This window comes from Ruegeria sp. BC1, from assembly GCF_056539305.1.
In genome coordinates, this window is sequence record NZ_JBQFUT010000002.1 from 112,734 (window position 1) to 335,816 (window position 223,083).

228 protein-coding genes, 4 tRNA genes and 1 other RNA gene (1 of these 233 cut by a window edge) are annotated in these 223,083 nt (G+C 58.0%); 114 read left to right on the forward strand and 119 right to left on the reverse strand.

Annotation, left to right across the window (positions count from 1 at the left end; genetic code table 11):
* The first annotated feature begins 63 nt into the window (after window positions 1-63).
* The 6 genes from cobS (at window position 64) to ACR0IY_RS06280 (ending at window position 7,527) form a co-directional block, all read left to right on the forward strand.
* A complete protein-coding gene (gene cobS / locus ACR0IY_RS06255; protein WP_480671372.1) occupies window positions 64-1,050 on the forward strand; it encodes a cobaltochelatase subunit CobS in 987 nt (328 codons plus the stop codon).
* 121 nt (window positions 1,051-1,171) lie between these two features.
* The gene (gene cobT / locus ACR0IY_RS06260; RefSeq protein WP_480671374.1) at window positions 1,172-3,049 is read left to right on the forward strand and encodes a cobaltochelatase subunit CobT; all 1,878 of its coding nucleotides are present in this window, start codon (window positions 1,172-1,174) and stop codon (window positions 3,047-3,049) included.
* A 71-nt stretch (window positions 3,050-3,120) separates the two neighbouring features.
* A complete protein-coding gene (locus tag ACR0IY_RS06265; protein WP_480671376.1) occupies window positions 3,121-4,902 on the forward strand; it encodes an aminopeptidase P family protein in 1,782 nt (593 codons plus the stop codon).
* Between the two features lie 61 nt (window positions 4,903-4,963).
* Window positions 4,964-5,305: a DUF427 domain-containing protein gene (locus ACR0IY_RS06270; protein WP_480671378.1), complete on the forward strand. Its 342-nt coding sequence runs from the start codon at window positions 4,964-4,966 to the stop codon at window positions 5,303-5,305.
* Window positions 5,306-5,482: 177 nt separating this feature from the next.
* Window positions 5,483-6,064, forward strand: a complete 582-nt coding sequence (locus tag ACR0IY_RS06275) for a hypothetical protein (RefSeq protein WP_480671380.1) — start codon at window positions 5,483-5,485, stop codon at window positions 6,062-6,064.
* A 95-nt stretch (window positions 6,065-6,159) separates the two neighbouring features.
* Window positions 6,160-7,527 carry a DUF3179 domain-containing protein gene (locus ACR0IY_RS06280; RefSeq protein ID WP_480671382.1) on the forward strand — a complete coding sequence of 456 codons (1,368 nt, stop codon included), beginning with the start codon at window positions 6,160-6,162 and terminating at the stop codon, window positions 7,525-7,527.
* Here the strand turns inward: ACR0IY_RS06280 and ACR0IY_RS06285 are convergent.
* The 15 genes from ACR0IY_RS06285 to ftsW form a co-directional block, all read right to left on the reverse strand.
* Window positions 7,524-9,209 (reverse strand): chloride channel protein, encoded by a 1,686-nt coding sequence (locus ACR0IY_RS06285; RefSeq protein ID WP_480671384.1) that lies wholly within the window; start codon window positions 9,207-9,209, stop codon window positions 7,524-7,526. The two genes, ACR0IY_RS06280 and ACR0IY_RS06285, sit on opposite strands and share 4 nt — an antisense overlap.
* A 100-nt stretch (window positions 9,210-9,309) precedes the next feature.
* On the reverse strand, window positions 9,310-10,959 hold the full coding sequence (recN, locus tag ACR0IY_RS06290; protein WP_480671386.1) for a DNA repair protein RecN: 1,650 nt from the start codon (window positions 10,957-10,959) through the stop codon (window positions 9,310-9,312).
* Window positions 10,960-10,994: 35 nt separating this feature from the next.
* Window positions 10,995-11,837: an outer membrane protein assembly factor BamD gene (locus tag ACR0IY_RS06295; protein ID WP_480671388.1), complete on the reverse strand. Its 843-nt coding sequence runs from the start codon at window positions 11,835-11,837 to the stop codon at window positions 10,995-10,997.
* Window positions 11,838-11,963: 126 nt separating this feature from the next.
* On the reverse strand, window positions 11,964-12,884 hold the full coding sequence (gene lpxC / locus ACR0IY_RS06300) for a UDP-3-O-acyl-N-acetylglucosamine deacetylase (protein WP_480671390.1): 921 nt from the start codon (window positions 12,882-12,884) through the stop codon (window positions 11,964-11,966).
* A gap of 213 nt (window positions 12,885-13,097) precedes the next feature.
* Window positions 13,098-14,714, reverse strand: coding sequence for a cell division protein FtsZ (gene ftsZ / locus ACR0IY_RS06305; RefSeq protein ID WP_480671391.1), 1,617 nt, complete (start codon window positions 14,712-14,714; stop codon window positions 13,098-13,100).
* A 350-nt stretch (window positions 14,715-15,064) separates the two neighbouring features.
* A complete protein-coding gene (locus tag ACR0IY_RS06310; protein WP_480671393.1) occupies window positions 15,065-15,481 on the reverse strand; it encodes a hypothetical protein in 417 nt (138 codons plus the stop codon).
* Window positions 15,468-16,802: a cell division protein FtsA gene (ftsA, locus tag ACR0IY_RS06315; protein ID WP_480672083.1), complete on the reverse strand. Its 1,335-nt coding sequence runs from the start codon at window positions 16,800-16,802 to the stop codon at window positions 15,468-15,470. The genes ACR0IY_RS06310 and ftsA overlap by 14 nt, the downstream gene beginning before the upstream one ends.
* Window positions 16,803-16,810: 8 nt before the next feature.
* Window positions 16,811-17,812, reverse strand: coding sequence for a cell division protein FtsQ/DivIB (locus ACR0IY_RS06320; protein WP_480671395.1), 1,002 nt, complete (start codon window positions 17,810-17,812; stop codon window positions 16,811-16,813).
* Window positions 17,800-18,717, reverse strand: a complete 918-nt coding sequence (locus ACR0IY_RS06325) for a D-alanine--D-alanine ligase (RefSeq protein ID WP_480671397.1) — start codon at window positions 18,715-18,717, stop codon at window positions 17,800-17,802. Before ACR0IY_RS06325 ends, ACR0IY_RS06320 begins: the two co-directional genes overlap by 13 nt.
* 111 nt (window positions 18,718-18,828) lie before the next feature.
* Window positions 18,829-19,758, reverse strand: a complete 930-nt coding sequence (gene murB / locus ACR0IY_RS06330) for a UDP-N-acetylmuramate dehydrogenase (protein WP_480671399.1) — start codon at window positions 19,756-19,758, stop codon at window positions 18,829-18,831.
* A 341-nt stretch (window positions 19,759-20,099) separates the two neighbouring features.
* Complete coding sequence (locus ACR0IY_RS06335; RefSeq protein ID WP_480671401.1) at window positions 20,100-20,354, reverse strand: DUF2484 family protein; 255 nt, start codon at window positions 20,352-20,354, stop codon at window positions 20,100-20,102.
* A complete protein-coding gene (locus tag ACR0IY_RS06340; protein ID WP_480671403.1) occupies window positions 20,351-20,596 on the reverse strand; it encodes a DUF2484 family protein in 246 nt (81 codons plus the stop codon). The genes ACR0IY_RS06335 and ACR0IY_RS06340 overlap by 4 nt, the downstream gene beginning before the upstream one ends.
* 79 nt (window positions 20,597-20,675) lie before the next feature.
* Window positions 20,676-22,085, reverse strand: coding sequence for a UDP-N-acetylmuramate--L-alanine ligase (gene murC, locus ACR0IY_RS06345; protein ID WP_480671405.1), 1,410 nt, complete (start codon window positions 22,083-22,085; stop codon window positions 20,676-20,678).
* Complete coding sequence (locus ACR0IY_RS06350) at window positions 22,082-23,179, reverse strand: UDP-N-acetylglucosamine--N-acetylmuramyl-(pentapeptide) pyrophosphoryl-undecaprenol N-acetylglucosamine transferase (RefSeq protein ID WP_480671407.1); 1,098 nt, start codon at window positions 23,177-23,179, stop codon at window positions 22,082-22,084. Before ACR0IY_RS06350 ends, murC begins: the two co-directional genes overlap by 4 nt.
* The gene (ftsW, locus tag ACR0IY_RS06355; RefSeq protein WP_480671409.1) at window positions 23,179-24,342 is read right to left on the reverse strand and encodes a putative lipid II flippase FtsW; all 1,164 of its coding nucleotides are present in this window, start codon (window positions 24,340-24,342) and stop codon (window positions 23,179-23,181) included. Before ftsW ends, ACR0IY_RS06350 begins: the two co-directional genes overlap by 1 nt.
* A gap of 171 nt (window positions 24,343-24,513) precedes the next feature.
* On the opposite strand from ftsW, the gene ACR0IY_RS06360 reads away from it, so the two are divergent.
* Complete coding sequence (locus tag ACR0IY_RS06360; protein WP_480671411.1) at window positions 24,514-24,960, forward strand: hypothetical protein; 447 nt, start codon at window positions 24,514-24,516, stop codon at window positions 24,958-24,960.
* Window positions 24,961-25,066: 106 nt separating this feature from the next.
* Window positions 25,067-26,245, forward strand: a complete 1,179-nt coding sequence (locus tag ACR0IY_RS06365) for a BaiN/RdsA family NAD(P)/FAD-dependent oxidoreductase (RefSeq protein WP_480671413.1) — start codon at window positions 25,067-25,069, stop codon at window positions 26,243-26,245.
* Here ACR0IY_RS06365 and ACR0IY_RS06370 read toward each other — a convergent pair.
* The 9 genes from ACR0IY_RS06370 to mraZ form a co-directional block, all read right to left on the reverse strand.
* The gene (locus tag ACR0IY_RS06370; RefSeq protein WP_480671415.1) at window positions 26,242-26,616 is read right to left on the reverse strand and encodes a glycine zipper family protein; all 375 of its coding nucleotides are present in this window, start codon (window positions 26,614-26,616) and stop codon (window positions 26,242-26,244) included. The two genes, ACR0IY_RS06365 and ACR0IY_RS06370, sit on opposite strands and share 4 nt — an antisense overlap.
* 105 nt (window positions 26,617-26,721) lie before the next feature.
* A complete protein-coding gene (murD, locus tag ACR0IY_RS06375; RefSeq protein WP_480671417.1) occupies window positions 26,722-28,122 on the reverse strand; it encodes a UDP-N-acetylmuramoyl-L-alanine--D-glutamate ligase in 1,401 nt (466 codons plus the stop codon).
* Between the two features lie 149 nt (window positions 28,123-28,271).
* The gene (mraY, locus tag ACR0IY_RS06380) at window positions 28,272-29,354 is read right to left on the reverse strand and encodes a phospho-N-acetylmuramoyl-pentapeptide-transferase (RefSeq protein ID WP_480671419.1); all 1,083 of its coding nucleotides are present in this window, start codon (window positions 29,352-29,354) and stop codon (window positions 28,272-28,274) included.
* A 24-nt stretch (window positions 29,355-29,378) separates the two neighbouring features.
* Window positions 29,379-30,773, reverse strand: a complete 1,395-nt coding sequence (locus ACR0IY_RS06385; protein WP_480671421.1) for a UDP-N-acetylmuramoyl-tripeptide--D-alanyl-D-alanine ligase — start codon at window positions 30,771-30,773, stop codon at window positions 29,379-29,381.
* Window positions 30,770-32,251 carry a UDP-N-acetylmuramoyl-L-alanyl-D-glutamate--2,6-diaminopimelate ligase gene (locus tag ACR0IY_RS06390; protein WP_480671423.1) on the reverse strand — a complete coding sequence of 494 codons (1,482 nt, stop codon included), beginning with the start codon at window positions 32,249-32,251 and terminating at the stop codon, window positions 30,770-30,772. Before ACR0IY_RS06390 ends, ACR0IY_RS06385 begins: the two co-directional genes overlap by 4 nt.
* 21 nt (window positions 32,252-32,272) lie before the next feature.
* Complete coding sequence (locus tag ACR0IY_RS06395; RefSeq protein ID WP_480671425.1) at window positions 32,273-34,060, reverse strand: peptidoglycan D,D-transpeptidase FtsI family protein; 1,788 nt, start codon at window positions 34,058-34,060, stop codon at window positions 32,273-32,275.
* The gene (gene ftsL, locus ACR0IY_RS06400; RefSeq protein WP_480671427.1) at window positions 34,057-34,425 is read right to left on the reverse strand and encodes a cell division protein FtsL; all 369 of its coding nucleotides are present in this window, start codon (window positions 34,423-34,425) and stop codon (window positions 34,057-34,059) included. Before ftsL ends, ACR0IY_RS06395 begins: the two co-directional genes overlap by 4 nt.
* Window positions 34,422-35,417 (reverse strand): 16S rRNA (cytosine(1402)-N(4))-methyltransferase RsmH, encoded by a 996-nt coding sequence (rsmH, locus tag ACR0IY_RS06405; protein WP_480672084.1) that lies wholly within the window; start codon window positions 35,415-35,417, stop codon window positions 34,422-34,424. Before rsmH ends, ftsL begins: the two co-directional genes overlap by 4 nt.
* 4 nt (window positions 35,418-35,421) lie before the next feature.
* Window positions 35,422-35,925 (reverse strand): division/cell wall cluster transcriptional repressor MraZ, encoded by a 504-nt coding sequence (gene mraZ / locus ACR0IY_RS06410; protein WP_480671429.1) that lies wholly within the window; start codon window positions 35,923-35,925, stop codon window positions 35,422-35,424.
* 906 nt (window positions 35,926-36,831) lie between these two features.
* On the opposite strand from mraZ, the gene ACR0IY_RS06415 reads away from it, so the two are divergent.
* Together ACR0IY_RS06415 and ACR0IY_RS06420 are read left to right on the forward strand one after the other, a co-directional pair.
* Entirely contained in the window at window positions 36,832-37,056 is a 225-nt protein-coding gene (locus ACR0IY_RS06415) for a DUF1127 domain-containing protein (protein WP_480671431.1), read from the forward strand.
* Window positions 37,057-37,544: 488 nt separating this feature from the next.
* Window positions 37,545-37,835, forward strand: a complete 291-nt coding sequence (locus tag ACR0IY_RS06420; protein WP_480671433.1) for a DUF1330 domain-containing protein — start codon at window positions 37,545-37,547, stop codon at window positions 37,833-37,835.
* A 3-nt stretch (window positions 37,836-37,838) separates the two neighbouring features.
* Here ACR0IY_RS06420 and ACR0IY_RS06425 read toward each other — a convergent pair whose 3' ends face one another.
* Window positions 37,839-40,466 (reverse strand): ATP-dependent helicase, encoded by a 2,628-nt coding sequence (locus ACR0IY_RS06425; RefSeq protein WP_480671435.1) that lies wholly within the window; start codon window positions 40,464-40,466, stop codon window positions 37,839-37,841.
* Between the two features lie 188 nt (window positions 40,467-40,654).
* On the opposite strand from ACR0IY_RS06425, the gene ACR0IY_RS06430 reads away from it, so the two are divergent.
* The 4 genes from ACR0IY_RS06430 (at window position 40,655) to ACR0IY_RS06445 (ending at window position 47,682) form a co-directional block, all read left to right on the forward strand.
* Entirely contained in the window at window positions 40,655-42,454 is a 1,800-nt protein-coding gene (locus ACR0IY_RS06430) for a sensor domain-containing diguanylate cyclase (protein WP_480671437.1), read from the forward strand.
* Window positions 42,455-42,493: 39 nt separating this feature from the next.
* The gene (locus tag ACR0IY_RS06435) at window positions 42,494-43,618 is read left to right on the forward strand and encodes an alpha-hydroxy acid oxidase (RefSeq protein ID WP_480671439.1); all 1,125 of its coding nucleotides are present in this window, start codon (window positions 42,494-42,496) and stop codon (window positions 43,616-43,618) included.
* Between the two features lie 158 nt (window positions 43,619-43,776).
* Window positions 43,777-47,214: a pyruvate carboxylase gene (locus ACR0IY_RS06440; protein WP_480671441.1), complete on the forward strand. Its 3,438-nt coding sequence runs from the start codon at window positions 43,777-43,779 to the stop codon at window positions 47,212-47,214.
* 84 nt (window positions 47,215-47,298) lie between these two features.
* Window positions 47,299-47,682 (forward strand): MAPEG family protein, encoded by a 384-nt coding sequence (locus ACR0IY_RS06445; RefSeq protein WP_480671442.1) that lies wholly within the window; start codon window positions 47,299-47,301, stop codon window positions 47,680-47,682.
* A 15-nt stretch (window positions 47,683-47,697) separates the two neighbouring features.
* On the opposite strand, the gene ACR0IY_RS06450 is transcribed toward ACR0IY_RS06445, so the two are convergent.
* Window positions 47,698-47,850, reverse strand: coding sequence for a hypothetical protein (locus ACR0IY_RS06450; RefSeq protein WP_480671444.1), 153 nt, complete (start codon window positions 47,848-47,850; stop codon window positions 47,698-47,700).
* A gap of 148 nt (window positions 47,851-47,998) precedes the next feature.
* On the opposite strand from ACR0IY_RS06450, the gene ACR0IY_RS06455 reads away from it, so the two are divergent.
* The 3 genes from ACR0IY_RS06455 to ACR0IY_RS06465 all read left to right on the forward strand — a co-directional run bounded on the left by ACR0IY_RS06455 (window position 47,999) and on the right by ACR0IY_RS06465 (window position 49,133).
* Window positions 47,999-48,073: transfer RNA gene (locus tag ACR0IY_RS06455), tRNA-Gly, on the forward strand.
* A gap of 33 nt (window positions 48,074-48,106) precedes the next feature.
* Window positions 48,107-48,181, forward strand: a tRNA-Gly gene (locus tag ACR0IY_RS06460).
* An 85-nt stretch (window positions 48,182-48,266) separates the two neighbouring features.
* On the forward strand, window positions 48,267-49,133 hold the full coding sequence (locus tag ACR0IY_RS06465) for a GNAT family N-acetyltransferase (RefSeq protein WP_480671446.1): 867 nt from the start codon (window positions 48,267-48,269) through the stop codon (window positions 49,131-49,133).
* On the opposite strand, the gene ACR0IY_RS06470 is transcribed toward ACR0IY_RS06465, so the two are convergent.
* On the reverse strand, window positions 49,130-49,369 hold the full coding sequence (locus ACR0IY_RS06470) for an Lrp/AsnC family transcriptional regulator (RefSeq protein ID WP_170325761.1): 240 nt from the start codon (window positions 49,367-49,369) through the stop codon (window positions 49,130-49,132). The genes ACR0IY_RS06465 and ACR0IY_RS06470 overlap by 4 nt on opposite strands.
* Window positions 49,370-49,523: 154 nt before the next feature.
* On the opposite strand from ACR0IY_RS06470, the gene hisB reads away from it, so the two are divergent.
* Both hisB and hisH read left to right on the forward strand, forming a co-directional pair.
* Window positions 49,524-50,111 carry an imidazoleglycerol-phosphate dehydratase HisB gene (gene hisB / locus ACR0IY_RS06475; protein ID WP_480671448.1) on the forward strand — a complete coding sequence of 196 codons (588 nt, stop codon included), beginning with the start codon at window positions 49,524-49,526 and terminating at the stop codon, window positions 50,109-50,111.
* The gene (gene hisH, locus ACR0IY_RS06480) at window positions 50,112-50,750 is read left to right on the forward strand and encodes an imidazole glycerol phosphate synthase subunit HisH (protein ID WP_480671450.1); all 639 of its coding nucleotides are present in this window, start codon (window positions 50,112-50,114) and stop codon (window positions 50,748-50,750) included.
* Window positions 50,751-50,753: 3 nt separating this feature from the next.
* On the opposite strand, the gene ACR0IY_RS06485 is transcribed toward hisH, so the two are convergent.
* The gene (locus ACR0IY_RS06485; protein ID WP_480671452.1) at window positions 50,754-51,155 is read right to left on the reverse strand and encodes a DUF2147 domain-containing protein; all 402 of its coding nucleotides are present in this window, start codon (window positions 51,153-51,155) and stop codon (window positions 50,754-50,756) included.
* Window positions 51,156-51,289: 134 nt separating this feature from the next.
* Here ACR0IY_RS06485 and hisA point away from each other — a divergent pair, with 134 nt between their 5' ends.
* Window positions 51,290-52,009, forward strand: coding sequence for a 1-(5-phosphoribosyl)-5-[(5-phosphoribosylamino)methylideneamino]imidazole-4-carboxamide isomerase (gene hisA, locus ACR0IY_RS06490; RefSeq protein WP_480671454.1), 720 nt, complete (start codon window positions 51,290-51,292; stop codon window positions 52,007-52,009).
* Window positions 52,010-52,014: 5 nt separating this feature from the next.
* On the opposite strand, the gene ACR0IY_RS06495 is transcribed toward hisA, so the two are convergent.
* Window positions 52,015-52,461 carry a DUF302 domain-containing protein gene (locus tag ACR0IY_RS06495; protein ID WP_480671456.1) on the reverse strand — a complete coding sequence of 149 codons (447 nt, stop codon included), beginning with the start codon at window positions 52,459-52,461 and terminating at the stop codon, window positions 52,015-52,017.
* Between the two features lie 118 nt (window positions 52,462-52,579).
* Here ACR0IY_RS06495 and hisF point away from each other — a divergent pair, with 118 nt between their 5' ends.
* The 3 genes from hisF to ACR0IY_RS06510 all read left to right on the forward strand — a co-directional run bounded on the left by hisF (window position 52,580) and on the right by ACR0IY_RS06510 (window position 54,295).
* Complete coding sequence (gene hisF, locus ACR0IY_RS06500) at window positions 52,580-53,341, forward strand: imidazole glycerol phosphate synthase subunit HisF (protein WP_480671458.1); 762 nt, start codon at window positions 52,580-52,582, stop codon at window positions 53,339-53,341.
* The gene (locus ACR0IY_RS06505) at window positions 53,338-53,655 is read left to right on the forward strand and encodes a phosphoribosyl-ATP diphosphatase (RefSeq protein ID WP_480671460.1); all 318 of its coding nucleotides are present in this window, start codon (window positions 53,338-53,340) and stop codon (window positions 53,653-53,655) included. The genes hisF and ACR0IY_RS06505 overlap by 4 nt, the downstream gene beginning before the upstream one ends.
* A gap of 73 nt (window positions 53,656-53,728) precedes the next feature.
* Window positions 53,729-54,295 carry a hypothetical protein gene (locus tag ACR0IY_RS06510; RefSeq protein ID WP_480671462.1) on the forward strand — a complete coding sequence of 189 codons (567 nt, stop codon included), beginning with the start codon at window positions 53,729-53,731 and terminating at the stop codon, window positions 54,293-54,295.
* Between the two features lie 3 nt (window positions 54,296-54,298).
* Here the strand turns inward: ACR0IY_RS06510 and ACR0IY_RS06515 are convergent, their stop codons facing one another.
* The 4 genes from ACR0IY_RS06515 to rlmB form a co-directional block, all read right to left on the reverse strand.
* Complete coding sequence (locus ACR0IY_RS06515; RefSeq protein ID WP_480671464.1) at window positions 54,299-54,769, reverse strand: CoA-binding protein; 471 nt, start codon at window positions 54,767-54,769, stop codon at window positions 54,299-54,301.
* 198 nt (window positions 54,770-54,967) lie between these two features.
* Window positions 54,968-55,420 carry a YHS domain-containing (seleno)protein gene (locus ACR0IY_RS06520; protein ID WP_480671466.1) on the reverse strand — a complete coding sequence of 151 codons (453 nt, stop codon included), beginning with the start codon at window positions 55,418-55,420 and terminating at the stop codon, window positions 54,968-54,970.
* Window positions 55,421-55,526: 106 nt separating this feature from the next.
* Window positions 55,527-55,841, reverse strand: coding sequence for a hypothetical protein (locus ACR0IY_RS06525; RefSeq protein WP_480671467.1), 315 nt, complete (start codon window positions 55,839-55,841; stop codon window positions 55,527-55,529).
* A complete protein-coding gene (rlmB, locus tag ACR0IY_RS06530) occupies window positions 55,822-56,595 on the reverse strand; it encodes a 23S rRNA (guanosine(2251)-2'-O)-methyltransferase RlmB (protein WP_480671469.1) in 774 nt (257 codons plus the stop codon). Before rlmB ends, ACR0IY_RS06525 begins: the two co-directional genes overlap by 20 nt.
* Window positions 56,596-56,711: 116 nt before the next feature.
* Between rlmB and ACR0IY_RS06535 the strand changes: the two genes are divergently transcribed.
* Window positions 56,712-56,795: transfer RNA gene (locus tag ACR0IY_RS06535), tRNA-Tyr, on the forward strand.
* 58 nt (window positions 56,796-56,853) lie between these two features.
* On the opposite strand, the gene ACR0IY_RS06540 is transcribed toward ACR0IY_RS06535, so the two are convergent.
* Complete coding sequence (locus ACR0IY_RS06540) at window positions 56,854-57,378, reverse strand: DUF2478 domain-containing protein (protein WP_480671471.1); 525 nt, start codon at window positions 57,376-57,378, stop codon at window positions 56,854-56,856.
* Between the two features lie 72 nt (window positions 57,379-57,450).
* Window positions 57,451-58,116 carry an NnrU family protein gene (locus ACR0IY_RS06545; RefSeq protein ID WP_480671473.1) on the reverse strand — a complete coding sequence of 222 codons (666 nt, stop codon included), beginning with the start codon at window positions 58,114-58,116 and terminating at the stop codon, window positions 57,451-57,453.
* A gap of 176 nt (window positions 58,117-58,292) precedes the next feature.
* On the opposite strand from ACR0IY_RS06545, the gene ACR0IY_RS06550 reads away from it, so the two are divergent.
* Both ACR0IY_RS06550 and ACR0IY_RS06555 read left to right on the forward strand, forming a co-directional pair.
* Complete coding sequence (locus tag ACR0IY_RS06550) at window positions 58,293-58,955, forward strand: DNA-3-methyladenine glycosylase I (protein WP_480671475.1); 663 nt, start codon at window positions 58,293-58,295, stop codon at window positions 58,953-58,955.
* A gap of 41 nt (window positions 58,956-58,996) precedes the next feature.
* Window positions 58,997-59,683, forward strand: coding sequence for a hypothetical protein (locus ACR0IY_RS06555; protein ID WP_480671477.1), 687 nt, complete (start codon window positions 58,997-58,999; stop codon window positions 59,681-59,683).
* A gap of 3 nt (window positions 59,684-59,686) precedes the next feature.
* Here the strand turns inward: ACR0IY_RS06555 and ACR0IY_RS06560 are convergent, their stop codons facing one another.
* Entirely contained in the window at window positions 59,687-60,091 is a 405-nt protein-coding gene (locus ACR0IY_RS06560) for a c-type cytochrome (RefSeq protein ID WP_480671479.1), read from the reverse strand.
* A gap of 92 nt (window positions 60,092-60,183) precedes the next feature.
* On the opposite strand from ACR0IY_RS06560, the gene ACR0IY_RS06565 reads away from it, so the two are divergent.
* Window positions 60,184-60,621: a DMT family transporter gene (locus tag ACR0IY_RS06565; RefSeq protein ID WP_480671481.1), complete on the forward strand. Its 438-nt coding sequence runs from the start codon at window positions 60,184-60,186 to the stop codon at window positions 60,619-60,621.
* Here the strand turns inward: ACR0IY_RS06565 and ACR0IY_RS06570 are convergent.
* Complete coding sequence (locus ACR0IY_RS06570; protein ID WP_480671483.1) at window positions 60,605-61,291, reverse strand: ABC transporter ATP-binding protein; 687 nt, start codon at window positions 61,289-61,291, stop codon at window positions 60,605-60,607. The two genes, ACR0IY_RS06565 and ACR0IY_RS06570, sit on opposite strands and share 17 nt — an antisense overlap.
* Window positions 61,284-62,579 (reverse strand): lipoprotein-releasing ABC transporter permease subunit, encoded by a 1,296-nt coding sequence (locus tag ACR0IY_RS06575; protein ID WP_480672086.1) that lies wholly within the window; start codon window positions 62,577-62,579, stop codon window positions 61,284-61,286. Before ACR0IY_RS06575 ends, ACR0IY_RS06570 begins: the two co-directional genes overlap by 8 nt.
* A 476-nt stretch (window positions 62,580-63,055) precedes the next feature.
* Here ACR0IY_RS06575 and ACR0IY_RS06580 point away from each other — a divergent pair, with 476 nt between their 5' ends.
* On the forward strand, window positions 63,056-63,415 hold the full coding sequence (locus ACR0IY_RS06580; RefSeq protein WP_480671485.1) for a hypothetical protein: 360 nt from the start codon (window positions 63,056-63,058) through the stop codon (window positions 63,413-63,415).
* A gap of 57 nt (window positions 63,416-63,472) precedes the next feature.
* Here ACR0IY_RS06580 and proS read toward each other — a convergent pair whose 3' ends face one another.
* Complete coding sequence (proS, locus tag ACR0IY_RS06585) at window positions 63,473-64,813, reverse strand: proline--tRNA ligase (RefSeq protein WP_480671487.1); 1,341 nt, start codon at window positions 64,811-64,813, stop codon at window positions 63,473-63,475.
* 166 nt (window positions 64,814-64,979) lie between these two features.
* Between proS and ACR0IY_RS06590 the strand changes: the two genes are divergently transcribed.
* From ACR0IY_RS06590 to ACR0IY_RS06610, 5 genes are all read left to right on the forward strand, one after another.
* The gene (locus tag ACR0IY_RS06590) at window positions 64,980-66,344 is read left to right on the forward strand and encodes an FAD-dependent oxidoreductase (protein ID WP_480671489.1); all 1,365 of its coding nucleotides are present in this window, start codon (window positions 64,980-64,982) and stop codon (window positions 66,342-66,344) included.
* Window positions 66,344-67,318, forward strand: a complete 975-nt coding sequence (locus tag ACR0IY_RS06595) for an isopenicillin N synthase family dioxygenase (protein WP_480671491.1) — start codon at window positions 66,344-66,346, stop codon at window positions 67,316-67,318. Before ACR0IY_RS06590 ends, ACR0IY_RS06595 begins: the two co-directional genes overlap by 1 nt.
* A gap of 90 nt (window positions 67,319-67,408) precedes the next feature.
* Complete coding sequence (locus ACR0IY_RS06600; protein ID WP_480671493.1) at window positions 67,409-68,482, forward strand: AI-2E family transporter; 1,074 nt, start codon at window positions 67,409-67,411, stop codon at window positions 68,480-68,482.
* 1 nt (window position 68,483) lies between these two features.
* Complete coding sequence (locus ACR0IY_RS06605) at window positions 68,484-69,173, forward strand: HdaA/DnaA family protein (RefSeq protein ID WP_480671495.1); 690 nt, start codon at window positions 68,484-68,486, stop codon at window positions 69,171-69,173.
* Window positions 69,174-69,222: 49 nt separating this feature from the next.
* On the forward strand, window positions 69,223-70,767 hold the full coding sequence (locus ACR0IY_RS06610; RefSeq protein ID WP_480671497.1) for a Ppx/GppA family phosphatase: 1,545 nt from the start codon (window positions 69,223-69,225) through the stop codon (window positions 70,765-70,767).
* A 3-nt stretch (window positions 70,768-70,770) separates the two neighbouring features.
* Here the strand turns inward: ACR0IY_RS06610 and ACR0IY_RS06615 are convergent, their stop codons facing one another.
* From ACR0IY_RS06615 to ACR0IY_RS06645, 7 genes are read right to left on the reverse strand one after another with little or no spacing between them, the layout of a single operon-like run.
* A complete protein-coding gene (locus ACR0IY_RS06615) occupies window positions 70,771-71,142 on the reverse strand; it encodes a hypothetical protein (protein ID WP_480671499.1) in 372 nt (123 codons plus the stop codon).
* A gap of 38 nt (window positions 71,143-71,180) precedes the next feature.
* Window positions 71,181-72,158, reverse strand: coding sequence for an endonuclease/exonuclease/phosphatase family protein (locus tag ACR0IY_RS06620; protein ID WP_480671500.1), 978 nt, complete (start codon window positions 72,156-72,158; stop codon window positions 71,181-71,183).
* Between the two features lie 4 nt (window positions 72,159-72,162).
* Window positions 72,163-72,843: a TerB family tellurite resistance protein gene (locus tag ACR0IY_RS06625; RefSeq protein WP_480671502.1), complete on the reverse strand. Its 681-nt coding sequence runs from the start codon at window positions 72,841-72,843 to the stop codon at window positions 72,163-72,165.
* Between the two features lie 45 nt (window positions 72,844-72,888).
* Window positions 72,889-73,377 (reverse strand): N-acetyltransferase family protein, encoded by a 489-nt coding sequence (locus ACR0IY_RS06630; protein WP_480671504.1) that lies wholly within the window; start codon window positions 73,375-73,377, stop codon window positions 72,889-72,891.
* Window positions 73,374-74,024 carry a VOC family protein gene (locus ACR0IY_RS06635; protein WP_480671506.1) on the reverse strand — a complete coding sequence of 217 codons (651 nt, stop codon included), beginning with the start codon at window positions 74,022-74,024 and terminating at the stop codon, window positions 73,374-73,376. Before ACR0IY_RS06635 ends, ACR0IY_RS06630 begins: the two co-directional genes overlap by 4 nt.
* Before the next feature lie 54 nt (window positions 74,025-74,078).
* Window positions 74,079-76,205, reverse strand: coding sequence for a methylmalonyl-CoA mutase (gene scpA / locus ACR0IY_RS06640; RefSeq protein ID WP_480671508.1), 2,127 nt, complete (start codon window positions 76,203-76,205; stop codon window positions 74,079-74,081).
* Window positions 76,205-77,014, reverse strand: a complete 810-nt coding sequence (locus tag ACR0IY_RS06645) for a hypothetical protein (protein WP_480671510.1) — start codon at window positions 77,012-77,014, stop codon at window positions 76,205-76,207. Before ACR0IY_RS06645 ends, scpA begins: the two co-directional genes overlap by 1 nt.
* A 131-nt stretch (window positions 77,015-77,145) precedes the next feature.
* Between ACR0IY_RS06645 and ACR0IY_RS06650 the strand changes: the two genes are divergently transcribed.
* The gene (locus ACR0IY_RS06650) at window positions 77,146-77,592 is read left to right on the forward strand and encodes a DUF4174 domain-containing protein (protein WP_480671512.1); all 447 of its coding nucleotides are present in this window, start codon (window positions 77,146-77,148) and stop codon (window positions 77,590-77,592) included.
* Between the two features lie 76 nt (window positions 77,593-77,668).
* Here the strand turns inward: ACR0IY_RS06650 and ACR0IY_RS06655 are convergent, their stop codons facing one another.
* The 6 genes from ACR0IY_RS06655 to ACR0IY_RS06680 all read right to left on the reverse strand — a co-directional run bounded on the left by ACR0IY_RS06655 (window position 77,669) and on the right by ACR0IY_RS06680 (window position 83,098).
* Window positions 77,669-79,714: an acetyl-CoA carboxylase biotin carboxylase subunit gene (locus ACR0IY_RS06655; protein WP_480671514.1), complete on the reverse strand. Its 2,046-nt coding sequence runs from the start codon at window positions 79,712-79,714 to the stop codon at window positions 77,669-77,671.
* Window positions 79,715-79,828: 114 nt separating this feature from the next.
* Entirely contained in the window at window positions 79,829-80,032 is a 204-nt protein-coding gene (locus ACR0IY_RS06660; protein WP_480671516.1) for a hypothetical protein, read from the reverse strand.
* Window positions 80,033-80,481: 449 nt separating this feature from the next.
* Window positions 80,482-80,835: a hypothetical protein gene (locus ACR0IY_RS06665; protein ID WP_480671518.1), complete on the reverse strand. Its 354-nt coding sequence runs from the start codon at window positions 80,833-80,835 to the stop codon at window positions 80,482-80,484.
* Window positions 80,829-80,969 carry a hypothetical protein gene (locus tag ACR0IY_RS06670; protein WP_480671520.1) on the reverse strand — a complete coding sequence of 47 codons (141 nt, stop codon included), beginning with the start codon at window positions 80,967-80,969 and terminating at the stop codon, window positions 80,829-80,831. The genes ACR0IY_RS06665 and ACR0IY_RS06670 overlap by 7 nt, the downstream gene beginning before the upstream one ends.
* Window positions 80,970-80,971: 2 nt before the next feature.
* Window positions 80,972-81,379 carry a DUF6497 family protein gene (locus ACR0IY_RS06675; protein WP_480671522.1) on the reverse strand — a complete coding sequence of 136 codons (408 nt, stop codon included), beginning with the start codon at window positions 81,377-81,379 and terminating at the stop codon, window positions 80,972-80,974.
* 186 nt (window positions 81,380-81,565) lie between these two features.
* Window positions 81,566-83,098, reverse strand: a complete 1,533-nt coding sequence (locus ACR0IY_RS06680; RefSeq protein ID WP_480671524.1) for an acyl-CoA carboxylase subunit beta — start codon at window positions 83,096-83,098, stop codon at window positions 81,566-81,568.
* 184 nt (window positions 83,099-83,282) lie between these two features.
* Here ACR0IY_RS06680 and ACR0IY_RS06685 point away from each other — a divergent pair, with 184 nt between their 5' ends.
* Both ACR0IY_RS06685 and ACR0IY_RS06690 read left to right on the forward strand, forming a co-directional pair.
* On the forward strand, window positions 83,283-84,488 hold the full coding sequence (locus ACR0IY_RS06685; protein WP_480671526.1) for a multidrug effflux MFS transporter: 1,206 nt from the start codon (window positions 83,283-83,285) through the stop codon (window positions 84,486-84,488).
* Window positions 84,489-84,553: 65 nt separating this feature from the next.
* Window positions 84,554-85,954 (forward strand): helix-turn-helix domain-containing protein, encoded by a 1,401-nt coding sequence (locus ACR0IY_RS06690; RefSeq protein WP_480671528.1) that lies wholly within the window; start codon window positions 84,554-84,556, stop codon window positions 85,952-85,954.
* 72 nt (window positions 85,955-86,026) lie between these two features.
* Here the strand turns inward: ACR0IY_RS06690 and ACR0IY_RS06695 are convergent, their stop codons facing one another.
* The 6 genes from ACR0IY_RS06695 to ACR0IY_RS06720 form a co-directional block, all read right to left on the reverse strand.
* Window positions 86,027-86,266 carry an HP1242/YdcH family protein gene (locus ACR0IY_RS06695; RefSeq protein WP_480671530.1) on the reverse strand — a complete coding sequence of 80 codons (240 nt, stop codon included), beginning with the start codon at window positions 86,264-86,266 and terminating at the stop codon, window positions 86,027-86,029.
* Between the two features lie 78 nt (window positions 86,267-86,344).
* Window positions 86,345-88,003, reverse strand: a complete 1,659-nt coding sequence (gene betA / locus ACR0IY_RS06700; protein WP_480671532.1) for a choline dehydrogenase — start codon at window positions 88,001-88,003, stop codon at window positions 86,345-86,347.
* 71 nt (window positions 88,004-88,074) lie between these two features.
* On the reverse strand, window positions 88,075-89,583 hold the full coding sequence (gene betC, locus ACR0IY_RS06705; protein WP_480671534.1) for a choline-sulfatase: 1,509 nt from the start codon (window positions 89,581-89,583) through the stop codon (window positions 88,075-88,077).
* Entirely contained in the window at window positions 89,580-90,152 is a 573-nt protein-coding gene (gene betI / locus ACR0IY_RS06710) for a choline-binding transcriptional repressor BetI (protein WP_480671536.1), read from the reverse strand. Before betI ends, betC begins: the two co-directional genes overlap by 4 nt.
* 91 nt (window positions 90,153-90,243) lie before the next feature.
* Complete coding sequence (locus ACR0IY_RS06715) at window positions 90,244-91,152, reverse strand: DMT family transporter (protein WP_480671538.1); 909 nt, start codon at window positions 91,150-91,152, stop codon at window positions 90,244-90,246.
* A gap of 40 nt (window positions 91,153-91,192) precedes the next feature.
* Entirely contained in the window at window positions 91,193-91,792 is a 600-nt protein-coding gene (locus tag ACR0IY_RS06720) for a LysE/ArgO family amino acid transporter (RefSeq protein WP_480671540.1), read from the reverse strand.
* Between the two features lie 86 nt (window positions 91,793-91,878).
* Here ACR0IY_RS06720 and ACR0IY_RS06725 point away from each other — a divergent pair, with 86 nt between their 5' ends.
* Window positions 91,879-92,769, forward strand: coding sequence for a LysR family transcriptional regulator ArgP (locus ACR0IY_RS06725; RefSeq protein ID WP_480671542.1), 891 nt, complete (start codon window positions 91,879-91,881; stop codon window positions 92,767-92,769).
* 3 nt (window positions 92,770-92,772) lie between these two features.
* Here the strand turns inward: ACR0IY_RS06725 and ACR0IY_RS06730 are convergent, their stop codons facing one another.
* On the reverse strand, window positions 92,773-94,053 hold the full coding sequence (locus tag ACR0IY_RS06730) for an MFS transporter (RefSeq protein ID WP_480671544.1): 1,281 nt from the start codon (window positions 94,051-94,053) through the stop codon (window positions 92,773-92,775).
* A 393-nt stretch (window positions 94,054-94,446) separates the two neighbouring features.
* On the opposite strand from ACR0IY_RS06730, the gene ACR0IY_RS06735 reads away from it, so the two are divergent.
* The 3 genes from ACR0IY_RS06735 to ACR0IY_RS06745 all read left to right on the forward strand — a co-directional run bounded on the left by ACR0IY_RS06735 (window position 94,447) and on the right by ACR0IY_RS06745 (window position 95,932).
* Window positions 94,447-95,136: a nitroreductase family protein gene (locus ACR0IY_RS06735; RefSeq protein WP_480671546.1), complete on the forward strand. Its 690-nt coding sequence runs from the start codon at window positions 94,447-94,449 to the stop codon at window positions 95,134-95,136.
* 87 nt (window positions 95,137-95,223) lie between these two features.
* On the forward strand, window positions 95,224-95,511 hold the full coding sequence (locus ACR0IY_RS06740) for an ArsR/SmtB family transcription factor (protein ID WP_480671548.1): 288 nt from the start codon (window positions 95,224-95,226) through the stop codon (window positions 95,509-95,511).
* A gap of 19 nt (window positions 95,512-95,530) precedes the next feature.
* Window positions 95,531-95,932, forward strand: a complete 402-nt coding sequence (locus tag ACR0IY_RS06745) for a VOC family protein (protein WP_480671549.1) — start codon at window positions 95,531-95,533, stop codon at window positions 95,930-95,932.
* A 164-nt stretch (window positions 95,933-96,096) separates the two neighbouring features.
* Here ACR0IY_RS06745 and ACR0IY_RS06750 read toward each other — a convergent pair whose 3' ends face one another.
* Complete coding sequence (locus ACR0IY_RS06750; RefSeq protein WP_480671551.1) at window positions 96,097-96,837, reverse strand: YebC/PmpR family DNA-binding transcriptional regulator; 741 nt, start codon at window positions 96,835-96,837, stop codon at window positions 96,097-96,099.
* 110 nt (window positions 96,838-96,947) lie between these two features.
* On the opposite strand from ACR0IY_RS06750, the gene ACR0IY_RS06755 reads away from it, so the two are divergent.
* The 4 genes from ACR0IY_RS06755 (at window position 96,948) to ACR0IY_RS06770 (ending at window position 102,074) form a co-directional block, all read left to right on the forward strand.
* The gene (locus tag ACR0IY_RS06755; protein WP_480671553.1) at window positions 96,948-98,720 is read left to right on the forward strand and encodes an SLC13 family permease; all 1,773 of its coding nucleotides are present in this window, start codon (window positions 96,948-96,950) and stop codon (window positions 98,718-98,720) included.
* 16 nt (window positions 98,721-98,736) lie between these two features.
* On the forward strand, window positions 98,737-99,471 hold the full coding sequence (locus ACR0IY_RS06760) for a glutamine amidotransferase (RefSeq protein ID WP_480671555.1): 735 nt from the start codon (window positions 98,737-98,739) through the stop codon (window positions 99,469-99,471).
* Window positions 99,472-99,543: 72 nt separating this feature from the next.
* Window positions 99,544-100,401, forward strand: coding sequence for a bile acid:sodium symporter family protein (locus tag ACR0IY_RS06765; RefSeq protein WP_480671557.1), 858 nt, complete (start codon window positions 99,544-99,546; stop codon window positions 100,399-100,401).
* An 11-nt stretch (window positions 100,402-100,412) separates the two neighbouring features.
* Window positions 100,413-102,074, forward strand: a complete 1,662-nt coding sequence (locus ACR0IY_RS06770) for an FAD-binding dehydrogenase (RefSeq protein WP_480671559.1) — start codon at window positions 100,413-100,415, stop codon at window positions 102,072-102,074.
* A 10-nt stretch (window positions 102,075-102,084) separates the two neighbouring features.
* Here ACR0IY_RS06770 and ACR0IY_RS06775 read toward each other — a convergent pair whose 3' ends face one another.
* The 3 genes from ACR0IY_RS06775 to ACR0IY_RS06785 form a co-directional block, all read right to left on the reverse strand.
* Window positions 102,085-102,819 (reverse strand): YbaY family lipoprotein, encoded by a 735-nt coding sequence (locus ACR0IY_RS06775; protein WP_480671561.1) that lies wholly within the window; start codon window positions 102,817-102,819, stop codon window positions 102,085-102,087.
* Window positions 102,820-102,917: 98 nt separating this feature from the next.
* Entirely contained in the window at window positions 102,918-104,696 is a 1,779-nt protein-coding gene (locus ACR0IY_RS06780; RefSeq protein WP_480671563.1) for an SLC13 family permease, read from the reverse strand.
* Window positions 104,697-104,786: 90 nt separating this feature from the next.
* Entirely contained in the window at window positions 104,787-105,602 is an 816-nt protein-coding gene (locus ACR0IY_RS06785) for a TIGR00282 family metallophosphoesterase (RefSeq protein ID WP_480671565.1), read from the reverse strand.
* Between the two features lie 89 nt (window positions 105,603-105,691).
* Here ACR0IY_RS06785 and ACR0IY_RS06790 point away from each other — a divergent pair, with 89 nt between their 5' ends.
* A complete protein-coding gene (locus tag ACR0IY_RS06790; protein WP_480671567.1) occupies window positions 105,692-105,928 on the forward strand; it encodes a putative hemolysin in 237 nt (78 codons plus the stop codon).
* Here ACR0IY_RS06790 and ACR0IY_RS06795 read toward each other — a convergent pair.
* Both ACR0IY_RS06795 and mgtE read right to left on the reverse strand, forming a co-directional pair.
* Window positions 105,925-106,488: a 5-formyltetrahydrofolate cyclo-ligase gene (locus tag ACR0IY_RS06795; RefSeq protein ID WP_480671569.1), complete on the reverse strand. Its 564-nt coding sequence runs from the start codon at window positions 106,486-106,488 to the stop codon at window positions 105,925-105,927. The two genes, ACR0IY_RS06790 and ACR0IY_RS06795, sit on opposite strands and share 4 nt — an antisense overlap.
* Window positions 106,485-107,879 carry a magnesium transporter gene (mgtE, locus tag ACR0IY_RS06800; protein WP_480671571.1) on the reverse strand — a complete coding sequence of 465 codons (1,395 nt, stop codon included), beginning with the start codon at window positions 107,877-107,879 and terminating at the stop codon, window positions 106,485-106,487. Before mgtE ends, ACR0IY_RS06795 begins: the two co-directional genes overlap by 4 nt.
* Window positions 107,880-108,019: 140 nt before the next feature.
* Between mgtE and guaD the strand changes: the two genes are divergently transcribed.
* The gene (gene guaD / locus ACR0IY_RS06805) at window positions 108,020-109,309 is read left to right on the forward strand and encodes a guanine deaminase (RefSeq protein WP_480672088.1); all 1,290 of its coding nucleotides are present in this window, start codon (window positions 108,020-108,022) and stop codon (window positions 109,307-109,309) included.
* Here the strand turns inward: guaD and ACR0IY_RS06810 are convergent.
* The 3 genes from ACR0IY_RS06810 to ACR0IY_RS06820 all read right to left on the reverse strand — a co-directional run bounded on the left by ACR0IY_RS06810 (window position 109,306) and on the right by ACR0IY_RS06820 (window position 111,964).
* The gene (locus ACR0IY_RS06810; RefSeq protein ID WP_480671573.1) at window positions 109,306-110,640 is read right to left on the reverse strand and encodes an 8-oxoguanine deaminase; all 1,335 of its coding nucleotides are present in this window, start codon (window positions 110,638-110,640) and stop codon (window positions 109,306-109,308) included. The two genes, guaD and ACR0IY_RS06810, sit on opposite strands and share 4 nt — an antisense overlap.
* 115 nt (window positions 110,641-110,755) lie before the next feature.
* Window positions 110,756-111,547: a histidinol-phosphatase gene (gene hisN / locus ACR0IY_RS06815; RefSeq protein WP_480671575.1), complete on the reverse strand. Its 792-nt coding sequence runs from the start codon at window positions 111,545-111,547 to the stop codon at window positions 110,756-110,758.
* 45 nt (window positions 111,548-111,592) lie between these two features.
* A complete protein-coding gene (locus ACR0IY_RS06820; RefSeq protein ID WP_480671577.1) occupies window positions 111,593-111,964 on the reverse strand; it encodes a helix-turn-helix domain-containing protein in 372 nt (123 codons plus the stop codon).
* 336 nt (window positions 111,965-112,300) lie between these two features.
* Here ACR0IY_RS06820 and ACR0IY_RS06825 point away from each other — a divergent pair, with 336 nt between their 5' ends.
* Window positions 112,301-113,257, forward strand: a complete 957-nt coding sequence (locus tag ACR0IY_RS06825) for an NADPH:quinone oxidoreductase family protein (protein ID WP_480671579.1) — start codon at window positions 112,301-112,303, stop codon at window positions 113,255-113,257.
* On the opposite strand, the gene ACR0IY_RS06830 is transcribed toward ACR0IY_RS06825, so the two are convergent.
* Window positions 113,254-114,135: a LysR family transcriptional regulator gene (locus ACR0IY_RS06830; protein WP_480671581.1), complete on the reverse strand. Its 882-nt coding sequence runs from the start codon at window positions 114,133-114,135 to the stop codon at window positions 113,254-113,256. The genes ACR0IY_RS06825 and ACR0IY_RS06830 overlap by 4 nt on opposite strands.
* A gap of 127 nt (window positions 114,136-114,262) precedes the next feature.
* On the opposite strand from ACR0IY_RS06830, the gene ACR0IY_RS06835 reads away from it, so the two are divergent.
* Both ACR0IY_RS06835 and ACR0IY_RS06840 read left to right on the forward strand, forming a co-directional pair.
* The gene (locus ACR0IY_RS06835) at window positions 114,263-114,472 is read left to right on the forward strand and encodes a DUF1127 domain-containing protein (RefSeq protein WP_480671583.1); all 210 of its coding nucleotides are present in this window, start codon (window positions 114,263-114,265) and stop codon (window positions 114,470-114,472) included.
* Between the two features lie 183 nt (window positions 114,473-114,655).
* Window positions 114,656-115,435, forward strand: a complete 780-nt coding sequence (locus tag ACR0IY_RS06840; RefSeq protein WP_480671585.1) for a Bax inhibitor-1/YccA family protein — start codon at window positions 114,656-114,658, stop codon at window positions 115,433-115,435.
* A gap of 173 nt (window positions 115,436-115,608) precedes the next feature.
* Here the strand turns inward: ACR0IY_RS06840 and ACR0IY_RS06845 are convergent, their stop codons facing one another.
* From ACR0IY_RS06845 to ACR0IY_RS06855, 3 genes are all read right to left on the reverse strand, one after another.
* Complete coding sequence (locus tag ACR0IY_RS06845; RefSeq protein ID WP_480671587.1) at window positions 115,609-116,115, reverse strand: hypothetical protein; 507 nt, start codon at window positions 116,113-116,115, stop codon at window positions 115,609-115,611.
* 197 nt (window positions 116,116-116,312) lie between these two features.
* Window positions 116,313-116,480, reverse strand: coding sequence for a 50S ribosomal protein L33 (gene rpmG / locus ACR0IY_RS06850; protein WP_037309480.1), 168 nt, complete (start codon window positions 116,478-116,480; stop codon window positions 116,313-116,315).
* 126 nt (window positions 116,481-116,606) lie between these two features.
* Window positions 116,607-117,311: a DUF533 domain-containing protein gene (locus ACR0IY_RS06855; protein ID WP_480671589.1), complete on the reverse strand. Its 705-nt coding sequence runs from the start codon at window positions 117,309-117,311 to the stop codon at window positions 116,607-116,609.
* 297 nt (window positions 117,312-117,608) lie between these two features.
* On the opposite strand from ACR0IY_RS06855, the gene ACR0IY_RS06860 reads away from it, so the two are divergent.
* From ACR0IY_RS06860 to ACR0IY_RS06870, 3 genes are all read left to right on the forward strand, one after another.
* A complete protein-coding gene (locus ACR0IY_RS06860) occupies window positions 117,609-118,244 on the forward strand; it encodes a DUF1326 domain-containing protein (RefSeq protein WP_480671591.1) in 636 nt (211 codons plus the stop codon).
* Window positions 118,245-118,256: 12 nt separating this feature from the next.
* Entirely contained in the window at window positions 118,257-119,093 is an 837-nt protein-coding gene (locus tag ACR0IY_RS06865; protein ID WP_480671593.1) for a DUF2182 domain-containing protein, read from the forward strand.
* Between the two features lie 67 nt (window positions 119,094-119,160).
* On the forward strand, window positions 119,161-119,493 hold the full coding sequence (locus tag ACR0IY_RS06870) for a GYD domain-containing protein (protein WP_480671595.1): 333 nt from the start codon (window positions 119,161-119,163) through the stop codon (window positions 119,491-119,493).
* Window positions 119,494-119,502: 9 nt separating this feature from the next.
* On the opposite strand, the gene rnpB is transcribed toward ACR0IY_RS06870, so the two are convergent.
* The 5 genes from rnpB to gatC all read right to left on the reverse strand — a co-directional run bounded on the left by rnpB (window position 119,503) and on the right by gatC (window position 123,161).
* Window positions 119,503-119,900: RNase P RNA component class A (rnpB, locus tag ACR0IY_RS06875), an RNA gene on the reverse strand.
* A gap of 82 nt (window positions 119,901-119,982) precedes the next feature.
* Window positions 119,983-120,654, reverse strand: coding sequence for an N-acetylmuramoyl-L-alanine amidase (locus tag ACR0IY_RS06880; protein WP_480671597.1), 672 nt, complete (start codon window positions 120,652-120,654; stop codon window positions 119,983-119,985).
* A complete protein-coding gene (locus ACR0IY_RS06885) occupies window positions 120,638-121,342 on the reverse strand; it encodes a hypothetical protein (RefSeq protein WP_480671599.1) in 705 nt (234 codons plus the stop codon). Before ACR0IY_RS06885 ends, ACR0IY_RS06880 begins: the two co-directional genes overlap by 17 nt.
* A gap of 40 nt (window positions 121,343-121,382) precedes the next feature.
* On the reverse strand, window positions 121,383-122,870 hold the full coding sequence (gene gatA / locus ACR0IY_RS06890; protein WP_480671601.1) for an Asp-tRNA(Asn)/Glu-tRNA(Gln) amidotransferase subunit GatA: 1,488 nt from the start codon (window positions 122,868-122,870) through the stop codon (window positions 121,383-121,385).
* A gap of 3 nt (window positions 122,871-122,873) precedes the next feature.
* Complete coding sequence (gene gatC, locus ACR0IY_RS06895) at window positions 122,874-123,161, reverse strand: Asp-tRNA(Asn)/Glu-tRNA(Gln) amidotransferase subunit GatC (protein ID WP_480671603.1); 288 nt, start codon at window positions 123,159-123,161, stop codon at window positions 122,874-122,876.
* A 230-nt stretch (window positions 123,162-123,391) separates the two neighbouring features.
* Between gatC and ACR0IY_RS06900 the strand changes: the two genes are divergently transcribed.
* Window positions 123,392-123,550: a hypothetical protein gene (locus ACR0IY_RS06900; protein WP_480671605.1), complete on the forward strand. Its 159-nt coding sequence runs from the start codon at window positions 123,392-123,394 to the stop codon at window positions 123,548-123,550.
* Between the two features lie 146 nt (window positions 123,551-123,696).
* Window positions 123,697-124,260 (forward strand): DUF4202 domain-containing protein, encoded by a 564-nt coding sequence (locus tag ACR0IY_RS06905; protein WP_480671607.1) that lies wholly within the window; start codon window positions 123,697-123,699, stop codon window positions 124,258-124,260.
* On the opposite strand, the gene ACR0IY_RS06910 is transcribed toward ACR0IY_RS06905, so the two are convergent.
* Window positions 124,251-124,907: a ceramidase domain-containing protein gene (locus ACR0IY_RS06910; protein WP_480671609.1), complete on the reverse strand. Its 657-nt coding sequence runs from the start codon at window positions 124,905-124,907 to the stop codon at window positions 124,251-124,253. The genes ACR0IY_RS06905 and ACR0IY_RS06910 overlap by 10 nt on opposite strands.
* A gap of 60 nt (window positions 124,908-124,967) precedes the next feature.
* On the opposite strand from ACR0IY_RS06910, the gene ACR0IY_RS06915 reads away from it, so the two are divergent.
* Complete coding sequence (locus ACR0IY_RS06915) at window positions 124,968-125,660, forward strand: metal-dependent hydrolase (RefSeq protein WP_480671611.1); 693 nt, start codon at window positions 124,968-124,970, stop codon at window positions 125,658-125,660.
* On the opposite strand, the gene ACR0IY_RS06920 is transcribed toward ACR0IY_RS06915, so the two are convergent.
* Window positions 125,650-126,108, reverse strand: coding sequence for a nucleoside deaminase (locus ACR0IY_RS06920; RefSeq protein WP_480671613.1), 459 nt, complete (start codon window positions 126,106-126,108; stop codon window positions 125,650-125,652). The genes ACR0IY_RS06915 and ACR0IY_RS06920 overlap by 11 nt on opposite strands.
* On the opposite strand from ACR0IY_RS06920, the gene ACR0IY_RS06925 reads away from it, so the two are divergent.
* The 16 genes from ACR0IY_RS06925 (at window position 126,089) to ACR0IY_RS07000 (ending at window position 141,993) form a co-directional block, all read left to right on the forward strand.
* On the forward strand, window positions 126,089-126,979 hold the full coding sequence (locus ACR0IY_RS06925) for a pseudouridine synthase (RefSeq protein WP_480671615.1): 891 nt from the start codon (window positions 126,089-126,091) through the stop codon (window positions 126,977-126,979). The two genes, ACR0IY_RS06920 and ACR0IY_RS06925, sit on opposite strands and share 20 nt — an antisense overlap.
* Window positions 126,980-127,153: 174 nt before the next feature.
* Window positions 127,154-128,068: a 5-bromo-4-chloroindolyl phosphate hydrolysis family protein gene (locus ACR0IY_RS06930; protein WP_480671617.1), complete on the forward strand. Its 915-nt coding sequence runs from the start codon at window positions 127,154-127,156 to the stop codon at window positions 128,066-128,068.
* A gap of 29 nt (window positions 128,069-128,097) precedes the next feature.
* Window positions 128,098-129,288: a toxic anion resistance protein gene (locus tag ACR0IY_RS06935; protein WP_480671619.1), complete on the forward strand. Its 1,191-nt coding sequence runs from the start codon at window positions 128,098-128,100 to the stop codon at window positions 129,286-129,288.
* Window positions 129,289-129,301: 13 nt separating this feature from the next.
* Window positions 129,302-130,258 carry a DUF2927 domain-containing protein gene (locus ACR0IY_RS06940; RefSeq protein ID WP_480671621.1) on the forward strand — a complete coding sequence of 319 codons (957 nt, stop codon included), beginning with the start codon at window positions 129,302-129,304 and terminating at the stop codon, window positions 130,256-130,258.
* 21 nt (window positions 130,259-130,279) lie between these two features.
* Window positions 130,280-131,428 carry an SPFH domain-containing protein gene (locus tag ACR0IY_RS06945; protein WP_480671623.1) on the forward strand — a complete coding sequence of 383 codons (1,149 nt, stop codon included), beginning with the start codon at window positions 130,280-130,282 and terminating at the stop codon, window positions 131,426-131,428.
* Between the two features lie 4 nt (window positions 131,429-131,432).
* Entirely contained in the window at window positions 131,433-131,975 is a 543-nt protein-coding gene (locus ACR0IY_RS06950; RefSeq protein ID WP_480671625.1) for a hypothetical protein, read from the forward strand.
* Window positions 131,972-133,063: a TFIIB-type zinc finger domain-containing protein gene (locus ACR0IY_RS06955; RefSeq protein WP_480671627.1), complete on the forward strand. Its 1,092-nt coding sequence runs from the start codon at window positions 131,972-131,974 to the stop codon at window positions 133,061-133,063. Before ACR0IY_RS06950 ends, ACR0IY_RS06955 begins: the two co-directional genes overlap by 4 nt.
* An 86-nt stretch (window positions 133,064-133,149) precedes the next feature.
* The gene (locus ACR0IY_RS06960; protein WP_480671629.1) at window positions 133,150-133,818 is read left to right on the forward strand and encodes a nitroreductase; all 669 of its coding nucleotides are present in this window, start codon (window positions 133,150-133,152) and stop codon (window positions 133,816-133,818) included.
* Window positions 133,819-133,838: 20 nt separating this feature from the next.
* Window positions 133,839-134,276, forward strand: a complete 438-nt coding sequence (gene dtd / locus ACR0IY_RS06965; protein WP_480671631.1) for a D-aminoacyl-tRNA deacylase — start codon at window positions 133,839-133,841, stop codon at window positions 134,274-134,276.
* Window positions 134,276-135,379, forward strand: a complete 1,104-nt coding sequence (locus ACR0IY_RS06970) for a glycerate kinase type-2 family protein (RefSeq protein WP_480671633.1) — start codon at window positions 134,276-134,278, stop codon at window positions 135,377-135,379. Before dtd ends, ACR0IY_RS06970 begins: the two co-directional genes overlap by 1 nt.
* Window positions 135,380-135,430: 51 nt before the next feature.
* A complete protein-coding gene (locus ACR0IY_RS06975; RefSeq protein ID WP_480671635.1) occupies window positions 135,431-135,868 on the forward strand; it encodes a hypothetical protein in 438 nt (145 codons plus the stop codon).
* Between the two features lie 124 nt (window positions 135,869-135,992).
* The gene (locus ACR0IY_RS06980) at window positions 135,993-137,576 is read left to right on the forward strand and encodes an ABC transporter substrate-binding protein (RefSeq protein WP_480671637.1); all 1,584 of its coding nucleotides are present in this window, start codon (window positions 135,993-135,995) and stop codon (window positions 137,574-137,576) included.
* 15 nt (window positions 137,577-137,591) lie between these two features.
* The gene (locus tag ACR0IY_RS06985) at window positions 137,592-138,548 is read left to right on the forward strand and encodes an ABC transporter permease (RefSeq protein WP_480590109.1); all 957 of its coding nucleotides are present in this window, start codon (window positions 137,592-137,594) and stop codon (window positions 138,546-138,548) included.
* A complete protein-coding gene (locus ACR0IY_RS06990) occupies window positions 138,548-139,363 on the forward strand; it encodes an ABC transporter permease (protein ID WP_480672090.1) in 816 nt (271 codons plus the stop codon). Before ACR0IY_RS06985 ends, ACR0IY_RS06990 begins: the two co-directional genes overlap by 1 nt.
* On the forward strand, window positions 139,360-140,997 hold the full coding sequence (locus ACR0IY_RS06995; protein ID WP_480671639.1) for an ABC transporter ATP-binding protein: 1,638 nt from the start codon (window positions 139,360-139,362) through the stop codon (window positions 140,995-140,997). Before ACR0IY_RS06990 ends, ACR0IY_RS06995 begins: the two co-directional genes overlap by 4 nt.
* A gap of 159 nt (window positions 140,998-141,156) precedes the next feature.
* Complete coding sequence (locus ACR0IY_RS07000) at window positions 141,157-141,993, forward strand: alkaline phosphatase family protein (protein ID WP_480671641.1); 837 nt, start codon at window positions 141,157-141,159, stop codon at window positions 141,991-141,993.
* A gap of 5 nt (window positions 141,994-141,998) precedes the next feature.
* On the opposite strand, the gene ACR0IY_RS07005 is transcribed toward ACR0IY_RS07000, so the two are convergent.
* From ACR0IY_RS07005 to ACR0IY_RS07040, 8 genes are all read right to left on the reverse strand, one after another.
* A complete protein-coding gene (locus ACR0IY_RS07005) occupies window positions 141,999-142,922 on the reverse strand; it encodes an alpha/beta hydrolase (RefSeq protein ID WP_480671643.1) in 924 nt (307 codons plus the stop codon).
* Between the two features lie 12 nt (window positions 142,923-142,934).
* Window positions 142,935-144,824 carry an acyl-CoA synthetase gene (locus tag ACR0IY_RS07010; protein ID WP_480671645.1) on the reverse strand — a complete coding sequence of 630 codons (1,890 nt, stop codon included), beginning with the start codon at window positions 144,822-144,824 and terminating at the stop codon, window positions 142,935-142,937.
* Between the two features lie 157 nt (window positions 144,825-144,981).
* Entirely contained in the window at window positions 144,982-146,802 is a 1,821-nt protein-coding gene (locus ACR0IY_RS07015) for an ABC transporter transmembrane domain-containing protein (protein WP_480671647.1), read from the reverse strand.
* Window positions 146,803-146,931: 129 nt separating this feature from the next.
* A tRNA-Gly gene (locus ACR0IY_RS07020) sits at window positions 146,932-147,006 on the reverse strand.
* A 117-nt stretch (window positions 147,007-147,123) separates the two neighbouring features.
* On the reverse strand, window positions 147,124-148,260 hold the full coding sequence (gene nagA / locus ACR0IY_RS07025; RefSeq protein WP_480671649.1) for an N-acetylglucosamine-6-phosphate deacetylase: 1,137 nt from the start codon (window positions 148,258-148,260) through the stop codon (window positions 147,124-147,126).
* Entirely contained in the window at window positions 148,257-149,285 is a 1,029-nt protein-coding gene (locus tag ACR0IY_RS07030) for an SIS domain-containing protein (RefSeq protein WP_480671651.1), read from the reverse strand. Before ACR0IY_RS07030 ends, nagA begins: the two co-directional genes overlap by 4 nt.
* Before the next feature lie 19 nt (window positions 149,286-149,304).
* Complete coding sequence (locus ACR0IY_RS07035) at window positions 149,305-150,054, reverse strand: GntR family transcriptional regulator (protein WP_480671653.1); 750 nt, start codon at window positions 150,052-150,054, stop codon at window positions 149,305-149,307.
* Window positions 150,041-150,916, reverse strand: coding sequence for a glucosamine kinase nucleotide-binding domain-containing protein (locus tag ACR0IY_RS07040; RefSeq protein WP_480671655.1), 876 nt, complete (start codon window positions 150,914-150,916; stop codon window positions 150,041-150,043). Before ACR0IY_RS07040 ends, ACR0IY_RS07035 begins: the two co-directional genes overlap by 14 nt.
* 168 nt (window positions 150,917-151,084) lie before the next feature.
* Here ACR0IY_RS07040 and ACR0IY_RS07045 point away from each other — a divergent pair, with 168 nt between their 5' ends.
* The 7 genes from ACR0IY_RS07045 to ACR0IY_RS07075 all read left to right on the forward strand — a co-directional run bounded on the left by ACR0IY_RS07045 (window position 151,085) and on the right by ACR0IY_RS07075 (window position 159,133).
* Window positions 151,085-151,969, forward strand: coding sequence for an N-acetylmuramic acid 6-phosphate etherase (locus ACR0IY_RS07045; RefSeq protein WP_480671657.1), 885 nt, complete (start codon window positions 151,085-151,087; stop codon window positions 151,967-151,969).
* A 27-nt stretch (window positions 151,970-151,996) separates the two neighbouring features.
* The gene (locus ACR0IY_RS07050; protein ID WP_480671659.1) at window positions 151,997-153,250 is read left to right on the forward strand and encodes an ABC transporter substrate-binding protein; all 1,254 of its coding nucleotides are present in this window, start codon (window positions 151,997-151,999) and stop codon (window positions 153,248-153,250) included.
* A gap of 65 nt (window positions 153,251-153,315) precedes the next feature.
* Entirely contained in the window at window positions 153,316-154,230 is a 915-nt protein-coding gene (locus ACR0IY_RS07055) for a carbohydrate ABC transporter permease (RefSeq protein ID WP_480671660.1), read from the forward strand.
* A 10-nt stretch (window positions 154,231-154,240) separates the two neighbouring features.
* Complete coding sequence (locus ACR0IY_RS07060) at window positions 154,241-155,080, forward strand: carbohydrate ABC transporter permease (protein ID WP_480671661.1); 840 nt, start codon at window positions 154,241-154,243, stop codon at window positions 155,078-155,080.
* Window positions 155,077-156,111 (forward strand): Gfo/Idh/MocA family protein, encoded by a 1,035-nt coding sequence (locus ACR0IY_RS07065; RefSeq protein WP_480671662.1) that lies wholly within the window; start codon window positions 155,077-155,079, stop codon window positions 156,109-156,111. Before ACR0IY_RS07060 ends, ACR0IY_RS07065 begins: the two co-directional genes overlap by 4 nt.
* The gene (locus ACR0IY_RS07070) at window positions 156,108-157,103 is read left to right on the forward strand and encodes an ABC transporter ATP-binding protein (protein ID WP_480671663.1); all 996 of its coding nucleotides are present in this window, start codon (window positions 156,108-156,110) and stop codon (window positions 157,101-157,103) included. The genes ACR0IY_RS07065 and ACR0IY_RS07070 overlap by 4 nt, the downstream gene beginning before the upstream one ends.
* A 140-nt stretch (window positions 157,104-157,243) precedes the next feature.
* Window positions 157,244-159,133, forward strand: coding sequence for a PhoX family protein (locus ACR0IY_RS07075; protein ID WP_480671665.1), 1,890 nt, complete (start codon window positions 157,244-157,246; stop codon window positions 159,131-159,133).
* Between the two features lie 52 nt (window positions 159,134-159,185).
* On the opposite strand, the gene ACR0IY_RS07080 is transcribed toward ACR0IY_RS07075, so the two are convergent.
* The gene (locus tag ACR0IY_RS07080) at window positions 159,186-159,749 is read right to left on the reverse strand and encodes a tetratricopeptide repeat protein (RefSeq protein ID WP_480671666.1); all 564 of its coding nucleotides are present in this window, start codon (window positions 159,747-159,749) and stop codon (window positions 159,186-159,188) included.
* Between the two features lie 30 nt (window positions 159,750-159,779).
* Window positions 159,780-160,268: an Lrp/AsnC family transcriptional regulator gene (locus ACR0IY_RS07085; RefSeq protein WP_480671668.1), complete on the reverse strand. Its 489-nt coding sequence runs from the start codon at window positions 160,266-160,268 to the stop codon at window positions 159,780-159,782.
* Between the two features lie 102 nt (window positions 160,269-160,370).
* Here ACR0IY_RS07085 and putA point away from each other — a divergent pair, with 102 nt between their 5' ends.
* Window positions 160,371-163,772 carry a bifunctional proline dehydrogenase/L-glutamate gamma-semialdehyde dehydrogenase PutA gene (gene putA / locus ACR0IY_RS07090; protein ID WP_480671670.1) on the forward strand — a complete coding sequence of 1,134 codons (3,402 nt, stop codon included), beginning with the start codon at window positions 160,371-160,373 and terminating at the stop codon, window positions 163,770-163,772.
* A gap of 42 nt (window positions 163,773-163,814) precedes the next feature.
* On the forward strand, window positions 163,815-164,558 hold the full coding sequence (locus ACR0IY_RS07095; protein ID WP_480671672.1) for a rhomboid family intramembrane serine protease: 744 nt from the start codon (window positions 163,815-163,817) through the stop codon (window positions 164,556-164,558).
* A gap of 3 nt (window positions 164,559-164,561) precedes the next feature.
* Here the strand turns inward: ACR0IY_RS07095 and ACR0IY_RS07100 are convergent, their stop codons facing one another.
* Window positions 164,562-165,392, reverse strand: a complete 831-nt coding sequence (locus ACR0IY_RS07100) for an IclR family transcriptional regulator (RefSeq protein WP_480671674.1) — start codon at window positions 165,390-165,392, stop codon at window positions 164,562-164,564.
* A gap of 192 nt (window positions 165,393-165,584) precedes the next feature.
* Between ACR0IY_RS07100 and bhcA the strand changes: the two genes are divergently transcribed.
* The 4 genes from bhcA (at window position 165,585) to bhcD (ending at window position 170,003) form a co-directional block, all read left to right on the forward strand.
* Window positions 165,585-166,775: an L-aspartate--glyoxylate aminotransferase BhcA gene (gene bhcA / locus ACR0IY_RS07105; RefSeq protein ID WP_480671676.1), complete on the forward strand. Its 1,191-nt coding sequence runs from the start codon at window positions 165,585-165,587 to the stop codon at window positions 166,773-166,775.
* Window positions 166,776-166,786: 11 nt separating this feature from the next.
* Window positions 166,787-167,761 carry a beta-hydroxyaspartate dehydratase BhcB gene (gene bhcB / locus ACR0IY_RS07110; protein WP_480671678.1) on the forward strand — a complete coding sequence of 325 codons (975 nt, stop codon included), beginning with the start codon at window positions 166,787-166,789 and terminating at the stop codon, window positions 167,759-167,761.
* A 10-nt stretch (window positions 167,762-167,771) separates the two neighbouring features.
* A complete protein-coding gene (gene bhcC / locus ACR0IY_RS07115) occupies window positions 167,772-168,935 on the forward strand; it encodes a 3-hydroxy-D-aspartate aldolase BhcC (RefSeq protein ID WP_480671680.1) in 1,164 nt (387 codons plus the stop codon).
* A 78-nt stretch (window positions 168,936-169,013) separates the two neighbouring features.
* Entirely contained in the window at window positions 169,014-170,003 is a 990-nt protein-coding gene (bhcD, locus tag ACR0IY_RS07120) for an iminosuccinate reductase BhcD (protein WP_480671682.1), read from the forward strand.
* Between the two features lie 55 nt (window positions 170,004-170,058).
* On the opposite strand, the gene ACR0IY_RS07125 is transcribed toward bhcD, so the two are convergent.
* Complete coding sequence (locus ACR0IY_RS07125) at window positions 170,059-170,844, reverse strand: inositol monophosphatase family protein (RefSeq protein WP_480671685.1); 786 nt, start codon at window positions 170,842-170,844, stop codon at window positions 170,059-170,061.
* Between the two features lie 95 nt (window positions 170,845-170,939).
* A complete protein-coding gene (locus tag ACR0IY_RS07130) occupies window positions 170,940-171,845 on the reverse strand; it encodes a LysR family transcriptional regulator (protein ID WP_480672092.1) in 906 nt (301 codons plus the stop codon).
* A gap of 94 nt (window positions 171,846-171,939) precedes the next feature.
* On the opposite strand from ACR0IY_RS07130, the gene metF reads away from it, so the two are divergent.
* Together metF and ACR0IY_RS07140 are read left to right on the forward strand one after the other, a co-directional pair.
* On the forward strand, window positions 171,940-172,806 hold the full coding sequence (gene metF, locus ACR0IY_RS07135; RefSeq protein ID WP_480671687.1) for a methylenetetrahydrofolate reductase [NAD(P)H]: 867 nt from the start codon (window positions 171,940-171,942) through the stop codon (window positions 172,804-172,806).
* Between the two features lie 205 nt (window positions 172,807-173,011).
* On the forward strand, window positions 173,012-173,680 hold the full coding sequence (locus tag ACR0IY_RS07140) for a DnaJ domain-containing protein (protein WP_480671689.1): 669 nt from the start codon (window positions 173,012-173,014) through the stop codon (window positions 173,678-173,680).
* A 57-nt stretch (window positions 173,681-173,737) separates the two neighbouring features.
* Here ACR0IY_RS07140 and ACR0IY_RS07145 read toward each other — a convergent pair whose 3' ends face one another.
* Complete coding sequence (locus tag ACR0IY_RS07145) at window positions 173,738-174,256, reverse strand: YHS domain-containing (seleno)protein (RefSeq protein WP_480671691.1); 519 nt, start codon at window positions 174,254-174,256, stop codon at window positions 173,738-173,740.
* Window positions 174,257-174,503: 247 nt separating this feature from the next.
* Between ACR0IY_RS07145 and yghU the strand changes: the two genes are divergently transcribed.
* The gene (gene yghU, locus ACR0IY_RS07150) at window positions 174,504-175,382 is read left to right on the forward strand and encodes a glutathione-dependent disulfide-bond oxidoreductase (protein ID WP_480671693.1); all 879 of its coding nucleotides are present in this window, start codon (window positions 174,504-174,506) and stop codon (window positions 175,380-175,382) included.
* 29 nt (window positions 175,383-175,411) lie between these two features.
* Here the strand turns inward: yghU and ACR0IY_RS07155 are convergent, their stop codons facing one another.
* Together ACR0IY_RS07155 and ACR0IY_RS07160 are read right to left on the reverse strand one after the other, a co-directional pair.
* Window positions 175,412-176,200, reverse strand: coding sequence for an SseB family protein (locus tag ACR0IY_RS07155; RefSeq protein ID WP_480671695.1), 789 nt, complete (start codon window positions 176,198-176,200; stop codon window positions 175,412-175,414).
* A complete protein-coding gene (locus tag ACR0IY_RS07160) occupies window positions 176,193-176,780 on the reverse strand; it encodes a uracil-DNA glycosylase family protein (RefSeq protein WP_480671697.1) in 588 nt (195 codons plus the stop codon). The genes ACR0IY_RS07155 and ACR0IY_RS07160 overlap by 8 nt, the downstream gene beginning before the upstream one ends.
* Before the next feature lie 233 nt (window positions 176,781-177,013).
* Between ACR0IY_RS07160 and ACR0IY_RS07165 the strand changes: the two genes are divergently transcribed.
* Genes ACR0IY_RS07165 through ACR0IY_RS07180 form a run of 4 tightly spaced genes read left to right on the forward strand, consistent with a single transcriptional unit; the run spans window position 177,014 to window position 181,576 of the window.
* Window positions 177,014-177,673 (forward strand): ABC transporter ATP-binding protein, encoded by a 660-nt coding sequence (locus ACR0IY_RS07165; protein WP_480671698.1) that lies wholly within the window; start codon window positions 177,014-177,016, stop codon window positions 177,671-177,673.
* Window positions 177,651-179,225, forward strand: a complete 1,575-nt coding sequence (locus ACR0IY_RS07170) for a KpsE/RkpR family capsule polysaccharide export protein (RefSeq protein WP_480671700.1) — start codon at window positions 177,651-177,653, stop codon at window positions 179,223-179,225. The genes ACR0IY_RS07165 and ACR0IY_RS07170 overlap by 23 nt, the downstream gene beginning before the upstream one ends.
* 5 nt (window positions 179,226-179,230) lie before the next feature.
* Window positions 179,231-180,064, forward strand: coding sequence for a 3-deoxy-8-phosphooctulonate synthase (gene kdsA / locus ACR0IY_RS07175; protein WP_480671702.1), 834 nt, complete (start codon window positions 179,231-179,233; stop codon window positions 180,062-180,064).
* A gap of 15 nt (window positions 180,065-180,079) precedes the next feature.
* Window positions 180,080-181,576 (forward strand): phosphomannomutase/phosphoglucomutase, encoded by a 1,497-nt coding sequence (locus tag ACR0IY_RS07180; RefSeq protein ID WP_480671704.1) that lies wholly within the window; start codon window positions 180,080-180,082, stop codon window positions 181,574-181,576.
* A gap of 38 nt (window positions 181,577-181,614) precedes the next feature.
* Here ACR0IY_RS07180 and ACR0IY_RS07185 read toward each other — a convergent pair whose 3' ends face one another.
* The gene (locus ACR0IY_RS07185) at window positions 181,615-183,564 is read right to left on the reverse strand and encodes an AsmA family protein (protein WP_480671706.1); all 1,950 of its coding nucleotides are present in this window, start codon (window positions 183,562-183,564) and stop codon (window positions 181,615-181,617) included.
* Window positions 183,565-183,661: 97 nt separating this feature from the next.
* Between ACR0IY_RS07185 and rimO the strand changes: the two genes are divergently transcribed.
* Complete coding sequence (gene rimO, locus ACR0IY_RS07190) at window positions 183,662-185,050, forward strand: 30S ribosomal protein S12 methylthiotransferase RimO (RefSeq protein ID WP_480671708.1); 1,389 nt, start codon at window positions 183,662-183,664, stop codon at window positions 185,048-185,050.
* 455 nt (window positions 185,051-185,505) lie between these two features.
* Here rimO and ACR0IY_RS07195 read toward each other — a convergent pair whose 3' ends face one another.
* The gene (locus tag ACR0IY_RS07195) at window positions 185,506-185,862 is read right to left on the reverse strand and encodes a diacylglycerol kinase (RefSeq protein WP_480671710.1); all 357 of its coding nucleotides are present in this window, start codon (window positions 185,860-185,862) and stop codon (window positions 185,506-185,508) included.
* A gap of 137 nt (window positions 185,863-185,999) precedes the next feature.
* Window positions 186,000-186,182 carry a hypothetical protein gene (locus ACR0IY_RS07200; protein WP_480671712.1) on the reverse strand — a complete coding sequence of 61 codons (183 nt, stop codon included), beginning with the start codon at window positions 186,180-186,182 and terminating at the stop codon, window positions 186,000-186,002.
* A gap of 227 nt (window positions 186,183-186,409) precedes the next feature.
* Between ACR0IY_RS07200 and ACR0IY_RS07205 the strand changes: the two genes are divergently transcribed.
* Window positions 186,410-186,652: a CDGSH iron-sulfur domain-containing protein gene (locus ACR0IY_RS07205; RefSeq protein ID WP_480671714.1), complete on the forward strand. Its 243-nt coding sequence runs from the start codon at window positions 186,410-186,412 to the stop codon at window positions 186,650-186,652.
* Here the strand turns inward: ACR0IY_RS07205 and ACR0IY_RS07210 are convergent, their stop codons facing one another.
* The 4 genes from ACR0IY_RS07210 to ACR0IY_RS07225 all read right to left on the reverse strand — a co-directional run bounded on the left by ACR0IY_RS07210 (window position 186,653) and on the right by ACR0IY_RS07225 (window position 188,469).
* Window positions 186,653-186,913, reverse strand: a complete 261-nt coding sequence (locus ACR0IY_RS07210) for a DUF6455 family protein (protein ID WP_480671716.1) — start codon at window positions 186,911-186,913, stop codon at window positions 186,653-186,655.
* A gap of 90 nt (window positions 186,914-187,003) precedes the next feature.
* Window positions 187,004-187,255, reverse strand: a complete 252-nt coding sequence (locus ACR0IY_RS07215; protein WP_480671718.1) for a DUF6455 family protein — start codon at window positions 187,253-187,255, stop codon at window positions 187,004-187,006.
* Between the two features lie 69 nt (window positions 187,256-187,324).
* Window positions 187,325-187,693 (reverse strand): YigZ family protein, encoded by a 369-nt coding sequence (locus tag ACR0IY_RS07220; protein ID WP_480671720.1) that lies wholly within the window; start codon window positions 187,691-187,693, stop codon window positions 187,325-187,327.
* Entirely contained in the window at window positions 187,690-188,469 is a 780-nt protein-coding gene (locus tag ACR0IY_RS07225; protein WP_480671722.1) for a M48 family metallopeptidase, read from the reverse strand. Before ACR0IY_RS07225 ends, ACR0IY_RS07220 begins: the two co-directional genes overlap by 4 nt.
* A gap of 122 nt (window positions 188,470-188,591) precedes the next feature.
* Here ACR0IY_RS07225 and ACR0IY_RS07230 point away from each other — a divergent pair, with 122 nt between their 5' ends.
* Window positions 188,592-188,840: a hypothetical protein gene (locus tag ACR0IY_RS07230; RefSeq protein ID WP_480672094.1), complete on the forward strand. Its 249-nt coding sequence runs from the start codon at window positions 188,592-188,594 to the stop codon at window positions 188,838-188,840.
* On the opposite strand, the gene ACR0IY_RS07235 is transcribed toward ACR0IY_RS07230, so the two are convergent.
* Entirely contained in the window at window positions 188,828-189,103 is a 276-nt protein-coding gene (locus ACR0IY_RS07235; protein WP_480671724.1) for a DUF167 domain-containing protein, read from the reverse strand. The two genes, ACR0IY_RS07230 and ACR0IY_RS07235, sit on opposite strands and share 13 nt — an antisense overlap.
* A 137-nt stretch (window positions 189,104-189,240) precedes the next feature.
* Between ACR0IY_RS07235 and ACR0IY_RS07240 the strand changes: the two genes are divergently transcribed.
* Together ACR0IY_RS07240 and ACR0IY_RS07245 are read left to right on the forward strand one after the other, a co-directional pair.
* The gene (locus ACR0IY_RS07240; protein WP_480671726.1) at window positions 189,241-189,819 is read left to right on the forward strand and encodes a nitroreductase family protein; all 579 of its coding nucleotides are present in this window, start codon (window positions 189,241-189,243) and stop codon (window positions 189,817-189,819) included.
* Window positions 189,816-190,514 (forward strand): EI24 domain-containing protein, encoded by a 699-nt coding sequence (locus ACR0IY_RS07245; RefSeq protein ID WP_480671727.1) that lies wholly within the window; start codon window positions 189,816-189,818, stop codon window positions 190,512-190,514. Before ACR0IY_RS07240 ends, ACR0IY_RS07245 begins: the two co-directional genes overlap by 4 nt.
* Before the next feature lie 3 nt (window positions 190,515-190,517).
* On the opposite strand, the gene ACR0IY_RS07250 is transcribed toward ACR0IY_RS07245, so the two are convergent.
* A complete protein-coding gene (locus ACR0IY_RS07250; protein ID WP_480671729.1) occupies window positions 190,518-190,793 on the reverse strand; it encodes a DUF1467 family protein in 276 nt (91 codons plus the stop codon).
* A gap of 21 nt (window positions 190,794-190,814) precedes the next feature.
* A complete protein-coding gene (gene mce, locus ACR0IY_RS07255) occupies window positions 190,815-191,219 on the reverse strand; it encodes a methylmalonyl-CoA epimerase (RefSeq protein WP_058275561.1) in 405 nt (134 codons plus the stop codon).
* Between the two features lie 135 nt (window positions 191,220-191,354).
* Here mce and ACR0IY_RS07260 point away from each other — a divergent pair, with 135 nt between their 5' ends.
* Both ACR0IY_RS07260 and ACR0IY_RS07265 read left to right on the forward strand, forming a co-directional pair.
* Window positions 191,355-192,071, forward strand: a complete 717-nt coding sequence (locus ACR0IY_RS07260; protein WP_480671731.1) for a response regulator — start codon at window positions 191,355-191,357, stop codon at window positions 192,069-192,071.
* Between the two features lies 1 nt (window position 192,072).
* On the forward strand, window positions 192,073-192,288 hold the full coding sequence (locus tag ACR0IY_RS07265; protein ID WP_480671733.1) for a hypothetical protein: 216 nt from the start codon (window positions 192,073-192,075) through the stop codon (window positions 192,286-192,288).
* On the opposite strand, the gene aspS is transcribed toward ACR0IY_RS07265, so the two are convergent.
* From aspS to ACR0IY_RS07285, 4 genes are all read right to left on the reverse strand, one after another.
* Complete coding sequence (gene aspS, locus ACR0IY_RS07270) at window positions 192,289-194,064, reverse strand: aspartate--tRNA ligase (RefSeq protein ID WP_480671735.1); 1,776 nt, start codon at window positions 194,062-194,064, stop codon at window positions 192,289-192,291.
* Between the two features lie 77 nt (window positions 194,065-194,141).
* Window positions 194,142-194,813: a CPBP family intramembrane glutamic endopeptidase gene (locus ACR0IY_RS07275; protein ID WP_480671737.1), complete on the reverse strand. Its 672-nt coding sequence runs from the start codon at window positions 194,811-194,813 to the stop codon at window positions 194,142-194,144.
* Window positions 194,810-195,457, reverse strand: a complete 648-nt coding sequence (locus tag ACR0IY_RS07280; protein WP_480671739.1) for an aminotransferase class IV family protein — start codon at window positions 195,455-195,457, stop codon at window positions 194,810-194,812. The genes ACR0IY_RS07275 and ACR0IY_RS07280 overlap by 4 nt, the downstream gene beginning before the upstream one ends.
* Window positions 195,412-196,539, reverse strand: coding sequence for an aminodeoxychorismate synthase component I (locus tag ACR0IY_RS07285; protein WP_480672096.1), 1,128 nt, complete (start codon window positions 196,537-196,539; stop codon window positions 195,412-195,414). The genes ACR0IY_RS07280 and ACR0IY_RS07285 overlap by 46 nt, the downstream gene beginning before the upstream one ends.
* Before the next feature lie 177 nt (window positions 196,540-196,716).
* Between ACR0IY_RS07285 and carB the strand changes: the two genes are divergently transcribed.
* Both carB and ACR0IY_RS07295 read left to right on the forward strand, forming a co-directional pair.
* Window positions 196,717-200,133, forward strand: a complete 3,417-nt coding sequence (gene carB / locus ACR0IY_RS07290) for a carbamoyl-phosphate synthase large subunit (RefSeq protein ID WP_480671741.1) — start codon at window positions 196,717-196,719, stop codon at window positions 200,131-200,133.
* 255 nt (window positions 200,134-200,388) lie between these two features.
* Window positions 200,389-200,799, forward strand: a complete 411-nt coding sequence (locus ACR0IY_RS07295) for a VOC family protein (RefSeq protein WP_480671743.1) — start codon at window positions 200,389-200,391, stop codon at window positions 200,797-200,799.
* 19 nt (window positions 200,800-200,818) lie between these two features.
* On the opposite strand, the gene ACR0IY_RS07300 is transcribed toward ACR0IY_RS07295, so the two are convergent.
* The 3 genes from ACR0IY_RS07300 to ACR0IY_RS07310 are packed head-to-tail and all read right to left on the reverse strand — an operon-like array spanning window position 200,819 to window position 205,373.
* Window positions 200,819-203,860, reverse strand: a complete 3,042-nt coding sequence (locus ACR0IY_RS07300; RefSeq protein ID WP_480671745.1) for an efflux RND transporter permease subunit — start codon at window positions 203,858-203,860, stop codon at window positions 200,819-200,821.
* Window positions 203,861-203,871: 11 nt separating this feature from the next.
* Window positions 203,872-204,909 carry an efflux RND transporter periplasmic adaptor subunit gene (locus ACR0IY_RS07305; RefSeq protein ID WP_480671746.1) on the reverse strand — a complete coding sequence of 346 codons (1,038 nt, stop codon included), beginning with the start codon at window positions 204,907-204,909 and terminating at the stop codon, window positions 203,872-203,874.
* Window positions 204,906-205,373 carry a MarR family winged helix-turn-helix transcriptional regulator gene (locus tag ACR0IY_RS07310; RefSeq protein WP_480671748.1) on the reverse strand — a complete coding sequence of 156 codons (468 nt, stop codon included), beginning with the start codon at window positions 205,371-205,373 and terminating at the stop codon, window positions 204,906-204,908. The genes ACR0IY_RS07305 and ACR0IY_RS07310 overlap by 4 nt, the downstream gene beginning before the upstream one ends.
* 165 nt (window positions 205,374-205,538) lie before the next feature.
* On the opposite strand from ACR0IY_RS07310, the gene ACR0IY_RS07315 reads away from it, so the two are divergent.
* The 4 genes from ACR0IY_RS07315 (at window position 205,539) to ACR0IY_RS07330 (ending at window position 208,751) form a co-directional block, all read left to right on the forward strand.
* Entirely contained in the window at window positions 205,539-206,663 is a 1,125-nt protein-coding gene (locus tag ACR0IY_RS07315; RefSeq protein WP_480671750.1) for a beta-ketoacyl-ACP synthase III, read from the forward strand.
* A gap of 154 nt (window positions 206,664-206,817) precedes the next feature.
* Entirely contained in the window at window positions 206,818-207,156 is a 339-nt protein-coding gene (locus ACR0IY_RS07320) for a hypothetical protein (RefSeq protein ID WP_480671752.1), read from the forward strand.
* Entirely contained in the window at window positions 207,149-208,378 is a 1,230-nt protein-coding gene (locus ACR0IY_RS07325) for an HlyD family secretion protein (RefSeq protein ID WP_480671754.1), read from the forward strand. Before ACR0IY_RS07320 ends, ACR0IY_RS07325 begins: the two co-directional genes overlap by 8 nt.
* 58 nt (window positions 208,379-208,436) lie before the next feature.
* Window positions 208,437-208,751, forward strand: a complete 315-nt coding sequence (locus tag ACR0IY_RS07330) for a potassium channel family protein (protein WP_480671756.1) — start codon at window positions 208,437-208,439, stop codon at window positions 208,749-208,751.
* An 83-nt stretch (window positions 208,752-208,834) separates the two neighbouring features.
* Here the strand turns inward: ACR0IY_RS07330 and ACR0IY_RS07335 are convergent, their stop codons facing one another.
* Window positions 208,835-209,296 carry a hypothetical protein gene (locus ACR0IY_RS07335; protein WP_480671757.1) on the reverse strand — a complete coding sequence of 154 codons (462 nt, stop codon included), beginning with the start codon at window positions 209,294-209,296 and terminating at the stop codon, window positions 208,835-208,837.
* Between the two features lie 356 nt (window positions 209,297-209,652).
* Between ACR0IY_RS07335 and ACR0IY_RS07340 the strand changes: the two genes are divergently transcribed.
* Window positions 209,653-210,231 (forward strand): thymidine kinase, encoded by a 579-nt coding sequence (locus ACR0IY_RS07340; protein ID WP_480671759.1) that lies wholly within the window; start codon window positions 209,653-209,655, stop codon window positions 210,229-210,231.
* On the opposite strand, the gene ACR0IY_RS07345 is transcribed toward ACR0IY_RS07340, so the two are convergent.
* From ACR0IY_RS07345 to ACR0IY_RS07365, 5 genes are all read right to left on the reverse strand, one after another.
* Window positions 210,228-211,178: a 2-hydroxyacid dehydrogenase gene (locus ACR0IY_RS07345; RefSeq protein WP_480671761.1), complete on the reverse strand. Its 951-nt coding sequence runs from the start codon at window positions 211,176-211,178 to the stop codon at window positions 210,228-210,230. The genes ACR0IY_RS07340 and ACR0IY_RS07345 overlap by 4 nt on opposite strands.
* Entirely contained in the window at window positions 211,178-211,516 is a 339-nt protein-coding gene (locus ACR0IY_RS07350) for a tRNA-binding protein (RefSeq protein ID WP_480671763.1), read from the reverse strand. The genes ACR0IY_RS07345 and ACR0IY_RS07350 overlap by 1 nt, the downstream gene beginning before the upstream one ends.
* On the reverse strand, window positions 211,509-212,324 hold the full coding sequence (gene proC, locus ACR0IY_RS07355; protein WP_480671765.1) for a pyrroline-5-carboxylate reductase: 816 nt from the start codon (window positions 212,322-212,324) through the stop codon (window positions 211,509-211,511). The genes ACR0IY_RS07350 and proC overlap by 8 nt, the downstream gene beginning before the upstream one ends.
* A 35-nt stretch (window positions 212,325-212,359) precedes the next feature.
* Window positions 212,360-212,860 (reverse strand): type III secretion system chaperone family protein, encoded by a 501-nt coding sequence (locus tag ACR0IY_RS07360; RefSeq protein WP_480671767.1) that lies wholly within the window; start codon window positions 212,858-212,860, stop codon window positions 212,360-212,362.
* Window positions 212,861-213,183: 323 nt separating this feature from the next.
* Window positions 213,184-213,432: an accessory factor UbiK family protein gene (locus tag ACR0IY_RS07365; RefSeq protein ID WP_170384762.1), complete on the reverse strand. Its 249-nt coding sequence runs from the start codon at window positions 213,430-213,432 to the stop codon at window positions 213,184-213,186.
* A gap of 97 nt (window positions 213,433-213,529) precedes the next feature.
* Between ACR0IY_RS07365 and lgt the strand changes: the two genes are divergently transcribed.
* The 5 genes from lgt (at window position 213,530) to ACR0IY_RS07390 (ending at window position 217,753) form a co-directional block, all read left to right on the forward strand.
* Window positions 213,530-214,408: a prolipoprotein diacylglyceryl transferase gene (lgt, locus tag ACR0IY_RS07370; RefSeq protein ID WP_480671769.1), complete on the forward strand. Its 879-nt coding sequence runs from the start codon at window positions 213,530-213,532 to the stop codon at window positions 214,406-214,408.
* A 5-nt stretch (window positions 214,409-214,413) separates the two neighbouring features.
* Complete coding sequence (locus tag ACR0IY_RS07375; RefSeq protein ID WP_480671771.1) at window positions 214,414-215,481, forward strand: class I SAM-dependent methyltransferase; 1,068 nt, start codon at window positions 214,414-214,416, stop codon at window positions 215,479-215,481.
* Window positions 215,478-216,236 carry a peptidoglycan editing factor PgeF gene (gene pgeF / locus ACR0IY_RS07380; protein ID WP_480671773.1) on the forward strand — a complete coding sequence of 253 codons (759 nt, stop codon included), beginning with the start codon at window positions 215,478-215,480 and terminating at the stop codon, window positions 216,234-216,236. The genes ACR0IY_RS07375 and pgeF overlap by 4 nt, the downstream gene beginning before the upstream one ends.
* Window positions 216,237-216,507: 271 nt before the next feature.
* Entirely contained in the window at window positions 216,508-216,636 is a 129-nt protein-coding gene (locus tag ACR0IY_RS07385) for a hypothetical protein (protein WP_480671775.1), read from the forward strand.
* Window positions 216,637-216,970: 334 nt separating this feature from the next.
* Entirely contained in the window at window positions 216,971-217,753 is a 783-nt protein-coding gene (locus ACR0IY_RS07390; protein ID WP_480671778.1) for a Hint domain-containing protein, read from the forward strand.
* A gap of 116 nt (window positions 217,754-217,869) precedes the next feature.
* Here the strand turns inward: ACR0IY_RS07390 and ACR0IY_RS07395 are convergent, their stop codons facing one another.
* The gene (locus tag ACR0IY_RS07395; protein WP_480671780.1) at window positions 217,870-218,370 is read right to left on the reverse strand and encodes an Lrp/AsnC family transcriptional regulator; all 501 of its coding nucleotides are present in this window, start codon (window positions 218,368-218,370) and stop codon (window positions 217,870-217,872) included.
* A gap of 227 nt (window positions 218,371-218,597) precedes the next feature.
* On the opposite strand from ACR0IY_RS07395, the gene trxB reads away from it, so the two are divergent.
* The 4 genes from trxB to ACR0IY_RS07415 all read left to right on the forward strand — a co-directional run.
* Window positions 218,598-219,539 carry a thioredoxin-disulfide reductase gene (gene trxB, locus ACR0IY_RS07400; protein WP_480671782.1) on the forward strand — a complete coding sequence of 314 codons (942 nt, stop codon included), beginning with the start codon at window positions 218,598-218,600 and terminating at the stop codon, window positions 219,537-219,539.
* A 4-nt stretch (window positions 219,540-219,543) separates the two neighbouring features.
* Window positions 219,544-220,008: an RES family NAD+ phosphorylase gene (locus tag ACR0IY_RS07405; RefSeq protein ID WP_480671784.1), complete on the forward strand. Its 465-nt coding sequence runs from the start codon at window positions 219,544-219,546 to the stop codon at window positions 220,006-220,008.
* A gap of 65 nt (window positions 220,009-220,073) precedes the next feature.
* Window positions 220,074-221,744 carry an adenylate/guanylate cyclase domain-containing protein gene (locus ACR0IY_RS07410; RefSeq protein WP_480671786.1) on the forward strand — a complete coding sequence of 557 codons (1,671 nt, stop codon included), beginning with the start codon at window positions 220,074-220,076 and terminating at the stop codon, window positions 221,742-221,744.
* Between the two features lie 215 nt (window positions 221,745-221,959).
* A protein-coding gene (locus ACR0IY_RS07415; RefSeq protein WP_480671788.1) for a bifunctional sulfate adenylyltransferase/adenylylsulfate kinase crosses the window boundary here: on the forward strand, window positions 221,960-223,083 show its 5' portion. 595 nt of this gene lie beyond the right edge of the window; the window shows 1,124 of its 1,719 coding nt (coding positions 1-1,124); it begins with the start codon at window positions 221,960-221,962; its stop codon lies off the right edge, out of view.

Here is a 223,083-nt window from a genome sequence, read left to right on the forward strand (position 1 = left end):
ATTTGTTGCACCACACACGAGTTCAAACCCGGCAACTCGGGCCAAAGGATAAGGACAAGGCGCATGGCTGACGGATCGATCGACATCAACGCAAAACCCACCGAAGATATCTCGGTCCGTGAAGTGTTCGGAATTGACACCAACATGGCGGTCAAGGGCTTTGCCGAGCGCAGCGACCGTGTGCCTGCCATCGACCCGACCTACAAGTTCGATCCGGAAACCACGCTGGCGATCTTGGCGGGCTTTTCCCACAATCGCCGAGTGATGATCCAGGGCTACCACGGCACTGGCAAATCGACCCACATCGAACAGGTCGCCGCCCGCCTGAACTGGCCGGCCGTGCGCGTGAACTTGGACAGCCATATCAGCCGGATCGACCTGATCGGTAAAGACGCGATCAAGCTGCGCGACGGCAAGCAGGTCACTGAATTCCACGAGGGTATCCTGCCTTGGGCGTTGCGCAATCCTGTCGCCATTGTGTTCGACGAATACGATGCTGGCCGCGCGGATGTGATGTTCGTGATCCAGCGCGTACTGGAACATGACGGCAAGCTGACCCTATTGGACCAGAATGAAATCATCACGCCGAACCCGAATTTCCGCCTGTTCGCCACCGCCAACACCGTTGGTCTGGGGGACACCACCGGCCTATATCACGGCACGCAACAGATTAACCAGGCGCAGATGGACCGCTGGTCGCTGGTTTCGACTCTGAACTACCTCAGCCATGATGCCGAGACGATGATCGTTCTGTCCAAGGCCCCGCACTACAACACTGCCGACGGTCGCAAGACGGTTAGCCAGATGGTCACCGTCGCCGACCTAACCCGGACCGCCTTCATGAATGGCGACCTGTCCACCGTCATGAGCCCCCGGACCGTGATCAACTGGGCCCAGAACGCCGAGATTTTCCGTGACGTGGGTTACGCTTTCCGCCTGTCCTTCCTGAACAAGTGTGATGAGTTGGAGCGTCAGACCGTGGCTGAGTTCTATCAGCGCTGCTTTGACGAGGAACTGCCTGAAAGCGCAGCGAGCGTGAGCTTGGGGTAACCCGTTGAATTGCAACCGTTTCGCGCGCAATGCTGCCGACGGGGATATTTTGGCCAGATGAATGCGGACCCGTTTTCACCGTGGTTGAAAAATGGTGCGGCAATGTGAAAGGCTTGGGGACATGGCACAGAAGAACGACAACCCTGCTGATCCATTCAAGAAGGCCTTAGCCGAGGCCACCAAGGTGATGGCCGACGACCCTGAACTGTCGGTGAGCTATACTGTCGATCCTTCGGGCATGTCGGGTGAGTCCATGCGCTTGCCGCAAGTTTCTCGCCGGATGACCCGCGAGGAGGTTCTGCTTGCGCGCGGAACAGCAGATGCTTTGGCGTTGCAGCGCAAGTATCACGACGATGCGACGCATAATCGCTATGCGCCACCGGGTGATATGGCACGCGACCTATACGAGGCGATGGAAACCGCCCGGTGCGAAGCGATGGGCGCACGCGACATGCCCGGCACTGCCAGCAATATCGACGTGAAGATCAGCAACGAGGCGATCCGGCGCGGATATGATCAGTGCAAACAGCCTGCGGATGCACCTTTGGCAGTGGCTGCTGGGTATCTGATCCGACATCTTGCCACCGGACGCGATCTGCCTCCGGCGGCTGAGAACGTCATGAACCTGTGGCGAGGATTCATCGAAGAACAAGCTGGTGGAACGCTGGAAAACCTGAACGAAATCCTTTCGGATCAGGCGGAATTTGCCAAGTTCGCACGGCAGATGATCAAGGATCTGGGCTATGGCGACCAGCTGGGCGAAGACCCCGATGAGCTGGACGACGAGCAGGAAGATCAGGCCGAGGACGACGCCGAGGAACAGCCCGATCCCGACAGCACCGGTCAGGATGATCAGGACGAACAGGACGCAGATGCGACGCCTGAGCAAACTCAGGAAGAGCAGCAGGACCAGTCTCAGGCGCAGGTCTCGATGGACGAGATGGCCGAGGACGAGATGGGAGACGAGGCCGAAATGCCTGAAGGCGAGGCCCCGATGGAACCTCCCGCCCCACCGCCTGCGTCCGAGGCCGACCCGGATTACAGGGTTTATCTGGACACGTATGACGAAGAGATCGCCGCTGAAGATCTGGCAGAACCCGCAGAGTTGGAACGCCTGCGGGCCTATCTGGATCAGCAGCTTGAACCGCTAAAAGGCGCGGTCAGCCGTTTGGCCAACAAACTGCAGCGCCGGCTGCAGGCGCAACAGAACCGCAGTTGGGAGTTCGACCGCGAGGAAGGCATTCTGGACGCGGGTCGTCTGGCACGCGTGGTCGCAAACCCGACCACTCCGCTGAGTTTTAAGGTCGAGAAAGATACCGAGTTCCGCGACACGGTAGTGACGCTTTTGCTAGACAACTCGGGTTCGATGCGAGGGCGTCCGATCTCGATCGCAGCGATTTGTGCCGATGTTCTGGCGCGGACGCTGGAGCGCTGCAATGTGAAGGTCGAAATTCTGGGCTTTACCACACGCGCGTGGAAAGGCGGTCAGGCGCGTGAGGCGTGGCTGAACGATGGTCGCCCCCAGCAACCGGGTCGGCTGAACGATCTGCGCCATATCATCTATAAAGGCGCCGATGCTCCGTGGCGCCGCGCACGGCCCAATCTGGGGCTGATGATGAAAGAGGGCCTGCTGAAGGAAAACATCGACGGTGAAGCGCTGGAATGGGCGCATCGGCGGATGCTGGCGCGACGCGAGCAGCGCAAGATTCTGATGGTGATTTCGGACGGCGCACCGGTCGATGATTCAACACTCAGCGTCAACCCCGCGAATTATCTGGAAAAACACCTGCGCGACGTGATTGCCATGGTGGAAAAGCGAAAAATGGTCGAACTGCTGGCCATCGGAATCGGGCATGACGTGACGCGGTACTATGACCGCGCGGTGACGATTACAGACGTAGAACAGCTGGCCGGTGCAATGACCGAACAACTGGCCGCTCTGTTCGACAGCGACCCGCGCGCCCGTGCTCGGGTAATGGGTATGCGAAAGGCTGGTTAAAACCGGCCTTGCCTCCGGCGGGAGTATTTTCCAAAAAGGTGAAAATCGACGCCGTCTGAGAGGGGTATCACATGTTCCAGTCCTTTGAAGTGACCGCACGTCCGGAACAAGGCCCTCCGCGGTTGGCCGCGCTGCGAAAAGAGTTGTCGCACGAAGGTTTGGACGGGTTTCTTGTGCCAAGATCCGACGCACATCAAGGCGAGTATGTCGCGCCTCGGGATGAGCGGCTGGCGTGGTTGACCGGATTTACCGGCTCGGCCGGGTTTTGTGCCGTCCTTGCCGACAAGGCTGGCGTGTTTGTCGATGGCCGCTATCGCACTCAGGTGAAAGCGCAGGTTGCACCAGAATTTACACCGGTACCCTGGCCTGAAGTGAACCTGAGTGCATGGTTGAAAGAACATCTGCCGAATGGCGGCAAAGTCGGCTTCGATCCGTGGTTGCACGCGGCGGGACAGGTCTCCAGCACGCAGACGGATCTGGACGGCAGCGGAATCGAGTTGGTGCGCTGTGACAATCTGGTGGACCGCGTGTGGGACGATCAGCCCGCCCCCCCGATGAACCCCGTAAAAGCGCACCCTATTGAGTTTGCCGGTGAAACGGCCGACAGCAAGATTAAGCGGTTGGCGAAGGCGTTGCAGGACACCGGCTGCGAGGCCGCGGTGATCACGTTGCCAGACTCAATCATGTGGCTGTTGAATATTCGCGGGTCGGATATTGGATATAATCCGGTGGCACATGGTTTTGCCATTCTGCATTCCGATGGTCGGGTTGACCTGTTCATGGCCAAGGAAAAGCTGTCGGTTCCATTGGTGGAGAACGTTTCGGTCCATGCGCCTGACACGTTTCTCGCTGCCGTAAAAGCGCTAAGGGGGTTGGTTCAGGTCGATCTGGGCAGCTTGCCTCAGGCGGTTGCGGACGTCTTGCAGGAACGGATCGTGGATGGGGGTGATCCCTGCGCGCTGCCAAAGGCGTGCAAGAACGAGGCTGAGATTTCAGGCAGCGCCGAAGCGCATCTACGTGACGCCGTGGCCGTCGTGGAAACTTTGTGCTGGCTGGACGCGCAGGCGCCCGGCACCCTGACCGAAACGCGAGTGGTCACCCAGCTTGAGGACAACCGGCGCAGGGACAACGCGTTGCAAGATATCTCGTTCGACACCATTGCGGGTACCGGGCCGAACGGCGCAATCATGCATTACCGAGTGACCGAGGAAACCGACACCCGGTTAGAAGACGGACATCTTCTGGTGCTGGACAGCGGTGGGCAATATCTGGACGGCACAACCGATATCACTCGCACCGTTGCGATTGGAGAGATTGGGAATGAGGAAAAAGCCTGTTTCACCCGCGTCCTAAAGGGCATGATTAATCTGTCCATGCTGCGCTGGCCCGTGGGGTTGGCCGGGCGCGATATCGAGTGTATCGCGCGCGCGCCTTTATGGGCTGCCGGGCAGGACTTTAACCACGGCGTTGGGCATGGCGTCGGTGCGTATCTGAGTGTTCACGAAGGCCCTCAGCGACTTTCAAAGGTCAGCCATGTGCCCTTGAAGCCGGGCATGATCCTGTCAAACGAGCCGGGGCATTACCGCGAAGGTGCTTTTGGCATTCGCATCGAAAACCTCGTGGTCGTGCAAGAGGCCCCCGCCCTGCCCGGCGGAGATGCTGACCGCGCGATGTTGAACTGGCGAACGCTGACCTATGTCCCCATTGACCGGAGATTGATCCTAGTAGATATGCTTACGGCGGCCGAACGCGATTGGTTGAACGCATATCATCGCGACGTTGCGGAAAAAGTACGACCAAGGCTGGGCGATCAAGCGCAACTGTGGTTGGATGCCGCAACCGCGCCAATCTGACACCGGACTGTTACAATCACCGGGCAAAGGAGAGGCCCTGATAAAGACGAGGGGAGAAAATATGGTTGAAATCACGATCCGCAAGGCGCCCGGCAAATGGAGCGTTCGTTCAGGAGGTGCCGTTCTGGGCGAAAGCAATAGTGCGCTGGAACTGCTGGAAGGTGATTTGGACCCGGTAATCTATTTCCCCCGCTCAGATATCGCGATGGCGTTTCTGGACTCCACCGACAAAGTGACCCATTGCCCTCACAAAGGGGATGCGGCGCATTTCTCGATCGTCAACAAATCGTCAGTGACAGAAAACGCGGCGTGGAGCTATGAAGACCCGATCTCGGCCATGGCCGAAATCAAGGGATATGTGGCGTTCTACCCGGTGGATTCGGTGAAGGTTGAGCAGATTTAGGAAAGCCTGATTTCTTTGGTGTTTCAGTAAGTTGTTTCTACTTGTGACCACTCAATTCAAAGAATAGATTTTCCAACCATGCGTTGGTCTATTCTATTTCTGTGTCTTATTGTCATTTCAATTTTTTGGTTCTGGTTTTGGTTTGGGGCGCTCGCGGTCGCCGGGACTTATCACCCAATGGCGCAACGCGGAGACCTGTACGCACCCTTACGTTTTGTCGCTTTGGTCACCATTCCGTCCGTCGGGCTGATTATTGGGTGCTTGCGTTTGTGGTACTGGAAATCGGGGCTGACGCCTCGGGTCTACATAGGTGGTGCTGCCCTTGTCGCGGTTGCAATGCTGGTGCAGTTGCTACCGCAAGTGGACAGCGGCTACCGGCAAACCTATTGGCTGGGGGAAACCAGGCACGAAATTCCGTGGCAATACAGCCCGTATAACGGGGACCCGGACCCTGGTGGTCTGTCCTTTCTCGCCGAAGTATCGTTCCCAGACCTGGTGCCACGATATGCCTCTCAGGATCAGACGGTGATCATAGGCAAGGCGGTCGATTTCAACTTCGGCCGCGGATACAGAGGGCCTGACGACCTTTGCTCCAAATACTTGTCCCTAATTGGCAACGAATGGAAACGCGGCGAATTCGTCTACAAGATTTCGGGTCCGACTGAGTTACTTCCAAAGGATTATATCCAGCTCACGAACTCTGTTGCCGACTTATTGGATAGTTTCGAGACGCCAGGCGCGCCGCTTAGCCCAAACTGAATCCAAAAGACTGCGCTAGGCTGGGTCACGAATCTGTGGAGTGCGTGTGAGCGAAACAGCATTCAAACTGGCCATGGAAGCCGTCGGAGGATGCCATGTCGATCACACGCCGCAGTTTCACCGCATCGCTGTGCGCAGGGTCTGCGCTGCCCAGCGCGCTCTGGTCGCAGCAGGACCCTGTCCTTCAGGCTATACGCAGCACATTGTATGGCCAAAGTGCAGAGTTTGAGGCGCAGATGGCGTTCCTGCAGCAGCGTGGTAATCCGGATGTTGTTCCGGCCCTCCTGACCGCATTGCGGTTCGCCGATCGCAGGCGCGACGACATCGCCGAAGTGATGGAGACTCTGACCGGGCAGAACCACGGCACCAACTGGTTTGACTGGATGCTATGGCAGGAGAAGAACCCGCAATTGGTGCCCCATCCCTCACTGATCCCGTTCAAGCGCGAGGTTTTGCTTGGTGTCGATCCTAATTTCGCCGCGTTCCTGCGCCCCGAGTATTTGCAACGCGACAAAATGAAGATCCGTCTGGAAGAGATCGCATGGGGCGGTGTGCGCAAAGATGGCATCCCCTCACTGGATAACCCGAAACTAATTGCGGCGGCAGACGCCAGTTATCTCAGGGATGATGATCTGGTTTTCGGCGTCACAATCAACGGGAACAAACGTGCCTACCCGCTGCGGATCATGGGTTGGCACGAGATGTTCAACGACGAAATCGGAGGCGTTCCGGTCGCGTTGGCTTATTGCACGCTCTGTGGGTCGGGCATTCTGTTTGAGACACAGGTGGCAGGACGGCGAAAACCGCTGATCTTCGGGTCATCGGGATTCCTGTATCGGTCAAACAAGCTTATGTTCGACCGCGAGACGCACTCACTGTGGAACCAATACACCGGCAAACCAGTCGTGGGCCCTTTGGTGAGCGGCGGAATCGAACTGAAGCAACGCCCGGTGGTGATTACAACATGGGAAAGCTGGAGCGCCTCTCATCCCGGAACAAGAGTGCTATCCCTTAAAACCGGGCATCGTCGGAATTACGGGTCGGGGGTGGTGTATCGCGAGTATTTCGCCTCACCCGAGTTGATGTTCCCGGCGCTGGTTGACCAGTCCCGGCATCAGCAGAAAGACTACGTCTTTACCATTCGCCAGTTTGGCGCGGCGCGGGCATGGCCTTTAAAGACGTTCTCCAAAACACGTGTGATCAATGACGCGATAGCCAACCGGCCTTTGGTCCTGATCGGCAATTCCGACAAGCGCGCGGTGCGAGCCTATGAGCGAGCAGACCGGCGTTTCTCGGCGGAGGATAGTGCGCTGGTGGATCAGTCCGGGCAGAAATGGACCATGACCGAAGAGGCGCTGATCGGCCCCGAAGGCACACGGTTGGCGCGCGTGGCAGGTCATATCTCGTACTGGTTCGCATGGGACAATTACCTGGGCGACGCAGCCACAGTGTACGGGAATTAGGAATGCTCTTCGGCCGCTGTGGCGGCCAGCGCCCGGTTATACGCCTTAAGCGCGTCAACGTGATAGAGCGCTCCAACCGGGGATTCGCTGCCGTCATCGTTTACAATAACAACCGGAATACAGGGAATGTCATCGCGGTCGAAATAGGGCATTGCGGCCTCAAGCGTGGCGCTCGCCTGTACGCAAAGGCCCTGTTCGATCATCTCTTGCGCTTCTTCACTGGTGATCGAGCGCGGACCGCCAATTGGGCGCATCACTGCACCGGCCCGCAGCAAAGCCAGCAGATAGGCCTGCGGCCCCGCCGCCAGGTGTACATTGCGGCGTTCCAACTGGGTCAGGAAGAACGACCGGTCCACCAGCCGCGACGCCAGCGCCGTAGACATCGACACCGAGACCATTACCGCCAGACCGATCTGCCAGTCTCCGGTCAGCTCGAATACAATAAGCGCGGTCGAGATCGGTGCGCCCAGTACGGCTGCTGCAACTGCCCCCATTCCGGCAAAGGCATAGAGCGTATGGGTGCCCGACACTTCCGGTAGCAAGCCGGTTGCGATCAGGCCAAAAGCTAGGCCGGTCAGCGCTCCGATCATCAACGAAGGTGAGAATATCCCGCCGCCCATGCGCCCGCCCATGGTGATGGCCACGGCAACAGTTTTGATGACAGCAAACAGTATTGCGGTTGTCAGCAACAGGTCACCGGTCAGGGCAAGGATCGTCGTTTCGTATCCGACGCCGATGATATGCGGAAACCAGATCGCAATAACCCCCAGCATCGCGCCCGATACCGCCGGGCGCAGCCAGCGCGGCAAGGACAGGCGCGACTGGATGTGAGATCCGATATCGTCCGCAAACAGCACTGATCGCATCAGCAGCAATGCAACGATCCCGCAGATTACCCCAAGCAACAAAAAGGCGGGCAGTTCCACGTAGAATTTGATGGCGCCGGGTGTCTCGAGAATGAATTCAGTCACGTCACCATAAGCAAGGCGGTTGATCACCGTACCCGCCACCGAAGCGATGACAATGGGCGCAAAAGCGTGAACGGCAAAGTGGCGCAGAACGACTTCGAGCGCGAACAGTGCCCCGGCAATTGGGGCGTTAAAGCTGGCGGATACGGCGGCGGCCACGGCACATCCCAGTAGATCGCGCCCGGTGATACCATCAGCATGTATCCGGTCACTGACCCAAGTCGAGATCACACCGGCCATGTGCACCACCGGACCTTCGCGCCCGGATGAACCGCCTGTGCTGAGGGTGATCAGGGACGCAAACATCGAGGCGATGCCTGCCTTGACCTCGACCCGCCCATCGGTCACGGCAGCCCCCTCGATCACATCGGCGACCGAGCGCACCCGCCCATCATCGGTGAACCTGTCCAGAATAAGTCCGACAACCAGCCCGCCGACAATGGGGATCAGAACCAGCCAGTACCACTCCAGCGTGGCGGCGAAACTATGAAGTTGCCGCAGATCCTCCGCGCCATAGACAAACCCCTGCAGCGCGGTAATTGACTGGCGAAAGAACAGCGCCATAAAACCTGCTGCAATCCCAATAGCCAGCGCGATGAACCAGAACTGAATCTGGCTGGGACCTCGACGTAGCATCACCCGCCACGCATCCTTCATCGCGGCCAGAGCCTGATTGAGCTGGTTGCGTAGAACGGTGCGGGTCGATTGGGTCATTGGCCCTCGGGGATCAGTGCGTACCCCTTAGTAAGCCACGGAGCGCCCTTATAAAAGTGGGATCGCGACGGTTTGGGGACTGGAAAGCGGCAGAATGGGTTCAGGCGTCCAGCAAAGCGCGGGCCGCGGCGCGGGCCTCGTCCGTTATGGTGTCGCCTGCAACCATACGAGCGATCTCGTCCACGCGGTCAGGATCGGCCAGAGGGATCACAGTTGAAAGGGTCTGTCCGTCGGCGACCTGTTTCTGCACCCTCCAATGATGAGCGGCCCGGGCAGCCACCTGCGGCGAGTGGGTCACCACCAAAACCTGCCCGCCCTGCGCCAGCGAAGCCAGACGGCGACCTACCGCATCGGCGGTAGCCCCGCCAACGCCACGGTCGATTTCATCGAAAATCATCGTTCGGGCACTGTCATCACCGGACAGGCAGACTTTGAGCGCCAGCAGAAAGCGGCTGAGTTCACCGCCCGAAGCGATCTTATTCAACGGGCCAGACGGCGCGCCAGGATTGGTGGCAACGGTGAACGCCACAGCATCAACCCCCTCGGGGCCGGCATCGGCGGCAGTGATTTCCGTTCTGAACACTGCACGTTCCATTTTCAATGGTGCAAGTTCTGCCATAACGGCTGCATCCAGTTGCCCTGCTGCCTGATGGCGCGCATCGCTGAGCGCACCTGCGGCAGCGCTGTAAGCGGCCTGAGCCGCCTCGACAGCAGCGCTTCGGTCGGCAAGATCGGCGTCACCCGCATCCAACGCATTCAGGCGCTCACGCAACGTGTCAGCGAATGCGCCCAGATCGTCCGGGGCAACATCATGTTTGCGGGCCAGCGCACGGATGGCAAACAATCGTTCCTCGGCGGCCTCCAACTCGGCGGGATTGAAATCCAGCGCTTGAAGGCAGGCGTTGACGCCGTCCTGCGCCTCGCCCAGTTCGATCAGTGCGCGCCCGAGCGCAGCGATCGGTTCTTCCAACTGCCCGCCTGCGTTGTCGGTCACGCCTTCCAACCAGCGCACAGCGTCAGACATCGCGCCTTCGGCCCCGTCGCCACCCAGCAGATCGAAGGCACGGGCAACGTCATCACGGATGCGCTCGGCCCCCTGCCTCATCCTGCGGCGCGCGTCCAGATCGGCATCCTCACCGGGCTGCGGGTCCAACTTGTCCAGTTCAGCCACTGAGTGGCGCAGGAATTCCTCTTCCGCGCGCATAGCAGCAAGGTTCGTCTCGGTCTCAGCCAAAGCCTTGCGCGCACGAGACATATCCGTCCATGCTGCGCGTACTGTCGCAAGGTGTTCGCCTATCCCGGCGTAATTATCCAACATGGTCCGGTGGCCGCGTGGGTTCAGCAATCCACGATCATCGTGCTGGCCATGCAATTCGATCAGGGTTTCCGACAGCGCCCGCAGCACCTCGCCGGAACAACGGCGGTCATTGACCCAAGCGGTCTTGCGACCCTCGGCCGTGTTGACGCGACGCAGGATCAGCTCTTCTCCGCTGGGCAAACCCGCATCGGTCAGAATCTCGTGTGCCGCGTGACCTTCGGGCAGTTCGAACTCGGCCACTACTTCACCCTGCGCGGCGCCTTGGCGGACCAATTCGGCCCGGCCCCGCCATCCCAGCACAAAGCCCAGCGAGTCCAGCAGGATTGACTTGCCCGCGCCGGTTTCACCGGTCAATGCATTCAGACCCGGCTGGAAGGTCAATTCCAACCGGTCGATGATCAGCATGTCGCGGATATCGAGGGCGCGCAGCATCGGATCTTAGCGTCCCACGCCTTTAGCCATGACGATTACAACCACTCACCTTTGATGGTCTGGCGGTAAATCTGGCTGAGCCAGTTGTTACCACGGCTCTTGAGCTCTAACCCACGCGAGGTCAGCAGCTTGTAGCCCGCATCGTACCATTCTGACGACTGGTAGTTGTAGCCCAAGATCGCACCAGCTGATTGCGCCTCATCCACCAGACCCAGCGACAGATACGCTTCGATCAGACGATAGAGCGCTTCGGCGGTGTGCGACGTGGTCTGGAAGTCCTCAACCACAACGCGGAAGCGGTTGATGGCGGCGGTATAGTGATCCTGACGCAGGTAATAGCGCCCGATCTCCATCTCTTTGCCCGCCAGATGGTCGAAAGCCAGATCGAATTTCAGCACTGCCGACGTTGCGTACTCGCTGTCGGGGTAAACCTCGATCACCGTGCGCAGCGATTGCAGTGCCTGAAAGGTCAGGCCCTGGTCGCGCCCAACCTCGTCAATCTGGTCGTAATAGCTCAGCGCCAGAAGGTACTGCGCATAAGCTGCATCTTCGTCGGTTGGGTAAAAGTCGATATAACGCTGCGCGGCTGCGCGGCTTTCCTCGTAATTCTTATCGGCGTGAAACGAAAACGCCTGCATGATCAGCGCGCGTTTGGCCCAGTCAGAATACGGGTACAGGCGCTCAACTTCCGAGAAATACCACGCTGCATCATCCGAGCGATTCTGCGACAGCTCGTACTCGCCACGGGTAAAGATCTGTTCTGGGGTAAACCCTTCCAGGTTCTGATCGCGGTCTGCGCCTTTGTTGCCGCATGCCGTCAAAACTGCTGCCAGAAGAATCGCGCCTGCGAATCTGACTGCCGCTTTGGTGCCAACCATTCCGCCTATCCTTGTCGTATTTCTATCGGGGTAAGCCCCGGATCGGGCTTCGGTTTAGCACAGATAATTCCGAGGCAAAACGCCTTAGTACGCCAGTTGGCGGAATTGTCGGCAGAGTTGATCCAATCAGGCAACTTCAGGGATTTCGTCCCAGACCAGACCTTGACCCGGCAGACGCGCGGCCTGTTCGGGGGTGCACAGGATCGGGCGCACTGCGCCGGGTGTCTCAAACAGCTTGCGCAACAGGGTGTTGGTCATCGCGTGACCGGACTTGTCACCGGTGAAGCGGCCCAGAATCGGACCACCAGCCAGATACAAATCACCCAAGGCATCCAGCATCTTGTGGCGCACGGCTTCATCCGCGTGGCGGAAACCGCCCGGCGTCAGCACTTCGTCACCCTGCACAACGACCGCGTTCTCTAACGTACCACCAAGGGCCAAACCGTTTTCGCGCATCGCTTCAACGTCAGTCCGGCGGCAGAAAGTGCGGCAATCGCTGAGTTCACGAGCGAAGGACCCGTTGCGCATATCCAGTGTTTTCGTCTGGCTACCGATGGCGCTGTCTTCAAAATCGATATGGAAATCGATGATCAGACCATCGGCCGGCGCAATCGAAGCGCTGGCTCCCTCGCGTGAGGCAGTAACAGGCTTGAGCACTTCGAAGGCCAGAACCGGGCTGGCCTGACGGCGCACGCCTTTGGCCATGATGCTACGCACGAACTCAATCGATGAGCCGTCCATGATCGGAACTTCGGGACCGTCGATCTCGATCAGTGCGTTGTGCACGCCGCATCCGGCCAGTGCGGCCATGATGTGCTCGATGGTAGAAACCGAAACGCCTGCGTCGTTCACCAAACGGGTGCACAGCGGCGTCCGCTCGACAACGTCATAGATCGCAGGGATGAGGGCATTGCCAAGCTCGATATCCGTCCGTTTGAACCAGATGCCGTGACCGGCGGCTGCCGGCTTCAGGACCATCGTCGCAGGCATGCCGCTGTGCAGCCCGACGCCTGTAAACGTGATCGGAGATTTGAGCGTATGTTGCAAAATAAACCTCGGTGAGTGGTGTCCGGCGTTCCCGCGCCGTGTTGAGCATTCAACTAAGGAAGCAAGCGGCTAGGCTCAACTCACTCTTTGTAACTGAATGAAACATGAATGTGACAGATCGGCAAAAGCCTGCTTACAGGTGCTTAAGAGATTGAATTTAAAAAGAAAAGGGCCGCCGTTTGGCGACCCTTTAAGGTTATTTTGTTACCGCGATCAGTTGGCCTGACGGCGTAGGAAAGCCGGAATTTCGATCCGATCCTGTTCGGGGTCGGCCTCTTCATGCGCAGGTGCCGTAGCGTCACCTTGGCGCAATGTCGGCTGCTGACGCACCGGTTGCGCCGGCGTATCAGCCGCGTGACCAGTCATCCGATCGATCAGGCGATTAAAGCCAAACCGGGGCCGATCCTGCCCGTCTGCCTGCTGTGTCGGGGCCGGTTGCGGCGCCTGCGGACGCGGTGCTGCATGACCACGCTCGGACGCGGGCACGTTCTGAACCGCGGCTTGCAGACGCTGCAGCGCCTCGGGTGATGGTGTTCCTGCGGTCTGTTGAGGCTGCGGAGCCACAAAGTTTTCCGGAGCGGCCTCGGCCGGCTCTGGCGTCGGTTCGAACTCGGCCACGCGCGGCTGATAGGCCGGGGGCGGCAAACCATCATCGTCCCGCTCTGCTTCCTGCCGGATTTGCGACGGTGCAGTTTCCTCGGTGGTTTCAAACAGCGAGGGCTCGCGGTTCACCTCGGGCTCCGGCTCCACTGCATCGGCCACTGCGGCTGGAGCCTCTTCCTGCTGCGGCTCTTCTGCGGATACCGTACGGGTCAGCGGTGCCGACATCGAGCGGCGCGCAACGGGGACATCCTCGTGCTTTTCGCTGGCGTCGATCCCTGTCGCAACCACCGAAACCCGCATGCCACCTTCCATATCGGTATCGAGGGTCGAACCGACGATGATGTTGGCCTCGGGATCCACTTCTTCGCGGATGCGATTGGCGGCTTCGTCCAGTTCGAACAAGGTCAGGTCGTGCGAGCCGGTAATGTTGATCAGGACGCCTTTTGCGCCTTTGAGGCTGATTTCGTCCAGCAGCGGGTTGGCGATCGCCTTCTCGGCGGCTTGAACCGCGCGATCTTCGCCGGTGGCCTCACCAGTACCCATCATCGCCTTGCCCATTTCGTCCATCACGGCACGTACGTCAGCAAAGTCGAGGTTGATCAGGCCCGGACGGACCATCAGGTCAGTCACCCCTTTGACGCCCTGGTACAGCACGTCATCCGCCATCGAGAACGCCTCGGTGAACGTGGTCTTTTCGTTGGCGAGGCGGAACAGGTTCTGGTTTGGAATGATGATCAGCGTGTCGACGACTTTTTGCAGGGCCTCAACGCCGTCTTCGGCCTGACGCATCCGCTTGGCACCTTCAAACTGGAAGGGCTTGGTGACAACACCAACCGTCAGCACACCCAGCTCACGCGCGGCTTGCGCGATGATCGGAGCGGCTCCAGTACCTGTGCCGCCGCCCATGCCAGCGGTGATAAAGCACATGTGCGCGCCCGCAAGGTGGTCAACGATCTGTTCAATGCTTTCTTCGGCGGCTGCGGCACCGACGGTCGGACGGGCCCCAGCCCCAAGACCTTCAGTAACCTTTACGCCCAGCTGCACCCGCGCCGAGGACTGGCTTTGTTGCAGCGCCTGCGCATCGGTGTTGGCGACCACAAAATCGACGCCGTCCAGCTGCTTTTCAATCATGTTGTTAACAGCGTTGCCGCCCGCACCGCCAACGCCAAATACTGTAATCCGAGGCTTCAGTTCGTCGTGCCCGGGCATCGAAAGATTCAATGTCATGCTCTGTCCGCCTGTTTTATTTACCCGCCAAAGCGGTGTTTTTCTTACCTATCCGCTAACAATCCTACCGACCGAAACCGCAAACGTCACGCCAAAAATCGCGCGAATCCACAAAATATGGAGGAAATAAGGCACAAGTCAGCAGTATTTCGCATTGATTGCCAGATGTTGCGGAAGGAACTCAATGCAGCACAAAACAAGCGACACCTACACCGAAGCTGAAATGTGCGTCACCCGACAAAAAACACCGATTCTAAAGATGCGGAAAACTGCTCAGGTCCTGCCGCAGGGCCTCTGACGGGCCTTGTGGATATCTTGCGGGATAACGTTGGCTGCTGCAACCCATTTCTTTAGCTAATTGGGGTACTTGGACAGTTTAACCCGTCATCGGTGATGCTGCGCACCTCTTGAATTTCGGAACGGGTAAAAGTTGCCAGACGCACCATCAGACGATCGTTGTGCAGAAAGGGCCACCAGCAAACTGGCAAGCCATCAGGGTCGTCGTCGTACAAAAAGCAGATTTGTCCGTTGGGCGTGGTGATTTGGCCATAGACGCAGCCCCGTCCTTCCATCCGCCAAACCGAAAGGCTGGGGCTCAGGAATTCCTCAGTGCCTACCAGAATACCGCTGGGGTAGTCGTGGAACCTCACTGTTTTACCCTGAACGGCGCTCAGAAAAGCCTCGGGCGTGATCCGGGTCTGAGCTTGCGTCGCCACTGGTGTCAGCGCGACAAAAAACGCGCACCCGACTGCCTTACCAATTGTCACGGAACCAGCGCACAGCACGTTTGAACGGGCGCGCGGCATAGGTGTCGACCGGAATTTCGAAATCCCACCATTCGTCTTGGGGATGCGCCGCAAACAAGCTGAGTCCCACAACTGACGAGAACCCCGGCCCTGTCGCCGATTGCGGCAGACCATGAACCCGCAGCGGGCGACCCAGGCGAACACGCTGGCCCAGAATGCGCGTTGCCAATCCGTCCAGGCCCATGATCTGGCTACCGCCACCGGTCAGCACGATCTGCTGAATCGGCATGTGATCAAAGCCTGCGGCATCCAGACGGATGCGGACCTCTTCCAGGATTTCTTCGACGCGGGGGCGCATGATGCCGATCAATTCAGCGCGACTAACCGTGCGACGGTCATGTTCCCAATCACCGGTATCGCCGCCGATGTCGATCAGATCGCGATCATCGGCACCAGTCGCGTGAACTCCACCGTTAAAAGTCTTGATTCGCTCGGCGACCGAGGCCGGAACACCCAACCCCATCGAGATATCCGCCGTGACGTGATCACCACCCATTCGCACGCAATCGGCGTAGATCATGTGCTTTTTCATGAAGATCGAGACACTGGTCGTACCGCCGCCCATGTCGATACAGGCTGCACCCAGCTCCTGCTCATCCTCAACCAGTGCGGAAATCCCGGATACGTAGGCCGAGTTCGCAATTCCCGCCAGCTCCAGATCGCAGCGCTTGATACAACGCACGATGTTCTGAATCGCCGCGGCATCGACGGTCAGCATGTGCATGTCCACGGCGAGGCTTTGGCCCATTTGTCCGCGCGGGTCGATCAGGCCAGAACGGTTATCCAGTGCGAAATTCACCGGCTGGGCGTGCAAAACCTCTCGGCCCGCTCCGTAATCCGGGACATCGCAGGCATTTAGCACGCGGCCGACCTCGGCCTCGCTCACGACCTGACCTTCGAGGTCCACCTGAGCGTCCAGACCATAAGACCGGGGGTTCGCGCCTGAGAAACAGGCAATCACATGATCCACCCGAATATCAGCCATCTTTTGTGCCGCTTGAAGGGCGGTGCGGATGGCGCGTTCGGTTTCCTGCATCGCAGTGACTTCGCCGAACTGCACCCCGCGCGACCGTGTTGTCGCAGCGCCGATCACGCGAAACCCGCTCTGACCCGCCAGCGAGCCGATGCTGTTATCTTCGCTTAGGCGACCAGTGCCGTCGAACCGCAACACAAGGCATGAAATCTTGGAACTGCCGACGTCCAGAATAGCGACAACACCGCGTTGCATCGCCTGTCTGCGCATCTGCCGCATGGCCCGTTGGGACTGATAAAGATCGGTCATCATGGTCGTTACTGCCCGTTACCCACTGTCACTTTTGTATTCCACCAGTCTTCGCTGGCAGCTTTGGTCATCCTGATTGTCGGCCGCTGCCCAAGGCGCATGTCAACCACGGCCACGTCGCGCTCCAATAGGTCCTGCACCTCGTTCACCGCCAGCACACGTTCCAGCGCGCGAACTGGGCGTTCGGGTGGCAGCATGATGCGCTGCCCGCGATCCAGAACCAAATCCCACCGGCGTTCACCGATCCGCACAAGGCCACGAACCCGCGCACCCAGACTGCGGGCGGTTGCCATCAGCGCCAGCGCCTCGGATACATGTGCGTCTGCACCTTTGCCCGCGATCAGCGGCAGGTTGGAGTGAACCTTACGCGACGCGATGCGTTCCACATGCGCACCGGTTTCGTCCAGCAACTCGATCCCCCTGCGGGTACGCCACACAACAACCGGTTGACGCTCAACAACATCCACCTGCAAAATGCCTCCGGGGCGCACGCGCACTGTGGCCGATTTGACCGGATTCAGCCCGGTGATCGTGTCGCGGATTTGTTCAACGTCCAGATCCCACGAACTGATCGGGAAATCCAATGGCACCACTTCGCGGATATCTTCGGACAGATTGGTGCCCGCCCCGTCGATCGCCATCAGGTTGACCATGAATTCCGGGCGCTGCTGGATCGATGTCTTGATGTCAGCGACATATGCCACCATCGCCTCGCGCCGTTCTGCCGATCCGAAATAAAGCCCCACCGCCGCGCACACCGCAAGCATCGGCAGCCCGATTTTCAGGCCACGCCGCACGCCCGGCGTCAGCATCCAGCGCTGCATCCTGTAACTCAGACGCGACGGTGCCGGATCAAAGCGCTGTGACTTACGGCCGAAAACTTTACCTCCACTCAAGCGGATTTTGGGGTCTGCATCGGGCCGTGCGCCAGAACTGAAATCTGCGTCCGGACCCGCCAGAGGTTTCGAGCGGTGGATCACCGGTGCGCGTGTAGCCCTTAGCGGTCGCATGAGGCATCCTCTACCATCCAGGCGCACAATTGCCCGAACGTCATGCCCACATGAGCCGCCTGTTCGGGGACCAGAGAGGTCGGCGTCATACCGGGCTGCGTGTTCGTTTCCAGAAGGAACAGGCCATCTGCGCCCTCGCGGTCGTCCCAGCGGAAATCAGTGCGGCTGACCCCCTTGCACCCCAACGCATTATGCGCCGTCAGAGCATGGCCCATACAAAGGTCAAAAATCTCGGTCGGGATATCGGCAGGCACAACATGCCACGATCCGCCGGGTTTATACTTGGCGTCATAGTCGTACCAGCCGCCATCGGTCATGATCTCGGTCACGGTCAGAGCGCGGTCACCCATCACGGTGACTGTCAGCTCACGCCCCGCGACGTATTTCTCAACCATCACGTATTCAGGCATTTCCTCCGACAATTGCGGAGGCCCGTTAGAACCTTCGTGGACGATGTAAATACCGACGCTGGACCCTTCGTTGTTGGGTTTGGCCACGTAAGGAGGCTCCATCACGTGAACCTCAATAACCTCTACCCTGGGCACGATCACGCTGGGAACCACGGGCAGGCCTTCGGCCTGATACACCTCTTTACTGCGCTGCTTGTCCATGGCCAGGGCCGATGCCAGAACACCGGAATGCGTGTACGGAATCTGCATCCACTCCAGCAGGCCCTGCACACAGCCATCCTCGCCCCAGCGGCCATGCAGGGCGTTGAATACCACATCCGGTTTGATGTCCAAAAGGCGCGCGTAGAGGTCAGGACCTGCGTCCAGTTCGACCACTTCAAAGCCTTCTCCCTTGAGGGCGGCCGCGCATTCGCGCCCAGAGCTGAGAGACACCTCGCGTTCCGCCGAGGGTCCACCCATCAATACCGCCACTTTGGGGGTTGTCCTGCTCGACATTCCCACTTCGTGCGCCTCAATGTCCCCGGACCTTATGTCGTGGTCCGTACTGCGTTTATGCCTTTGATCCGTCGCCTAAAATTGCCTGTTATTGGTCTGACGGCCGGGGCTTTATTTTTTCAGCGGATCACCGACCCGCATGATTTCCCACTCTAGCGTGATGCCGCTTGTTTCGTAAACCTTTTTTCGCACCTCTTCCCCCAGACCCTCAAGGTCAGCGGCCGTGGCCGTGCCAGTGTTGATCAGGAAATTCGAGTGCTTCGGGCTCATCTGCGCGCCGCCTTTTGTGGCGCCGCGCATCCCGGCATCGTCGATCACTTTCCAGGCCTTGAGGTCATGCACGTCGTCGGCTTGCCCGGTCGATGAAAACCCCGCCGGATTGCGGAAAGTTGACCCGGCGCTGCGATCCTTGGTGGGCTGGGTTTCGTCGCGCTTCTGCAGTTGGGCCGCCATGCGGGCATGCAGCTCTGCCGGATCACCCAGTGGACCTTCGAACGTGGCCGAAACCAGAACCGCGCCATCGGGCAAGTCTGACTGGCGGTAGCGGAAGTTCAGATCATCAGTGTTCAGCTCGACCAACTCGCCCTGCCGGGTGACGACGGTTGCCGTTTGCAAAACATCTGCGGTGTAACTGCCATAGCAACCCGCGTTCATCCGCACCGCTCCACCGATTGAGCCCGGAATGGTGCGCAAAAAGGTCAAATCCACGCCCGCGTCCGCCGCCTTGCGTGCCACATGCGCGTCCAGCGCCGCGGCACCTGCCGTGACCACATTCCCCTCAACCGAGATACCATTGAACCCGCGCCCCAGCCGGATCACCACGGCCCGCAACCCTCCGTCGCGGACAATGAGGTTGGATCCGACGCCCATCGGGAAGATAGAGACATTATCAGGCAGATCGCGCAGGAAGGCTTGTAGATCCTCCACATCGGCAGGTTGAAACAAGTAGTCCGCCGGGCCGCCAACGCGCAGCCATGTGAGGTCGTTGAGCGCGCGGTTTTCGGTGAGTTTGCCGCGAATTGAAGAGAAAGCGAATGTCATCCGCATCTTCTAAACTTGACCTACGTGGATGTCATCCTCAGAAGAGGAGGTATTTACAGCCCACCCAATACTTTTTCTATCAAACCCGCAGCTATCCCGATTGCTGCCCCGATCGTTGCGGGCAATAGCACTAAATTAAGCGAAATAGATTGAATATAGGCGGTATCCGAGGGCGGTTGGCCGCGTGCAACGCTAAAGTGCAGAAATGCAGACAACAAAACGAGTCCACCAAGAAAACTAGCATTCAGCCAATGCTGACCGCCATTCGCAAGAAAGCTAGATACTGCCGCTGCGGCTAGGAACGCAGCTGTAGGAACGAAAATAAAATAATGAAAAAAGTGTCACTCTTGTGGACGCCCCAAGGCTCGCAACCACCGGCCAAGATAAATCACCGGCCAACGCAACACCGACATGCCCATCGCCAAAACAATCAATCCGATCCACGGCCCGTTCTGCAAGGTGACGTACCCCAATATCGGGATACCCACAGCGATCAGGACGTAGGCGCGGGTCCAGTGGTTATCCTTGCTGGGCAGCATCGCCAGAATATTCGCGGTAATACCCCATAGTGCGGCAAGAGCGATGGACCAACTCATTCCTCAACCTCCCGTCCTGCCCAGCGGGACCAATAATGGCGGATCGGCCTGCGGAACATGGACGCAAATCCGGCAAAAGCCAAAACCGAAATGAACCAGCCGAAATCATAGCCAATCCACACGATCATCACAGGGGCAAGGGCGAACAGCACAATCCCCGGCGGGAATTGCAAGCGCATTGGCAGCATCGCCACGATTGTCGAGGCAATGACCCACAAGGCAGCGAATACGACCGAATACACCAATTGCCCCTCCGAGGACGCCTATGACTGTAGTTGCGGCGCCACCCTTTAAACTCGCGCTGCGGCAGAGTCCATTGAGTCAAACAGCCTGTTTTTGCAGTAAACGATCAGGCAGCCCGTTAGCCCATGCACTGATCGTCCCGGCCCCAAGGCACACAACCATGTCGCCGGGACGCGCCTGTTCGCGCACAAGCCGCTCAAGATCCTTTTCATCCAACAAAGCGCGGGAATGGCGGTGACCGTGCCTGATCAGGCCCTGCACCAGATCGTCGCGCGAGGCACCTTCGATCGGATCCTCTCCAGCGGCGAATACCTCGGCGATGGCTACAACATCCGCGTCGTTGAAGCAGGTGCAGAAATCGTCAAACAGATTGGACAGTCGCGAGTAACGGTGCGGCTGATGCACGGCAATGACACGACCATCGGTCGCCTGCCGAGCGGCCTTCAAAACGGCTGCGATTTCAACCGGGTGGTGGCCGTAATCGTCGATGATCGTGACGCCGTTGACTTCGCCCACTTTTGTAAAGCGGCGGTTTACGCCGCCAAAATTGGCCAGCGCATCGCGAATTTCCGAGGCTTTCATTCCCAGATGACGGGCCACAGCAGCGGCAGACAGCGCGTTCGAAACGTTGTGATCCCCTGGCATCGGAAGGGTACAGCCTTCGATCATCGTATCTTCGTATTGCAGATGGATATCGAAATGGGCGATGCCGCGCTTGTAGGTCAGGTTCACCGCCCTGACGTCGGCCTGCGCATTGAACCCGTAAGTCCGCACCCTGCGGTCGGTGATGCGGCCCACTAGCGTCTGAACCTCGGCGTGGTCGGTGCAGCAGACCGCCAGACCATAGAATGGCAGATTCGAGACGAACTCGTAGAAGCCGTCGCGCAGTTTGTCGAAATCGCCCCAATGCTCCATATGCTCGGGGTCGATATTGGTGACGATTGCAATGGTCGCAGGCAAGCGGTTGAACGAGCCGTCGGACTCATCGGCCTCAACCACCATCCATTCCCCCTGCCCCATACGCGCGTTCGAGCCATAGGCATGGATGACGCCGCCATTGATCACGGTCGGGTCAAAGTCACCGGCCACCATCAGCTCGGCCATCATGGTCGTCGTGGTGGTTTTGCCATGCGTTCCGGCGATAGCGATGTTGGACTTGAGGCGCATCAGCTCGGCCAGCATATCGGCGCGGCGTACAACCGGCAGGCCCATTGCCCGCGCACCGTCCAATTCGGGGTTGCCGGGTTTGATGGCGGTCGAAACGACAACCACGGCAGCGTTGTCCAGATTTTCAGCGCGCTGGCCGATAAAGATATCCGCCCCCAGACCAGCCAACCGGTCCGTGATCTTGGAGGCTTTCAGATCCGATCCCTGCACCCGATAGCCCAGGTTAAGCAGAACCTCGGCAATGCCGGACATCCCGATCCCACCAATCCCTACGAAATGGATCGGTCCTACGTCTTGCGGCAGTTTGGTTGCAGGATTCATGCTGTCTCCTTCTGTGCCAGTTGTTCGACTAGGGCTACCAGACGCTCGGTCGCGTCGGGGGCACCAGTCGAGAGCGCGGCGCGGGCCATCTTTTGCGCGGCTTCGGGGTTGGTCAGAACTGCGGTGATTTGCTCTGTCAGCGAGGGAACGTCAAGCGCGTTTTCGGGGATCATAATCGCCCCACCGGCCTGAACCAGCCCACGCGCGTTGGCGGTCTGGTGATCTCCTGCAGCGGCGGCAAACGGGATCAGGACCGAGGGCCGCCCGATAACCGAGATATCGGCAACGCTGGACGCGCCCGACCGCGAGATGACCAACTGTGCGTCAGACATGCGCCGCGGGACGTCCTGAAAGAAACTTTTGACCTCGGCCCGGATGCCGTGATCGGCGTAAAAGGTGGTGACCCGTTCGCCATCTTCATCGCGGGCCTGATGCGCAACGCGAATATGGCTGCGCAGGTCTTCGGGCAAAGCGGCAATCGCACCGGGTACGACATCACTAAGGATACGCGCGCCCTGCGATCCGCCCATCACCAGAACCGACATGGGGTAGTCGCCGGGCGGGATATAGCCCGCTGCCGCGCGCTCTAACACCGCAGCACGAACCGGGTTGCCTGTGTGAACACCGTGCGCCCCTTCGGGCAAGTCCGTAGGCCAGACACCGCAGGCCACTTGCGACACGCGGATAGCGAAAAGCTGGTTCACCCGCCCCAGGATACCGTTTTGTTCGTGGATCATGCGCGGGATTTTCAGCATCGTCGCTGCACCCAGTGCAGGGATCGATGGGTATCCCCCAAAGCCAACGACGACGCCCGGCCGATCCCGCATCATCTGAAGCACCATGCTGGTGGCACCTGCGGCAATCTTGGGCCCGACCATTGCCTTTGCGGCCAGTCCACCGCGGGCAAAAGTGGCCGAAGTGGCTTCGACAATTTCGGTCGAATGCGGAAAGCCGCTGGTGTAGCGCGCGCCTCGGGCGTCGGTAGACAGGCGCACGCGCCAGCCCTTGTTCAACATTGCCTCGGACAGCGCCTGGGCGGGAAACATATGGCCCCCGGTGCCGCCAGCCGCAATCAACAGATAAGGTTTGCCCATTATCCTCTTCCGCGCAGAATATCGCCAAGTTCGCCCTGTGGGCGGCTGCGGGTAAACGCCAAAAGCATTCCGACCGCAATACCCCCTGCGATCAGGGACGAGCCCCCATAGCTGACGAACGGCAAAGTCATGCCTTTCGCGGGCAGCAGACGCACCGCCACGCCCATGTTAATCATCGCCTGGACGCCAAACATGCAGGCTAGGCCGGTTCCGGCCAGACGAATAAACATGTCACGCTCGCGCATCAGCCGCAGCAACGAACGCACGACAATCAGCGAATAAAGCGCGATGATGATCAGCACCAGAATCAACCCGTATTCCTCGGCCGCGACGGCGATGATGAAATCGGTATGGGCATCGGGCAGCGACCATTTCACCTGCCCCTCACCGACACCGACCCCGAACAGCCCCCCTTCGCGAATGGCGTTGGTGGCGTATCCCAGCTGAGTGGTTGGGTCGACCTCTTGATTCAGAAAACCGTCGATGCGGCGGGCAAAGTGTTCCGAATTCGAATAGGCGACCATGCCCCCCAAAACCACGACACCCGCCATGCCAACCAGCAACAGCATGGGGGCACCAGCGACAAAATACATCACTCCCCAGCCAAACAGGATCAGACAAGCCTGCCCGAAATCAGGCTGCATCACCAGCATACCGACAATTGCCATGCACAGCGCAAAAGACCACAACCGCCCCGGAGGGCCGTTGATCTCCTGCGACGCAGCCAAAAGCCACGCGGCAACGACGATAAAACCTGGCTTCAGAAACTCGGACGGCTGCAACGACGCAAAGCCCAGCGAATACCACCTGACCGCACCCTTGCCGAAATCGGTGCCAAACACCGGCAGAAAGGCCAGCGCCACAAAAGCTGCCAGAAAGCCCAGCACTGCCAACCGCCTTACCAGCGTAGGAGACATCATCGAGGTCAACAGCATCGCAATGAGCGCCATTCCGCCGAAAAACGCCTGCCGCTCGACATAGTGGAAGGGATCGAAGCCATTGCGCCCCGCCAGCGGTGGCGATGAGGCCAGTCCCAGCAACAACCCTATGACAAACAGGATCAGCACGCAGGACATCGTCCAGCGGTCAATTGTCCGCCACCATTTTGGTAGAATCGGTTCGCCGCGCTGGTCCTGGACCGCGCCATACACCATCTCAGTCATGAGATACCGCCACTTTCTGCCTCGTTCACGTCCCGTTTTCGGGATCTGTTTGAGAGTCTACAGGGAATTTGGCGTTTGGGCTAGTGGAATGAGCCGGACAAACCCGACGAATGGTATAGGAAAGCATGTTTCGGCTTTTTTAAAGATCGGATTTCGAATTAGTGTTGCGGCATGAAGCACAATCTTCTTCATAGCGTGGCACATAATTTCACGGACTCTCTTGTCGGAGGCCTAAGTTTCGTCGCGCCACCCCATGTGATTTCGGCGAATGTTTTTGCAGAAGCCGCATGTACGGAAGAAGGTTTTTTTGTTGCAGACTTTTTGACTGGTCGTGTTCAAGGAACCTTGCTCGACGATGATATAGCAACGATCATTCCTTTGTATCGAAACGCTTTCCCGAGTTTCTGTGAGAAGCACTGTGTAAATTATTCTGACTACAATGCATTTCGCGTTCGTTTTGTTTCTGGATCAAACGGAAACAGGTACATAATCACAATCGAAGACCGTAGTGGACGTAGATCATCGCGTGAATATTTAGGCAGCAACGGGAAAAGAGCCAAAGTCACTGATGACCAAGGAAGAGTGCGGCCAAAGCTCTTGGATTTTCCGCTAGACTGACCAAGTCTTTCTCATACAATCCAAGACGTGCATTAACCGCTGTCGTGTTTGACCGCAATTTCTGCAAACTCTTGCTTTCACCGCCAATTCACGCCAAGCGCAGCGCATGACCTATGACACGATCATCCTCGGAGCCGGTGCCGCCGGTATGATGTGCGCCGCCCATTGCGGCGGGCGTGTGTTGGTGATCGACCATGCCAAAGCTCCGGGTGAGAAAATCCGTATCTCGGGCGGCGGGCGCTGCAATTTTACCAATATGTATGCGGGCCCCAGCAATTTCCTGTCTCAGAACCCACATTTCTGCAAATCTGCGTTAGCACGCTACACACAGTGGGATTTCGTTGATCTGGTCGGACGTCATGGCATTACGTGGCACGAGAAAACACTGGGGCAATTGTTCTGTGACGGCTCTTCAAAACAGATCATCCAGATGCTGCTGAGCGAGATGACGCACGCCGGGGCCGAACTATGGGTGCGGGCCGAGCTGAAAGGCTTGCGCAAGACCGAAAGCGGCTTCGCTCTGGAGGTTGACCGCGAGGGGCAACGCGTCAGCCTGTCCTGCTCCAATCTGGTGCTGGCCACGGGCGGCAAGTCGATCCCAAAGATGGGCGCGACCGGATTGGCCTATGATATTGCAAAACAGTTCGGATTACACATGACCGAGACGCGGGCGGCGCTGGTGCCGTTCACCTTCTCGGATGGCAAATTCAAGGACCTGTCCGGCGTGTCCCTGCCCGTGCGGCTGTCAAACGACCGCACCAGCTTTGACGAGGCATTGCTATTCACCCATCGCGGCCTCAGCGGGCCATCAGTGCTGCAACTGTCATCCTACTGGCGCGAGGGCGAAGCGATCCGAGTCAACCTGATCCCCGATCTGCCCTTGTTCGATCTGCTGCGCGATCAGCGCCAGGCCGGAGGGCGCAAGGCGCTGACTACCGAGCTGGCCCGCCACCTGCCCGCGCGGCTGGTGGATTACCTAAGCCGACACCTGCCGATGGCAGGCAACCTGGCCGACCAGTCCGACGCCGCACTGACCGAGCTGTTCGACGCCCTCTCCGACTGGCTTCTGACGCCCTCGGGGACCGAAGGGTATCGCACCGCAGAGGTTACGCTAGGAGGGATCGATACAAGTGATCTGTCGTCGAAAACGATGGAGGCCAGGGATGTCCCCGGCCTCTATGCGATTGGCGAAGCGGTCGATGTCACCGGCTGGTTGGGCGGATACAATTTCCAGTGGGCATGGTCCTCGGGCCACGCCGCCGGAACGGCCATCGCGACCCTTTAGCCTACGACGTTATAACCGCGTCCGCGCATGCAGTTGCGCACGATGACTTCCTGGTTTTGCGTATTGCTGATCGCGCTTGCACCGGCACCAACCAGGGCACCTGCCACTGCGGCGCGGCCAAGATCGCTGGCGCTGTCATCTATAATGGCTTTGGTGCCTGCCGCACCTGCAGCGCCAATGGCTGCGGCACCAGCGGTGTTACTATCGACCACTCCCTGCTGGCGGGCCAGAGCCTGACACTGGGCCAGATCGGCGTTGTAGTTCGGGCCAACAGGTCCATCGACGATAGGCTGATAATTCGCCCCAACATTCGAACAGGCCCCGACAACCAGAGCGGCGGGAAGGATCATAGAAAGCTTACGGTATGGCATAGTCATAACCTCGTGTTGAATTTGCAGGCAAGCAAAACCAATAATCATGGCGCGTCAAGCTGATAGCACCCTAGCGTCGCGCAACCGGCGATCTATTGCAAATGCCTATTTCGAGAGCCTTTGCAAGACCTGCGCCACGAAATCCTCTCCGCGTTGTTCGAAATTATCATATTGATCGAAACTGGCCGCGGCCGGCGCCAGCAAGATCGTATCCCCCGGCTGTGCGTCCGCCATCGCTTGCTCGACGGCCGCAGCCATTGTCGTACAGACCTGAGCCTCGGCTTCTAGCTGCATGGCAAAATTCGCCGCCTCGCGCCCAATGACGTAGGCTTTGATCACTTGCGCTGCCACACCGTTCAAAGCGCCTAAACCACCTTCTTTTTCAAGCCCCCCACAAATCCAGCGGATTTGTCCGAACGCACTCAGCGCCTTGAGCGCGCTGTCGACATTAGTGGCCTTGGAGTCATTCACATAAGTCACACCATCGGCCTCGGCGATGATCTGGCTGCGGTGCGGCAAACCCGGATAGCTATGCAGCGCTCCCTCAATCACCCGTGGCGCCAGCCCCAACGCGCGGCAAGCAGCATAAGCTGCACAAGCGTTCTGATGGTTATGCGCACCGGGCAACCCCTTGATCCCGCGCATATCAATCGAACCTGCCTGCCGTCCTTTTCGATACTCGGACAGAAAACCCTTGCGCGCAAAAATCTGCCAGCCCGGCCCGGTCAACTTGCGGGCAACAGAAACTCTGATAACCCGATCATCGGCTGGCGCTTCAGACAGTTGCCCGGCCAGAAACGCCCCTTCTTTCTCATCCACACCAATCACTGCGCGATCCGGTCCACCTTCGGCAAACAGCCGGCGCTTGGCGGCAAAATAACCACCAATACCACCATGCCGATCCAGATGATCCGGTGAGAGGTTGGTGAAAACGGCAACATCCGGCGTCAGCGCACGGGCCAATTCGGTCTGGTAGCTCGACAGTTCCAGAACCACAACCGAGCCGTCTCCCCCCGGATCAATGTCCAGAACTCCGCGCCCGATGTTTCCGGCAAGTTGAGCTTCTCGTCCAGCTTCGGTCAAAATATGGTGAATCAATGCAGCCGTCGTCGATTTCCCGTTCGATCCCGTCACCGCAATAACGCGCGGCGGAGTATCATAATTGTTCCACTCCGGTCCGGCGAAGGACCGAAAGAACAGACCGATATCATTATCCACCGGCACACCGGCCGACAGCGCTGCAGCCACAACCGGGTTCGGTTCAGGATATAGGTGCGGAATACCAGGAGAGACAATCAGCGAAGCAATCTCGTCAAAGGCTCCATTGCGATGCAAATCGAAGCATGCAAGCCCGTCGGCCTCGGCCTTTTCCCGCGCCTCGGGGTTGTCATCCCAACAAACCGGCTCGGCCTGACCTGCCCGCAATGCTCGTGCCGTAGCAAGACCCGACCGGCCAAGCCCCAGAACCGCAACCTTTTGCCCTGAAAACCCTTTGACCGGGATCATGCGCGCACCCTATTCTGACGTCCAATTGGCCGCCACACTGCGCAGAAGACCCCCCTGAAAGCAAGGGCGACAAAAGGCTCACGCAGCAGCGTGAGCCTGGCCCAACAGGTGGCAGGTGGACCGCAGGTCCGCCAAACCTGGCGGGAGCCTTACCGAACCTTCAGCGTCGCCAGCCCGATCATCGCCAAGATCAACGAAATGATCCAGAAACGGATCACAATGGTCGGTTCCGCCCAGCCCTTTTTCTCATAATGATGATGGATCGGGGCCATCAGGAACACGCGGCGTCCTGTGCGTTTGAAATACAGAACCTGAATAATCACACTCAGCGCCTCGATCACAAACAACCCACCGACGATAGCAAGTACGAGTTCATGCTTGGTCGCAACTGCAATCGCACCCAGCGCACCACCCAGCGCCAACGATCCGGTATCCCCCATAAACACGGCAGCAGGCGGAGCGTTGTACCAAAGAAAGCCTAACCCGCCTCCGAACAATGCTGCAGTAAATATCAGAATCTCGCCGGTTCCGGGCACGTAATGCACATCCAAATACTCGGTAAAGTCGACCCGACCTACCGCATAAGCAATGATCCCAAGGGTTGTTGCCGCGATCATTGCCGGCATGATCGCCAATCCATCCAGCCCGTCCGTCAAGTTGACCGCATTGGCAGCCCCCACGATCACGACGATCGCGAATGGAATGTAGAAAATCCCCAGATTAACAAGCGTATCCTTGAAGACAGGCACAGCCAGCTGATTTTGCAGCATGTCAGGGTGGTGCAATGACGCCCAGAGCGACGCCAGAGCCGCAATGATCACCCCCAATGCCAGCCGCATCTTGCCAGACACGCCTTTGGTATTTTGCTTGGACACCTTGGCATAGTCATCCGCAAATCCAATCGCCGCGTAAGCCAGCGTCACGAACAGAACCATCCAGACATAGGGGTTATCCCACCGCGCCCAAACCAGCGTCGAGGTTACCAGAGCACCCACGATCAGCAGCCCGCCCATGGTCGGTGTTCCAGCCTTCGAGAAGTGTCCTTCTGGCCCATCATCCCGGATCGGCTGACCCTTGCCTTGTTTTCTGCGCAGCACATTGATCAGCGGTTTGCCGAAGATAAATCCAAAAATCAGCGCCGTCAGAAAGGCCCCGCCCGCACGGAACGTGATATAGCGGAAGAGGTTAAAGAAATCCCCTCCATCCGACAGGGCGGTCAACCAATAGAGCATGTCAAAACCTTTCTCGTGCGGCGATCATGGGTCAGGCGCGCTCCCTTGCCCCATTTTCCGCAAACCGTCAACAATCTGCGCCAACGCCATGCTGAGAGAACCCTTGGCCAATACCGTGTCGCCCGCACTAATCAAATCAGGCAGGTGCTTTGCCATCTCGGCGCTGGTCCCAAACCACAGCCCTCGCTTGTTCTCTGGAAGGGCGTCATGCAGGGCCTTCATCAATGGACCAATGCAGTGAACCTGATCGACCTTCTGCATTGCCGCCACTTCCGCCATACCGGCGTGCATGGCCAATTCCTGGCCGCCCAGCTCTTTCATGTCTCCCAGAAATGCGATGCGGCGTTTACTCTGTGACGCCGCCAGCACGTCCAGCGCAGCCTCCATAGACGTCGGGTTGGCGTTGTAACTGTCATCCAGCAATTCGATTTGCCCACCAGTCGCCAGGGGTAGAATTTCGCGGACACCCCGCCCCTTGACCGGAGACCACTGACGCAACCCGTCGATGGCTTCTTCCAGATCAATGCCCATTTCGACACAGGCCGCTAGCGCACCCAGCGCATTCATGGCGAAATGAGTCCCGGCAGACTGTACATCATAGGTAATTTGCGTGTCCCCGACTGCTGCAGCCGCGTGAATCGAGTCTGCGTCTTGCTTCACTTCCTTCAGCTTGTAATCTGCAGCATTGCGGCCAAAATCAACGATCCCAACCCCATAGTCTTTCGCAGTCTGACGCAGGATGTCGGAATGCTCAATATCGGCATTAACGATAGCTGCTCCGCCCTCCTCAAGCCCCTCGAAAATCGCCGCTTTCTCATGGGCAATGCCGGCGACGGACTCAAATGCCTCAAGATGAACTGCGGCCACTGTCGTCACCAACGCAACGTGCGGGCGGGCCTGTTTGGCCAGCGGAGCGATTTCACCGGGATGGTTCATGCCGATCTCGATTACAGCGAACTCGGTGTCGCGCGGCATCCTGGCCAACGTCAGGGGCACGCCCCAGTGGTTGTTATAGCTGGCTACGCTGGCATGGGTTTTCCCTTGCGTTTCCAGTATGGTAGCCAGCATTTCCTTGGTCGAGGTTTTGCCGACGCTGCCTGTCACCCCAACAACCTGAGCATCCGTTCGGGTGCGGGCCGCTTGTCCCAACGCTTCAAGCCCGGTTTGAACGTCGTCCACAATCAACAATGGCGCGTCCTCGGCCACACCTTCGGGAACACGGGACACCAATGCCGCCCCTGCGCCCTTTTCCAACGCCTGCGCCACAAAGTCATGCCCATCCCGCGCGGCTTTGAGCGCAATGAACAGATCGCCGGGCCGGAGAGTTCTTGTATCGATCGATACGCCATCAACCTGCCAGTCGGCAGTCGCGCGCCCTCCGGTCGCCTCGGCGGCCTCGGCTGCAGTCCAGAGCGTCATGCGACTCTCCCGTCCAGAGCGGCCACCGAGATGCTGGCCTGTTCCACATCGTCGAAAGGCAACACCTGATCACCGACGATCTGGCCTGTCTCGTGCCCCTTACCCGCGATCAACAAGGCGTCGCCGGGTTGCAGCGCGTCAATGCCGCGCAATATGGCCTCGGCGCGGTCACCCACTTCGGTCGCTTCCGGGGCTCCCAGCAAAACCGCAGCGCGGATGGTGGCCGGGTCTTCGCTGCGCGGGTTGTCGTCAGTGACGAAAACAACGTCTGCATTGTCTGCGGCGGCTTGCCCCATCAAGGGCCGCTTGGTGGCGTCACGATCCCCGCCTGCCCCAACAATAGCAATCAGACGGCCCATCACATGCGGACGCATCGCCCTGAGCGCCGTGGCAACGGCGTCCGGCGTATGTGCGTAGTCAACAAACACAGCCGCACCGTTTTCCCGTGTTGCCGCAAGCTGCATGCGCCCCCGGACGGTTGTCAGATACGGTAAGGTTTCGAAAACACGCTCGGGATCTTCCCCAGCCGCAATTACCAGACCACAGGCCAGCAGGATGTTTTCGGCCTGGAACCCACCGATCAGATTCAACCGGGTCTGGAACACTTTGCCCTGCCACGAAAAGCGCAGGTCCTGCCCAGTCGCGTCAAACCGCTGATTGATCAGACACAGATCGGTATCGCTTAACCCGACAGTCAGGATCTTCTGCCCGCGCGCCTTGGCAATCTTGCGAACATCAGAACCTTTGGGATCGTTCAAATTGATCACGACTGTGCCATCTTGCGGCAGCACACGGTCGAACAATCCGGCCTTTGCGGCAAAATACGCCTCGAACGTTTCGTGATAGTCCAGATGGTCTTGCGTGAAGTTCGAAAACCCGGCTGCAGTCAGATGCACACCGTCAAGACGGCGCTGTTCCAGCCCGTGCGACGACGCCTCCATCGCTGCGTGCGTCACGCCATTCTCAGTGGCCTCGGCAAGGCAGCGATGCAGAGTGATCGGCTCGGGCGTGGTATGGGCCAGCGGAGCGGTCCAGGCGCCCTCGACCCCGGTGGTACCCAGATTTACAGCGGCAAGACCAAGCTCCATCCAGATCTGGCGCACAAACGTCGCGACAGAGGTTTTTCCATTGGTCCCAGTAACTGCCACTATGGTCTGAGGTTGCGCTCCAAACCACAGCGCGGCGCATCCGGCTAACGCTTGCCGGGGGTCCTCAACCACAATCAACGCCGCATCCGACGCGGCCAATTCTTCGGCTGCGATATCCGCGCCTTCGGCATCTGTCAGAATCGCGGATGCTCCCATCCGCAGTGCGTATTGGATGAACTCACCCCCGTGCACCCGCGTGCCGGGCAGCGCGGCAAAAAGAAAGCCGTCTTTGACCTCGCGGCTGTCAACAGCCAGCCCTGTGATATCAGGATTCGCACCACCTCGCGCGGTCAGGGCCAGTTGGCTAAGTTTCTTTGTCCTTGTGCCCATGACCCACCTCTGTTGGACAGCCTAATTTGAGGTCAGCGTTATAGCAGCGCGGGCCTCAGGCTCAAGCCGAGGTCTGAGACCCAGCAAAGGCGCGATGCGTCCGATCAGTTCAGCGGCCACCGGAACCGCAGTCCACCCAGCCGTGCGGCGTTTTTCGCCATACGCCACGATCGAAGGTTCATCCAGCGTTACAATCAGAACGTACTTCGGATCATAGGCGGGAAAGATCGTTGCAAATGTGGCGATGACCTTGTCGTCGTAATAACCGCCGCGCGGCTTGGGTTTGTCTGCGGTTCCGGTCTTGCCAGCAACATCATACCCGGCCACATCGCCAAAGCTGGCCGTGCCGTCGGTAACTACCTTGCGCAACATCTTCTGGGCCTGCACCGCCGCGCTTTGTGACATCACGCGCGGGCCGTATTGCGGGCCATTCTTCCGCAGGACAGTCGGGCTAACATAATGCCCGCCATTAGCAATTGCTGCATAGCCAGCCGCCAAATGCATCGGGCTGGTCGACAGACCGTGGCCATAGGAAATGGTAACGGTGCTGAGCTCGCCCCATTTTTTGGGCTTCAGCGGTTCACCACCTTTGGCTTCTACAATCTCGAAGGGGGTGGGTTCGAACATGCCCAGCGACTTCAGGAACTCTTGCTGTCGCTTTGCGCCAATCTGCAACGCCAGACGCCCCGTACCCCGGTTCGAGCTATGGACGATCACGTCCGCCACGCTGATCTTGCCGTAGTTTTTGCCATTAAACTCACCAATAGGAAAGCGACCGATCTTCATGGGTCCTGAGGTGTCGATAATGGTTTCGGAATTCACTAAGCCAAGCTGCACGGCCTGCGCAGCAGTGAAAATCTTGAACACCGACCCCAGCTCGTACACACCCTGAACATATCGGTTGAACAGAGGGCTGTCAGACGGGTCGAACCCCGATGTTGGCGGGCGCGGACGGTCGTTGGGGTCGAAGGACGGCAGAGACGCGGCCGAAACGACCTCGCCCGTATGCGCATTCATCAGAACCGCCGAGGCGCCTTTGGCATTCATGATCTTCATGCCGCCGTACAGCACCTGCTCAACCGCTGCCTGAACTGTCAGGTCCAGCGACAGTTGCAGAGGCTTGTTGCCATTGGCCGGATCGCGCAGATAGTCGTCGAACTGCTTCTCCACGCCTGCGACGCCGATAACTTCTGCCGCGCTGACACCTTCACGCCCAAAACCGGAACCGCCCAGAATATGCGCAGCCAGACGGCCATTGGGGTAGAGCCGCATCTCGCGTGGGCCAAACAGGATGCCTGGATCACCTATGTCATGCACCGCCTGTTTCTGTTCGGGCGAGATACGCTTTTTGATCCACAGGAACTTTCGGTTACCGGTAAAGTCCTTGACCAGGCGCTCTTTATCCAGATCGGGAAAGATCGCCACCAACTGATCGGCGGCGGCAATCGGGTCAATCATCAGCGGCGGTTGAGCGTAGACGGAATAAGTATCCAGATTGGTCGCTAGAATGCGGCCTTCACGATCGACGATATTGGCACGCTGCATGGCAATGGCCGCACCGGGGGCGCTGGCCAGTGGTTCCTGCGCCTCGGACGTCGCCAGCATACCCATGCGGGCCCCGACGACTGAAAACGCACAGAAAAAGAACAATCCCAGCACCAGAAGACGCCCCTCGGCGCGGGCTCGGGCGCGGTCTTTCATGCCTTCGTGGCGCTGCCTGATGTTTTCCCGTTCGATGGCTTTGGGGTTTTCACCCCGTGCGCGGGCATCAAGGATACGGGCCAGAGGACGCAGCGGTGTGCGGGTCATGGAATCTGCACCTCGCCAAACGCTTGAATGTTAGTGATGGCCTGTAGCTCGATCGGGTCAACGACGGGCAGATCAGGGTCCTCAGCATAGGAAATCTGATCGGCACGGCCAAATTGCTCGGCTCGTAAGGGCAACAGCCCCAGACGTTCAAAGTTCAGATCGGCCAGTTCACGCAGACGATCCGGGCGGTTCAAATAGGCCCATTCGGCGTTCAGTACCGCCAGCCGCACTTGCGCCATGCCGATTTCACGCTGCAATCGCTGGGTTTCTTTCGCCACCTGCTGGGTGCGGTAATTCTCTTGATACGCCCAAAGCGCCAGTCCGAACACGGCCAGAGCAGTCAACACATACAAAACACTCTTCATCTTGCCCTTCCCCCAAGTTGCGGCATCCCGATGGCGCGGGCATCTATTTCCCCCGCCGGAGCCTCGGTGCGAATAGCGACGCGCAGCTTGGCCGAGCGCGCGCGCGGATTTTCCTGTAATTCCTGTTCATCAGGACCCACCGCCTTGCGGGTCTTGAGCGTGAATTGCGGCAGCTCCTGTTCCACTTCGGGCGCATAGCGGTTGGCGCGCCCGGTCTTGCCCGCGCGAGACTGAAAGAAGCGTTTGACCATCCGGTCCTCGATGGAATGGAACGTCACTACGGCCAGTCGCCCGCCGGGCTTTAAGGCACGCTCTGCCGCCATAAGCCCCTGAAACAACTCCTCATACTCTGCGTTCACGGCAATCCGCAGCCCTTGAAAGCTGCGCGTTGCGGGGTGCGACTGACCCGGCTTAGGGCGTGGAAGGCAGGATTCGATGATCTCGACCAGACGCAAGGTTGTGGTGATCGGGTCTTCTGCCCTCGCCTTGACGATGGCCTTGGCGATCCGACGGCTGGCGCGTTCCTCACCGTAATGGAACAGGATGTCGGCCAACTGCGTCTCAGTCGCTGCGTTGACCAGATCGGCGGCACTTTCGCCCTCCTGACTCATGCGCATGTCCAAAGGACCGTCCTTCATGAAGGAAAACCCGCGCTCGGCCTGATCCAGCTGCATGGAGGACACGCCAAGGTCCAGAACAACGCCATCCAGATCTTCGGCATATTCATCCAGACGCGAGAAAACACCGGGCCGCATCACAAGCCGGTCGCCGTAACCGCCAGCCCAGCCTGCCGCCATTTCAAAAGCCAGCGGGTCGCGGTCAACACCGATAACTCGCTCGGCCCCGGCCTCAAGCAGGCCCCGCGAATAACCACCTGCGCCGAACGTCCCGTCCAGCCAGACGCCTGAAACCGGTGCCACAGTAGCTAGCAAAGGGCGCAGCAGTACGGGGATATGAGGTTTGTCGGAAGGGGTCTTCTCTGCGCCGGCCATGCCGTCACGCGTCCCCGGCGCCATCAAGGAACTCCAGAGGATCGAAATCCTCGGGCTGATCGTCCAGCCATTCCTCAGCTGCTGCCAACTCTTCGGACTCGTATGTTTCGGGTTTCCAGATCTGGAACGTGTCACCGGCGGCAATAAAGAACGCCTCGCCCTCAAGCCCGATCTTGTTGCGCAGCTTGGCGGGCAGCACTAAGCGGCCGGTTTCGTCCACCGTGGTCGGGAAAGACTGCCCGTGGAACATCCGCTGCAACATTTTCCGCTGCATCGAACCACGCGGCAGCGCGTCAATTTTGTCATCGACCTCTTCGATCGCCTGCATGGTATAGCATTCAAGGAATTTGCGGCGGTGATCCCCGTATACGATCACCAATTCAGGGGTATCACCAGGCTGCCAGTTCGGGTCAGAGGCTTCAAGCACACGGCGAAACGAGGCCGGGATCGACACCCTGCCCTTCGTATCCACCTTGTGGTGGCTTTCACCTCTAAACCTGCGCGCCAAGACGACTGTCCCTTTCGCTTGCGCCCCACCTAAATTTCACACCCCCCGGGATGAAAAACGGCGGGTTGATCTGCTGCCACTGATCAACCCGCCGCATTGACCCGCTTTGCGGGATGTCCAGCTGCGCGCGCCACCTGGGGGGATGTCTGCTCGCCCGCGCGCCGGATCTCTTGAGTGATGAAAGCGAGATGCCTGTATGAAACCTGTTTTTATTGGTTCGGGGTCGTTTGGCGCCCCATGTACCTCGTCCTCATCGGATGTATAAGGGATGCCATGGGAATTCATGGAAATCAACAGGAAATTTCACAGACTCATTCCACTGACGTCAATATATTCAATGATTTCGTGGTTGAAAACAGTCATTTTACACTACAAATAGAAATCTGAAGTGATGCTGCCACAATATACAGGGAATTTTTTACTTACCCTAGCCATCCCATGAATTCCCATAATTTTCGAAAAATCTCGAGAATCACTCTGCCAAACTCGAAAATCACAGCTTATAGGGCCCGAATCACGTGAGGTGACTCAGGTAAGAAAGCCTGGCGCCCCCTTCTGCCCATACTGCGCCCATGAATTCCCATGCCCTTACCAACGGAAACATCAAGGCTCCGCTCAACCTGCGACACCGGCCCCTCTGCGGAGCCGTCCAATAGGAAAGAACCTCACGTCAATTCTCAACCGCGCCTCAGGCAAACGCCTCAGCGTTCCCCCAACAAGAGCACTTAAAGCCCTTATTCCTAAGGCGCTTTCGCCATCAAGATCGCAACTATTTGATATCCATGCATTTGCTGCATAGCGGCATTGACGACGCGGGGCATTGTGCAATCGCAGCATTTGCCTATTTTCATCCTCAAGCAAACGCCGGAACACACTGGCTGAACATTATAGTATCGGGTTAAGCAGATGACTGCAGCAACACAGCAAACCACTCTTAATGGCGTACCGGCTACCGGCCTGGCTTCGCTGATTGAGGCCGTTAAAACACGGTTCATTCGTTACCGCGTCTATCGTCAGACAGCAAATGAACTGTCGGCGCTGTCGAACCGCGACCTGGCCGATCTGGGCCTGCACCGTTCAATGATCCGTCGCATTGCCATGCAATCGGCCGAAGAATACGTCGCGCGTTAAGCGGACAAAGAAACAACCGAGATCAGGTCCTTCCTCCTCCCTATTGGACCTGTATTTCAGCGGCGATACCTCTCCTCCTCCCTGGTATTGCCGCACCTTATATCGGCCCTGAACGCCGAACACCTCTACACCGGGTACTCCTCCTCCCTTTCCCGGTGTTGAAAGCACGCGGCGACGTCTTCCTCCTCCCTGACGTCGCCGCGTCCAACTCATACCGGGGCCAAACCCGGGTTCTGATACATCGAGGCTCTCCTCCTCCCTGCCTTGATGTTCAATGCGCGTGGCGACGCCCTTTCTCCTCCCTGGCGTCGCCGCGCTCTCCTCATACCGGGGTCAAACCTGGGTTCAGATACATCGGGGTTCTCCTCCTCCCTATCCTGATGTTGAAAAGAACGGCGGTTCCCCTCCTCCTTCCTGGGAACCGCCGTTTTTTGTTTTTCGGAACCGGATGTAGAATAGCGGCCAGAACAGATTGTCAGGAGCTTCCAATGGCCGCCTATTTCATTGCACAGATTTCCATCCACGACCCCGACGGGTACCAGGAATACCTTGAGGGCTTCATGCCGATCTTTGATCGCCACGGTGGCCGCCTGTTGACGGTATCCTCCAAACCCGTGGACGTGATCGAAGGAACCTGGGCAGAAAACGGAATCGTTCTGATGGAATTCCCCTCGCTCGAGGCCGCAAAGGCGTGGAAGGACGATCCCGACTACATCGAACTTGCACAAATCCGGCACCGCACGGCATCGGCAAATATGGTTCTTGTCGAAGGTCTTTAAACGCTAGAACGGTACGTCGTCCTTGGCCGACAGGAATCGTGAAACCACCTTCTTGATCCCGGCCTTGTCGAAATTAACTTCGACCTTGTCGCCCTCGATGCCGATTACTGCGCCATAGCCAAATTTCTGGTGAAATACCCGCTCGCCCAGCGTGAAACTGGCCACAGCGGTGGCGTCGATCACCGTGTTGCGACTTTCACGGGGCTGAGACGTACCATATTGTCCCTGCCGTGCCTGCATCCGTTTCCAGCCGGGTGAGTTGTAAACATTCGCCTCTGCCGCGCGGGTTTCGATGCCTTGAGAACTGATGCCTCCATAAAGACTCGGGGCTGTAATATCCTCAAGATGCTCCTCAGCCTTTTCCCTCAATTCGTCAACAAATCGCGATCTAAATTGGTGTTCCCTGCGACCGTAAACAACTCGGCTATCAGCCCAAGAAATCGTACAAACCTCCTCTGCGCGCGTGATGCCGACATAGGCCAGACGGCGCTCTTCCTCGAGTCCCTTGATGCCGGATTCGTCCATCGACCGTTGCGACGGAAACAACCCGTCTTCCCATCCCGGCAAGAATACGGCCGGGAACTCCAACCCTTTGGCCGCGTGCAGGGTCATGATCGAAACCTTGGCACCATCACCTTCCTGCTCGTTGTCCATGACAAGGCTGACATGTTCAAGAAACCCTTGCAGATTCTCAAAATTGTCCAGCTGGTTCACCAGTTCCTTGAGGTTTTCCAACCGCCCCGGTGCCTCGGGTGTCTTTTCGTTTTGCCAGTGCGCGGTGTATCCAGACTCGTCCAGAATGATCTGCGCCAGTTCGATATGAGAGACTTCCGGCTCGCCAAAGCGCATCGGAGTTGTGCCGTCATCGATGACCGAGTCGTCTTCGATCTCGATCCGTGGCCCGCGCGTCATCGCGTTCCACCGCGCCAGCCCATCGATCAACTCGCGCAGCGCCTTGCCGCCTTTGCCTTTGATCAGCCCATTGTCGACAGCAATACGCGCACCATCAACCAGAGAGACGCCATTCTCACGCGCCGTCATCTGGATCGTCTGTTGGGCCTTGTCGCCTAAGCCCCGTTTCGGTGTATTCACGATCCGCTCGAACGCAAGGTCATCGCCGGGACTGACAACCAGCCGGAAATAGGCCATGGCATCACGTATTTCCATCCGTTCGTAGAAACGAGGGCCGCCAATCACCTTATAGGGCAGGCCGATAGTCAGGAACCGGTCCTCAAACGCGCGCATCTGATGCGATGCGCGAACAAGAATGGCGATCTCATCAAGGCTAAACTTGTTTATTCTACTTGCTGCAACCGATTGAAGCATGTTTGCAGCACCAGGATCCCCTGCAAGAAGTTCCAGAACTAGGTTTTGAACTTTTAGATCGCTATAGACTTCTCCCGTTTCAAATGCGTTTTTGATAAAAGAGTGCTGATCAATCGGTCCCAGGCCAGCCTTGGCGCGCCTGTCTAATTCCTGCTCAAAGCTCCGCAATCGCGGATTGAACCGATTTTTTGATTCAACGGATCTACCGCAAATATGGTCATCAATTTTTTCACCGACCCACCGCGCTTCTTCATCACCATCCCAATGACCAATTAACCGGACCTTCCATCCATCTTTTTCTGCATTGGTCCAAAGCTCTTTCCCCAGCCGGTCCGAGTTGCCTCTAATAACACCAGAGGATGCCTCCAAAATGTGCATCGTTGAACGATAGTTCTGTTCCAGCCGCACGACATATGCACCTGGGAAATCCTTCTCGAACCGCAGGATGTTACCCACTTCGGCCCCGCGCCAACCATAGATCGACTGGTCATCGTCGCCGACACAACAGATGTTCTTATGTGCCCCGGCCAACAACCGCAGCCAGAGGTATTGGGCAATGTTGGTGTCCTGATACTCGTCCACCAGAATGTACCGGAACCAGCGCTGGTACTGCTCCAACACGTCCTCGTGGGTCTGAAAGATCGTGACCATGTGCAGCAGCAGATCACCGAAATCCACGGCGTTCAGTTCGCGCAGGCGGGTCTGGTATTGGGCATAAAGCTCAATGCCTTTGTTGTTATAGGCCCCTGCATCCGCCGCTGGCACCTTTTCGGGAGTCAGAGCGCGGTTCTTCCAATCATCGATGATCCCAGCCAGCATTCGAGCGGGCCAACGTTTGTCGTCTATATTGGCCGCCTGAATCAGCTGCTTGAGCAGGCGCAACTGATCATCCGTATCCAGAATGGTGAAATTTGATTTCAGATCGACCAGTTCGGCATGGCGACGCAATAGCTTGACGCAGATCGAGTGGAACGTACCCAGCCAAGGCATCCCTTCGGCGGGCTGCCCCAGCAGTCGGCCCACACGCTCTTTCATCTCGCGTGCGGCCTTGTTGGTAAAGGTCACCGAAAGAATCTCGTTCGGGCGCGCCCGGCCCGTGCTAAGCAAATGCGCAATCCGTGCAGTCAACGCCTTGGTTTTGCCGGTCCCGGCCCCGGCCAGCATCAAAACCGGCCCATCCAGCCGCTCTACCGCGTCGCGCTGCGCCAGATTCAGCTCATCCAGATAGGGCATGGGACGCGCGGCCATGGCCCGCGCGGACAGCGATGCGCCCTCGAAGGCGTCCATTTCGTCGAAACTGCTCATACCCCAAACTACGCCGGTTACGCGCCGAGGGAAAGGGTTTGTTCACGGCTTGTTCGCGCAATTTTCAAACGAAATTCACGACTGATTTGTTTAATTCGAGCAATTTTGCCTTCACCCTCTCTGATCTTGTTAACCCTCTCTCAAACTCTGGCTCCGATGTTTGCATCGTTAATGTGGGAGTTCGGGACATGACGAGTACGGCTGGGCGAAACTTTGTTCATCGGGTGAAGTGGGCAGGAATCACCCTTTTGCTGATTGCACTGGCCGCAACCGCGGGGTGGGGAATTTATGCGCTGCCGACACCGGTTGTGGACCGGATGCTGAAAACCGACATCCTGAAACAATCCGAGCTTTGGAAACGCCGGGTTGTGCTGCATTTGAACGATCCCGAAACGGCGCTGCGCGCGGGGAGGATCGATCCGCATGACGCCGAGTTTCTCTCATCGATGCCCGAAGCTTCGGATGTGTATCGGTTCAAACTATTCGACACCGCCGGGCGGGTTGTCTGGTCAACGCGCCCCGAGGAAATCGGTTCCTACGAAACACGCGCATTTTTCCGAAGCGACGTGGCACGCGGAATGACACATTACATTCAGGAAGCCCTGCCACTGTCCGAAATCGACGGGCTCGACCTGCATTCCGAAAGCACACATTCCGCCGAACAACACCACGTGGCCGAGGTGTTCGTACCAGTCACGAAGAATGGGCGTTTTATCGGCGCGATTGAGTTTTTCACCGATTTTACCGACTTGCGGGCGACATTTATCACCCGGTTTAGGGTTTCCCTGGCGATCCTCAGCGGGATTGCTCTGCTTGCTTTGGCGGCCGTCTGTCTGGTGACATATCGGACCAACCGGTTACAGGTACTGGCACTGCAACGGCAATCTGCCAAGGAGCGCGACCTGATGGATGAGCAGCTTCGGCTTGCGCGTGAGGTGCGGCTTTTGAGTGAGTTGAACGAATGGCTACAGTCGAGCCGGTCGCTGGACGAACTGTTCGACATGGTATCGCGGTTTATGACCCACATCCTTCCCGAGGCCGAAGGCAGCGTGTATGTCTATTCGAATTCCCGCGACGTCCTGGATGGCTGCGCGAGTTGGAATGGCGGTTCCCACAAGGCGCATATCCACCCCGAGGGGTGCTGGGGTTTGCGGCGGGGCCGGACCTATGAATATGGTGCCTCGGAAATTGACTTTGTCTGTGAACACGCCGAACCGCATGACGGAAGACCTTATTTCTGCTTTCCGATTCTGGCCCACGGAGAGACGGTCGGCTTGCTGCACTTGCGGGCACACCAAGACCGCGACGCGGAGTTTCATTCAAGTAAGAAACTGGCGCAACTTTGCGCGGAACAGATCAGCATGGCGATTGCTAATGTGCGGATGCGAGATCAGTTGCACGACCAATCTGTCCGTGACCCCCTGACCGGATTGTTCAATCGCAGGCACATGACCGAGACTTTGCGCAAGTCTATCAGCCGCAGTCAGCAGACCGGCGCATCGCTGAGCCTAATTGCAGTGGACGTTGATCACTTCAAAAAATTCAACGACACCCACGGCCACGATGCCGGTGACATGGTGCTGCGTGCAGTGGGCTCGGCTCTGGGACACAATTGCGACCGGGATGAAGTCGCCTGCCGCATCGGCGGGGAAGAGTTCATGCTGATCCTGCCCGACAATACGCCAGAGGACGCGATGACCCGGGCTGAACAGCTGCGTCAGGCGGTCGAAGCGGTCTCGGTCCGTTATGGTGAAAAATCGCTGCCGCGCATCACTATTTCGGTGGGCGTTTCCCACTACCCGACGCACGGAACCATGCCACAGGATCTGATGCGCGCGGCCGACGATGCCTTGTACACAGCCAAAGACCGGGGGCGAAATCAGGTTCAGGTTGCCAAAGGTGCAACTGTGACCGCCCCGGCACAAGACGGCGCGGTAACGCAACCCAAGCGGCCTCCCGAACCGGGGGCTCCTGCCTCAGCCGCCTGAAAATCTTGCAGAATCACCCGGCAGGGTGGATCAATCCCTATGGACCTGCACAGCAAATTCCCAAGCATTGCCGATCTGAAACATCGCGCCCGGCAGAGAGTGCCGCATTTTGTTTGGGAATATTTGGACAGCGGCACCGGGGCCGAGGTGACGCTGCGCCGCAACCGAACGGCCCTGGATGATGTTGAGCTTTTACCCGCAATCCTGCAAGGCCCCATAGAATGTGACACCGGCACGCGGTTTTTGGGCCATGACTTTTCCCTGCCCTTCGGCATTGCTCCAATCGGAATGTCTGGTCTGATCTGGCCAAACGCGGAAAAGCTGTTGGCGCAGGCCGCCGCCAAAGCCGGCCTGCCCTATACCCTGTCAACGGTCGCTAGTCAGAGCCCCGAAGACCTTGCTCCCTATATCGGCAAGAATGCTTGGTTTCAGCTGTATCCGCCAAAGGATCCGGACATTCGTGTCGACATGCTAAACCGTGCCAGACAGGCGGGGTTTTCCGCTCTGGTCCTAACCGCTGATGTCCCGGTGGCATCACGACGTGAGCGGCAGGTTCGGTCCGGTCTGACCAACCCGCCCAAGCTGACGCCCCGCCTGATTGCCCAAATCGCCAGCCGCCCGACATGGGCCGCAGGCATGGCGAAAAGCGGGATGCCCAGAATGCGCACACTGGAAAAATATATCGATGGCGACCGCGCGCTGTCGCCGACGGCTCATGTCGGGTACTTGCTGCGCACTTCTCCGGACATGGAATACGTCAAGTGGCTGCGGGATGCTTGGGATGGGCCATTCATCGTGAAGGGCGTGATGCGCCCCTCAGACGCAGAACGGCTGCAACAGGCAGGGGTGGATGTTATCTGGGTATCGAATCACGGGGGGCGGCAATTCGATGGCGCTCCGGCCAGCATTCAGGTGCTGCCGTCCATTCGTGCGGCAACAAACCTGCCGTTGATTTTTGACAGCGGCGTCGAAGGTGGGCTGGATATCTTGCGAGCCTTAGCGCTGGGGGCGGATTTCGTGATGCTGGGGCGCGGATTTCTCTATGGTCTCGCGGCATTGGGTGCGCGCGGACCGGCCCACGTCATCGATATCCTTCGACTGGATATGGAGGCCAATATGGGGCAGATGGGCTTGGCACGACTAGATCAGCTTACCCTACGTTAACATATCAATTGATGCTGCAGCGCAGAATTGTTAATAAGTTTGCGCCATCAAACGGCGTTTACGAGCGCTAACATGCCGGTTCTACCCAGAACGACTGATATACGAGCGCGTATTGTCCGCCTATTAACACGGCCAAACCATCTAGACCGGGACCCCAAATGACCGACTTCAACAAGATCCTGATTGCCAATCGCGGCGAGATTGCCATTCGTGTGATGCGTGCAGCGAACGAGATGGGCAAACGCACTGTCGCAGTGTTCGCCGAGGAAGATAAGCTGGGGCTGCACCGCTTCAAGGCGGACGAAGCCTATCGCATTGGCGAAGGGATGGGGCCGGTCGCGGCTTATCTTTCCATCGATGAGATCATCCGTGTTGCAAAGGAATGCGGTGCAGATGCGATCCACCCCGGCTACGGCCTGCTGTCCGAGAACCCGGATTTCGTCGATGCCTGTGTACAAAACGGCATCACCTTTATCGGCCCCAAGGCGGAAACCATGCGCGCGCTTGGCGACAAGGCCAGCGCGCGTCGTGTTGCCATCGAAGCCGGTGTTCCGGTGATCCCAGCGACTGAAGTTCTGGGCAACGACATGGATGCAATCCGGGCTGAGGCCAGAGAAATCGGCTATCCGCTGATGCTCAAGGCGTCCTGGGGCGGCGGCGGGCGCGGCATGCGTCCGATCAATTCCGAGGATGAACTGGAAGAAAAAGTTCTGGAAGGCCGCCGTGAGGCCGAGGCCGCATTCGGCAATGGTGAAGGCTATCTGGAAAAAATGATCACCCGCGCCCGCCATGTCGAGGTGCAGATTCTGGGCGACAAACACGGTGAGATTTACCACCTTTTTGAACGCGACTGCTCGGTCCAGCGTCGCAACCAGAAGGTCGTCGAACGCGCCCCTGCCCCGTATCTGAGCGAGGAGCAGCGCGCCGAAATCTGCGAACTTGGTCGCAAAATCTGCGCCCATGTGAACTATGAATGCGCCGGCACCGTTGAATTCCTCATGGATATGGAATCTGGCAAGTTCTATTTCATCGAAGTGAACCCTCGCGTGCAGGTGGAACACACCGTCACCGAAGAAGTCACCGGCATCGACATCGTTCAGGCGCAGATCCTGATCGCCGAAGGCAAAACCCTTGCAGAAGCAACCGGTGCAGCCAGCCAGGCAGACGTACATCTGACCGGCCATGCGCTGCAAACCCGGATTACTACCGAAGACCCACAGAACAACTTCATCCCTGACTACGGTCGCATCACCGCCTACCGCTCGGCCACAGGCATGGGCATCCGTCTGGACGGTGGCACGGCTTATGCAGGCGGGGTAATTACGCGGTATTATGACTCGTTGCTGACCAAAGTGACCGCCAAGGCGCCAACGCCTGATGCTGCGATTGCCCGGATGGACCGCGCGCTGCGCGAATTCCGTATTCGCGGTGTCAGCACCAACATCGACTTTGTCATCAACCTGCTGAAACACCCGACCTTCCTGTCGAATGAATACACCACCAAGTTCATCGACACGACGCCGGACCTGTTCACCTTCAAACGCCGCCGTGACCGCGGCACCAAGGTTCTGACCTATATCGCGGATATCACCGTAAACGGGCACCCCGAAACCAAGGACCGTCCCGAACCCCGCGCTGACTTGAAAGAGGCCAAGCCCCCGGCGTCGAAAGCCGAGCCACAGATGGGCACCCGCAACCTGCTGGAGCAAAAAGGCCCGCAGGCCGTGGCCGATTGGATGAAGGCGCAGCGGCAGTTGCTGATCACCGACACCACGATGCGGGACGGTCACCAGTCCCTGCTGGCAACCCGAATGCGCTCGATCGACATGATCAAGGTGGCCCCGACCTATGCGGCCAACCTGCCGCAGCTGTTCTCGGTAGAATGTTGGGGCGGGGCGACATTTGACGTGGCTTACCGCTTCCTGCAGGAATGCCCGTGGCAGCGTCTGCGCGATCTGCGCGAGGCGATGCCGAACCTGATGACCCAGATGTTGCTGCGCGGCGCGAACGGCGTTGGCTATACCAACTACCCTGATAACGTGGTGCAGGAATTTGTGCGTCAAGCGTCCAAGGGTATCGACGTATTCCGCGTATTCGACTCATTGAACTGGGTTGAAAACATGCGCGTGGCCATGGATGCCGTCATCGAGAACGGCAAAATCTGTGAAGGCACCGTCTGCTACACCGGTGACATTCTGGACCCGGATCGCTCGAAATATGACCTGAAATACTATGTCGGCATGGCCAAGGAACTGCGCGATGCAGGGGCCCATGTTCTGGGTCTGAAGGACATGGCGGGCTTGCTGAAACCAGCCTCGGCCAAGATCCTGATCCGGGCGCTGAAAGAAGAGGTCGGCCTGCCGATCCACTTCCATACGCACGACACCGCAGGCATCGCCAGCGCCACCATTCTGGCCGCGTCCGAGGCGGGCGTGGACGCGGTGGACTGCGCAATGGACAGCTTCAGCGGCAACACCTCTCAGGCGACGCTGGGCACCGTGGTCGAAGCGCTGCGCCATACCGAGCGCGACACCGGTCTGGACATCAAGGCGATCCGCGAGATCAGCGACTATTTCGAAGCGGTGCGCGGCCAGTACGCGGCCTTCGAATCCAGCCTTCAGGCCCCCGCGTCCGAGGTCTATCTGCACGAGATGCCAGGCGGTCAGTTCACCAACCTCAAGGCGCAGGCGCGCTCCCTGGGTCTGGAAGAACGCTGGCACGAAGTGGCGCAGATGTATGCCGACGTGAACCAGATGTTCGGTGACATCGTGAAGGTGACCCCGTCGTCGAAGGTGGTTGGTGACATGGCCCTGATGATGGTCAGTCAGGGCCTGACACGCGATGACGTGGAAAGCCCGGATACGGACGTGGCCTTCCCTGATTCCGTCGCTGACATGATGCGCGGCAATCTGGGTCAGCCTCCCGGCGGTTTCCCCGACACGATCATCAAGAAGGTGCTGAAAGACGAAGCCCCCAATACCAACCGCCCCGGCAAAGACGTTCCGCCTGTCGATCTGGAAGCCACCCGCGCCGACCTGTCCAAGCAGTTGGAAGGCAAAGAAGTCGATGACGAGGACCTGAACGGATACCTGATGTATCCCAAGGTGTTCCTGGATTACATGGGCCGTCACCGGACCTATGGACCGGTTCGCACCCTGCCGACACGCACCTTCTTCTATGGAATGGAGCCGGGCGAAGAAATCACGGCCGAGATTGATCCCGGCAAAACGCTGGAAATCCGCTGTCAGGCCATTGGTGACACCGACGAAAAGGGCGAGGTCAAAGTGTTCTTTGAACTCAACGGCCAGCCCCGCGTGATCCGGGTGCCGAACCGGATGGTGACATCAACCACCCAGGCCCGGCCCAAAGCCGAAGCCGGCAACCCCAACCATGTCGGCGCGCCTATGCCGGGGGTTGTGGCCACAGTCGCTGTCACCGCAGGGCAAGAGGTCAAAGAAGGCGATATGCTGTTGACCATCGAAGCAATGAAAATGGAAACCGGCATCCACGCCGAGCGTGATGCGACGGTCAAAGCCGTTCATGTGCAGCCCGGCGGCCAGATTGACGCTAAGGACCTGCTGGTCGAACTGGAATAACCGGTTTAACTTTACAGGGTTACAGGGGCCGCTCGGGCAACCGGGCGGCCTTTTATATGGCCCTGAGGAAGAGGATCAATTTCTATGCTGTCCGTCACACCCGTCTACGCCGCGTTGCTGGCGATCCTGTATGTCGTTCTAAGCGCCAAGGTCATCAGCCAGCGCCGCAGCGACAAGATCTCTTACGGTGACGGCGGCAACACGAACATGCTCAAGGTGATGCGGACGCATTCCAACTTTGTTGAATACACGCCTCTCGCCCTGCTTCTGATCGTTATGGTCGAGTTGCAGGGAGCAGGCTGGCTGCTGCTGAACCTCTTGGGTCTGAGTTTGCTGGTCGGTCGGGTGTTGCACGCTTACGGATTCGGGCGCAGCCCACAGATCGTGGTTCTGCGCCAGATCGGGATGCTGCTTACCTTCGCGGCCATTCTTTTCGCCGCCTTTGCTAACCTCGTGTTGGCCCTTTGACCCGATCAGACATTCTCAGCCCGTTAAAACATGCGTTTCAACCAGCGGGGCATTCCTAAGGACCGGCTCGACTTCGACCATCTGGCCCCCGTCCCGCCCGCACATCATTGCGGTCACTGCAATCAACACGGCCAGCAGTGCCATCTTCATATCTGCGATCTGTGTCATTTCCTCTCCTCGAACCCTCTTATTGTGTAATGTTCTGAGTTTTGAACGGGTGGCCCGCAGAATTCCGTCGAAATATTTTTGCACCTTTTTGTGCTTTTCCGCTTGCAGGCCCGCGTGGGAATTTATACATCCCTCCTCACTCAACGGCGCGGGCGTAGCTCAGGGGTAGAGCATAACCTTGCCAAGGTTAGGGTCGGGCGTTCGAATCGCCTCGCCCGCTCCATTGAGAGGTCTTCGGACCACACATGTATCTGATGCGGGCGTAGCTCAGGGGTAGAGCATAACCTTGCCAAGGTTAGGGTCGGGCGTTCGAATCGCCTCGCCCGCTCCAGATACAAACCTCTCCAAACATACTGGTTCTTTGGTTGGTGTTGGGCCATTCTGGCGATGATTTCAATCACGCACGGAATTCACCCATGTCGGACTATGTCATACGCCCCCTCTCCGCTTCCGAAGTCGAACATGCCGTGGATTGGGCTGGTCGTGAGGGATGGAACCCCGGTGTCCATGATGCCGAATGCTTTCGCCCCACGGACCCTGCTGGATTTCTGGGCGGGTTTCTGGATGGAGAGATGATTTCGTCCGTGTCAGCTGTGAACTACGACGACACGTTTTCCTTTCTGGGATTTTATATCGTTAAGCCTGAGTTTCGACACCACGGCCACGGGCTTGAGATCGCGCAGCACGCACTGGCCCATTGCACGGGTCGCAACATGGGGCTGGATGGTGTCGTCGAACAGCAGGACAATTATCGCAAGTCCGGGTTTACCTTTGCCTATAACAACTATCGCTTTTCCGGCACGAAAACCCGGATACTGAACAAGTTGGGGACTAGTCAGATCAATCAGATATCCGACCTGACACGTGCGTCGGATGAGCTGAAGTCCTATGACCGTAAACTGTTCCCTGCTCCTCGTGATCTGTTTCTGGACAGTTGGCTAAGCGCGTACAGCCATGTGTCAAAGGTCTATACCGAAAATGGCCAGATCAGGGGATATGCCACACTGCGCCCTTGCCTGACCGGGTACAAGGTTGGACCACTGTTTGCCAACACAACCGAAATCGCACGGGCCTTGCTGGGCGCGATTCTGACCGCGATCCCCGAGGACCACAACGAACATGAGGTCTTTGTGGATATGCCTCAACCCAACGCGGCGGCCTTTGCATTGGCCGGCGAGCTTGGGCTGGACAAAGTGTTCGAGACCGCGCGGATGTATTCCGATCACGAGCCCGACATCGACCTGAGCAGAATCTACGGCGTCACGACCTTCGAGCTGGGCTAAAACGCCTTGAACGTCATCGTGGTCAGCGACCGTTCAATATTTGGAATCACCAGCAGGTTTTCGTTGATGAAGTGCCCCACATCCTCGGTTTCGGGGATGTAGAGTTTCAGCAGCAGGTCATACTCGCCACTCGTCGAATAAAGTTCCGAATGAATTTCGCGCAGGGCGATTTCCTCGGCCACCTTGTAAGTGGTGCCGGGTTTGCAGCGGATCTGGATGAAAACGCAGGTGGACATGGGCCGGGCCTTGTTGATTGAGTTGAACGCAGGCTGACATGGCACGCCACCGGGTGCAATCCCTTGCAACAGTTTGCAGTGAACGCCACCTGTGGTCTGGATCAATCCGCCCTTCCCCGTCTATAAGCGCGCCTGAAGCAAAAGGAATTCGCCCATGCGCAGCGCAAAGATCAGCCGCCAAACCGCCGAAACCGAGATCACGGTCGAGGTCAATCTGGACGGCACCGGCACCTATAACAATCAGACCGGCGTTGGCTTCTTTGACCACATGCTGGATCAGCTGGCGCGTCATTCGCTGATCGACATGACGATCCGCGCCAAGGGCGATTATCACATCGACGATCACCACACGGTCGAGGATACCGGTATCGCGCTGGGTCAGGCGCTGACGCAGGCGTTGGGCGACAAGAAAGGCATCCGCCGCTATGGCGAATGCCACCTGCCTATGGATGATGCACAGGTCCGCTGTGCGCTGGACCTTTCTGCGCGCCCGTTTCTGATCTGGAACGTTGATCTGCCAACGTCCAAGATTGGTAATTTTGACACTGAACTTGTCCGCGAATTCTTTCAGGCGCTCAGCACCCACGGCGGCATTACGCTGCATATCGACCAGTTGCACGGCTTCAACAGCCACCACATTGCCGAGGCCGCGTTCAAAGCCGTTGCCCGCGCCCTGCGCCTGGCAGTGGAAACAGATCCGCGCAAGGCGGATGCGATTCCGTCCACCAAAGGCGCGTTGTAAATGCTGACGGCCATTATTGACTACGAAAGCGGCAATCTGCACTCGGCGGAAAAGGCGTTTCAACGTATGGCGCGTGAGGTGGACGCGGGTGAGGTCGTTGTGACCTCGGACGCGGACGTTGTCTCGCGGGCCGACCGGCTGGTTCTGCCCGGTGACGGCGCATTTCCCGCCTGCGCGGCCGAGCTGCGCGGGCACAAGGGCATTTATGACGCGATGGTCGAGGCGGTCGAACAAAAGGGCCGCCCCTTTCTGGGTATCTGCGTGGGCATGCAACTGATGGCCTCGAAAGGGCACGAATACACGGAAACCGACGGTCTGGGCTGGGTCGCGGGTGATGTGGTGCGGATTGAACCGTCAGACAAGACGCTGAAGGTTCCGCATATGGGCTGGAACAATCTGGTGCTTGAAAGCGATCACCCAGTTTTCGCCGGAATTAGCTCGGGCGACCATACATACTTCGTCCACTCCTACCATTTCCGGGTCAGCGATCCGGCGCAACGGCTGGCCTATGTGGAGTATGGCCAAGAGGTCACGGCCGTGATTGGCCGTGATACGATGATTGGAATGCAGTTCCATCCGGAAAAAAGTCAGGATGTCGGCCTACGCATGATCGGCAACTTCCTGAACTGGGCTCCGTAAGAATTACTGCACGCGTGTCCAGGTCTGCCCCCGGCAGACCAGACCTCCGACAGCGCAGCCCTTCACGGTCAGTTTGTTCTGGCCATCCAGCGACATTTTCGAGCTATAGGTCTTGTCGCGGTCCGGTGCCCAGATTTTCCCGCCGTCATAGTTTCCACCACCTTCGGGCACCATATCCCAGATGATCTGCTTGCCAAGGTTCTCGTAATTCAGCTGTTGGTCGCCGTTGCCATCAAAGGCAGAATCAATCGTGCCGCAAATGGCGCTGCCACATTCCGAAATCGAGACATGAAGGTATCCACCAGTATCGCCCGGCTGGGTCTTCCAAAGCCCGTCCACCGGATCAGCCGCAATGGCAGTGGTGGCCAACGCTGCAAATCCCGCTGCAACTAGAAATGTTCTCATAATCGTCTCCCTGTTTTGCAGTCAGTCTGGCCCGGTGATCGGCTTCGGGCAAGAATGACTTTGCGTCGCGTTGCATCCCCTGCCCGGCTTGTGCGATATCCCGCGCGACAAACTGACAAACAAGGCCGCCCGACATGATCCTCTACCCCGCAATCGATCTCAAAGACGGCAACGCCGTGCGCCTACTGCGCGGTGAAATGGACAAGGCCACTGTGTTCAACGAAGACCCGGCTGCGCAAGCCCGGGCTTTTGTCGAAGCCGGGTGTGAATGGTTGCACCTTGTGGATCTGAACGGTGCATTCGCCGGTGAGCCGGTTAACGCCGCCCCGGTCGAAGCGATTCTGAAAGCCTGCAACGTTCCCGCTCAACTGGGTGGTGGCATCCGTGACATGGCAACAATTGCGACATGGATCGACAAGGGCCTCGCGCGTGTGATTCTGGGCACTGTTGCAGTTGAAAACCCTGATCTGGTGCGCGAGGCCGCGCGGGAATTTCCAGGCAAGGTTGCCGTTGGCATCGACGCTCGCAACGGCATGGTCGCCACAAAGGGCTGGGCTGAAGAGACCGACGTTCAGGTTACCGATCTGGCCCGCAGTTTCGAGGACGCAGGCGTCGCGGCCATCATATACACCGATATTAACCGCGACGGAGCGATGCAGGGGCCAAATATCGAAGCAACTGCAGACCTGGCCCGCGCCGTATCGATCCCTGTGATTGCCTCGGGTGGCGTCAGCTCGCTGGCAGATCTGATCGCGCTGCGCGACTGCGGAGTTAAACTGAACGGCGCGATCTCGGGTCGCGCGCTCTATGATGGCGCGATTGACCTGAACGAGGCCATCCGCGCCCTGTCGTAGCCGGCTTATTGCGCGGCAACCGACGTCAGCTTGGCCAACGCGCCGCGCATCTTCTCGATGACCGGCGACTTCTCGACGTCGTCAAGCTCATCCATGGTTTCTTTCGGGTCTTCATAGGCCAGCCAGACCTGCCCGTTTTCATCCTCGTACGCTTGCACCTTGAGCGGCAGGAACAAACCCGCGCGGGGGTCAATCTGCATGGCAGGTGTACCCAGAGCCGGGTTGCCAAAGATCAGCACTTGGTTGGCGGGGATCGTCAGGCCGACCTTTTCAGCACCCGCAGCGTGATCGACGCGTGCGAAAACGGTAGCCCCCGCATTGCCAACCGCAGCTTCTAATGCGTCCATCGCCTCGGACACTGATTTGGCGGTGTTTACCTTGATAATATCGTCTGCCATCGCCGCGACAGTTCCTCCTAGAATGAATGTGGTTGCCAAAAAGAGTTTACGCATTTCACTAATCTCCCAATGAATCTGGGGACAGTTTTCACAGGTTTAAGGAATGTGGCAATCACAAGTCTGGCATCAGCGGGGCTTTGCCGTTAGAGGTGCGCCAACAAAGGACGCCGACATGCTGAAAACCCGCATCATTCCCTGCCTTGATGTAGCCGATGGCCGCGTGGTCAAGGGCGTCAACTTCGTTGGCCTGCGCGATGCGGGCGACCCGGTGGAATCGGCTAAGGCTTATGATGCCGCTGGCGCGGATGAGATTTGCTTTCTGGACATCCACGCCACACACGAAAACCGTGGCACCATGTTCGACGTTGTGCAACGCACAGCCGAGCAGTGTTTTGTTCCCCTGACCGTGGGCGGCGGTGTCCGTACCAAGGACGACGTGCGCGCCCTGCTGTTGGCCGGGGCGGACAAGGTTAGCTTCAACTCGGCCGCTGTAGCAAACCCGGATGTAATCGCCGAAGCAGCGGACCAGTTCGGCAGCCAGTGCATCGTCTGCGCCATCGACGCCAAGACCGTCAGCCCCGGCAAGTGGGAGATTTTCACTCATGGAGGGCGCAAGCCCACCGGCATCGACGCCGTGGAATTCGCCAAGACCGTTGTCGCCAAAGGCGCGGGTGAAATTCTGCTGACCTCGATGGACCGCGACGGCACCAAGGCCGGGTTCAACCTGCCGCTGACCCGAGCCATTTCCGACGCGGTGGACGTACCTGTGATTGCAAGCGGAGGGGTCGGCAATCTGGACCATCTGGTCGAGGGCGTCACCGAGGGCGGCGCCAGCGCGGTTCTGGCCGCCTCGATCTTCCATTTCGGCGAATACACGATCCGCGAGGCCAAAGAACACATGGCCTCGGCAGGCATCCCGATGAGGCTGGCATGAGCATTCTTCACGACCTGGAAACAACCATCTCCGCCCGCAAAGGGGCCGACCCCGATTCCAGTTGGACTGCCAAGCTGTTGGCCAAAGGCCCCGAAAAATGCGCCGAGAAGTTTGGAGAGGAAGCCGTCGAGGCCATCATCGAAGCTGTCAAAGGTGACACAGCTGGGCTGACCTCTGAGGCGGCAGATGTGCTTTATCACCTGCTGGTCATGCTGGCCGCGCGGGATGTGGCACTGGATGACGTTCTGGCCGAGTTGGCGCGGCGTCAGGGTACCAGTGGTATCGCTGAAAAGGCCGCGCGCCCCAAGGGCTGAGCAGCGGGGTTTCGCCCCATTGTATCACCCTCTATGATTGGGCTTCCAAGTTCACAGATCAAAGGGCGCAAGAATGATCAGAGCTTTGGCCATCGTTCTGGCCCTTGTGACACTGTCTGCCTGTGCATACCCACCGGCCTCAACCGGGGACGAGGTTCAGCGGCTGGCGTCCGAAATTCAAAGCCTCGGTCCCGATATCGACCCGGAAGAGGCCAACCGCGCCGCCCGTATCGCCTATTCCTATACCGCGCAGTTGGCGCAGGAATACCAGATCACTGACCCACCGCTGATCCATAACGCCAAGGTCAACAAGGGCCTGCGTCCGCGCGGGCTTTGTTGGCATTGGGCCGAGGACATCGAGCGCCGGTTGAAACGGGAAAACTTCCAGACACTGGAAATGCACCGCGCGATTGCCAATGCGGACAACCCGTTCCGAATTGATCACAGTACCGCCATCATAAGCCGTAAAGGCGAAACAATGTATGACGGAGTTGTGCTGGATCCCTGGCGTTACGGCGGGGTGCTTTTTTGGTCGCTGCTGATCGAGGACACAAAGTATGAATGGGTGCCGCGCGAAACCGTTTTGGAAAAGCGCCGTCAGGAACAATATGGCGATCTGCTGCCCTACGTCAGCGGGTAGCTATCACAGCTTGGACGAGATCACTCCGGTGGCAAACCCGCCCATGCGCAGCTCGCCGAACAAACGCTGATATTCGATCTTAGGACAGCGGTTCATCACCACATCCACCCCACGCGCCTGCGCGATGGCCGCTGCGTCTGCGTGCTCGACGCCGATTTGCATCCAGACCGTACGCAGAGTCTGGAAGGCCGACAGCGCCTCATCCACAATCGGCGGGACCGCCTCGGACCTGCGGAAAATATCAACCATATCCACCGGCTCGGAAATATCCGACAGCGAAGCGTGCACTGTTTGACCAAACAGCGTTTTACCGGCATGACCCGGATTAACCGGAATGACCGTGTATCCCTTCAGCGAAAGATACCGTGCCACGTAATAGCTGGGCCTCACAGGATTCATCGACACGCCAACAACGGCGACCACCTTAGTGCGCTGTAGAATATTTTTCAGAAAATCAACGGAATGATCGGTCATGCGCCCACCCTATGCGGAGCGCAGGAAAGAAAAAAGCGCCCAGGTCGAACCTGAGCGCCAGTTGTTGGAACGAGGGACAGTGAAATGACCCGCGGCAGTTCCGTTCCGCGGTCACTGTGACATTTAGGCATAAGTTCAGAGAAAAAAAGAGGGGGCGCGCATTTTTGTGATGACAGGTCACGGAAAGCGGAAACCCGCTTATTGTTCGTACAGAATGACAGGCCAGTGTGCTTGCGCCATATGTATGTATTCCGCAGACGCTTCGCGCCACATCTGCTCGATTTCAGGTGAATGAATCATATACAGGCGGCCCTCAACAACCTGCCACGCCATTGGGTCAGCACTGGCCAGAAGCCCCTGTGCCATTGCATAGGCACAATAGCCGCCGAATTGAGGGGCAAAAGCACGCGGATCACGCTCAAACGCTTCGCGGTTTGCGTCGGTGGCGAAATGCCACTCCACACCCTTCCACACAACAGCGTATTCTGGCAGGCCTTGGACCGGCACTTCACCATCGAAATACGAGACCGCGTCATACCCGGCTATCGCTGCACCATCGGTTACAAAATACACGGGCATTTCCTGCGCGGTTGCGGCAGGGCTAATCAAAGCGGCGGCCATCGCGCCAAGAAGGAAACGTCGGGTAATCATCACGCTATTCACGTCAAAGACATTGCGGTCTCAAAATGCAACATTTGGCGCCAAGTTGAACCCCCTTTAACGGTGTTGTGAACACCTGTGTCACCTGGGCTTCACATCAGTCGAAGATGTCTTCGATCACATCCCACGCCTCATCCAGCACGCGCGAGAACATACCCTTTTTCTTTTTCTGCTTCTTTTTCTTGTTTGAAAAGGCGGCCTTGTGAACGTCACGCTTTGCCTTCGCAACGTTCAGTTTTCGTTTGGGCACCATTTTGAGATCATGCAAGGGCGCGCCGCAGCTGGAACAGCTTAGCTCATGACGTTGTTGCCCCTTCAGGACCAACGCAGCGCGGGTTCCACAGTAACAACAGGTGGCGATTTTGGACGGGCTGGGAATGGGTTTCTCCTGTCTATCTGTGCCTCGATGCATATAGGGCAATTGCGGCAGCATTTGAGACGTTGAGCGATCCAAACCCGCCCGCTGCGTCGATTTTCACTAGTTGATCGACAGTTTCCTTGGTTTTTTGACGCAAACCCGGCCCTTCGGCCCCCAGCACCAGCGCGACGGGCTGGTTCAGTTTACCGCCAAGAGCCGATTCGATGGTCGCTTCGGCCTCACCATCCAGACCCAGAACAAGAAACCCCATGCCCTGAAGTTCGACGATTGCGTCTGCCAGATTTCGGACCCGCAGATAAGGCTGACGCTCCAGTGCCCCGCTTGCCGTTTTGGCAAGTGCCCCGGTTTCCGGGGCCGAGTGGTGCCGCGTGCCGATCACTGCACTGGCCCCCAGCACCTCGGCAGATCGCAGAATCGCCCCGACATTATGCGGATCGGTGACTCGGTCCAACATAATCACACGGGGATGTTCACGCCCGATGCAATTCTCGGCCAGACCGCCCCAATCCAGCGGCTTGACCTCAAGCGCGGCACCCTGATGCACGGACCCGGGATCAATCGGCGCGGTAAATTTGCGCGGGTCGACCATTTCCGCCTCGATCCCAGCAAATTCAATCGCTTCCGCCAGCTTGTCCCGCGCATTTCGGGTCACGATCAGGCGCAATTTCTGCCTTTTTGGGTTCATCAACGCGTCACGAACGGCGTGCAATCCGAACAGCCAGACAGTCTCGGACGCCGCTGCTTTGCGCGCCTGTTCCTTTTCAACGACCCACTTGGGTTTCTTCATTTCTTGGGCCTCCGGGCCGGGAATTCGGTTTCCTGCGTCAAAGCGGTATTTTCCTGTTGACGCTCCTTTAGAGCGCTAGTAATCACGCCTCCACGTCAGGTGCAACGCCTGACAGTGGGCGACAGGCCGCAAGGTGTGGCAGGGGACTGTAACTCCCTCGCGGAGACGCACGCCTGGTTCGATTCCAGGGTCGCCCACCATCTTCTTCTGATGGTGACAACAAGCAACAGCCGATACTACGGCTGATGTTTCTATTGCTTAAGCCGCCGCTGCGCGATGCGCGTTCACACGTTCAAACCAAGCAACGATGGCCTCAAGGTCCGGCGCGACCTGTTCGGCCACGCCCCCGGTGAAGTCCTGAAATTTTTCGTTGTTCAGACCGTTCACTCCGACCAGCACCGGAATATCCTGAGCCAACGCTTCTGCGATTACAGGACGAAATCCGCGCCCATCAGCCTCATGCTTGCCGAATTTATTGATGATCAGCAGTTGCGGCGCGTCCGCAGCAAGTGAGTTGGTGACATAGCCCACCGCCTGCTCCAACGCAGCCGGGTCCAGACGACAGCCACGCGCGTGCGCCCCCAAAGACTGCGAGATACGAATTGTCTCACCCTCCGGCAAAACCCGGACATCCATGTCGCATTTGCTTTTGTCAGCGCATTCAGTGTTGGTTTGCACAACGCCGGCCAGTCGGGCGCCGGTCGCCAAAAGACGCTCTGCAGCGGCACTTAGCAGGCGGTCGGTGGCGCCACGATCTGTGGTGGTGACATAGGCCAGGTACATTCAGAGACCCTCGTAGAAAAACTGTGACATTCCAGATAGCACGCCCGCGCCTGCCCGACCACTCCTCTGACGTCAGGGCAGAGGAGAAAGACCAATCACAGGAGCGTGCAGGTGAAGCAATACGGCAAATACAACAAGTGAAACCAGCACGACCCAAAGACTGGGCCACGGGGCCGGTGCTCGGAAGGAAAACCGTGCGGTATTGCGCGACAAACGCACCCAGTCGATTCCCATATCCCGTTCTTTACGGCGGTCAATCAGAACCATTCCCGCCCCGGCAAAGCCCGCAAAAAGACCGAACAGGATGACGTGAGCCAGGCTGCCATTGGCCAGCAAGTGCGCCAGCGCCCACAGCATCAGCGCCGCAAGCACCGGATGACGTGTCGTACGCAGGATGCCCGGAGTTTCGGGATCAAAGGGCCGGTGCCCCATCCCGCCGAAAGAAAAAGGGTTCTGAATGGACACTCCAGCAACGGCCAACCAACATACGACAGGCATGGTCAGCAGTGGCACCCAGCGCAGGACCGGAGCGGGAGGGATGACCTCGACATAAGGTGCTTGCGCTGCGGCCACGATCAGCCACCCCAACACTAGCAAAGACAAGACAGAATAAGCCGCAAAATAACCCCTGCGCCCCATCACCTCAATCAACCGCCCGCGCATAGCGGGCCGCGCGGGGATGGCGTGCGTCAGCAGAAAAGTGATGAGTGCAGCAAGGAAAAGCCCCCAGCCCAGCATTGTAATCTCCGTAGGTTTTAACCCGTTTTAGCCTGAGGGCTCCGGGCGATCTTTGTCCGAAGTCAAGTTGGACGCGACGCTGAAGGTCCGTTCAAGTTGCAATCTTGAAAAACTTTCCCCGCATCAGCGCTTGCAACCCAACGGTGAAAACGCAACCCTGCGGGCGGAGGGATCCCATGCACCATTTCGACGACATCTTCACCATGGCCGCGGATCGCCACGGCGGCGCGGATGCACTAGGCGCAAAGCTCAGCAAACCCAAAAGCGCGGCCGAACTGGCCGCCATGCCCGAGGATCGCTGGTTGTCGATCATCACCAAATGCATCTTTCAAGCCGGGTTCAACTGGAAGGTCATCGAAAACAAATGGGATGGGTTCGAAACCGCCTTTGACGGATTCGACGTCGGCCGATGCGCCTTTATGAACGACGAAAAATTCGATGCGCTGCTTCAGGACACCCGTATCGTGCGCAACGGCACTAAAATCGCAACTGTTCGGGACAACGCCGCGTTTCTGCTGGAGTTGCGTCAGGAAGGTGGTGTCGGAAAAATTCTGGGCGGTTGGCCCTCGACCGATCACGTCGGCCTGCTGGCAATGCTGGGAAAAAGGGGATCGCGTCTGGGCGGAGCCTCGGCACAATATGCCATGCGCTTTGCCGGGCGGGACAGTTTCATCCTGTCGCGGGACGTCACCGCCCGCCTGATCGCCGAAGGGGTAGTCGACAAGGCACCAACCTCGAAGAAAGCGATGGCAGCCGTGCAGGGTGCCTTTAACACCTGGATGGATCAATCCGGGCGGTCGCTGACAGAAATCAGCCGCGTTTTGGCGATGAGCCTATGAAAACCGGTTGCAGAGTGGAGGCTTCGCATTAGGCTTTGAATATGGCTTGGCGCATTTTGATGACGTGTTTGTTATTGCTGGCCTCCTGTGGTCGTCCGCTGACGGATCAGGAGCGCGCCTTTGCTTCTACCGTACAGGGCGAGACATTGGATCTGGACCGGGTGCGTCTGGTCGAAGGTGCCCCCGTGGCGCCGATCACCTTCTACCGCAAAGAACGCCCGCGCCTTGCCTGTCGCGAACGCATTCTTCCGCCACCTAAAGAGGGCATCGTAACGGCGAAACCCGCGGCGGTCGCCCTGTTCAACAAAGTCTACTTCACGCAGGACTGGTACCTGGAAGATTATCTGTCCGACTACCCTGATCAAATGAACCTGATCGCCGCCATGTTACTGGCGCACGAGCTGACCCATGTCTGGCAATGGCAGAACCGAAAAACCACCGGATACCACCCGCTGCGCGCCGCGGCGGAACATGGTGGCAACAAGGACCCCTATCTGTTCGACATCGAAACCTCGTCCGATTTCCTGTCCTACGGGTTCGAACAACAGGGGGCTATCGTCGAGGAATATATCTGCTGCCGGGCGCTGGACCCCAAGGCCCCTCGCACGCAGCGGCTGCACGACATGCTGGGCGCACATTTCGATCTGTCCCCCCTGCCCCAACAACAGCGCGAACTTGACATCCTCATTCCGTGGGACGGCGCGGAAATCGAAGGTATTTGCCGATAGGTGCTATTTAGCCTGCAACGTCTTGAGATAGGCGACCAGATCGACGATCGGCTGGCTGGTCAGGATCGGCTGCCCCTCGGGCGTTTTCATCGAGGTATCCTGACCGTCGAAATACGGCCCATAAACCGGCATCGGACTGCCGTGACTAACCAGAGGATCGCGCCCATCGATCCGTGCCACGACCCGCGCAGTAGGGAAGACCCCGTTCTCTCCGGCCAGCCGGGTTAGATCGACGGGTTGAATGACCAACACCCCGGCCATCGGACCATGCCCAGTTGCGTCAATCCCATGACAGGTAGCGCAATAGTGCTGATACAGCTCAGCCCCGGTACCCACATCCTGCGCTAAGCCCTGCGAGGCCGTCATCAGCGCCCCGATTGCAAGGGCATTCAATAGCGGTCTGGTCATTGCATCCTCCTGTCACGATTGACATTTGCAGGCTTGCCCGAAGACCCGCTTGGCGCAATGATCCAGATCAACGAAGCACGAGGGGACAGGCAATGACACAATATGCAGCCATCATGCTGGCGGCCGGGATCGGCGTGCCGATCCTTGCGGCATTGAACGCCGCATTGGGCAAGCTGATCGGATCGCCAACCGTGGCCGCCGTGGTCCTGTTCGCCATCGCGTTTGGCGCATCCGCGCTGGTTATGGTGCTGTTTCCCGGCTTCGGGCCGCTGTCCAAAGTCGCCTCAGCCCCCAAACACCTGTTACTAGGAGGCGTCCTTGTTGCCTTTTACGTGCTGTCGATCACCCATGTCGCCCCGCATTTCGGCGTCGGAAATGCGGTGTTCTTTGTGCTGCTGGGTCAGTTGATCAGCACCGCAGCGATCGACCATTTTGGCCTGTTCGGCGCTCAGGTCACGCCGCTGACTTGGATACGTGCAGGCGGAATCACCGTGATGGCAATCGGCGTCGCGATCACTCAACTGGCCTGAGCAATCCCGCCTCCAGCCTCAGCTTTCTGTCCATCCGCGCAGCCAGGTCCATGTTATGCGTGGCAATCAGCGCCGACAGCCCCTCGTCCCGAACGAGCGCCATCAATGCGTCAAACACCTGATCCGAAGTCTCGGGATCGAGGTTGCCCGTCGGCTCGTCGGCCAGCAGGACACGCGGCTTGTTCGCCAGCGCCCGGCAAAAGGCCACGCGCTGTTGTTCGCCCCCCGACAAAGCCGCCGGGCGGTGATCTGCGCGCGCAGCAACACCGACGCGCCCCAGCAGGGACATTGCCCTTTCCCGCGCGGCCCTTTCGGAAACGCCATTTGCCAGTTGTGGCAGAGTGATGTTTTCCAACGCGGTAAATTCGGGCAACAGGTGGTGAAACTGATAAACGAACCCTACGTCCCGCCGTCGTAGTGCGGTTCGGGTACGATCACCTTTGCCGGTTGCGTTCTGTCCGGCTATTTCGACCGATCCAGAATCGGGCGTGTCCAGCAATCCGGCAATGTGCAGCAAGGTCGACTTGCCCGCCCCGGATGGTGCGACCAGCGCCACAGCCTCACCTGCGCGCAGTTCCAGATCCGCACCCCGCAGCACCTGAACCTCACCCGGCGTGCCCTTCAGATACGTCTTGGTCAAGCCGTTCAGCCGCATCGTCACATCATTCATAGCGCAGCGCCTCAACCGGGTTCAGCCGCGCCGCGCGGCGGGCGGGGAAGTACGTGACAAAGAAGGACAGGCCCAGCGACAATCCAATCGCCTTGAGCACATCCGACAAATGCAGTTCGGCGGGCAACGCATAGATACCACGAATGGATGGGTCCCAAACCCCGCCGCCCATGATGTAGTTTACGAACGAGAAGATTGGATCGATATAAATCGCAAACAGACAGCCCAGAACCACACCCAAAACGGTGCCAATGATCCCGGTGAACGCGCCGCAAATGAAGAACACGCGCAGAACCGACCCCTCGCTCAGGCCGATAGTCCGTAGAATGCCAATGTCGCGCCCCTTATTCTTGACCAGCATGATCAGGCCCGAGACGATATTCATCGCAGCGATCAACACGAGGATCGAGAGAATGATGAACATCACGTTGTCCTCGACCTCAAGCGCGCGCAGGAACCCGCCCGAGGCGTCCTGCCAAGTCCAGATCCGACTACGCTCTCCAGCGGCCTCGATGATTGGAATAAGTACGGGTGTAAGGTCTTCGGGGTTGTCGACCATGACCTCGATCTCATCAGCCACGCCTTCGCGGTTGAAAAAGCTCTGCGCCTGTTCGAATGGCATATACACCCGCGTGCGGTCGATATCGTAGCGCCCGGCCGAGAATACATAGACCACCCGATACGCATTCACGCGCGGCGAGGTTCCAAAGGCCGTCTTCACGCCGTTGGGCGAGGTAACCTTGACCGTATCCCCCACAGTGGCACCGATACTACGCGCCACGCCTGAACCGATGGCGATCACATCCTGACTATTTTGAAACTCGGACAGATCACCCACCGCTTGTTCGCTTTCGGCAATGCCCGGCAGGTCAAGCAGATCGTCCGGCTGAATACCGTACACTTCGACCCCGCTGCTGATTTCGCGATTGGTGATCAGAACCTGACCTTTGACCAGAGGCGCGGCCCGCTGCACCTCCGGCACCTGTGCAATGCGTTCCGCGACATCATCATAATTTTCAATAGTGCGGTCCAGACGCCCCTGTGCATCGAAGTTGCCAGCGGAATAGACCGTGACATGAGCATTGGCCCCTAGAATGGTGCCAACAAATTCGGATCGGAACCCAGATCGAACAGCCAGGGTGGCGATCAATGCAAACACCGCCAGTGTAATCCCGATCAGCGATATCCAGGTCATCACGCTGACACCGCCTTCGGCACGGCGCGCGCGCAGGTATCGCCAGGCGATTTTCCATTCAAATGGGGCAAAGGGCGGAGGCGTCTTGGCCATAACTGCTCCGGTATTTTCGGTTTGCGCGACCCTTTCGGCATTTCGTCGGATGGTCAAGCCGGTTCTCAATCACTTGCGGGTGCACGCCAATCCAACCCCCGCTTTAAAGGTTCGTCTTCACCTGCGCGAGGCTGTGTATCAGTCCATTTATTAAGCCGTTTTTGATGCCCTGAAAGCTCCACATCACCTAAACTTGCGCCTGACTCTCATACAAAACGAATCAAAATACCCTGATTGCGCAAAGACTTGCGCGGGTTAAAGGAGATCGCAAAGGCACCAATTAAACCCGCAGTTGTGAACCCATTCACAGACAGCGCCCTATTGTTTCAGCTATGAAGTCAATGTGAACTTTACAGGTCAAACTGGTCTCAAAATGCAACATTTTATACGCAATATTATTTCGTGTTTTGCCTATTTTGGAAAACTTTGTCACCCTGTGAATAGGGGGAAGATTATTTAAAGAGCGGGGGTCGCTCATGAGTATTGAACTGGAAACTAACAAAGCGGGCACAATTTCGGCCCATTCAGCGTCATCTGAACTGGATTGTGAAACAGCGGCTTTGCTGCGTGCCACCATCCGCCCGGCATTCGCCAGCGCCGTAAGCTGGAGCAGCCTGACAGACATCTTAAGGGACAAAGGCTATCGCCTTGCCTTTCGGCAGGGACGGCTTTGCGTCACAGACCGCGACACCGGTGACCGGGTCTGCGGATTAAGGTTCTTGGGATTTGATTTCAGAGACCTTGTGCTGCGTCTGGGACGCCCAATCGTCGTGGCACGTGGCAGCCAGGCGGACGGCGATCTGTTGATCGCACGCCCAACGGTTGGCAAGGCTTAATTTCGCCGCCCAACCTGATCTAACCCTAGCAGGGGAATACCCGGCACGCCGGTCAGATCAGGCGATGTTCTTATAAATTTCAGCAATTTTGATTACTGCGGCCTCGGGGCTCAGTTCTTCGCTTTCGCCCGTGCGGCGGCTGGTCAGTTCGACCACACCATTTTTCAGACCTCGCGGACCTACAGTGATGCGCCACGGCAGACCGATCAGGTCCATGGTGGCAAATTTGCCCCCTGCCCGCTCATTGCGGTCATCATACAGCGGCTCCAGTCCCAAGGCTGTCAGTGCACCGTAAATCTTATCACAGGCCGCATCGGCCTCGTCATCACCCTGCTTGAGGTTGACGATCCCACAATGGAACGGAGTGACGCCTTCGGGCCAGATGATACCCTTGTCGTCATGGCTGGCCTCGATGATCGCGCCGATCAGGCGGCTGACGCCGATGCCGTGGCTGCCCATGTGGACCGGAACTGGTTTGCCATCGGGGCCTTGCACGGTTGCGCCCATCGCCTCGGAATACTTGGTGCCAAAATAGAAGATCTGGCCCACTTCGATCCCACGCGCCACGCGGCGACGATCTTCGGGAACCTGATTGAACAGCGCCTCGTCATGAGTTTCGTCGGTACGGGCGTATTTCGACGTGAACTCTTCAAGGATCGCCTGACACTGTTCGCGGTTGTCATAGTCGATCTGGCGATCCCCAAAGGTCAGGTCGGTGACGGCGCTGTCATAGAAAACCTCGGACTCGCCCGTTTCAGCCAGCACCAGGAACTCGTGCGTGTCATCGCCACCGATGGGTCCGGAATCGGCGCGCATCGGGATGGCTTGCAGGCCCATTCGCTCGTATGTGCGCAAGTAGCTGACCAAGTGGCGGTTATAAGCATGCAGCGCGTCTTCTTTGGTCAGATCGAAATTGTAGCCGTCCTTCATATAGAACTCGCGCCCCCGCATCACGCCGAAACGCGGGCGGATTTCGTCGCGGAATTTCCACTGGATTTGATAGAGAGTCAGCGGCAGGTCTTTGTAGCTGTTGACGTGACCGCGGAAGATATCCGTCACCAGTTCTTCGGCCGTAGGCGTAAACAGCATGTCGCGCTCGTGGCGATCCTTCATACGCAGCATTTCCTGACCGTAATCATCGTACCGACCGGATTCGCGCCAAAGGTCCGCTGATTGGATGATAGGCATCTGGATCGCGATATGACCAGCGCGCGCCTGTTCCTCGTGGATGATGTTTTCCAGCTTGCGCAGTACTTTGAAGCCCAGCGGCAGCCAGGAATAAATCCCGGCGGATGCCTGCTTGATCATCCCGGCGCGCAGCATCAGCCTGTGGCTGACGATCTGAGCCTCGGACGGGTTTTCCTTGAGAACGGGCAGAAAGTAACGACTGAGGCGCATAACGTAACCTTTTGGGGTGATATTCCAACAAAAGGGTGATTATGCCAAAGCCCCGCCGGGGGCAATCATACAATGACGTTTTGCGACCCCTGTTCCGTCGGAATCTTGATTGACCCGCCAGTCGCAAACCGAAATGTTGCTGCAAACATGACTGCACGAGGCGCAAATGCAAACTATCCAGGAACCCGCCCGCCAAATTCCAGTTGTCCATAAGACGGACGTCCTGGTCGTCGGCTCCGGCCCGGCCGGTTTAGCAGCGGCGCTGGCGTCGGCACGCGCCGGGGCCGAGGTGTCTCTGGTCGATCGCTTCGGCTGCATGGGCGGCAACATCACTGCTGTGGGTGTCGAAGGCTTTGCCTGGTATCGCCACGAACAAACGGTCGAGGCTGGTGGCATCGGCATGGAGTTCGAGACCCGCGCCAAGGACATGGGCGCGGCAGTGCCCGAAAGCCAGTCGCTGAGTTACGAGCTGGACAGCGAGGGGTTCAAGCTGGTCGCTGACAAGCTTGTGCAAGAGGCTGGCGTGCACCCGATGCTGCACCGTCAGTTTGTCGCTCCGATCATGGAGGGCGACCGGATCACCGGCATCATCACCGAATCCAAAGCAGGGCGAGAGGCGATACTGGCCAAGGTAGTCATCGATGCCACCGGCGATGCCGATGTGGCGCATCGTGCGGGCGCGCCCACCCACAAGACGGCGCGTGAAGGAATGATGGCGGCATCGGTCATGTTCCATTTGGCTGGCGTCGACAAGCGCGCGTTCATGGAGGGCGTCAAGGCCGATCCGCAAACCTACAAGGACTGGGGCGGCGGCGGCGAATGGAACATCGAAACCTCAGGCAAAGAAGACGACATGTTCTCGCCCTTCGTCAAAAAGCCCTTTCAACAGGCCATCGAAGAGGGTCTGATCCCGCCGCACCTCAACACCATTGCGGGCACCTGGGGTGCGGTGCACGACTCGGGTGAGCTGACCTATATGAACCTGATTCATCTGGCTGAAATCGACGGCACCGACCCCGACAGTCTGACCAAGGGCGAGATTGAAGGCCGCCGTCAGACCATGCTCGCTATTGAGGCGCTGCGCCGGTTCATGCCAGGCTGCAAAGACGCGCGGCTGCGGAACTTCGGCATGTCCATCGGCATCCGCGACACCCGCAAGATCGACGCAGTGTATAACATGACCGAAAACGATGCCCGCCATCAGGGCCGGTTCGAGGACACCATCGGCATCTACCCCGAATTCATCGACGGGTACGGCATCTTGATCCTGCCCACCACAGGCCGGTATATGCAGGTTCCCTACCGCTCGATGCTGCCAAAAGGTATCAAAGGCCTACTGGTCGCGGGCCGGTCACACGGCGCAGACAAGGTCGCCCATGCTGCGACCCGTAACATGGCCTGTTGCGCCGTCATGGGTCAGGGCGCGGGCATTGCGGCAGCCCTTTCTCTGAAAAGCAATCAGGACATCCATGAGATGAACCTCAGCCCCGTTCACGCTGAACTGGACCGACAGGGCGTTAGGATTCACTGATGGAACACATCCCCACAATCGACATCGCCCCGTTGAGCGATCCCGCAAACGCGAGCTATGACCGGACCGTTCAGCAGGTGATGGAAGCCTGCACCGATATCGGGTTTCTGTCGATCACCGGGACGGGCATCCCTGTGGCCGCGGTCCAAGACGTACGCAGCTGCGTTCAATCCATCTTTGGGATCGAAGAATCCTCCAAATGGGATCAGGCGATTACCCGCGACAACTATCGCGGCTTCATCCCCATGGGATTCTTCACGCCAAATGACGGGTCCGGCAAGGCAGATAAGTACGAAGGCTACAAACTACATTGCGAAACGGACGCGCATGCCCCTATTCGCATTGATTGTGCATTGTACGGCCCGAATATCTGGCCGCGAGAGGTACCCGCGGCCAAAGCGGTCATCCTTTACTATTGGGCGCAACTGGACCGCGTAACCGGCATGTTGCTGGGCGCGCTTGAGGCCGGGCTAGGCCTACCCTCCGGTCAGTTGCGCGACGCCTTCCGCGACCCGATGACCAACATGACCCTGCTGCATTACCCCCCTCAGGCCGAGGATGAGGGCGGCTATGGCATCCATCCCCACAAGGACACAGACGCGCTGACCATCATCGCCCCCGATCCGGTGGGAGGGCTCGAGGTTCAGGCCCGCGATGGTGGCTGGATCACGCCGGACTGCCCGCCGGGCGGCTTTATCGTCAATATTGGCGATATGCTGGAGCTGTGGTCGGGCGGGCGGTTGAAATCCACACCACACCGCGTGGTCAACCGCTCGGGCAAAGAGCGTTACTCGTTTCCCTATTTCGCCGTTCCGCGCCATGATGTGACAGTTGAACCCCTGCTTGCCCCCCTGCCCGGCTTTGACCGACCATCAGTGCACTGCGGTCACTGGTCCGCCGAAATATGGCGCACCAATTGGCCGGACGAAACAGCGCATGACGCCACACCCGAACTAGGCACTCTCAGCGACTAGCGGCTTGAATTCACGCGGGCATGAAGCCCTTGCATCATGGGGCAGCATACGCCAAGAACACCAGCAAGAGCCGAAAACAAGGGGACAGCTATGGCTTTGCCGGTAAAGGATCAGCTCAGGTACTGGGGCATAGTCGCTGCTGTTTTTGTGCTGCTGTTATGGGCACTTGGCGACGTTCTTCTGCCCTTCGTGATCGGCGGGGCCATCGCATATTTCCTTGATCCCATCGCCGACCGATTGGAAAATATGGGGCTGTCACGGATGGCCGCGACAGGTATCATCACTATTGTCGGCATTCTGGGCTTTGTGCTGATGGTCCTGATGGTGGTACCGGCGCTGATCACCCAGTTGATTGATCTGGTCGAGGTGATGCCCAGCCTGCTCAAGCAACTGCGCGGCTTTATCGAAAAGCAATTCCCGTCCCTGCTGGACACTGAATCCAGTTCACACCAATTTCTCGTGTCGCTGGGTGAAACGTTGCAGTCCAAAACCGGCGATGTCCTGCAATCCGTTGCCGCGTCGCTGGGCTCGGCTATCAACGTCGTTGTTCTGTTGGTCATTGTACCTGTGGTCACCGTGTACATGTTGCTGGACTGGGATCGCATGATTGCCCGCATCGGAGAGCTGCTGCCCCGCGACCACGCCCCGACGATCAAACGTCTGGCTGGCGAAATTGACGCTGTTTTGGCCTCGTTCGTGCGGGGTATGGGCACCGTCTGCCTGATCTTGGGTACCTACTACGCTGTGGCGTTGATGATCGTCGGCCTGCAATTCGGTCTGATTGTCGGCTTCATCGCTGGCCTTGTGACCTTTATCCCCTATCTCGGGGCGTTGATCGGCGGATCGTTGGCGATCGGGTTGGCCCTGTTCCAGTTCTGGGGGGATTGGGTCCAGATCGGTCTGGTCGCCGGTATCTTTGCACTGGGTCAGGTGACCGAGGGGAATTTCCTGACCCCCAAACTGGTTGGCAGCTCGGTTGGCCTGCACCCGGTCTGGCTGCTGCTCGCGTTGTCAGTGTTTGGCGCGCTGTTCGGCTTTGTTGGCATGTTGGTCGCGGTGCCTGTGGCCGCTGCGCTGGGTGTCGTGGCACGGTTTGCGACCTCGGTCTATCTGGACAGCCGTCTGTACACTGGCCTCGAAGGTCTGGACCAGGAACAAGAGTGATATGGCCCGTCAGCTAAGCTTTGATCTACCGGCCAAAACTGCGCTGGGTCGCGAGGATTTCTTTGTCTCACCCGCCAATGCGTTGGCCGTTGCCATGATCTCGGCCACGTCTTGGCCCGGCAACAAACTGGTGCTCAGCGGCCCTGCCGGCGCAGGCAAGACACATCTGGCCCATGTCTGGGCCGGAGAAACCGGTGGCCGCATCATTCAGGCACGCGATTTACGATACGAAGACGTACCCGATCTGGCCCAAACGGCCATTGCGGTCGAAGACGTTCCGAGGATCGCGGACGATCCAGAACAGCAGAAAGCTCTGTTCCACCTGCACAATCTGGTGCTTGCCGAAGGTCATGCGTTGCTGATGACAGGTCGGCTGGTGCCGAAACTTTGGCAGTTGCCCTTGCCGGACCTGCAAAGCCGCATCGAAGGCGCGCATCATGTTGCCCTGGATCCGCCGGATGACGCATTGCTGGGGGCCGTCCTGGCAAAGCTGTTCATCGACCGGCAGCTCAACCCCGGCCCCGAAGTGATCGCCTATCTGGTCAAGCACATGGATCGCCGTTTTGAGACCGCCGCCGAGGTCGTGACGCGGCTGGATCAAATTGCCCTGTCTGAAAAGCGTGAGATCACCCGAACGCTCGCGGTCAGGGTTCTGAATTCGGCTCCGGTTGATTTCGAACCCGACAATTGACCGGTAACTGATGATTTCGCAAACTGCGAAGGGAACATCTGGAAGAGATATGGATCAGACAGTCGAAACCGAGATTCCGGACTGGGGACCTTTCGGAAAACCATTGTTTGACAATCCCGAGGCGCGCGCTTTGTCGCGCGTGGGTGTTGTCGATGTCGGATCGAACTCGGTTCGGATGGTGATCTTTGACGGCGCGGCGCGGTCGCCTGCTTATTTTTACAATGAAAAGGTGATGTGCGAACTAGGGGCTGGGCTGTCGGAAACCGGTCGCCTCAACCCGCGCGGGCGCGAACGAGCGCTGTCAGCTTTGCATCGCTTCCGACGTCTGGCCGATGATCTGGGGTTGCCGGGTCTGCACGTTGTGGCGACCGCTGCCGTGCGCGAAGCCAAAGACGGGCCGGATTTCTGCAGACAGGTCAAATCGGAAACCGGCCTGACTGTTTCGGTCATCGACGGCGGGGAAGAGGCGCGATTGTCCGCGCAAGGCGTTTTGTTGGGCTGGCCGGGGGCCTATGGGCTGATCTGTGATATCGGCGGATCGTCGATGGAGCTGGCCGAAATCGGCGACGGCAAGGTTGGGCGCCGTGTGACCTCCCCGCTGGGGCCGCTGAAACTGCGGGACATCAAAGGCGGGCGCCGGGCTCGTAAAGCCCATATCAAATCGACGATGGAGGATTTGCGGGATCAAATGGGTCCGCAACGTGATCGTTTGTTTCTTGTGGGCGGCAGTTGGCGGGCTTTTGCGCGCCTTGATATGTTACGCCGGGGCTATCCGCTGAACGTGCTGCATGAATACCGCATGACCACCAAGCAGGTTCACGAAACGATCAAATTCATCGAAAAAGGCGATCACGACAAACTGCGCGGCCAAGCCGGTGTTTCCAGCTCGCGGATGGCGCTGATCCCATACGCAATGGACGTGCTGGCACGGTTAATCCGCACGTTCAAGCCCAAAGACATCGCAATCTCAAGCTATGGTATCCGCGAAGGATTGCTGTACGAGCAGATGCCACAAAACCTTCGCGACCGTGATCCGCTGATCGAAGCAAGCCGGTTTTCCGAGGCCAAGGATGCCCGTCTGCCCGGGTTCGGGAAACACCTGTATGACTTTGTGATGCCGCTGTTCAAATCGGCTCCCCCCGCTCGGATTCGGCTGATAAAGGCCGCTTGTCTGTTGCACGACGTCAGCTGGCGCGCCCATCCCGATTATCGGGCCGAAGTTTGCTTTGACAACGTCACCCGCGCCAACCTGAGCGGCTTGAAACACTCCGAGCGGGTCTTTATCGGTCTGGCGCTGCAACATCGTTACCGCAACAAGCGCGAAGGCAACAGGTTCGAGCCGTTGTATAAACTTCTGGACGCGAAGGAACAAAAACAGGCCGAGATCCTGGGCAAAGCCATGCGGTTCGGCGCCATGCTTTGGATGCAAAGTGACGCTACGATGGGCACGCTGCGCTTTTACCCCAAAAAGCGTAAACTCGAGCTGTACCTGACCAAGGCTACCGGCCCACTTTTCAACGAAGTGGCCGAATCCCGATTGAATTCACTGGCAAACGCTTTGGAATCTGAAACCCGAGTGATTTACAAACGCTGAACGTCAAATCTCGGTTGCACCGTCATCATCTTCGGTTGGCTCGGGTGTTTCCAGTGGATCCTGCGGCGGCTTCTTACGGATGATGATATCTCCGTTGGGCAACATCTCGGGCGCTTCATACGCGCTCCAATCCTGAATCTCACCCGCCAGTTCCGCCAAGGCAGGACCCATTTCTTCAAAGAACGACTGCATAGCTGGTCCGAATTGAGTGACCAGCCCTTGCAGATCCTCAAGCGTGGGTGCCATTTCCTGACGCAGGCCCTCAAAGAACAGCTCGGCCCCCTGCTCCATCAGGGATTGGCCGGTGTCTTCCTCGGCATGAGCCGGAAAGGTCACAGCGACAGAGATCGCACAGATCGTAAGAAGGTGTTTCATGACAACAAATATAGGTGTTACGGCCCGCTGAGGAAAGATCACAGATCAATATCCAGCGTGACGGGAAAGTGGTCAGAGGCCGTCAGTAAAGCCTGCTGCAAGTCCGTTGAGGCGCTGCAACCGGCGTCTTTGAACGGGTGCCAAATCCGCCACGTCGGGTTCAGGGTACGCAGGTTTTCACTGATCATGATATAATCCAGCAAAGCCTCGAGGTACTGCCCGCCTTCGCGGGCGAACCTGGCGGTTGACGGGGCGGGATCTGCCCCCGCCGCGTGCGGATCGAACAATCCGGCCCGAAGCAAAATCTCAACGGAAGACCGGCCAAACAGGTTCTCAAACTCATCCAGCCCCGGACCATCGTTTAGATCACCCAGCAAGATCACCTGTTCATTGTCCGCGATATGCGCCTTGACCCGCCGGGAAAGCCACACCGCCTGCGCCAGCTGCTTACGTCGGTTTGCGATCGAGATACGGATCGCCTCGTCCCGCGATCCGGCCCCATGCGGCGCTTTCGATTTCAGATGGGCCCCGATCAAACGCAATTGCGCCCCGGTACGGGTCTGCACGGCCAATTCCATCGGCGGCTTCGAAAACTGCACGTGATCCTCGGTCGCATCGATATCGAGGTCGATGTGAAACACATCGTCAAAACGTGGGGCTGAGCCATCGCCTGCTATCGGATCGTGGCGCGCCTGAAGCATCTCAGGATCAAAAAGCAAGGCAAGTTCCTGATGCGTATCGTTGGCAAACCCCATCACCGCATGAGAGGTGCGCAGGTCAAACGCCTCGGCAAAGTTCTGCAACGCCCGGACGGTATTCTGCGTCTTACCGGTATTCGGCGCCTCAACAATCAAAATCGCATCCGCATCGACCGCGGTCAGTACCTTTGCAATCGCTTCGATCTGCTGCGCCTTGGTTACGTCGTGGCGACCTGACCAGCCGTCATCGACAATCAATTCGTCGTAGCGATCAAACAGGTTGGCGAACCACTCAATATTGTAGGTTGCCAACCGCACGACCTTAGGCCCGCGCGCCGTTGATCTCGTCCCACGCGCGATTGATGTCGATCATCTTTTTCTCGGCTAGGCGAATGGCTTCTTCCGGTACGCCGCGCGCCATCATCGCGTCCGGGTGTGTCTCGCGGACCAGTTGTCGCCAGACCTTGCGGATATCGGGCAACGGCATGTCGCGTGGCACCCCTAACACCGTGTAGGGATCTTTGGGTGCATCGGGCACGAACCGTTCTCGCAATGCCATGAACTGCGCATCGGTCTGGCCAAAAATGCGACTGACCTGTTCGAGAAACTCGTTTTCGTTGGGATGATAGAAACCGTCAGCCATCGCGATATGAAACAGCCCCTCCATCAGATCGCACAATGTGGTGCTATCATCGGCAAACATCCGGGCAATCTTGCGTGCATAATCCTGATAACCAGCGACATCGGTACGGGCCATGTCAAAGACGCGCGCTGCACCAGCCTCATCCTCGCGGGCAATTTGGAACACATCACGGAACGCAGTGACCTCGTCCCGGGTCACCTGCCCGTCGGCCTTTGCCATTTTCGCACCCAGCGCGATCACGGCAATCGTAAACGCGACCGACCGTTCCGGCGGCGTGCGCAATTTCTCAAAAACCGCGGTAAGGCTTTCGCCCTGGGCAAGCGCGCTGAGCGCATCGGATATACGGGTCCAGATCGACATGAGCGCACCCTAGCGCCCCAATTCGCGCCTGTCAGGTGCGACAGATCACTCCATCGAAAGAATTTTTTGCATCAGCACCAGATCCAGCCGTTTGCCCCATTTGAAACCAACTTCGGGCATGCGACCGACCTGCGCAAAGCCAAGCGCCGTGTGAAAGGCAATCGCGGCTGGATTGGCCGAGGAGATGCCAGCCACCAGCACATGCATGCGGTCATCCTTTGCAACAGCCTCAAGTGCCGCCATCAATGCCCGCCCGACCCTTTGCCCGCGAGCCTCGGGGGCCAGTTGAATCGTATGTTCCCGACTGTGCGCGTATCCCGGCCCGGCTCGAAAGGGGCCGTAGGTTGCGAAACCCAAAACGCGCCCGTCCCGTTCGGCGACCAGATATGCGGGACCACGGGAATTGATGTCGTCCGCGATGCTTTCGACACTACGTGGATCGGTGGTGAAGGTAACAAGCGTATCGCGGATAATAGCATTGGTGATCTCAGCGATTGCGGTAGCGTCCGCAGTCTGCGCCTGCCGGACAATCATACCAGCACACGCGGGCCGTGGGGCGTTTCGAACTCGGCCCGAAGTGCGGCTGGGCCGGTGTCGAACACCACGAGGTCCAAATCCCCCAACAATCGCGCCAGTTCCAGCGCATCCGGGTGATACACGACCAGACGCTGCAACCGGCAGCCGCTGACCTGCAGCATACGGGCCGGATGCAGATCTCCGTGCCACTGGATCAGCGCTGGAAACAGGTTGTCAAAAGGCAACCGCCCATTGGGGGGAACCGCCATTTGCCAGCGCAACGCCCCCCGCGCCAGATCAATGGGCTGCCCCACACCATCGGAAAAGGCCGACAGCGCATTGTGGATGTCCGCAACCCGACATATCCAGTTGGTCAGGCGCGGTTTACCCGTAAACCGGTCGAGGTCGAACCAACGCGTCCGCTCCAGCCTTGGAGCGGTTGGGTCTATCGCAATGGCCTCAAGATACAAACCATCGCGCAAGCCCAGCAGGCGGTTATGAGTGCCAAAGGCTTCGTGTTTGCCTCCGTCTTGCAGTGGCACACCTAGAGCGTGTTCGATATGTGCCGAAGCGTCTTCAAGCGTTTCGCCTGCAACGGCGAGGTGGTCTAAAATCACGCGCACCCTCCTAAGACAACGACCAGCTCCTTGCGGATCTGGTCGCATGTTTTCGTCAAAGGCTAAGGATCACAAGGTATTTGTTGATATCCCTGTCGAATATCAGCCCTTGGCTTCACCGATCAGACGCAGGATGTCCTGAGCAGCCTCGGGGATATTTGTTCCCGGACCAAAGATCGCTTTGACCCCGTGATCGTAGAGGAACTGGTAATCCTGCTGCGGGATCACCCCGCCGCAGATCACGATGATATCCTCGGCCCCGGCCTTTTTTAGTTCTTCAACCAGTTGCGGAGCCAGCGTTTTGTGACCGGCGGCCTGCGATGAGATTCCAATCACATGCACGTCATTATCGACCGCATCCTGCGCGGCCTCAGCCGGTGTCTGGAACAGAGGTCCAACATCCACGTCAAACCCGATATCAGCAAAGGCTGTCGCGATCACTTTGGCACCCCGGTCATGACCGTCCTGCCCCATTTTCACCACCAGCAGGCGGGGGCGGCGGCCTTCAACCTCGGCGAATTCCTCAATGGACTTCTGGATCGCGGCAAAACCCTCGTCGCCTTCGTAGGCGGCGCCATAGACACCTGCCAGAGTTTTGACCTCGGCGCGGTGACGGCCGAATTCTTTTTCCATTGCCATGCTGATCTCTCCTACGGATGCGCGGGCACGGGCGGCTTCGACAGCAGCGGCCAGCAGGTTGCCACCCTCGCGGGCGGTGGTGGTCAGGGCGTCGAGCGCTTGTTGGCACGCGGCCTCGTCCCGTGTGGCGCGGATACGTTCCAGCCGCGCGACCTGAGCTTCGCGAACGGCAACGTTGTCAACATCCAGAATGTCGATCGGGTCTTCCTGTTCCTTGCGGTACTTGTTGACGCCGACGATCACCTCGTCGCCCCGGTCGATCATGGCCTGACGTCGGGCGGCGCTTTCTTCGATGCGCAGCTTGGGCATGCCCGAGGCAACGGCCTTGGTCATGCCGCCCATTTCCTCGACCTCTTCCATCATGGCCCAGGCCTTTTCGATCAGCTCATTGGTCAGGCTTTCGATGTAATACGAGCCCGCCAGCGGATCGACCACGTCGGTCACGCCGGTTTCCTCTTGCAGCACCAGCTGGGTGTTCCGCGCGATACGAGCCGAGAAATCGGTGGGCAGCGCAATCGCCTCGTCCAGAGCATTGGTGTGCAGCGACTGGGTGCCGCCCAAAACCGCGCTCATTGCCTCGTAGGCGGTACGGATCACGTTGTTATAGGGATCCTGCTCCTGCAACGATACACCCGACGTCTGGCAGTGGGTGCGCAGCATCTTGGACCGCTCGGACTTTGCACCGAAATCTGTCATCACCCGATGCCACAGCGTGCGCGCAGCGCGCAGTTTGGCGATCTCCATGAAGAAGTTCATGCCGATGGCAAAGAAGAACGACAGACGACCTGCGAACTTGTCCACGTCCATCCCGGCCTGCGTTGCGGCACGCACATATTCGCGCCCGTCGGCCAGCGTATAGGCCAGCTCCTGCACCAGGTTCGCGCCGGCCTCTTGCATGTGGTAGCCCGAGATTGAGATCGAGTTGAATTTGGGCATTTCGTTCGAGGTGAACTCGATAATGTCCGAGATGATCTTCATCGACGGCTCGGGCGGATAGATATAGGTGTTGCGCACCATGAACTCTTTCAGAATATCGTTCTGAATTGTGCCGGACAGCACCGATTTGTCGTGGCCTTGCTCTTCACCTGCAACGATGAAGTTCGCCAGAATTGGGATCACCGCACCGTTCATCGTCATCGACACCGAGACTTTGTCCAGCGGGATACCGTCGAATAGGATTTTCATGTCCTCAACGCTGTCGATGGCCACACCGGCCTTGCCCACATCGCCAACAACACGGGGGTGGTCGCTGTCATAGCCCCGGTGCGTTGCCAGATCGAACGCAACCGAGACACCCTGCTGACCGGCCGCCAGATTGCGGCGATAAAAGGCGTTGGATTCCTCAGCCGTCGAGAACCCGGCATACTGACGGATCGTCCAGGGACGCCCCGCATACATCGTCGCCTTCACCCCGCGCGTGAACGGCCCTAACCCAGGCAGTGAGCCCATATGCGGCAGTTCAGCAGTATCGACCTGCGTATACAGCGGTTTGACGTGGATGCCTTCCAGCGTTTCCTTGGTCAGGTCGTCCAACGGGCGACCGCGCAGCTCTTTTTCAGCCAGCGCCTGCCAGTCCTTCGTATCGGTCATTACGTGTTCCTCTCGTCCATTCTTTCAGCGGGCGTATCTGCGCCCCGCTCTAATTCCTGTTGCAGGCACAGACAGGCCAACCCATCAGCCCCTGATGTCAGCCACGACAAATCATCCGCATACTTCATCATAAGGTTCATTTCCTGGGCACTGTTTGGCCCTTGGATTTTTTCAATCCCGTCCTTGTTGATCCACACGTCAGACGCCATTGGAGGTACTGGAAGACCAAGGACAGAGGCCAATTGCTGATCGGGTCGTCCGGCGAATTCCTCGAACGGCAACACCAAAAGGGAGGCTTGCGGAAAGGCTCCCCTCAGTTCAGTGATAACGTCTCGCCAACTTCGCGGATGACGCGCAACCTTCGCCCAACGCATGTTTGCCCGAAATCTCGATTTGTTGCGCACAGCGTAGGCTGCAACCGAGGTCCAATAGGTGTTCAGCGCGCGAATGTTCAGGACAATTCTGGAAACACGATCACCAAAAACCTCAGAAACCAATTGCGCTCGCGTTCCGGCATTGGGGTAAAGCTCACCCTTGCTGACGTTCTCGGGCATCATGCCCAGGAAGTTTTCTTCGGTGACGATCAGGTGTTTGACGCCTTGGTTCTGAGACCGGTCCATTTCACGCTGCAGCTTGGCATGGGTCGCAGGTGTCATGGACTTCAGCCCATGCAGGCCAGTTTCCTGTATCACGTCCCGCCCCCAAACAACGATCCCCTGTTGCTCGAGCACTTGGGCGTTATGGCGCAAATACTCTTGAAAGCTGGTTGTGGCGCAACGGTGAGCTCCAAAATGAATGGTAATGTCCATGCGCCTAGCCTGCCAAACTGACGCGCACCCGGCCGGGCGCTGTCGTTTTAAACACTTTTTTGAATGCCAGTGGCATTCCAATGGTCGCATTACCCGTCGCAGAGGCTATATTCAGATCAACAGGAGGCCCCATGACACGAACGCTTGCCCTTGTTTTCTCGGCACTAATCCCGCTGGCCGCAGTGGCTGCTGACGGGTCCGCGCCGGCAGAAGACGAATTTGTCCGCCCCGCAGGTGACAGCGACCTTAGCGAGTTTCTGTGGGTCAACAGACCTATTGTCGTTTTTGCCGACACTCCTGCGGATCCTCGATTCCAGCAACAGATCGACATGCTGGTCGAGGGCGAAGCGGCCATGCGCGACCGCGATGTCGTAGTGCTGACGGATACTGATCCGTCGGCGCGGTCCCCGATCCGGTCGCAGTTGCGCCCCCGCGGTTTCCAGATGGTGTTTGTCGACAAGGATGGCGTGGTCAAGCTGCGCAAGCCATCGCCGTGGAGCGTTCGCGAGATCGGCCGGTCCATCGACAAAACGCCCCTTCGCGAACGCGAAATCCGCGAACGACGTGAAGGCGGTTGAGCGCCTTTGCCATACCCATAGCCCCCGGCGCAGAGCGCTAGGGAGCGTTGGGAATATGGCAAAAGCGCACTCATGATCACTCGAACTCGATGATCACGTCGTCCACGGCGAGGCTGTCACCGGCCCCTGCGTTGATCTTGGCGACAACGCCCTTTTTCTCGGCGCGCAGGATGTTTTCCATCTTCATCGCTTCGATAGTGCACAGCGCCTGACCTTCCTGCACCTCTTGCCCCACTTCCACGTCGATCTTCACGATCAAGCCGGGCATCGGGCAAAGCAGCATTTTCGAGGTATCCGGCGGCAATTTTTCAGGCATCAACCTGGCCAGTTCAGCCTGACGGGGACGGCGGACATGCACCTTCAGGTCCGCGCCCCGATTGCGAATGCGGAACCCGCCCGGAATCTTGTCGACCTTCAAGACCAACTGTTTGTCACCCACAGACAGGATCGCCAATTGATCACCCGGCGTCCAATCCGATGCAACGCGCAGGGTTTCGCCGTCGCTGAACGTGACCGATGCACCGTCTTTGTCTGCCTCGATTGTGACGTCGAACTCGTGCCCTTGCAGCGCGACGTTCCAGCTTTTGCCAACCTTGCGTTCGTGGTTGTCCATCCGGCCCGATACGCGGGCACGGCGGATTTCAGCAACCCGGTACATGGCAGCACAGGATGCTGCGATCCGGCGCAGGTCGACCTCGGGCAGCTCAACGCCTTCGAACCCGTCGGGATATTCCTCGGCAATGAAGGCGGTGGTCATGCCGCCGCTGACGAATTTCGGATGATCCATCACAGCAGACAGGAACGGCAAGTTGTGACCGATGCCTTCAACCTCAAAGCTGTCCAGAGCCACGCGCATCGCCTCGATCGCCTGCTCGCGGGTTGGGGCCCATGTACACAGCTTGGCGATCATTGGATCGTAATACATGCTGATCTCGCCGCCCTCATAGACGCCGGTATCGTTACGCACAGCTGCGTCACCCTCGGGCGCATCACCCTGCCATTTGCCGTTCACCAGCATCGGACCGGCTGCGGTTTCCTGCGGTGGGCGATAACGGGTCAGACGACCAATCGACGGCAAGAAATTGCGATACGGGTCTTCGGCATACAGACGGTTTTCGATGGCCCAACCGGTCAGTGTCACGTCATCCTGTGTGATCGACAGGGGCTCACCCGCCGCCACACGGATCATCTGTTCGACCAGATCGACCCCGGTGATCAGTTCGGTCACCGGGTGTTCCACCTGAAGGCGGGTATTCATTTCGAGAAAGTAGAAGTTTTTGTCGCCATCGACGATGAATTCCACCGTCCCCGCGCTGGCATAGTCCACAGCCTTGGCCAAGGCTACCGCCTGCTCACCCATCGCCTTGCGGGTTTCCGGGTCAAGGAATGGCGAAGGTGCCTCTTCCACCACTTTCTGGTTACGGCGCTGGATCGAGCATTCTCGCTCGCCCAGATAGATGCCATTGCCGTGGCTGTCGCACAGAACCTGAATTTCAATGTGACGCGGCTGGGTCACAAATTTCTCGATGAAAATCCGGTCATCGCCAAATGAATTCGCGGCCTCGTTCTTGGATGACTGAAACCCTTCACGGGCCTCCTCGTCATTCCAGGCGATCCGCATGCCCTTGCCGCCACCACCGGCGCTGGCCTTGATCATCACCGGATAGCCAATCTCATTAGAGATTTTCACCGCCTCTTCGGCATCTTCGATCAGCCCCATATATCCTGGGACCGTGGAAACCCCCGCGTCCTGGGCGATCTTTTTCGAGGTGATCTTGTCACCCATGCTTTCAATCGCACCCACCGGCGGGCCAACAAAGGCCACGCCTTCGGCATCCAGTGCTTCGGCGAATTTCGAGTTTTCCGACAGGAAACCATATCCGGGATGCACCGCCTGCGCACCACTTTGGCGAATGGCATCCATAACCTTGTCAATCACGATATAGGACTGGTTCGCGGGCGGCGGTCCAATATGCACCGCCTCGTCCGCCATTTCGACATGCAGCGCGTTCTTGTCTGCATCCGAATAAATGGCGACGGTGCCAATACCCATCTTACGCGCAGTCTTGATGACCCGGCATGCGATCTCGCCCCGGTTGGCAATCAGGATCTTATTGAACATGGAACGTCCTTTGTCTTGATGTTCTGGAAACGCAAAACGCCGCCGCGAGGCATAAACCCTGCGACGGCGTCTTGCGCGATGACGGTCGAGACGGCGGGCGCCCCGAAAATTATGTTACCTACAGTTGTGCTGCGTCTTGCAGTAGAGCACGTTGCCCGCTGCACCGACAACGGCGCCGAGAAGCGGATCGGCGCTGAGAACCGCCGCACCCACCGCGCCCGCGCCACCGCCGAGAATCGCCTGCTCGCCCGTGTTGCTACCGCAGGCGGCAAGGCCCGCGCAGGTTGCCATTGCCATGAAGAATTTCGAGATTCGCATGCGTACTGCCCCTTTAGATCTCTTGATGCATTCGGGGGCAGATGCCGGAAACACGGGCTGTTATTCAATAACAGACGGGGTAATTCGGCTTTTTGCGCAGATTTATGCCGCTCTAGGCGCGCAAAGAAAAACGCGGGCAGGATTTTGTGGGTTTCACAAACCTGCCCGCGGAAGGAAGGGGTACGGAATAGTAGGTGCTTGTGCGACGCAGGCAAAGTAGAGCCGCACGGCCCGTTCAGATTGCACGTCACAATCTTTGCCGCAAACAAAGTATTGTTTCCAACGGAGATTCCGGCTGGAAATCGCCCAAATGGCGAAAACCCGCGCAGAATTGCGCCGACCCCAGACAGCGCCAACTGGGCAGAACAGGCACGTGAAACCGCCGCGCAGGTCTTACAGTTCTCGTGATCGAGGCATGTATATACGTGTGCGGCAGGGGCATACATGGCTCAACGCACCCCATCAAAAATGTCGGGGAATGAAACCCGCAATGCATCGGGGTCAATAACCAGCAATGCGTCATAGCTGGCCGGATCAAACGGATCCTCGGCCGGGACAACCTCTCGATCGAAAAGCCAGCTCAGGCGGCCTGCATCCAGATTGCCGCGCTCGAAAGGCTGGTCACCGAAATGCTGCCACAGCGCTTCCATAAATGCGGCATCAGCGCGCTTGTCCGCTGGCTTACGGTCCCGGAATCGTTCGCGTCGGGTAAGTGGCGTGACCCCTTTGGGGTTTGCCCGGCGAATGGTGAATTGAAAATCAGTTCCAGGCAAACGTCCTGGGAATCCGCGGTGCTTCAACATGTCGGCACCTCGTTGTTCAATGTGTTCAGGGAAACGGAAAACACGCCGCCAAATGCAGACAGGGTCAAGTCGCACACCTCCAAAGCCATCTTGGTATCCAGAAACGCTCTGATGTGATGAAAACGGGGTTTCATGATCAAAGCCCCTCCCAGATACATCGAGATTGCTCTAACCGGTAGGCTTCAAAGAATTGCGTCGCATCGGGTGTCGCGCGCCCAAATTCGATGGGCCGGTCCGACAACGAGATCACGACCCGCGCGGGGTCAAGTTCGTGTTTGGCCACATAGGCCACGGCAAGCGTCTGACACAGATGCTCCATATCCACAGAGGCGACGTCATAGCCAATACGACCAACGGACGATCCGATCTTGGGCGCAATAAAACGGAACCTGACCCACAGTTCACCCGGGTTATTGTCCAGCAGCACGTCGCTCAGATGCACTGGCTGACCGGACGGGACAGGAAGCAAGTTGTCAGCCTGAGCGAGCGCGCCGTTTGAAGGCGCCAACAGCGCCAAGACAAAGGCGCAACCCCAGACCCGCAAGCGGGCTCCTCTCTCCGGGGTCGCGCGCGCGGGGCTTTCGGCCTGCGCTTGTCTATATCTTATGGGGCAAGTCATTTAGCAGCTTTGGCCTCAAAGTCAAACAAACCGCCTGATTGCTCTGTACTGATCCGATTTCGGGTCGTTCTTTTACATGCAATCAGCTCGGCAAATTGTTCAACACCTCCCTTACAACGGAATATTATCGTGCTTTTTCCACGGGTTCTTCAGCTGCTTGTTGCGCAGACTGGCAAACGCGCGTGAGACACGGCGGCGAGTGGATTGCGGCATGATCACCTCATCGATGAAGCCACGTTCCGCAGCGACAAACGGGTTGGCAAACCGGTCTTCGTAGTCCTGTGTGTGCTGCGCGATCTTTTCTGCATCGTCCAGATCGGCGCGATGGATGATTTCGGTCGCGCCTTTCGCCCCCATCACCGCGATTTCCGCGGTAGGCCAGGCATAGTTGAAATCGCCACGCAGGTGTTTGGACGCCATAACGTCATAGGCACCACCATAGGCTTTGCGCGTGATCACGGTGACTTTCGGAACTGTCGCTTCACCATAGGCAAACAGCAGCTTGGCACCGTGCTTGATGACTCCACCGTATTCCTGCGAGGTTCCCGGCAGGAAGCCCGGAACATCGACCAGCGTCAGGATTGGAATCTCGAAACAGTCACAGAAGCGCACAAACCGCGCGGCCTTACGCGAGCTGTCGATATCGAGACAGCCCGCCAGAACCATCGGCTGGTTGGCCACGACACCAACAGTCTGCCCCTCAAGGCGAATGAAACCGGTGATGATGTTCTTGGCGTAGTCTTCCTGAATCTCGTAGAAATCGCCCTCATCCGCCACTTTAGTGATAAGTTCCTTCATGTCGTAAGGCGTGTTCGGATTGTCCGGGATCAGCGTGTCCAGTGAGGTTTCGACACGCTCAGGACTGTCAAAGAACGGGCGAACGGGCGGTTTCTCGCGATTGTTCAGCGGCAGGAAGTCGACCAGACGGCGAACTTCGGCCAGCGCCTCGACGTCGTTTTCGAAAGCACCATCTGCAACCGAGGATTTCTTGGTGTGAGTCGATGCGCCACCCAGTTCTTCAGCGGTCACAACCTCGTTGGTGACGGTTTTCACCACGTCTGGGCCGGTCACGAACATGTACGAGGTGTCTTTGACCATAAAGATAAAGTCCGTCATCGCCGGGCTGTAAACCGCGCCGCCAGCGCAAGGGCCCATGATCACGCTGATCTGCGGCACAACGCCCGACGCCATGATGTTGCGCTGGAACACCTCGGCATAGCCCGCCAGCGACGCCACACCTTCTTGAATTCGCGCCCCGCCCGAGTCGTTGATCCCGATAACCGGCGCACCGTTCTGGATCGCCATATCCATGATCTTGCAAATCTTCTGCGCGTGAGTCTCCGACAGAGAGCCACCGAACACCGTGAAGTCCTGACTGAACACATAGACCATGCGACCATTGATCGTGCCCCAGCCAGTGACCACGCCGTCACCCGAAAGCTTTTGCTTGTCCATACCAAAATCGGTGCAGCGGTGGCTGACGAACATATCGAACTCTTCGAAACTGCCTTCGTCCAGCAATAGTTCAATCCGCTCGCGTGCGGTCAGCTTGCCACGCCCATGCTGCGCATCGATGCGTCGTTGGCCGCCACCCAGCCTGGCGTCGTTTCGGCGGTCTTCAAGCTCGGTAAGGATGTCTTTCATGACGGTGATCCCCTGTGAAATTTAGCGCGACACTATACGCAGAAACCTCAGGACCAAAGCCCCCTTTCGGCAAATTTGCAAATCCTTGGCAACTAACTTAAGGTAAATTGAAAACTTGCTAATATTTACATTGAGACGTGGTCACGGATAGTATTCCGTAAATCCATCACTATACATGTGAACTATGCAGTTCAGCTCATCCCGGGCGCACCGGTCGCCTCCGACAATCTCTACGCTTGTTTTGCTTTCGGGGCTGTCAGCCCTGAGCCTGAACCTGTTCCTGCCCAGCCTGCCGAACATGGCCCTGCATTTTCAGGCGGACTACAAGGTCATGCAACTGTCGATCGCGTTGTACCTGCTGGTTAATGCAGTGCTTCAAATCCTGATTGGCCCGATCGCGGACAAGGCCGGGCGTCGGCCGGTATTGCTGTGGGGGCTGGCGTTGTTCCTCATGGCCACTTTGGGCTGCATCTATGCCCCCAACATCGAAGTGTTCCTTGCCTTCAGAATGTGCCAGGCCGTCGTGGTTGTGGGTATGGTCCTCAGCCGGGCCGCGGTGCGAGATCTTTATGATCAGGATCAGGCAGCCTCGATGATTGGGTATGTGACGATGGGGATGGCCGTCGTTCCGATGATCGGTCCGGCCATTGGCGGCCTGCTCGAAGAAAGCTATGGCTGGAAAGCCAATTTCTGGCTGCCCTTCGCATTGGGGGTTTTGACACTGGCACTTACCTTTTTGGATTTCGGAGAAACGTCAACCAAGAGCGGCAAAACTCTGGTTCAGCAGTTTCGCGAATATCCGGAATTGCTCCGCTCACCACGATTCTGGGGCTATTCGCTGTCCTCCGCATTGTCGTCAGGTGCCTTCTTTGCCTATCTGGGCGGCGCGCCGTTCATAGGCACCGAATTGTTCGGCCTCAGCGCGGCGCAGGTCGGCATTTATTTCGGCGCACCGGCGCTGGGATATTTCTTTGGGAACTTTGTCAGCGGCCGGTATTCGGTCCGCTTCGGCGTGAACCGAATGGTGTTATGGGGGTGTTGGCTGAATGCATTTGGCGTCGCCCTGTCAGCCGTGCTGTTTCTGGTGGGCCTTGGCACTGAACTCAGTTTTTTTGGCCTCATGACTTTCGTCGGCATTGGAAATGGCATGACCATACCCAACGCCACATCCGGTGCTTTATCGGTACGGCCACACCTTGCAGCAACCGCATCGGGTCTCAGCGGTGCGATCATGCTGGCTGGCGGCGCTGGCCTGAGCGCATTGGCCGGGACGCTGCTGACCCACGAAACCGGTGCCATGCCCCTACTCTGGCTTATGCTGGCGACATCCGGGTTAGCGATCATCGCCATTGGAACTGTAATACGACGCGAGCGTAAATTGGGCTTGTGACGCAGCTTGCGCCGCGCGGTTTGCAAAGTTAGCTTACAGCGACGGAAAAGTTGCAAAGGCAGGCCATGGCCACCCAAAAATTATATGCGGGCGCAAAACTGCGCGAAATGAGAACGCGCCTGTCCCTGACGCAAAAGGACTTTGCCTCAAAACTAGGTGTGTCCCTGCCTTATCTGAACCAGATGGAGAACAACAACCGTCCGATTTCGACGACGGTTGTTCTGGCTCTGGCGCAAGAATTCGGCATGGATGTCACCGAACTGAGCACCGGCGACAGCGAGCGTCTGGTCTCGGACATGCGCGAAGCGCTGGCTGATCCTGTATTCGACGATGCCATGCCACCGATGGCCGATCTGCGTCTGACGGCCTCGAACGCGCCCGCGCTGGCCCGTGCCTTCATCGCCCTGCACCGAACATATCGCCAAACTCACGAACGGTTGGCCTCGCTTGACGAGGCGCTGGGACGCGAGGACGCACGAATACAGGCCAGTCCGTGGGAAGAAGTCCGCGACTTTTTCCATTATTGCGACAACTACGTCGACGCCGTGGATCGCGCGGCAGAACGGTTTTCTACACGGGCCGAAGAAGCAGGCGGCGTTCGGGCCGCGGCCATCAACACCCTTGGGGAACGCGGTATCAGGGTGCAATTCGTAGACATCCCGGAGACCCGAAAATACGACTCTGATAGCAAAACGCTGCAATTGTCTTCGCGTATCGCCCCTCAAACTCAAGTGTTTCAACTGCTTCTGCAAGTTGCCCTGATCAGTCAGGATCAGCTGCTCGAGGCCACGCTGGACTTCGCAAAATTCCAAAGCGATGAGGCCCGCGCCATCGCCAAAATCGGTCTGGCCAACTATTTCGCCGGCGCCTCATTGATGCCGTACAGCGCATTTTTGGCCGCAGCACAGGATTACCGTCACGATCTGGAATTGCTCAGCAACCGATTTGGTGCATCGATCGAACAAATCGCGCACCGTCTTTCCACGATGCAACGCCCCGGCGCCAAGGGTATCCCGTTTTTCTTTGTCCGGGTCGATCAGGCAGGAACAATCACCAAGCGCCACTCGGCTACCCGCCTGCAATTCGCCCGGTTCGGTGGGGCCTGCCCCCTGTGGAACGTCCACCGCGCCTTTGAGACCCCAGGCCACTTCCTCAGGCAATTGGCAGAAACACCGGACGGTGTCCGCTATTTCTCACTTGCGCGGGACGTATCCAAATCGGGCGGATCATACGGCGCACCCGTGCGCCGCTATGCCATCGCCCTAGGCTGCGAAATCCGCCATGCCGAGGCGCTGGTCTATGCCGATAACCTCGATGTCAACAACGCCAGCGCGTATGAACCGATTGGCATTTCATGTCGTATCTGCGAGCGGCAAACCTGCCACCAACGCTCGGTTCCACCGCTGGAACGCCGCCTTTCGATCGACGCCCATTCCCGCGGTATACTACCTTACGAAGTCACCTGATCTTTACCTGGCTCAAAAATACCCCGGGGGCTCGCGGCCTGCCGCGACGGGGGCAAAGCCCCCGCCCCTGCTTCAGCTTTTTGACAAGATCGCCCAGATCTCATCCTTGAGCGCCGCGCGTTTCTTTCGCATTTCACCCTCAGCCAGTTCTTCCATCGGTTCGATGTTGGTCTCGGCCCGATGTACTGTGCGGTTGATCTCGTGGTATTCGTCAGCCAGCCGCGCAAAATGCGCATCCGATTGCTTGAGCTGGCTCATCAATTCTACTTTGTCCGGAAACTCTTCGGCCAGTTCATGCGGGGTGTGGGACATTCCTGTTCGCTCCTCAAATATGTCGTTACGATTCAGGTCTATACGTCTTTTCTACACCCCGCATTGACGCGGATCAAATCACCGTTGCGCCGTTGCCCATGCGGGATGAATCCAAGGACGATCATTGGCCTTGGGCAAAGCTGCCTTGCCCAGCAGATGGTCCGACATCTTCTCACCAACCATGATAGATGGCGCGTTGAGGTTGCCGTTGGTGATCTGTGGGAAAATTGAGCTGTCAGCGACGCGCAACCCGTCCACACCAATCACCCGGCCCTCGGGGTCGACAACCGCGTTCTTGTCGTCGGCGCTGCCCATACGGCACGTGCCGCAAGGGTGATACGCACTTTCCGCATGTTCGGCGATGAAGGCGTTCAATTCATCATCCGTTTGCACGTCAGCCCCCGGCTGAATTTCCTTACCCGCATAAGGTTTAAAAGCATCCTGACCGAATATCTCGCGCGTCAGACGGATACAGGTCCGGAAATCCTCCCAATCCTTTTCGTGGCTCATGTAATTGAACCGGATCACCGGCGCGTCCTCGGCCTTGGCCGAACGCAGAGTGACCGCCCCCCGTGAAGGTGATCGCATCGGGCCAACATGGGCCTGGAATCCATGCCCTTCGGCTGCGGCCTGACCGTCGTAACGAACGGCAATCGGCAGGAAATGATATTGAATGTCGGGGTATTCAACACCTGGCTGAGATCGGATGAAGGCGGCACTTTCGAACTGGTTAGACGCGCCCAGACCGGTTTTGGTAAACAGCCATTGCGCGCCGATCAGACCCTTGCTGATCAGGTTCCAGTGTTTGTAGAGCGTGATGGGCTGCAGCGATGCCTGCTGGATATACAGCTCCAGATGATCCTGCAGGTTCGCACCCACACCGGGACGGTCTGCAACCACCTCAATCCCATGCTCGGTCAAATGCGCTGCCGCGCCAATGCCGGACAGCATCAACAGCTTGGGCGAGTTGATCGAAGACGCCGCCAGAACCACTTCACGTCGGGCACGGATGATTTCGGTCTTGCCGCCGCGTTTTAGTTCAACCCCGGTCGCACGCCCGCTTTCCATAACAACCCGGCATGCCAATCCACGCACTATTTCACAGTTGTCCCGTTTCAACGCGGGCTTCAGGTAGGCGTTCGCAGCAGACCAGCGGCGTCCCTTCCAGACGGTCTGCTCCATGGGGCCAAAGCCTTCCTGTTGCTCACCGTTATAGTCTCCGGTGACTTCATAGCCCGCCTGCTGCCCCGCATCGACAAAGGCCTGAAACAAGGGGTTTTCCCGTGGCCCGCGCGAAACGTGCAGCGGCCCGTCAGTACCACGCCACGCCGGATCACCGCCATGGCCGCCGTCATGCCATGTCTCCATCCGCTTGTAATAGGGCAGCACGTCCGCATAGGACCATCCGTCAGCCCCCATCTCGGCCCAAGTGTCGAAATCTCGCGCGTGACCGCGTACGTAGACCATTCCGTTGATTGAAGACGATCCGCCGATCACCTTACCTCGCGGACAGGCCAGTTCACGGTTGTTCAGGTGCGGCTCGGGCTCAGACCGGAAACCCCAGTCGTACATCGGCATATTCATCGGGTAGCTTAGCGCCGCTGGCATCTGGATGAACGGGCCCACATCGGACCCGCCATGTTCGATAACCAGAACCGAGGCTCCGGCCTCGCTTAGACGATAAGCCATCGCGCATCCTGCGGATCCTGCGCCAACGATGACGAAATCTGCTTCCATTCTTCGGGTCTCCATAGCCCGCCGGGTCTGTCTTCGGAATGCCGGCGGGGGTCTTCAAAAAGATGCTGAGATTATTCGCCGCGCGGGTAGCGGGCATTTTCCTCAACGACATTCAGGTCCATGTGATTGCGCATGTAGCGCTCGGATGCTTTTTGCAGCGGCTGGTAATCCCACGGATAGTACCCGCCCTGCCGCAACGCTTCGTAAACGACCCAGCGACGGGCCTGGCTGGCACGGATGTCAGCATCGAACTGATCCAGGTCCCAGCGCGCCTCGGATTTCGCTTTCAGAGTTTCCAGCGTCCCTGCGTGTTCGGGTTTGTCGGCAAGGTTATTCTGTTCGTGCGGGTCAGCCTCCAGATCGAAAAGCTGATCTGGGTCCAGCGCACAGCGGTTGTATTTCCACTTGCCATAGCGCAGCGAGACCAGCGGTGCGTAAGACGCCTCGGCTGCATATTCCATCATCACCGGTGCGGTACGTTCGCCCTCTTTCGCCAGAGGCACGAGGTCCTCTCCATCAGTCCAAGGTTCGATCTCGGCCATATCAACCCCAGCCAACGCGCCCAGCGTCGGGGTCACGTCAATGGTCGAGACCGGCGTATCGATCCGACCCGCTGGCAGATCAGGGGCAGAGATCATCAGCGGCACCCGCGATGAGCCTTCGAAGAAGGTCATTTTGAACCACAGCCCGCGTTCACCCAGCATGTCGCCGTGGTCCGAGACGAACAGGATGATCGCCTCTTGCCGCGTGGTTTCCAGCACCTCGAGAATCTCGCCGATCTTGTCGTCCAGGTATGAGATGTTGGCAAAATAGGCCCGGCGCGACTTGCGGATATCGTCTTCGGTGATGTCAAAACTGCGCCAGTCATTGGCGTCAAAAATACGCTGCGAATGCGGATCCTGATTGTCATAGCCAAGGTCCGGAACTTCGGGCAGCAGATGTTCGCAGTCCTCGTAGAGGTCCCAATATTTACGCCGCGCCACATAGGGGTCATGCGGGTGGGTAAAGCTGACGGTCACGCACCACGGGCGGTCATCCTTACCGCGCGCCAGATCGTACAGCTTGGTTTTCGCGTTATAGGCAACCTCGTCGTCATACTCCATCTGGTTCGAGATTTCGGCCACACCTGCACCCGTGACCGAGCCCATGTTGTGATACCACCAGTCGATCCGTTCACCCGGTTTACGATAATCGGGCGTCCAGCCGAAATCGGCAGGATAGATATCGGTGGTCAGGCGATCTTCGAACCCGTGCAACTGATCGGGGCCGACAAAGTGCATCTTGCCCGACAGGCAAGTATAGTAACCGGCCCGGCGAAGGTGATGCGCGTAGGTGGGGATGTCGCTGCGGAATTCCGCCGCGTTGTCATAGACCCCGGTCCGAGACGGCAGTTGACCCGACATAAAGCTGGCCCGTCCCGGCGCGCATAGCGGCGATGCGGTATAGGCATTGGCAAACCGCGTGGACTGTTCCGCAAGTTTCTTCAGGTTCGGCGCATGAAGCCAGTCGGCGGGACCGTCTGGAAAAAGGGTCCCGTTGAGCTGATCCACCATCAGGATCAGAATGTTCGGTTTTGTCATTTTTCAGCCTCGAGCAGGGTATTGAGGACACGCATAGCGTGGTTGACGGCCAGTTGCGGCTCTTCCGGGGCGCTCAGCGCAGCGCGGATATACAACCCGTCGATCAGAGCGATCATGTTCTCGGCAGCCTCGACAGGGTCACTCAGCAAAGGGCGCAGTGCACAGATCAGATTGGACCGAATGCGCGCCTGATAAATCTGCCAAAGACGCAGGGCGTCCTGATTGGTCTGAGCCAGAACATAAAACGTCATCCATGCGGCGATGACGTCGGGTGTAAAACATGAAGGAGCAAAACAGGCCCGAATGATGGCCTGTGCCCGCTCGTGAGGGGCAGCGGCCTTAAGCTCGCCACGGGTTTCATTGCCGAAATCAGACAGAATTCGGCGCATTGCAGCAAGGAAAATCTGATCCTTGCCGCCAAAATAATGGTGCGCCAACGCGCTGGACATGCCGGCCCTTTTGGCTATCTGGCTGACAGTCACATCAAGGGATTTTTTTGACCCAAGCTCGGCTATTGTCGCGCGGACGATGGCATCGCGGCGAATTGGCTCCATTCCGAGTTTCGGCACAGCTACTCCCTCCCTAGCGTTGGTAGAGAAGACGCTACGAGGTTTTTATTGACTCGTCAATCAATAACCTGTTTTTGCCGACTGAAACCTGCTATAGCTTGGGCGCAATACTTGGGGTGGTCAAGCTGCTGCGGTTCAGCACCGCCTCGCGCCAGGCGATGAAACTGACGGCGGACAGGATCAACGAGCCGCCCGCAACCACCCAGACATCGACACTTTCATGAAACACCAATGCACCAAGCAACGTTGCCCAGATCAGTTGCAGAAACGTGACGGGCTGCGTGACCGCCACTGGTGCCGCTTTTAGCGCAATCGTCATGAAATAGTGACCTGCGGTGGCAAAACTGGCCACCAGAAACAGCACCCCAAGATCGCGCAGACTGGGCTGCGTCCAGACCGCCAACGCAAAGGGGATCAGGGCGACGGTCACCCAGATCGACATATGCGCCACGACGACCGAAGGCGGAAGATCTCGGACCAGCACCTTAGCGATCAGATAAGATACTCCAAGCCCCAGCGCCGTTCCCAGCATGGTCAGGTGACCTACCGAAACTTCACGGAACCCGGGGCGCAAAATGATGAGGACACCAACCACTGCGACACAAATGGCGGCGATACGACGAAAGGCCAGCTTTTCGCCCAAAAACAGCGCCGCCCCCAGAGTAACGTACACCGGGGTCATGTAATTCATCGCTGTGACCTCGGCCAAGGGAATTTGCGTCATCGAGAAGAACCACAACATCACCCCAACCGCATGGACGATCCCGCGCACCCCGAACAATGTCAGGTGTCTGCGGGTCAGATGCGTTGTCAGAACCAAACGCAGCGCGGGTATCAGAAACACCAAACCAAAGACAAACCGCAAAAACGCGGCCTGAATAGGATGCATGGTAGGCCCCAGCGTTTTGACCAGCGCTGTCATGACAACGAAAGACATCCCGGCAGAAAACATCCAGAACATACCCGCAAGGGGGCGGTAAGAGGTCGCAAGAGTTGTCATGTTAACGGTTGAACACCGAAAGCCGCGTGGGGGCAACCCGTCACATCGCAACAAGTTTGAAAGCAATCCCCAGCATAACCACCCCGATCATCACATCCAGAATTTGCCACGCACGAGGGCGCGTGAAAACCGGAGACAGAATTCTGGCTCCGTACCCGAGGGAAAAGAAAAACACGAAACTCGAGGAAACAGCACCCAAGGCAAAGGCCATTCGATCTTCATACTGAGCCGAGATCGAGCCGATCAGCACAACCGTATCCAGATAAACATGCGGGTTCAGCCAAGTGAAAGCCAGCACGGTCAGCAAGACCGATCTCAAGCTGGAACGCTGCCCGTTCGTGATTTCCATCGCAGCACCTCCGCGCCACGCCGATTGCAGGCTGCGCAGGCCGTACCATGTCAGGAAAATCGCTCCTCCATAGCGCATGACGGTCTCAAACCAGGGCATGGCAGAGGCCAAAGCCCCGAACCCCGCAACACCGGCTGCGATCAGAATGGCGTCTGACACAGCACAGGTCAGACAAAGGGGAAACACATGCTCGCGTCGCAAGCCCTGACGCAACACAAAAGCGTTCTGCGCTCCGATGGCAAGGATAAGGCTGAAACCCAGCGCAAAACCGGCGATGAGAGATGCTGGCATGAGGCCTCCTGCGTTTACAGGCATTGACTACGGTCATTGGCGCAATCTATCAAATTAAAGATGCTCACTCTGATTAAGCACAGCTAATGCTGTTGGACCCCGGTCACCTATCCGCGCTTTCCGCCATCCTGCGCCACGGCAGCTTTGATGCCGCCGCCGCTGAGCTTGCCGTGACACCCTCGGCGATTTCGCAACGGATCAAGGCGCTGGAAGATCGCGTAGGTGCGGCCCTGGTCAACCGAGGCACTCCCTGTACCGGCACCCCTGCGGGGCTGCGCATTGCCCGGCACGCCGAGGATATCGGGCTGCTAGAAGCCAGGCTGGCTCGTGAATTGACCTTGGATCAGGCGGCTGGTCTGACACGCGTGCGCGTGGCGGTACCTGCGGATGTTCTGGCGACCTGGTTCATCGAAGCCATGGCGCAGGTGGATGGGCTGCTGTTCGATCTTGTGGTCGATGATCAAGACCACTCCGCAGAATGGTTGCGCCGTGGCGAAGTCAGCGCTGCCATTACCGTTGGCGGGCAACTGGTGGCGGGCTGTGAGTGTACGGCGCTGGGTGCCATGCGATATGTTCCGACCGCCAGTCCGGCGTTCATGCGCCGGTGGTTTGCAGAGGGTGTGACCGAGCGCACGCTAGCCCGGGCTCCTTGCCTGACCTTCAACCGAAAGGACAACCTACAAAAGCAGTGGATTGCGGAACGGACGGGCAAGCGGATCTCGCCTCCGTCCCATTTTCTGCCCTCATCGAACGGCTTTGTTGAGGCCGCCGTCGCCGGGTTGGGCTGGGGTATGAATCCGATTGGATTGGCGCAGCAAGCGCTGGATGACGGACGGTTATGCCCATTGCTGCCCGATGCGCCACTGGACGTGGCTTTGAATTGGCAGATCGGGCGAATACTTGCACCGACGCTGACACCACTGACTGATGCTGTCAAACGAACCGCGTCCAAAACACTCCTGCCTACTCAGCCTTGATCACTATGATCTCAAAGGCACTTTCTGTTTCGGATAGGGTTCGACAAATCGAAAACATGCAAAGGCCGCAAACAGGCTGACAAGTACGATGAACACGATGGCCCACGAGACCTCGTGAAGATGGGCGACACCTGCCAGAGCCGCTGAAATTATGACGGCAGAAATCCGGCAGATCCCTTTGACCGCAGCCACTCCTTTGACGCGCTGATCCTTTGGCGCGACATCCAGAAAATACAGCTGACGAGCACTGCTGATGCCGGTCACGGCAACCATCACGATAAACAGCGCAACCGCGTGCAGATGGATATCGTGATCCAAGCCCAAATAATGCACCGACAACAGAGCGGTGCCGGTCATGGCCACCATTAAGGCACCAGCAACCATAACCGCGCGGTGAGATTTCATATTCACCAACTGCCACAGAGGGGCGGCGACCAGGTATCCCGTAGCGGACGAAATGATCATCGCAGTCAGGCCTTTGGCTGAAGTGTGATGCGCCTCGGCTGCAATCAAGGCAAAGAAAGGCACCGACAAAGACACAACGACCAAAGGCAGTCGCATGATCATGTAGCGGCGAAACCAGGCCTCGTCGAACATGGCAAGGATATCAGTGAAGTTTTCACTGAACTTTCGTTTTCGAACCGGTTCTGCGCCACTCTGTTTCTCTGGCGAATGCGCAATTTCTGACATCGCCAGAATGGACAAGCCGGACAAGATAAAGAAGGTAACTGAAACCGCTATGACGGTGGAATGCCGGGAAAAAGGCGGCTGATCCTTTGTCAGTTCGTGAACAAACAACACAAGCCCGATGGCGCCCAGACCACCGATGCCAAGTTGCAGATAATGCATGATCATCCGCGATTTCGACTGAACATGGTCGCCCAAAAGATCGGTCAGCATCAAAGACTGGCATTCTTCGATCAAACCAATCAGAAAGAACGCGGCAACAAAAGCCAGGCCGATGGCCGGAACAAAGCCGGTCGATGCAACGACCACTGCCATTACGAGGCATGCGCCAATTGCCACCTCGGTCAGGGCAACCCCGCGTTTCTTGCGCTTTTGGGCTGATATCGGCTCTGACAGAAATACATCCGAGATCATGCTGCCCACCATTCTGACCGACACCAAAGCCCCGGCGATGAACATCGGCAATTCAAGAGAAACGGCCAGAAACGGCAACACCACGGACGGGCTGCCAAGCGTCCATGCAACCTGAGACAGAATGCTCTGCCCGGTCAGAACCGGAACGTTTCTCTTTTGCGGGGTCGCCAAGCTGCTCGTCATCTGTATTTCGGCCCTGCGTTGACTGAACCGCACAATCGCACGGGATTGCTTACGTTCAACTTCAACCATACATTGTCGGGCCCCACCGGCCAAGAGATTAGAAACCTTAAAGAAAGTTCTGATCAGCGACTGTGCCTACAAGCACCGCTTCATCTGATTGTCAACGTCGCGCCGAAATGCCCCCTCGCATCTTTTTTAACCTGAGGCCTGGGTCTGCTGGCGCAAAACCGACTGCTTTCTGCCTATTGTCCCGAAGGTGTCTTTGGATGTAGCACAGACGTGACGGACGGTTTGCAAACGGGCACGCGCTTTGCACAGAAAAGGCACAACGTGGTGCACATCGAAAATTGGATTCCGGCGGTCTGGCAAGCGGCACACTATCGGAGCAACTTCATGTTTTCACGCGATTCTCTTAGTTACGATCCCATTCCCTTGCCGGATCGCTGCGACCTGAACGACGCCCAGATGCAGGAGGCTGCGCAGGCGTTCTGCGAAAAGATGCGCCAACGCCACACTGTACGGGACTTCATTAACCGGCCGGTTGCGCGTGAGGTGATCGAAACCTGCATTCGCACTGCTGGCACTGCGCCGTCAGGTGCCAATCACCAGCCCTGGCATTTTTCCGCCATTGCAGATTCGGCACTTAAGCAACGGATACGGGCGGAGGCCGAGGAGGAGGAGCAACGGTTCTATTCCGGCGGTGCCGGGGATGAATGGATCAAAGCGCTGGAACCGATCGGCACCAATGCGATCAAGGAACATCTGACAGTGGCACCCTGGCTGATTGTGGTCTTTGCCCAGCGCTGGGGGCAGTTCGACGACGGGACGCGTTACAAGAACTATTACGTGCCGGAAAGCGTGAATATCGCCACGGGTTTTCTGTTGGCCGCCCTACATCACGCCGGGCTTTGCACCCTAACCCACACACCCAACCCGATGCGTTTCCTGAATGACGCGCTGGACCGCCCGGCGTCTGAAAAACCGACGATGATCATCGCGGTCGGGCATCCGTCTGAAACTGCGACGGTCCCTTCCGTGGCCAAGTTGAAAAAACCGTTGGATGAGATTTCGTCCTTTTTCTGATCGCTGGATCGCTAGAATGCGCCCTTCCGGGCAGTGATAGAAATTCCATCAAACCTGACATGCAGTAAAATTACTGCATATCGATTGATGATGACGGATGATCAACTCGACCTCACTTTCAAAGCGCTTGCCGACAGCACCCGCCGTCGCATCATCGACCGTCTGAGCCGGCAACCTGCTCAGTCATTGTTCGAAGTCTGCGCCGCCTCTGTTGCCGAGGATGGCGTTGCCTTGTCTCGTCAGACGGTGTCCCAGCACCTCGCCGTTCTGGAAAAAGCCGGTCTGATCGAAACGACATGGAAGGGACGCACCAAAGCCCATTCGTTGAGCATCAGCGAGGATCATATCGTCGCTGCAACCTGGCTTATGATATAAAAAAAAACGGAACAAAAACATGAAAATCTATGTGACCACCGTCTTTGTGGACGATCAGGACAAAGCTGAAAAATTCTACACGGGCGTTCTCGGCTTTCAGATTAAGAACAACATCCCCTTAGGCGAAAATCGTTGGCTGACGGTCGTATCCAGCGAGGACCCGGATGGAACTGAGCTGTTGCTAGAGCCAAGCGATCATCCTGCGGTGAAACCCTACAAAGAAGCGCTGGTTTCCGATGGCGTTCCGACCCACTCTTTTCAGGTGAAAAACCTTGATGCCGAGCGGAAAAGACTGGGCGAGCATGGTGTCGAATTTGTTCAGGAACCGATGGATGCAGGCCCCGTGCGCATGGCCGTGTTCGATGACACGTGCGGCAATCTTATTCAGCTGATCGAGATGACAGACGCCGCTCCGACCTGATCGCGCGCAGTCAGAATGGTCTTTGAAACGACCCTTGGTGACCGATTGCACAGGTAAAAATACGATCAGCGCGTTCACCAAAACGGTTGCAGTTCACCCTATTGATGATCTGCAACCGTATAAGCACTTGGCCGGGATTGGCCAAAACAAAGATCAAGTCCCGCTTACAGCTGGGCCATAACCTCGTCAGTCGCTTCGAAATTGGTTGTGACGCGCTGAACGTCGTCGTCATCTTCCAGCGCATCCACCAGTTTCATCAGCTTTTGCATATCCTCCAGACCCAACTCGGTCGTGGTGGTAGGCTTCCAGACCAGTTTGGTAGATTCGGTTTCGCCCAGCGCGGCCTCCAGCGCGTTTGAAACCTCGTTCAGATCCGTGTCTGCGCACCAGATGATATGCCCTTCGTCCGAGCTTTCGACATCTTCGGCACCGGCCTCGATGGCTGCTTCAAATACCGTATCCGCGTCGCCGACCGAACCGGGGTAGACCACTTCGCCCTTGCGTTCGAACATGAACCCGACCGAGCCGGTCTCGCCTAGATTGCCACCATTCTTGGAAAAGGTCGAACGTACGGTCGAAGCCGTGCGGTTGCGGTTGTCGGTCATCGTCTCGACGATGACGGCAACACCGTTCGGGCCATAGCCTTCGTACCGGATTTCTTCGTAATCGTCGCCTTCGCCCGCTACTGATTTCTTGATTGCGCGGTCGATCACGTCCTTGGGGACCGAGTTCGACTTGGCCTCTTTCACCGCCAGACGCAGGCGTGGGTTCTTGTCGGGATCAGGGTCGCCCATTTTCGCGGCAACAGTGATTTCTTTCGACAGTTTGGAAAATAGCTTGGACCGCGCGGCGTCCTGACGTCCCTTGCGGTGCTGGATGTTGGCCCATTTGGAATGGCCTGCCATGGTGCGTCCTCGTGATAGTGATTGCGTATTCGGCGCTCATATAGACGTTTGCGGGGCTTGGGATCAAGAGAGCGGCTTGTTCAACGACACCTTGCGGGTATGGTGGCCCCATGACGACAGACCAGATTATTCTTTTTGCCCTTTTCGCCACTGTCTTCGGAATGCTGTTATGGGGGCGTTTCCGCTATGATCTTGTGGCGTTTTCCGCGCTATTGATCGGGGTTGTGTTGGGGGTCGTTCCTGTGGATGACGCCTTTGCCGGCTTTGGCCACCCTGCAACAATCATTGTCGCACTGGTGCTGGTCGTGTCCGCCGGGCTGGTGCGCTCCGGCGCAGTATTTCTTATCACGCGTACTCTGGTAGATGCCTCGCGGGGTCTGGGCGCGCACATCGCGCTGATGGGCGGGATCGGAGCAGTTCTGTCTGCCTTCATGAACAATGTGGCAGCATTGGCGCTGTTAATGCCCGTCGACATCCAGACCGCGCGCAAGGCCGGGCGGTCGGTGGGCCTGACGCTTATGCCGCTGAGCTTTGCCACCATTCTGGGCGGCATGGCGACGCTGATCGGCACACCGCCCAACATCATCATCGCCTCGATCCGGGCGGAAACCCTGGGCGAGCCGTTCCGCATGTTCGACTTTGCGCCTGTGGGTGGGCTTGCGGCACTTGCCGGGCTAGCTTTTGTGTCATTGATCGGGTGGCGGCTGATTCCCAATCGGGGACCGCAGGAAGAAAGCTCTGAAGTGTTGGCCGAATACATTGCCGAACTGACCATTCCCCCGGAATCGGCGCACATCGGCAAACGGGTCAGCGAGTTGTATGAGGACGCGGAAAAATCCGACGTCGCCATCATCGGCCTGATCCGTGACGGCAGGCGGCGATACGGTCGATCCGCCCATGCCACGTTGCACGAGGGCGACGCACTGGTGCTTGAGGCCCGCCCTGAGGCGCTGGATGAATTTCGCGCAGCGCTAAACCTCGATTTTTCGGATACACGTCGGCAGGAACTCCTGACCGCCGAGGGTGACGGGCTAGAGGTGATTGAAGTTGTCGCCACCGAAAGCTCTCGCATCACCAGACGTACCGCACAAGGCCTGGGTCTGGCATGGCGGCAGAGTACGGTTCTGATGGGTATTTCCCGGCAGGGCCGCCGCATCACCGAACAGGTCCGCAAAACCGAGGTTGAACCCGGAGATATCCTACTGCTGCTCTGTCCCCGTGATCGCAGCGCGGATGTGACGGAATGGCTGGGCTGCCTGCCGCTTGCAACACGCGGCCTGAACGTCACCGCGAATGACAAAGCATGGCTGGCCATCGGCCTGTTTGCCGCTGCGGTGCTGGCGGCGAGTGTCGGGTTGATCTACCTGCCGATTGCGCTGGGGCTGGTCGTGGTGGCCTATGTGCTGACCAAGATCATGCCAATTGCCGACATCTACAATCATATTGAATGGCCCGTTGTGGTCCTTCTGGGGTCGATGATCCCATTGGGCAGCGCATTGGAAACATCCGGCGGTACCGAACTGATTGCCAACGCATTGGTGCAACTGACGGACGGATTGCCCGCCTGGGCTATTCTAACTGTACTGATGATTGTCACGATGACCCTGTCGGACGTGTTGAACAACACCGCCACCGCCATCGTAGCGGCCCCGGTTGGCATTCAGATGGCGCGCACGCTTGAGGTCTCGCCCGATCCGTTCCTGATGACGGTTGCTGTGGCGGCCTCGGCGGCGTTCCTCACGCCTATCGGGCATAAGAACAACACGCTGGTTCTTGGCCCCGGAGGCTATCGCTTTGGCGACTATTGGCGCATGGGGTTGCCGCTGGAAATCCTTATCGTTGCCGTTTCCATTCCCGCCATCCTTGTGTTCTGGCCCCTTTGACGGGTAAGGGCAATTCATGAAACGATTTCTGATCCTGCAACTGCGCCCGGAAACCGAAGCCTCGGACGCCGAATATGCCTCGATACTGGATAAGACTGGTCTGTCCACTGACCAAACACACCGCATCCGTCTGGACTGCGAGGCCCTGCCCGAAGGGTTGGATGTCACCGATTTCGCAGGCGTGATCGTCGGCGGCGGCCCGGGATGCGTCAGTGACGATCCGGCAACCAAATCCAAGGTGGACACGCGTGTCGAGGCGGCGATCATGGGCCTGATGCCGCAGATTACCGCGCAGGATCACCCCTTTATGGGCTGCTGCTACGGCTTGGGGATACTTGCGGCCCACCTGGGAGGCGACGTCAGCAAAGAAAACTACGGCGAACCTGTTGGCCCCTCGACCTGCCGCCTGACCGAAGACGGCGCGCAAGACCCAATTACTGCCGGGCTTAACGAAACATTCGATGCCTTCGTCGGCCACAAAGAAGCCGTTCAGTCCCTACCCGAGGGGTGTGTTCACCTGCTGGCATCGGATCCCTGCCCGTTTCAGATGATCCGCTGGGGCCAAAACGTCTATGCCACGCAGTTCCACCCCGAGGCTGACGCGAAAGACTTTGAGCAGCGCATCAATATCTACAAAGATCACGGTTACTTCCCGCCCGAAGACGCGCAGCGACTGATCGATATATGCCATTCAGCCGAGGTCACTCAGCCCGGCGAAATCCTGCGCCGCTTCGCTCAGCGTTATATTTGACCCAACGGCGAGGTTGCCTGCGACGGGAACCCTCGCATAGGCTGATCCGAACGCTTTTGGGAGGAGCTGTTCTTGGATTTGCTAATCAATGTCGGATTGCCGCTTTCGCTGGCCATTATCATGCTGTCTCTGGGTGTCGGGCTGCACGTCGCCGATTTCAAACGGGTGTTCAGCAGAGGATACCCGTTCGCCATTGGCGCTCTGAGTCAGGTCGTATTGCTGCCCATCGCGGCTTTCATCACAGTCAAACTGTTCGCCCTACCGCCCGAAATCGCGGTGGGTTTCATGCTGCTCAGTTTTTGCCCCGGTGGTGTCACCAGCAACATCCTGTCGAAACTGGCTAAAGCCGATGTCGCTCTGTCGGTTAGCCTGACCGCAGTTATCAGCCTTTTGTCCATGATTACGGTTCCTGTTCTGGCGGCCTGGTCTATCGGGCATTTCATGGGTGAAAACGCACCCGAAGTGTCGATCACCGGGTTGGCCATCGCCATGTTCCTGATCACCACCCTGCCTGTGGCCATTGGCGTCAGCCTGCGCCACTTTGCGACAGCCTTTGCTGACCGGATCGACGCACCGCTTTCTAAGATTGCGACGGCCCTGTTTGTCCTGATCGTCCTCGCCGCGTTGGCCGGGAACTGGCAGTTGTTCATCGACAACCTCGGGATCATGGGCGCAGGGTTAGTCACCCTGAACATTGCGCTGTTGGCAATCGGTTTAGGCATCGCCCGGGCAGCGAAATTGTCGTGGAATGAGAGTAAGACGATCTCAATCGAAACTGGCATCCAGAACTCAACTCTCGGCATCACTTTGGCGGCACTAATCACTGGAACGGACAGCGGGTTCAGCCCGCTGGCTCTACCCTCGGCCGTATACGGGATCATGATGTACGTAGTGGCCCTGCCCTATATCGCCTGGCTCCGCAGCCGCTGAAAGGACAAGCCATGACCGATAACACAGCTGATGCCATCGTCGTGGGGGCTGGACTGGCCGGACTGACCGCCGCAGCCGAATTGGGCGATCGCGGCAAGAAGGTGATCGTTCTGGATCAGGAGCCCGGTCATTTTCTTGGCGGGCAAGCATTCTGGAGCCTCGGCGGGTTGTTCATGGTCGATACGCCGGAACAGCGCCGGATGGGCATCCGGGACAGTCACGAACTGGCGCTGCGCGACTGGATGGGCAGCGCACAATTCGACCGCGACGAAGACACATGGCCGCGCAAATGGGCCGAGGCCTATGTTGAGTTTGCCGCCGGAGAGATGCGACCCTGGCTGCACGAAATGGGGCTGCGCTGGTTCCCCATCGTCGGCTGGGCCGAGCGCGGAGGGTCTTATGCGGATGGACATGGCAACTCTGTCCCCCGATTTCACATCACCTGGGGGACCGGTCCCGGAGTGCTCAAGAATTTCATCCGTCGCGTGCGCGAGCATGTCAGCGCCGGATTGATCGAGTTGAAATTTCGCCATCAGGTCAGCCACATCATCATGCAAAATGGTTGCGCCAAAGGTGTCTCGGGCGAAGTTCTGGCCGATGATACCGCTCCGCACGGCGCCAAAACTAACCGCGATGAAGTCGGTGAGTTCGAGGTCTACGCGCCTTCGGTCATCGTTACGTCGGGCGGGATTGGCGGCAATTTCGAGATGGTGCGCAAGAACTGGCCGCGCGACCGGCTGGGCGAGCCACCGCAGGACATGGTGGCAGGCGTCCCGTTTCACGTAGATGGCCGCATGATTCCGATTAGCGAAAAGGCGGGTGGCCACGTGATCAACGGCGACCGGATGTGGCATTACACCGAAGGCGTGCGCAACTGGAATCCAATCTGGCCGTCACATGGGATTCGCATTCTGCCCGGCCCCAGCTCGATGTGGTTTGACGCGCGCGGTAACCGGTTGAAACCGCCCTGTATGCCGGGGTTCGATACGCTGGGTACACTGCGGGAAATTCTGAAGACTGGCTATGAATACAGCTGGTTCGTGCTGACCCAGAAAGTCATCAAAAAGGAATTTGCGCTTTCGGGGTCCGAGCAAAATCCTGACATGACCGATGGCGGTTGGCGCGAAGTTCTGTTTCAGCGCGTGCTCACAGGTTCCAAGGCCACCGCTCCGGTCGAGGCGTTCAAGGAACATGGCGAAGATTTCATCGTCGCCAATACGTTGACCGAGTTGGTAAGCGGCATGAACCAGATGGGTGGCGGCCTGATCGACGAAACCCATCTGCGTGCCCAGATCGAGGCACGGGATTCTCAGGTCGACAACCCGTTCACCAAAGACGCGCAGATGGCGGCCATTCTGGCGGCGCGCAACTATCGCGGGGACAAGCTGATACGCACCGCCAAACCGCACAAGTTTCTCGATCCGGCCAATGGCCCGCTGATCGCCGTCAAGCTTCATGTGCTGACGCGCAAGACGCTCGGCGGGCTGCAAACCAATCTGGATAGCCAGATGATTGGCGCGGACGGCGCAGTTGTCCCCGGCCTGTTTGCTGCCGGCGAAGTCGCCGGTTTCGGTGGCGGTGGCTATCACGGTTACAACGCGCTGGAAGGTTCGTTCCTGGGCGGTTGCATCTTTTCGGGCCGCAACGCCGGGCGGTCAAGGGCCGTCGCGTGACGGCCCACCCTTATTGGGTGCGCACGAACTTGATGACCGGCTCTCCCGCCGCATCCAGAAAAGCGAGCGCATCGCCTTCCATCGCGTAGGTGGTGACCTTCTGCAGAGCATCAAAGAACTGCCGCTCGCCCTCTTCCAACGCCGGTGGGCAAGCCATTAGGGTGGCGGCCATATTGTCGGGGAATGAAATATTCGCACCGGCAATCTCGGCCTGGCCGTTGAACCGGTTGCACCCCCCGCTGCCCGAAAACGCACCACCCTGACCAAAAGACATCTCGGGGCGGCGCTCAGTTTCTATCGGCGCACCGTTCAGAACGGCGGCAGTCCATTTCGCGTTTTCCAGTATGGCACCCGCTTGCACTTGCACCAGCATCAGATCGGCAGACGTTCCCGCCCCGTCGGTCAAAACCGGATATGCCGTATCCGTGGTGAAGAGCATTGTTTGCCCCTGATCTATCGTCGCCCGCACTACATAACGGTGACCGTCCTTGATCAGCGCGTCATCAAAGGTCAGTTCGAACTGCGCGGGCACACCGCCCATCGCATAGCGTTTTGAGGCAAGGGGCACCGCCGGTGCATCGGCCAGTGAGACGTCCTGAAGCTCGACAAATAGGGTTGCATCAGGCGGTACGGCAATCCGTTCACGATAGGTGGCCGTACCTTCGATTGTTCCCGCTGCTACAGCGCTGCTCAGCGCCACTGACAGGGTGGCCGCCGCCAATGCGGCATGTCCGGTCTTGAGCATGGATATGCTCCTTCCTGCAAAGTCATTTTCTAAAAACATCGTGTGACGTTCTGAAATTACAAGGACTTCGCGGAATGACCAGCGGTTCTGCGCCGATCTTACAATGGCCAGATAAATGGAATCAGCAACGAGGCCAACAGGCCAACGGTCAGGTTCAACGGCACACCCACTTTCAGGAAGTCTACAAACCGATAACCGCCCGGCCCGTAAACCATCATGTTGGTCTGATAGCCAATAGGCGTCGCGAACGACGCCGAAGCCGCTACCATCACCGCCACCACCAGCGGACGCGGATCAATCCCCACCGCTTGCGCTAGCCCAATCGCGATCGGCGTAACCACCACGGCCACCGCATTGTTCGACACAAGCTCGGTCAGCACCGAGGTCAGTAGGTAAACGGCCCAAATGATCAGGAACGGAGGCAAAGAACTGAGCCCTGGCGCAACCGCCTCGACAATCAGCGACACCGCCCCGGACTTGTCCAGTGCGGCACCGATAGCCAGCATCGAAAAGATAAGCGCCAACAGGCGGCCCTCGACAAAGGAGAACGCCTCATCGGCGTCGATGCAGCGGGTCAGCAGCACAACGGCAACCGCCAGAATGGACAGCAGCAGAATGGGTGCGACGCCCAGCGCTGCCAGTGCGACGATTCCGACCAGCGACCCGATTGCAATCGGCGCATGACCGCGCCGAAACGCCCGCGCGGACGGCTGGGTAACGTCTACCATATCCATGTCAGAAGCCAGTTTCTGAATATCTGCCGGGGCCCCCTCCAACAGCAAGGTATCCCCGACCCGAACCACCAGAGCGTCCAGCTGGCGTCCTATATTCTGGTTTCGGCGGTGCACAGCCAGTGTGTAAACACCATAGCGACGACGCAAACGTAGCGCACCAAGTGTTCGCCCAACCATGCGGCAGCCTGGAGTAATCAGCACTTCGACGGTCTTGGTTTCAACCGCGGAAACCTGATCGACGCGTTTGAGTTCCTTGTTGCTTTGCAAGCTCAGCAGTTCCGTCATTTCGGTCCGCAGAACCACGCGGTCACCCACCTTTAGCTCAACTCCTTTCAGGTTGCGCCGCAGTGATTCATCACCACGGATAAGGTCAATCAGGCGCACGCCGGGACGTTTGAACAGCTGAACCCCGGTGACTTCGCGCCCAATCAGGTTGCTATCGGGTGGAATGACGGCCTCGGTGAAGAACTTCATCTTGGACCGGTCCGAAAGCAACGAGGCTATACTGTCCCGTTCCGGCAACAGACGCGGCGCGATGAAACGCAGGTAGAACATTCCATATATCACTAGCGCAATGCCCAGCGGCGTGACCTCAAGGATCGAGAACGCCTTCATCCCCTGCGCCCGGGCCACACCGTCCACCAGCAGGTTGGTCGAAGTTCCGATCAACGTCAGCGTCCCACCCAATATCGCTGCATAGCTGAGCGGGATAAGCAGTTTCGAGGCCGGTACATTCAACGTGCGCGCAATTTGAACAAATACCGGGATCATCACAACGACAACCGGCGTATTCGACACCACCGCCGAGGCGATCACGACAAAGGCCATCAGCAGCCCGACAGCGAAACGCGGGTTCACCTGCGCCTGTTTCTGCGCGATTGAGGTGAAGGCGTCCAGCGCGCCGGTCCGCACCAAGGCACCCATGATGATAAACATTGCCGCGATCGTCCAGGGGGCCGGGTTGGACAACACCGCCAGAGCGCTTTGATAGGGCAGAATGCCCGTCATCAGCATCACGGCAACGCCGCCTATGGCGACGACTTCAGTTGGGTAAACTTCACGCAGAAACATGATGAACATGCCCGCGACGACCAAGAGCGCCAGTATTGCGCTACCCATTTCTGTCAGTTGAAGGAATTGCATTCTTGGTATTCTGTCCGAACCCTGGCTTGGCTTGCGCGCCCGTCGGGCATTTTCACGCATTGCGCGCGGCAGAGCAAGCCTGACGTGCTTCTATTGTGGCCCGGCCTGTTGCAAACGACCACCCACGCGCACCATCTGCACGGATTTTGCCTGCCCGTTGCGGTCATCGGTTTCGACAAATACACCGCTCAGCGTTGCCTCGCCATTGGCAGGAGTGAACCGCGCCTTGGGCATACCGGTAATAAACCTGCGCATCGGTTCGACCTTGTCCATCCCAATGACCGAGTCGTAATCCCCGCACATCCCTGCGTCGGTCAAATAGGCAGTCCCGCCCGGCAGTATCTGCGCATCTGCCGTCGGAACATGTGTATGTGTCCCGACAACGAGGCTGGCGCGTTTGTCGCAATAATGACCCATGGCCATCTTCTCGGACGTCGCTTCGCAATGCATATCCACGATGATTGCCTGCGCCTGACCACCCCGCGGATGAGATTTCAGGATCGGTTCCACGGCCGAAAACGGATCGTCAAACGGCCGTTTCATGAAAACCTGCCCCAACACCTGCACCACCAGCACCTTGCGCCCACCCGGAGCGGTATAAAGGCGATGCCCCCGACCCGGCGCGCCTTTGGCAAAGTTAACAGGTCGAACAATGCGTGGTTCATTCTCGATGAATTGCAGCATGTCCTTCTGGTCAAACGCGTGATCGCCCAACGTCAGGCAGTCTGCACCCGCATCCAGCAACAGCTTGGCATGGTCCCCGGTCAGGCCCATCCCGTTCGAGGCGTTTTCGCCATTGACCACAACAAAATCCAGCCGCCATTCGTCACGCAAACGCGGCAAGTGTTGCTGAATGGCCGTGCGTCCCGCGCGGCCCATGACGTCACCCAGAAATAGTATCCTCATCCGAACTGTCCTAAGTCTGGTATTCGCCAAGCACAAGTGATTAAGCTGCCTGCATAATCTGTCCAAGTTCATTACACAGGAGATTCATGATGTCTCGCATCCTACTGGTCGCCATTGGTTTGACCGCCCTTTCGGCTTGTGACGAAGCCACGACCAGCGACAACACCACTCAACTGGCCAACCCGGCAGCGACGTTCTGTATTGAAAAGGGCGGGCAATACGAGATTCAGGACGGCGATAACGGTCAGACCGGGATTTGCACTCTGCCTGATGGGTCCAAACAGGACGCCTGGGAATTTTTCCGCGCTGAAAACATGGCAGGCTAGCCCTTAAAGGTCAGAACCCGGCTTTCAGTTATCACCATATCCAACGGCTGATCAGTGGGCTCCAGCGGCAGTCCTTCGGCCTCCTGCGCGTCAAAAGCAAAGCCGATCGCCAGAGTCGGACGCTTGGCGCGCAGGCCTTCCAGCGTGCGGTCGTAGAACCCACCGCCATATCCCAGCCTACCACCCTGTACGTCGAAAGCCACCAGCGGCACGATCAGGATCTCGGGGTCGAAATAGTCATCGACCTCGGGCACCCTGGCGCCAAAGGGGCCGTCTTTCAGCACGCCTTCGGGCGTCCAACGGGAAAACTTCAACGCCTGCCCTGCCGCCTGAATCACCGGAACTCCGACCGGGCCATAAGCCGATGCCTCGGCCATCGCGGCCAGCGGATCAATCTCGGTGCGGATCGGCATATAACCGGACAGGGGCACGCCCCGATGTCCGGCCAAGACTTCGGACAAGCGCCCCGCTGCACCAGGCAGGCGCGTGTCAAACGCAGCCTTGCGGCGCGCAAAAGCCGCCTTGCGCGCCGCAGCTTTGATTTCAGTCAGATCGGTCACAATAGCACAACGCTGGCAAGGCCCAAGAAAAGGAAGAACCCCATGACGTCCGTTGTGGTCGTCACAAAGGTGCCGGAGGCAAGCGCCGGGTCAGCGCCCAGACGGTCCAGCACCACAGGTATTACCGTACCAACGAAGCCCGCGATGATCATATTCACGACCAAGGCAGTTCCGATCACGACACCCAGTAACGGAGAATCGAACCAAAGCATTCCAACGGTTCCCAAAACGATGGCAAAACACAGGCCGTTCAGCATTCCCACCAGCAATTCCCGCCGGATCACTCGCAACACGTTCGAGCCGGTCAGGTCACGCGTGGCCAATGCCCGCACGGCAACAGTCAACGACTGCGTTCCGGCGTTCCCCCCCATCGACGCCACGATCGGCATCAGAATGGCCAGCGCCACGAGCTGATCAATTGATGCCTCGAACTGAGAAATCACCAGCGAGGCACAAATAGCCGTGCAAAGATTTACCGCCAGCCACGGCAGACGCCGCTTGCTGGTTGCCGCAACGCTGTCGGACAACGAGCTTTCGTTGCTGACACCGGCCAGGTGCAGCATGTCCTCTTCGTACTCCTCATCCAGAACGACCATCGCGTCGTCAATGGTAATGACACCGACCAGACGCCCGTCATCGTCAACCACGGGGGCTGAGATCAGGTGGTACTGGTTGAAGGCATAGGCTACGTCTTCTTCGTCCTGATCCACCGGGATGGTGTGGAATTCTTCTTCGGCGATCTGATGTAGCGGCACCTCGCGCCGAGCGGCCATCAGCTTGCCCAGCATGACCTGGGCCAACGGTTTCAGCCGCGGATCGACCAGGACGACGTGATAGAACTGTTCGGGCAGGTCGTCATTGGCGCGCATAAAGTCAATGGCCTGACCCACCGTCCAGTGTTCGGGCGCCATGACAACTTCGCGCTGCATAAGGCGGCCGGCAGAGTTCTCGGGGTAGGACAGCGCCTGCTCAGCCGCGATCCGTTCGGAATCCTCAAGCACGTCAAGGATGGCTTCCTGCTGCGGCTCTTCAAGGTCTTCCAGCAGATCGACAACATCATCGCTTTCCATCTCGCGCACGGCGTCGGCCAGAACGTCCGGGCGGAGAACACCGATAACCTCTTCGCGAACGGCCTCATCCAGTTCCGACAGGATATCCCCGTCAAACTCCTTGTCAAAAAGCCGGATCAGGCGCGCGCGTTCATAAGGGTCGATCTGTTCCAGAAGGTCGGCGATGTCGGCGGCGTGCAGCGGCTCCATCAGCTCGATCAGCTTTTCGCGATCATCCACATCGACCGCGTACAATATGGCCGCGACAGTCTTGCGGTCCAGTGCATAGACGTCTTCGTCACTTGTAGACTCGGTCACGGGTTCATCAAAGCCTGTTGTCATGTCTGCCCCCGCATCGCGTTCTCATTGACCCTTAATTAGAAGAAGCAGCTACCGGAAAACAATGACAATGCGCCGATTTACCGACAAGTTTCGCCCGCCTATGCTGTTTCACAGTCCCACACAGGCGGAGATGAATGGAAATGGCGCAAAAAACGCTGCTGAAAGGTCGTGTTCTGAGTTTCACGGGTTCGCCTTTTGAGGGTGAACCGACTGACGCTGTTAGGATCAGCGAAGCCGTCCTGATCGAAGATGGCCGCATATCCGCCGTCGCGGATGCGGAAAGCCTGCGCACTGCCCACCCCGATGCCTTGGTCGTAGATCATGGGCAGCACGTGATCATGGCAGGTTTCGTGGATGCGCATGTCCATTACCCGCAGACCGCGATGATCGCCAGCTGGGGGAAACGCCTGATCGACTGGCTGAACTCCTATACGTTCCCCGAAGAGGTAAAGTTCGGGGACATGGCATATGCCACCGAGATTGCCAACCGATACCTCGACCTGACTACGGCCCACGGCACGACGACAATGTGCAGCTTCTGCACCATTCATCCCGAAAGCGTCGATGCCTTCTTCACCGTTGCGCAACAGCGCAATCAGCGCGTCGTTGCGGGAAAAACATGCATGGATCGCAACGCCCCAGAATGGCTGCAGGATACGGCGCAGACGGCCTATGACCAATCCGCAGCCCTGCTGGACAAATGGCATCGGGTCGACCGGTTGTCCTACGCCATCACTCCACGCTTTTCACCCACCTCAACGCCCGAGCAGCTTGAGGCGATGGGTGCGCTATGGGCGGAACACCCGCATTGCCTGATGCAAACCCACCTCAGCGAGCAAACCGACGAAATAGCATGGGTGCGCGAGCTGTTCCCCGAGGCTCGGGATTATTTGGACACCTATGAGAAGTTTGGCCTTTTGGGCTCCCACGGCCTTTACGGGCACGCCATCCATCTGGAAGCGCGCGAACGCGACCGGCTGCGCGAGGTTGATGCAGCGCTGATCCATTGCCCGACATCGAACACGTTTATCGGCTCGGGTCTGTTCGACACGGCTGGTCTGATGGCCGACGGGCACCGCATCGGACTGGCAACAGATACCGGCGGCGGGTCGAGCTTTTCCATGCTGCGCACGATGGCAGCAGCTTATGAAATCGGACAACTGCGTGGGGTTCCCCTGCACGCAACGCAGCTATTGTGGCTCAGCACCGTCGGTTCAGCACGCACTTTGCGGATGGACGACTGCATCGGAAACATCGCGCCGGGCATGGAGGCCGACCTGATCGTACTCAACCTCGCCTCGACCCCGGCCATCGCCCAGCGCGAAGCCTGTGCGGAAGACCTGTGGGAGGCCATTTTCCCCACCATCATGATGGGCGACGACCGGGCGATCACCGAAGTCTGGATCGCCGGTCAGCGCGTCACCTCCTAAGCTTGCAAAGAGCGGGCCAGCTGATTTTGCCGTTCGATCACGCGGGGCATGTTCAATGTGGTGACATGTCCATCCCGCACGATCTGACGGCCCTCAACAAACAGGTGTTTGACCCGAGTTGGCCCTGCCAGCAACAGGGCCGCCGAATCCCAGCTGCCAGCGCTTTCGATGCAACTGGTGTCCCAAACGGCAATGTCGGCCCGTTTTTCAGGCTCCAGACGCCCACAATCCGGGCGGTTCAAAACGTCAGCCCCGCCCCGCGTTGCGATCTCTAGTGCTTCTCGCGATGACATGGCGTCCGCCCCGTTGGCGACCCGTTGCAGCAACATGGACTGACGCGCCTCGGCGATCAGATTTCCACTGTCGTTGCTGGCGGACCCATCCACACCCAGCCCGACCGGTACGCCTTGATCCCGCATGGCGCGAACCGGCGCAATACCTGACCCCAGACGGCAATTGGAACAGGGACAATGTGCGACACCGGTTTGGGTTCTGGCAAACAGGTCGATTTCGGCCCCGTCCAGCTTCACGCAATGGGCATGCCAGACGTCCGATCCGGTCCAGCCCAACTCTTCGGCATATTGCCCCGGGCGGCACCCGAATTGCGCCTGCGAATAAGCGATATCCTCATCGTTCTCTGCCAGATGGGTGTGCAGCATCACACCCTTGTCTCGCGCCAGAATTGCCGCGTCACGCATCAAGTCCCGACTGACCGAGAAGGGAGAGCATGGCGCAAGCCCGACCCTGCACATCGCACCGTCGGACGGATCATGAAAAGCGTCGACCACACGGATCATGTCGTCGAGGATCTCGCGCTCGGCCTCAACCAATGCGTCCGGCGGTAGCCCCCCCGCGCTTTCCCCGATGCTCATGGCCCCGCGCGTGGGATGAAACCGCAGGCCAATTTCAGCCGCCGCCGCAATTGTATCATCCAAACGCGCACCATTTGGGTACAGGTACAGATGGTCAGAACTGAGCGTACACCCGGAAAGCGCCAGCTCTGCCAGACCGATCTGTGCTGAAACAAACATCTCTTCAGGTCCAAAACGCGACCAGATCGGGTAGAGCGTTTTCAGCCAGCCAAAAAGCAGCGCGTCCTGCCCGCCGGGAACGGCTCGGGTGAGCGACTGGTAGAGATGGTGGTGGGTGTTCACCAAGCCGGGCGTCACGACACATCCGGCGGCGTCATGCACTTCTCCGGTTGTTTGCAAACCGTGGCCTAATTGAGCGATCTGCCCGCCTCGGATCAGAATATCCGCACCGGATAATTCGCGGCGCGTGTCGTCCATCGTCAGGATGGTGTCTGCGTTTTTGATAAGGAATTCGGTCATTGTACCCCTCCTGCATCAACCCGTTTCATGCAAGAAGAGCGTAGGCTGGCGGAAAACGGGCACAAGAACCAGCCGAGTTAATCCTACCCGACCGGTTAAAGCGCGGCAACTGGTTTCAATGGTTGCGCAATATTTGCAGGGCCGCCGCGTGCAGCTCGGCGTTCGCCGCTGCCAGCACCCGGCCCCCATCATGGGCCGGTTCACCCTGCCAGTCGGTCACGACACCGCCGGCGGCTTGAATGACCGCGATTGGCGCCTGAATGTCATAGGCGTTTAGGCCGGCTTCGATCACCAAATCAATTTGCCCCGCTGCCAGTAGAGCATAGGCATAACAATCCATGCCATAGCGGGTTAGCCGCACATGACTTGCCACAGATTCAAAGCCGGCCCGCTCCTCGGGCGTACCAACCTCGGGGAACGTCGTGAAGAGAATCGCCTGATCCAGACTGGTAATCGTGCGCGTCCGCAACTGCTGCGTCCCGGTCGGACCAGTTGCCTGCGCGATATCTGCCGATCCCACGAAGCGTTCGCCGATATAGGGTTGATCTATGACGCCCATGATCGGGCCATCCTGTGTGCTCAGCGCAATCAACACACCCCATGTGGGGGTCCCGCTGATGAATCCACGGGTGCCGTCGATCGGATCCAGGACCCATGTCCGGCCCGAACTGCCCGGCACCTGACCGAACTCCTCGCCAAAGATTCCGTCGTCGGGTCGATGACGGGCCAAAACCTCTCGCATGGCTTTTTCGGCATTCCGATCAGCAACCGTCACCGGATCGAATCCTTCGGCCAGTTTGTTGACCGTCTCAAGATTGGATTGTCTGAAAAACGGCAAAATGGCCGCCCGCGCCGCGTCGGCCATTTTTTCAGCTACATTCAGGTCGCTAATGTTGGTCTCATGCATGCGCTACCCGTGCGGGCCGCGCAAGCCAAAGTCAACCCTGTTCGCTTATGCGACGTCGCTTAGAACCCGTGCCAGTTCGAACAAACGGCGGCGTTGGTTTTCCGGGATTGCATAGTAGGAACGAACCAAATCCAGAGCTTCCTTGTCCCCCATCAAGTCAGCAGGCACCGATTTCTTGCCGGTGTTTTCCTTTTCAGTCTCTTCCAGACCTTCAAAGAAAAAGCTGACAGGTACTTCCAATGCCTCGGCGATGTCCCACAGACGGGATGCGCTGATCCGGTTGGCACCTGTTTCATACTTCTGAATTTGTTGAAACTTAATACCAACTTGCTGCGCCAACTGCTGTTGGGTCATGCCAATCAGCCAGCGGCGATGCCGGACGCGCTTGCCCACATGGACATCGACGTGATGGGTCATTGGTATTCTCCTCTACTACACACACAACCATTCCAGGTGCGCGACATGCAAACACTACCGCAACGCTAGCGAGCCGCCCTTAACCACTCCCTAATCAGGAACATGCCCCCCAAAATCGCACCGCGATCAATATTGCGCTTTTTGAATTTTTTTTCAAGATGGTTGAGTCCGCATCACTTAACGATGGTTTAAGGTTGTGCCCTGGTTACCGCGCACACGTTGTTGCCCCGATGGCAACAAGCGCGCGGGGCCACAACGTCTTTTTCGCACTAACAGTTAAATGATTGACAATTACATAGCTGCACGAACCTATGCCAAAAAATCACAGGAGCGATTATGCTGGCGTATAGAATACCAACTGCAGGTACAGCCGCCCGGCTTTGCGATATAGACGTGCCGCAACCTGGGGCAGGACAGGTGCGCGTGGCCATCAAAGCGTGCGGTTTGAATTTCGCCGATCTGCTGATGCAAAAAGGAACGTACCAGGATACCCCTCCTGCCCCCTTTACCCAAGGCATGGAGATCGCAGGTATCGTCGATGAAACCGGACCTGACGTGTCGCACCTGAAACCCGGCGACCGGATCGCCGTTTATTCAGGACAGGGGGGCTTGGCCGAATATGGTGCCTTTGACGCCGACCGTGCTATTCCATTGCCCGATTCCGTTAGTTTTGAAAATGCCGCGGCCCTTCAGATTGCCTATGGCACCAGCCACATTGCCCTGGACCATCGTGCCCGGCTGCAACCCGGTGAAACCCTGTTAGTCACAGGTGCCGCTGGTGGCGTTGGATTGACGGCAGTCGAGATCGGTAAACTGATGGGGGCGACCGTGATCGCTCAGGCACGGGATGCCGACAAGCTTGCCGTCGCTCAAGCCGCAGGTGCGGATCATTTGATTGATGCCTCAGAGGACCTGCGCGCCCGCGTCAAGGAATTGGGGGGCGCGGACGTGGTATATGATGCGGTCGGTGGCGATGTGTTCAAAGCCGCGTTCCGGGCAACAAACCCCGAAGGGCGTCTGCTGCCAATTGGATTTGCAGGTGGAGATGTTCCGCAAATCCCGGCCAACCACCTTCTGGTCAAGAACCTGACGGTGATAGGCTTTTACATTGGTGGCTACCTGACCTTCAGGCCCCAAATCGTGCAAGACAGTTTCGAAACCCTTTTCCGCTGGCATGCCGAGGGACGGATTAAACCTCACATCAGCCACATACTGCCCCTGTCGGACGTTGAGAAAGGCCTGCAATTGCTACGAGACCGCACAGCAACCGGCAAGGTGGTAATTACCCCCTAACCCACTACGGCCTTGAGGGGTGCACTGCCCAGCATACGGAAATTTTGTCGGACCAAGTTTGCCAGCGCTTCGACCACGGGCCCTCGACCGGCTTCACCTCCATACAGGTTGATCATATGCGCAGGCAGGTCCGGCAATACGCCGCCATCATCAATCTGAACCAAATGCGCAGCCTCGGTACCGTCCAGCATGGCGTGAACAGCAAGGTCTGCGGCGACAGTGGCCTCGATTGTGCGGTCATTTTCTGTCTCAACTGACAGCTCCCAAGGTATGCCCGCCTCATCCAGCGCCGCGATGACCTGCGGGCGGAACATGCAACGTCGGCCAAGCGCAATGGGGATCGGGCGTTTGCGCCACGCCGACCCGCCCGGCGCGCCGATCCAGCGCAGCGGCAAGTCTGCGATGGTTTCGGCACCATCGCCTGCATTCGCCTCGGTCGTCAAGATCAGATCACATTCACCGCGTTTGAACATGTCCTTGAGTTGCAGCGTATAAGATGACACCAGCTGGACCCGCACACGCGGGAAATCGGCGTTGAAACGCTGAAGCACCCTTGGGATCGCCGGGTATACAATGTCATGCGGCACGCCCAGGACGACCTCACCCTCAAAGGCCTGATCGGTAAGCTTCGAGATCACCTCGTCATTCAGCGCGATCATGCGGCGGGCATAGGCAAGCAGTTGCTCACCCGATGCAGTCAGCGCAATGGTACGGCCGCTACGGTCGAGCAATTCAAGACCCAACAGTTCTTCGAGCCGTTTCAGCTGCATTGAAACGGCTGATTGCGTCAGGTGCAGAAACCCGGCAGCGCGGGTCACTCCGCCCTGATCCGCCACCGCCACAAACGAGCGCAATGTCGTAATGTCCAAATTTCGCATGTTCACGAATCCTTATGCATCACTTCATAAATATTCATTTTCAAAATGTGTCATATCGCGCCATATAAATCAAGGAACTTGATGGAAAGCCCGAAACCCATCGAGGATCACTGAAAGGACAACAACCATGACCCAAATTGCGATCCACAGCACCTGCAAGTCCCGCCGCCGTTTTGGCCTGACTTTCCTATGGGATGCGATCTCGCTTAGACGTCAGCGCCACAGCCTTAGTCGATTGGATGATCGCGCATTGAAGGACATTGGAATCACGCGCGAACAGGCCGAGGCCGAAGCTTCACGCTCTGTCTGGGATGCTCCGGAATTCTGGCAAAAATGAATCTGAACTGCATCTTTGCTCGCTGAATGGCGACCCGCACCCGCAGGTCGCCATTTTTGTTGCGAGTTTTAGCCGTAATCCGGCGCTAAACCCTTGAAACACGACCCGCAGTTGCCGATATTTGCGGGGAACGGGGTTCAAAATCTGGACCGCGACAAGAATGATGTGAAGGGAGACCCTTTAATGGCACAATTTGACACGATCCGGACGGCGGCCGGCGCGCGCGCTGCCCAGATTGACGAGGGCCTGCGCGCCCATATGAACAAAGTCTACGGCACAATGTCCGTGGGCATGCTGATCACGGCGCTCGCCGCGTGGGCGATTGCCGGTCTTGCTGTAACCTCTGATCCGACCAACGCGGTGGCTCAGATTGGCGCGGATCGCTATCTGACCAGTCTGGGTGGTGCATTGTTCATGTCGCCGCTTAAATGGGTTGTGATCTTCTCGCCGCTGGCCTTCCTGATCTTCGGTTGGGGCGCGCTCATGCGGCGCGGATCGGCTGCGGCTGTGCAACTGGGTTTCTTCGTCTTCGCTGCTGTAATGGGCGTGTCGATGAGCTCGGTCTTCATGATCTACACCCCCTACTCGATCGCACAGACGTTCATCGTAACCGCTATCGCCTTTGCTGGTCTCAGCCTTTATGGCTACACCACCAAGCGTGATCTGAGCGGAATGGGCACGTTCCTGATCATGGGTGTGATCGGCTTGCTGGTTGCTATGGTCATCAACATCTTCCTGCAGTCGCCTGCAATGATGTTTGCGATCTCGGCAATTGGTGTCCTGATCTTTGCTGGTCTGACCGCATTCTACACACAGGATATCAAGAACACCTACGTCGCGCACGCGACTCACGGCGATCAGGAATGGCTGGACAAAGCCGCCATCGACGGCGCGCTGAGCCTGTACATCTCGTTCCTGAACATGTTCCAGTTCCTGCTGATGTTCATGGGACAGCAAGAATAACGCTGGCTTAGCATACTAAATCACAAGGGCGGATCTGAACGGATCCGCCCTTTTTATTTCGCAACATCCAAGCCAATCAGTGAAGCCTGATCCTGACGATAGCATCCACATAGACCCGGACACAAAAAAGCCCCGTACATTTGACGGGGCTTTTTTGGAAGTTGAAAACAGCGTCAGCTACAATTCAACGGTACTGCAAACCCAGAACTGCGCGAGGATGAGCCCTTGCGGTACACTTCACCCGCTGGCACGCAGCCGGTGAATTGTTCGGCATTGCGTCCGAATGCGGCACCGATTTCGTTACTGACACGCGTACTGTTGTTCGCCGTGCGCAGAACGCCAAACTTGCTGCCATTCACACTAACCATGCTGAGGAACAGCGGGGTATCAGAGCCTTCCAGAACAATCGCGCTGGTATCGGTGCGCCCGCCGTTGTCGATTGCGACACGGGCAACCTTCTGTGCTTCGACTTCATCGGTCACGACCTGAGTTGTCGGCAACAAGGCCAATTCAGCCGGAATATTTACCGCAGGCGGAAGGAAAGCCGCGGCACCCTCAACATCAGAGATTGTGCGTGGCTCACCGTCGATCCCAGTGAAGCCGACACCCTCACGGTTGTAGGGGTCTTCGCAAGCCGCAAGTGCCAGTACGGTTATTGTGGATAACAAGATTTTTTTCATGACGGCCAACATTTTGGATGGATTTGTTGAAGCGTAGGGGGAAGCCGTCGAAAAAAGCAACCCGTCGCGCAACCGATTGCCTGACCCTCTGATGCGTCGGTGCAACGGACTGGTCCGCCCGCAGCTGGGATTGCAACACAACAAAAAGGGCTCAGCCGAAGCTGAGCCCTTGAAAACTTTCCAAGTAGAACGGCAGATTACTTAATCTTGCCTTCCTTGTACTCGACATGCTTCCGAACGACCGGATCGTATTTACGAATGGTCATTTTCTCGGTCATGGTGCGTGCGTTTTTCTTGGTCACGTAGAAGTGGCCCGTGCCCGCGGTCGAGTTCAGACGGATCTTGATTGTCGTCGGCTTCGCCATGGTTATCTCCTGCGTCCGAAAAGGCAGGGGCCTTTCGGTTGAATTCCTATGAGCGTGCGCTTTTACGCTCTGCACCGCCCATGTCAAGGGCAATTGCGCCCATCCAACGGGTGAAGTCAGGAAGATTCAGCTGCGCAGGGTTGGTGCGCCCATATACGTATGAATCTGCGTGCGTTCGGCCTCAGACAAACCCAAAGCAGTCGCCAATTGCAGCAGGTAAGATGCCTCTTTCTCGTTATCCAGACGAATCGCCGCCAGTGAGGTGGCGTATACCTGTGTCTTGAACGGGGCGCCGGAATCGGCAGCGAGGCCAATAACATCAATCGGCGCATTTAGTTGTTCCTGAACGAATGCCCGCTCTTCATCAGAGATATCGTCGCCAAGCTCTCCCAGGATCGTTTCTTTTTCATGTGCATCCAATTCACCGTCGGCCTTGGCTGCCTGTATCATTGCGCGCAACATCAGCTTGGCCTGCTCCTCCATGGCGGCGCCACCCGGAGTTCCCCCGAACACCGTCTCCATCATGTCGACCGTTTGCTGGCTGCCGGTTTTTGCGGCGCTCTGCATGGCGTTCATCAGACCACCCAGCCCGGCCGCACCGGCGACGTCTGCCAATCCCAGTTTACCGACCATATCCTGAATCCCGGCGGCCCCGCCCGGCATCCCGAATTGCTCGGCCATCTTGCCAAGCTGGTCCATGCCAAAGCCGCCTTCGGCCCCCTGCATCATATCCTGTAGGCCAGCCATTCCGCCCATTTGCTTGTATTTTTCCAAACCCTTTGCAGCGGCAAATCCAACGGCCACCGAGGCCAGCGCTTTCATAAAACTCATATCAAACCTCCCGGCTTTAAAAATATGTGTCCGCAACCTATCAGATTTACCAGAGCCAAGCAGCTAGTTTACGGCCAAGACGGCCACGCCCTTGTCCAATAGCTAGACGGCCTGCAATTAAGTATGGGTTTTAAAACAAATGCGACGCTTCAATTTGTACATATAGCAATTTCGTGATACTTTCGCGCCAATTCACTGACCCGAAAATCCATTTCGTGGCTTGAATCCCGAGGCACCAATAAACAGGCAACGACCTCTGTCGGCAGAGTTTTATTGCATGTTTTTTTGGGGGCTATCATGACAGAATGGACAATTCAGGGCGAAGAACTGGCCAATTGCAACTGCAACTTTGGCTGCCCATGCCAGTTCAGCGTTCTTCCATCTCATGGCAATTGCGAAGCGGTCGTCGTGTTCGACATACAATCCGGTCACTACGGTGATACCGACCTGGCTGGCGTGCGGGCGGCGGGCGTCTATCACTGGCCCGGACCGATTCACGAGGGCAACGGCCAGATGCAACTGATCATCGACGAAAGCGCATCCGCCGATCAGCGTGCCGCTGTGCAGGCCATCATGACAGGTGAAGACACCGACGAGATGGCGACCATGTGGTACGTCTACAGCGCTATGGCCCCAACAAAACACGAAACTCTGTACGTCCCAATTGAACTCAATTGGGATCGGGACGAACGAACGGGATACGCCAAAGTTCCGGGCGTTTTCGATGTCGAAGTCAGCCCGATCCCACATATCGTTTCAGGTGCTCCGCACCGCGCGTCCATTCAATTGCCGAACGGGTTTGAGTACCGCCACGCGGAGGCGGCCTCGGGGACGGCCAAAACGACGGGCGGGGCGATCAGCCTGACCTTCGACGCGACACATGCGCATCTAGCGCATCTCAACATTTCGGGCCACGGCGTCCTAGGCGCGTAAACGGGGTTAATCATGGCCGCCCCTTCTCCCCGCATCGGAGTGGTGGACCGGGTATTAAGGCATGACAGCAGCATCGTTCTGTTTTGCGTTCTGCTGATCGTTCTAAGCGCCTCCTGGTACACCATCGCCGGAATAGGCATGAACATGACCGCCATCGACATGACCCGCATGGCTGGGCCAGTCGGCGAGCCCATGCAGATGGCAGGAGTGGTTCACTGGACCCTGACCTACTCCACACTGATATTCCTGATGTGGTGGGTCATGATGATCGCAATGATGACACCCAGCGCCGCCCCCACCGTGTTGTTGTACACAGCTATCAAGCGGATGGGGCCGGACAAGGCGCGGGCCTCAAGGTTAAGCCTCCTGTTTCTAACGGGATACCTTGTTGCCTGGGCCGCGTTCAGCGCCTTTGCAACCGGGGCGCAGTGGGGATTCGAAGTGATCGGATTATCGGACGGACCAATGATGACGATCCGCTCGAAGGCTTTCGCAGGGCTCGTGTTGTTTGCGGCGGGCCTGTATCAAATGTCCAGTTTGAAGTCCGCCTGTTTGCGCCATTGCCGTAGCCCGGCTCAGTTTCTGGCCGATCACAACCGACCGGGTCCTTACGGTGCATTTCGCACCGGAGCGTTGCATGGCGCGTTTTGTCTTGGGTGTTGCTGGGCGTTGATGCTGCTGCTGTTCGTGGGCGGCGTGATGAACCTGTATTGGATCGTTGGCATCGCCGTTTACGTTGCGCTGGAGAAACTTCTGCCACGGGCGCGATGGTTGGTTCCGGCGACCGGCATTGCACTGATCGCAGCGGGCATCTGGCTGATCGCAAACGGCCTGCAACCGCTTTTCTAAGAAGACCGCAAGGCTAGGGAACCAGCCAAGTTCAGGGTTCCGCCATATTGAGAAATGGAGGGAAATTATGCCTATTTTTATCACCTATGCGTCTTATTCCGAGGCTGGCGTCAAAGCGATGCTGAAAAAGCCCGCAGACCGCACAGGCGCAGTTCGGGCGTTGTTGAAAAAAGCCGGTGGCAAGCTGGTGGCTTTTTATATGACCACAGGAGAAAACGACGTCGTTGTCATCAGCGAGGCCCCGGACGGAACAGATGCTGTTGCTATCGGCATGGCCGTTGCAGCGTCGGGCGCGGTATCCAAAGTTGAAACGGTACAGGCGTGGAAGGCAAAAGACTTTGTCGCGATAACCAAAAAAGCCGCGAAACTAACCGGTGCTTATACGCCACCGGGCCGGTAACCGGAGAATACGCGCGGAGGGCCTGTAAGCCGGATCTTGTTCCGGGGTTGCCCCCTTCGATGACCATTCCTCTAGGCCGTGCATTGCTGCGCGGCTCAAGCTGCCAACCCGGTCCCTCTCGGCCAAGACGCGCTTAGCGGCGGTATCGGCTGACGCCGACCGGCCCGCGCGGGGACCCTATTTGGCATTGCTCCCGGTGGGGCTTGCCGTGCCGCCGCTGTTGCCAGCGGCGCGGTGGGCTCTTACCCCACCGTTTCACCCTTACCCTGAACCGAGGTTCCGGGCGGTCTGATTTCTGTGGCGCTTTCCGTCGGGTTGCCCCGCCCGGGCGTTACCCGGCACCGTTGTCTTGTGGAGTCCGGACTTTCCTCTCGGGCCAAGGCCCCAGCGGCCATCCGGCCCTCCGCGCGGAGGTGTGGGTAGGCCGTAGACCGGACGGCGTCAAGGGTCGGCAGTGTGGGAAGAGGCCTAGTGAAGAGCGAGTCAGGCTTATTTGGCCAGCGGTGCGAAATCTTTAGGGCCCAGAGGGCCTGTTCCCCACGGACGATATCTGAGGCGTACTGCGGCGAGCAGCGTGTCATTGTCGGTCTGGGTTGAAAAGCCGGCTTGGCGCGCCAGCGTGCGAAACATATCCATGGATGCCTCTTCAGGGGCCTCGCCTTCACCACGGCGTCCTGCCAGTTTCAAGTATTCGAGGCGTTGCCAGGGGAATCGCGGGCCCGGATCGGATTTGCGGCCCGGCGCCATGTCCGAATGACCGATTACCCCGTCCGGCCTGATTGACCATCGTTCCAGAATGTCCGCGATCAGGTGTTCCAGCACCATGATCTGCGGTTCGGAAAAGGGGTGCGAGCCGGTATTATCCAGTTCGACACCTATTGAGCGGGAATTGATGTCACCTTGACCGCGCCATTCCCCTTCCCCGGCATGCCAGGCGCGATCTTCTTCGCGCACCATTTGCCAAAGCGTTCCGTCGGCGCCAATCAGGTAATGCGCGGACACTTCATGCACAGGATCGCACAAGCGCTCCAAAGCGGCTTGTGCGCTGTCCATGGCGGTGTAGTGCAAGACGATCAAAGAAGGGGTCAGCGCATTTCGACGCGGACCGAAATTGGGTGATGGGTGCCAGATCGGCGCCAATGCTTCAGTTGTTGATGGCACTGCGGAACGGGCTGGGGTCCCAGCCACAGGCATAACCGTCGCCGTCCGGATCAAGCCCCTTACGGTCGCGTTGAGGGCCGCCATTTGACAGGAACTCTATCTGAGCCTGATCGGCTGATGGGAACCGGGCGCAGTTGCGTTGCGCCTTGGCCTGCAAATTGAACCCGGCGCGACTGTAGAGCTGAGTTCCCACAGGGTTCGAGGTGTTCAGCGCATATTGTACGATGTTGGGTTGGCCATCGGTTCCGCGCTGTGGCACTGCGGTCGGCGCGACCACTTCATAGGTCTGACGGTTCTGTTCGATCCGAGCGGCGTCGGATTCGATGGTACGTCGGCCCGATACGGCTTCAAAATCCTGTTCGTCGGAAATTGAGTTGTTAATGGGGTCTTCAATTTGTGACGGAGCGGGCACTAAAGTGCTTTGTCCCGACGTACTGGCAAGTGCGGCCGCCGTTGCAGAGGCGAGGTCGGCATTGTCTCCGGTGGGCGCGGGGGTGGCCGCACCCAGTTGCTGTTCAGACACCTCGACAGGGCCAAGCAATGGGTTTCCTGTGTACCCCTGCCCTGCCAATTCTGCTTCTCGCTGCGCCTGATAAGCCGGAGTGTTGAAATCCGTACCGCCTACAGGTGCCACCGTGTTACAGGCCGCCACCAAACCGATTGCCGGGATCAAAAGCGTAAAGCGCATCAAGCTGCTCCGTCTTTCGTTGTCTTGCCTGATCTGAGACCTACCACCATTTCCCGGGCTTGGCCACAAACCCGGCGGCGCTTTCCAGCACATAGGCAGTGTTGAGCAGATCACCCTCATCCCATGGGCGGCCAATCAGTTGCAGGCCAAGCGGCAGACCCTGCTTGTCCAAACCAGCAGGCACCGAGACACCGGGCAGACCCGCCAAGTTCACAGTCACCGTAAACACGTCATTCAGGTACATCTGAACCGGATCGGCCTCGGTCATCTCACCCAGTCCGAACGAGGCGGACGGGGTCGCCGGGGTCAAAATGGCATCGACGCCGGTGGCAAAGACATCTTCGAAGTCTTTCTTGATCAGGGTCCGAACCCGGCGGGCGCGGTTGTAGTAAGCATCATAGAAGCCAGCCGACAGAACATAAGTCCCGATCATCACGCGACGCTGGACCTCGTGACCAAAACCTTCGGCCCGGGTCTTTTCGTACATCTCGGTGATGCCATCGCCCTGCGCCAGCTGCGCGCGACGGCCATAACGAACGCCATCATAGCGTGCGAGGTTCGAGGACGCCTCGGCAGGGGCGATCACGTAATAGGCCGGCAACGCGTACTTGGTGTGTGGCAGCGAGATATCGACAATCTCGGCCCCCGCCGCCTTGAGCATTTCAGCACCATCGGCCCAGAGCTTTTCGATCTCGGCGGGCATGCCGTCCATACGGTATTCCTTTGGGATACCGATCTTTTTGCCCTTGATGTCACCGGTCAGCATCGCCTCGAAATTCGGGACGGCCAGTTCCGCGCTGGTCGAATCTTTGGGGTCGTGACCACACATCGCCTCGAGCATGATGGCCGCATCGCGCACGTTCTTGGTCATCGGTCCGGCCTGATCCAGCGAGGACGCAAAGGCCACGATGCCCCAGCGCGAGCAGCGCCCATAGGTCGGCTTGATGCCGGTAATTCCGGTGAAGGCGGCGGGCTGACGGATCGAACCGCCAGTGTCGGTGCCAGTCGCCGCCAGACACAGATCGGCTGAAACAGCCGACGCCGAACCGCCCGACGAACCACCGGGCGTCAATTGCGCGTCATCGTTGCCACGACGCCACGGGCTGACCGCGTTGCCATAGACGGATGTTTCGTTGGATGAGCCCATGGCGAATTCGTCCATGTTCAGCTTGCCCAGCATCACGGCACCTGCATCGGCCAGTTGCTGAGAAACGGTGGATTCGTATTCGGGCTTGAACCCTTCCAGAATCTTCGAGGCCGCCTGCGACGGAACGCCTTTGGTGCAGAACAGATCCTTGATGCCGATCGGCAGGCCGCACATCGACGGCGCGTCGCCACCCTTGATCCGCGCGTCCGCAGCCTTGGCGCGGTCCAACGCGATCTCAGGGGTCTTGTGGACAAAAGCGTTCAGCGCGTCGGCCTCGTCAATGGCCTTGAGGCAGGATTCAGTCAGCTCGACCGAGGTCACGTCACCCTTGCGCAGCGCATCGCGGGCCTCAGCTAGGCCCAGTTTGTTCAGATCGCTCATGTCTTACTCCACCACTTTGGGGACTGCGAAAAAACCTTCGCGCGCGTCAGGGGCATTTGCCAGAACCTTGCCCTGCTGGTTGCCGTCGGTGACCACATCCTCGCGGCGCTTCAGGCGCATCGGCTCGACCGAGACCATCGGCTCGACGCCTTCGACGTCAACCTCATTCAGTTGCTCGATGAACCCGAGGATATTGTTGAACTCGGACGCCAGCGCCGGCAGCGCGTCATCCTCGACCTTGATCCGGGCCAGTTTGGCCACCTTGGCGGCGGTGCTTTGGTCAATCGACATCGGAAAACCTCATATGCGTTAGGGGGCGTTTACCCGTCTGATGCCCGGGTCGCAAGTCCGCCAGAGAACCTATGTGCGGTTGTTCTTTCCCCATGGACCGCAGCCGCCATTCAAAACTGAATATCCCATATGCAAAAAAGTAAACCGATTAGTTCATTTATCGCCTTGATAATCTAAACCGTACGGTTCATTTCGTAAGGCATGGCGCAACCAGAAATCGGAGAATGACAATGAAAACCTTCTTCACAGCAGCTCTTTTGACCGCAACCATTCTGAGCACGCCTGCCTCGGCCTTCAGCCTCAGCATGCAAGGTACGATCCCCGACATCTCGTTCCCTGACTCTGCTTCAGAACCGGTCACGAAGGGTAAAATCAACCCGGGCAAGTAAGTGACCGACATTGCCGGGCCGGTTTACCCCCCGCCGGCCCGGCCGAGGTGCAAATGCTTGCTGCATCTCTGACAACCAGCCGCTACGATGGTGTGAAATAACCCGCCGGGGTGCACGGTATTCTCGGCAAGCCAACGGAGCGGAAGATGAGCGCACGCAAGCAAGCGGTTCTGGACGCAATAGATGCGGCCAACAGGCAAGACCCCAATCAGGAAAACGGCCAGCCTGCCGCCCTGCTATACGGCCAGAGGATGAGCGCCGAATTGGACAGGCTCGTCCCCGACGCTTCCGATCCTTTGCAGATCGCGGCACGCGGCCAACACGTTGAACGTTGGAAGCTTGCGCGCAGCGAATACCCGGAAGGCCGCGCAGGATATCTGGCCTGGCGCAAGGCGCAAGGGGTCCATCACGCCGAGATCGTCATGGCGATGATGGAACAGGGCGGGTACACGCGGGACGAAACCGAGGCCGCTGGGCGGATGCTGCAAAAGCAGGGCATTAAGCGCGACGATGACGTTCAGGCCTTGGAAGATGTCATCTGCTTCGTTTTCCTCAAATGGTATTTCGCGCCTTTTGCTGAAAAGCACTCAGCCGAGAAAATCCAGAGAATCGTCGAGAAAACTGCGCGCAAGATGTCAGCCGAGGGGCGGGCACGGGTTCTGTCCGAATTCGATCTGCCGGAACATCTGGCCGCTGCGTTTCAGGACTGAGACGCGCGCTTCAGGTGCGCTCGGTACACCTCGATCATCCAGCACAGCATGGTGGCGTTCAGAAGATGCCACATGAAATGCGTCCCCATCGGCACCTGCCCGCACAGAGGGTCATCCAAAGCGCGAAAGGTGATCGAGGCGATCAGGATCACCGCCCCGGTTGCCAAACCGCGGGCGGTATCCGGTGCGCGGTGGCGCAGCAAAACCGCATAGATCAGGATCAACAGGGGCACCGGGGCATAGACGGCTGAGCCGCCCAACCCCGGAACGAGCTGAAATAAGGGAACAGTCAACGCAGCATAGGGAATGAACATCGCTGTCACGATCAACGCAGGCAGCCGCCGCATCTGCCAGACGTCGCGGTTGATTGCGAAGATATAGACCAGAATGAACAGCAGAATCGGAGTCGTGTCTGCCAAAGCCGCCCAGGCCTGCGCATGGGTGTGAAACAGATAGCTGCCCACGCCGATCACCGCCAATATCACCACCAACGCCATCGCCAACGGCATGCCCTGCCCGCGTACCCGACGCCACATGACGAAGGCCGCGATCAGAAACGCGGCGTTTGTCACCGCATTTATCGGCTCGGCCCAGTAAGCGGGCGACAGACGTTCACAATAGCCGTCAATTTCCTGAAACCAGTCCATGAACTTTTACATAGCCGATGCTAGGTTGATGCCAACAGTTTGTTTTGGGAGGACGATTTCATGAATATCATCTGGCTGGGCCACGGCAGCTTTCGCATTGAAACCCAAGGTCAGGTTCTGCTGATTGACCCCTGGCTGACCGGCAACCCGGTGCTGGAGGACCACCATCATGATAACGCCTTGGACGGGGCGACTCATATTCTTTTGACCCACACGCATTTTGACCACGTGGCGGATGTCGTGTCACTGGCCAAGCATCTGAATGTGCCGGTGGTCGGCCAATACGACCTAATGGGATATTGGAGCGAGGCCGAAGGGCTGGAGACTGTGGGCTTTAACAAAGGCGGCACGGTGAACCTGAGCGGGGTCAAAGTGTCGATGGTCCCAGCTTCTCACAGCTCGACTTTTTCAACCCCCGAAGGCCTGCGCACGGGCGGCAGCGAGGTGGGGTTCATGATCGCAGCCGAAGGACACATGCTGTACGTCTCCGGGGATACCGACATCATGGCCGACATGGATTGGATGGGGGATTACTACAAACCCGATATCGGCATTCTGTCAGCAGGCGGGCATTTCACAATGGATATGAAAGCAGCCGCATATGCGGCCAAACGGTATTTCAATTTCAAGACCGTGATCCCATGCCACTACAAGACCTTTCCGATTCTGGAGCAATCGGCACAGGTGCTGGCCGACGCATTGTCGGGCGTGGATGTGATCGAGCCACAGGTGATGCAGCCGATCAGCCTTTAGGATCGCGCCGCGCAGCAAAGAAGTCCTTCAAAAGATCGGCGGCTTCCTGCGCTGCAATGCCGTCGTAAACCTCGGGGACGTGGTGCGCTTGCGCATGCGTAAATACCCGCGCCCCGTGCGCCACGCCACCCGATTTTGGGTCGGATGCGCCGTAGTAAATGCGCCGAATACGGGCCGCAGCCAAAGCCGCTGCACACATCGCGCAGGGTTCCAGCGTGACATACAGGTCATGGTCTGGCAGACGTTCGGACCGGGCCTCGGCACAAGCCGCACGCAAAGCCAGGATTTCGGCATGCGCGGTGGGGTCATTCAACTCTCGCGTCCGGTTTCCCGCCAATGCCACGATACGATCACCCGCGACGATCACGGCCCCAACCGGCACCTCGCCTCGATCTGCCGCAGCACGCGCTTGTTCCAGCGCTACATTCATGAATGACCTGAACTCCATGCCCCTGACTGCATCAGAAACCTGCCTTTCGCAAGCGCGCGGGATGCGCTATGGGCTGCGAATGAACAAAACCCCTCCTCCCGGCGACCGGATCGCCAAAGTCCTTGCCCGCGCGGGTGTAGCCTCGCGCCGGGAAGCGGAACGCATGATCGAAGCCGGTCGTGTGGCCGTGAATGGCAAGGTCATCGACAGCCCCGCGCTGAACGTCACCGCAAAGGACAGGATTGTTGTCGACGGCAATCCGGTGTCCGAGCCCGAACCCTCGCGCCTTTGGCTGTATCACAAACCACCGGGATTGGTGACGACCACACGCGACGAAAAGGGCCGCGCGACAATCTTCGATAACTTGCCCGAAGACATGCCCCGCGTCATGAGCGTGGGCCGGTTGGACCTGAACTCGGAAGGGTTGCTGCTGCTGACCAATGACGGCGGCATCAAGCGCAAGCTGGAACTTCCGTCGACCGGTTGGCTGCGGAAATACCGCGTGCGGGTGAATGGGCGACCCAAGGACGAAGATTTTGCCCCGCTACGCAAAGGTCTGGTGATCGAGGGCGAGCGGTTCCAACCCATGACCGTTTCCCTGGACCGCCAGCAAGGCGCGAATGCATGGCTGACCATCGGACTGCGCGAAGGCAAGAATCGTGAGATTCGCCGCGCGATGGAGGATATCGGCTTTAACGTGAACCGTCTGTTGCGCGTGTCCTACGGCCCGTTTCAGCTGGGCAACCTTAAACCAGGCGAGGTCGAGGAAATTCGGCGCCGCGTGATGCGCGACCAGCTTGGGCTGGACGCCGAACTGGACACCAAGCCCAAACGCCCCGCGCGACCACAAAGAAAACGCCCCCCAATCGGCAAGAAAACTCGCAAGTGACGCGGGTTTAGCAACCTTCCCCCTAGCGCCAAGCCCTCGCATCAACTAGATTTTCTGTGTCGGCTGCTTTTGGGGGACGCCATGTCAGGGACCGGAGTGCAAAAACTGGCCTACGCGGCCCTTCTGGTGCTGTTGTTCGGTGTCTGCACCGGTGTGCTGGGGGGCCTGTAGCACATGGCGCAGCGGTACGGCGGAAAATTCAGTCCCGATGGTGGTGGGTCCAAGGACGATCAGCCGCAGCGCGGGCAATTCCACGGCGCTCGGGTCGAACCCGCAGGCGCACGGGCGAATATTCTATTCCTGCCAGCTATCCCTTTGGTGTTTTTGTCGCTGAACGACGGTGCAATCGGGATGGCGATTGGATTGGTAGCAGCGGGTCTGCTGACAGCCGCCGCCTTTCTTCTGCGTGAAGGGTTACGGGCCGAGGCCGCCTATAACGCGCGCCGCAGCGCTCGCCGCCCTGCTTTTCCGCGCAAAATCTTCGCAAGCATTCTGACGGGGCTTGGTGCGGCGCTCGCCTCGTACCGGAGCGAATACCTGGATGCCGAGACCGCCGCACAGGCAAGCCTGTTGGCTCCGATCCTGTTTGGGGCGGTGGCAACCGTGCTGCATTCTGTGTCTTTCGGACTGGACCCGATGAAGGACAAGGGCATGGAAGGAATCGACACCTTCCAGCAAGACCGCGTGGCGAGGGTGGTCGAAGACGCCGAAAGTCACCTGACAGACATGACGGACGCCATCAAGCGGGCTGGCGACCGACGGATTGAGGCGCGGGTTGAACGGTTTCAGGACACGGCCCGTGATCTGTTCCGAACAGTCGAAGAAGATCCCCGTGATCTGGCTGGGGCCCGCAAGTATCTGACCGTCTATCTACAGGGCGCACGCGATGCGACGGTGAAATTCGCCGACGTGTACGCTCGTACTCGGGACGCGCAGGCCCTGGCGGATTACTCGTCCCTTCTGGACGACCTTGAACAGAATTTCGCGGCCCGCACCCGCAAGATGCTATTGGACGACCGCAGCGATCTGACGGTTGAAATTGACGTGTTGCGTGAACGCTTGCAACGCGAAGGGGTCCGGTTGGACTGACCGACCATTTTTGAGAGAGGTTTATTCCCATGTCCGATGAGATCAAGAACAAGGCGATTGAAACGGAGACGCTGGTTCAGGAAGTGACCGCTGTCGCCCTCCCCGATCCAACGACCGAGGTTATATCGCTGGAGGACGCCGACGACCCCGTCGGTGCCGAAATTCGTAAGCGCATGAACGAAATCGACATGGGCAACACCAACTCGATCGTCTCATTCGGGTCCTCGGCGCAAGCGGAATTGCAAGAAATCAGCCAAGCCATGCTGGCGGATGTTCGAAATAAGGATGTTGGCCCCGCCGGGGACAGCCTGCGCAATATCGTGACCACGATCCGGGGCTTCTCTGTCAGCGAGTTGGATGTACGCCGCGAACGCAGCTGGTGGGAAAAACTGCTGGGCAAGGCTGCACCGTTTGCCAAATTCACGGCGCAATACGAAGAGGTGCAGGGGCAGATTGACCGGATTACGGATGATCTGCTGGGGCATGAACATACGCTGCTGAAAGATATCAAATCGTTGGACCTGCTCTATGAAAAGACGCTGGGCTTTTATGATGAACTGGCGCTGTACATCGCGGCGGGTGAAGAAAAGCTAACTGAGCTGGACAGCCACGACATCCCGGAAAAAGAGGCCGAAGTTCAGGCCGCCCCCGAGGACCAGCAGGTGATGAAAGCGCAGGAGCTGCGCGACATGCGCGCTGCACGGGACGATCTGGAACGCCGGGTGCACGACCTGAAGCTGACGCGGCAGGTGACCATGCAGTCGCTGCCCTCGATCCGACTGGTACAGGAAAACGACAAGTCGCTGGTGACCAAGATCAACTCGACCCTGGTCAACACCGTGCCGCTTTGGGAAACGCAGCTGGCGCAGGCTGTTACCATTCAACGTAGCGCCGAGGCGGCCTCGGCTGTGCGTGAAGCCAATGATCTGACCAATGAATTACTGACCTCGAACGCCGCCAATCTGCGCGAATCCAACAAAATGATCCGCGAGGAAATGGAACGTGGCGTATTTGATATCGAGGCGGTGAAACAGGCCAATGCCGATCTGATCGGCACCATCAACGAAAGTCTGGCGATTGCGGACGAGGGCAAGGCCAAGCGCGCAGCCGCTGAAGTTGAGCTGCAGAAGATGGAGGCCGAACTGCGCGACACGCTGGCTGCAGCCAAGGCGCGCAAGGACGGTATCGGCGATAACGCCGGAACGGCGGTTCCGGGCTGACGGCGGGCTGAGCGTGCGGTTAAAGGGATATCTGAAGCCCGTATTTGGCATTTTGTCGCTGCTGGTTCTGGCCAACTGCGATGAAACTTTGACGACTTCAATTGTTCCACAGCCGCGCCCCGAAGTGGCGGCCCCCGCACCCAATGCTTATGTTCCACCTTCCGCCGCCAGTCAGGATCTGGCGCGGTTTTATCAGCGGGTTGAACGCGATCTGCTGACGCGTGGATTGCTGCGAATCGACGGCGGCGGTCCGGACACGCCCTACGATGCCAGCGATCTGGAACGCAATTTCGAGACGATAGCGTTCTACAGCGAATATCCCGACCACGCGGTTACGGCATCGACATACTCGACCGAAGGGCAGCTCAGCCGCTGGTCCGGTCCCGTTCGTGTTCAGACCGAGTTTGGCCCGACTGTGCCCCCAGAAATGCGCGAGCAGGACGCAGCCCAGGTCGAATCCTTCACCAACAGACTGGCCAGGTTGACGGGCCATCCAATGTCCGTCGTCAATCGAAAAGCAAATTTCCATGTCTTTTTTGCTGGCAAGGATGACAGTGTTTATGTGGTGTCGCGCCTCAAACAGCTGGTGCCCGAAATTGGCCAACCGACCCTTGACCTGGTTGCCAACCCGCGCTCGAACATAGATTGCTTTGTCATTGCGTCGCCAACCAACCGGTCTCCGCACCGGTTCGTGAGGGCGGTGATCCTGATCCGGACGGAATTGCCCGACCTGTTGCGGCGTAGCTGCATCCACGAGGAAATGGCACAGGGGTTGGGCCTGTCCAATGACAGCCCGGCGGCTCGACCCTCGATTTTCAACGACGATGATGAGTTTGCGCTGCTAACCAGCCACGACGAAAAATTACTGACGATGCTTTACGATCCACGCCTTGAACCGGGCGTGAGCGCGGATGACGCCCGCCCCGTGGTGCGGATCATTGCACGTGAATTGATGGGCCAGCAGCTCTGAGTCCAAATAGAGGAGACCCCGATGGGCATTTTCGATTTTCTGACTGGCGAATTTATTGATGTCATCCACTGGGTCGACGACACCCGCGACACCATGGTCTGGCGGTTCGAACGCGAAGGCCATGCGATCAAGTATGGTGCCAAACTGACCGTGCGCGAGGGTCAGGCGGCAGTATTTGTGCATGAGGGGCAGCTGGCGGATGTGTTCACGCCGGGTCTTTATATGCTTGAGACCAACAACATGCCGATCCTGACGACATTGCAGCACTGGGATCACGGCTTTCAGTCTCCGTTCAAGTCCGAGATTTATTTCGTCAACACAACCCGTTTCAATGACCTGAAATGGGGCACCAAAAATCCGATCATGCTACGCGATCCTGAATTCGGACCGACCCGTATCAGGGCTTTCGGAACCTACACAACCCGGGTCAAGGATTCCGCGAAATTCATGATTGAAATCGTCGGCACGGATGGCGAGTTCACCATGGACGAGATCAGCTTTCAGATCCGCAACATCATCGTGCAGGAATTCAGCCGTGTGATCGCCGGGTCGGGCATCCCCGTTCTGGATATGGCGGCGAACACCGCCGATCTGGGTAAACTGATTGCGGCCGAGGTCTCGCCAGTGCTGGATGGCTATGGGCTGGAGATGCCGGAATTCTATATCGAAAACATCTCGCTACCGCCTGCGGTCGAAGCGGCGCTGGACAAGCGCACCTCGATGGGGCTGGCCGGTGATCTGGGCAAATTCACCCAATATTCCGCCGCCGAGGCGATGACGGCAGCTGCCAACAACCCCGGTCAAGGCGGTGGCATGGGTGCCGGTCTTGGCATGGGCATGGGCATGGCAATGGCGCAGCAGATGTCGAATATGGCAGCGGGTCAACCGAGCGGCCCGTGGGGCAGTTCCACCCCCGCTGCGCCGCAACCGGCAGCGCATGCCGCCCCGCCCCCTCCTCCGCCGGTCGAGCATGTGTGGCACATCGCGGTAGATGGGCAAACCAGCGGGCCTTTCTCGAAGGCCAAGATGGGGCGCATGGCATCGGATGGAGAGATCACCCGCGACACGCATGTTTGGACCGCGGGTCAGGACGGCTGGAAAAAGGCCGGAGACGTTCAGGAATTGGCGCAGCTGTTTACGATCTTGCCACCGCCACCGCCGGGGGCGTGATGCGATGCCCAATGGCAGCCACTTAGCGCCCTACTCTCAGCGCGACCTCACCCGCGCGGTGAAACTGTCAGCGCTTCTGGGGTGGATAGGCGTAATTGGCGTACCTTTGGTTTCTAACATGAGCCCTAGAGGTCTGGATCTGGATTCTCTGTCCCTCTTTTTTTGGTACGCCTTGTTCGGCTTGCCAATATCCCTTTTCATTTGCTGGCTATTGGTCAAACCCTTTCTGCGCTTCATGATGCACCGCCGGATCAGCTATGTGCGTGCTGCAACTTGGGGCGCAGGGATTGCGGTCAACCTCATCGCTATTTGGCTGGCCATCTGGTTCTTCAGAAGTTGGCTCAAGTCACAGGACCCGAAGAGTACATTCGGCTATGGCGACGGGATCGGCACCATCTCGGTCAACGGTGTTTTGACTGACTACGGTTGGTGGTTATTTGCAAAGAACTCTCTGAATTTCATCGCAATCTGCATCTTGGCTGCCCTGGTTGTACGCTTGATAATTGGCCCCGGAAAGAACGGCACTGTCACTGAGGCCAAACAATGACTGAAGAACACCGCTTTCCCTGCGATCAATGTGGCGCTGATTACCGTTTTAACCCTGATGACGGCACCTTGACCTGCGACCATTGCGGGCATTCCGAATCGATTGGTGCCGGACCGTGGGGTGTGGCCAGCCTGAAAGAGCTGGATTTCAATGCGGCGCTGGCAGATCAACTGCCTGACAACGAGATTGAGGAAACGCGCGTTCTGTCCTGCCCGAACTGCGCAGCTCAGGTCGAGTTCGACCCGAATACCCACGCCGCCGAATGCCCGTTTTGTGCCACCCCGGTCGTTACCGATACCGGCGTCAGCCGCCACATCAAACCTAGGGGTGTCCTGCCATTCGCCCTAGATGAACGCACTGCGCATAAGGCGATGGGGGATTGGCTTGGACGGCTGTGGTTTGCACCCAATGGATTGAAGGATTACGCCCGAAAAGGCCGCAAGATGCAGGGCATTTATGTGCCCTACTGGACGTTCGATGCCGAAACAAAATCCAGCTATCGCGGTGAGCGCGGCACCGTTTACTATGAGACCCGCACTGTTATGCGGGACGGCAAGCGTGTGCAGCAGCAGGTGCCCAAGGTGCGCTGGTCTCCGAAATCGGGACGGGTGGCGAGGTTTTTTGACGACGTTCTGATTCTGGCTTCGCGATCACTTCCCAAAAGCTATACTGACGCACTGGAGCCCTGGGATTTGCCGGCGCTAGAGCCTTACCAACCTGAATACCTTGCCGGTTTTCGGGCCGAGGCGTATTCCGTCGAGCTGCAGGAAGGCTACACCGAAGCACGTGGGCATATGGCACGTGTAATCGAACGGGATGTACGTTTTGATATTGGTGGAGATCGGCAGCGCATACATGCGATTGATACGGATGTGCGCAACGTGACCTTTAAGCATATCCTCCTGCCGGTCTGGCTGGCGGCCTACAAGTATCGCGGCCAGACCTATAGGTTCGTGGTCAACGGACGCACGGGGCGTGTTCAGGGCGAGCGCCCCTGGTCGGCGATCAAAATCACCATTGCTGTAATTCTGGGCCTGTTGGTCGCAGCCGGATTTGGATATCTGATCGCGACCGGCCAACAGAGCTAAGGGTCAGAAAACTGCGATGTTAACGCTTGAACATCCAACAATCAGACGGCATCGTGCGCCTCGTCAACGGCAGAGGGGAGGCTTGTGTGACACTTTCCAACCTAAACCAGTTGCTGTCTGCACGGTATTCTTGCCGGGCGTTTCTACACGATCCGGTGCCGAAGGATCAGATCGAACAAATTCTGTCCAGCGCAACGCGCGTGCCAAGTTGGTGCAACGCGCAGCCCTGGCATGTCACGATCACAAACGGAGCAGAAACCGACCGGTTTCGAACTGCGCTGCAACAAGAGGCAACCTCTGGCACCCCTGCCCCCGACATACCTTTTCCCTCGGCCTATTCCGGCGTCTATCAGGATCGTCGCAGGACTTGCGGATGGGCTTTGTACAAGGCGGTAGGCGTAGAGCGCGGTGACCGGGCGGCCTCGGCCCGACAGATGATGGAGAACTTTGCTCTGTTTGGGGCGCCCCATTGCGCCATCCTCTCAAGCCCGGCAGAGTTGGGAACTTATGGAGCACTGGATTGCGGCGGCTTCATCACCGCCTTTACTTTGGCAGCGCAGGCACTGGGCGTGGCCACGATCCCTCAGGCGGCGCTGGCCACCTATAGCCCATTCTTGAGACGCTACTTTGACATTCCAGAAGACCGGTTGATCTTGTGTGCCATTTCATTTGGCTATGCGGATGAAGATCACCCTGCCAATGGATTTCGCACCGACCGCGCCGATCTGAACGAAATCGTTGACTGGGTCGGTTAGCAAACAAGCGGAGAACGAATTTGCGCGCAGTATTACAACGAGTTTCGCGGGCCAGCGTGTCGGTGGACAATCAGGTGATCGGTCAGACCGGGCCGGGGCTGATGATCCTGGTTTGCGCGATGCAGGGCGATGATGAGGTCAAGGCGGATCAACTTGCCGCCAAGATTTCAAAACTGCGCATCTTCAAGGATGACGCGGGTAAGATGAACAGGTCCGTGCGGGATGCCGAGGGTTCAGCGTTGGTGATCAGCCAGTTTACTCTGGCCGCCGACACATCTCGCGGGAACAGACCGGGGTTTTCCGAGGCCGCTCCACCCGAGGTCGGAAAGCACCTGTACGAGGTTTTCGCGCAGCGACTTGAAGCCCACGGTGTGCCGGTCGAAACCGGTGAATTCGGTGCGGATATGGCGGTTGAATTGGTCAACGACGGGCCGGTTACGATTTGGATGGAAAGCTGATGGACAGAAAAGAACTGGCAACCCGAATTTGGCAAGCTGGCGTTGACGCCGTTGGGGGAGACTCCGCGACTCGTAAAGTGTTGTCCGGCATTTCTGAACCGGATCAGATTCTGGCTGTAGGCAAACCGGCGGCAGCAATGGCCCGCGCAGCATTGGAACATTTCGGACCACGACCGACATTGGTTGTCACCAAGGACGACCACGGGCGAGAATTGCCGGATGATGTGACGGTGATTGAGGCCTCTCACCCCGTACCCGACGCTCGTAGCCTACAGGGTGGTCAGGCTTTACGAGAAAAGGTCGAGGGGATGGCACCCGGCTCGCATCTGCTGTTGCTTGTCTCTGGCGGGGCATCTTCGCTGGCCGAGGATTTGGTGCCGGGCAAGACACTGGCCGACCTTGAGCAGTTGAACCGGCAGCTGCTGTCCGAAGGGTTGGATATTACCGCGATGAACGCCAAGAGACGCAAGTTGTCGCGCATCAAGGGCGGGGGGCTGCTTTCTCATTTCAAAGGCGCAAGGGTAACTGTTCTGGCGATCTCGGATGTGCCCGGCGATGACCTGAATGTGGTGGGTTCGGGGATCGGAGCCCTGCCGGAGAGGGTCGAATTTCAAGCGGTAACGCAGATCATTGCCTCTAACGCCCATGCGCGGGGCGCCGCCGTGGAACTGGCCAAAAGCGAAGGGATCAATGAGCTGGCAAACGAAGAATGCTTGCACGACGATTTCCTGAAGATTGCTGAGACTGTGGGTGAACGCATCCGCTCCATGCCACGCGGGGTCATGGTGTTTGGCGGTGAACCAACGGTCGTGCTGCCGGACAATCCGGGGCGTGGGGGGCGCAACCAGGCATTGGCTCTGGCTTTGGCGCGCGAGATTGCTGGTTGCGATGGAATTACTGTAGTTGTCGGTGGAACCGATGGTACGGACGGTCCCACGCAGGCGGCCGGGGCCATTATCGACGGCTCAACTTGGGGTGATGGTGCGGAACTGGCGTTGCAGAGGGCGGATAGCGGCAGCTATCTGGATCGCGCAGGCGCTTTGCTGGTCACAGGACCGACGGGAACGAATGTGATGGACCTTCTTGTCGCAATCCGCGAATGAATTGACGATTTTTAACCAACGCGGATTGAAAAAGGGCCAGACAGTGTTGCAATGACGCTGCCGCCCAATACCCTACGCGACATCGAAGACCTTCCGGACGTTGGTATCGAGATGCCCGACCAGTGCCGTTTGTCCGCTCGCATCTGGCGGCCCGCGAATGTTGCGGCGATCCACTGTCTGAAGAGTTTGGATGCCGTTATAGGCACTGGCCCTGACCACCGCGTCCATCGGATGGATGAAGTGCGCCCGCTACGGTGGCGCCGCGACCGCAGGCCAACCCAACCGGACAATCCTTTGCCCACCTTCGAGTTCTGCAATTTGAAACAAGAAATTGAGCAGGATGAGTATGTTAAAAGTACCGCTTCCGACACTGGAATGTGGGCCAACCACGAAGAATTTCATCTTTCCGTTATGTTAACTGCATACGAGAATGAAAATTTGGTGTTTTCTAAATCACTGGAGGAAAACATTCCACGACACCAGATATGAAATATGCTCCTGCCAGTCAGGAGATTTAACCTTGCCCAGCGGCCCGAAATGCGCCTACTTTGACTCACGCGTCAATAAAAAGCCGAAAAAGGGCTGCTAATCCACTCAACCGGGAGATTTTTGGATGAACGAACAACTCACTCATATGACCAAACAGGTCACAGCAGGCAAGCTGACACGCCGCGAATTCATGGGGAAGGCCGCGGCTTTGGGTGTATCCGCAGCAATGGCCAGCACCATTTTTGCGGATGCCGCACGGGCTTCGGGTCCGAAAAAGGGCGGAGACGTGAAGATCGGCTCCGTCGGTGGCGAATCGACTAACTCGCTGGATCCGGCAACTTACGCCAGCCAAGTTCCTGCACTCAACGGCCGTCAATTCGGTGACACCCTGGTGGTCGTAGCGCCCGACGGCTCGATCGAGTCGCGTCTGGCCGAAAGCGTGGAAGCCAGCGCTGATGCCAAGGTTTGGAACTTCAAAATCCGTCCAGGTGTCGAATTCCACAACGGCAAAACTCTGACCAGCGAAGACGTGCTGAAAACCATGCAGCGCCATTCGGACGAGAACTCGAAATCTGGTGCCCTTGGCATCATGAAAGAGATCGAGTCGATGAAGACAGACGGCGACGTGTTCTCAGTCACGTTGAACAGCCCAAATGCTGATTTGCCTTACCTCATGGCGGATTATCACCTGATCATTCAGCCTGATGGTGGCCTCGATAATCCGGGCGCAGGTATCGGCACAGGGCCGTACAAGATGGAAGTAAACGAGCCGGGTGTACGTCACGTCTACACCAAGTTCGACAACTATTGGGCAGATGACGGCCATTTTGACAGTGTCGAAATTATTGCCATCAATGATGCGACGGCGCGTACGGCGGCACTTCAGTCCGGTCAGGTTCACCTTATCAACCGGGTCGAGCCCAAGGTCGCTGGCCTTCTGGGTCGCGCTCCGGGTCTGACTGTTCAGCCCACGACCGGTCGCGGGCATTACGTGTTCATCATGCACTCGGATACCGCCCCGTTCGACAACAATGATCTGCGACTGGCTCTGAAATATGCGATCAACCGCGAAGAGCTGGTTGAAAAGATCCTGCAGGGTTATGGTTCTGTGGGTAACGATATGCCGATCAATGCGGCCTATCCGCTGTTTGACGATACGATCCCACAGCGCCCGTTTGATCTTGAAAAAGCAGCCGAGCACTACAAGAAGTCCGGCCACGATGGATCACCGATCGTTCTGCGTACTTCGGATGTTGCCTTCCCGGGTGCGGTGGATGCCGCGGCGCTATTCCAGCAGACAGCCAATCAGGCCGGTATCCCACTCGTCATCGAGCGCGTGCCTGGCGATGGCTACTGGTCTGAGGTCTGGAATGTCCAACCGTTCTGCGCCTCTTACTGGACTGGCCGTCCGGTACAGGATCAGATGTATACCACCGCGTATCTCTCAACCGCAGACTGGAACGACACACGTTGGAAACGGCCCGAGTTCGACGATATGCTGAATCAGGCAAAAGGTGAGCTCGACACCGCCAAGCGGAAAGAGATCTACTCTCAGATGGGTCGACTGCTTAACGAAGAAGGCGGCCTGATTTGCCCGATGTTCAACCAGTTCATTGACGGTGTCAGTGATCAACTGGCTGGTTGGGAGCCGGATCCGTATGATGAACTGATGGGTGGCCAGGCCACACGCAAAATGTGGTTCGCCTGATACAGGCCTAGGACAATGCATCCCATCATCAAACTGGTTTCCCAGCGCCTTGCGCTGGGACTCCTGCTGCTCTTTGGTGCATCGGCTCTGATATTCGGCCTCACCGAAGCTCTTCCTGGGGACGCTGCCCAAGCTGTCCTTGGTCAATCCGCAACCCCCGAATCTTTGGCCAACCTGCGCGAAGAGATGGGCCTCAACCGCCCTGCACTGACTCGTTACTTCGAGTGGTTGGGCGGCATTCTTCAAGGTGATCTGGGTCAGTCCCTGACCAACAAACTCGATATCGCGGAAAGCATTGGAAAGCGGTTGGGCAACACCCTGTTTCTTGCTTGTGTAGCAGCTGTCGTTTCTGTTCCTCTTGCCATCTTTTTGGGCTTGCTGGCCGTCCGGTACCGCGACCGCTGGCCGGACAAATTGATCTCTGCCGTCACGCTTACAACTGTTTCGATCCCCGAATTCCTGATCGGCTACCTGGTGATTTACTTCATCTCGGTGAAATTAGGCTGGTTTTCTTCGCTCGCCATGATCAATGATTCAATGTCCTTCGGGGAAAAGCTCTATACCATCGCCCTGCCAGCCTTTGTGCTGACGCTTGTCGTATTGGCGCAAATGATGCGGATGACCCGCGCGGCGATCCTGAACCTGATGCAGTCGGCCTATATCGAAACGGCTGAGTTGAAAGGCCTGTCAAACTTTCAGGTCATTGCGCGTCACGCCTTTCCCAACGCGATTTCGCCAATTGTCAACGTCGTGATGCTGAACCTGGCCTATCTTGTCGTCGGCGTCGTCGTTGTCGAAGTTGTGTTCGTCTACCCCGGCATGGGGCAGTATCTGGTAGATTCGGTGACCAAACGCGACGTGCCGGTTGTTCTGGCCTGCGGTGTTGTCTTTGCCGCCGTCTATATCGGGCTGAACATGGTAGCCGATATCGTATCGATCCTGGCCAACCCAAGACTGAGGCATCCGAAATGATGAAGAATATTCCTATTTCGGCCATGATCGGTCTGTTTTTCACCGGGCTCTACTTCTTTGTGGCCTTCACCGCACCGCTGATCGCCCCTTATGGAATGGCAGAGGTGGTAGGTGATGTGTGGGAACCATCGAGCGCAGAACACCTGTTGGGCACCGACAACATCGGCCGCGATCTTTTGACCCGCATGATCTATGGCGGGCGCACGACGATCTTTATCGCCGCAGCGGCCACGATCCTCAGCTTTGTTACCGGCACCTCGTTGGGATTGCTGGCCGCCGTTCTTGGCGGTTGGGCCGATCAGGTCCTCAGCCGGGCGGTGGACCTGGTCATGTCGATCCCGACACTGATTCTGGCGCTGGTTATTCTGGCAATCGTCCCGGTGACCGTCCCAATTCTGATCCTAGTGATGGGTTTGCTTGACGCGACGCGCCCATATCGCCTGTCGCGATCCGTCGCCGTGGACATCAACGTGATGGACTATGTCGAGGCTGCCAAGTTGCGCGGCGAAGGTCGGGCCTGGGTCATCTTCCGGGAAATCCTACCCAACGCTTTGTCTCCTCTGGTGGCCGAGTTCGGGTTGCGGTTCATCTTCATGGTTCTGTTCATCTCGACCCTGTCCTTCCTCGGTCTAGGTGTACAACCGCCGCTGGCGGATTGGGGCGGCATCGTGAAAGAAAACAAGGACGGCATCGTCTATGGCATTGGCGCGGCTCTGTATCCCGCCGTGGCCATCGCGACGCTGGCCATCTCGGTCAACCTCGTGGCTGATTGGGTCTTGAACCGTACCACATCGCTGAAAGGAGGCCGGGGATGAATGATACCCTTCTCAAGGTCCGCGACCTCAAGATCGGCGCGACCGTCTATCCGCCGGGTGAAAAGCCGCATGACATCGAAATCGTGCACGGGGTCAGCTTTGACCTCGAGCGCGGCAAGGTGCTGGGACTAATCGGCGAATCCGGTGCTGGTAAATCCACCATCGGTTTGGCCTCGATGGCCTACGGCCGGGGCGGTGTTAAGATCACCGGCGGTGAGGTCTGGGTCAACGGGCGCGACATCATGAAGTCGGCGCTCGGTGATATCCGCAACCTGCGCGGTGGCGAGGTGTCTTACGTCTCGCAATCCGCTGCGGCATCGTTCAACCCAGCCAAAAAGATCATGGATCAGGTGGTCGAAGCGGCGGTTGAGCACAAGAAATTCTCGCGCAAGGAAGCCGAAAAGCGGGCACGGGAACTTTTTGCCAAACTGGGCCTGCCGGACCCTGACAATATCGGTGACCGGTATCCGCACCAGGTTTCGGGCGGTCAGTTGCAACGCTGTATGACTGCGCTGGCGCTCTGCCCCGAACCCGATCTTGTGGTGTTCGACGAACCCACCACGGCGTTGGACGTGACCACGCAGATCGACGTTCTGATGGCCATAAAAGAGGCCATCGCGGACACTGGCGTTGCCGCGCTGTACATCACCCACGACCTTGCGGTTGTGGCGCAGGTCAGCGATGACATCATGGTTCTGCGGATGGGCAATACAGTCGAATACGGCACCACCGATCAGATCATCAACAACCCGCAGGAAGACTATACCAAGGCACTGGTCTCGGTGCGATCGATCGAACATGAAGAGAAGAAACCAACACCCGAAGCGGTGCTGAGTGTCGACGGCATAACTGCACGCTACAAGGGGTTGAATTTCGACGTACTGCACAACGTCAATGTCGAGCTTCATCCGGGGCAGACGCTGGCGGTTGTGGGTGAATCTGGTTCGGGCAAATCCACGCTGGCGCGAGTGATTACTGGCCTGCTGCCACCGCGCGATGGCGAGATCACCTTTGCCGGGCGTAAGCTCAGCCGTGATCTGAAGGGCCGCTCACGCGAGGATCTGCGTGAATTGCAGATGATCTACCAAATGGCCGATGTTGCGATGAATCCACGCCAGACGGTTGGAACGATCATCGGTCGCCCGCTGGAGTTCTACTTTGGCATGCGCGGCGCCGAAAAGCGCAAGCGTGTCATCGAGCTTTTGGATGAGATCGAGCTGGGTGAAAAGTTCATCGATCGCTATCCGGCAGAACTGTCTGGTGGTCAGAAACAGCGGGTCTGCATCGCCCGTTCACTGGCAGCCAAGCCCAAGATGATTATCTGCGACGAAGTTACCTCGGCGTTGGACCCATTGGTGGCAGATGGCATCTTGAAGCTGCTGCTGGACCTGCAAAAGATCGAGGATGTGGCCTATCTTTTCATCACCCACGATCTGGCGACGGTCCGTGCGATCAGCGACAGTATCGCTGTGATGTATCAGGGTCGCGTGGTGCGCTATGGCCCGAAATCGCAGGTGCTGAGCCCACCGTACGACGACTATACCGACCTGCTGCTCAGCTCGGTCCCCGAGATGCATCTGGGCTGGTTGGAAGAGGTCGTCGCACACCGCAAAATGGAAAGCGCCGGGAACTAATCCCAGCCATTCTCACTATCTTGGGAAAACAACAGAAATCCCGGCGCTCTGTCTTGCGACAGGCGTCGGGATTTTGCTAGCGGCGGCGCGAACAGGCGATCTTGCGCCCGTGAATCTCCTAAGGTCACTCAAAAGAAATGATGACTAAAAGGCCGTGATATGGACCGCAAACTGCTTTTGATCATTCTCGATGGTGTCCCCTGGCGTAACTTCCGCCGACTGTTCGGCAACCTTGAGGGTTGGGTAGATAGTGGCGAGGCCCGGGTATGGAAATCGCGCGCCGTGCTGCCCTCGACCTCGGCCAGCTGTTATGCTTCGATCCATACGGGCGTCACGCCTCAGGAACATGGCTGCACCGGCAATGGCAACGTATTCCGACTCAGCCACAAGGACGTATTCAGTCAGGTGCGCGAGGCAGGCGGCGTGACCGGAGCGGTGACCCACAGCTACTGGTCTCAGTTCTTCAACCGTCATCCGTTCGACTATGTCCGTGACATTGAATATGATGAGCCTGAGAGCATGACCATCAACCACGGCCGATTTCACTCGATGACCGCCTATGGCAAGGTCAATCAGATGACACCGTCGGACGTGGACCTGTTTGGAACCCTGACTAACTTGTGCCTGCGGTTCGGGCTGGATTACGGCATTCTGCACACCTGCACGCTGGACAGCATGGGGCACCGGTTCTTCCATGATTGTACCGAAATGGACCATGCCTGTTTCGTTATGGACGAGATGCTGGCCCCCTTCATCCCCCGCTGGCGACAACTGGGGTACGAGGTGATCGTCACCGCCGATCACGGACAGGATGAGCGCGGTCACCATGGCGGACGCAGCGACCTGCAACAGGAAACCGCCCTGTATTATTTTGGTGATGCCAAAGGCCCGGAAGCCGATACCGTCCTGCACCAACTGCAGCTGGCCCCAACGATCCTGAGCCGCATGGGTGCACCGATCGCCGAGACGATGAAGGCATCACCGTTCCTGAAGTAAAAAGGTCAATCGTAGGGCCAGATATTCTGGCCCAACGCCTCGATGGCCACTGAAATCCGCTCAAAGCTGTCAGCGGCTCGTTTGACGGTGGTTCGCGCCCGCAGATACCCGTGTACAAGGCCCGGCTCATTGATCCAGTGAGCGTGCCCACCGGCTTGGTTGATCTTGTTGCAATAGGCTGCCCCATCATCGCGCAATGGATCACAATCTGCAGTCACGACTACGGTAGGTGGCAGGCCCGAGAAATCAGTGTCCTGCAAGGGCGCGAAGGTCGGATCACCTTGCGGGGCCGTGCCGCCACATCGCACGTTCTCATAAAATCGCACTTCATCCAGCGTCAAAAGCGGCGCTTGCGCGTGTTCTATGTATGACCCTGCCGAAGTGTCCCCTCCCAGTGCGGGATAAACCAATACCTGCCCCAAGACGTGTTCAAGTTGCCCGCGGCCGTGATGGGCTACCGCCGCGGCCAGATTTCCGCCTGCGCTGTCCCCCGCCAGCACCAAGGGATCGCCGAATTCCTGCATGGCCCAGTTTGTAGCTGCCCAACTGTCCTGAAACTGCGCCGGATGCACATGTTCGGGGCACAGCCGGTAATCAACAGCAACAACACGATATCCAGTCTGCGCACATATCTCGGCGCAAACATCGTCGTGGCTGTCCAACCCACCCACGACAAAACCCCCGCCATGAAAGTAGACAACCGTGCGCGTCGGATCACCTGCCGTGTAAACGCGAACAGGCACGCCATCGGCGCGCCTGTCTTCGGTTTCAACGCCCTGAGGGCGGGGTTGGCGAAAGTCCTGGCACATGTCGTTGTAGACGCGGCGCTGATCGTCGATCGAAAGATCGACCGCGTCGTCAGGATAGCTTTCAGCCGTTCGTCTTATGAACGCCCAGGTTTCTTCATCGATCAGACGTTCATAGTCCATTTTACCTCCTGGTCAGGCAGCCCACTCCCACGGCCGGGTGAACGAATCCAGCACCTTACCGACATCGTCGTCCGAGGCACCGTTCGCGTCAAGCTGCGCGACCAACCCGCGCTTTTTATCGTCGACCACCGACACAACCCGCGCTGGGACTTCCGCCTTTTCCAATGCACCATTGTAGATTCGCGTGATCGCCTGTTTGCGCAGGTCGGGTTTGAACACCTTGCCCACAGCCGTCTTCGGCAGTTCGTCCAGAATGGTCATATGCTTGGGCAGAGCAGCGCGTTCACGGACATGCACCTTGCAGTACTCCATCAACTCCTGCTCGCTAACCGAGGCCCCTTCGACCAGCTCGACAAAGGCACAGGGAACCTCACCTGCATAAGCGTCGGGCTGTCCGATGGCACCGGCAAAAGCAACGGCTTCGTGTCCCAGCAGGGCCTCTTCGATCTCGGCGGGATCGATATTGTGACCGCCCCGGATGATTAGATCCTTGGCGCGCCCGGTGATCCACAGGTAGCCATCTTCGTCAAACCGGCCCAGATCGCCCGTGCGCAGATATTTGTCAAAATGGTACAGGCCGACGTTCTTGTCTTCCTCGGTATAGGTATTGCCCGCATAGACACCGGGGTTCGAGATACAGATTTCACCGATCTCATCGGTGCCACACTCTTTCGGCCCATCCGGTCCGTCCATCAGGATTTTCACGTCAGTATAGGGGAACGGAAAACCGATCGAGCCGATCTTCTTTTCACCATCAACCGGGTTGCAAGATACAAGGCAGGTCGCTTCGGTCAGGCCATACCCTTCGACGATAGTGACGCCGGTTGCCTCTTCAAAGCGGCGGAACAGTTCCACCGGCAAAGGTGCCGATCCTGAAAATGCGGTTTTAACACTCGAAATATCCGCATCTACCGGACGCTGCATTTTGGCGGCAATCGCGGTGGGAACCGTGATGATGAAGGTGACCTTCCAACGTTCGATCAGCTTCCAGAAATTGTCGAAAACGCCGTCACCGCGATAACCTTGCGGCGTTGGGAAGATCACGTGCGCGCCTGACGACACGGCAGCCATCATGATGACGTGGACAGCAAATACGTGGAACATGGGCAGCGGGCACATGATCACGTCTTCCTCGGCAAACAGCAGCGTATTGCCCAGCCAGCCATTGTAGATCATGCCCGAGTATTTGTGCTGGGCCACTTTTGGCATACCTGTCGTGCCACCGGTGTGGAAGTAGCAGGCGACGCGGTCTTCCTTGCTGTCCTCAAAAGTCAGCGTCGTGGGCTGTTTGGCCAGCTCTTTGTCGAAGCTTTTGTAATCCGCATGGGCAAGCTTTTCCTTTTCACCCATTTTGGGGCGCAGGAACGGCACCAGCCAGGATTTTGGTGGCGTCAGGTAACGGTTGAGGTCAATTTCCAGAATGGTGTTGACGTTGGGTGCATGACGCACGGCCTCTTCGACCTTTTGCGCCACGTCGGTCTTGGGGAAAGACTTCAACGTCACCACAACCTTGGCCTTAGTCTCACGCAGGATCGCGGCGATTTGCTCGGGCTCCAGCAAAGGGTTGATCGGGTTGACGATCCCGGCAACCGCCCCACCCATCAATGTAACCAGAGTTTCGTTGCAGTTGGGCAAAACAAATGCCACCACATCCTTTTCACCGATGCCCAACGACCGGAACAAATTGGCGGCCTGATTGACTTTGCCCAACAGTTGAGACCACGTCAGCGTTTCGGCTTTGTCCGTAGGGCCAGAAAAGATCTGAAAGCTGACCGCATTGCTGTTCGGAAACTTATTTGCAGTCCGAGATAGCAATTGGTGGAATGTGACCGGTACGTCACGAACCTCCCACGGCATTTCCTGCTCAATTCTTGTCTTATCTTCCAAACCCACAAACGGCATCAGGTTCCTCCCTCATCTGTCCCGTGTCCAGCACGGGTTTTGCATCCATCGTCAAGATGAAAGCAAATCCGCGCATATTCAAGAAAGGGCTTAGCGACGGTGCATGCAAAGGGGTAGAATTACGCTGCGGAGCAATTCTAAGTACCCCTACGTCATGTTACTCGGCCGCCATACCATCCGTGAATTGCAGGCGCGCCAATCGGGCGTACAATCCGTCCTGCGCAACAAGATCGTCATGGGTGCCTTGCGCTACGATTTGACCGGCCTCCATTACAACGATGCGGTCTGCTTTTTTTACTGTTGCTAACCTGTGCGCCACGATCAGCGTGGTGCGCCCGGCGCGCATCTGATCGACCGCCCCCTGCACCGCGCGTTCGCTTTCGGCATCCAGCGCCGAGGTCGCCTCATCCAGCAGCAGAACCGGTGCATCTCGCAGGATGGCGCGGGCGATGGCGATACGTTGTTTTTGCCCACCTGACAACATCACACCACGCTCGCCGACAAAGCTGTCATAACCTTCGGGCAGTGCCGAGATGAAATCATGCGCGGCGGCGGCTTGGGCCGCGGCTTCGACCTCAGCATTGGTGGCATCCAAACGGCCAAAGCGAATGTTCTCGCGCGCCGAGGCTGCAAAAATCACCGGGTCCTGCGGTACCAGCGCCATGTGACGGCGGAAATCGGCCCGGTCAATGTCGCGCAGGTCGATGCCGTCCAGACTGACCTGCCCGGATGCCGGGTCATAAAACCGCTGTATCATTTGGATAACGGTTGTCTTGCCCGCCCCCGACGGTCCGACGAATGCCACGGTTTCACCGGGCTCGACCTGCAAACTTAAATGCTCCAGCGCCACGACATCAGGCCGCGAAGGATAGCGGAACGTCACGTCGTCAAAACGGATCTCACCCCGGACCGGCGTGGGCAGCGATTTGGCCTGCGCCGGGTCCTTGACCATGTCCTGCGCGTTCAGCAACTCAACCAGTCGCTCGGTCGCTCCGGCGGCGCGCTGCAACTCGCTCCAGATTTCAGACAATGCCGCAACCGACCCCGCCATGATGATGGAGTAGATCACAAACTGGATCAGGACACCTTCGGACATGACGCCGTTGCGGACGTCATTTGCGCCCATCCACAACACACCGACGATCCCTGAAAACACCAGAAAGATCACGATAACGGTCAATACCGCGCGGGTTTTTATGCGCCGCAATGAGACGATATAAGACGTTTCGGTCATATCCCCGAACTGCTTGCGGCTGGCCTGTTCATGGGTGAAGGCCTGCACAGTCTGTACAGCCCCCAATGCCTCTCCCGCGTTGCCGGAAGACGCTGCGATCCAGTCCTGATTTTCCCGGCTTATGACACGTAGACGGCGTCCCAGCACCAGGATCGGCACCACCACCAGCGGGATCAGTAACAGCACCATGCCGGTCAGTTTGGCAGAGGTCAGCAGCATCAACACCAGCCCGCCAATGAACAGCAGCAAATTTCGCAGTGCAATGGACACGGAAGAGCCCAGAACCGACTGAATCAACGTCGTGTCGGTGGTGATCCGGCTTAAGACCTCTCCGGTCATGATGCGCTCGTAGAATTCGGGGCTCATGCCGATAACACGGTCGAAAACGGCCTTGCGGATATCGGCAACTACGCGTTCACCCAATCGGGTCACAAGCGCGTAACGCAGGCCGGTGCCCACGGCCAGAACTGCGGCAATGCCAAGTGCCGCCAGAAAATACCACTGCAGCAGATCACCGTCTTCGATGCGAAAGTTGTCGACCACACGACGTACCGCCAACGGCAAAGCTAACGTCATGCTGGCCGTCAGGACCAATGCCACTGTTGCCCCCGCCATCAGCAACCGGTAGGGGCGCATGAAGGGCCAAAGCGACGCCAGAACGCCTATCTTCTTCGAACCGGCGCGCTCTTCGCTGGCACCCGGAGCGGATTGCTGAGTTGGACTGGCTGAGGCGTTTCTTGCCATGCTTGGCCCTTAATTTCGTGTTGGCATTCAGATGACCGCTTCTTGGCCGTAGCGGCAGACGGGGTCAAGCTGAACAGGGCAAATTGGCCAAGGATCAGGGCCATATGACGCAGAATTTCGGGGCTGATTTGGAGCGGGCGGCGGGAATCGAACCCGCTTCATCAGCTTGGAAGGCTGAGGTAATAGCCAGTATACGACGCCCGCTCAGCGCAGGTCGGTTTAAGGGATGCATGGGGTGCCGTCAAGCGCCGTTCGACACCAAATTCAATTTCTGCGCGTGCTGTTTTTGGCTTGGTGAACACAGACCAAATACAGAAAGGATCAGCTGTGAGAAGGAAGCCACGTACACGAATCCAGACCGGCCGATATCCGAATCGTCGATCCGTACCGAAGCGGTTGAGCGGCGGGCTGACCAATCAGGGATCTGGGAGAGGTCGTGGCAGCTGCCAGAGCATCAAGTAGCGGCACGCCCACCCGCCTGACCAGATTGCGGATTGCGGTGGTCAGATCCAGATCCGCCCCTGCAAGCGTTCCGTCGTCAAGCGTCAGGCGCCCATCCGTTCGGGTGATCCGGCGGCCTTCCAGTTCGAATTCGGTCTTTTCCGACCCCGCAACAGCCATGGCATCACTCACCAGAAAGATCTGACCGGGCGCAGTTTTGGCTGCCCAGGCTGTCCGCATCACCTCGGGGTGAACGTGGATGCCATCGGCGATCAAACCCGCTGACAGCCCGCCAGAGGCCAGCGCCGCGCCAACCAGACCGGGTTCCCGACTACCCATTTGACTCATGGCGTTAAACAGATGCGTTACACAGCGCGCTCCTGCCGATGCATAGCGCTGACAGGTCGCGAAATCAGCACCGCTATGGCCCAGCGACACCAGAATCCCGGCGTTAGAAAGCACCTGAACCTGCTGTTCCGAGACAGATTCGGGCGCGACAGTGACTTTGAGGCACGGCAACTCTCCCGCCGCAGCAACCAATGCGGCCAAATCCGCATCCTCCATCGGACGTATCAGTGCGCCGTCATGTGCCCCCTTGCGTGCGACCGATAAATGCGGCCCTTCCAAGTGCAGCCCCACGACGCCCGGAATCCCAACCCGTACCGCATGAATCGCCGCCTGAATGGCCGCCTGTGTTTTTGCGGGAGTATCGGTAATCAACGTCGGCAACAGCGCGTCCACACCCAACCGACGGTGCGCTGTAGCGATCCGGCTGATCGTCTCGACCGAGGGGTCGTCGTTGAACATCACCCCGTCGCCCCCATTTACCTGCAGGTCGACGTATCCGGGGCTCAGAATATCCCCTTTCAGATCTATGACAGGCCCTTCATCCATGGCCTGCGCTTCCGGCAACACTTCGGCCAGCACACCATCACGAAAGACAATCGCATGGCCAGACCGCAAGCACTCTCCATCAAACAGGACACCGTTTCGAAAGGTAACTGAACCTTTTGTCATACTGTCTCCGTCACCTTTTTCAGATGGCGTGGCGCATCCGGGTCGATTCCGCGCGAAGCTGCCAGAGCCTCGACCATACTGTAGAACGACGTAATCGTAGCAATCGGATCGGTCAGCCAATGATCTGTTCTGACGACTGGCAAGCTCTGCGCGTTGGTTACTTTGTCGGTCGCAGCGAAAACCTTGGCCCCTTTTGCGGCCAGCATATCGGCGGCTTCGGCAGTCGTTTGTTCAGCCACATCACTTGCAGCGAAGACAATGGTGGGAAACCCTTCTTCAACGATCGAGACCGGACCATGCAGCACCTCAGCCGCAGAATAGCTTTCGGCATGAATCTGACAAGTTTCCTTGATCTTTAACGCAGCCTCATTCGACATCGCATACGAAGGGCCGCGCCCCAGCGTGAACAGAGATCGGCCTGTAATAGCCTCTGCCGCCGCGGACCAATCACATTGGGCCGCCTGCTCTAGATGGCCGGGCAAGGACCGGATTGCAGTTTTAAGTTCCTCATCCTCTTTGATTTCCGCCAACAACCACAGCCCGGCCACCAGCGATGTCACGAACGTCTTGGTAGCAGCCACGCTCAGCTCCGGGCCCGCATGCAGGGGCAACACGGCGTCCGTGACCCCAGCCAAGCGCGAGCCGGTGTTGTTGGTAACCGCCACGGTCACACCGCCCGAAGCCTTTAGCGATCGGGTCATTCCCACGATATCCGGGCTCTGGCCCGACTGAGACACAGACAGGCACAGCGCGCCTTTGGCCCTTAGATCCGCTCCATAGATCGAATTGACAGATGGCCCAACGGAAGCCACGGGTAGGTTCAGCAACAACTCACTGGCATATTTGAGGTACAGGCAAACGTGATCGGACGACCCGCGGGCCACAGTGATCAGAAACCGCGGGTCGGCTTCTTTGACCAGTTCCGCGGCACCGTGAATGTTTGCCGCGCCCTGACTTAGCAATCTGTCGACGGCAACAGGGATTTCCAGAATCTCCTGGCGCATCTTCGAGCTTTTTTCTGACATCACTTTCCGGCCTTTCCGGTTACAAGCGCAATTCGGCAACGAAGTCATAAGCGTCGCCGCGATACAGGGATCGGGTCAGTTCCGCGACCCGCCCGTTCTTGAGGAATGAAACACGCTCGATGTTTAGCCCTGCCGCGCCTTCAGGAACCTCGAGTAACTCTGCGTCCCGCGCGGCAAGGTTCAGAGCCGATATCTTTTGCACTGCGCGCACTGGTCGCCGCCCCAGCTGCTCAAGCACCTCATACAGCGACGTCGTCACCTCGATCGGATTTGGCAGGATATCCAGCGGCAGCGCGGCTCGTTCCAGTGCCAACGGGCGGCCATCAGCTTCGCGCAGGCGGTAGATGCGGGATATCTGTTCGCCGTCTTTCAGGCTTAGCGCTTTGATTTCTTCCGGGTTTGGCGCAAAAACGCCCCGCTCCAACCATTTCGACGTAGTCTGCATACCACGGCTGGACATGTCCTCAGTAAACGAGGTCAGATGCGTCAAAGACTGTTCGACCCGGGGTACGCGCTCGCGGATGAAAGAACCCGATCCTTGGCGCTGTTCGATCACACCTTCCTGAACCAGTTCCTGAATCGCCTTGCGTACCGTAACCCGAGACAGATCGGTGATCTCAACCAGTTCTCGCTCGGATGGGAGCGACGAATTTGGCGGCAGAACGCCTGTATCAATCCCTTCTTGCAACCGGCGCCGCAACTGAACGTATCGCGGGCCGCTTTCTGGGCTTAGCCATGACTCTGCGCGCAGGAACTCAGTGATGCTCATGCTGAACCTCCTTCGCTAAAGCTAATGCGCCTGACAGCGGTTCCCCCAAGGGTGCAGAAATGGCCGATCGCATTTCTTCCGGCAGGTACGGCGCATAGAACCGGGCAATCCCGCCCGTCAGGCAGATCGCCCTGCCGGGCTGCCACCCCAACCGCCATGCGGCATCGGCAATATAGCCTGCCCCGGATTGCAGAATACGTGAGGCAACCGTGTCACCGTCCTGCGCGGAGGCCGTCACGATGGGCGCGAGCGCTCCGAACTGGGCCGGAGTAGCCGAACCGGCGAACCGGACCAAACCGGCAGGCCCATTCAGGTCGGTCAGCAGCTTTTGCGTCAATCTAGTAGCGACCTGCGTTCCGTCAAACGCACATAGCGTTTCCGACAATGCCCGACGCCCAACCCATTGCGCCGAGGCTTCATCCCCCAGAACCGGCCCCCAGCCACCAGCGAACCGCATCTGGCCATCAGATTGCATCGCCAGAAACGAACCCGTCCCGCAATGCGCAATAAAACCATCCCGCGCTCCAAGCGCACCCCGCACCGCTGCTGGCCGGTCATCCTCAACCCTCGCACAGGTTAAACCAAGCGCATCCCGCAATTTGCTGGCGATCTTCTGGTCGGTGACGCCAGCAAGGCCGACAAATGCAGGACAGTCGCGTAGCTTCGCAGGTTCCACGTCCAGCCGTTGGGACATAACATCAAGCCCCGCCCTAATCTGAGTGAGCGCCCCATTGAAATTAGACGAAACGTTGGCGGCACCGGTCTCGACGCTATGAACTGCCCCATCAATCTCGCAGGCCACCCGGCATCGCGTTCCCCCGCCATCGACGGCCAATACAGCGTTGTTCAGAGACTCAGTCATGACAATACCATTATAATACCTTTCCCAATTGAGAAAGCCCGAATCCCGGACTATTCGGTGTTTTTTTGCAATTTTCCTTTAATATCATCTGGGTGTGTCGGTAAAAAAATAAATTATGGACAAGTGGTATTAAATAGGTATCGTATAGAGGAAACACGGGGGATTCTCTTGACGCTGCCGCTGACTGAACAATTGCATCCTGATGCGACCAAGCTAAGCCGGGCCAATCTGGCCAGCTCGGCCCGCATTCTGGCCGAGGGTCAGATTGCAGCCGCCATAGCTGTTCGCGCCGCACTGGACAGCATCGCAGAGGGGGCCAGGGTCATGGCTTCTACGATCCGTGCAAGTGGCGTGCTGCACTTTGCAGCTGCCGGGTCTTCGGGCCTGATGGCGGCGGCTGACGCGCAAGAGTTGGGCGGGACATTCTCAATACCCCCGGCGCGTTTGCGCATCCACATGGCAGGTGGCCTGCCCACCGGGGTTGAGATGCCTGGAGACGCCGAAGACGCGGTCGATGGGCTGGAGGACGCCTTGGGCTCTGCGCAAGCCATCGACACTGTAATCACCGTGTCAGCCAGCGGGTCGACGCCTTATACAGTGGCAGCGATGAACATAGCAAAGGTGCGTGGCGCAACCGTGATAGGGATCGCAAACAATGCGGGCAGCCCGCTGCTAGAGGGCGCAGACATCCCTGTCCTGCTGGCCACGCCGCCCGAACTAATCTCGGGCTCGACCCGGATGGGCGCGGGAACGGCACAAAAGATCGCTTTGAACATGCTGTCCTCGCTGATGGCCGTCGAACTGGGCCATGTCCACGGGGGCATGATGGTCAATCTGCGCGCTGACAATGATAAATTGCGGGCGCGTGCAACTGGCATCGTCGCCCGGGTTGCCGAAGTCGATGCGGATACCGCGCACGATGCGCTGAAGACGGCGAACGGAGACGTCAAACCTGCCATCCTCATCGCCGCGCAAGGTGTTTCGCTGGCAGATGCCCATGCGCGTTTGCAGAAAACGGATGGGATTTTAAACGCCGCGCTGTCGCCGGATTAACAACTACAAACCAAACGGGAGAGAGAAATGAATTACAAGAGTTTGAAGCTGGCCTTACTGGGGACGACCCTGATGGCAACCAGCGCCTATGCCGAGGACGTGACTCTGACCATCGAAAGTTGGCGGAATGACGACCTGACACTTTGGCAGGAACAGATCATTCCCGCATTCGAGGCCAAACACCCCGGTATCAAACTGGTGTTTTCACCGTTCGCGCCGACAGAATATGACGCAGCTTTGAATGCAAAGCTCGAAGCAGGATCGGCTGGTGACATCATTACCTGTCGCCCGTTTGACCGCTCTTTGGGGCTGTACGACGCCGGTCACTTGTCCGATTTGTCTGAGTTGGATGCGATGGCAAACTTCTCGGACGTGGCGAAATCTGCATGGCAGACGGATGACGGTTCGGCCACTTTCTGTGTTCCGATGGCCTCTGTGATCCACGGTTTCATCTACAATAAAGACGCCTTTGAAGAATTGGGCGTCGAAGTGCCAACCACGGAAGAAGAGTTTTTCGCGGCGCTCGAAAAGTTCAAGGAAGATGGCACTTACATTCCCATGGCGATGGGCACCAACGACCAGTGGGAAGCCGCGACCATGGGCTACAACAACATCGGCCCGAACTATTGGAAAGGCGAAGAAGGTCGCCTTGCCCTGATCGACGGCTCGCAAAAACTGACTGATCCGCAATGGGTCGAGCCTTATGAAACATTGGCGAAATGGAAGGACTATCTCGGGGACGGGTTCGAGGCGCAGACCTATCCTGACAGTCAGAACCTGTTCACTCTGGGCCGCGCAGCCATTTACCCGGCTGGCTCGTGGGAAATTTCGGGCTTCAACACGCAGGCCGACTTTGAAATGGGTGCGTTCAAGCCGCCGGTTCGGAATGCAGGCGATACCTGCTATATCTCGGACCACACGGATATTGGCATCGGTATGAATAAGGCGACCGAACACCCCGAGGCGGCCGCAACCTTCCTGGCCTGGGTGGCAAGTCCCGAGTTTGCCGAAATCTTCGGCAACGCTCTGCCTGGCTTCTTCCCATTGTCGAACGCGCCTGTTGAATTGCAGGATCCGCTGGCCAAAGAAATCGTCGGATGGCGCGATGAATGTGAATCGACCATCCGGTCGACCTATCAAATCCTGTCACGCGGCGAACCCAATCTTGAGCTTGAGACGTGGAACGCCTCGGCCAACGTGGTTCGGGGTGCCGAAAGCCCCACAGATGCAGGCCAGCGCCTGCAAGACGGTCTGGCTGGCTGGTACGCCCCACATCAGTAAACTGAAACATACCCGGGCGGCGCGGATCGCCCGGGTACCCCCGACACCCCTTTGAAAGCGATCCCATGACCCGCCCCCGCATCCGCTGGCATATCGTCGTGTTTCTTGCACCTGCCGTGCTTGTCTACACTGCCGTGATGATCTTTCCGCTGTTCAACACGCTGCGTCTGGCGCTGTACACCGAGATTGACCAGAGCCGCGTGTTTGTCGGATTGCAGAACTTTCAGACGCTGTTTTTTGACCCTATCTGGTCCGAGCAATTCTGGAACGCATTGGGCAACAATTTTTGGTTCTTCCTGATTCATATGCTGGTGCAGAACCCGATCGGGATCGCCTTGGCCGCGTTGCTCAGCCACCCGCGCCTGCGATTCGCGGCGCTGTATCGCTCGGCGATCTTCATTCCGACAATCCTGAGCTTTGTGATCGTGGGATTTGCCTGGAAACTGATCCTGTCACCGATCTGGGGGATCGCGCCGTCGATGCTAGATGCTGTTGGGCTTAAGTTCCTGTTCGCACCTTGGCTTGGTAAAGAAGAGTACGCCCTGACCACGCTGGCGCTAATCTCGGTCTGGCAATTCGTTGGCATCCCGATGATGCTGATCTATGCAGCCCTGCTGACCATCCCTGAAGAAATCCTTGAAGCAGGCGAGATCGACGGCATCACCGGTGCCTCGGCCTTTTGGAAGATCAAACTGCCGCTTATCCTGCCCTCGATCGGGATCATCTCGATCCTGACCTTCGTGGGCAATTTCAACGCCTTCGACCTAATTTACGCAGCGCAGGGCGCGTTGGCGGGGCCGGATTTCTCGACCGACATCTTAGGCACATTCATGTACCGCACCTTCTTTGGCTTCCAGCTGCAACTGGGCGACCCACATATGGGATCGGCTATCGCCGGCGCGATGTTCGCGATCATCCTCGTGGGTGTCTGTATCTATCTGTTCGGCATCCAGACCCGGATGCGCCGGTACCAATTGTGAGGGTCCAGCGATGAACAAAGCACGCCAAAACCCTTTCAACACCGCCGCAATGCATGGTGCGTTGATCCTGTACACTCTGATCGCGCTGTTCCCGGTCTTTGTGATCCTGATCAACAGCTTCAAAACCCGCCGGGCGATTTTCCGAGAACCGCTGGCCCTACCCAACGCAGACAGCTTTTCACTGATCGGGTATGAGACGGTAATGAAGCAGGGGGATTTCTTCCTCTACTTCCAGAACTCGATGATTGTCACCGTTGCATCGCTGTTCTTTATCCTGCTGTTCGGTGCGATGGCCGCGTATGCGCTGTCCGAATACCAGTTCAAGGGCAACCTGCTGATGGGTCTTTACCTGGCGCTGGGGATCATGATCCCGATCCGTATTGGCACCGTTGCGATCCTTGAGATGATGGTGGCCACGGGGCTTGTGAACTCACTTTGGGCGTTGATCCTGGTCTACACGGCGCAAGGATTGCCGCTCGCCGTGTTCATCCTGTCTGAATTCATGCGGCAGGTCAGTGACGACCTGAAAAACGCAGGCCGTATTGACGGGCTGTCGGAATACACGATCTTCTTCCGCCTGGTGTTGCCTCTGGTCCGGCCCGCGATGGCGACCGTGGCCGTATTCAACATGATCCCGATCTGGAATGACCTTTGGTTCCCGCTGATCCTTGCACCTGCTGAGGAAACCAAGACGCTGACACTAGGCAGTCAGGTCTTCATCGGTCAGTTCGTTACCGACTGGAACGCGGTTCTGTCGGCGCTGTCGATGGCGATCCTGCCGGTGCTGGTGCTCTATGTCATCTTCTCGCGCCAGCTGATCCGCGGCATCACATCAGGAGCTGTCAAATGACCAAAGTTCTGATCGCTGGCCTCGGCAACATGGGGCTGAGCCATGCGCTGGCCCATCACTACCACCCCGATGCGCAGATCGTTGGATTGGTGAACCGGTCCGGTCAAGTGGATCACCCTGATCTTGCAGGCTATCCGGCTTTTTCAGATTTTCAGACGGCGCTGGTCGAAACAAAACCTGATCTGGTTGTGGTCGCCACCTATTCCGACAGTCACGCAGACTATGCATGTGCCGCGATGGAGGCCGGCGCGCATGTATTCGTTGAAAAACCACTGGCGACCAACGTCGCTGATGCTCGGCGTGTGGTTGAGACAGCAACGCGATTGAACCGCAAGCTGGTGGTCGGGTACATCCTGCGCCACCACCCCTCTTGGATGCGACTAATCACCGAGGCCCGCGATCTAGGGGGGCCTTATGTGTTCCGCCTGAACCTGAACCAGCAATCCTCGGGCGCGGAGTGGGAGACGCATAAGGCCTTGATGCAGACCACTTCGCCAATCGTGGATTGCGGCGTACATTATGTCGACGTGATGTGCCAGATCACCGACGCGCACCCCGTCCGGGTTCACGGCATGGGCCTGCGCCTTTCGGATGAGATTGCACCTGACATGTATAATTACGGCCAGTTTCAGGTGGTTTTCGATGACGGCTCGGTCGGTTGGTACGAGGCTGGTTGGGGTCCAATGATGTCGGAAACCGCGTTTTTCGTGAAAGACATTGTTTCACCCAACGGTTCGGTCTCGATCACCGACGGGAATAAGGGCGCGTCCGCAGACATAGACGGGCATACAAAGGTTGGCGGCTTGCTCATCCACACGCCCGACGGCGACCGCACCGTCGAAATGCCCGATGAGCCCGGCCATCAGGAACTGTGTGACGCCGAGCAGGCGTACATGCTGCACGCCATCGCCGAAGATATTGACCTGACGCGTCACATGAACGACGCCGTCCAATCCCTCGCCATTTGTCTGGCTGCGGATCAAAGCATCCGAACCGGCCAGCCCGTTTCCCTTGAGGAGCCCTCGACATGACCGCCCTTACACTGAACAAAGTGAACAAGTCCTTTGGCAATGTGCATGTCCTCAAAGACATCACGCTTGAGGTCGAAGAAGGTGAGTTCGTCGTCTTTGTCGGCCCGTCGGGCTGCGGAAAATCCACCCTTTTGCGGGTGATCGCGGGGCTCGAAGACGCGTCCTCGGGCGAAATCAACATCGACGGTCACCAGGTCAACTTGGTGCCGCCGTCCAAACGGGGCATCGCGATGGTGTTCCAAAGCTATGCGCTTTACCCCCATCTCAGCGTGCGCGGAAACATGACCCTTGCCTTGAAGCAGGAGAAGCAATCTAAATCTGTAATCGAAGAACGCGTGGCCAATGCCAGCCGCATGCTGAACCTCGAACCTTACCTGGACCGTTACCCGTCCGAATTGTCAGGCGGTCAGCGTCAGCGTGTGGCCATCGGGCGGGCGATCGTGCGAGAGCCCAAATTGTTTTTGTTCGATGAACCCCTGTCCAATCTGGATGCTGCATTGCGGATGAACACACGGATCGAGATTGCCAATCTGCACCGCGCGCTGGATGCCTCGATGATCTATGTCACACATGACCAGACCGAGGCGATGACACTGGCCGACAAGATCGTCGTGCTTCGCGACGGGCGAGTGGAACAGATCGGCAGCCCGATGGAGTTGTATAACAATCCAGCCAATCAGTTTGTCGCCGGTTTTCTGGGATCACCTTCAATGAACTTCCTGCCTGAAGGACTGCTGAACGACGGCGGACAGAACACCATCGGAATACGCCCCGAAGACCTGTTCCTGTCCGACGAAGGCCCGCTTGCCGCGCGTGTCAGTCACGTCGAAAAGCTGGGTGGTGACACCAATGTTATTGCAACTGTGAGTGACCACTCGGTGACCGCGCGCCTGTTTGGACAGCATTCGATCTCGGAAGGTCAGGAGCTGCGTTTTGCGTATACGGCGGACAAAGCGTATCGCTTCGACTCGGCAGGTCAGCGTTTGCGTTAAGTCATCAGGGGTCAGTACACGAATTTTTTTCTTGCCCAACGCGAATTGGGCGACATTTTTGGTTCCGTTGTTAACAACCTGTCACAAAGGTTCCCTAAATCGCATTCATCAACAATTCAATTCTTAGCCAGGAGCCAACCATGAAAGACGTTGACCCCGCCACCCTTTCCGCCGACGACTGGGATGAACTGCATTTCCCTCGCCCCGCAGAAAACGACTTTGACCGCGTTGTTGAAAGCGCGATTTCCCGTCGTGGGTTTCTGGGCGGTGTGCTGGCCTTTGGATCGGGTGCTGCCGCCATGGGCGCAGGGCTGATGGGCTCAACTGCGGCACACGCTGTGACCGCGTCACGTTTCGCCTTCACTCCCATCGCTTCCCAGACAGACGGAACCGTACACGTGCCCGAAGGGTATGAGTGGAAGATGCTGATGCGTTGGGGTGACCCGCTGTTTTCCGATGCCGACGGTTATGATCTGACCGATGGCGGACAGCTGGAAAAATCGGACCGCATCTTTGGTGAGAACACCGACGGCATGGAGACATTCTCGTTCCAAGGCCACGAATTGATCGCGATCAATCACGAGTATCCGAACCGCAAAATCAATCTGCCTGCATCGCAGGAAGGTGTTCCGGCCAGTGCGGATGACGTGCGGAAGTTCCAGAACATTCAGGGCGTCACCGTGATGGAGATCAAGGAAGGCCCCGAAGGTTGGTCCGTCGTCAAAGACAGCCCTTTCAACCGCCGCATCCACCACAACACTCCGATGAAAATCGTCGGCCCTGCCGCAGGCCACGACCTGATGAAAACCGAGGCCGATCCGACCGGAACCACCTCGCTAGGCACCATGAACAACTGTGGTGCAGGTAAGACGCCCTGGGGTACCTATCTGACCTGCGAAGAGAACTTTAACGGCTATTTCGGCTCTTCGAACGAAAACGCCAGCTATGACCAGAAGGTTGCTGATGGCTTCAAGCGTTACGGCGTCAAAGCCGAAAGCTGGAACGGGTATGAACTGTTCGACCCGCGTTTCGACACTTCGAAAAACCCCAACGAAGCACATCGCGCAGGTTGGATCGTCGAAATCGACCCGACCAAACCGGACAGCACACCGGTCAAGCACACTGGTCTGGGCCGTTTCAAACACGAAAACGCCGAGGTGACACTGGCCGCAGATGGCCGCGTAGTTGTCTATATGGGCGACGATGAGCGGGGCGAGTACCTGTACAAATTCGTTTCGAACGGCACCTATCAGCCCGGTGGCGAAACCGAGAGCCTGTTGAACAACGGCACGCTTTTTGTTGCCAGGTTCAATGACGACGCAACCGGCGAGTGGTTGCCGCTGACGCCGGAAACCACCGGCATGGATGCGGCTGAGATTTCAATCTTCACCCGTATGGCGGGGTCTGCCGCTGGTGGCACCACAATGGATCGCCCTGAGTGGGTTGCCTCCAGCCCGGTCGCGGTTGAGGCATACTGCTGCCTAACCAACAACAAAAACCGGGGCGTCAAGCCAAACGCTGGCGGTGATGACACGTCGGTCAATCCAGCCAACCCACGTGAGGCCAACAAATACGGCCAGATCGTGCGCTGGCGCCCGGCGAATGACGACCACGCCGCCGATATCTTCGACTGGGACCTGTACGTCATGGCGGGCAACCCAGCCGTGCATTCGGATGACCGCGCCGGTTCGCCAAACGTGAACGAAGGCAACCTGTTCAACTCGCCCGACGGCATGGCCATCGACTCGACCGGCCTGATCTGGATCCAGACAGACGGTAATGACGACAACGAGGAAGACTTCGCAGGCAACGGCAACAACCAGATGCTGGTTGGCGATCCGATCACCGGCGAGATTGCGCGCTTCATGACTGGACCCAACGGGTGTGAGGTCACGGGGCTGGCGTGGTCTAGCGACCTGCGCACCATGTTTGTCGGTATTCAGCATCCGGGCAGCAATTGGCCAGACGGCGGCACACCCCGTTCGTCGGTCATCGCGATCAAGCGTGCCGATAACGGTCTGGTCGGTTAATCCCTATAAGAAAAGAAACGCCCCTGGCCTTGTGGTTCGGGGGCGTTTTTTTTCAGATGTCTTCGCCTGGTTGTGCCAGCGGCCCTCCGGGGGCCAAAAGGTGGCGCTCGGACAACCACGGATTCAATTCTAAAGCCTGCAACAATGTTTCGCGCGCCTCATCAATCCGTTGAAGCCCCAAAAGGGTCAGCGCCCGACCACTGATGGCAGCCACATGATTTGGCGACAACTCGATGGCTTTGTCTAGATCGGGCAACGCGGCCTGAAAATCCTGCCCAAGGTAATGCGCAAAGGCGCGCTGGTTATAGCCCTCGGCATACGACGGGCAATAGGCGATCAGCTTGTCAAAATCCTCGATCGCGCCCAGCAGGTCCCACGCATTGCGGCGCGTCATGCCCCGATCCAGCACCGCCTGCGCCCGTTCATCCGGTGCGTCGGTCCAGAACTCCCATAATTGGTTCGAAAGCAAACGGGCAGACTGTTCGTTTTCCGCCTGCTGGATTTGCGATATGACATCTCTGACATCGGCGCTGTGATCCGGCGCAACCGGGCATTCCTGCGCATGTGCCGCCGAAATTGCGATTGTCAGGACGAAAGCATAAGCGATCTGTTTCATGCACCAATGGTGACGTGTGAGGTGTATTCGTCAACCCATCCCTTCGATGGCACCGGACACGCCCGTCTCTTTCACAGCTTCCATCGCCACGAACGTCGACGTACTGGCCACATGCGGCAGGGACGAGATTTTCTCGGCCAGCACTGCCCGGTATTCAGACATCGAGCCAGTGCGGATTTTCAGCAGATAGTCAAAATTTGATGCAATCATATGGGCTTGCTCGATCTCGGCCACCTTGCGCACCGCCGCATTGAACTCAGCCAGGGCTTTCTCGCGCGTGTCGGTCAGGCGAACCTCGACAAAGGCCACGTGATCCAGCCCAAGGCGAATAGGGTCCAACAGCGCCCGGTATCCGGTGATAATCCCCTCGGCCTCAAGTCTCTTCACGCGTGCTTGAGTTGGCGATTTCGACAACCCGATACGCCGCGCAAGATCGGCGACCGAGATACGTCCATCTTCGGCCAGAATCGTCAGGATCGACCGGTCAAACCGATCCAGATCAGGACGGTCTTTTTGCATCGCGAAACCACTTTATTTCAGTTCATAGGCCTAACAAAACCATAAATTAAGGCGATTGTCCCGAGTTTTCATCTGTATACTTTCCAAAAGCCCGGAGAACACATGACACATAGCCTGCGCACCCAAATCGACGGCCAAACCTATGCCGATCAATCTGAAGTATTGGACAACCTCGTCAAACAGGCCGACCTGGCCGAAGCCGACCGCACCGCCATCTGCGCGGCGGCGGCACAGTTGGTGCGCGACATCAGATCCAGCACCTCACCCGGCATGATGGAAGTGTTTCTGGCAGAATACGGCCTGTCCACAGATGAAGGCGTGGCGTTGATGTGTTTGGCCGAAGCGCTTTTGCGAGTGCCGGATGCCGAAACGATTGACGCGCTGATCGAGGACAAAATTGCGCCGTCGGATTGGGGGAAACATCTGGGGCAGTCCTCTTCCTCACTGGTGAACGCGTCGACCTGGGCGCTGATGCTGACGGGCAAGGTACTGGACGAAGGCAAGGCCTCTCCGGTTGGCGCGCTGCGCGGAGCGATCAAACGGCTGGGTGAGCCCGTCATCCGCACCGCTGTTGGCCGTGCAATGAAGGAGATGGGCCGTCAGTTCGTGCTGGGCGAGACCATTCAATCCGCGATGGACCGCGCCAGCGGGATGGAAGCCAAGGGCTACACCTATTCCTACGACATGCTGGGCGAAGCAGCCCGCACCGAGGCCGACGCAGCCCGCTATCACCTGTCTTATTCGCGCGCGATCGCGGCCATTGCAGATGCCTGCACCCATGATGATATCCGCGCCAATCCGGGGATTTCCGTCAAGCTGTCGGCACTGCATCCGCGTTATGAGCTGGCACAGGAACAGCGCGTAATGGAAGAGCTGGTCCCCCGCCTGCGCGCCTTGTGCTTGCTGGCCAAAGCCGCAGGTATGGGCCTGAACGTGGACGCGGAAGAAGCTGACCGCCTGTCGCTATCCCTGCAAGTTATCGAAGCCGTCATGGCAGAGCCCGCCCTGACCGGTTGGGATGGGTTTGGCATCGTCGTTCAGGCCTATGGTCCGCGCGCCGGTCTGGTTCTGGACACTTTGTATGACATGGCCGAACGCCACGACCGCAAGCTGATGGTCCGGCTGGTCAAAGGGGCCTATTGGGATACCGAGATCAAGCGCGCTCAGGTCGAAGGCGTTGACGGCTTCCCGGTGTTCACCCGCAAGGAAGCCACCGACATCTCGTATATCACGAATGCTCGCAAGCTGCTGGGCATGACGGATCGCATCTACCCGCAATTCGCCACCCATAACGCGCATACGGTCAGCGCAATCCAGCATATGGCCGACACGCAACCGTTCGAGTTTCAGCGGTTGCATGGCATGGGCGAAACCCTGCATCAGATCGTCAAGGATCAACACAACACGCGCTGCCGGATTTACGCACCGGTCGGAGCCCATAGGGATCTGCTGGCCTATCTGGTTCGGCGTCTGCTGGAGAACGGCGCGAACTCATCATTCGTGAACCAGATCGTGGACGAGAATGTGCCACCGGAGGAGGTCGCTTCGGACCCGTTCACGGATATTCTGGCACCGAAAGTGCCGCTGCCGGCCGGCCCCGAACTGTTTCAGCCGGAACGGCCCAATTCCGTTGGGTTCGACCTGCACCACACTCCGACCCTTGACCGGATCGACGCCGCACGCGACGCGTTTCGTGCGCACCATTGGTATGCGCGGCCCCTTCTGTCCGAGGACGCGCACCCCGAGGCAGACCAACCGATCACCAACCCGGCGCACCCGCAGGATAGGCCCGGTGCGGTCGCCCCGGCCAGTGCGCAAGATATCGAGCTTGCTTTGGCCTCGGCATCCCCGTGGCAAGCCCCGGCAGAACAGCGGGCAAAAGTCCTGAACACAGCCGCTGATCTGTATGAAGCGAATTTTGGCGAGCTTTTCGCCCTGTTGGCCCGTGAGGCCGGTAAGTCCGTGCCCGACGCGGTGGCTGAACTGCGCGAGGCGGTCGACTTCCTGCGTTACTACGCGGCCAATATCCCTGACGCCAAACCGGCGGGCACGTTTACCTGTATCAGCCCATGGAACTTTCCGCTGGCGATTTTCACCGGTCAGATTTCGGCAGCTTTGGCGACTGGCAACGCGGTTTTGTCCGCCCCTGCTCCGCAAACGCCGCTGATTGCGCATCGCGCCGTTCAACTGCTGCACGAGGCTGGCGTTCCACGGAATGTCCTGCAACTGCTTCCGGGTGGCCCGAAAGTGGGCGCCGCGCTGACCTCGGACTCGCGCGTTTCGGGTGTGGCCTTTACAGGATCGACCGCGACCGCAATGAAAATCCGTTCGGCAATGGCGCAGACCATGCGCCCCGGCACACCGCTGATCGCGGAAACCGGTGGGTTGAACGCCATGATCGTCGACAGCACCGCCCTGCCCGAACAGGCTGTGCAATCCATCATCGAAAGCGCGTTTCAATCGGCAGGGCAACGATGCTCGGCCCTGCGCTGTCTCTATGTGCAGGAAGACATCGCCGACGATCTTTTGACCATGTTGACCGGCGCGATGGAGGCGTTGCAAGTCAGCGATCCGTGGCTGATCTCGACCGATTGCGGCCCCGTCATTGACGAGGCGGCGCGGCAAGGCATTGCTGACCACGTTGCCAAAGCCCGCGCTGAGGGGCGTGTTCTCAAAGAACTAACCACACCAGTTGAGGGCACATTTATTGCTCCTACTCTGATCGAAATTCCGAGCATCTCGGCACTGGAGCGCGAGATATTCGGACCGATCCTGCATGTTGTCCGGTTCAAGGCGTCCGAGGTGGATCAGGTCATCGCCAGTATTAACGCGACCGGGTACGGTCTGACCTTTGGATTGCACACCCGAATCGACGACCGTGTGCAGCACATCACCGAGGCCGTCCATGCCGGCAATATCTATGTCAATCGAAACCAAATCGGTGCCATCGTGGGTTCTCAGCCCTTTGGCGGCGAAGGATTGTCAGGTACCGGTCCAAAAGCGGGCGGTCCGAACTATATGGCTCGCTTCTGTGCCACGGATCGCCAGGTCAGCACCTCTGATTGGGATAGCACCATGGGTAACGTACCTGCCCCACAAGGTCAGCCTGCCGACGTTCGAACTCAATCCTTGCCTGGCCCGACTGGCGAATCCAACCGTTTGAGTGAAATCCCGCGTGCCCCCCTGCTGTGCATGGGGCCAGGACCGGAGGCCGCGCAAAAGCAAGTCGAAGCGGTTGAGGCCTTGGGCGGCACGGCGATCCGGGCAACCGGCATGCTCGATCTGCACCGGCTGGAAAACGTCGAAGGCATTTCAGGTGTCCTGTGGTGGGGCGACGACGAAACCGGGCGCGAGATCGAGCTCCACCTGTCCCGCCGCGATGGCGCGATCCTGCCTTTGATCCCCGGCTTGCCTGACAGAGCCCGAGTCCTGGGCGAACGTCACGTCTGCGTCGATACGACGGCTGCGGGCGGCAACGCAGCCCTTTTGGGAGGTGCGGCGTAACCGTAACTTGACGCTGGGCCAGGAAAAGCCCAGCGTCGCCCCATGTTTCCGATCCGTGACCATAACCCTTCGGGGCGCACGCCCTATGTTGTCTACCTGCTGATGGCGGCCAACATACTGATTTTCCTCAGCTACGTGGGGTTCATGGAAAATGATCGGTTAATCAGCCGACTGTACTTTGATTACGCGGTCATACCGGCGCGGATCACTGACGGGTTTGCGTTCGAAACCTTGGTGACCTCGATGTTCCTGCATGGCGGCTGGATGCATCTGGCCGGGAACATGCTGTTTCTGTGGATCTTCGGCGACAACCTCGAGGACGAGATGGGTCACCTGCCCTTTCTGCTGTTCTATCTTGTTGCAGGGGTCGGAGCCGGCCTGATCCACGTCGTGACTGCCCCGGGATCCGTCGTGCCAACGATCGGTGCGTCCGGTGCCATCGCTGGCGTTATGGGCGGCTATCTTCTGCTGTTCCCCAAGGCCCGTGTGGACGTCGTGCTTTTCCTGATCGTCTATATTCGGATCTTTACCATACCGGCCTTCATCATGCTGGGCGTTTGGCTGGGGATACAGTTCATGGGCAGCCTGTCCAGCAATCCCGACGAAGGTGGAGTCGCCTACTGGGCCCACACGGGCGGCTTTTTCGTCGGCTTGCTGCTGAGTATCCCCTTGTGGCTCAGGCGCGGCGGGCCACGCTTTTGGAGCCGCACGCAGGGCCACCCGCCCCATCCCGAGCACAAGTATAAGCTGTCGCAATCCCGAATTCCGCGCGTCCCCCGCAAATAGGGTTCAATCGTCTGATTGAACCGGAGACCGACCCCCGCTGAGATGCGTGATTTCATTCGCGGCATCCCGAACCAATGCGCCCAGTTCCGCAGCCCGGTCGGCATGAAAACGGACGGACGGTCCCGAGACGGAAATCCCTGCGCTAGGTTCGGCGCGAGCGTTAAAAATTGCCGCGCCGATGCATGACATGCCCTCGTACCGTTCCTCATGGTCATATGACCAGCCACGTGCCCGAGTGCTTTCCAGATCCGCCATCAACTCGGGGCCGGGCACGAGGGTTTGGCCCGTAAAACGCTTAGCATCGACCGCGCCCATCGCTTTGCTCACAGCAGTCTCGTTCATCGCAGCCAGGATCGCTTTGCCAGTTCCAGAGGCGTACATCGGCGTCCGCGCGCCCGGTGGGAAAAAAGCCCGGATCGGGTTCAACGTTTCGACCTGCCCGACAAAGACAACCTCGCCGCCATCAGGAACCGCCAAATTGGCCGTTTCACCACTGTCCTGCATCAGCCGACGCAGGATCGGACGCCCAATTTCAAGCACACTGTTGCGGCGCAGGAAAGACGCGCCGGTTTGGTAAGCCTCGATCCCAATCATCCATTCCTGTCGCTCTTCGTCGAAGGTGGCAAACCCGTGTTTCTGCAAGGTCACCAGAATACGATGGGTGGTCGCGGTGGGCACGTCCATTTCGCGAGCCAGATCACTCAGCGCGGCCTTTTCCATTCTTGCCACAGCTTTCAACATGCCCAAGGCCCGATCCAGTGACTGCACGGTCCCGGCCGAGCTTTCCTTGAACAGCGACTTGGGCCTGCCACGCGGCCGTTTCTGACTATCCATCCTCACCCTCTCTGGTCGATCTGCCCGAATATTTTTTTTCGGTCCATTTTTCACTACCAAAAATGAAAAACGAAAATCTCTGCACATTCAGCGCCTTATATATTTAATTGCAAAAATGAAAATACTTTTCAAGAAAATTGCGAAACCCGCTATTTTCCACAACACTTAACACCAAACCAGAGGAGTTAAGTTATGTCTGCTCAGAATCCTGTTTTCATTCCTGGCCCGACCAACATCCCTGACCGTTTGCGCCTGGCAATGCAGGTACAGACTCAGGACCACCGCGCGCCGGATTTTGTCGAAACCTTTGCGCCGGTCCTTGAGGACACCAAACGTGTATTTGGAACCACATCCGGCCAGATCATTACCTTCCCGGCCAGCGGAACGGGCGGTTGGGAGGCAACGGTGAGCAACACGCTCAGCCCCGGCGATACGGTTCTGGTGGCGCGGTACGGCATGTTCAGCCATCGCTGGATCGACCTGTGTCAACGTCATGGGCTGGATGTGAGGATCATCGAATGCCCCTGGGGCACCGGCGCGCCTGCCGAGAAATTCGCCGAGGCTCTGGCTGCGGACAAAGGCCATAAGATCAAGGCCGTTCTGGTCACCCATAACGAAACGGCGACCGGGGTGCGCTCGGATATCGCGGCGGTGCGCAAGGCAATGGATGCCAGTGATCACCCGGCGATGCTGTTTGTGGATTGCGTTAGCTCACTGGCCTCAATGCCATTCGAGTTTGATGACTGGGGTGTCGATGTTGCGGTATCGGGTTCGCAAAAGGGCTTCATGCTGGCGACCGGCATGGCGATCCTCTGCGTCAGCCCCAAGGCGCTTGAAGCGATGGAGCGCGCTACGCTGCCGCGAACCTTTTTTGATTTTCGCGACATGATGAATGCAAACGCGTCCGGCGGGTTCCCGTATACGCCGCCACTGCAGCTAATCTACGGCATGCGCGAGAGCCTGAAGATGCTGTTCGAAGAAGGGTTGGACAACGTTTATGCCCGCCATTTCCGCCTGGCCGAGGGTGTGCGAAAGGCCACGTCTGCCTGGGGCTTGGAACTGGTGGCGCAGTCACCTGACCTGTATTCCGACACCGTCAGCGCGATTTATGTGCCTGAGGGCTTCGATAGCAATGTGCTGACGGATCACGCATTCAATGCCTATGGCGTAAGCTATGGCATCGGTCTGGGTGAGATGAACGGCAAGGCTTTCCGCATCGGCCACCTAGGCAGCTTGACGGATGTCATGGTGCTGTCCGGTCTGGCCACAATCGAAATGGCAATGGCTGACCTGAACTATCCGATCACGTTGGGCAGCGGTGTTGCGGCAGCGCAAGAATACTTCCGCACGGGCAGCGCCGCGCCGTTGCAATCCGCAGCCTGAGGAGGAGCTTGATGTTGGACGACATGACCACAGCCGATTGCCTGACACTGGCCGATATGCACGAAGCCCACGAACGGATCAGGCCCCATATCAACCGCACGCCGGTATTGCGGTCCGCGTATCTGGACGAGTTAACCGGCGCGCAACTGTTCTTCAAATGCGAAAACTTTCAGGAGGCCGGGGCGTTCAAAGTGCGCGGTGCCTGTAACGCCGTGTTCGGGTTAAACGACAAGGCCGCCAAACGCGGTGTTGCAACCCATTCCTCGGGCAACCATGCCCTTAGCCTGTCTTTTGCGGCAGGTCGGCGCGGTATTCCCTGCAACGTGGTAATGCCGCGCACGGCACCGCAAGCCAAAAAGGACGCGGTCCGCCGGTATGGCGGGATCATCACCGAATGCGAGCCTTCGACCACCTCGCGCGAAGCGGTATTTGCCGAAGTTCAGGAACGCACAGGCGGTGAGTTTGTGCACCCCTATAACGACCCGCGCGTGATCGCGGGGCAAGCGACCTGTTCGGCGGAGCTGCTGGAGCAAACCGATGGTTTGGACGCAGTCGTCGCGCCGATCGGTGGCGGGGGCATGATCTCGGGCACTTGCCTGACGCTGTCCAATCTGGCCCCGGAAACCAAGGTTTATGCCGCCGAGCCTGAACAGGCCGACGATGCCTATCGCAGTTTCAAGGCAGGCCACATCATCGCTGACGATGCACCCGTGACCATCGCCGACGGCCTCAAAGTGCCGCTTAAGGAAAACACCTGGCATTTCGTCTCGAACTTCGTGGCCGACATTCACACTGCCAGCGAGCAGCAGATCGTCGAGGCGATGAAAATCACCTGGAAATACCTGCGCATCGTGATGGAGCCCAGCAGCGCCGTACCGTTGGCGACCATACTGAAACATCCCGAAGCCTTCAGTGGCAAACGCGTCGGCGTGATCATCACCGGCGGCAATGTGGATCTGGACAAACTGCCCTGGAACAAGGGCTGAGGAGGAAAACATGAACAAGCCCACAAACTTCGACCAGCTAGAGGTCGGCTTTGACATCCCCGCCGCCATCGGCATGGCCGCGTCCGAAATTCAGACGCCCGCGCTGGTGCTGGATTTGGATGCACTGGAGCGCAACATCAAGAAGATGGGGGATTACGCCAAGGCTCATGGCATGCGCCACCGGGTGCATGGTAAGATGCACAAATCCGTCGACGTGGCCAAGCTGCAGGTCGAACTGGGTGGTGCCTGTGGTATCTGCTGTCAAAAAGTGTCCGAAGCCGAGGTTTTTGCCCGTGGTGGCATCAAGGACGTTCTGGTCTCGAACCAAGTGCGCGATCCGGCCAAGATCGACAGGCTGGCACGCATGCCCAAGCTGGGCGCGCGCACGATCTGCTGCGTCGATGATATCGACAACGTGGCCGATCTGTCCGAGGCCGCGCAACGCCACGGCACCCAGATCGAATGTCTGGTTGAGATTGATTGTGGTGCAGGTCGCTGCGGCGTGACTACCACGTCCGAGGTGATTGCCATCGCCAAGGCCATCGACGCCGCCCCTGGCCTGACATTCTCGGGCATTCAGGCCTATCAAGGCGCTATGCAACACATGGATATGTACGAAGACCGTAAGGCCAAGATCGACATCGCCGTGGCTCAGGTCAAAGACGCGGTTGACGGGTTGAAGGCCGAAGGGCTGGAGTGTGACATCGTCGGCGGTGGCGGCACCGGGTCCTATTATTTTGAGAGCACTTCGGGCGTATATAACGAACTTCAGTGTGGTTCATACGCTTTTATGGATGCCGATTACGGTCGCATCTTGGATGAGAATGGCAACCGGATCGACCGAGGCGAATGGGAGAACGCGTTCTTCATCCTCACCAGCGTCATGAGCCACGCCAAGGCGGACAAAGCCATCGTCGATGCCGGTCTCAAGGCGCAGTCGGTGGACAGTGGCTTGCCAGTGGTCTTCGGGCGCACGGATGTCGAATACATCAAATGCTCGGACGAGCACGGCGTTGTGTCCGACCCCGAGGGTGTTCTCAAGGTCAATGACAAGCTGCATCTGGTGCCGGGTCACTGCGACCCAACGGCTAATGTGCACGACTGGTATGTGGGGGTGCGTGACGGCAAGGTCGAAGCCCTCTGGCCCGTATCCGCTCGCGGTAAGGCGTATTAAGCCAAACCGCATCTGATCCGGGTGGCGGCATTCCCTTCCCCGCTGCCCGGACCAGCAAATTTCGCTGAGGAAAAGGTCATGAAAGATATGTCTGATAAACCCCTGCTGATCGTCGGAGAGGACCTGTGCCAACAGTTGGTCGGACGCCAGGACGCGTTCGATGCGGTTCAGGATGTGTTCGCCGCCATGGCGCGCGGCGATGCCTATAACTTCCCGGTCATTCGCGAAGCGATCGGTTATGCCGATGCGCTATATGGCTTCAAATCCGGCTTTGACCGGGCCGGTCAGGTATTGGGTGTCAAGTCCGGCGGCTACTGGCCCGGCAACATGGACAAGGGGCTGACCAACCACCAGTCCACCGTGTTCCTGTTCGACCCCAACACCGGAAAACTGTCTGCACTGGTCGGCGGCAATTACCTTACGGCAGTGCGCACGGCCGCATCATCCGCCGTGTCGATTGCCCATCTGGCCCGCAAAGACGCCAAGGTTCTGGGCATGGTCGGCGCGGGCCATCAATCGGCCTTCCAGTTACGCGCCGCAGCCGAGCAGCGCGACTTTGAAAAGGTCGTCGCCTGGAACCCGCACCCCGAAATGTTGCCGCGCCTGGGTCAGGTCGCAAATGAGATCGGACTGGAATTCGAGGCCGTCACTCAGGAACAGCTTGGTGCACAGGCAGATGTCATCATCACGATCACCTCTGCGTTCGAACCGCTGTTGATGAAAGACTGGATCAAACCCGGCACCCATCTGGCTTGTATGGGCACTGACACGAAAGGCAAGCAGGAGGTCGATGCAGCCCTCGTTGCCGCCGCCACCGTGTTCACGGATGAGGTGGCGCAATCGACCACCATCGGCGAGGCCCAACACGCCACCGCCAGCGGTGTCCTGACCGAAGATCAGATCACCTCCATCGGTGCCGTCATCAATGGCGATCACGCCGGGCGGACCAGCGCGAATGAGATAACCTTGTTCGACGGGACCGGCGTTGGATTGCAGGACCTCGCGGTCGCATCCGTCGCCGCACGTTTGGCGGATGAGGCCGGGCTGGCGCAGCGCGCAGCCCTCTGAGACAAAAAAGCGCGCCTCGAAAGGGGCGCGCTTGTTCATTCGGTAGATACGGGACTTAACCCCGGATCACTTTGGAGAACTGGTCAAAGATTGGCTCGTTCGAACAAATCACCTCACCATCCTCCAGCACGTTGCCTTCAGGGTTCAGGGCTTGAACGAAGCCACCGGCTTCTTTCACAATGATGACACCGGCGGCCAGATCCCACGCGTTCAAACGGCGCTCCCAGAAGCCTTCGTAGCGGCCCGCAGCCACATACGCCATGTCCAGAGCCGCGGCACCCCAGCGACGCACTCCGGCACAGACGGGCATCAGGCGGGCCAGATCCTGCAAGGTCGCAGGCAAGTCCGAACGGCCACCAAAAGGCAGCCCTGTCGAAAAGATCGACTCGATCATGCGGTGACGGCCCGAGACACGGATGCGAGTATCGTTCATCCACGCGCCTTCGCCTTTTTCAGCAAAGAACATCTCGTCTTTGGCAGCGTCGTAAATTACACCGGCGACGATCTTGCCCTTGTGCTCTAACGCAATCGAAACGGCCCAATGCGGCAGACCGTGCAGAAAGTTCGTGGTGCCGTCCAGCGGGTCCACAATCCAGCGACGGGTCGGGTCTTCGCCATCAATGGAACCGCCTTCTTCGGCCAGCCAGCCATAAGTTGGACGCGCACCCAGCAGTTCCTCTTTCAGGATTGCCTCGGCAGCAATGTCGGCCTTGGAGACAAAGTCGCCCGCACCTTTCATCGACACCTGAAGGTTCTCGACTTCACGAAAATCCTTGACCAAAGAACGCCCCGCTTTTCGCGCGGCTTTGATCATGATGTTGAGGTTTGCACTGCCAACCATTGTCCAAAGGCTCCTGTCCGGTCAAACCGCGCGTATACTGGGGCAACGCGCCCTTGCCAAGAGGAATGATGTCATAGCAGACCCGCGTTTTACGCCTATTGTGACTGTAGCTTACGCGCCTCAGTCCCGGCCAGTTCAATCAGCTTCTGCACGAAGGGTTTTTCAAGGTCTTCCGTGCGTACCGCTGCATATAGGCTGCGGGTGATCCCGCCTTTTGTTAGCGGGCGGGTAACATAGTCCGAGTTGTACTTGACCTCACGCACAACCCAGTCTGGCAGAACTGACACGCCACGGTTTGAGGCCACCAGCAAAAGGATTACTGCCGTCAGTTCTACCTGCCGGATCGCCGCCGGTTCGACCCGGGCCGGGATCAAAAGCTGACTGAAAATATCCAAACGCGTGCGTTCTACTGGATAGGTAATCAGGGTCTGGCCGCGAAAATCTTCGGCCTCGATGAATTCCTTTTTTGCCAGCGGGTGCGCTGAAGCTGCAACGAAGACAGCGTCATAATCGAACAGTTTGATGAATTCGACACCCGGCAGCTCCTCGGGGTCGGAGGACACCACCAAATCGACCTCTTCTTTTTGCAACGCTGGCAGGGCATCGAAAGCCAGGCCCGGACGAATATCTACATCCACGTCACCCCAGGATTTGCGGAAGGTTTCAAGCACCGGAAACAGCCACTCGAAACAGGCGTGGCATTCGATAGCTATATGCATCCGCCCCGTTCGCCCGTCCCGCAAAGACGAGAATTCCTGCTGAGTCGCTTCGACTTGCGGTAGTATCTGCTCTGCCAGACGCAGCAGGCGCAAACCCGCTGCCGACAGTTTCATCGGCTTTGAGCGGCGCAGAAACAGTTCAACCCCGGCCTGATCCTCTAGCCCCTTGATTTGATGGCTCAGCGCCGACTGAGTGATGTTCAGCTGATCCGCGGCGCGGGCCAGCCCCCCGCATTCATGGATCGCCTTGATCGTGCGCAGGTGCCGGAATTCGATGTGCATTGTAGCGGAGCTCATGTTGTTCTTGAGTAATATGAGTTTGTCTCACAATGCGCAATCTGGCACAAGGGCTACAAATTGGACCTGTGAGGCTGTCATGACGAAACCAGAGATCTCATTCGAGTTTTTCCCGCCGCAATCACTCGAGGCCTCATTCCGTCTGTGGGATACAGTTCAAACTCTGGCCCCGCTGGACCCTCGGTTCGTTTCTGTCACCTATGGTGCAGGTGGCACCACACGCGAGTTGACCCGTGACGCTGTCGCTACGTTGCACAAATCATCCGGCTTGCGTGTTGCGGCGCATCTTACCTGTGTGGATGCCTCACGTCAGGAAACGCTCGAGATCGCAGATTCTTTTGCGCGCGCAGGTGTTCAAGATATTGTTGCGCTGCGCGGTGACCCGCCAAAGGGCCAGAGTAAATTCGTTCAACACCCCGATGGCTTTGCAAATTCGGTGGAATTGATTGAGGCACTGGCGGAAACCGAAATGTTCAACATCCGCGTAGGTGCCTATCCCGACAAGCATCCAGAAGCACAGGACTTTTCGGCCGATATCAACTGGCTCAAGGCCAAGCTAGACGCGGGCGCGGACGAAGCCCTGACCCAGTTCTTTTTCGAGGCGGACACGTTCTTCCGGTTCCGCGACGCCTGCGTCAAGGCGGGCATCGACAAGCCCATCGTGCCAGGCATTCTGCCGATCGAAAACTGGAAGGGCGCACGCAATTTTGCCCGCCGCTGCGGCACCAATATCCCCAATTGGGTCGAAAATGCCTTTGAAAAGGCGGTTCGTGATGATCGCGAAGATTTACTGGCCACTGCATTGTGCACCGAACTGTGTTCGGACCTGATCGAAGGCGGCGTAGACAAGCTGCATTTCTATACGCTGAACCGCCCGGAACTGACGCGCGATGTTTGTTTTGCACTGGGCATAACGCCAAAAACCGAACTGCAAAACGTCGCCTGACACAACGGCCCCAATCTCTTTTTTGGCCCGGAGCGTTAATTGACTCTGGGCTGATCTATTTTGCGGTGGACAGTGACTCTGTCTACGAACTTTGGCGTGAACAATTATCGGGCTGCGTGAGGCATTGTTCGCCTAATGTGCGAAATTTTTAGCAAAAATTGACATATTCGTGAGGCTCCACAAACTGACTCCAGTTGTTTGTTTAATGAGTGATTTGGGTATGGAGCCTGTTGAAAAGATTGTGGCACGCGCCGATGCGCTGGAAGCCTTGGGATTGGGCCAAAACGCCGGTTCTGATGATATCCGGGACGCTTGGCGTCAGATCGCGTTCCACGCCCATCCCGACCATACCGATGGCGATTGCGCGAACTTTACCCGCGCAAAAGAGGCGTATGACTTTTTGCGCAGCGAAGGTCTGACTGTTAAAGGACAGGTCTCGGGCAAGCCGCGCAGACCAAAGCTGCGCAAGCGCATCATCGAATTGGAGGGGGCCGACATCGACGCCTGCCGCGTCTTGCTCAATACGGCGTTGGGGCACGATTCTGGTGATGAGGGACAGGATACGGCAACACAAGATGCCATCGAAGCGGACCACATCCCGGACGCGGTTGGGTTCTTTGGCCGCCATCTGACCTATTTCGTTTCGACACCCGTACGCGAAGGCGCAAATCGAGTGGCGTTGCCCACGTCATTTCTGGCTTCGGCACGGCGGCTAGAAACCGAAGTTCTGAGTTTTCAGTCCAAGGATACAGGCGCCGGTGAAGTCGTGGTCCCCGATGCAATCACGGCGCGCAAATTTCCCGGAGCCCGAAGCGTTCGAATTAAGTTCGACGCAGATCAGCAGGTGCGGGACGAATTTTGGCTGGCAGGCTGACACCGCAAAATTAGCCCGGCAGGATACCCGCCGGGCTCGGTCTTGACGGTCTTTGGATCAGTTCGCGACTGGGCCTTCGGACGTGAATTTAGGAATAACGCTTGCGGATGCGCCATCACCTTCGATGCCCGGCCAATTGCCTTCAGCCAGATTGATGTTGCCCGGGACGTCTTCTTCCCAGAAACCGACAACCACATCCGTGATATTCAGGTATAGCTTATCGTCGACAATCCGCCACAAGTTCGGGTTCGCCGGAACCTTACCGCCTTTCGACACACCATAAGCGCAGTGCCCGTCATAGGCCGGTGCGTAATAGGCCGGGTTTTCAAGGAACTTGTTGCGGTTTTCCTCGCTCGAAAACGCCCAGGTCGCACCGTTGTATTCAGCGGTGATATCGGCGTGGCCGCGCACGGCCTCGGGCTGAGACTGACCCACCGGCACTTGATCTAGATCGCGATAGGCCACGACATCGTAACCTGAAACAGCATACCCGGTGCCGTCCACATACTGATCGCCGGCGAAGGCGGGCAAACCAAGCGTCATTGCTGTTGCAAAGGTCAGGGCAAAGCGTTTCATAGGGTCAATCCTTGTGTCCTCGGGGTTGTAAAGCGGCCCGGTTTGCGGGTCTGGACAGAGAATAGGCAATTTCAGTCTCTTGGGCAGTCCCGCTCGCGCCGGTGTGAGGTCGAATGAGAAATCGTGAGAAGTTCGACCCCGATTGTTACAAAACTGTCCTGACATCCGGGGTTGGACTCGGGGCTTTGCAACATTAGCTGTTGAGAGAACGGACAATTCACCTGAACTTTTCTAAGAAAGACCGAAGATGACCGAACAACCCCAATACACGCCCCCCAAAGTCTGGACATGGGACAGCAAGAGCGGCGGCCAATTCGCCAACATCAACCGTCCGATTGCGGGCGCAACCCACGACAAGGACCTGCCGGTTGGGCGTCACCCGCTGCAGCTTTACTCGCTGGCAACGCCCAACGGCGTCAAAGTGACAGTGATGTTGGAGGAATTGTTGGCGTTGGGGCACGAAGAGGCCGAGTACAACGCCTGGCTGATCAATATCGGCGAAGGTGATCAGTTCAGCTCGGGCTTCGTCGAGGCCAACCCAAACTCGAAAATTCCAGCGCTGTTGGATCACTCGGGCGATGAAGGCGTGCGGGTCTTCGAGAGCGCCTCGATCCTGTTTCATCTGGCCGAGAAATTTGACGCTTTCCTGCCCAGGTCCGGGCCTGAGCGGACCGAGGTCATGAACTGGGTGTTTTGGCAGATGGGCAGCGCGCCGTATCTGGGCGGTGGGTTCGGCCATTTCTACGCCTACGCGCCCGAGAAATGGGAATACCCGATCAACCGTTTTGCGATGGAAGCCAAACGCCAACTGGACGTACTGGACCGGCAGCTAGCCGACAGGACCTATATCGCGGGCGAGGATTATACCATCGCCGACATGGCGATCTGGCCCTGGTATGGCCAATTGGTTCTGGGCCGCCTGTACAGTGCAGCAGAGTTTTTGGATGTTGAATCGTACAAAAACGTAATGCGGTGGGCCAAGGCGATCGACGCACGCCCTGCGGTTCAGCGTGGCCGCATGGTCAATCGCGCGTTTGGCGAGCCACACACTCAGCTGCATGAGCGCCACGACGCCAGCGATTTCGAGACCCGCACGCAGGACAAGCTGGAGGCCGCCGCAGAATAACCAAGCACAGCCCCGCTTGCGGGGCCTGCTTACCTCAGAACAGGTGGTTTGTCCGGGTCGCTGCCCGGTGCTACCTGCTTTAGCACGCGTTGTTCAGGTTGGGGCAGATCGAACTTCAGGCCAACCCGCGCCAGCGATGCAGATGCCGGATCGTGTGGGGCAAAGAAACCGACATCCATGGCACCAGCCTCGATCCCCGAAAAAGTCAGCGCTTCGGACGCGGCTTTGGCGAGCGCGGGCTCGGCGCCCCCAACCGCGCCGACGAACCCCAAAAGGTGGCCCTTGCCGCCGTCCTCAGAGGTGGTTCCAACAAGATAGGCCGCCTCGGCCAACCCCACTGCGGTGGCCAATTTGGTATCCAACGCCTGTAACAGAGAGTCCGGCAAACCCGCTGGTGGCAGGAACTCGGTCAGATGTTGTTCGACCTCTTCCGGTGAATGTTCGAGGGTCGTGGCCAACCAGCCCAGCGCCTCAGCCGGGATCAGCATTGACGATGGCGCGACCTCGAGGTTCAGGCCCAGACCGATCCCCTGCCCTGATAACATCGCGGACAGCACCCGCCCGGACAGTGCAATGTAGGGCACGGGCCGTTCGGCAAATCGGGCCAGCCGATCCTCACGGTCGAAGGCCAGCACGAACCGGCCATCGGCGACCTCGAACAGTTCGGGCGAGATTTGTTCGCCCTGTGCCTCTTCCGCCAACAGCAGGAACAATTCGCTATCTGCGAGCCGTTCAAAAAACCGCAAACGTGCCGCGTCGTCCTGCGGATTGGCCTCCATCGCGGCGTGGGCAGCATCCAGGGCGGAAGTATCAGTCATTCAGTACCTCTTGCACCCGTGCCCGCAAAACCGGCAGCAGTTCACATTCGAACCACGGGTTTTTCTTCAACCATGCGGTATTCCGCCAGGACGGGTGAGGCAAGGGAAAGACGCGCGGCGCATGGTCTCGCCACTGTCGCACTGTGTCCGTCACCGACCCGCGCACATTCAAGTGATACTTGTGTGCATGGCCACCGACCAGAACGGTCAATGGCACTTCTCCCAGTGTTTGCATGACCCTATCGTGCCACGTCTTCCCGCAGATAGGGGGTGGTGGCAGATCGGACTTCCGCTCGTTATATCCTGGAAAGCAGAACGCCATCGGCACAATAGACACGCGGTCGCGGTCGTAGAAAATGGACTCGCCGATTCCAAGCCAATCGCGCAGTCGGTCGCCGCTTGGGTCGGTGAAGGGACGACCCGACTCGTGCACCCGCGCGCCCGGAGCCTGCCCCGCGATCAACAACGGCGTCCCCTGCCTGAACCAGACCACCGGGCGCGGCTCATGCGCCGTAGACGTGGCCCGAAACGGATCCGCACACAGGCGACAGGATTCTATCTGGTTCTGCAGCGAATTCATCAGATCTCAAGGTTTTCTGTAACAAACTGGTTGACGGTTGGAATGAAAGATAGTCAACGCCCTGCCGGAGACCAACAGATGCAAAAGTCACAATATCAACAGCAGGGTCTTGGTACGCATTGATCATTTGTTTCAAAATTCGACATAATATAGCCAACGTGGATCCATAAATTAACCGCTCCTTCACCGGCCCGGCCAGTGCACCAAACAATAGCAAGAGCAGCAGACATTGAATGCTTGAGTTCGAGAACGTCAGTAAATCTTTCTGGACCGGGACCCGCCGCAAGGTGATCCTGGATCAGGTCTCGTTCCGGATCGAGTTGGGCACCTCCATCGGCATCCTTGCGCCCAACGGCACGGGAAAGACAACGTTGATCAACATGATGGCGGGCCTGGAAAAACCCGACGAAGGTGTGATCCGTAAAAGTTGCCGGATTTCCTTTCCGATGGGCTTTACCGGCGGCGTGGCCAAAAAGCTGTCTGCACTGGAAAATGCCCGCTACATCGCCAAAATCTATGGAATGGACCCCGACTATGTCGAGGCATACTGTAACTGGCTGTGCGGTTTGGGGGAGTATTTCGATCAGCCGCTAGGGACTTATTCTTCCGGCATGAGGGCGCGGTTTACCTTTGCGCTGATGTTGGCTCTGGATTTTGATATGTACCTGATTGACGAGGGCATGCCCGCGTCAACCGATGTCGAATTCAATCGCAAGGCGGGTGATATCCTGAAAGAGCGGCTGCGCACGACAACACTGGTGATCGTGTCGCACAGCCCCGCAGTTCTGGAAAAGTTCGCTCAGCAGGCCGGGGTTCTGCTAGACGGCCAGCTTTACATGTTCGAAACCTTGGAAGAGGCAAAACAGTTATATGACTACCAAACCCAAGGCTAAGAAATACAGTTGGCGGCGCAATCGTCAGGACTCTGGTTCGCCGGATGCCCGCGCCGATGCGATTTCTCGGATCAGAAAGGCGACCCAGTCGACCGAGGCCGCAAATGAACCACAGCCAGCTACGGACATTGACGCAATCAAACGCGAGGGGCTGACCGGGCGGCAGTTGCGCGTCGCACGTCGCCTGGCGCAGAAAAACGGGTTGGCGGCAACGTCGGATTACGATGCGGTCCGGTTGCTGCGCGAACAGGGTATCGACCCCTTTCAACGTGCAAACCTGCTGGACCTGGCGGCCGAGGGGAAAGCCGCAGAAGATCAGGCACAAGACAAGATCACCATCCAGTTACCACAGACAATCAAGGAAGCACCTCAATCTTTGCCAGGGCCGGAGTTGACGCCCGCACAACGGCGCAACCTTGAAATCGGTGAGATACAAAAGGAAATCGCGCGCCGGCGCCGGCGTAAACTCTTTGCCCTCTTCGCGCGCCTTGCGGTCTTTGTGCTACTGCCGACCGTGATTGTCGGCGTGTATTTCTATCGGATCGCAACGCCCATGTATGCCAGCGACTCGGCCTATTCGATTTTGCAGGCAGATGGTGGTGGGGCGTCGTTTGGCGGCTTCCTTGCGGGAACCCAATACGCCACCGCGCAGGATTCGGTCGCGACACAAGAGTTTTTGGAATCGAAAGACGCTCTGGTGCGGTTGGAGCAGGACACCAATTTCTCGGAAATCTTCCAACAACCGTGGATAGACCCAATTCAGCGCCTGCCTCAGGACGCGACGCTTGAGGACACCTACAAGCTGTATAAGCGCATGGTCACGATTGGATATGACCCAAGCGACGGCATCATCCGAATGGAAGTGGCTGCACCCAGTCCCGAGATTTCGGTAGAGCTGTCCAACCTGCTGCTCTCGTATGCGGAAGACACCATAAACGGATTAACCGAACTGAAGCGCGAAGATCAAATGCGTGATGCACTTGCCAGTTTCGAATTGGCGCAAGAAGAACGCAGAAAAGCGCAGGAAGAACTGATCGAACTTCAGCTGCAAGGTGCCGTTCTCGATCCCGAAAACGTTCTTGCGGGCCTACGGGGGCGCATCAATGAAATCGAAGTTCTGCTGCAGGACAAAGAACTGCAACTGGCCGCCCTGCTGGACAACCTTCGCCCAAACCAAGCCAAGGTGGATGGTGTCCGCGCGGACATCCAAAGGCTGGAGGCAGTCCTGGCAGAGCTGAACGCCGAGATGCTCGACGCCTCAGCCGGCGAAAACTCGCTGGCGCGGTTGAGCGTGCGAATACAGATGGCACAGGCCGACCTTGCGGCCCGTGATATGCTATTGCAGACCGCATTGCAGCAAGTGGAAACGACACGCACGGAAGCCAACCGCAAAGTGCGTTACCTGACGGTCTCGGTAAACCCGGTTCCCAGCGAGGAACCCAGCTATCCGCGCAAGTTCGAAAATACGATTTTGGCTTTCCTGTTGTTTGCTGGTATCTACCTGATGATCTCGCTTACCGCGTCGGTCCTTCGTGAACAGGTATCCTCGTAAGACACATGAAACATGTAAAAATCTCCGATCTCACGGTCGGCAATGATCTGCCTCTGACCATCATTGCCGGTCCTTGCCAGCTTGAAACAGCCGATCATGCACAAATGATCGCGGGCAAAATGAAAGAGGCCTGCGATGCTGCCGGTGCGCAGTACGTTTTCAAAGCCTCCTACGACAAGGCGAACCGGACTTCCTTGTCCGGAAAACGCGGCATGGGGATCGATGCGGGGCTGAAGGTTCTGGATAATATCCGTACGACAATGGGTATCCCGGTGCTGACGGACGTTCATACCGAAGCACAATGTGCCATGGCGGCCGAGGCCGTGGATATCCTGCAAATCCCGGCTTTCCTGTGCCGCCAAACAGATATGTTACTGGCCGCAGGAAATACCGGCAAAGCGGTGAACGTCAAAAAGGGACAGTTTCTGGCCCCATGGGAGATGGGCAACATCGTGGACAAGGTCGAAAGCACCGGAAATAAGAATATCCTTTTGACCGAACGTGGAACGTCGTTTGGATACAACACGCTGGTCGCCGATATGCGCGGCCTGCCGCAAATGGCCAAGACCGGGTATCCTGTGGTCATGGACGCCACCCACTCAGTCCAGCAGCCCGGTGGAAAGGGCGGCTCATCTGGTGGACAGCGTGAGTTTGCGCCGGTAATGGCTCGCGCTGCCGTTTCGCTCGGCATCGGGGCGGTCTTTATCGAAACCCATCAGGATCCCGATACTGCACCTTCCGACGGGCCGAACATGATCCCTTTGGATCAGATGCCTCAACTGGTTGACACCTTGATGCGCTTTGACGCGCTGGCCAAGGCCAACCCCATCCAGATTTAAATATTGAGATTTGAAATGACCAAACCCATCCCCGAGGTGACCCCCAACACCTGGAGTTTTCTGCGCGATCCGATGATAAAGCCCACGGGTTTTCGCGAATATGACGCGCGCTGGAAATACCCTGAAGAGATCAACCTGCCGGGCATGACCGCCCTTGGGCTGGGTCTGGGGACGCAGATGCGCAAGCATGGGATCGCACCGGTGATTGCGGTTGGGAACGACTACCGTGACTACTCGCTGTCGATCAAGAATGCGCTGATCCTTGGGCTGATGCAGGCAGGAATTCAGGTTAAGGATATCGGCCCTGCGCTTAGCCCGATGGCCTATTTCGCGCAATTCCATCTGGATGTCCCCGCCGTAGCGATGGTCACGGCCAGCCACAACCCGAACGGCTGGACCGGAGTTAAGATGGGCTTTGAGCGCCCCTTGACACATGGCCCCGACGAGATGTCCGAACTGCGCGACATCGTCCTGAACGGCGAAGGCGTCGCACACGAGGGAGGATCATACGAGTTCGTCGATGGTGTCAAAGAGGCCTATATCGACGATCTGGTCGGCGATTTCAAAATGTCCCGCCCGCTCAAGGTCGTTTGTGCGACAGGCAACGGTACGGCCTCGGCCTTTGCGCCCGAGATTTTCGAACGGATGGGCGTTGAAGTGGTGCCCAGCCACAACCGGCTGGATTACACCTTCCCCAACTACAACCCCAACCCCGAAGCCATGGAGATGTTGCACGACATGTCCGATACCGTAAAATCCAGCGGTGCCGATCTGGCGCTGGGGTTTGATGGCGATGGAGACCGTTGCGGTGTTGTCGATGACGAGGGTGAGGAGATCTTCGCGGACAAGGTTGGGGTGATCATGGCCCGCGACCTGGCCAAGCTGTACCCAAACTCCACCTTTGTGGCCGACGTGAAATCAACCGGTCTGTTTGCCAGCGATCCCGAATTGCAGGCGCACGGCATCAAGGCTGATTATTGGAAAACTGGCCACAGTCATATGAAACGTCGGGTCAAGGAAATCAACGCTTTGGCGGGTTTCGAAAAGTCGGGCCACTACTTCCTGGCCGAGCCGATCGGGCGCGGTTACGACTGCGGCATGCGTGTGGCGGTTGAGATCTGTAAGCTGATGGACCGCAACCCGGACAAGAGCATGTCCGACCTGCGCAAGGCGTTGCCGAAAACATGGTCAACACCGACCATGTCGCCCTATGCCGCCGATACCGAGAAGTATGACATTCTCGAGCGCCTCGTGGACAAGTTAGTCGCCAAGGCGGATGCCGGTGATACGTTCGCGGGCCGCGCGATCAAAGAGGTTGTGACGGTCAACGGCGCGCGGGTCATTCTGGACAATGGCAGCTGGGGGCTGGTTCGTGCCTCATCCAACACGCCCAATCTGGTTGTGGTTTGTGAAAGCAGCCAGAGCGAAGACGAAATGCGTGCCATCTTCGCTGATATTGACGCTGTGATCCGGACCGAACCGGGTGTCGGCGATTACGACCAGACCATCTGAACAACACCGGTGTCAGGGCGCAGCACGCGCCCCGACGCCTAGTTGCCACCCAGCAGTTTTAGCAGCCCTTTCTTAGCCTCTTCTTCTAGCTTGTTTTTCAGGGCGTCCTCAGCACTTTCGGTGTCAGTCACTGTGGTTCCAAGCTCATCTCCGACCTTTTTCAACACCTTGTTTTTGGCGTCGTCTTCCAGGCCTTTAAGCTCTCCTTCGGCGGCTGCCTCGATTACTTTTTTCAGATCAGGCTTGATCGCGGGGTTGCTCCAGGGTCCGACAATCCGCACCGGCACAGACAGACCCTCACCCGAATTGGCCCGCAGAGCGACGGGCGTGAACAGATAGTCGATCGTCCGCGCGCCGATATTGACCTGACCAGTCCCGTCAGCCCGAAAGTTCTTCAGTGTCATCAGCAAGTCATCATTGGTCAGCACACCCTGATCAATGTTGAAACTGGCCGTCAGGCTGTTGAACACCGTCGTCCCGCCCGACCCCTTACCGCGTCCCATCAGGCGGTCCAGATCAACCCCCGAGATGACACCCTGACCGACCTTCAGATTTCCGGAACCGCTGAGCGAACGCATGATCTGTTCTTCGGTCTGACCGACCCCCAGAAACTGGAACTTACCCGAACCTGTACCGGTAAAACGCTCAATATCACCCAGCGTTTTCAGGGCTTGCTGGATGTCGATGTTTTTGGCATTCAGCTTGCCGCCGACGGAAAGGCCATTTCGGTTGTTAGCGACCACCTGACCAGTCAGTTGCCCGGAAAACAGGGTTGCGGGTTTCATCTGCAGCACTGCCCGAGACCGATCAAGGTTCAGCGTCAGGTCGCTGGGGCCCAGTGTCAAATCTGGTACCGAGATAGACGAGGCCGTCAGGCGAATTCTCCCGTTCGCCAAGGCCAGAGCCGAGGCATCTATGGGCGCCGTCGACCATCCGTCAGAGGTCGCTGTGCCGGAATTGCCGCCTGCTGTGCCGGATCCTTCATTAAAGCGTGACAGATCGAGATCGCCACCCTTCAACCTTGCGGTAATTTTAGGCGGGTCCGCGATCTCGATATCCGCGTTGCCAGTCAGGCGATTGTCATCCAACCGGGCCACCATTTTGCGCAGCGAAATCACGCCTTCCTTGGTATACGTCATCTTGGCTGACACATCGGCCACACGACCCAACCCCATTGGCACCCCGACACCGGCCTGCCCGAAAGCGGCCAGCATCTTTTCAGTATTTGTCGTTTTTGCCTCGAGCTGGCCGTCCATCTCTCCGGCAAGGTTGACGCGGCCATCAAAACCAAACTCGCCACCAGGAGCGGTCAACGCCAATTGCAATGGTGTGACAGCCCCCGACGCATAGGCTGGCAGGTCGGGTATCTTAAGATCCACATTCACCTTGCCGCCCGGAACGGCCATCCGGGCCTCCATAAGCATCGGAGAGGTTGGTCCGGGCCAGCTGGCCGAAAGATCGACATCTGCGAAATCGAATTTGGTTGTACCGTTTTCAATATAGATCAGCCGCGCCTTGGTCAGTTCCAGACGGTCCAGCGTCACTTCCCCCTGAGAGGATCCCGACGGTGCGCTTGCAGTGCCACTAAGTGCTGCGGATTGTTGCGGGGCGTCCAACTCCCAATTGCCGCGCCCATCGGACAGCTCGAGGCGCAGAACCGGGTTATCCGCGATGACACGTCTGATGCGAAAATCGCCGTTCAACAACGCTGCGGCGTCCACTCCAACGGCGAGGCTTTCGGCGCTCAGCATCGGTTCAGACCCGGCCCACGGTGCGTTTCCAAAGGTGACCGGGCCGGTCTCCATCCCCAGAACGGGCCAGAACGACAGGTTCACATCGCCTGACATAGTCAGTTCGCGACCGGTCTCGCCCTTGACCTGCTCGGCCAGAATCGCCGCCAGCTTATCCCCTGGCATCATCAGCAACGCGCCGATAACCAGCGCGAATGCGACTACGAAAAGAAACAGGATGCGCAACAGCCACTTCATTTTTCTGCTCTCCGCTTTTTTGGGCATGCGTTGAAAAGATCATTCAAAGCCTAGCGGCCATTTGCAAGGGGAAGCTTTCCCCACTATATGCCGCGCCATGACCACGAACCCGCCAAACCTCCGCCCCGACCTGGCGCCTGCCGCCCGGATCACCGACACGCCGCGCCCGAACCAGCCCACCATTGGCATGGTTTCGTTGGGCTGCCCCAAGGCATTGGTGGATAGTGAACGGATTTTGACCCGCTTGCGGGCCGAAGGGTACGGAATATCGCCGGACTATTCAGGGGCCGATGCCGTGATCGTGAACACCTGCGGGTTCCTCGACAGCGCCAAGGCGGAATCGTTGGATGCGATTGGCGAGGCGCTGGTGGAAAACGGCAAAGTGATCGTGACCGGCTGTCTGGGCGCGGAGCCTGACTATATCCGCGAACATCACCCGCGTATCATGGCCGTCACCGGACCGCATCAATACGAACAGGTTCTGGACGCAGTGCACACGGCGGTTCCGCCGGACCCTGATCCTTTTGTGGATCTTTTGCCTGCGGCCAGCGTGCAGCTAACACCGCGCCACTACAGCTATCTCAAGATTTCCGAGGGCTGCAACCACAAGTGCAAATTCTGCATCATTCCCGACATGCGTGGAAAACTGGCCAGCCGCCCGGCCCATGCGGTGCTGCGCGAGGCCGAAAAGCTGGTCGATAACGGCGTGCGCGAGTTGCTGGTAATCTCGCAGGACACCTCGGCCTATGGGTTGGACCGGAAATACGACGTGAACCCATGGAAAGACCGCGAGGTGCGCAGCCACATCACTGATCTGGCGCGCGAACTGGGGCAGTTGGATGCCTGGGTTCGGCTGCACTACGTCTATCCCTACCCGCATGTGCGTGAGCTGATCCCGTTGATGGCTGACGCGGGCTGCAACATTTTGCCCTATCTGGACATTCCCTTTCAGCACGCCCACCCGGATGTGCTGAAACGCATGGCACGCCCGGCAGCGGCGGCCAAGACACTGGACGAAATCGCGGCGTGGCGCGCGACCTGTCCCGATATTACCCTGCGATCCACCTTCATCGTCGGCTACCCAGGCGAAACCGAGGCCGAATTCCAGACCCTTCTGGACTGGATGGACGAAGCGCAGTTGGATCGTGTTGGCTGTTTTCAATATGAAAACGTGGATGGTGCGCGGTCGAATGATCTTCCCGACCACGTCCCGGCCGAGGTGAAACAAGACCGCTGGGAACGCTTCATGGAAAAGGCGCAGGCCATTTCCGAGGCCAAGCTGGCGGCCAAGGTCGGCCAGACCACTCAGGTGATCGTGGATGAGGTCGATGAAGAGGCCGCCACATGCCGCACCAAAGCGGATGCGCCCGAAATCGACGGCAACCTGTTCATTGACGAAGGGTTCGATGCCTTGAAACCAGGCGATATTGTCTCGGTCGAGGTCGATGAGGCCGGAGAATACGATCTATGGGGTAAGCTGATCTGACCCGGTCACCCCGGATCGGCAAAGTGTGAGCTAAGTTTACTGGCAGAATCTGCCTGCTTGACGGACTATCTTAGGAAACCTCAGTTCGCTTGAAGGAGGGTTCGATGTTCCGTGTGCGGCACTATGCATGGAAAGGTGTAGCGGCACTTTTGGCCGTTCAGCTATGCGCGACCCCGGCTGTTGCTGACTTTATCAGCTTCAATTCCGGCGGCTTCATTATCATTGGAACGAGATCGTCGAACCATTACGAACGAAACAAACACAAGGTGCATCGGTATTACGCGGCCCCCCACGTATACATTCGGACGGACAAGCCCGGAAAACACAAGGTTGGGTCCGGAAAAAAACACCGCCGTTTTCTGCATCGGCAGCAAAAAAGCCGTACATTTCCTTACTACATCCAGAAACGCTACGGCATTCAGCACCACAAGTTTTCGAGATACAAGTAAGTCAGGTCACAGCAGCCCCAACAGCGCGGCACCCCATGCCACCCCAGCGGCCACTGCGGTCAACGCAACGGCTGCACTAGCCGCATCCTTGGCTTGCCGCGCCAACACACTGCGTTCGGTCGATGTGTGATCAACTGCGCGTTCGATGGCTGTATTGAACAGTTCGGCCACAAGCACCAGCAATCCCAGCACCAGAATCAATGCCCGAAGCCCCTCGGGTACCGGAAGCCAAATAACCAAAGCGATGGAAATCAGATTAGCCCAGACCCATATGCGGAAAGAGTATTCGTCCTTCCAGGTTGCAACCAGACCTTCCCAACTCCAGCGGGTACGATCCTTAAGTCGGGTGAAGAAATTTCTCATCTAATCTCCGAATTCCGTTGGAGAATACAGAAATCTCAACAACGTCCTGCGGGCAAGAAAAAACCGCCCAAAGGCGGCATTAACACCCGTATTTGTGCGGGCGGCCTTGGGTAAAGCCGCCCGCGAAATGCTTACTGTTAGACCGGGTTACAGATAGTCTGTCCCGCTTCGGTCGTGGCCAGTTCGGTTCCCGCCGGACAGCTCGGTGTGCCGTACTTGTCATAATCCGGTGTGATGTAAACCGGGGTCGGCTCCTCTTGCTGCGAGCATGCAGCCAGAACAAGGGCAAAAGCGCCAACGGCAGCGAGTTTAAGTTTCATGTCCGTCAATCCTCTATTAAATTTCTGATATTGCCCAAGAATTCGGGGCCGATGTCAGGATAAGACGTCGTTTTGATTTTTGCAACGAATTCAATCACACGATTGTGAGTTAAGGCGAAACTATGCTGGTAACCCACTCTGAACAGCGGTTTTTTGAGCATTTACTACCGTTTTTCCAATAACGGTCTAAGGTATTCATGGACATCAGCCAAAGCAGGAGCAGCCTAATGTCAGACGAGCCGAACATCGCCCAGAAGGAACCATACCCGGTCGAGGTAACCGAAGGAAAAACCTATTTCTGGTGCGCGTGCGGCCAGTCCAAACGGCAGCCTTTTTGCGACGGCTCCCACAAAGGCACCTCGTTCGAACCAGTCAAATACACTGCCGAACATAGCAAAAAGGTTTTCTTCTGTGGCTGCAAACACACCGCAAAACCACCGCTGTGTGACGGGTCGCACTCTAAGATCTGATTACGTCTTCAACGCGTTCAACAGATCGGCATTGGCGCAGAACTCGGGGGCCGCGCGGTCTTCGGATTTTTGTTCCGACAACCAAACCGCGCATTGACTGCTACACTGTGACGCCCGACAGCGCGTCACCAACTCGGCGTAGCGATCCGGTGTCAGACGTCCGTCCATCATGGCTTCGGTCAGCGAAACATTCATGCAGCGCGCAACGGATCGGGTGAGCCAGAAGTGCTTTTCGACCTCACCCAGAACGGACTGTATCATCTGTGTTCCTGTATTTGAGATGCTTTCAGCGCTACACGCCGTGGTTGATTTCCATAGGTCCGCGAAGTGCGGCACGAGGCACTGCGGTCACTAAGGTATCAGTTTGCCAAGTAGCTCTCGATTTCGACAATATTCCGGCGTTTGATCCACATGTGCAGACACGCTCAGTATCTTCTCGCAATGGGAGGGGTTTGGACAATCCGTGCATCTCAGAACAGCTTCGGAAATCTGGTCGATCGAGATGTCACCATCGATCGCGGATTCTTGCAGGTCTACGCCAAGCTTGGTTGCCATTTGGTCCACAAGACCGGCATGGCGTTTCAACTCGTCTCGGTTGGGCATGGAAGGTCCTTTCCTATCGCACGTCCCGGATAGGATATCGCAGCGCTAACAACGGGCCTTTGACTCAGGTCAAGGGCCGACGCCGATATGATCCAGATAGGCCCGCGTGGCGTCCTGCACCCGGCGAAAGCGGTCACCGCCCAGTTTTTTGCCACCATACCAGCGGGTGACAATCACAACATGGCTTTCCAGCCCGGCGCGTTCGAGCATGCGCAGAATCACCATGCCCGCACCGCTTTCCCCGTCATCCGCCTTAAGCGCCCCAGTCGGCAATACCGCTGCCCAGGTGTTGTGCGTGGCCTTGGCATAGGCTTTGTCCGTTTTAAGGTCCTGCAACACTGCATCAACATCTGCCCGCGTTTGGACCCGTGCGCCCGACACGGCATATTTCGATCCACGATCTGACAGGACTACCCCTAGCCTTTCAATTGATATCATCGTGTCTGCACCGTTGGTCGGGGCAACGTTGGGGACTGCAGGTCTGGTTCTGCCTCCTCTGCCGGTTCCAATGGCTTCAGTCCCAGACGTCTAGCAGTTTCCTGCACGATCTGAACCCGCGCAGCATTTGGAGGGTGTGTTCCCAGAAACTGGTCCCCAGGATCGGGAATACGGTCAAAATACTTTGCGCCGATCAACGGATTGTATCCGGCATTGTAGGTGATAATCGTCCCCAGCTGATCCGCTTCCAGCTCAAATTCCTTTAGATTCACCTGCATATTCACATTGGCCCCCAGTTTCTGAGAGCGTTCTAGTTCTTTCCCGTCCTCTCCGAACAGCTCGCCCAAGTCACCAAAAATCACGGCACCTTCTTGCGCACTTTCCGATTGCCGCGCGATGTGGCCCAATACGTGATGCGCTGCTTCATGCCCCATCACAAAGGCCAGTTCATCCGCGTTCTGTGCGGATTGGATCATCGCACGCGTAAAGATGATCACCGGCTGATCTTTGTTGTCCAGCGTCTGAAACGCGTTGGCCTCTGCGCGCGGGTTCAGGTCGACCAGAATCGTGAAATCGCAATTTTTGACTTTCGCTTGCCGCAGACATTCTGCACGCGCTTCTTTGCCAACGGCGCGGCTGATGTCCCGAAACGCTTCGGCCTCTACTTGGAATTCCTCGGACTCTTGCTCCCATTCCGCGGCCGATTGCACGCGCAGAGTATCGGCATCACAGGCCGCCAAAACCAGAAAAAACAGCAAATAGGTCAGACGGCGCATTCATATCCCTTTGAAACGGTGACCCCGTTTGAAAAACCATAGCGCGGTCCTGTGGTGACGACCACTGCCTGTTTGCAATTCAACGGGTTGCAATGCGACCAGACCCCCTGCACTCTGCCCATATGTTTTCGATTGAGCATGAATTCGACTCGACAGTCATTACTCTGATGGATGAGGGTGCAAAGCCCTTGCAAGAGGATGTCGTCATCAACAGCTTTGCTGAATGTGTAACGCTTGAGCAGCTGGACCCGCGCACAGACAAAGTGCAAAAAATAACTCTGTCTCCTGAACAGGTCCGTGATCTGGCCGCTGCTCTGGATTTGCCGGAAGGCGTGTATCAGGTTCACGAAAAGCCGGATCAAGGCGCGTAGACAAACACTTTGTCACGCGCGCTTTGCCCTTTTTTCAGGGTTAACGTCGACGGGGCGACGCCCATCGCCGCAGCCAGAATTCGCTGCACTGCCTCATTAGCTTTTCCATTTTCCGGCGGTGCGGTGACCGTGATACGGATGGAGCCCTTGTCCAACACAATACTGTCCCGTGCAGACTTGGGCGTGACTCTGACCTGAATAGCCGCTCCGGGTGTGGCCTGAGCGCTCAGATCTGGAACCTCGCGCAATTTTGGTTTGGCCATCTTTATCTCCTGCTCAGGAACACTCTTGCACGGCTGGCTGGGGAATGAAATTGATCCTCGCACATCCAGCTGATTGCTCTTGAAACTTACCAGATGCTCAACCAGATACAGACTGCTTATGTAAAGGAAGTTAACATATGTCATTAAAGAATCCGGCCGCACTGGAGTTCCTGCAATCTCGCCGATCCCGCCCGGCAAAAACTTTGATTGCTCCGGCGCCCACCCGGGAAGAGTTAACCCCCCTATTGACGATCGCGGCCCGCAGCCCGGATCACGGCAAGATGGAGCCCTGGCGATTTATCGTGCTGGAAAAAGGTGCAATGCCACGGCTGTCCGAATTAACGCAGGAATGTGGCCTCGCACTGGGCAAGTCCCCCGAGGACATCACAAAAGCCCGCAGCCAGTTCGACATGGGCCATTTGGCCGTTGCAGTGATCGAAGTGCAAAAGCCGTCAGAAAAAGTTCCCGCGATCGAGCAAACCTATTCCGCCGGCGCTGTCTGCGTGGCCCTGTTGAATGCGGCTCTTGCGTCCGGTTGGGGCGCGAACTGGTTGTCTGGCTGGCAAGTTCACGACCGGGAATTCTGCCAAAAGGCGTTCGGGCTGAATGATCATGAACGTGTTGCGGGGTTGATTCACATCGCAACCGAAGGCACGACCCCGCCCGAGCGGCCGCGCCCCGATGTGGCTGCCCTGACCGAGTGGGTTTCTGAATGATCATACTAAACGCGTTCTTCACCGCCCTGGGCCAAATCGGAGACCCCAAATTTCGCGCCGTCCTGCTGCGCGGGGTTGGCCTGACAATCGTATTGTTGATCGCGGCCTGCGCTGGGGCAATCTGGTTGATCAACAGAATGTCCGGGAATGAGATTTCTCTGCCATGGATCGGTGCGGTGCCGTGGCTGAACGACGTGCTCAATTACTCGGGCATTTTCGTGGTATTGATCTTACCGGTATTTCTGATGGTGCCGGTGGCTTCGGCGATCACGTCCCTGTTTTTGGAAGAAGTGGCGCAGGCCGTCGAGGACAAACACTATCCCACCCTGCCCAAGGTGCCGGGTATCCCGTTCAGCGACGGGCTGCGCGATGCATTGGGTTTCTTAGGGGTTCTGATCGTCGCAAACCTTCTGGCGCTGATCCTCTACGTGATCTTCACGCCTTTGGCACCGTTCATATTCTGGGCAATGAACGGGTTTCTGCTGGGTCGGGAATATTTCACTCTGGCCGCGATGCGACGCATCGGGCGCGAAGAGGCGCGCAAACTGCGCGCCAAACACTCTGCGACCATCTGGCTGGCGGGCACCTTGATGGCTATTCCCCTATCGGTGCCACTGGTGAACTTGGTAATCCCGATTATTGGAGCGGCCACATTCACACATATCTACCACATGCTGTCAGGGCCAAGGCCCTGACGCTCAATCTCGGGGCTCCAGCTGGTTCAGCCAGTCGAAATCGCGCACCGAGATCACACCCGAGATGATGATCCCTGCGATAATGGCCCAGAGCACCACCGAAACGCCGGTAGTGATCCAGATTTTTTTCTTCATGTGATGCACTTCCGGCGCGCCCGCATGGGTGCCCGGAACAATCTCGCCCAGATCACCCTGCGTCTTGATGCGGATCGGCAGAACCACAAGCAGCGTCATGAACCAGATAACGGCAAACAAAACCAGTCCGGCAGTGATCGTCATGTCAGCCCCTCCGGGGTTGGGTTACACCTGTTCCAGTTCGACCAAGCAGCCGTTGAAATCCTTGGGGTGCAGGAACAACACAGGTTTACCATGCGCGCCGATCTTGGGCTCGCCCGAACCCAGAACACGGGCACCAGTTTCCTTAAGGTGATCGCGAGCAGCGATGATGTCCTCGACCTCATAGCAAACATGGTGAATGCCACCGGCCGGATTCTTTTCCAGGAAACCGTTGATCGGGCTGTCTTCGCCCATGGGGTAGAGCAATTCAATCTTGGTGTTGGGCAGCTCAATGAACACGACGGTTACGCCATGATCTGGCTCGTCCTGCGGGGCTCCGACTTTGGCGCCCAGCGCGTTGCGGTACTGCTCTGACGCGGCCTCCAGATCTGGGACGGCAATAGCGACATGGTTCAGGCGACCAATCATGGAACTCTCCTCCGTTTCGGCGTTGCCGCGGTTATGGGGGCTGTTTCTGTAAAGAACAAGTGCGCCAAATTGCCGTTAACGTCGTGTTAGCCAGAAGTTCCTAGCGTGAGGCATCTGCTGATTAGGAGATCTGCCATGGATGATTCGAGCCCTTTTGCCTCCCCGGCGCAGCCAACCGCCACGCGGCCCCTGTTGGGGCAAACCATTCTCGTCGTCGAAGACAGCCGCTATGTTTGTGATGCGATCCGGCTGATGTGCCTGCACAGTGGGGCTCGTATCCGGCGTGCGGATTGTCTGGCATCGGCCCGGCGGCATCTGCAGATTTACCGGCCTTCGGTCATCCTTGTGGACATTGGCCTGCCCGATGGCTCCGGTGCCGAGTTGATAGCCGAACTGACAGACGCAACACCACGCATCGGTGCCATTCTGGGCATGTCCGGTGACGATTTCGCACAGGACGCCGCGCTACGGGCAGGTGCGGACGGGTTTTTGACCAAGCCTCTGAAGTCGCTGGCAATCTTTCAAAAATTCATTCTTGAAAGTTTGCCCGAAGATCGACGCCCTAACAATCTGCACGCCATACGGGACGAAACCATTCGTCCCGATCCGATGGCTTATCAGGATGACATGGCCCATATCGCGGACGTGCTGACGGGTCCGAATGACCATCGCACGTTGGACTATGCGGCCCAGTTCCTGCGCAGTGTAGCCCAGGATGCCGATGATATGGTTCTGGCTGATGCCGCCCAAAGACTAGCAGAATCGCGCGCGGGCGGCACGCCTGTGACTGCTCTGGCTGCTCAAGTTGCCGGCATCGTCCAGGCTCGGCTGGAACAACGCGAGGCTATATAAGATGGCAACGGCTTACTTTCTGACGGCTACAATCGTAAGTATCTGGGCCTATCATCAAACCCGGACTGCAGCCCGAAACATTCGGGTCGCGCGAACCTCTCAGGCCGATCCAGACGGTTTAACGGATGTTGACCGGCTAGCGCAATCGGCGTGTCCGCCAAACGTCAAGGATGACACAATGAAAAAACCCGCCGCAAAGGCTGCGGCGGGCATTTAATTAGTCCTGAGGAATGATCCGAAGCCCCAGCTCCATCAACTGATCCGAGGTCGGGTCCGACGGAGCATCCATCATCAGATCCTCTGCGCGCTGATTCATCGGGAACATCATGACCTCGCGAATGTTGGCTTCATCCGCCAGTAGCATCACGATCCGGTCAATCCCGGCAGCACATCCACCGTGCGGCGGAGCACCGTAGTGGAAGGCGTTAAACAGCGCACCAAAGCGGCTTTTCACTTCGTCTTCACCGTACCCGGCCAGTTCAAAGGCTTTCAGCATAATCTCTGGCTTGTGGTTTCGGATTGCGCCCGAGACCAGCTCATACCCGTTACAGGCCAGATCGTACTGATACCCGCGCACGTCCAGAGGATTGCCCTGCAGCGCCTCCATACCGCCCTGCGGCATCGAGAACGGGTTGTGTTCAAAGTCGATCGCGCCGGTTTCTTCGTCCTGCTCGTAGATCGGGAAATCCACAATCCAGGCAAACGCGAAGCGGTCTTTCTCGGTCAGGTTCAGCTCCTCACCAATCACGTCACGCGCCTTACCAGCCACCTTTTCAAACGCTTTCGGCTTACCACCCAGGAAGAACGCCGCGTCGCCAACGCCCAGACCCAGCTGCTGGCGGATCGCCTCGGTGCGTTCAGGACCGATGTTCTTGGCCAGCGGGCCTGCGGCCTCCATCCCTTCACCCTGATCTCGCCAGAAGATGTAGCCCATACCGGGCAGTCCTTCTTTCTGGGCAAAGGCGTTCATGCGGTCGCAGAACTTGCGGCTGCCACCGGTCGGGGCGGGAATGGCGCGGATTTCAGTGCCGTCCTGCTCCAGCAGCTTTGCGAATATCGCGAAGCCAGACCCGCGGAAGTGGTCGGAGACCACTTGCATTTTAATAGGGTTGCGCAGGTCGGGCTTGTCGGTGCCGTACCAAAGGGCCGCGTCCTTGTAGGAAATCTGCGGCCACTCTTGGTCGACCTTACGGCCACCGCCGAATTCCTCGAACACGCCGGTCAGAACGGGCTGGATAGTATCGAATACATCCTGCTGCTCGACAAACGACATCTCGAGGTCGAGTTGGTAGAAATCGGTGGGCGAGCGGTCAGCACGCGGGTCTTCATCGCGGAAGCACGGCGCGATCTGGAAATACTTGTCGAAGCCCGACACCATGATCAGCTGTTTGAACTGCTGCGGGGCCTGCGGCAGTGCGTAGAACTTGCCGGGATGCAGGCGCGAAGGCACCAGAAAATCGCGTGCGCCTTCGGGCGAAGAAGCGGTGATGATCGGTGTCTGATATTCACGGAACCCCTGATCCCACATGCGGCGGCGCATCGAGGCCACAACGTCAGAGCGCAGGGTCATATTCTGCTGCATCGCCTCGCGGCGCAGGTCCAGATAGCGATAGCGCAGGCGGGTTTCCTCGGGGTATTCCTGGTCGCCGAAAACCATCAGCGGCAATTCATCGGCAGCGCCCAGAACCTCAAGTTCACGCACATAAACTTCGATCTCACCGGTGGGCAGTTTCGAGTTCACCAGTTCCGGGTCACGCGCCTTTACGGTGCCGTCAATGCGGATACACCATTCGGAGCGGACCTTTTCCAGCTCGGCAAAGGCGGCGCTGTCACCGTCGCACAGCACTTGCGTCACGCCAAAATGGTCGCGCAAATCGATGAACAGGACGCCACCGTGATCTCGGACCCGATGCACCCAGCCAGACAGGCGAACGGTTTCACCAACATTGGCGGCGGTCAGAGCGGCGCAGGTGTGGCTGCGATAGGCGTGCATGAAATATCCCTTCGGGCGCAGAATTCGTCGCGCCGATACACCCTGTCAGGCTTGGAAAGTCAAGGCGGGTCGCGCCGTCAAAACGGCCTTTGCACGTTGCCCGAGTAGAAATAGATGCCCAGACCGGCAGCGAAGATGATATTCCCCGCAATCGCGTGCAGCAGGACCGCAAAGAAAAACGATCCGCGTTTGCGATAGGCCCATGTGAACAGCAGCCCTCCGGCGAAGGTCATGATGGTAACGATCCAGCTCCAGTACATCAGGTGGGCAAGTGAAAACAGGCTTGCATTTAGTAGGTAAGCCGACCGCCCGTTTGGCAGGATCTCATGATAGCGGCGGAAAAACAGCGACCGGAACAGTAGCTCTTGCGGCAAGGCCGACAGCACTGGGTAGCCAAGCCAGATGACCACCAGAAATTCGGGCCGGTTGAGTAACAATAAGAAGGCTGCACCAGGCCGTGTCAGCATCACCAGCGCAGAGCAAAACAGAGTCATTGCAACGGCAAACATGGCCAGTTCGCCCCAAGACCAGTTGCGCCAGTTGTACCGAAGCTCAGCCCACGCAAAGCCCGGCGTGAAGTGCAACAAGACGATCCCGATGGCCGTGAAGGCAAACAGAGACGGGAACATCCAGTTTGGAGGGAAAAGGACGGCGATCAATACCGGCACGGCGATAAAGAACAGTCCAAACTCCAGCCGCAACCTCAGATGCGGTGTAGTGGTATCCGTCCAATCGGATTGCTTACTCACTGTATTGCCAACTCTGCTTGGATCAGACCACGCAGGGAATTCCCTAGATAGACTTTTTCCGCGTTTTTCAGGTCGGCCAAGGTCAAGGTGGCTTCGGTAACCTGTTCATTTGCCAACATTTCTTCACGCAGGATGCCGGGCAGAAGACCGCTGGACAAGGCGGGAGTCAGACGCGGCCCGCCGGGCATTTCCAGAAACAGGTTGGTGATGGTGCCTTCGCACAACTCACCACGCTCATTCAGGAACACCAATTCGTCAACGCTGTCCGGCAAAGACGAACGCGCTGCGTCGTAAAGCGCGCGCTGGGTAGTTTTGTGCCGTAACCAGTTGTCCGCGGCGGTAAGGCGTTCCTCGGCAAGGGCGACAAGCCAGACCGGCGGGTTATCGGCCAGAACGCCAGTAGTGACGTCCAGCTGGCCGTCAGTGGCCAGAGTCAACCGGCAGCGCAATGGTGACATCCCGGCAACCGCATCCAGTTTTTTGGCAGCACGCTTTACATCACAGGGAATGCCCAGTGCGTCGGCCGATCTTGCCATCCGCGCCAGATGTCGGTCACGCCGAACAAAGCCTTGCTCGGGCCGAAAGGCCAGCGTTTCGATTATGCGGAAGTCAGGATCAGCTGGTGGGCAAATCGGGCTTTCCATAGCGCTTCCTCATATTCGGATGGGGCAGTGCTGTCCCAGACCAGACCGCCACCAACATTCAGCGTGGCCGCGCCACCCTCGACCATCAGCGTGCGGATTGCCACATTGAATTCGGATCGGCCGTCTGGCGCAGCCCAGCCGATCGCACCGCAATAGATGTCGCGGGGCCAGGGTTCGAGATCGGACAGAATCTCCATCGCACGAATTTTGGGCGCACCGGTGATCGAACCGCAGGGGAACAGTGCGGTCAGGATATCAGACAATTCGGCGCCCAAATGAAGCTGCGCCTGCACCAGCGAGATCATCTGATGCACAGTCGCGTAGGTTTCGACCTTGAACAGCTCGGGAACTTTGACTGATCCGGGCAGCGCAACACGGCTGATATCGTTGCGCAGAAGATCGACGATCATCAGATTCTCGGCCCGATTTTTCTCGTCTGTCGACAGGAAATCGCGACGGCGCGCGTCCTCGGCCATGTCTTCAGAACGCGGCTGTGTCCCTTTCATGGGGCGGGTTTCGATCTTGCGGTCGGCCTCGGTGCGGAAAAACAGCTCGGGCGAGCGACTGAGCAGGTCGGGCAAATCGTCTTGCTGCACCAGTGCGCCATGACCCACAGGTTGCCCGGCCGCTAGCGCCACATACAAAGCCGCACTGTCGCCTTCGACGGTCAGGTCGATGGGAAAGGTCAGGTTGGCCTGATAGATATCCCCTGCCCCGATAGCATCGTGAACCTTGCGGAAAGCCTGCGAGTAACGCGCTTCGTCCCAGCGGGGGGCAAAACCCGTCACACCGCCCGATGCCGGGGGAAGGTCCCGTTGGTCAGGTCCATCATAGACACCGAAGCACAGCAGAGGCAGACGACGATCCGTTGGCATGCGGTCTGACAGCCGGGGTTCCAGCGCATAACCCAGCTCATAACTGGCATAGCCTGCTAGCCACATGCCGTCATCGCGCACTTGATCCAGCGCCACCAAAGCCTGGGGCACCTCGTCCGCTGTGTCCGCGCGGATCACGCTGGCTGGCCGGTCGAAACTGGTTCCGGGACCGGCTGGCCCCTGATCGAAACGAATACGCAAGAGCATCCTCATGTGTCGTGCTGCGCGGTATAGAGAATACGGCGGCAAGGGAAAGAGGGGAAAGCGGCAATTTCGCCCCTGTTTCCGATCCCCCTTGCACCTTTTCGCGCGGTCCCTATAACGCAGGACAATTTGGGCGCTCGAGGGGTGCCCTGACTCGCGAACAACCGAAGGAACCAGGCCATGCCCAGAAGAACCGACATTCAGTCGATCATGATCATCGGGGCGGGACCCATTGTCATCGGTCAGGCTTGCGAGTTCGACTATTCCGGCGCTCAGGCCTGCAAGGCGCTGCGCGAGGAAGGGTACCGGGTTATCCTGGTGAACTCAAACCCAGCCACGATCATGACCGATCCGGGCCTGGCGGACGCCACCTACATCGAACCGATCACACCCGAGGTCGTCGCCAAGATCATCGAGAAAGAGCGCCCCGACGCCCTGCTGCCCACAATGGGCGGACAAACCGGTCTGAACACGTCGCTGGCATTGGAAGAGATGGGCGTGCTGGAAAAATTTGGTGTCGAGATGATCGGCGCCAAGCGCGATGCTATCGAAATGGCCGAGGACCGCGCCCTGTTCCGCGAAGCGATGGACCGGCTGGGACTGGAAAACCCCAAAGCGACCATCGTGACCGCACCAAAGCGCGATGACGGCTCTACCGATCTGGACGCTGGCGTTCAGATGGCGCTGGATGAGCTGGAAGAGATTGGCCTGCCTGCCATTATCCGCCCCGCTTTCACACTGGGCGGGACCGGCGGCGGTGTGGCCTATAACCGTGAGGATTACATCCATTTTTGCCGCTCAGGCATGGACGCCTCACCGGTAAACCAGATTCTCGTCGATGAAAGCCTGCTGGGCTGGAAAGAGTATGAGATGGAGGTGGTGCGCGATACCGCCGACAACGCCATCATCGTTTGTTCTATCGAAAACATCGACCCAATGGGCGTGCACACAGGTGACTCGATCACCGTGGCCCCGGCGCTGACCCTGACTGATAAGGAATACCAGATCATGCGCAACGGCTCGATTGCCGTTCTGCGCGAGATTGGGGTCGAGACCGGCGGATCGAACGTGCAATGGGCGATCAACCCAGATGACGGCCGCATGGTTGTGATCGAGATGAACCCACGCGTGTCACGCTCGTCGGCGCTGGCCTCCAAAGCGACCGGTTTCCCGATCGCCAAGATCGCGGCGAAACTGGCCGTGGGCTACACGCTGGACGAGCTGGACAATGACATCACCAAGGTGACCCCGGCTTCGTTCGAGCCGACCATCGACTATGTCGTCACCAAGATTCCGAAATTCGCCTTTGAGAAATTCCCGGGCTCGGAACCCTACCTGACCACCGCAATGAAATCGGTGGGTGAGGCCATGTCCATTGGGCGGACCATCCACGAATCGATGCAAAAGGCGCTGGCTTCGATGGAATCGGGTCTGACCGGCTTTGATGAGGTCCAGATTGAAGGCGTAGACATCAACGCGGTTCTTCCCGAAAGCCTTAACATGGGCGAAAATGTTAGTGCTGGCACTGGTGTCTTTGCGGCAGGTAAACCGCTGCTAGATACGTCAGGCAAAGCTGCCGTTATTCGTGCGATCAGCCAGCAGACGCCTGACCGTCTGCGCACCATCGCGCAGGCCATGCGCCACGGTCTGACTGATGACGAAATCTTTGGTGTCACAAAGTTCGACCCGTGGTTCCTCGCACGTATCCGCGAGATCGTCGATGCCGAACGTCAAGTTCGCAAGGATGGCCTTCCCGTGACCGAAGAAGGCATCCGCAAACTGAAGATGCTGGGCTTCACCGACGCGCGTCTGGGCAAACTTACTGGCCGTGACGAAGACAATGTCCGCCGTGCCCGGCGCAATCTGGGCGTCACAGCGGTATTCAAACGCATTGACACCTGCGCCGCCGAGTTCGAAGCGCAAACGCCTTATATGTACTCGACCTATGAAGCCCCGATGATGGGCGAGGTTGAGTGCGAGGCACGTCCGTCCGACCGCAAAAAGGTCGTTATCCTCGGCGGTGGCCCAAACCGGATCGGTCAGGGGATTGAGTTTGACTATTGCTGCTGTCACGCCTGTTTCGCGCTGACCGAGGCGGGCTATGAAACCATCATGATCAACTGCAACCCCGAGACGGTCTCGACCGACTACGACACCTCGGACCGGTTGTATTTCGAGCCGCTGACATTTGAACACGTGATGGAAATCCTGACGAAAGAGCAGGAAAACGGCACGCTGCACGGCGTCATTGTTCAGTTCGGCGGCCAGACCCCGCTGAAACTGGCCAACGCGCTTGAGGCCGAAGGCATTCCGATCCTCGGCACCACCCCGGACGCGATCGATCTGGCCGAAGACCGTGAGCGTTTCCAGGCGCTGGTTAATGATCTGGGTCTGAAACAGCCCAAGAACGGCATCGCTTCGACCGACGAACAGGCGCTTGAGATCGCGGAAGATATCGGCTTCCCGCTGGTGATCCGCCCGTCTTACGTTTTGGGTGGCCGCGCCATGGAAATCGTCCGCGATATGGAACAGTTGAAGCGTTACATCAACGAGGCCGTGGTGGTCTCGGGCGACAGCCCCGTTTTGCTGGACAGCTATCTGGCGGGTGCGGTTGAGCTGGACGTGGACGCACTGTGCGACGGTACCGACGTGCATGTTGCTGGCATCATGCAGCACATCGAAGAGGCCGGTGTCCACTCGGGTGACTCGGCCTGTTCGCTGCCGCCTTATTCGCTGTCCAAGGACATTATCGAACAGATCAAAGAACAGGCCTTCAAACTGGCCAAGGCGCTAAACGTGGTTGGCCTGATGAACGTGCAGTTCGCGATCAAAGACGATGAGATTTACCTGATCGAAGTCAACCCGCGCGCCAGCCGTACAGTGCCTTTCGTTGCCAAAGCGACCGACAGCGCAATCGCATCGATTGCTGCCCGTGTGATGGCGGGCGAGAAGTTGACGAACTTCCCGCAGCGTCCGGCTTATAAGGCTGTTGACGACACCAAGATTGCCGACCAGATGACACTGGCCGACCCGGACATGCCGTGGTTCTCGGTGAAAGAGGCGGTGCTGCCCTTCGCCCGCTTCCCAGGTGTCGATACGATCCTCGGCCCCGAGATGCGTTCGACCGGTGAGGTCATGGGCTGGGACCGTGACTTCCCTCGTGCCTTCCTGAAGGCGCAGATGGGGGCCGGGATGGTACTGCCGTCTTCAGGTCGTGCCTTCATCTCGATTAAGGATGCCGACAAGACTCCGGCTATGCTCGAGGCGGCTCAGGTGCTGGTGGCGCAAGGGTTCACGCTGGTTGCAACGCGCGGCACTCAAAGCTGGCTGGCGGATCAGGGTGTACCCTGTGACGTGGTCAACAAGGTCTATGAGGGCCGCCCAGACGTTGTCGATATGCTCAAGGACGGTCAGGTGCAGTTGCTGATGAACACCACCGAAGGCGCGCAGGCGGTCGAGGACAGCAAGTCGATCCGGTCTATCGCGCTCTATGACAAGATCCCCTACTTCACCACCGCCGCTGCCAGCCATGCCGCTGCGTTGGCGATCAAGGCGCAGGCCGAAGGGGATGTCGAGGTGAAATCGCTACAGGGGTAAACGGCCCAATCCCGCTTACGCCAACGTAAATTTCGCGCGCCCGTTGACCTTGTGTCCACGGGCGCGCATCTTTTTTGGAAACGAGCAGAAGGAACAAGAAAATGCGTAGGATTCTGGCTTTAACCGCCCTCATCACACTTGCCGCCTGTGACGTGCCATTTGTCCCGCTGATCTGACAGGTCTTTGAACCCCCTTTTCGCTTTCCCCGCGGGGTCACAGACCGCATGATTGAGGTCTAAGCCATTTGGGGGTGCTGTGCAGCTTTACACCACATTCGGAACCAATGACCTGTCGCGGGCCATCTGGTTTTATGACGCGATCTTTTCCGTTCTTGACCAGCCTCGACTTCCCGGTTGGAGCAATGATCGTGCGGGTTGGGGGACTGATCCCGATGCCGGAACCGGATTTTGGGTATGTACGCCCTTTGATGGCAATAGAGCCAGCGCGGGAAATGGGAACATGATCGCCTTTCCCGCCCGAAGCGCCGCACAGGTCAGACGATTTCATGCGGCGGGGCTGTTACACGGTGGCACCGACGCCGGCGAGCCGGGTGTCCGGGCCTACTACGCGCCGGACTTCTTCGTTGCATATCTGCGCGATCCGGATGGCAATAAGCTATCCTGCTTTCACTACCACTACGATCCGGCAAAAGATCCGGGCGGCTGACCCAGCCGCCCGGCATCTATCAGGCTGGTGCGGCTTTGCGTTTCTCGTCCCGCGAAAAGAACACCATGTAGAACACCGGAGCGGCCACCATTGTCAAGATCGTTGCAAAAGCCAGCCCCCCCATGATCGTCACCGCCATTGATCGGAAGAACGCGTCAGTCAGCAGCGGTGCCATCCCCAGAATGGTGGTGACAGCCGCCAGCATGACCGGGCGCAGTCGCGAGACCGAGGCTTCGATGATCGACTCTTGCAGCCCTTTTCCGGTTTCGCGGACCAGATCAATTTCCTCTACCAGAACGATACCATTCTTAATCAGCATCCCCGACAGGCTGAGCAGCCCCAACAACGCCGTAAAGGTAAACGGCAGACCGGTGCCCAGTAGGCCGATCACGACCCCGTTTACCGACATCGGCACCAGCAGCCAGATGATGATCGGCTGACGGATCGCGTTAAAGATCAGCACAGAGATCAGAACCATGATCAGCAAGCTCACGGGCAACTGGCGACCCAGACTTTCATTTGCTTCGCCAGCGTTTTCGAACTCGCCGCCCCATTCCATCTTGTAACCCGAAGGCAACTCCATCTCTTCGATGGCTGCGCGCACTTCGGAATGAACCTGTGCCGCCGTCATGTCGGGTGGAATATCCGCGCCCACGGTGATTGTCAGCACCCGGTCACGTCGATGCACCAAAGTGTTGAGCGCTTTGTATTCGAACCCGTCCACCATTTGTTCGATAGGAACAAATTTTTCGGACTGATCCGAATACACGACCTGATCCACGATGGAATAATCTCCGTCGGCAGGGCGGCGAATGATGATCGGAATTAGACGGTCGCGTTCGCGAAAGACACCCGCGGTGGTGCCGTCGGTTGAAAATTGCAGCGTCGCGGCAATGTCTTCTCGGGACACACCAGCCGTCTGGGCGCGTTCGGTTGCATAGATCGGCTGCACCGCCAGTTCTTGCTCGCGCCAGTCGTGATAGACATTCAGCGCATTGGGCGATGCTGCACGCATCTTTTGCACGGCCTCATCCGCCAAGGCTCGCAAAACCGCCGGATCACTGCCCGAGAATCGCGCCTGGATCGGATCGCCGCCACCGGGACCAAAGACCAACCGCTTGGTGCGGAACTGGCCTTCGGGGAATTGCGCCGACCCAAACGCCTCAAGATCCACCTGCAAGGCTGGGATGTCATCGAGCGTTTCAGTGCGAATGATCATGTGACCATAGCTGGGGTTCGGTTTCTCCGCCGAATAGGTCAGCAGGAACCGGGTCGCCCCTTGCCCCACAAATGTGGTGACCGAAACGACATCTTCGCGCTCGGCCAGCCAGTCTTCGAACACGGCCATATCTTGGGACGTGCGGGCGATGGGTGTGCCTTGCGGCAGGTTGTAGTGCACAAAGAACAATGGCGTGTTCGAGTCCGGGAAGAATTGTTGTTTGACCAACCCAAAGCCCGCGAAACACGCCGCCGTAACACTGATCAGACCGACAATAACCAGCCAACGGAACCGAAGTGCCGTGCGAAGGATGCTGCCGTAAATGCGGAACATGATGCCCCCATACGCATCCACCGCGCCTGCCTCGCCTTGCTTGAAGAAGTAATGCCCAAGAAGCGGTGTAACCGTCAGCGCCAGCACCCAGCTGAGCAACAACGAGATACCGATCACCGCGAACAGCGAGAACAAAAACTCACCCGTCGCGTCGGGGCTGAGACCGATCCCTGCAAAAGCCATGATACCGATGACAGTGGCCCCCAGCAGCGGAATCTGTGTCTTGGACGCAGCCTCGTCCGCCGCATCGCGCGAGGTTTTGCCACGCAGCATGGCGATCTGCATCCCCTCGGCCACCACAATTGCGTTGTCCACCAGCATCCCCATTGCGATGATCAGGGCACCCAGCGATATCCGCTCCATTTCGATCGAGAACATCGACATGAACAGCAACGTACCCACCACAGTCAGCAACAGGGTCGAGCCCACAACAACCGCAGCACGCCACCCCATGAATATCCCCAGCACCGCAACCACAATGGTCACAGACATGGCAAGGTTCACCAGAAAGTCGTTCGAGGCTTGTTCGACGACCACATGCTGCTGGTAGATGGGCAGGATTTCCACACCCAGTGGGATTTGCGAATCCAGCTCGGCGAATTTGGCATCGACGCGCTTGCCTACCTCGACGATGTTTTCAGTCGACAACCCGGCGATCCCAAGTGTGAACGCTTCGGTTCCATTGAAACGGATCATGACGTCGGGGTCTGTCTGACGGCCGCGATACACATGCGACATGTCGAACAGGTTGATCACCTGCCCCTGCGACCCAAGAGACAGCCCCGCAATGGCTGATACGGTGTCCGACCCTTCAGCAGTCAGGATCGTGGTGCGATCATTTTCCGACCGGACCGACCCCGATGCATTCACCGAATCCGCGTTTGCGATGGCTTCATTGAGAGCCTGGATCGGTACGTTCTGGTTTACCGAGATCGCCAGATCCGGCTCGACGAAAATCGCCTCTTCCGGCAGGCCGCTGACCTCAACATCGGCCACGCCACTGACGGTCAGCAACTCACGCCGCAGGAATGTGGACAACTCATGCTTCTCGGCGTCTGAATAACCTTCGGCCGTGATTGCATAGAACAGGCCAAATACGTCGCCGAAACCATCATTCACAAGTGGCTGGCCTACGCCAGGTGGCAAGTCCTTTGTGGCATCACGCACTTTGGCACGCAATTTCGTCCAGATTTCAGGCAGCTCGGTGCCGTCGTAAGTAGACTTAATCTCGACTTCGATCAGCGAGAATCCGGGCTGGTTGAGCGACGTGATCGTGTCGACCTCGCCCATTTGCTGTATGGCTGATTCCAGTGGCTCGGACACTTCCAGCGCCACCTGTTCAGCGGTTGCACCGGGATACTGCGTGGCGATTACCGCATTTTTGATAGTGAATGCCGGATCTTCCAACCGGCCAAGCGAAAGGAACCCCCAGATTCCACCGAATAAGGCCAACAGGATGATCAGCCACGTATAAATGGGCCGGTCAATAGAGGCGCGTGCGATGTTCATCTGTCAGGCCCTCAGTTCGCAAAGCCGGTAAAACGGCGCACGGCCTGGCCATCGGTCAGGGCTGATCCCCCGGCAGCGACAATTTCATCGCCGTCCGACAAGCCGGTCAGCACTCGGACATCTCCGGTTTGAGTGGGCTCAATAGTGACCGGCACATAGCGGACATTGCCTTGCCCAGCCCCAACCGGTGAAAACACCATCACGCCCAATGTGCCGTCTGCGTCAGCTACGATGGCGGAGGCTGGAATGACGATGCCGGTATTATCGTCCTTAACCTTGACGTTCACTGTTACGGAGGAGCCCGGCAAAACTTGCAGCCCTTCCGGCGGCGTCAGTCCGAACTGTATGCGGAACGTCTGCCCCACGCTGGAACTTTCGGCGTCAAATTCACGTATCTGAAGGGGGAACACCTCGTCACTAACCGGGAATTTCGCTGTAATCGTAATGTCGTCTTCCTGACCTGAACGCTGGAACAGAATCTCAGGGACATCCACTTCGATCCGCAGTTCTGACATGTCGTGGATGCGAACAATCGGAGCGCCGGCCGAAACCGTGGTAAAGGCCTCGACCGCACGGCTTGATACCAAAGCGTCGAACGGTGCAGTCAGCGTTGCGTGTTCCAGATCATACTCGGCATCCCGCACCGCGATGTCAGCCAACTGCGCTGCGGTTTCCGCATCATCCACAGCCACCTGACTTGCCGTCGTACCCTGCAACCGAGACAACCGCGCCACTGTTCGGTCAGCCTGATCCTGCTGCAACACCGCCCGGTCATAGCGACGCTGGAACGGTTCCTTATCCAGTTGCGCGATCAATTGCCCCTTGGGGATCACAAAGCCCTCGGTCACAGGCATTTCAACAATCTGGCCCGACACCTGAAAGGCCAGATCAACAGTCTGACGCGCGGCCACCCGGCCAAAGAACTGCCGCGAAAACCCTGGCGAAGATTCCTGCACCATCATCAATTTGACCGGCTTGACCGTATCTTGAGCCATAGCCGAGGAGGTCAGCGCGATCAGCGCCGCACTTAGAGCAGTTAGAAGTTTCATTTGGTCAGTCCCTCGGGAATTCCCGTTTTCAAAATGTTGTCTCGGATTTTGCGCGCCAGTCGCGCGAATTCGGCGGTTTCTTCCACGTCCAACCCAGAGGCGCGGTGAAACAGGTCTCCGGCTTCGGTTACCAGCATATTGCGCGCTTCTTCACCCTGTGCCGTCAGAACCAACAGCCATGCCCGGCGATCTTCTGGATCGCGCTCGCGGGTCAGATAGCCCGCCTTTTCAAGGTTGTCGGCTGTGGCCGTAATGGTCGACGGTACGCTCAGCATATCCGCGGCCAGCACGCCCATGCGTTTGGGCTGATCAAGCTTGATCAGCATGTGACACTCTTGGTGGCTCAGATCCGTTTCGATGCAGTCAAACGTCTCTTCCAGCTTCCAGTACAGCGCATACACCCCCATGATCGCGTGAATCTCGGGGCTGAGGCGACCAAGCCTGGTGCTGATATTGTCTTGCATAGTGGACTCCGGTTGGGTCTGGCGCTTCAGGTATTTCATATTTTGAACTATTCAAGATTTGAACCTGATATTTTGTGAACACGCATATTCCGTTGGGTCAACTTACCTTGATCAAAACCCATTGTGACTGCATTTTGGGCAAATCCGAAACATCCAGGACCCGACATGTATACCCCCGCAATCACCGGCACCGGTGTTTTCACGCCAGAAAACATCATCACCAACGCAGAGCTTGTGCAGGCCTTCAACGCCTACGCCGACAAGCAGAACGCCGCAAATGCCGAGGCAATAGCAGCAGGGCATCTGGAACCGATGCAGCATTCGTCGGAGGCCTTCATCCTCAAGGCTTCAGGGATCGAAAACCGGTATGTGATGGATAAGTCAGGCGTGCTGGACCCAGACGTGATGCACCCGCTACTGCGTCAGCGCAGCGACGACGAGCCCGGAATTATGACCGAAATGGCAGTTGACGCCTGCAACAAAGCGCTGGCACAGGCAGGCCGCAGTCCCGAGGATGTCGATTTGGTGATCTGCGCGGCCTCAAACCATGAACGCGCCTACCCGGCTATTGCAATTGAGATTCAGCAGGCACTTGGAATCAAGGGCTTTGGGTTCGACATGAACGTCGCCTGTTCCTCGGCCACGTTCGGCATTCAGGCAGCCGCAGATATGGTGCGGTCGGGATCCGTCCGATCAGCGCTGGTGGTCAACCCCGAGATATGCTCGGGGCATTTGGAATGGCGTGACCGCGATTGCCATTTCATCTTTGGCGATGTGGCAACGGCCACGCTGATCGAACCGATCGAAGACGCCACGGGCCCGCATTTCGAGATCCTTTCGACTCGCTGCGCCACGTCGTTCTCGAACAACATCCGCAACAACAACGGCTTCCTGCGCCGCTCGCGCCCTGATGGGGTAGTGGATCGGCGCGACATGCAGTTCATGCAGAACGGGCGGAAAGTGTTCAAGGAAGTGCTGCCGATGGTCAGCAAGCACATCTCGGATCATATGGAAGCCGAAGGGGTGGAAAGTGGCGATCTGAAACGCCTGTGGCTGCATCAGGCGAACAAGACGATGAATGATTTCATCGGCAAAAAGGTACTGGGTCGCGAACCCGAGGCCGGTGAACAACCCAACATCCTACAGGACTATGCCAACACGTCCTCGGCCGGATCGATCATCGCGTTTTCCCAATACTCAGATGACCTGACGGACGGCGATGTCGGTCTTATTTGCTCATTCGGGGCCGGGTATTCCGTGGGATCGGTGATCGTAAAACGTCACGGGTGATGACTGCCCTCTGGGCCGGATCTGGCTAGAAGAATACACCACAAAATTGCAAGAGCACGAGTTGGTCCAACGATCGCTCGGACTGGAACTGCGTTGATTTTTCAGGATTTAGGCGGTTATCCTTGATGGGATCGTCATGAAATCGGAGGATCACATGAACAGTTCCCTTTCCGATGAAGCGCTGGCACGACTTCCATTCTGGGTCACGCCACCGGGTGAAACAGACGGGTTTCTGGTCACAGTCGGATTGCTACTTGTGCTGGTTCTTCTCGGTTTCGGGTCGCTCTATTTCACGATTCAGGCCATTCCCGACCGCATGGCTGCAGGGGCCCACAAGGTGCAAATGCAATTGGTCGGCGTGCTGGGGTTGATTTCGCTGTTCACGTTGAACAATGCGTTCTGGATTGCGGCGATCCTTATCGCGGCCGTTCCCTTACATGAGATCTTTCCCCTAAGCCGTTCAACCGACGCATCGGACAACCCCGATGCTTGAGCTTCTTTTCTCTGCCCTGATAACAATCGTGCCTGATTATCTGTATCGCCGCTATAAACAGGGCAAGAGATGGGGACGCGAACTTACCCTGTTCAACATCTGGTACGAGCTGCGCTGGGGAATAACGGCCTGCGCGATACTCGCGATCAGTCTGATTACCATCATCTTTTATTTTCATCCGTCGACGCGGAATGTATCCGCCGCGTTTCGCACCGTTACGATCCTGTCCGACCGCCCTGGCCGGGTGGCCGAGGTCTATGTTTCGAACAATCAACCCGTAAATGCCGGAGACGCGATTTTTCGATTGGACACCACACGCCAAGAGGCAGCCGTGGAAACCGCGCAGCGCCGAATGGAGGAAATTGACGCCGCACTGGGCCTGATTGAAACGGAAATTGCGGGTGCCACAGCGCAACTGGAAACCGCCGAGGCTGAACTGAGGCAGGCCACCGACGATCTGGACCGCCGCCAGTCCCTTGCAGAGCGTAACGATACAGTCGTTAGCGAACAGGAACTGGAGCGCCTGCAGACGGCGGTTTCCCGAGCAGACGGCCAGCGTGCTGCCGCCCTTGCCATGCTCGATGGCGCCAAGCTTCGTCAGACAACCCTTTTACCGGCGCAACGTGAAAGCGCACGTGCGGTCCTGCGCGAAGCCGAAAATGAAATCGCCAAATCCACTGTGTTTGCCGAAGTGGACGGAACAGTAACGCAATTTCTGTTGAAACCGGGCGATATTATTAACCCGATCTTGCGGCCAGCGGGCATTCTGGTGCCAGACACCAGCGGGCAAGGCCGTTTCGTTGCAGCCTTTGGCCAAATCTCGGCCAGTGTACTGAAAACCGGCATGCTCGTTGAAATCACCTGCCCGGCGAAACCGTTGACTATAATCCCGATGTTCATCGACGAAATACAAGGCGCAATCGCCGCCGGGCAGTTCAGGCCCGGCGATGCTCTGCTGGATCAACAGGATCGCGCCCGGCCAGGCACGGTAACCGTTTTCCTCAGCCCGGTATTCCCAAAACACCTTGAGAATATTCCGCAAGGCAGCGCCTGTGTGGGTGTGGCCTATACCAGCCGGGCGGAGGAAATAGAAACAGGTCAGATCACCGGGCTGTCTGCATTTGCCGCACGGATCGTGGATGGTATGGGCATTGCCAACGCCATCGTCCTGCGTGCGCAAGCGATATTAATGCCGGTCAAAGTTTTGGTGTTTTCAGGATGACGTGGCCGTCCGAAACAGTTTGCAGGCCGCCAAGGTGTATCGGGCAATGGATGGCGGTATGAGCTATACACGTGAGTTTCTCTCGGTCTTTTTGTGGGACCTAATCTACCTATCGCCCATATTGGTGTTTTTATTGGCGCTGATTTGTTCCCTTGGGCTTGCTATAGGCAGGATCGAGGGCTGGAAGACAGGGACAAGCCTGTACCATGCATTCATTAATGCAACTACTGTCGGGTACGGCGACGTGCGGCCTGTACGTCCGGCAAGCAGGTTCTTGTCAGTGGTTAACGCGTTTGCCGGATTGCTGTTTGCCGGTGTTTTTGTCGGTATAGGCGTGCATGCCGTTGAAATCGCGGTAACTATCAATCCCTGACGAACGGCGCATTCCGGAACTTACTGAATTTGGTCGCGCACTAGCTCTCCAGCTCTCGGATCGCTATGGGGTTTACGCAATTCTCAGCTGACGCTTTCTTCTTCCAAATGCAACTTCATCTCGATCAGAACCTGCTGTAGCTGGCTGGTTTCTCTCAACAGGCGCTTGGCTTCGTTCACGGTGATAATGCCGTCTTCAATAGCGGCCTGGTATTCAGTCATCAACATTGCGAACCGCTGGCTCAGTGCGATGACGTCAGAGTTCACCCCTCCGGTGCGTGGGCTGTCAGAGTTACGACCGTCATAAGACAAGGTGATGTTCTTCAAATCCGCCAACGCCGAGGTGACGTGCGGAAAGTTTGAGACGGCCTCAAGCCGGGCCACTGCATCAACGGGCATGAAACGGTCGGCATGTTCGGCGTTGTCCGAATAATACCTGCCCAAAGTCGCCTTGGACTTTCCGGTAATCTCGCATGCGGATTCAATTCCGACATCCTTCACCAATGCTTCGGTATGCTTTTTCAGATAGGCCCCGATATCTGCCATATTTTTACCCTTGCTGCCTGCCTTCCCCACTGCATCTCCCATTGCGGGGGAAAGGGAAAAGAAATTTCCCATACTCGAGTCATAATTGAAATGGCATAAATTGACTATCCCTCAGATATGCGGGGGTTTTGTGAGTGAGTGGCGGCCGTTCTGGCCGGTAATGAGTGATCGCCGGGCGTGATTTTTCACCCGGCACTGTACAGGCCGCATGTTGGCCGACGGCGTCGCTGTTGTTGACGCGGGGGATCCATCCCCTTTGAGCGCAAGCTCTGCCTCTGCAACAACGACGGCGACGTCGCTTCAATTTCGGTTTTCGTGCCTTGCCCAGTCGGGTCCGGCGAATTAGACCCGGGCGCATGGCAAAGCTATACTTCAACTATTCCACAATGAACGCGGGCAAATCGACCGTGTTGCTGCAAGCCTCGCACAACTACCGCGAGCGGGGCATGGACACCTATCTGATGACCGCAGCGTTGGACGGACGTGCCGGAGTCGGCAAGATCGCATCGCGGATCGGTATCTCGGCCGAAGCCGATACGTTTGCTTCTGTCGACAACGTGTTTGCCATGATTGAAGAACGGCTGCGTCAGGGGCAGATCGCCTGCGTGTTTGTGGACGAAGCGCAGTTTCTGACCGAGGAACAGGTCTGGCAATTGGCCCGGGCCGTGGATGACCTGAAGGTGCCGGTTCTGGCCTATGGGTTGCGCGTGGATTTTCAGGGACACTTGTTCCCTGGCTCTGCCGCCTTACTGGCGCTGGCCGATGAAATGCGCGAGGTCCGCACCATCTGCAAATGCGGCCGAAAGGCAACGATGGTGATTCGTCAGGACGAAAACGGCACCCCCATCACCGAAGGCGCGCAGGTCCAGATCGGCGGCAACGAGACCTACGTCTCGCTGTGCCGCAAACACTGGCGCGAAGCTGTCGGCAGTTAGACCGGGTTCGGTAGAGGACGACCTGCGACAAAGGCCGCAGCATTGTCCAGCGCCATATGGCCCATATCGGTGCGCACTTCCTCGGTCGCCGTGCCCAGGTGGGGCAACAAGGTCACGTTTTCCATATCGCACAGAGCCTGCGGAACGGCCGGTTCGAATTCGTAGACGTCGAGCCCGGCACCCGCGATCTGGCCCGATTGCAAGGCGGTGATCAGGGCAGCCTCGTGCACAACTTCCCCGCGCGCAATATTGATCAGGATGCCTGCTGGGTTCATCGCCTTCAGCACTTGCGCATTGATCAGGTGGCGGGTGTTTGCGCCACCGGGCACGGCAAGCACAAGGAAATCAACTGACGCGGCTAGCGCTTCCAGATCGGGGATGTAATCAGCTGGAAACTCAACGTCTTTGGGGCTGCGCGAGTGATAGGCCACCTGCATTCCAAAGCCGAAATGACACCTGCGTGCTATGGCCTGACCGATCCGGCCCATACCGACGATACCGACGCGTTTGCCGGTGACATGGTGGCCCAACATCTGCGTCGGGTGCCAGCCTTGCCAATTGCCCGCGCGGACCAGCCGTTCACCTTCCCCTGCGCGACGCGCGGTTGAGAGGATCAGCGTCATAGCGATATCCGCCGTTGCATCGGTCACCGCGCCGGGTGTGTTGGTGACAGCAATCCCCGCGGCGCGCGCGGCATCCACGTCGATATGGTTGTAACCAACGCCAAAATTGGCCAGTAGCTTGCAACGAGGCTCGGGCACTTCGGCAAAGACCTGTGCCGTGAAAAGATCGCCTAGCGTTGGCACGACCATGTCGAACTCCCGCAACGCACGCAGCATCTCGTTGCGCGTCATAGGTAGGGTCTCGCTGCGGATTTCGACTTCGAACTCTGCGCGGGCGCGGGCCTCGACGGCGGCGGTCATCGGGCGGGCAATCAGCAGTTTCATCAGTGCATCCGCCCGCCAACGGGGACTTTTCCATCCGGGCCGATCAGGACGATCTCACCATTCTCATCGGGCAGACCCAGAACCAGAACCTCGGACATGAACCGGCCGATCTGACGTGGTGGAAAGTTGACCACGGCCATCACCTGCTTGCCCACCAGCGACGACGGATCGTAATGCGCGGTGACCTGGGCCGAGGTTTTGCGCTCACCAATCTCATCACCAAAGTCGATCCACATCTTGATCGCCGGTTTGCGGGCTTCGGGGTACGGTTCGGCACGGATCACCTCACCCACGCGAATATCAACCTTTAGAAAATCGTCGAAGGTAATCTCACTCACGCGACAGCTCCTTGGATCGGTCGGTTGCGGCTTTGACCGCACGGTGCAGCAGATCAGGGAAGCCAAATTCTTCGTGCATCAGCACCTCAAGCGCTGCCTGCGTGGTGCCGTTGGGCGAGGTTACATTGATGCGCAGTTGCGATGGGTCCTCGTCAGCGGCCACAGCCAACGCCCCTGCCCCGGCCACGGTGGACTTGGCCAGCTTCATCGCCAGTTCATGCGACAGGCCCTGAGCCTGACCAGCAGCGGCCAACGTCTCGATCAGGTGAAACACATATGCCGGACCCGAACCGCTGAGGCCAGTAACCGCGTCCATCTGCGACTCTTCCTGCAATCGGACCGTTTCGCCTATGGCGGACAAGAGGTTTTCGGCCTGCGAAATTTCTGCGTCCGTTGCGTTTGCGTTACCGATCAACGCCGTGATTCCCTGCCGAATCGCTGCCGGTGTATTCGGCATGGCCCGCACGATCGGAGTGCCTTCGCCCAGTACGTTTTCAAACGTTGCTATCGACGTCCCGGCCGCAACCGATACAAACAGGCTACCACCACCGCCCAGCGCCTTGATGGCAGGAAGGGCGTCGCCCATCATCTGTGGCTTGACGGCCACCAGCACCACTGCGGGGGCTTCGGGCAACGCCGTATTGATGTTGACGCCCTGCGCCTTCAACCACTCTGAGGGGTACGGATCAATCACCCAGACTGAAGACGCAGGTAGGCCATGCTCCAACCATCCGGCGAGCATGGCCGATCCCATCTTGCCGCATCCCAGAAGAACCAGCCCCTGTTCTGCAACGCGTGATATGTCCATGATGCCCCTCCCCATATTCGGTTTGGGGCAAAGCTTTACGCGCGGCCGTAGGCCTCTGCAATGGCGACTTGCATTGCATCTTCGGGGGTACGGTTGCCCCAAGTCACCAGTTGGATTGCAGGATAGTACCGCTCGGCGCTCAACACTGCCGCAGTGATCATCGTGTCGATCTGTTCGGGGCTGGCCGTCTGACCGCCGGCCAGAACCAGACCGTAACGGTAAACCATCAATTTCTGGTTGGCCCAGTATGTAAAGGCACCGGCCCAGCACTGATCATTCATCTTGTTCAGCAGCTCATACAGTTCGGATTCCCTCTCTGACGGAGGTTCCATCTCGAACGAGCACACCATACGGAGGGTTTCGTCAAAGTTAGACCAGGCCAACGTTATCGAATATGTGCGCCACTGCCCCTCGACAGCCATGGCGATCTGATCATCCCCGATCCGGTCAAAATCCCAGTCGTGATGTTCAGCAAGATGTTCAACAATATCGATCGGATGAAGGTCTTCTTCGAGAAACTGCTCGGAAAGGGCCATAATGCCACCTCACTATTCTCTAGCATTTCGGGGCTGGCAGCGCCCCAGCGCTAGTTGCCTGCTCTACAAGCCGGGCTTCCCCCATTGGCCTGTACTAAATATGGTGCGACGGGATGTGGGTTCTGGCAACCCTATTTATTGGGGATAACAGCAATAAGTTGTGGACAGAAAGCAACGGCAATCAAAATATTGGCTCCAAATGTAGCTTTGCCTTGATTTAATGCGGCAAGGCGTCAAACTACACCGCATCGCACAATCCACTGCCGGATTGCGCGGCGGTTACCTTATTCTCGAATACCGGAAATCTGGAAAACGCGACTGCGTTACTTGTCCAGCTTCGCCTCAAGGGCAGCGATGCGTTCTTCCAGCGCCGCGTTTTCCTCACGCGCCTTCTGGGCCATGGCGCGCACGGCATCGAATTCTTCGCGTGTAACGAAATCACGGTCGGCCAACCAGCGGTCGATCATCGACTTCATCGCGTTCTCGGCCTCTTCCCGCGCCCCTTGCGCCACGCCCATAGCGTTGGTCATCAGCTGGGAAACATCATCGAGGATCTTGTTGCGGGTTTGCATGGCTTTACTCCGAAATCGCGGTTGGTCTCTATATGGGGAATGATTACGCCGGGCTCAAGGTTGACTTGCCCTGCAAACCCCGGGCAATGAGACGCACATGCAGGCTGTTCTGAATTTCCCCGATCTGTCGCCCGAATTGTTCTCGATCTCTGTATTCGGGATGGAGTTCGCGCTGAGGTGGTATGCGCTGGCCTATATCGCCGGCATTCTGATTGCGTGGCGGATGGGCGTGATGGCGCTGAAACGCCCGGCCTTGTGGCCCCACAAGACCCCGCCGATAAAACCGGAACAGCTAGAGGATCTGATCACCTGGATCATTCTTGGCGTGATTCTGGGGGGACGTCTGGGATTCGTCCTTTTCTATCAACCCGCCTATTACCTCTCGAACCCGATGGAGATTCTCAAGGTCTGGCAGGGGGGAATGGCCTTTCACGGCGGACTGTTGGGGGTTGTGATCGCCTCATTCCTTTATGCGCGGCGTCATCACGTCCCGGTCCTATCCTTGGCTGACCTGATTGCTCATACAGTACCGCCCGGGCTGTTGTTGGGGCGGTTGGCGAATTTCATCAATGCCGAACTTTGGGGCCGACCCAGCGAGCTGCCATGGGCCGTGATCTTTCCCGGTGGAGCAGCTCAGGATTGCGCCGGTGTAGTCGCCGGAATGTGCGCGCGGCATCCATCACAACTCTACGAGGCCGCGCTGGAAGGCCTGCTTCTTGGCACCCTTCTGTTGTGGCTGGCCTACCGGCGAGGTGCATTCCATAAACCCGGCCTGATCATGGGCGTGTTCATGGCGGGCTACGGCGCGTCTAGGTTCATCGTTGAATTCGTCCGGCAACCGGATGCGCAGTTTATCTCGCCTGGGAACCCTCTTGGGCTGGCCTGGCATATTGGGGGGTACGGTCTGACGATGGGCCAAATGTTGTCGCTGCCAATGATCGCCCTTGGCTTGTGGTTCGCGTTGCGTGCAAAATAGGGATTATGAGCCTGAAAGATCATCTGCTGGCGCGTATCGCGCAGGACGGCCCGATGACAGTGGCCGATTACATGACCGAATGCCTGTTGCATCCAGTGCACGGCTATTACACCACCCGCGATCCCTTTGGCACACAAGGTGATTTCGTCACCGCTCCTGAGATCAGCCAGATGTTTGGAGAATTGATTGGTCTGTCCCTAGCCCAAAGCTGGCTGGATCAGGGGCACCCCGAGTCCTTTGCTCTGGCCGAGCTTGGCCCCGGACGCGGCACCCTGATGGCCGACATCCTGCGCGCCACCAGTCGGGTACCGGGGTTTCATGATGCTGCTGAAATCGTACTGCTTGAGGTCTCTCCCACCTTGCGAAAGCTTCAGGCGCAAACGTTGCAAGGTTATGAACCGCGCTGGATCGACTCGGTTGCGGACCTGCCTGAAGCACCGCTGTTTCTGGTCGCAAACGAATTCTTCGACGCGCTGCCGATCCGCCAGTTCCTGCGCGATGGCGACGGATGGCGCGAACGGCTGATCGGTGCCGAAGGCGACACGCTGGTCTGGGGTCTGGGGACGCACGCTACGCAGGTGGCGTTGAAAAATCGTCTGGAAGACACCCAGGACGGCGATTTGGTAGAATTGTGTGCGGCCGCGGTACCAATAATCACTGTAATCGCTGGGCACATTGGCACCTACGGGGGTACCGGGCTGATCGTGGATTACGGCGACTGGCATTCGCTGGGCGATACATTTCAGGCGTTGCGCGCCCATGAACACACCGATCCTTTAGACATGCCCGGTCAGTCCGATCTGACGGCCCATGTGGATTTCGAACCCCTAGCATTGGCGGCGCACGCGGCTGGATGCGCCTGTTCCAGCCTGACCACTCAGGGTGTGTTTCTGGAACGGCTGGGAATCACCGCCCGAGCGCAGGCGCTGGCCCAGCAACTCGGCGGATCCGAGCTTGATGCACTGACCGCCGCACATCGCCGGTTGACGCACCCCAAGGAAATGGGAAACTTGTTCAAAGTACTGGGTCTCTACCCTTCCCCCTCATCGCCGCCTCCGGGACTGATGCCATGACATTGGAAATTCTGACCTCAGATCTGCTTGCCCCAGTTCGTCACGGATTTTTCAGTCGCCACGGCGGTGCCTCTTCCGGGATATTCGCCGGTCTGAATTGCGGATACGGCTCATCCGATCAAACTGAGGCCGTCGCTATCAACCGCAGCCGCGTTGCCGAGGCGATGGACGTCGTGCCCGAGGCTTTGGTGGGTGTACATCAGATCCACTCACCGGTTGTTCTGACTGTGGATGCTCCGATAAACGGCGAAAAACCAAAGGCAGATGCGGTGGTCACTGCCACACCTGATCTGGCCCTGACGATTCTTACCGCAGATTGCCAACCCGTTTTGTTCGCTGATTCTGACGCAAACGTGATCGGTGCGGCCCATGCCGGTTGGCGGGGCGCGCTGGACGGCGTACTTGAGGCCACGCTGGAAGCGATGGAGGCACTAGGGGCCAATCGGGAAAATACCGCCGCTGTAATAGGCCCTTCAATCTCGCAACGCGCCTATGAGGTTGGGCCGGAATTTCTGGACGAATTCATTGCCGATTCCCCGGAAAACCTGCGGTTCTTCGCCAACGGAGAAGGCGACAGGCTACACTTCGATTTGCCCGCTTTTGGCCTGCACAGGCTGCGCCAGGCCGGGGTGGGTCAGGCTGAGTGGACACGCCATTGCACCTACTCCGATCCGGACAGATTCTATTCCTACCGAAGATCGACCCACGCGAAAGAAGCTGACTACGGTCGCCTGATTTCTGCCATAAAACTCTAACCTCAAGCCCCAATTGTGGCGAAATCGCCGCTTTTTTGCCACATTTTTTGTGTCTACCTGAGTCGGAACAAGTTGACGATTATTGTCCGGTCTCAGGTGGTTACCAGTCGATCCTCCAGCAGAGCGCGGCAAGTTTAGCAAAGGGGAATACCGATACATCGTTTGTCCTGAATTCATCCCGGATCGGCCTTATGACCGCCGTATTGGCCCCGCAGATTAAGGGCTCAGAGGGAAACGGGGACAAAAGCCCCCAAGCGAGCAGGACAAAAAGATGAAGATGAAATCCCGCTTTCTCAGCGCTGTTGTCGCAGCCACCAGAGAGCATGATCTGGAAATGCCCTGGAAACGGGTGACCAGTCACTCGGTCAGAGTTGCACGCCGCCTGGCGGCGCGTCGCTGATCATGAATACCCCAGGCACCAAGCTGCCGGTTCCAGGGGACCAGATGCACAACGGAGGGGTGCTCCGATCCGATGTGCGACCTGCTGCCGAGATATATGGCGGCATGTATTCGGAGCGTGTGGGCGCCGGCTATTTCGCCTGCGTTTTGTGTGAGTTTGTCTGGGGGGTCAAAGTGCTGACCAAAATATGTTCGAAAGTCCATCGCTACGGGGCAAGAGTTTGCCTGTCGCATCGCGGTCACCGTTCTCTTTCAAGACAAATTGAATACCGTTCAGGTGGTTCTGTACCAGTGTACGACGTGCCTGCGCGGTCAGTAGAGGGGACGGAATTATAATGGTTGTTCCACATTCTTTCTCGCGCGCGGCCAAAAATGCCGTTGAGACATCGGCGCTGCTGCGTGACGCGCCAAGACCAACAACACAACGCAAGGCGCAGCTGCGGCGCTATGAAGTCAGTACGCTGATGAAGAACGGTGATGTCGTACAGACCCGCCATATCGCGCCTGCCCTTCCGATGTTCGAAGACGCGTTCTGCGCTTTCACCCGAGGCTCTCTGGTCGAAACCGAAATCGGTCCGATGGCGATCGAAGACCTACTGCCCGGCGACACGGTTCTGACGCAGGATGGCCAATCTGAGACAGTGTTGTGGAAAGGGTCGGTTACCTTGATTCCGGGACGCGAAGATAGTCGCGGCCGGACCCGGCCCCTGACGCGGATTATGGCCGACACATTCGGAATGCAAAAGCCGATGTCAGGCGTGATTGCAGGCCCTGCCGCACGTTTGCTGGGAACGCCCGCACATCTACGGCACTTGCACGGAGACGAACAGGTTCTGACGCCGATTCACGAGTTCCAAGACGGCACAAGCGTGATTGAGACTCTGCCCCCAACTCCGATTGAGCTGTTTCATATCTGTCTGAAACGGCATTCGGTCATCCGGATCGACGGGTTGCAGTTCGAAACCTACCATCCCGGCATTAACGCCGTGCGCAGACTTAGCCATTCTCTGCGTTCGATCTATCTGAACCTTTTTGCGCATGTCGACTCGCTGAACGACTTCGGGCCGCTTATCCTGCCGCGTGCCGGAGACGGGGAGGTAGATGCGATTAGCGCGTGAGACTTAATCGAAACTGCAATGTGGGGGCATTATGCAGCTGATACTTAGTTGGATTCTATCATTGGCGGTGGCAGCCTTCCTGCCACCAACGAAGCAACATCCAAAAAGTAGGATGCTTACGCCATCCGGCTCATTCGCTCTTCCAGAACGTCGAAAGGTACGCCCGGTTCGTCTTTTGCGCCGCGGATAACAAGCGAGGTTTTGACGCTGGCCACATTCGGCGTGGTCAGCAATTGACCCGTCAGAAATTGTTGAAAACTGCTGAGATCCGGCGCGACACATTTCAGAATGAAGTCAACCTCGCCATTCAGCATGTGGCACTCCCGTACCAAAGGCCATTCGCGGCAGCGTTCTTCGAATGCTGTCAACTCGGATTCTGCCTGGCTTTCCAGACCAACCATGGCGAAAACCTGAACTTCAAACCCCAACTCGCGCGAGTTCACCTCGGCATGGTAGCCGCGGATCAGGCCCGATTCTTCCAACGTACGCACCCGCCGCAGGCAAGGAGGGGCTGAAATACCCACGCGTTTTGCCAATTCGACATTGGTCATGCGACCGTCTGCCTGTAATTCCGCCAGAATCTTGCGGTCAATCTCATCCAGCCGTGTCGCGACCATGAAATGCTCCTGAATTTTCGGTTGTTATATCAGCACCCGGCGGATGCGCAATAATCTTTCGTGACTGCGCAATATTCTTTATTTTCAATGTACTTTTTTTCCGAAACTTGCCAACCCACGCATGACGGGTATGAAACAGGAAGGGGCTTTAAGCCCTGTGCAGTGACCGCTATATCAATCCGCTAAGGGCCGCGCGCCCATATCAGGCAGATCGAGTTGGGGGTACCATGGCCGAAACACGTCACACTAAGGTTCTGATCATCGGGTCGGGACCGGCCGGTTATACTGCGGGCGTTTACGCTAGTCGCGCAATGCTGGAACCGATCCTGGTTCAGGGCATTGAGCCCGGTGGCCAGCTGACCACCACCACCGACGTTGAGAACTATCCCGGCTTCACCGAGGTGCAAGGCCCCGACCTGATGATCAAGATGCAGGACCACGCTAAGGCGATGGGGTGCGACGTCATCGGTGACATCATCACCGATCTGGATGTCAGCAAACGCCCCTTTACCGCCAAAGGTGACAGCGGCACCACTTATACGGCAGACGCGGTCATTCTGGCCACCGGCGCACGCGCCAAGTGGCTGGGCCTGCCGTCGGAAGAGAAATTCAAGGGATTCGGCGTTTCGGCTTGTGCCACCTGTGACGGGTTCTTCTACCGCGGACAAGAAATCGTCGTGATCGGCGGCGGCAATACCGCCGTAGAAGAAGCGCTGTTTCTGACCAATTTTGCCAGCAAGGTCACTCTGATCCACCGCCGGGACGAGCTGCGGGCCGAGAAAATTCTGCAGGACCGGTTGTTCAAGAACGAAAAGATCGAACCGCTGTGGTTCCACGAGTTGGACGAAGTGATCGGCGCAGACGCCCCGCTTGGTGTTGAGGGCGTGCGCGTCAAGAACGTCAAAACCGGCGAAATCACTGAGATTCCCTGCAAAGGCGTATTTGTGGCCATCGGCCACGCCCCGGCCAACGAGCTGGTCAAAGACTCGCTGGAGACTCACATGGGCGGCTATGTCGTGACCAAACCGGGTTCAACAGAAACCTCGGTCCCGGGTGTGTTTGCCGCGGGCGACCTGACCGACCACATCTATCGTCAGGCGGTCACCAGTGCGGGCATGGGCTGTATGGCTGCGCTGGACGCAGAACGGTTCCTGGCGGAACAGGAATAACCCAATGCTGGAATTCTCCGGCCCCGTCTGGAGAATTCTTTTTCGCGCGCAGATCAACGCCCCTCTGGCCCCTGCAAAGGCACCCGAGGGGCGTTTTCATCATTCAGGGCAGACGGCACTTTATTGCTCTCTCAGCGCAGACGGGGCTGGAATTGCTATCAGGCGCTATGTCTCAGAGGATGACCCACCCCGGATCATGCAACAGGCCCGAATATCTGGCGCGAGGCTGGTCGATCTGAGTGGTCAGCCTGACGCATCGGTAATCTGGCAGGACGCCCACGACGGCAATGGCATCTCGCCAACATGGAAGTATTCCGATCGCGCGCGCCAAATGGGTGCAGACGGGTTAATATACAGCTCCCGATCACAGCCAGAGCTGAGCCACATTGTTTTGTTCAGACTGTCCTCGGACCTGATTAGAACGGACACCCAGGCCATCCCCTGGACACCTCCTTGGTTGCAACCATAGCTTGACCCCTAAGCGCACCCGTATCAGACTCAGGCCAGCGAGTGAGGCAGATACAGGTGGCCTGATTGAATAACGTTTTGTGGCGAGGCAGTTGGGCGGTCCGGCTCAGAATTGGCAGTGGTCTGGTACTGTTCGTCTTCGCTTTTTTCCACTTTATCAATATCGGGCTGGGTCTGTTCCACACCGATTACCTGCACAATATGCAGGACGGACGTAAGGCCGTCACGCGCCACAATATCATGAGCGTGATACTGTACGTCGCGCTTTTCCTTCATGCCGGGTTGGCACTGTATTCCCTCAGCCAGCGCCGGACCCTGCGCATGCCGTTTAGCACCGCATTGCAGGTGATCCTGGGGCTACTGATCCCGCTTCAATTGATCTCGCACCTCGTGCAGACGCGATTTGCGCACGAAGTTTATGACGTCAACGACGAGATGGGATACATCATAATACTGATGTGGCCCAGCACCGCGATCTGGCTACAAAGTCTTCTACTGCTAGTGGTCTGGGTTCACAGCTGCATAGGCATCCATATGTGGCTTCGCCTGACCCGCTGGTGGTCACAGGTTGTTCCCTATCTGATTGGCGTGGCGGTGTTTGTCCCATCTTTCGCGCTGGCAGGATTGTTGACCGAGGGGAGGCGCATCTGGGCTGACTTTGCTGACGCCTTTTTACGCGAGCAATATATCGAGCATTACAACTGGCCTTCGCCGGAAGAGTTTCAGGCCCTGTCCAGCGTCAAGGATAATGCGTTGGTGGCCTTCTGGGTTGCCTTGGGTACCGCACTTTCCGTTTATGTGTTCCGCAAGCTTTGGCGGCGCCGGCATTCTGTCCGAGTGAAATATGTGGAAGGTCCAGAAGTGGTTGCGGAAAAAGGTATGACCTTGCTTGAAATTTCGCAGGCCAACGGAATTCCTCATACGGCTTTGTGTGGCGGCAAAGGCCGCTGCACCACCTGTCGGGTGATCGTCGAAGACGGTGGTGATCAGCTACCCGCGCCCAGTGATGTCGAAGCCCGAAGCCTTGCTGCGGTCAGCGCCCCGGACGGAACCCGGCTGGCCTGCCAGATCCGTCCAACTGAAGCCTTAACCGCGTTTCGCATGTTTCGCCCTGACGGTGGGCGCAAGCGCGCCCATGCCAGCCAGGGTCAGGAGCGGAAACTGGCCGTTCTGTTTCTTGACATGCGCGGATTTACATCGCGCACCACTGGCCAGCTGCCCTATGACATCGTGTTTCTGCTGAACCGGTTCTTCGACGCGATTGTTCCTGCAATCACCGCCGACGGCGGTGTAGTCGACAAATATATGGGTGATGGGTTGCTGGCCGTGTTTGAAACGCACGACACAGAAAGCTCGGCGCGGGCCGGACTGAAAGCCGCCGCCGATGTCAGCCGTGCGCTTGCACGTTTCAATCAACTGCTTGAGACCGAGAACAGCCCCCGTATCCGCATCGGCATGGGCTTGCATCTGGGCGATCTGGTTCTGGGCGAAATCGGTGCCGCCGGCAATGCGCCACGCACGATCATCGGTGATGCAGTCAACGTAGCCAGCCGGTTGGAAGGTGAAACCAAAGCGCTTGGTGTCGAGCTTCTGGTTTCGGCCGACTTACTGCAAGCCGCCGGGTATGACGGCGACCTGAGCGACGTCAGGCCCTTTGACCTTCGCGGGGTGACACATCCGATTCCCGCTCTGCCGGTAGCAACCGCTTCGGACCTTTTGTCCGAGATGGTGACTTGAGAACAGCCGCACTAATTTCGGCCAAATGACGCACACCTGAGGGAATTCGGTCGGGAATAGCCGATCCAGCCGGAAAATTCTTCCAATCCGGCTAAAATCCACGCATATCGTCCTTTGTTTCATGAATGTGTATGGACTTCGCCCGACAGTCGGGGCAAATGCCCCGCAAACGCAGCTGAATCCGTGACAAAACCCACTTCGACAAGAGTATTCAAATGACGATGTTAAGCAATCTGGCCCCGATCCCCGAACTGTATGTTTCTTACGAGTCAGCGCAAAAGCTGAAGGTAGAAGCTGCCGATCTGACCAGTTGGGATTTGAGCCCGCGCCAGATCTGTGATCTGGAGCTTTTGATGAATGGCGGGTTTAACCCCCTAAAAGGCTTCCTGAGCGAAGCGGATTACGACAACGTCGTCGAGAACATGCGCCTAGCTGACGGTACGCTCTGGCCGATGCCGATCACGCTGGATGTCAGTGAAGAATATGCCGAAAGCATCGAACTGGGTCAGGATATCGCCCTGCGCGATCAGGAAGGCGTCATTCTGGCCACCATGACCGTCACTGACCGCTGGACCCCCAACAAAGCGCGCGAGGCCGAAAAGGTGTTCGGCGCCGACGACGATGCCCACCCTGCGGTGAACTATCTTCACAACGTGGCCGGGAAAGTCTATCTGGGCGGTCCGGTCACCGGCATCCAGCAGCCCATCCACTATGACTTCCGCGGTCGCCGCGACACGCCGAACGAACTGCGCGCCTATTTCCGCAAGTTGGGCTGGCGCCGCATCGTTGCGTTCCAAACCCGCAACCCGCTGCACCGTGCGCACCAGGAACTGACCTTCCGCGCCGCGAAAGAAGCACAGGCCAACCTGCTGATCCACCCGGTGGTCGGCATGACCAAACCGGGCGACGTCGATCACTTCACCCGCGTTCGCTGCTATGAGGCGGTTCTGGACAAATACCCGGCCTCGACCACGTCGATGTCTCTGCTGAACCTGGCCATGCGTATGGCTGGCCCGCGCGAGGCGGTATGGCACGGCCTGATCCGCGCCAACCACGGCTGCACCCATTTCATCGTCGGTCGCGACCACGCAGGCCCAGGCAAGAACTCGGAGGGTGAGGACTTCTACGGCCCCTATGACGCACAGGACCTCTTCCGCCAATTCCAGGATGAAATCGGCGTTGAAATGGTCGACTTCAAGCACATGGTCTACGTGCAGGAGCGCGCCCAGTACGAACCCAATGACGAAATCGCGGACAAGGACGACGTCACGATCCTCAACATCTCGGGAACCGAACTGCGCCGCCGTCTGGCCGAAGGTCTGGAAATCCCCGAATGGTT

What these genes read in the sequence shown, in the direction of transcription:
- cobS (WP_480671372.1), top strand. Translation starts at nt 64, where the DNA reads ATGGCTGACGGATCGATCGACATCAACGCAAAACCCACCGAAGATATC.
- cobT (WP_480671374.1), top strand. Translation starts at nt 1,172, where the DNA reads ATGGCACAGAAGAACGACAACCCTGCTGATCCATTCAAGAAGGCCTTA.
- ACR0IY_RS06265 (WP_480671376.1), top strand. Translation starts at nt 3,121, where the DNA reads ATGTTCCAGTCCTTTGAAGTGACCGCACGTCCGGAACAAGGCCCTCCG.
- ACR0IY_RS06270 (WP_480671378.1), top strand. Translation starts at nt 4,964, where the DNA reads ATGGTTGAAATCACGATCCGCAAGGCGCCCGGCAAATGGAGCGTTCGT.
- ACR0IY_RS06275 (WP_480671380.1), top strand. Translation starts at nt 5,483, where the DNA reads ATGGCGCAACGCGGAGACCTGTACGCACCCTTACGTTTTGTCGCTTTG.
- ACR0IY_RS06280 (WP_480671382.1), top strand. Translation starts at nt 6,160, where the DNA reads ATGTCGATCACACGCCGCAGTTTCACCGCATCGCTGTGCGCAGGGTCT.
- ACR0IY_RS06285 (WP_480671384.1), bottom strand. Translation starts at nt 9,209, where the DNA reads ATGACCCAATCGACCCGCACCGTTCTACGCAACCAGCTCAATCAGGCT.
- recN (WP_480671386.1), bottom strand. Translation starts at nt 10,959, where the DNA reads ATGCTGCGCGCCCTCGATATCCGCGACATGCTGATCATCGACCGGTTG.
- ACR0IY_RS06295 (WP_480671388.1), bottom strand. Translation starts at nt 11,837, where the DNA reads ATGGTTGGCACCAAAGCGGCAGTCAGATTCGCAGGCGCGATTCTTCTG.
- ftsZ (WP_480671391.1), bottom strand. Translation starts at nt 14,714, where the DNA reads ATGACATTGAATCTTTCGATGCCCGGGCACGACGAACTGAAGCCTCGG.
- ftsA (WP_480672083.1), bottom strand. Translation starts at nt 16,802, where the DNA reads ATGACCGATCTTTATCAGTCCCAACGGGCCATGCGGCAGATGCGCAGA.
- ACR0IY_RS06320 (WP_480671395.1), bottom strand. Translation starts at nt 17,812, where the DNA reads ATGCGACCGCTAAGGGCTACACGCGCACCGGTGATCCACCGCTCGAAA.
- ACR0IY_RS06325 (WP_480671397.1), bottom strand. Translation starts at nt 18,717, where the DNA reads ATGTCGAGCAGGACAACCCCCAAAGTGGCGGTATTGATGGGTGGACCC.
- murB (WP_480671399.1), bottom strand. Translation starts at nt 19,758, where the DNA reads ATGACATTCGCTTTCTCTTCAATTCGCGGCAAACTCACCGAAAACCGC.
- ACR0IY_RS06335 (WP_480671401.1), bottom strand. Translation starts at nt 20,354, where the DNA reads ATGAGTTGGTCCATCGCTCTTGCCGCACTATGGGGTATTACCGCGAAT.
- murC (WP_480671405.1), bottom strand. Translation starts at nt 22,085, where the DNA reads ATGAATCCTGCAACCAAACTGCCGCAAGACGTAGGACCGATCCATTTC.
- ACR0IY_RS06350 (WP_480671407.1), bottom strand. Translation starts at nt 23,179, where the DNA reads ATGGGCAAACCTTATCTGTTGATTGCGGCTGGCGGCACCGGGGGCCAT.
- ftsW (WP_480671409.1), bottom strand. Translation starts at nt 24,342, where the DNA reads ATGACTGAGATGGTGTATGGCGCGGTCCAGGACCAGCGCGGCGAACCG.
- ACR0IY_RS06360 (WP_480671411.1), top strand. Translation starts at nt 24,514, where the DNA reads ATGAAGCACAATCTTCTTCATAGCGTGGCACATAATTTCACGGACTCT.
- ACR0IY_RS06365 (WP_480671413.1), top strand. Translation starts at nt 25,067, where the DNA reads ATGACCTATGACACGATCATCCTCGGAGCCGGTGCCGCCGGTATGATG.
- ACR0IY_RS06370 (WP_480671415.1), bottom strand. Translation starts at nt 26,616, where the DNA reads ATGCCATACCGTAAGCTTTCTATGATCCTTCCCGCCGCTCTGGTTGTC.
- murD (WP_480671417.1), bottom strand. Translation starts at nt 28,122, where the DNA reads ATGATCCCGGTCAAAGGGTTTTCAGGGCAAAAGGTTGCGGTTCTGGGG.
- mraY (WP_480671419.1), bottom strand. Translation starts at nt 29,354, where the DNA reads ATGCTCTATTGGTTGACCGCCCTGTCGGATGGAGGGGATTTCTTTAAC.
- ACR0IY_RS06385 (WP_480671421.1), bottom strand. Translation starts at nt 30,773, where the DNA reads ATGACGCTCTGGACTGCAGCCGAGGCCGCCGAGGCGACCGGAGGGCGC.
- ACR0IY_RS06390 (WP_480671423.1), bottom strand. Translation starts at nt 32,251, where the DNA reads ATGGGCACAAGGACAAAGAAACTTAGCCAACTGGCCCTGACCGCGCGA.
- ACR0IY_RS06395 (WP_480671425.1), bottom strand. Translation starts at nt 34,060, where the DNA reads ATGACCCGCACACCGCTGCGTCCTCTGGCCCGTATCCTTGATGCCCGC.
- ftsL (WP_480671427.1), bottom strand. Translation starts at nt 34,425, where the DNA reads ATGAAGAGTGTTTTGTATGTGTTGACTGCTCTGGCCGTGTTCGGACTG.
- rsmH (WP_480672084.1), bottom strand. Translation starts at nt 35,417, where the DNA reads ATGGCCGGCGCAGAGAAGACCCCTTCCGACAAACCTCATATCCCCGTA.
- ACR0IY_RS06415 (WP_480671431.1), top strand. Translation starts at nt 36,832, where the DNA reads ATGACTGCAGCAACACAGCAAACCACTCTTAATGGCGTACCGGCTACC.
- ACR0IY_RS06420 (WP_480671433.1), top strand. Translation starts at nt 37,545, where the DNA reads ATGGCCGCCTATTTCATTGCACAGATTTCCATCCACGACCCCGACGGG.
- ACR0IY_RS06425 (WP_480671435.1), bottom strand. Translation starts at nt 40,466, where the DNA reads ATGAGCAGTTTCGACGAAATGGACGCCTTCGAGGGCGCATCGCTGTCC.
- ACR0IY_RS06430 (WP_480671437.1), top strand. Translation starts at nt 40,655, where the DNA reads ATGACGAGTACGGCTGGGCGAAACTTTGTTCATCGGGTGAAGTGGGCA.
- ACR0IY_RS06435 (WP_480671439.1), top strand. Translation starts at nt 42,494, where the DNA reads ATGGACCTGCACAGCAAATTCCCAAGCATTGCCGATCTGAAACATCGC.
- ACR0IY_RS06440 (WP_480671441.1), top strand. Translation starts at nt 43,777, where the DNA reads ATGACCGACTTCAACAAGATCCTGATTGCCAATCGCGGCGAGATTGCC.
- ACR0IY_RS06445 (WP_480671442.1), top strand. Translation starts at nt 47,299, where the DNA reads ATGCTGTCCGTCACACCCGTCTACGCCGCGTTGCTGGCGATCCTGTAT.
- ACR0IY_RS06450 (WP_480671444.1), bottom strand. Translation starts at nt 47,850, where the DNA reads ATGACACAGATCGCAGATATGAAGATGGCACTGCTGGCCGTGTTGATT.
- ACR0IY_RS06465 (WP_480671446.1), top strand. Translation starts at nt 48,267, where the DNA reads ATGTCGGACTATGTCATACGCCCCCTCTCCGCTTCCGAAGTCGAACAT.
- ACR0IY_RS06470 (WP_170325761.1), bottom strand. Translation starts at nt 49,369, where the DNA reads ATGTCCACCTGCGTTTTCATCCAGATCCGCTGCAAACCCGGCACCACT.
- hisB (WP_480671448.1), top strand. Translation starts at nt 49,524, where the DNA reads ATGCGCAGCGCAAAGATCAGCCGCCAAACCGCCGAAACCGAGATCACG.
- hisH (WP_480671450.1), top strand. Translation starts at nt 50,112, where the DNA reads ATGCTGACGGCCATTATTGACTACGAAAGCGGCAATCTGCACTCGGCG.
- ACR0IY_RS06485 (WP_480671452.1), bottom strand. Translation starts at nt 51,155, where the DNA reads ATGAGAACATTTCTAGTTGCAGCGGGATTTGCAGCGTTGGCCACCACT.
- hisA (WP_480671454.1), top strand. Translation starts at nt 51,290, where the DNA reads ATGATCCTCTACCCCGCAATCGATCTCAAAGACGGCAACGCCGTGCGC.
- ACR0IY_RS06495 (WP_480671456.1), bottom strand. Translation starts at nt 52,461, where the DNA reads ATGCGTAAACTCTTTTTGGCAACCACATTCATTCTAGGAGGAACTGTC.
- hisF (WP_480671458.1), top strand. Translation starts at nt 52,580, where the DNA reads ATGCTGAAAACCCGCATCATTCCCTGCCTTGATGTAGCCGATGGCCGC.
- ACR0IY_RS06505 (WP_480671460.1), top strand. Translation starts at nt 53,338, where the DNA reads ATGAGCATTCTTCACGACCTGGAAACAACCATCTCCGCCCGCAAAGGG.
- ACR0IY_RS06510 (WP_480671462.1), top strand. Translation starts at nt 53,729, where the DNA reads ATGATCAGAGCTTTGGCCATCGTTCTGGCCCTTGTGACACTGTCTGCC.
- ACR0IY_RS06515 (WP_480671464.1), bottom strand. Translation starts at nt 54,769, where the DNA reads ATGACCGATCATTCCGTTGATTTTCTGAAAAATATTCTACAGCGCACT.
- ACR0IY_RS06520 (WP_480671466.1), bottom strand. Translation starts at nt 55,420, where the DNA reads ATGATTACCCGACGTTTCCTTCTTGGCGCGATGGCCGCCGCTTTGATT.
- ACR0IY_RS06525 (WP_480671467.1), bottom strand. Translation starts at nt 55,841, where the DNA reads ATGCATCGAGGCACAGATAGACAGGAGAAACCCATTCCCAGCCCGTCC.
- rlmB (WP_480671469.1), bottom strand. Translation starts at nt 56,595, where the DNA reads ATGAAGAAACCCAAGTGGGTCGTTGAAAAGGAACAGGCGCGCAAAGCA.
- ACR0IY_RS06540 (WP_480671471.1), bottom strand. Translation starts at nt 57,378, where the DNA reads ATGTACCTGGCCTATGTCACCACCACAGATCGTGGCGCCACCGACCGC.
- ACR0IY_RS06545 (WP_480671473.1), bottom strand. Translation starts at nt 58,116, where the DNA reads ATGCTGGGCTGGGGGCTTTTCCTTGCTGCACTCATCACTTTTCTGCTG.
- ACR0IY_RS06550 (WP_480671475.1), top strand. Translation starts at nt 58,293, where the DNA reads ATGCACCATTTCGACGACATCTTCACCATGGCCGCGGATCGCCACGGC.
- ACR0IY_RS06555 (WP_480671477.1), top strand. Translation starts at nt 58,997, where the DNA reads ATGGCTTGGCGCATTTTGATGACGTGTTTGTTATTGCTGGCCTCCTGT.
- ACR0IY_RS06560 (WP_480671479.1), bottom strand. Translation starts at nt 60,091, where the DNA reads ATGACCAGACCGCTATTGAATGCCCTTGCAATCGGGGCGCTGATGACG.
- ACR0IY_RS06565 (WP_480671481.1), top strand. Translation starts at nt 60,184, where the DNA reads ATGACACAATATGCAGCCATCATGCTGGCGGCCGGGATCGGCGTGCCG.
- ACR0IY_RS06570 (WP_480671483.1), bottom strand. Translation starts at nt 61,291, where the DNA reads ATGAATGATGTGACGATGCGGCTGAACGGCTTGACCAAGACGTATCTG.
- ACR0IY_RS06575 (WP_480672086.1), bottom strand. Translation starts at nt 62,579, where the DNA reads ATGGCCAAGACGCCTCCGCCCTTTGCCCCATTTGAATGGAAAATCGCC.
- ACR0IY_RS06580 (WP_480671485.1), top strand. Translation starts at nt 63,056, where the DNA reads ATGAGTATTGAACTGGAAACTAACAAAGCGGGCACAATTTCGGCCCAT.
- proS (WP_480671487.1), bottom strand. Translation starts at nt 64,813, where the DNA reads ATGCGCCTCAGTCGTTACTTTCTGCCCGTTCTCAAGGAAAACCCGTCC.
- ACR0IY_RS06590 (WP_480671489.1), top strand. Translation starts at nt 64,980, where the DNA reads ATGCAAACTATCCAGGAACCCGCCCGCCAAATTCCAGTTGTCCATAAG.
- ACR0IY_RS06595 (WP_480671491.1), top strand. Translation starts at nt 66,344, where the DNA reads ATGGAACACATCCCCACAATCGACATCGCCCCGTTGAGCGATCCCGCA.
- ACR0IY_RS06600 (WP_480671493.1), top strand. Translation starts at nt 67,409, where the DNA reads ATGGCTTTGCCGGTAAAGGATCAGCTCAGGTACTGGGGCATAGTCGCT.
- ACR0IY_RS06605 (WP_480671495.1), top strand. Translation starts at nt 68,484, where the DNA reads ATGGCCCGTCAGCTAAGCTTTGATCTACCGGCCAAAACTGCGCTGGGT.
- ACR0IY_RS06610 (WP_480671497.1), top strand. Translation starts at nt 69,223, where the DNA reads ATGGATCAGACAGTCGAAACCGAGATTCCGGACTGGGGACCTTTCGGA.
- ACR0IY_RS06615 (WP_480671499.1), bottom strand. Translation starts at nt 71,142, where the DNA reads ATGAAACACCTTCTTACGATCTGTGCGATCTCTGTCGCTGTGACCTTT.
- ACR0IY_RS06625 (WP_480671502.1), bottom strand. Translation starts at nt 72,843, where the DNA reads ATGTCGATCTGGACCCGTATATCCGATGCGCTCAGCGCGCTTGCCCAG.
- ACR0IY_RS06630 (WP_480671504.1), bottom strand. Translation starts at nt 73,377, where the DNA reads ATGATTGTCCGGCAGGCGCAGACTGCGGACGCTACCGCAATCGCTGAG.
- ACR0IY_RS06635 (WP_480671506.1), bottom strand. Translation starts at nt 74,024, where the DNA reads ATGCGACCAGATCCGCAAGGAGCTGGTCGTTGTCTTAGGAGGGTGCGC.
- scpA (WP_480671508.1), bottom strand. Translation starts at nt 76,205, where the DNA reads ATGACCGATACGAAGGACTGGCAGGCGCTGGCTGAAAAAGAGCTGCGC.
- ACR0IY_RS06645 (WP_480671510.1), bottom strand. Translation starts at nt 77,014, where the DNA reads ATGGACATTACCATTCATTTTGGAGCTCACCGTTGCGCCACAACCAGC.
- ACR0IY_RS06650 (WP_480671512.1), top strand. Translation starts at nt 77,146, where the DNA reads ATGACACGAACGCTTGCCCTTGTTTTCTCGGCACTAATCCCGCTGGCC.
- ACR0IY_RS06655 (WP_480671514.1), bottom strand. Translation starts at nt 79,714, where the DNA reads ATGTTCAATAAGATCCTGATTGCCAACCGGGGCGAGATCGCATGCCGG.
- ACR0IY_RS06660 (WP_480671516.1), bottom strand. Translation starts at nt 80,032, where the DNA reads ATGCGAATCTCGAAATTCTTCATGGCAATGGCAACCTGCGCGGGCCTT.
- ACR0IY_RS06665 (WP_480671518.1), bottom strand. Translation starts at nt 80,835, where the DNA reads ATGTTGAAGCACCGCGGATTCCCAGGACGTTTGCCTGGAACTGATTTT.
- ACR0IY_RS06670 (WP_480671520.1), bottom strand. Translation starts at nt 80,969, where the DNA reads ATGAAACCCCGTTTTCATCACATCAGAGCGTTTCTGGATACCAAGATG.
- ACR0IY_RS06680 (WP_480671524.1), bottom strand. Translation starts at nt 83,098, where the DNA reads ATGAAAGACATCCTTACCGAGCTTGAAGACCGCCGAAACGACGCCAGG.
- ACR0IY_RS06685 (WP_480671526.1), top strand. Translation starts at nt 83,283, where the DNA reads ATGCAGTTCAGCTCATCCCGGGCGCACCGGTCGCCTCCGACAATCTCT.
- ACR0IY_RS06690 (WP_480671528.1), top strand. Translation starts at nt 84,554, where the DNA reads ATGGCCACCCAAAAATTATATGCGGGCGCAAAACTGCGCGAAATGAGA.
- ACR0IY_RS06695 (WP_480671530.1), bottom strand. Translation starts at nt 86,266, where the DNA reads ATGTCCCACACCCCGCATGAACTGGCCGAAGAGTTTCCGGACAAAGTA.
- betA (WP_480671532.1), bottom strand. Translation starts at nt 88,003, where the DNA reads ATGGAAGCAGATTTCGTCATCGTTGGCGCAGGATCCGCAGGATGCGCG.
- betC (WP_480671534.1), bottom strand. Translation starts at nt 89,583, where the DNA reads ATGACAAAACCGAACATTCTGATCCTGATGGTGGATCAGCTCAACGGG.
- ACR0IY_RS06715 (WP_480671538.1), bottom strand. Translation starts at nt 91,152, where the DNA reads ATGACAACTCTTGCGACCTCTTACCGCCCCCTTGCGGGTATGTTCTGG.
- ACR0IY_RS06720 (WP_480671540.1), bottom strand. Translation starts at nt 91,792, where the DNA reads ATGCCAGCATCTCTCATCGCCGGTTTTGCGCTGGGTTTCAGCCTTATC.
- ACR0IY_RS06725 (WP_480671542.1), top strand. Translation starts at nt 91,879, where the DNA reads ATGCTGTTGGACCCCGGTCACCTATCCGCGCTTTCCGCCATCCTGCGC.
- ACR0IY_RS06730 (WP_480671544.1), bottom strand. Translation starts at nt 94,053, where the DNA reads ATGACGAGCAGCTTGGCGACCCCGCAAAAGAGAAACGTTCCGGTTCTG.
- ACR0IY_RS06735 (WP_480671546.1), top strand. Translation starts at nt 94,447, where the DNA reads ATGTTTTCACGCGATTCTCTTAGTTACGATCCCATTCCCTTGCCGGAT.
- ACR0IY_RS06740 (WP_480671548.1), top strand. Translation starts at nt 95,224, where the DNA reads ATGATGACGGATGATCAACTCGACCTCACTTTCAAAGCGCTTGCCGAC.
- ACR0IY_RS06745 (WP_480671549.1), top strand. Translation starts at nt 95,531, where the DNA reads ATGAAAATCTATGTGACCACCGTCTTTGTGGACGATCAGGACAAAGCT.
- ACR0IY_RS06750 (WP_480671551.1), bottom strand. Translation starts at nt 96,837, where the DNA reads ATGGCAGGCCATTCCAAATGGGCCAACATCCAGCACCGCAAGGGACGT.
- ACR0IY_RS06755 (WP_480671553.1), top strand. Translation starts at nt 96,948, where the DNA reads ATGACGACAGACCAGATTATTCTTTTTGCCCTTTTCGCCACTGTCTTC.
- ACR0IY_RS06760 (WP_480671555.1), top strand. Translation starts at nt 98,737, where the DNA reads ATGAAACGATTTCTGATCCTGCAACTGCGCCCGGAAACCGAAGCCTCG.
- ACR0IY_RS06770 (WP_480671559.1), top strand. Translation starts at nt 100,413, where the DNA reads ATGACCGATAACACAGCTGATGCCATCGTCGTGGGGGCTGGACTGGCC.
- ACR0IY_RS06775 (WP_480671561.1), bottom strand. Translation starts at nt 102,819, where the DNA reads ATGCTCAAGACCGGACATGCCGCATTGGCGGCGGCCACCCTGTCAGTG.
- ACR0IY_RS06780 (WP_480671563.1), bottom strand. Translation starts at nt 104,696, where the DNA reads ATGCAATTCCTTCAACTGACAGAAATGGGTAGCGCAATACTGGCGCTC.
- ACR0IY_RS06785 (WP_480671565.1), bottom strand. Translation starts at nt 105,602, where the DNA reads ATGAGGATACTATTTCTGGGTGACGTCATGGGCCGCGCGGGACGCACG.
- ACR0IY_RS06790 (WP_480671567.1), top strand. Translation starts at nt 105,692, where the DNA reads ATGTCTCGCATCCTACTGGTCGCCATTGGTTTGACCGCCCTTTCGGCT.
- mgtE (WP_480671571.1), bottom strand. Translation starts at nt 107,879, where the DNA reads ATGACAACAGGCTTTGATGAACCCGTGACCGAGTCTACAAGTGACGAA.
- guaD (WP_480672088.1), top strand. Translation starts at nt 108,020, where the DNA reads ATGGCGCAAAAAACGCTGCTGAAAGGTCGTGTTCTGAGTTTCACGGGT.
- ACR0IY_RS06810 (WP_480671573.1), bottom strand. Translation starts at nt 110,640, where the DNA reads ATGACCGAATTCCTTATCAAAAACGCAGACACCATCCTGACGATGGAC.
- hisN (WP_480671575.1), bottom strand. Translation starts at nt 111,547, where the DNA reads ATGCATGAGACCAACATTAGCGACCTGAATGTAGCTGAAAAAATGGCC.
- ACR0IY_RS06820 (WP_480671577.1), bottom strand. Translation starts at nt 111,964, where the DNA reads ATGACCCATCACGTCGATGTCCATGTGGGCAAGCGCGTCCGGCATCGC.
- ACR0IY_RS06825 (WP_480671579.1), top strand. Translation starts at nt 112,301, where the DNA reads ATGCTGGCGTATAGAATACCAACTGCAGGTACAGCCGCCCGGCTTTGC.
- ACR0IY_RS06830 (WP_480671581.1), bottom strand. Translation starts at nt 114,135, where the DNA reads ATGCGAAATTTGGACATTACGACATTGCGCTCGTTTGTGGCGGTGGCG.
- ACR0IY_RS06835 (WP_480671583.1), top strand. Translation starts at nt 114,263, where the DNA reads ATGACCCAAATTGCGATCCACAGCACCTGCAAGTCCCGCCGCCGTTTT.
- ACR0IY_RS06840 (WP_480671585.1), top strand. Translation starts at nt 114,656, where the DNA reads ATGGCACAATTTGACACGATCCGGACGGCGGCCGGCGCGCGCGCTGCC.
- ACR0IY_RS06845 (WP_480671587.1), bottom strand. Translation starts at nt 116,115, where the DNA reads ATGAAAAAAATCTTGTTATCCACAATAACCGTACTGGCACTTGCGGCT.
- rpmG (WP_037309480.1), bottom strand. Translation starts at nt 116,480, where the DNA reads ATGGCGAAGCCGACGACAATCAAGATCCGTCTGAACTCGACCGCGGGC.
- ACR0IY_RS06855 (WP_480671589.1), bottom strand. Translation starts at nt 117,311, where the DNA reads ATGAGTTTTATGAAAGCGCTGGCCTCGGTGGCCGTTGGATTTGCCGCT.
- ACR0IY_RS06860 (WP_480671591.1), top strand. Translation starts at nt 117,609, where the DNA reads ATGACAGAATGGACAATTCAGGGCGAAGAACTGGCCAATTGCAACTGC.
- ACR0IY_RS06865 (WP_480671593.1), top strand. Translation starts at nt 118,257, where the DNA reads ATGGCCGCCCCTTCTCCCCGCATCGGAGTGGTGGACCGGGTATTAAGG.
- ACR0IY_RS06870 (WP_480671595.1), top strand. Translation starts at nt 119,161, where the DNA reads ATGCCTATTTTTATCACCTATGCGTCTTATTCCGAGGCTGGCGTCAAA.
- ACR0IY_RS06885 (WP_480671599.1), bottom strand. Translation starts at nt 121,342, where the DNA reads ATGCGCTTTACGCTTTTGATCCCGGCAATCGGTTTGGTGGCGGCCTGT.
- gatA (WP_480671601.1), bottom strand. Translation starts at nt 122,870, where the DNA reads ATGAGCGATCTGAACAAACTGGGCCTAGCTGAGGCCCGCGATGCGCTG.
- gatC (WP_480671603.1), bottom strand. Translation starts at nt 123,161, where the DNA reads ATGTCGATTGACCAAAGCACCGCCGCCAAGGTGGCCAAACTGGCCCGG.
- ACR0IY_RS06900 (WP_480671605.1), top strand. Translation starts at nt 123,392, where the DNA reads ATGAAAACCTTCTTCACAGCAGCTCTTTTGACCGCAACCATTCTGAGC.
- ACR0IY_RS06905 (WP_480671607.1), top strand. Translation starts at nt 123,697, where the DNA reads ATGAGCGCACGCAAGCAAGCGGTTCTGGACGCAATAGATGCGGCCAAC.
- ACR0IY_RS06910 (WP_480671609.1), bottom strand. Translation starts at nt 124,907, where the DNA reads ATGGACTGGTTTCAGGAAATTGACGGCTATTGTGAACGTCTGTCGCCC.
- ACR0IY_RS06915 (WP_480671611.1), top strand. Translation starts at nt 124,968, where the DNA reads ATGAATATCATCTGGCTGGGCCACGGCAGCTTTCGCATTGAAACCCAA.
- ACR0IY_RS06925 (WP_480671615.1), top strand. Translation starts at nt 126,089, where the DNA reads ATGAATGACCTGAACTCCATGCCCCTGACTGCATCAGAAACCTGCCTT.
- ACR0IY_RS06920 (WP_480671613.1), bottom strand. Translation starts at nt 126,108, where the DNA reads ATGGAGTTCAGGTCATTCATGAATGTAGCGCTGGAACAAGCGCGTGCT.
- ACR0IY_RS06930 (WP_480671617.1), top strand. Translation starts at nt 127,154, where the DNA reads ATGGCGCAGCGGTACGGCGGAAAATTCAGTCCCGATGGTGGTGGGTCC.
- ACR0IY_RS06935 (WP_480671619.1), top strand. Translation starts at nt 128,098, where the DNA reads ATGTCCGATGAGATCAAGAACAAGGCGATTGAAACGGAGACGCTGGTT.
- ACR0IY_RS06945 (WP_480671623.1), top strand. Translation starts at nt 130,280, where the DNA reads ATGGGCATTTTCGATTTTCTGACTGGCGAATTTATTGATGTCATCCAC.
- ACR0IY_RS06950 (WP_480671625.1), top strand. Translation starts at nt 131,433, where the DNA reads ATGCCCAATGGCAGCCACTTAGCGCCCTACTCTCAGCGCGACCTCACC.
- ACR0IY_RS06955 (WP_480671627.1), top strand. Translation starts at nt 131,972, where the DNA reads ATGACTGAAGAACACCGCTTTCCCTGCGATCAATGTGGCGCTGATTAC.
- ACR0IY_RS06970 (WP_480671633.1), top strand. Translation starts at nt 134,276, where the DNA reads ATGGACAGAAAAGAACTGGCAACCCGAATTTGGCAAGCTGGCGTTGAC.
- ACR0IY_RS06975 (WP_480671635.1), top strand. Translation starts at nt 135,431, where the DNA reads ATGACGCTGCCGCCCAATACCCTACGCGACATCGAAGACCTTCCGGAC.
- ACR0IY_RS06980 (WP_480671637.1), top strand. Translation starts at nt 135,993, where the DNA reads ATGAACGAACAACTCACTCATATGACCAAACAGGTCACAGCAGGCAAG.
- ACR0IY_RS06985 (WP_480590109.1), top strand. Translation starts at nt 137,592, where the DNA reads ATGCATCCCATCATCAAACTGGTTTCCCAGCGCCTTGCGCTGGGACTC.
- ACR0IY_RS06990 (WP_480672090.1), top strand. Translation starts at nt 138,548, where the DNA reads ATGAAGAATATTCCTATTTCGGCCATGATCGGTCTGTTTTTCACCGGG.
- ACR0IY_RS06995 (WP_480671639.1), top strand. Translation starts at nt 139,360, where the DNA reads ATGAATGATACCCTTCTCAAGGTCCGCGACCTCAAGATCGGCGCGACC.
- ACR0IY_RS07000 (WP_480671641.1), top strand. Translation starts at nt 141,157, where the DNA reads ATGGACCGCAAACTGCTTTTGATCATTCTCGATGGTGTCCCCTGGCGT.
- ACR0IY_RS07005 (WP_480671643.1), bottom strand. Translation starts at nt 142,922, where the DNA reads ATGGACTATGAACGTCTGATCGATGAAGAAACCTGGGCGTTCATAAGA.
- ACR0IY_RS07010 (WP_480671645.1), bottom strand. Translation starts at nt 144,824, where the DNA reads ATGCCGTTTGTGGGTTTGGAAGATAAGACAAGAATTGAGCAGGAAATG.
- ACR0IY_RS07015 (WP_480671647.1), bottom strand. Translation starts at nt 146,802, where the DNA reads ATGGCAAGAAACGCCTCAGCCAGTCCAACTCAGCAATCCGCTCCGGGT.
- nagA (WP_480671649.1), bottom strand. Translation starts at nt 148,260, where the DNA reads ATGACAAAAGGTTCAGTTACCTTTCGAAACGGTGTCCTGTTTGATGGA.
- ACR0IY_RS07030 (WP_480671651.1), bottom strand. Translation starts at nt 149,285, where the DNA reads ATGTCAGAAAAAAGCTCGAAGATGCGCCAGGAGATTCTGGAAATCCCT.
- ACR0IY_RS07035 (WP_480671653.1), bottom strand. Translation starts at nt 150,054, where the DNA reads ATGAGCATCACTGAGTTCCTGCGCGCAGAGTCATGGCTAAGCCCAGAA.
- ACR0IY_RS07040 (WP_480671655.1), bottom strand. Translation starts at nt 150,916, where the DNA reads ATGACTGAGTCTCTGAACAACGCTGTATTGGCCGTCGATGGCGGGGGA.
- ACR0IY_RS07050 (WP_480671659.1), top strand. Translation starts at nt 151,997, where the DNA reads ATGAATTACAAGAGTTTGAAGCTGGCCTTACTGGGGACGACCCTGATG.
- ACR0IY_RS07055 (WP_480671660.1), top strand. Translation starts at nt 153,316, where the DNA reads ATGACCCGCCCCCGCATCCGCTGGCATATCGTCGTGTTTCTTGCACCT.
- ACR0IY_RS07060 (WP_480671661.1), top strand. Translation starts at nt 154,241, where the DNA reads ATGAACAAAGCACGCCAAAACCCTTTCAACACCGCCGCAATGCATGGT.
- ACR0IY_RS07065 (WP_480671662.1), top strand. Translation starts at nt 155,077, where the DNA reads ATGACCAAAGTTCTGATCGCTGGCCTCGGCAACATGGGGCTGAGCCAT.
- ACR0IY_RS07070 (WP_480671663.1), top strand. Translation starts at nt 156,108, where the DNA reads ATGACCGCCCTTACACTGAACAAAGTGAACAAGTCCTTTGGCAATGTG.
- ACR0IY_RS07075 (WP_480671665.1), top strand. Translation starts at nt 157,244, where the DNA reads ATGAAAGACGTTGACCCCGCCACCCTTTCCGCCGACGACTGGGATGAA.
- ACR0IY_RS07080 (WP_480671666.1), bottom strand. Translation starts at nt 159,749, where the DNA reads ATGAAACAGATCGCTTATGCTTTCGTCCTGACAATCGCAATTTCGGCG.
- ACR0IY_RS07085 (WP_480671668.1), bottom strand. Translation starts at nt 160,268, where the DNA reads ATGCAAAAAGACCGTCCTGATCTGGATCGGTTTGACCGGTCGATCCTG.
- putA (WP_480671670.1), top strand. Translation starts at nt 160,371, where the DNA reads ATGACACATAGCCTGCGCACCCAAATCGACGGCCAAACCTATGCCGAT.
- ACR0IY_RS07095 (WP_480671672.1), top strand. Translation starts at nt 163,815, where the DNA reads ATGTTTCCGATCCGTGACCATAACCCTTCGGGGCGCACGCCCTATGTT.
- ACR0IY_RS07100 (WP_480671674.1), bottom strand. Translation starts at nt 165,392, where the DNA reads ATGGATAGTCAGAAACGGCCGCGTGGCAGGCCCAAGTCGCTGTTCAAG.
- bhcA (WP_480671676.1), top strand. Translation starts at nt 165,585, where the DNA reads ATGTCTGCTCAGAATCCTGTTTTCATTCCTGGCCCGACCAACATCCCT.
- bhcB (WP_480671678.1), top strand. Translation starts at nt 166,787, where the DNA reads ATGTTGGACGACATGACCACAGCCGATTGCCTGACACTGGCCGATATG.
- bhcC (WP_480671680.1), top strand. Translation starts at nt 167,772, where the DNA reads ATGAACAAGCCCACAAACTTCGACCAGCTAGAGGTCGGCTTTGACATC.
- bhcD (WP_480671682.1), top strand. Translation starts at nt 169,014, where the DNA reads ATGAAAGATATGTCTGATAAACCCCTGCTGATCGTCGGAGAGGACCTG.
- ACR0IY_RS07125 (WP_480671685.1), bottom strand. Translation starts at nt 170,844, where the DNA reads ATGGTTGGCAGTGCAAACCTCAACATCATGATCAAAGCCGCGCGAAAA.
- ACR0IY_RS07130 (WP_480672092.1), bottom strand. Translation starts at nt 171,845, where the DNA reads ATGCACATCGAATTCCGGCACCTGCGCACGATCAAGGCGATCCATGAA.
- metF (WP_480671687.1), top strand. Translation starts at nt 171,940, where the DNA reads ATGACGAAACCAGAGATCTCATTCGAGTTTTTCCCGCCGCAATCACTC.
- ACR0IY_RS07140 (WP_480671689.1), top strand. Translation starts at nt 173,012, where the DNA reads ATGAGTGATTTGGGTATGGAGCCTGTTGAAAAGATTGTGGCACGCGCC.
- ACR0IY_RS07145 (WP_480671691.1), bottom strand. Translation starts at nt 174,256, where the DNA reads ATGAAACGCTTTGCCCTGACCTTTGCAACAGCAATGACGCTTGGTTTG.
- yghU (WP_480671693.1), top strand. Translation starts at nt 174,504, where the DNA reads ATGACCGAACAACCCCAATACACGCCCCCCAAAGTCTGGACATGGGAC.
- ACR0IY_RS07155 (WP_480671695.1), bottom strand. Translation starts at nt 176,200, where the DNA reads ATGACTGATACTTCCGCCCTGGATGCTGCCCACGCCGCGATGGAGGCC.
- ACR0IY_RS07160 (WP_480671697.1), bottom strand. Translation starts at nt 176,780, where the DNA reads ATGAATTCGCTGCAGAACCAGATAGAATCCTGTCGCCTGTGTGCGGAT.
- ACR0IY_RS07165 (WP_480671698.1), top strand. Translation starts at nt 177,014, where the DNA reads ATGCTTGAGTTCGAGAACGTCAGTAAATCTTTCTGGACCGGGACCCGC.
- ACR0IY_RS07170 (WP_480671700.1), top strand. Translation starts at nt 177,651, where the DNA reads ATGACTACCAAACCCAAGGCTAAGAAATACAGTTGGCGGCGCAATCGT.
- kdsA (WP_480671702.1), top strand. Translation starts at nt 179,231, where the DNA reads ATGAAACATGTAAAAATCTCCGATCTCACGGTCGGCAATGATCTGCCT.
- ACR0IY_RS07180 (WP_480671704.1), top strand. Translation starts at nt 180,080, where the DNA reads ATGACCAAACCCATCCCCGAGGTGACCCCCAACACCTGGAGTTTTCTG.
- ACR0IY_RS07185 (WP_480671706.1), bottom strand. Translation starts at nt 183,564, where the DNA reads ATGAAGTGGCTGTTGCGCATCCTGTTTCTTTTCGTAGTCGCATTCGCG.
- rimO (WP_480671708.1), top strand. Translation starts at nt 183,662, where the DNA reads ATGACCACGAACCCGCCAAACCTCCGCCCCGACCTGGCGCCTGCCGCC.
- ACR0IY_RS07195 (WP_480671710.1), bottom strand. Translation starts at nt 185,862, where the DNA reads ATGAGAAATTTCTTCACCCGACTTAAGGATCGTACCCGCTGGAGTTGG.
- ACR0IY_RS07200 (WP_480671712.1), bottom strand. Translation starts at nt 186,182, where the DNA reads ATGAAACTTAAACTCGCTGCCGTTGGCGCTTTTGCCCTTGTTCTGGCT.
- ACR0IY_RS07205 (WP_480671714.1), top strand. Translation starts at nt 186,410, where the DNA reads ATGTCAGACGAGCCGAACATCGCCCAGAAGGAACCATACCCGGTCGAG.
- ACR0IY_RS07210 (WP_480671716.1), bottom strand. Translation starts at nt 186,913, where the DNA reads ATGATACAGTCCGTTCTGGGTGAGGTCGAAAAGCACTTCTGGCTCACC.
- ACR0IY_RS07215 (WP_480671718.1), bottom strand. Translation starts at nt 187,255, where the DNA reads ATGCCCAACCGAGACGAGTTGAAACGCCATGCCGGTCTTGTGGACCAA.
- ACR0IY_RS07220 (WP_480671720.1), bottom strand. Translation starts at nt 187,693, where the DNA reads ATGATATCAATTGAAAGGCTAGGGGTAGTCCTGTCAGATCGTGGATCG.
- ACR0IY_RS07225 (WP_480671722.1), bottom strand. Translation starts at nt 188,469, where the DNA reads ATGCGCCGTCTGACCTATTTGCTGTTTTTTCTGGTTTTGGCGGCCTGT.
- ACR0IY_RS07230 (WP_480672094.1), top strand. Translation starts at nt 188,592, where the DNA reads ATGTTTTCGATTGAGCATGAATTCGACTCGACAGTCATTACTCTGATG.
- ACR0IY_RS07235 (WP_480671724.1), bottom strand. Translation starts at nt 189,103, where the DNA reads ATGGCCAAACCAAAATTGCGCGAGGTTCCAGATCTGAGCGCTCAGGCC.
- ACR0IY_RS07240 (WP_480671726.1), top strand. Translation starts at nt 189,241, where the DNA reads ATGTCATTAAAGAATCCGGCCGCACTGGAGTTCCTGCAATCTCGCCGA.
- ACR0IY_RS07245 (WP_480671727.1), top strand. Translation starts at nt 189,816, where the DNA reads ATGATCATACTAAACGCGTTCTTCACCGCCCTGGGCCAAATCGGAGAC.
- ACR0IY_RS07250 (WP_480671729.1), bottom strand. Translation starts at nt 190,793, where the DNA reads ATGACGATCACTGCCGGACTGGTTTTGTTTGCCGTTATCTGGTTCATG.
- mce (WP_058275561.1), bottom strand. Translation starts at nt 191,219, where the DNA reads ATGATTGGTCGCCTGAACCATGTCGCTATTGCCGTCCCAGATCTGGAG.
- ACR0IY_RS07260 (WP_480671731.1), top strand. Translation starts at nt 191,355, where the DNA reads ATGGATGATTCGAGCCCTTTTGCCTCCCCGGCGCAGCCAACCGCCACG.
- ACR0IY_RS07265 (WP_480671733.1), top strand. Translation starts at nt 192,073, where the DNA reads ATGGCAACGGCTTACTTTCTGACGGCTACAATCGTAAGTATCTGGGCC.
- aspS (WP_480671735.1), bottom strand. Translation starts at nt 194,064, where the DNA reads ATGCACGCCTATCGCAGCCACACCTGCGCCGCTCTGACCGCCGCCAAT.
- ACR0IY_RS07280 (WP_480671739.1), bottom strand. Translation starts at nt 195,457, where the DNA reads ATGGAAAGCCCGATTTGCCCACCAGCTGATCCTGACTTCCGCATAATC.
- ACR0IY_RS07285 (WP_480672096.1), bottom strand. Translation starts at nt 196,539, where the DNA reads ATGCTCTTGCGTATTCGTTTCGATCAGGGGCCAGCCGGTCCCGGAACC.
- carB (WP_480671741.1), top strand. Translation starts at nt 196,717, where the DNA reads ATGCCCAGAAGAACCGACATTCAGTCGATCATGATCATCGGGGCGGGA.
- ACR0IY_RS07300 (WP_480671745.1), bottom strand. Translation starts at nt 203,860, where the DNA reads ATGAACATCGCACGCGCCTCTATTGACCGGCCCATTTATACGTGGCTG.
- ACR0IY_RS07305 (WP_480671746.1), bottom strand. Translation starts at nt 204,909, where the DNA reads ATGAAACTTCTAACTGCTCTAAGTGCGGCGCTGATCGCGCTGACCTCC.
- ACR0IY_RS07310 (WP_480671748.1), bottom strand. Translation starts at nt 205,373, where the DNA reads ATGCAAGACAATATCAGCACCAGGCTTGGTCGCCTCAGCCCCGAGATT.
- ACR0IY_RS07315 (WP_480671750.1), top strand. Translation starts at nt 205,539, where the DNA reads ATGTATACCCCCGCAATCACCGGCACCGGTGTTTTCACGCCAGAAAAC.
- ACR0IY_RS07320 (WP_480671752.1), top strand. Translation starts at nt 206,818, where the DNA reads ATGAACAGTTCCCTTTCCGATGAAGCGCTGGCACGACTTCCATTCTGG.
- ACR0IY_RS07325 (WP_480671754.1), top strand. Translation starts at nt 207,149, where the DNA reads ATGCTTGAGCTTCTTTTCTCTGCCCTGATAACAATCGTGCCTGATTAT.
- ACR0IY_RS07330 (WP_480671756.1), top strand. Translation starts at nt 208,437, where the DNA reads ATGAGCTATACACGTGAGTTTCTCTCGGTCTTTTTGTGGGACCTAATC.
- ACR0IY_RS07335 (WP_480671757.1), bottom strand. Translation starts at nt 209,296, where the DNA reads ATGGCAGATATCGGGGCCTATCTGAAAAAGCATACCGAAGCATTGGTG.
- ACR0IY_RS07340 (WP_480671759.1), top strand. Translation starts at nt 209,653, where the DNA reads ATGGCAAAGCTATACTTCAACTATTCCACAATGAACGCGGGCAAATCG.
- ACR0IY_RS07345 (WP_480671761.1), bottom strand. Translation starts at nt 211,178, where the DNA reads ATGAAACTGCTGATTGCCCGCCCGATGACCGCCGCCGTCGAGGCCCGC.
- proC (WP_480671765.1), bottom strand. Translation starts at nt 212,324, where the DNA reads ATGGACATATCACGCGTTGCAGAACAGGGGCTGGTTCTTCTGGGATGC.
- ACR0IY_RS07360 (WP_480671767.1), bottom strand. Translation starts at nt 212,860, where the DNA reads ATGGCCCTTTCCGAGCAGTTTCTCGAAGAAGACCTTCATCCGATCGAT.
- ACR0IY_RS07365 (WP_170384762.1), bottom strand. Translation starts at nt 213,432, where the DNA reads ATGCAAACCCGCAACAAGATCCTCGATGATGTTTCCCAGCTGATGACC.
- lgt (WP_480671769.1), top strand. Translation starts at nt 213,530, where the DNA reads ATGCAGGCTGTTCTGAATTTCCCCGATCTGTCGCCCGAATTGTTCTCG.
- ACR0IY_RS07375 (WP_480671771.1), top strand. Translation starts at nt 214,414, where the DNA reads ATGAGCCTGAAAGATCATCTGCTGGCGCGTATCGCGCAGGACGGCCCG.
- pgeF (WP_480671773.1), top strand. Translation starts at nt 215,478, where the DNA reads ATGACATTGGAAATTCTGACCTCAGATCTGCTTGCCCCAGTTCGTCAC.
- ACR0IY_RS07385 (WP_480671775.1), top strand. Translation starts at nt 216,508, where the DNA reads ATGAAGATGAAATCCCGCTTTCTCAGCGCTGTTGTCGCAGCCACCAGA.
- ACR0IY_RS07390 (WP_480671778.1), top strand. Translation starts at nt 216,971, where the DNA reads ATGGTTGTTCCACATTCTTTCTCGCGCGCGGCCAAAAATGCCGTTGAG.
- ACR0IY_RS07395 (WP_480671780.1), bottom strand. Translation starts at nt 218,370, where the DNA reads ATGGTCGCGACACGGCTGGATGAGATTGACCGCAAGATTCTGGCGGAA.
- trxB (WP_480671782.1), top strand. Translation starts at nt 218,598, where the DNA reads ATGGCCGAAACACGTCACACTAAGGTTCTGATCATCGGGTCGGGACCG.
- ACR0IY_RS07405 (WP_480671784.1), top strand. Translation starts at nt 219,544, where the DNA reads ATGCTGGAATTCTCCGGCCCCGTCTGGAGAATTCTTTTTCGCGCGCAG.